Here is a 229,942-nt window from a genome sequence, read left to right as displayed (position 1 = left end):
GAATTCCCATAATTTGTGAAAGATATACTACGCGAAAGCAGCCGGATATCGCAATTCTAATGGCGGATGGATTTCTTGATGGCTATTCCAAGACTAAAAAAATATCGGGGCCCCGCTCTTCTGAGCTATGGCCATCGCCCATTTTTCATGTTTGGCGCTCTTTATGGTGGCGCCTCAATTTTGCTCTGGCTGCCCCTTTTCTATGGAGAGCTTACGCTTTCTACGGAATTTGCTGTCGTGGACTGGCATATTCATGAGATGTTTTTTGGCTTCCTGAGTGCAGTGATTACAGGATTTCTGTTCACCGCAATTCCCAACTGGACCGGTCGTATGCCGATTCAGGGAATTCCTTTGCTCTTTCTTCTATTGATCTGGGTAGCAGGAAGGATCGCTGTTACCTATTCAAGCCATATTGGATGGATCGCGGCTATGATAATTGATGTGGCGTTTCTTGCGATCATACTTGCGGTTCTAGCCAACGAGATTATCGCCGGTAAGAACTGGCGCAATCTCAAGGTTCTTTTTCCGCTCGGCTTGCTGATTGCGGCGAATACAGGGTTCCATCTGGAAGCGCATTTCTACGGTTTGAGTGATATTAGCCGGCGGCTCGCAATGGCGGCCGCTATTATACTTATAATGTTGATTGGTGGGCGTATAGTTCCGAGCTTCACCCGAAACTGGCTCGTGCAGAATAATCCCGGCCGCTTGCCTGTTCCCTTCAATCGATTTGATGTTGTGACTATTGGCGTCGCGATTGTTGGCATGACAGCCTGGATCATCAATGATGTGGATGTTTACACGGGCATAGTTTTGTTACTGGCAGCGGCAATGAATTTTTGCCGGTTGGCCCGATGGGGTGGGGATCGTACGCTACGGGAGCCTTTGGTGCTTGTATTGCATCTCAGCTATCTTTTTATTCCAGTCGGGTTCACCCTTCTGGGGCTGGCAGGGTTGTTTCCGGATAGCTTTTCTGCCCTTGCGGGTATTCATGCGCTGGCCACCGGTGCGGTTGGCGCGATGACGCTTTCTGTAATGCTTCGGGCTACGCTTGGACATTCAGGCCAGACCATTCGTGCCGGAACTGCTGCGAACCTGATATTTGCGTGTATTTATCTATCTGCTACGTCCAGGATTGCGGCTGAGTTCTGGGGTGACAATTACAACGTTCTTTTACATATCTCAGCGTTTGCCTGGTTTTTTGCCTTTGTCGGGTTTGGCATTGCTTTTGCCCCGTTATTTCTAAAAAGAAAAAGATAACCCAGGACAGTAGGAAAAACTAATGTGAGCTTGTTTAAGAACAAATAAGCGGAAAAATTAGCAGCTAAATTATGCCAAGTATCTGAATTAATCCGGCCGTTGGCGAAGTGTCGTCGCTGGATAAATTAAAAGGATCTGGCGACGAGATGCAAAATCGAGCTCCGACAGGATTGACTAAAAAAGCTTTGGCTAGGCTTATAGTTTTTAGTCTGTGTGGATATCTTTTGACCATCGCATTCGGCCATGCGGCGCAACCCGGAAAACTTTCCAGCTACCTCGAAAATATTTCTCCATCTGAAATGCTTGCGGGTGCGGATAAGTATGGGCAGTTAATCGAGAATACGCCTGTGGTTACGGTGATGAGCGGGAACAATGTTGTTGGCTATGTTTTTCTGAATACGGATTTTGTTGGTGCAATAGGCTATTCCGGGAAACCGATTGAAGTTCTTGTCGCCATGACCCCGGAGGGACGTATCGCCGCGGGTCGTCTCATGCATCATGCAGAACCAATTGTGCTTTCAGGTATTCCAGAGCAGAAGATCATCGATTTCATTGAGGGCTATAAAGATACCGATATTCTTAAATTGGCGCGGGAAAAAGGTGGAGAGCCACCGCCAGTTGATATTGTATCCGGTGCGACGGTTACTGTTATGGTTATCGATGATAGTATCAAAAGGGCCGCAGTTCGTGCTGCTGCTGCTTTGGGCCTCGGCGGCTTGCAGGGAGTATCACGCGCCACCTCTCCAAAAAATCTCTCGTCATCGAAGATGGTGATGTTGAAGACTGGCAAACCCTTCTTGGAAACGGGTCCGTGCGTCGCTTGCGCCTTAATCTGAAGGATGTTAACGACGCCTTTATTGCGCAAGGCAATGCGAAGGCGATAGAGCGACCGGAAACTGGCGGTGATGATGAGGTTTTTATCGATCTTTATGTTGCGTCACTCGCTATCCCGACAATTGCCCGTAGTCTTTTAGGTGTGCGTGAGTACCAAAATCTTCAAAAAAAACTGAAGCCCGGACACAATGCGTTTCTGGTTATGGGATCCGGGCGCTATTCCTTTCGGGGGTCGGGGTATGTCCGCGGCGGCATCTTTGATCGGATACAGGTCGTTCAGGGCGAGGAGGCATTTCGCTTTAGGGATCGGGGATACAAGAACCTCGGTCGCGTCGAAGCTGAAGGCGCGCCTGATTTCAAAGAAGTTGCCCTCTTCAGAACTTCTAAAGGAGCTATCTTCAACCCTGCCGAGCCATGGGAACTTCAGCTCCTCGTACAAAGAGCTATTGGAGCACTCGAAAAAGTATTTGTGGCATTCGAGCTTAACTATCAGTTTCCCGACAAATATGTGAAAACAGAGCCTCTTCCGAACACTGCGGCGCCCGTCGAGCAGAGCACCTCAACTTTTGAATCTGAGGACACAGCCGCCGCGAATGCGCTATGGCAGCGCATCTGGAAGCAGAAGTTACCTGAAATCATTGTCCTCATATGCGCCCTCGTAATTCTGACTATCCTTTTCTTCGTTCAGGATCAGGTTGTTCGCAGCAAGAAATTCACAGACTGGTTCCGCATTGGCTTCTTGACTTTCACGCTGTTCGGAATTGGCTTCTATGCGCAGGCCCAGTTATCGGTCGTCAATGTGTTTGTCTTTGTCAACGCCCTGCTGACGGATTTCCAGTGGCAGTTCTTCCTGATGGAGCCCTTAATATTCATCCTGTGGTGCTCTGTCGCCGTCTCTCTGATTTTCTGGGGGCGGGGTGCCTTTTGCGGATGGCTTTGTCCCTTCGGTGCCTTGCAGGAACTTACTAACAAAATCGCGCGGATTGTCGGCATCAAGCAGTTTACGGTTCCCTGGTGGCTGCATGAACGCCTGTGGCCCATCAAATACATCATTTTCTTAGGGTTGCTCGGCCTCTCCATATACTCGCTGCACCTTGCGGAAACATTTGCAGAGATTGAGCCATTCCGCACCTCCATTGTGCTGCGGTTCATGCGGGGCTGGCCATATCTCCTGTTTGTGTTTTCGCTTCTGTTTGCCGGCTTATTTATCGAGCGGTTTTTCTGCCGGTATTTATGTCCGCTTGGCGCGGCACTCGCAATACCGGGCAAACTCGCGATGTTCAACTGGCTGAAAAGATATCGAAACTGTGGCGATCCCTGCCAGACATGCGCAAAGGAGTGCATGGTCCAGGCCATTGATCCGCTTGGCAACATTAACCCGAATGAGTGCCTCTACTGCCTGCATTGTCAGGTGAATTATTACGATGAGGATGTGTGTCCGGTTGTTATCCATGCACTCGCCAAGGCGCGCAAGATGGATCCTGCCGCGAAGAACACGGTTGCCGATCAAGACCCAGCCTATCGCCGGGGACGACGGCTAAACCAGCCCAGAGCCTATGAGTAGACTTGTGGGCGGCCACAGAAACACTGGAAATTAACTGAAGAAGGAAGAGGAAGATGACGGATAACTCAGAAAAAATTGCAGATGTGTCACGCCGTTCATTGTTGAGGGGGTCTGCTGTCGCTGCCGGGATGGGTGTTGTGGGCGGGGCAAGTTTGATGCCCATCTCAACCGCACGCGCTGCAAGTGGAAAGAATGAAGTCGCTCCCGGTGATCTTGATGAATATTACGGCTTCTGGAGCGGGGGACAATCCGGCGAGCTTCGCATTTTAGGAGTTCCCTCGATGCGGGAACTGATGCGTATTCCGGTCTTTAACCGATGCAGTGCAACCGGTTGGGGTCAAACTGACGAAAGTGTCAAAATCCTTACGGAGAATATGCTGCCCAAGGAGAAGGAATTTTGGGCGGACAAAGGCGGTTTTCCGAGTAATGGCGACACCCACCATCCACATATGTCCTTTACGGACGGTACCTATGATGGCCGGTATATTTGGGTAAATGACAAGGCAAACACGCGCGTGGCTCGCGTCCGCTGCGATATCATGAAGGTCGACAAGATCATTTCCGTTCCCAATGCCGCAAGTATCCATGGCTTGCGTCCGCAGAAATTTCCAAAAACAAAGTATGTTTTTGCGAATGACGAACATCGCGTACCACTGCCCAATGATGGAACCGTTCTCGATGATCCGACAAAATATCACGCCGTCTTCACAGCCATAGACGGCGAAAAGATGGAAGTTGCCTGGCAGGTCATCGTCAACGGCAATCTTGATAATGTCGATGCGGATTATCAGGGGAAATATGCGATTTCCAGCTGCTATAACTCAGAAGAGGGCGTGACACTTGCCGAAATGACCGCAAACGAGCAGGACTGGGCTGTTGTATTTGATATTGCCGCGATTGAGGCCGGAGTCGCCGCGGGCGATTTCAAGAAATATGAAGGGGACGTGCCGGTCCTGGATGGTCGCAAGGGGTCAAAATATACCCGGTATATTCCGATTTCGAACAGCCCGCATGGTGTAAATGCATCGCCGGACGGCAAATACATGATGATCAATGGCAAGCTGTCGCCAACCGTGTCTGTTATCGAAATGGCAAAATTGCCGGATCTTTTTGCGGACAAAATAAAGCCCCGCGACGCGGTGGTCGCTGAACCGGAATTGGGTTTAGGACCACTCCACACGGCTTTTGACGGGCGAGGAAATGCCTATACAACCCTGTTTCTTGATAGTCAGATTTGCAAATGGAGTATCGAAAAAGCTATCCGCAAATTCGCTGGAGAAGACGTCGATCCAATTGTCGAAAAGCTCGACGTTCACTATCAGCCAGGTCATAACCACACATCTATGGGTGAAACCAATCAGGCTGATGGCAAATGGCTGATTTCACTAAATAAATTCTCAAAAGATCGATATATTAATGTGGGGCCTCTGAAGCCGGAAAATGACCAGCTTATTGATATTTCGGGCAATAAAATGAAGTTGGTGCATGACGGGCCGACATTTGCCGAACCACATGATTGCATTATCGTTCATCGCTCAATTGTTAATCCGAGCCAGACCTATGATCGTGAAGACCCCATGTTCGACGCCATCAAGGCGCAGGCAAAAGCCGATGGGGTCGAGGATCTGGATTATGCGGAAGACGTGATCCGGGACGGGAATAAGGTTCGGGTCTATATGCATTCGACCGCGCCGATATTCTCTTTGGAGAAATTTACTGTGAAACAAGGGGATGAAGTCACCGTTGTCGTCACCAATATCGATGACGTGGATGATCTCACCCATGGTTTTACGATTTCCAACTATGGTGTGGCGATGGAAATCGGTCCTCAGCAAACCGCGTCGGTTACGTTCAAGGCCGATATGCCGGGTGTTCACTGGTTCTATTGCCAATGGTTCTGTCATGCGCTGCATATGGAAATGCGCGGTCGCATGTTTGTTGAGCCGGCATAAAAGATGCCCATCCAAAGAACAATTCTTTGGCTTTGCAAGGTTGCGGTGGCAGGCATAGTCACCGCATCCTTCACTTATTCATTTGCAACAGCGCGTGAGATTGACGTCTCGGGGGATCTTCAAAAAGCGATTGATGCGGCGGTATCGGGAGACATCCTGATCTTACTGGACGGAGCCTATGACGGACCAATTTTTATCTCGAAACCGCTTACAATTCTAGGATCTAGAAAATCTGAGATAATCGGGCCGTCGACAGGTTCTGTCATTCAAGTGTTGGCACCAAATACAACGCTGAAAGGTCTGACGATTACTGGTTCCGGTCTCTCTTTGGAAACGCAGGATAGCGGTGTCTTTCTGCATCCAGAGGCTTCCAACGCCATTGTCGAGGACAATGATGTAACGGATAACCTGATTGGTATTTATGTATCTGGAGCGGAAAACGCGCGGGTGTCGGGCAACCGCATTTTCGGTCGTCGTGATCTGAGGATGAACGAGCGGGGCAATGGTGTCCAGATATGGAATGCGCCCGGAACCGTTATAGAAAACAATGACATCCGTTACGGCCGCGACGGCATCTTCGTCACGACGAGCAAACGGAATATTTTCAGAGCTAACCGGATGCAGGACCTTCGGTTTGCCATTCACTATATGTACACCAACGACAGCCAGGTCATCGGCAATCAATCTATTGGAAATCATATTGGTTACGCGATTATGTCGTCGCGTAACCTGAAAATTGAAGACAATATTTCCGATCAGGATAGCGACCGTGGATTACTGTTCAACTATGCGAACCGGGTATCCGCCAAACGCAACATTGTGCGTGGCGGAACGGAAAAATGTATTTTTATCTACAATTCGAACAGAAATATCTTCGAGGAGAACCGGCTGTCCGATTGCGCTATCGGCATCCATTTTACGGCAGGTTCCGAGAGAAATGTTCTGACGCGAAACGCTTTTGTAAACAACCAGAACCAAGTCAAGTATGTCGGCACAAGGTGGCTCGAATGGTCTCGTGATGGTGTTGGAAATTACTGGTCGGATCAGGTCGCTCTGGATCTGGATCGCAACGGTATAGCAGACAGCGTATATCGCCCTAACGATCTAACGGACCGGATAATCTGGCAATATCCATCTGCACGTCTTCTTATGAACAGTCCGGCGGTCCAGGTTTTGAAGTATGCGCAAGGAAACTTTCCGGCATTACATCCTGGTGGCGTTATCGACAGCGCTCCGTTGATGGCCATTCCAGAAAGCCTGACCGATGGGGGGAAGTCATGAGAATGGAAAGACTTTCTATGATCGAGTTACTTGGCATCAGCAAATCCTATGGCAGAAAAAAGGCGCTTGAGGGTATTTCCCTCACGCTTTCAAACGGTCAGTGTCTTGCTTTGGTGGGGCATAATGGTGCGGGTAAGACAACGCTCATCAAGATTATCTTAGGCCTCTTAAAGCCCAGTAACGGATCGGTGGCGGTATTGCACGGTGATCCAGGAAATCGGAGCTTCAATCGCAATCGTCGCCACATCGGGTTTTTGCCGGAGCAGGTACTCTTCCAGAAAACACTGACAGGGCGTGAAACTCTTGCCTTTTATGCGCGTCTTAAAGGGCTTTCTGTGAAAACACTCGATACGTATTTTGAACGTGTGGACTTGCTAGGCGCCGCGGACCGCCGTGTCGGGACTTACTCTAAAGGGATGCGGCAGCGTCTCGGTATTGCACAGGCACTCCTCGGGCAGCCAAAATTGCTGATATTGGATGAACCGACAAGTGGGCTGGATCCTGTTGCGCGCCAGAATATCTATAAAATTCTGGATGAAGAAAAGCGGAAGGGCGCCGCGGTACTTATTTCGTCACATGTTCTTACGGAACTCGATGACCGGATTGACAGGGTTGCTATTCTCAATGATGGAAAGCTGGTCGCGCAAGGATCTATTCCTACTCTTCGACATCAGATTGGTATGCATTCGCAGATGAAAATCAGTGCGGACAGGGAAATCTGTCGCGAGCTAATGACAATGTTCCAGAATGAGATTCCTGCGCGGAGCCAGTTTGCAGGGGAGGTAATTCTGACTTGCCCGCCTGCACGAAAAGTGGAAATTCTTGGTAAGGTGATGGCCTTTAGGGGCAGAATTCAAGACATTGAACTAACTGATCCAACGCTTGAACAGGTCTTTAATGCCTATTCAACGTCTGATCATTCTGCGGGGGAACTATCAGATGCCTAATATGCTGATACTTGCGCAAAAAGAAATCAGGGACGGTTATCGAAACAAATGGATTTCTGTCATGACACTGGTCATGGCAGGTTTTGCGTTGGTACTTGCGTTTCTCGGAAGCGCGCCTGTTGGAACTACCGTTATCAGTCCGCTTGCTGTAACGGTAGTTAGTCTCTCCTCTTTGGGTATTTTCTTTATCCCCTTGATTGCTTTGCTGTTATCTTATGACAGTATTGTTGGAGAAGATGATCGTGGCACCCTAACCCTGTTGCTTGCCTATCCGATAACTCGTTCTGATATCGCGCTTGGTAAGTTTCTTGGACAATTATTTATACTCGCCTTCGCTATTATTGTCGGATATGGCTCTGCCACTCTCGCGATTGCATCGTTCGGGGAAATGCCTGTGGCTGACTTGCCGTGGAGCATATTTCTGAAGCTGGTTTTCTCTTCCATTCTGCTCGGGTGTATTTTTCTCGCGCTGGGTCTGCTCCTAAGCATTTTAACAAGGGAACGCGGAACGGCCGCTGCAGGTGCCATCGGCATCTGGCTGGTATTTGTCGTATTGTTTGATATGGCTCTGCTTGGAATTCTTTCCTCCGGAGCCTCAAGCCTTATCCCGGACGACGCCGTTAAATGGATTATGATGGCGAGCCCATCAGATGCGTTTCGAATGTATAATTTGGCAACTAACAACGAGACTGCGTTGTTATCGGGGATGTCGGGATTGCGCGCCGATCAAGTTGTCCCCGCCTCAATATTGCTTGTTTTTCTATGCAGCTGGATAGTCATCCCGCTTTTTGCCTCCTGCGTTTTTTTCCAACGGAGGGCGTTATGACCTCAATTTTCAGAGTGGGATCGGCCCTGATATTTTTGTTGCTCGTATCCGCCTGTGAAGATGGCATTGGCGATATTCCTTTGCCGCAGGCGTTGCCGGAAGGGGCTGTTGGTACATATTGCGGGATGATCCTGACTGAACATGCCGGGCCAAAAGCGCAAATATTTGAAAAGGGTCGCTCGGAACCACTCTGGTTTACGGCGGTCCGGGATGCAATAATCTATACCCGGCTACCCGGTGAAGGACAGAGCGTCGTCGGTTTCTATGTCCATGATATGGCGCGCGCTAGCAGCTGGGAAAAACCACAATCTGAAGGTATCTGGATTACTGCCGATGCCGCTTTTTTTGTTGTTGGCAGCAATAGGCTTGGTGGTATGGGGATGCCGGAAACGGTGCCCTTCGGGACAGTAGAAGCCGCCGAAACTTTTGCGGAAAAATACGGAGGACATGTGTTTAGGTTAACCGAAATTCCAGTCTCCGCTCTGTTAGTTATGGATACAGACAATGGTGACAAAATTGCCGATCAACATTTTGGGGCAGAGTCGCAAAAATGACAAAAATACCACCCATACCAAAAATTACCCGCCGCCGCTTTATCATCACGGCAAGCGCAGCTGGCGCTTTTGCTTCCCAGCCCGTAAGCGCGGCCACATTGGCGGGCGGATTACAGCAGGTTAACTGGAAAGGCGCGGCACTGGGAGCCGAGGCCTCCATTCAGCTATTCCATCGCGATCCGCAATGGGCGAGAGAGCAGCTTCAACGATGTCAGAAGGAAATCTATCGGCTCGAAGAACTCTTCAGCCTGTATCGCCCTGATTCCACGATCTGCCGGTTGAATGCGGATGGATATCTCGATAATCCGGATATTGAGTTCTTGAATCTCCTGTCATTGTCAAAGTCATTCTCTGAGCAAACGAAGGGTTTTTTTGACGTAACGATACAGCCGCTCTGGAAACTATATGCCGATCATTTTTCCGAAAATAATGCAGACCCGTTTGGTCCATCGCCTTCAGCGATCAGTGCGGCACTTGAGAAAGTTGGATCCTCGAAGATTGAACTGTCTGCCAGCCGGATAACGTTCAAACGACCCGAAATGGCAATTACCTTAAACGGTATTGCCCAAGGCTATATAACTGATCGTGTCTCAGACCTTCTCAAATCGGCGGGCTTCGAAGATGTCCTTGTTTCTTTGGGCGAAAACTTTGCATTGGGCAGGAAATCAGATGGAAGTCCATGGCGAGTAGGGATTCTGTCGCCGGCCGATGGGAAAACAATTTCATCGACCGTAAATCTGACGAACAAAGCGCTCGCGACGTCAGGGGGATATGGAAGTCCTTTTTCTGAAATATCCAAGGCTAATCATCTTCTCAATCCACAAACTGGAGAATGGTCAGAGCTTAATCGCTCTGTTTCAGTCATATCCAGTTCCGCCACTCATGCAGATGCTGCGTCGACAGCGCTTGCCTTGATGACCAGTGAGGAACGTGCTGATTTTATTGAAAGGCAGCCTTTAATAGAAGAGGTGATTTACGGATAAATTTTGCACGGTCAGAAGAAAACTGCCTCCAGAAATTCTTTGCCCTTTACATTTTAGTCTTTTCGAACGCCATCAGGAAGTATTCTTCGTTGATAAAGCTGCCGGTTCGGCAAACATCTGATTGTATATTGCGAAAATGATCAGGAGAGATGGTACTGCAATGAAGCCGCCCAAAGGCCCCCATAGCCAGATCCAGAAGACGATGGCAAGGAATACGATAAAGGGGTTCAAGGTTACTCGACGGCCGATCACCAATGGCGTTATGATCTGAGCTTCCAAGAGATTAATTGCCAGAAATACAAAGGCCGGTGTAACCATGCCCCAAAGAGACGCCGAACTGATCAGACCGACACCAAGCAAGACAACGAAAGTAACGGCCGGTCCAATAAAAATCACATAATTGAGAACGGCGGCGAGCATTCCCCAAAGCAAAGGTGAAGGGACGCCCAATGCCCATAACGCAAGGGTTACGCTTAATCCCATTCCAATATTTATGATGGTTATCGCGAGGAGATAGTCCGATACATTGTTTTCAATTTCACGGAAAACACGCGCCATGTGCCATCGGGTTCTTCGGCTCATCGGCAAGCTCAATATGGTTCTTCTCAAGGTGTGGCGCGCCGCAACGAAGAAATAGAAACTCGCTAGAAATAGCACTATTTGACCGGCAATGGTGGGGGCAAGAATAGCAGCGTCCTGAACGGCGGAGCTATCGTCTACGACAACGGTATCCTCGCTTTTCTGACCCGTTACGCTTCGAAGCTGAGCCTGCAATTCCGAGATTGTGTCCAGGTTATCCTGCCAGCTCGCGAGCTCAAACCGCAGCCTCGCCCAAATTCTGGGTAATTGGTCAATCCAGGTCGACAACGGGGCCGCAAATACGGCGATTGCTATGCTTATTAGGATAATAAACAGCAACACAACAATCGCCGCCGAGCGGGATGCCGGAATATGAAATCTTTCAATGCGGTCCGCTATTGGGCCGAACATGATACCGATCACAACCGCAAGCATTATGGGCGCCAGGATTGTCTTGGAAAAATGCAGCGTTGCGACAAGTGCAACTAAGGCAAGGAATATAATCGATACTCTCGCCGCCGCTTCAATTCTGCTTCTATGTTTTGAAGCAGCAGAGGAGGTGCCGATTGTTACTTGTTCCAAGTTTTGCATTTCGGTGTGTCCGATGCCGGTTTCTAAACGTGTTCTTCTTCTTGTTGCTTGCGTTTATCAAACATCCGAGACATTTCAGTCGCATCCGCACCGCTTACCAGGTCTTTAGCAAGTTTAAATACGTCTTGTTCTTCTTCCTCGATATGATGTTCAAGCTCATCTTTTAGCTTTTCGAATTTCTGTATCCAGCCTGCGCTGCTCATATCCATGTCAGAAAGCTCATTGATCAGTTCATCCGCACCTTGATGCTCAGAAACGCTATGGCGTGCTTGTTCCTGGCTATTCGGATCCTCGATCAGAACGGCGTAGAGGGTTTGCTCTTCGGCGTTGGCATGGCTCACTGCTTCTGCCTTGAACTGTTCGAACAGGCGACGCCGTTCGTCGGAATTTCCCGACGTCTCCATAATTTGATTAGCGAGGTTCTTTTGTTTATCGTGATCCTTGATGAGGCGCTCATAGATATCCATAGATCTGCTCCTTGTGTTGTTTGACGCATTACAAACATCCGCAAACGCAAAGAGTTCCCAATGAATGAGATTTTTTGGGGGACAACGCTTATCGATCCGTCGGAGTTACAGCTCTAATTAAGCGATTTTTTCCACCACATCTTGAGCAATTGTTTATGTCGCAATTGAGTGAAGTAGTATTTTCTGGCGTTTGGATTAGCTGAAATAATTCTTTCTACGCGTCGGATATCTGCCGGTTTCAGCATGCCGTCCACATAGCGCTGGACTTCCTCCTTGCTAAACTCGCTTGAACTCATACCACTAGAATATTTGTCATGAGGCAATGAACAACTCTCTTTAGTCTAAATTTCCAATCCTACTCATATACCCAATGAATTTAGATCGGTTTTGGTTCCATGGAACTTTTTGCAGGCTGCGCTGTTTGTAAGTCTGTATGAAGCAAATTTGAGGAGAATCCAGATGATTGGTTGGGCAATAACATTTTTATTAATTGCATTGGTTGCGGCAGTATTTGGTTTTGGCGGGGTCGCCGCTGCCTCCGCTGGGATTGCAAAGATTATTTTCGCGGTATTCATCATCCTGTTCGTTGTGAGCGCGATCGTACATGTCATCAGAGGCCGTAAACCTCCTATGTAAGTAGCGAACTTTCCATATTTCAGGATAGCACGGTTAAATTGATCAAAACGGCACTTCTGTTGAAGTGCCGTTTTTGTTTCTCGTAAAGAACCAGCTCTTGTAAGATGGGAAAATGAAATATTTATCCCTGAAGTTTTTCTCAGCTTATCTCGCAGTTTTGCTCTTCGGCTTGGTGTTTTGCACATTCCTGCTTGTTGTCGGTGAAAGCCGGATAAGGGCCGAAAGCAAAAATATTCAGCAATTGGTGCAGTCCCTTTTTGAAATGGAATCCGCGAACCTTCTGGTCGAAAAAATGCTTCTGAGCCAGCAGGGTTATATGATTTTCGGTGAACAACAATTTATTGAGGATTATGAAGAAACGACGCAGAGGCTCTCTAAAACGCTGACTGATTTGTCGGTCTTTAGCCTAGAGGATCAGTTACAACGAGGTATCCTCGGGTCAGTGGATCAAAAAATTTCCCTCCTTGAAACAGAACTTGAAAGCCGGGCAGCCAACAGGCTGACTGTGAATACAGCTGACATCGTTACTGCCAACCAAAAAATTGATGCGTTGAAAAGTGAAATTTCCGAGACTTTTGAAGCCCTTATTATCGAGGGAAAAAGTCTTCTCGATGCTCAAAGCCTGTCTGCGGAAAATAAAACAAGGCAAAATGAACAGCTCATGCTTGTAACGGCGGGCATTGCAATATTGCTGATTATATCGATCGCGGTGAATTTCATTCTCAGGCGAAGTTTTCGCCGTCTTTTTTCCGGACAGGTTTCTGAAGAAGAGCAGGTTTTGGAGCTGGCGGTTGAGGGTAGCAAGGACGGCATTTTCGACTGGGATATTCAGTCCGGAGAAGTTAATTACTCGGATCAGTTTATCGCCATGTTGGGATGTGATCGCGAAGAGTTCAGCGGGAAAGTTGAAGATTTTGCTGACAGGCTGCACCCGGAAGAAAAAGAAACAGTCCAAAACTATATCGAGCTTTATCTAAAGGGGCGTTTATCCGAATATTCAAGTACTTTCCGGATGCGGCATAAGTCCGGGCGATGGATTTGGATCAGGGCGCGGGGGGCTGTCATACAGGATGACAACGATAAGCCGTCTCGATTTGTCGGCACGGTTACGGATATTAGTGCAGAAAAAGACTACGAATTGAAACTTGAAGGGGCGATACAAAAGGCTGAAGAGGCGAATGCCGCGAAAAGCGAGTTCCTTGCCCATATGAGCCATGAAATAAGGACCCCACTGACAGCGATTACCGGTGTCGCGGACATACTAAACCAAGGCTCAGGTGAATTGGATCAGAAAAAGCAGAAACTAGTCAAAGTGCTGCATTCCAGCTCTATCAGCCTGAAGGATCTCATCTCGGACATTTTGGATTTCTCCAAGATTGAGAGTGGAGAACTTGAACTGGAGGAAACGTCTTTCAGCCTGCCAAACATCTTTGAGCATATAACAAGTATTATGTCCGTCAGGACAAAAGAGAAAAATCTGGAATTTGTTTTCGACTATGCGGGCGTAAAGGAGCTTGAATTCTTCGGTGATCCTGTTCGCATTCGCCAGATATTGATCAATCTAATTGGCAATGCTGTCAAATTCACCGAAGAGGGCCATGTCCATGTGGAAGCCAAGACCGAAGATCAAGGTGATTTTTCAGTTCTCAGAATAGATGTCGAGGATACAGGTATCGGGATTTCCAAGGATCAGGCGAATCTGATTTTTGAACGTTTTAAACAGGCGGATTCGACAGTATCGAGAAAGTTTGGTGGCACGGGGCTTGGGCTTCCCATTTCGAAGAAGCTTGCCAGCTTGATGGGCGGGAGTATCGAAGTTGATAGCGAGATCGGCAAAGGATCTGTTTTCTCTCTTATCTTGCCAATCACCGGCGGCATCAAACAGTTCAAGGATGGATTTGAGCAAAGTGAAGCCGATAGAAAGAAGCGCATCGATGAAATGAAAGCCCAAATTGAAGAAACTCAAAAAGCCTTGCTTGTCGAAGACTACGAAGGAAATATTACCGTTCTAGGGCATATCCTGGGTGATCTGGATGTAGAGTTTGATATCGCAAAGACGGGTCTGGAAGCGGTCAATCTTTGGAAAGAAAATCACTACGGCCTCATTTTGATGGATATTCAAATGCCGGAGATGGACGGATTTACGAGTACCAGACTAATCCGGAGCATCGAAAGCGAGAAGGGGTTTGATCGAACGCCAATTGTCGGTATGACCGCCCACGCCCTTGTTAGCGATAAGGCGAAATGTATTGAAGCCGGTATGGATGGGTATTTGCCGAAGCCGATTGTTGAAATTGACCTGAAGGCGACTGTATTGAAATATCTGGGCAATATGTCGGCAGAAGAACTAGAAAGCCCGGATGTTTGATCCGGGCTTTCAGCAAAAACATTAATGAACTGTTGGTGCCTCTAGAAGCTGCTGTAAACTCTCACGGGCGCGTGAGAGACGGGAGCGTACCGTGCCGATCGCGATCTTCAGGAAATCGGATACTTCCTGGTAGCTCAGGCCCTGGACGCAAATCAGGATCAGAATTTCCTGATGTTCATGGGAAAGTCTGTTCATGGCCTCATTCACCGTCTTCAGTTCCATTTGCTTATCTTGTGGCGCTTCAATGGATTCTGCTTCCAGGTAGCTTTCCGGATCGTATTTTGTTTCATACTTTGCTTTCCGACGATAGTCAGATGCAAACTGGTTATACATGATCTTCGATGTCCATTTAAAAAGATCCGTGTTTTCCTGGAACAAATGCTTCTTCTCAATAGCTCTTAATAGCGTATATTGAAGTAGATCTTCTGCATCATGATTGTTCTGGGTCAGGCGACGGGCAAAATTCCTGAGACCGGACACTTCTGTAGTCAATTCTTGATTGTTGAACATTTGCGTCTTCCTTTTTGCTAGTCGTTTTCGATATTGCAAAATGGAAGTTAGCTGACCGATGTAACTTGTGATTTTCGCCTTTGTATGAATTGCGAAAGAGTTTGTTACATTTTTGTATGCGGCTGATAAAATGCCCTGAGGCTCTATAAAAAGGATAGCTTAAATGAATAAGGGCGCGGTCCTGTTAATTGATGATGATGAGGGGCTTCGGACAGTGCTATCGCACTATTTCGAGGCAGAGGGGTACTCAGTCATCACGGCAAAGGATGGCGCAGAAGTTTCAAATAAACTTGCCGCCGAGCAATTAGACGTCATTTTGCTTGATCTGGTGCTCCCCGATACGGAGGGTACCAGCCTTATTCCTGTTATAAGACAGTCGACATCAGCGCCGATTATCGTTGTCAGCGGGAAAAATGACACTACAGAGAAGATTATTTGTCTGGAAATGGGGGCAGATGACTATCTCACAAAACCCTTTGAGTTGAGAGAGTTAAAGGCTCGTATAAAGGCTGCGATGCGGCGCGCGAATGAACATAAAGCCGATCCTGCGGCGGTGTCTGAAACAGTAACGGAGACTGAGGTCATTGCTTTTGGCCGTTTCACACTGGATCGCGATCAGTATCAGGTTTTTGATAAGGACGGTAATTCCGTCGATTTCACCATTGGTGAGTTCCAGTTGTTGGAGGCCTTGGTAACCTCTCCTAAAAGAACCTTAAGTCGCGAACAATTGTTTGAAAAAACCCGCGATGGCAAGTTTGATGTTTATGATCGTGCAATTGATATTCAGATAGGCCGCATTCGTAAAAAGCTCGGTGAGGATGGGCCAATTCTTATCAAGACGATGCGCGGCGTCGGTTATATGTACGCGCCAAAAAGCTAGAGCCCGTCCAAAATATTGGAACTTTTTTTGATTTGTTTGTTTGTTGGATGCGAACGAAATCAAATGGAGTTTTACAATGGTCAAATCTACCGAAACTTACCCAGAAATTGACGAGCTGAAAGACGATCTTGCGGCTCTGAAAAAACATATGTCGGAACTGACGGCAAGCCTGAAACAGGATGGCGTTGATGAAGCAGAAAAAATTGGCGCAAGAGCCAAGGAAAAACTTGGTGAGTTGAAAGACCGAGGAAGTCAGGGTATCGAGCAGATCGAAGGCAGGGTCAGAGAGAAGCCAGGCCAGAGTATTGCGATCGCCTTTGCCGCTGGTTTCTTGGCCAGCATGCTTATGCGGAACCGGAGCTAACCCGTGAATCCGCTGCTGCAAATCCTACAACAAACGCTCGCCGATAATTTTGCGCCTAAAAAATCAGGCATTTTGCAACGTGGAGCAATAGGGGCGTTTGTTGTGGCCTTAGTCGTGGCCCTATCATTTATTGCGTTATTCTTCCTGGCGCTGTCCTTTTACAGCTGGATGCTCATGTATGTTGTGCCTCCTATGGCAGCACTGGCCACCGCCGGAAGCATCCTGCTGATATGTCTTATTGTTGTAACGGCGCTGTACTTCATTTTGAGGTCGAAGCCGAATACACCGTCGCAGGCGGATGAGACGGCCCGGATGATTTCGACCGTCGCCGCAATTGCAGGAGACGAACTTGGTAAAACAGCGGAAACCAACCCGAAGACGACGCTGCTTCTTGCGGGTGTCGCCGGCCTTATTGCCGGAAAGTATCTAAATTAGTTGGGAACTTTTTGAGCGATCAGGCGTTGGTTTTGTTGATAATCAAGAGAAAACGAAAGGACAGGCTGATGAATACAATTAGCAAGGAAGCACGCGTAATTTTTATGTTGGGACTTTTCGCCCTTGCGTCACTCTCTCTTGCTGCCTGCGAGACGATGGAAGGCGCAGGCCAGGACATAGAGAAGGCTGGGGAAGCTATTCAGAAAAAAGCAAATGAATAAATTTGCTTGAGCTGGTATCAGATGAGTAACCGAAACTCTTTCTCTTACAACATGTAACCAATAAAGCCGCCTTGGTCAGGCGGCTTTATCTTTGCACAAATTGCACTGTTGCCTTCTTTACTGACAATGGTCTACAAAGCGGCCTTGATAAGGCTCGACTGGAGTATACCCTTTCCGTCTATAATCAATTCTGCCATAATAATCATCGCCTTAGGATGCTATGCTGGCGGAGTTCGGCTGTTTACGTAGGAAAATGACATGAAGTGGGTGGCCCAGAAGCTTTGCACCGAAGCTGGTGACTACGAATTATTTGTGGAAAAACAGAAGCAGGACTGGGAATGTGATGAACCCATGGATCTGTGGAAGTGGGCAGTCGTGTTCCACGGTACAATTGTGGCGAGCGGGGCGACGAGAGATATGGAAGACGCGAAACGCATTGCCGAAGCCAGTATTCCGAAAGAAAACAACTAGATTAATTCGGTTGCCGGGTGATCGCATAAGCCTTTGGTTAGCCTTCCCAATCTTCTCCTACGGGTTTTCTTGACCGGTTCTTTTCAGTGTCTATCAGCCTTTCCGCCTCTTCACGATCGTCGGCGGTCGCGTCGTCTGGCAGGGAATTGTCATTTTTGAAAACCAAGGCAAATTCATAGAACATCGGAAAATGATCTGATCCGATATGCGGCTGCCGTTCAATGGACACGAGCTCAAACTCTTCCGAATGGAAAACATGATCCAGGGGCCATCTTAAAAATGGAAAGCGGGCGTCGAAAGAATTGAACATTCCGCGCCCCTGACGCGGATCCAGCAACTGGGAAATTCTGAGAAACCGCCGGGTTGTTTCTGACCAGGCGACGTCATTGAGATCTCCTGTTACGATCAGCGGCCGTTGTCTTTTCGCGGCTAACTTTCCGGCAACAAGTATCTCCGCATCTCTTCCTTGCGTATCCCGATGTGGAACAGGAGGGTCGGGATGGATGGAAATGAGGTCAAACAGGTGCCCGTCTGTGACTTTAAACGAACAATGAAAACTCGGAATTCCCTCATTTAATAAGTACTTGATTTCACCGCTTGGCATCTCCAGGCGAGAGGTCAAATACATCCCATAGCTGTTGTCCTGCGGACAGGAAATTTTTTGAGCATACTCAGTCAGCGATGCGTCAAGGGCGTCAACCCATTGCTGATCAGTTTCCATCAGGATGAGGATGTCAGGATCACGGGTGTTAATCAGCTTGATTAGGTCTTGATACCTTCGATTGCCTTGTTTCACATTACAGACGAATAGGCTTATAACGTCTTCGCCCTTACTATCTGTGGAATGTTTGGCTGACTGCTGTGCCCAAAGAGGCGTAAAGCGAATGATATAGATCGTTTGAATTGCAAGTGCCGCGACAAGCATTGCGAGAAAGATCAGGCTAATCCAATTGATGGGCAGAATTGCCAGCACGAAAATGGTTGTCGTGATTGAAAGGAGGGCGAGTTGAAGACGGCCGAAATCAAATACTCTAACTGCACCATGTGCAATGGGTATAAATGGAATCAGGCTAGCCAAAAAACTGAATGACGCAACTGTGCCCAACACATAATACGACATGAGATTCTTTCAAAAACTATCGGTTATCAGTATATAGAGCTCAGCATGAAATTACTGCTACAATTTCATCTTATATTGTTGAGATAAATTAGTTTAGGCGGCACTCCCCAGGTGCCGTTTGAGGAACTTGATGTGGGAATAAGTTTCATCGAGCATTTGCATCTGACGCTCAATTAAATCTGTTGTTGCTTCTGGCGATTCGCTGTTTAGGGCGTCACGGAATTGTTCGAGTGCAACACTCTCCGCTTTTTCCAGCTTTCTTAACAAGGCGATTTCCATATCATCTATCTCGGTCCTTAATGGCCTAAATAAATCTGAAGTCCGACCATCGCCGATCTCCTCTTCTGCTGCTTCACCGGCAATCGAAAGCGCGTGTAATCTAAGGTTAATTATGACGCTTTCTCGTGTTGAGGCAATCCTTCGGAAGGTTTCCCCCAAACTCCGACTTTTCGTGCGATACGCCGCAGTTGCGTAGAATTCACGCGCGTCTTCGCAAATGTTAATGAGATCACTCAGCATTTCTATCGTCGTATTTGGCATAATAAAACTTTCTTTGGCCTCCGCGTTCATTCGCATCAGCACCCCAACCAACAAACTGCTGAAAAAAAGTTCCTGAATGTGGGAACCTTTTGGCGAGTTCGGTGTTTGTCATTTGTGTAACGACTTCTGAACACAAAAGAGGATTAGATAATGCAAAAGAAATTTTTAGCGACAGCATCCATCATCGCCCTTATGGCTGTATCTCCCGCGCTTGCCGGAACCGCAAATACGGAAGACAGTACGGCGAAACAAGCCACTGAGCAGGTTAAAGAAGGCTGGGATAAAACCAAAAAGGCAGTCAAGGAAACTGCCGAGGATGCCTCTGATGCAACGAAAGACGCTTACAGGGAATTCAAGGCCTTTATCTTCAGTGATGATGACGGAAAGCTCGGCGTTGAACAGGTTCAGGTTAATCCTCGTACGACGGCAACGGGCATTATTGGCGAACCCGTTTATAACTTTAATAATGAGCGGGTCGGCGTCGTAGAGGACGTTATCCTTGATCAGGACGGCAAGGCCGTCATGGTTATCATTGGTGATGGTGACTTCTTTGGTTTGGGCAAGCTCGCGGCGTTTGACTATAACGCAATGGTCGAAATGAATGCGGATGGCGATATCGTCATGCCGCTCACAGAAGAAACCATCGAGCGTGCCGCAGAATTCTCATTTGACCGGAATGACACAGGCGAAAATGTTCGCATGATGCCAGCCAACGCTTACAGCGTGGAAAAACTTCTTGATGCCCAGCTCGTGAACGCGAAAGGCGAGACGTTAGGTGAAGTCGACGATATCACCTTTAAGGATGGGCAAGCCAGTCAGTTGATCGTGGGGTTTGATAAAATTCTCGGCTTTGGCGGCGAAGAAATAAGCCTGGCTTATGACGATGCGAAGCTCGTCAGGGACGGCGATGATGACTACAAATATACGCTTTCTGAAAAGAAGTCCTCGCTTATCAGTAATCATAAATCATTGATGAACTAAGCGCATTGGGCTAACTGAAAAGGAGAACGAAATGCTAAACCAAGATATTCTAAAGGGTAAGTGGAAGCAGATCAAAGGCGAGGCCCAGAAGAAGTGGGGCAAGCTGACCGACGATGATCTGGAACAGATAAATGGCGACCGCGAGATTTTTCTGGGGAAAATACAGGAGAATTATGGAGTTGCCAGAGAAGAAGCCGAAGACATGTTGGATGATTTTGAACGAGATCAAGTATCCTAGGCTAACCTGAACTAAGAGAGCGCTGCATTCTAAATGCGGCGCTCTTTTTGAATGTACCTTATTGCGCAGACAGTAAAGGCAGGGCGATCGGGAAACGGGCCTTAGAAAGCAGCAAGGAGCTTTTTGTCAGTAGATGAAAAAAACCCGGTAAAGGCTAATTTACCGGGGAAGGCTTTAGGCTGGCAGGGAGGACAAGCCTAAAGAAACTGAATAGTCGGGCCGAGAATAATCACTGTAATTTTCCATAACATATTCAACAGAGCGATCTGGCAGGCAGCTGATTTGATGACGAGTAATATCAATCTGACAATTGCAAACGCTTCAAAAATTTATGGGAACACGCCTCCTCCGCTTCTAACGCGACCTAGATAGTCAGGACTTCCCATCTGACCTCCCTTGAGAGCTAGTTCAAGGCCGTCAAACGGTCCTTCCGCATGTGCCTCAAAAATTGCTGCACCGGGAATTGTGGGAGCCAGAGCAGTCAGAGCATAGATCCCGAGTTGCCGAACTGCATAGCCGGACGTATCGCCACCAGAAATGACGGCGCGCCGTAATTTCCCTTTGGTAATCACGGCGCCAAGGATGCGGCCAAGGGATTCCCCAATTCTTCGATTTATATCACCGATATCAATATTGCTTTGTAAAACCGCACTTTTGAATTTACCAATGGCAGGGTCGTCCGGTCCAATTGCCGTGTAAATGAGGGGGCTTTGCTGTTTTGAAATCGCTTCAAGGGCGCGTTCAACGACGGTATTTTCAAATTGCATTAAATCACTATCAGAACGACAGGCCGTTGACGCGTCGAATTGGATGCCAGCAAAACCATTGCTAAGTGACCACTTAATCTGGTTGGCAGTTATCGGAGAAACAGAACCTGAAACGACAGCAATAATATCGACTTCGTCAATAGCGCCAGCTTCTTTCGGTTCAGGGATGAGCTTCTCATTTATCAGATGGCTTACTAGGGCATATTCTACCCCTTGTGAACCAACAACGAACTGAATAGCATCGCGATTTTCCCAGACGAGCTGGCCAGTTGCCGCTTCACTCGCCGCATCGATGCTATCAATAGTTAGAACCGACGTGATGTTGACGGCGGTGTGATCAAGTTTCTCCAGAGCTGTTGACGGGTTGTTTAACGCTTCCAAGTCGATTGTTTCAATCTTTCGATCTGTCTGGCGTTCCAAATGCCGGGCAACATTTGCTTCGCTCATAGGTGTTACCGGGTGCCGAGACATCACAGGGTGATGGTCAAGGCGAAAGACACCATCAGTTGACCCCGCAAATAGATTTCCAAAACACTGGTAGCGCCGCATCAGTGGCGCCGCGATTATTACAGGTATCCAGCGATTTTGAAAAATCTCCACACCTATATCAATTGCCTTACCTATGGAGCCAATTTCCGGAGATGAATCAAGTGTGGAACATGTTTTGTAATGAACGAACTGTGGTTTGAGGTTCGCAAGATGCTGAAATGCAGTCGGTAAATTTTTGGACATCCATGAGGGGGAAAGCGCACGACAAGTGGAGGCGACACCAATTCCCTTAAGGTTTGAAAATTTTGCGAGTTGTTTCTTAGTCGGTAAATCAAAGAAAAGGACGGAGGGCAAGCCGGAGAAAGTCAGGACCTCCATTACAGCGGCAGCACCCGTAAAGTCGTCTCCGTACCACGCTACAAGTGGTCCATCGGGCAAGCTATCCCGCATTTTTTCCCTACTCTTCAAAAATATAAGTTACATTCTTGACATAGTGATATGTTTATTACATCATTATACCAGTAGTCAATCATTACCGCATCACTTGAACGGATCTATAAAAGGGGAGGAAGCGTGACTAAACTCGCATTGTTCGGGGCAGGGGGAAGATGGGCGTTCGGCTGTCGATAAACCTCGCGAATTCCGATTTCGAGGTTCGCCATGTCGAAGTTTCAGAAGTTGGCCGATCAAGGCTAAAAGAAGAAGTCGGTATTGATTGCGTGGATGTTGAAGCCGCCCTTGAGGGGGCGGATGTCATTGTTCTGGCTGTGCCCGATACCGTTATCGGTAAGGTCGCTCATTCGATCATAGATAAGGTGCGGCCCGGTGCAATGGTCGTTTGTTTGGATGCGGCCGCGCCATTTGCCGGACATTTGCCACCGCGTGAGGACATAACTTATTTTGTTACCCATCCTTGTCACCCTCCCATTTTTAATGACGAGACTGACATGGTTGCGAAGCGGGACTTTTTTGGCGGATCTGCCGCGAAGCAGGGAGTTGTCAATGCTCTGATGCAAGGTCCCGATGAGGATTATGCGCTGGGTGAAAAAGTCGGCAAGACGATTTTTGCACCGGTAGCTAATACGTACCGGGTAACCGTCGAACAAATGGCCCTTCTTGAGCCAGGACTCTCGGAAACAATTTGCGCGACACTCATGTCTGTCATGAAAGAGGCGATGGATGAAGTGATTGAGCGCGGTGTACCTGCGGATGCCGCTCGTGATTTTCTTCTTGGTCACATGAATATTTTGGGTGCCGTAATTTTCCAGGAAATTGATGGTACGTTTTCGGATGCGTGTAATAAGGCAATCGAATTTGGTAAGCCAACCTTGATGCGTGATGATTGGAAGCGTGTTTTTGACAAGGAAGAAATTACTGCCAGCATTCACCGGATTACCTGAAAGCCAACAAGTATCTTCAATATAAGAGATAGAGGTTCGTCTGTCTGTGTAGTGCCGAATATAACACCAGTTTGAATACTATAATTTCGGCCGCAAAAGAGTAAATCGATATGCCTGCTTCTGATATGGGTGGGCGCAATTTAGTTGAGAATTTGGGCAAACGCCCCAAAAAATAAAAAAATTATTATCTAACTTGGAGGAAAAAATGAAACTCTCACGACTATTACTTTCTGTTGCGACCGCAGCGACATTGTTCGCTGCTCCGATGACTGCATCTGCTGCTGATTTAATTGCAGTTCTTACGCCATCACATGACAATCCGTTTTTTAAATCCGAAGCGGAAGGTGCCGTTCTCCGCGCGCAGGAATTGGGCTATGAAGCTCTCTCGCTTGTGCATGATGATGACCCGAATAAGCAGTCAGAACTATTCGACACAGCAATTGCCCGGGGCGCAAAGGCTATCATTCTTGATAACGCCGGTGCGGATGCGACGGTCGCTGCTGTAAAGCGGGCGAAGGACGCGGGTATTCCGTCTTTCTTGATTGATCGGGAAATTAAGGAATCTGGCATTGCTATAAGCCAGATTGTTTCGAACAACTATCAGGGTGCTCAGCTTGGCGCGGAAGAATTTGTCCGGTTGATGGGCGAGAAAGGTAATTATGTAGAACTGGTGGGCCGTGAAGCTGACACCAATGCAGGCATTCGTTCCTCAGGCTATCACGACATTATTGATCAATACCCGGATATGAAAATGGTTGCGCAACAGTCTGCAAACTGGAGTCAAACCGAAGCATTTGAAAAAATGGAATCTATTCTTCAGGCCAATCCGGATATCAAAGGTGTTATTTCCGGAAATGACACTATGGCTATGGGTGCCTGGGCTGCATTGAAGGCCGCGGGTCGCGAAGATATCATTGTCGTCGGGTTTGACGGATCAAATGATGTTCGCGATTCAATCCTGGAAGGGGGCATCAAAGCAACTGTCTTGCAGCCTGCTTACCGTCAGGCTCAATGGGCTGTTGAACAGGCCCATGATTATTTGACCAAGGGATCAACGGGCAAGCCAGAAAAGCAGCTTATGGATTGCGTTCTTATTACTAGCGAGAACGCCCCCAAGCTTGAAACATTCGCACTCAAGCAATGACAGTCCGTTCGGTCAGCACTATTGTTGTGCTGGCCGAATTTCTAACTTGCCGTAGAAACTGGAGTTCCGCGAATGTACCGGCGCACCTTAGCTGTGATGTGTCTGACGTTATTAGTGGTTACGATTTCCGCTTGTAAAATAGTCAAGAATCCGTCCCCCGATGAGATCGCTTCGTCCAAAATGACGGACGCTGAACGAATGGAAGCCTTCGTTTCGAAAAACTGGGACGAAAATTTTGTTCCATTTTATAAAGACAATGCGCATCCCTTTAATGACGTGATCGCCGCAGTTGGTAATGATGTTGAGGCGGCGGGACAGAAATTAGGCCTTCGTCAGGAAGGTGGGGTCAACCCATGGCACTTTATTGTTCGGGGAAAAGGCAAAATCCTCTCGGCTAATACTGAAAGTAGGGCGGCATCAGCAACAATTGATGCCAATGGCGATAATGAGGCAGATTTTGTTATGCAAATAGGCCCGGTTATCAGAGGGACCGCGTTAAGAGACGCGGCCACTTTCCTCACATTCTCAGATTTTCGAGATCAGATCGAATATGCAAAATTAGGTCGTGCCCTGAATGCTGAAACACATGGCCGGACGACGAAGGCGCTGCCAATGGATACTCTGGTTGGGACGGATATTTCATTTTTGGCCGTCTTCAGTGCGGCAGGCTCTTCCTCAAAGCTCGTGCTCACGCCGATTGAGGTAGAGGTGCAGTAATGACCCACCCTATCGGCCTCTCCATCCGTGACGGCACTAAAGTTTACCCTGGCACTGTTGCCCTGAACAAAGTTGATTTTGAAGTTCGTCTTGGTGCCGTCAATGTTCTTGTGGGCGAGAATGGGGCCGGGAAATCAACGATGATGAAAGTCATTTCCGGTGTTGAGCAACTGACCGATGGAAAAATTTTCATTGACGACAAGGAAGTGCATTTGCGGGGTACTGCCGATGCGGCGTCACATGGCATCGGTATTGTCTTTCAGGAACTGAACCTGTTCCCTGATCTTTCTGTCTCGGAAAATATATTCATGGGTCGGGAAAGTTTGCAATATGGCGTTCAAATAGATCAAAAGCGTCAGCACGAAATTACCAAGCAATTGATGGCGCGTTTGGAGCATAAAATCAGTCCCGATACATTGGTCGGGAACCTTCGGATTGGCGAACAACAAATCGTCGAAATAGCTAAATCCCTCGCGGTGGATGCGCGCATTCTCATTCTCGACGAGCCGACATCAGCACTATCGTCATCCGAGGTTGAGATTTTATTCCGCGTAATTGCCGATCTAAAGGCGCGGGGCGTTGGTATTATCTACATCTCTCATCGATTGGAAGAACTCATACGCATTGGTGATTATATTACCGTTTTAAGGGATGGAAATATCACCGGCATGCGGGACATGGAGGGGGTAGATGTTTCTTGGATTGTTCAGAATATGATTGGAAGCGCGTCGAAAGATTTTGCCAAATCAGTCGAGCATGATTTCGGCAAAGAAATTTTTCGCGCCGAGAGTATTTGTCTACCTCGAGAAGGCGGAGGCTTCACCGTCGACAATGTTAATCTGTCTCTGAAAGCAGGTGAAATTGTCGGTATTTATGGCCTTATGGGAGCGGGCCGATCCGAGATTTTCGAATGCATAATGGTTCAGCATCCGCATTCTACCGGTAAATTCTTTGTCGATAGAGAGCCGCTTGATGAAAAAACCGTCGAGGGGCGAATACGGCGCGGTATTGCTCTCATCCCGGAAGACCGCAAAGCGGTTGGCTTAATCCAAATGCATTCCATTCGTGAAAATATGTCTCTTTCGAGCCTACGAGATTTTACCAAGTGGTTCCATTTGGATCTCGAAAAAGAAAAGAAGACGGTATTGGACTATGTCCGTGACCTTACCATCAAAATAGCTTCAGCAGAAAACCCGGTCAGCTCCCTTTCCGGCGGCAATCAACAAAAAGTCGTCATTGGCAAGGCGTTGATGACAAAACCGAAAATTCTATTGATGGACGAGCCTAGTCGCGGAATTGATGTCGGCGCGAAAGCTGAGGTTTTTCGGGAGATGCGCCGACTCGCCGCAGAAGGGCTTGGAATTCTATTCATCACGTCAGATCTGGACGAGGTTATGTCCCTGTCAGACCGTATCATTGTGATGTCGCATGGACGCATTACCGGTCATTGGGACCGTAAGGAAACTAATGAAAGTATGGTCGTTGCGGCATCTGCCGTAGGCCATGCCCCAACTAAACTTGCTCCCGAGAAGGAGATTGCTGAATGACGACGCAAATTACCGACGGCGCTTCTAATTCTTCAGGGAACAGCCAGTCAGCGTTGCTGCTCATAATGCGCTTACGTACCTTCATCGCCCTAATCGCGGTATTTGCGTTTTTCGCTTTCGCCGCCCCTAATTTCCTGAGTGGTGCGAACATGCTGATTATGTCAAAGCATGTGGCGCTGAATGCGTTTCTTGCCATCGGCATGACATTCGTCATCATTACCGGTGGTATTGATCTATCAGTCGGATCAATCGTTGGCCTATGCGGTATGGTTGCCGGTTGGCTTGTTCTGTTCGGCATAGATTTTGGGCTGGGCTGGAGTATCCAGTTTAACACCCTGGAAATTATCGTAATCGTGATGTTTGTTGGCGTTTTTGTCGGCATGATAAATGGGTTGCTCATTACCAAACTTAGTGTGGCACCCTTTATCGCTACCCTTGGGACGCTTTATGTAGCACGTGGAACCGCGCTTCTTTTCTCCGATGGCAGGACGTTTCCAAATTTGAATGGAAATCCTGAATATGGCTCGGACACCTTCACGCTACTCGGGGCAGGATCTGTTCTAGGCATTCCGATATCAATCTGGATTCTTATTGTTGTTGGCGCTGGCGCCGCCTATTTGGCAAGCAGGACGCCACTAGGGCGGCATATTTATGCAGTTGGGGGCAATGAAAAAGGGGCGGCTCTGTCTGGCGTAAAAGTTAATCAGGTCAAAATGTTTGTGTACATGTTCTCTGGGCTCTGCGCGGCAATTGTGGGCCTGATTATCAGCTCGCAGCTGGTTGCATCTCATCCTGCGACGGGGGAAACGTTTGAGCTCAATGCGATTGCGGCCGCTGTTCTTGGCGGAACATCCATGTCGGGCGGACGGGGACGGATCGCCGGAACAATTGTCGGCGCCTTTGTCATCGGTATTCTTTCGGATGGTTTGGTCATGATGGGTGTTTCATCTTTTTGGCAGATTGTCATTAAGGGCCTCGTGATTATTGCCGCAGTTGTTGTCGATCAGGCGCAGCAGAAAATACAAAATCGTGTAGCCTTGCAAAGTCAGGCCGCTTTTGGGAAGTAATGTCATGACGAAATTAAAAGGGGCGCTCATAGGGTGTGGTTTTTTTGCGCAAAACCATATGCATGCTTGGGCGGGAATCGACGGCGTAGAAATCGTTGCGCTATGCGATCGTGACCCGATTAGCCTGAATAGTACAGCGGCTGCATTCAACGTCGAAGCAACCTATAGTGATGTCGCGGAAATGATTGCATCAGAAGAATTGGATTTCGTCGATATTGCAACGACTGTCTCTTCGCACAGACCTTTGGTCGAACTCTGTGCAGCCGCTCATCTCAATATTATTTGCCAGAAACCGTTCGCGGAGAATCTGGTTGACGCCCGGGCCATGGTGAAATCAGTGCAGCAGGTTAACCGGACCCTGATGGTCCATGAAAATTTCAGGTGGCAATCTTCAGTGCGCGCGGTGATTTCGGCTATACAGCAAGGAGAAATTGGAACGCCCTTCTTCGGTAGGGTTTCCTTTCGATCTGCTTATGATGTGTATGCAAACCAGCCATATCTCGCTACTGATGACCGCTTTATTATTCAGGATCTCGGCATTCATATTCTGGATATAGCGCGGGCGATTTTTGGGAATACCACGTCCATCTCTGCGTCAACGAACAGGATCAACCCGAAAATTAAGGGTGAAGATGTGGCGACAATGCTCTTGAACCATAGGAATGGCGCGACGTCCGTCGTTGATTGTTCCTATTCAACGAAGAGGTTGCCTGAAACTTTTCCGGAAACTCTGCTGGAAATCGACGGGGATCAAGGTAGTCTCCGGTTGGAGGCGGGCTATAAACTCATTATGCACAAAAACGGGGTCGATCAGGTAGTTGATGTTTCTCCTCCACTCTTGTCTTGGGCAGAACAGCCTTGGCACAACATTCAGGAAAGCGTTCTTCTCATTCAGCAACATTTTGTCTATTGTTTGAGAGCAGGAAAAACCCCTGAAACATCGGGTGAAGACAATCTCAATACCTTGGCGCTGGTGGAGGCCGCCTATGTCTCTGCGCAGAACAATCGAACAGTGAAGCTTGACGAGCTGTAAGATGAAACCGACAGACGCAATGATCCTGTATGGAACGGACACACCGATCCCGGATAAGAGAATTTTACGCGCAGGATCCATTTCGGTCACCTTGGAAGATGGCAATCTACGCGATATTCGTTTTGATCAAGTGGAAATGATCCGGTCCATCAGCTATCTTGTCCGAGACCGAGACTGGGGTACTCTTATTCCCCAAATTTCACATTTGAATATAGAAGAAACTGATAGCCATTTCAGGGTCACCTATAAAGCCACTTTTGAAAGTGGGGGTGCTCGGCTTGATGTAGATGTGACTATGGAAGCCAGTGATGATCAGTTGGTTTTTTCTGCATCATCAATACCAATAGGTCAGTTCGAGACAAATCGCACCGGATTTACTGTGCTGCACCCGGTTGGCGTATCAGGCATACCTGTAAAGGTTGAGCATTCGGATGGAACTACGGTCAAAGCCAGCTTTCCAGATATAATTGAACCCTGGCAACCTTTTAAAGAGATACAATGCCTCACCCATGAAACGTCGGGAGTTTCCGTTTCTTGTAGAATGACGGGCGATATCTTCGAAATGGAAGATCAGAGAAACTGGTCCGATGCTTCGTTTAAAACATATTCAAGACCGCTGAGATTGCCGTGGCCCTATATGCTTGAGGACGGTGTTCTCATGTCGCAGTCCGTATCTCTCGATTTCTCCGGTCGATCAAGCAAGCCCTCAAAAACGGGTGAGAAAATCTTAATCACAACGGGAGCCCCGCTGGGCTATAGTTTCCCGGAAACAGCGCTGGTATTTACGCCTGATGAGGCACATGACGCATTTGCCCATCTTTCACTATTGAATGAACTATCTCCCTCAAGAATAACCTGCCATTACGATCCTTCTGCGAGCCATACCTCTGAAGACCTAAAGTATTTCAGGGAACTACAAGAAGCCTACCCTGCCGTCTATGATTTGGAATATGCAGCTAAGTGTGTGGGTGATCTACAGAGAGAATTCATGTTGCTGGCGAAGAATGTGGATCAGTCTGGACTCAAATTGGAGTCCATGCTGGTTTGTCCATCTGTCGACAGGCAGTCGACGCCTCCCGGCAGTGACTGGCCTGATTGCCCTCCGCTTGATAGCATATACGCTGCCGCACGGGAGTTCTTTGGAAAAATAAAAATCGGCGGTGGGATGCTGAGTTACTTTACCGAACTTAATCGCAAACGACCGCCAGTGGAGAATATCGATTTTATATCGCACGGTACAAATCCTATTGTTCATGCGGCTGATGAGCAGAGTGTGATTCAAACGCTCGATACGATCCCCTATATTCTGAAATCTACGAAGAATTTCGCAGAGCAACTACCTTATAGGCTTGGCCTATCCTCTATTCCCATGCGTCAAAATCCGTACGGGTCGAAAACGATGGATAATTCTTCCCATCAGCGAATTTGTATGGCTAATTCTGACCCTCGCCATTGGGCTCGCTTTGGAGCGGCATTTGCCATTGGATATGCTGCCGCGATTGCGCCTTACGGAATAGAGGTCTGGACGCCAGCGGCTTTCACCGGCCTTCGCGGTGTTGTTACTAAAGAAGGAAGGTTAAGTCCTCTGGGTATGGCTATTTCGTTGTTGACGCGACGAAGAAACATTTCCCTGAATAGCTGTAAGATTTCCCATCCAGGAAAGCTTGCGGTGATTTCCTTTGATGGCGATAATATTGTGTCGAATTTGACGAGCGATACCATTACTTTTCAGATTAATGATCGGGAGCCTATTTCGATTGAACCATTTGCGATAGAAGTGGTATAATCACAGACTTGTCGTACCATGGGAAAAGGTAATGCTTACCTAGCTGTAAAGTGGGATAAAATGACAAATAGAGGCAAGATAGATAGCCACGAACCGGAAGAGCGTATTCATCGCCGTAAATTATCCGACCAGATTTTTGACCGATTGAAAAATATGATTGCGGACGGGGAACTTTCACCGGGCGATTACATGCCGTCGGAGCGAACCTTAATGGAAAGGTTTGGGGTTGGTCGACCTGCTGTAAGGGAGTCGCTGCAATCCTTGCATACTATGGGGCTCATCACGATTTCTCACGGCGAGCGCAGTCGTGTAAATGAGCTTTCCGCCGGCACCGCATTCAAGCAAGTGGACGCTATTGCCCAACTTCTGTTGTCGTCAGAGCCTGCTAATCTTGAGCATTTGAAAGAAACCCGCAGATTGTTGGAGGCGGGCATCGTGAAGTCAGCGGCGGAACGTTGTACGGATGAAGATGTTAGTGAACTGCGAAACTTGATTGCGGAACAGCGTGAGAAAATCGGTGATTCTGCTGCATTTATGCAAGCTGATATCGCGTTTCACCGACGGATTGCCGAAACTGCCCGAAATCCGATTTTACTCGCTGTTAGCGAGGCAATGCTGAAGTGGCTTTTCCAATATCACACTGTTCTTTTGCATTGGTCCGGACGTGAAGAACGGACATTGGAAGAGCACAGCAAGATTGTAGATTTGATCGAAAAGCGGGATGTCGAGGCGGTCGTTAAAGCCATGGAAATACATCTCAATCGATCTGAGGAACGCTATAAATAGTACGAATAGAGTCGCTATCCCCCTGAACGGCAACAACGTTTTCTAATCATCGAATATCGGCTAATTCAGGTTTCTTGAACTTTTTCAACGCGTCTGAAAGCTCCCTATGGGATTTTGCAAATTCCTGGACGTCAATATTCTGTTGCGCGGCGTGTGCCGCCTGCCGCAGCGCGACAACGCCGGCGGCGGGTCCGGAAGGGTGGCTCATTATCCCACCGCCCGCACAATAGATGAAATCGTCCGACCCCAGAACATCCCGCGCCGGCCCTACTTGCCAAACAGTCTGACCTGATGAGTATACGGGCATTGCGGAGTAGGCGGGTCCGTCTTCGCAAACGGGGGACTGCACGGCGCGCGCAGATTCGGTTACTACTTGGTCACTTTCCGAGAATTTATTCCCCAGACCATTTACATGTAAATGGTCAGCTCCAGCTAACCGCCAAAGTTTCTGCCAAGCAACATAGCTAATGCCAATATCCGGGGATCGAGAATATAAACCCCAGCCGTTCCGATGACCATGGAGCGGTAAGTCGCAATGTTCACGTAAGGCTCTCATGCCGGCTAAACCAATCGAATGAAGCGAAACCATCAAGCAGCTGCCACCTAATTTTCGAACCATTTCCGCATGGCGCCACATTTTTTCTACTTCGTCAGTAATGTTGAATGCGTACATCACTTTTTTACCGGTTTTGTCCTGATGTTCATTCAATACCTGCATGACTTCCCTGGCTCTTGCTTCGAGAGGGCAATGAGGCCCATTCGCCTGGAGTTCGTCATCTTTAATAAAGTCTATTCCAGCTTCCGCCAGCAGCTTGACGAGAGCTGCAGTTTCTTTTGGCCTTAAACCGACGCTGGGTTTGATGATGGTGCCAATCATCGCGCCTTCTTCGATTCCGGACAGACGGCGTGTGCCGTCTACGCCGAATTTGGGGCCGGGGCAGGCTTCTACGAAATCTCTTGGCAAGTTGAAATCAAGTAACCGGATGGCTGAAATTTCGGCAAGTTCGAACAGATTTCCGGCTATCGTCGCAAGTAAGTTTGGCAGTGAAAAACCGATCGTAGCGACTGGCCAACTCACCGTAATTATTCCCCGTTCATATTGATTGCCGCGTTGCCGTGTGGGCAGAGAGGGATGATCGGAGACTTTTAGCACATCGATATTTTCAACGCGCGCACCTGACCGTTCACGCAATTCATCTGTTTCTGCCGCCAATTTGACAAATGTACCCGACGATTGCTCCCCAGCGAGAACCTCTGCCGCTCGCGCGATTCCAACGGGTGACTCAATTTCGTATTTTGCGGTAAATCGAGACATTCGAGTTATTCCCTTTTTTCTCAACAATTCATTCTAACATTGCGGTAATTTTAGAGATCAGTCGTTTGAGTCTGGTTTCGCCATATTCTTGCTCTTCACGACATCTGGCATTGAAGGTGAGGCCCGGCGGCGTAATATGGGCGCGCCATTGGCAAGAAACAGGACCGCAAGAACAAGGAAGCCTTTCAGAACATTTTGCCCTGCGAAGCTCCATCCGATTAGGTTTAACAAACCGTCGAGCAGGATGAAGAAGAGGGCGCCACCCCAGACACCTGCTGGCACGGCGCGACCACCAGTCATCAAAGTGCCGCCGATCACTACCACAGCGATTGAATCGAGCAAATAGTCATTACCCAGTTCTACGTTTGGTGCAGAAAACGAGGCGCGCAAGGCCCCGGCGAGTGCCGCCAAAGCCCCACATGACAAATAGACGACGACCATAACTCTTTTGGCACTTATGCCCGCGTATTCTGCTGCGCGCCGTGCCTGACCGAAGGCCAGCATTTGGGAACCCCATGTGGTCCATTTGAGGATCATGGATATGAGTATTGTAATGAGCAGCACTACAATGGCGAACGCGGGGATACCAAACGGGGTCCAACTTAAAAACCCTTTCAAGAGCGGGTCGGCAGATCCCTGAAATCCTTTGGCTAAAGTGAGGGATATGGCGGATGCAACGAGACTCGTTGCGAGTGTCGCGACAATCGGCGGAATGCGGATATAGAGTATGGCAATTATGCTGATGGAAGACATAACGAAGCCAGCCCCGACAGCAGCGCCAAGGCCCAAAATCCAGGACCCTGTAGCCTCACTTACGGCGATGGACAGCAGTCCACCTAAGGAGAATACTTTGGCGACTGATACGTCAATATTTCCCGGCCCCGCACTCATTACCAACATTTGCCCCAATCCCACGAGGACGAGATAGGGCGCGACCGTGAATGCAAGTGTTAGAGTTTGGGTGCCACCACGACCTGAGACGAGGAAGGTTAGGATGAGCACAACGAAAGCGGCCAGGAATGACCAAATCCACGGAGGGATGGAAATATGTCGTCGCGTAGTCATCTGCTCGTGCGCTCCACAATAAGTCGTCCCGCCATAACGGCTATGACGATAAAACCTTGAACCGCGGGTTGTAAGTTCGACGACAGATTAAGCAGAGTGAGTAGCACGGTAAGAAGCCCGAGGGTGACGGCTCCAGCTAAGGTTCCCCACGCGACTGAACGTCCGCCGGTAAACATCCCGCCCCCCAGAATGACTGCGGCCACTGTCGTGAGCGTGTATCCGGGAACAGCATTGACATCGCCTCCGCCAATTTCTGCAGTAAGTGTGATCCCGGCCAGCACGCCCAAAATTCCGACGATTCCGTATGCGAGCATTCGTGTGACAACGAGTAATTCTCCCGATCGCGTAAGAGCCACAGGGTTGCTGCCAAGGCTGCGGAAACTGACGCCGAGTTTTGTTCGGCGCGTCACGAACCATGTAAGTGCTGTGGCGATGATCATGGTGATTATCGGGGCCGGGACCGATAAGGGTGGCTTCCATAACGCGTAACTAAATAGCCAGTCGGGCGCTAAACCTCCGGGTACTGGCAAGACAAAAAGCCCCAGACCCAGCCAAATGAACGATGCGCCTAACGTTGCAATCAAGGAAGGTACAGAGCGAAGCTGAACAAGGGCACCCAACAGGGCATAGGCTAGGACACAACCCGCTAGCGCCAACACGCCGATCATGGGGGTTTCTTTTAGCAAAGTGGCGACGATCGTTGTAACCATTCCAACGAAAAACCCGATACCAAGGTCAATGTCACCGATGCTCATCATCACCATTTGCGCCATTGAAGCGATGGCCAGGGCTACAATCGGTGACATGATAAGGGTCAAGCCATTCTGAGACCAGATCCGCGGCTGAATTATCCCGCAGATCAGCAAAATCAAGATCATTGCAATTAGGGTGAGAAAACCGGGCAGAATACGACGCGCAAGACCCTTAGGCATATTAAATCGGGTTTGATCTGTGTTGACAGTACTCAAGTATGCGACTCCTCGGCTTCTGCAAACGACAGTGAGATAATCCGCTCGTCGGTGATGTCCTTGCCGTGCAATTCGCCCGCGATACGTCCGGCGCGCAGCACATATGCCCGATTGCAATGTTGCATCTCGGAATTCTCGCTCGAATACCAAACAATCATTCGCCCTTTCTGAGCTTCCGATTTGATCAATTGGTAGAGTTCAGCTTTAGTATGAACATCAACGCCGCGAAACGGGTCGTCAAGCAGGATGGTTTCCGCATCAGAAGCGAATGCGCGTGCGACAATAACTTTTTGCTGATTTCCGCCCGATAGGTTGGTGACCGCTGCACTTGCACCTCCGCGAACCTTTAAGCGATCAACCCACTCGGCAACAAGTGAGTTTTCTTCGTCCGTTTGTCGAATACCATTCTTGCTCAGTTTGGGTATGGCCGTAATTGTAAGATTCCGCGCGACGTCCCAGAGGGGAAGTATCCCGGAGCGTTGCCTGTCACCGGGCACATAGGCCAACGCCGTGCTGACCTGCACCTCTCCGCTGCGACGCCACAAACGGTCAAGAACCTGCTCCTGACCTTGGCCCGCAATTCCTGCCAGCCCGATAACTTCGCCCTTGCGCGCAACAATCTGAGTTGCGGCTCCATTCATAGTAACCATCGGTACGCTTAATTTCGCTGGGTCCGAGCTATCCGTGGCGGCTTTCTTTCTTCTATTGGGGGCTTCTTCGATGATTGCCTCACCCCCCATAGCCAGAAATAAGTCCTGTTCGGTGACGCTGTCCGCTTTATGAGTGGAAATAATGGCGCCGTCCTTCATCACCGCAACGCGGTCGCACACAGAAAGGATCTCTTTCAGTCGGTGAGACACGAGAATAATGGCATGGCCGTTTGTCCGCAGTTTGCGAACATAATTATACAAATGATCAACGGCACTCCCGCTAAGGGATTCTGTCGGCTCATCAAGTATAAGAACGCTTAAGTTATCTGCAATTGTCGCGCGTGAGATTTCGACCTTCTGACGATCCGCGAGCACAAGATCATCCACATAGTCGTCCGGTCTGATCATGTGGCCGGGGAAAATTTCGTCTAGTCGTGCCAAGGCGCGGCGGGAAGCGGGCCCATGCCATCTCCGTTCCGGAATCCAGCTTTTGCTGGAAAGAAAAATATTCTCATAGACGGTGAGTTCCAGAGCCAGAGATCCCTCTTGATAGGCCATCCGAACACCGGGAAATCCTAGTTCAGATGGCGCAACTGTGTCGCCAATTTGCACTGAGCCGGAATCGATTGCCTCAAGACCGCTTAGGACTCGCATGAGCGTGCTTTTGCCCGCACCATTGTGGCCAACAACACCAAATACTTCGCCGGCATGTACATCAAGCGTGACGCCAGAAAGGGCTTTGGTCGGTCCGTATGTTTTGATGACGTGTCTGACCTGAACGAGAGGATCACGATCGTCAGTATTTAACTCAGTTGACACGGGAGCTCATAAATCAATTTAGTGAATGGGGGTCTGCGCTATTTATTGGCACAGACCCAAACTGTGCTATCGAACTGGAACTGGCGGAAGTGCTGCATCAGCGACATTTCCGTCAATGTTTGCCTTTAATTGAGCGTCGACTAATTCTTGGGTCCATTGCCAAGAAGCGATTTCGTCGTCACCAACGGCGGCAATCCACTTGTCACGTTCTTCGTCGCTCACTACTACTGGCGGAAAGATTGTAACGCGCGGTATCTTCTGTCCGTTATAGATATTGATGGCGGTGAAAAGTGCCGCGACGCCTTGACCCGGGTCGGACATTACAGCAACTGACCCTGGCGCACCATTGCCTTCGCCCCAGAACTTGAGGGCACGGCCGCTCGGCGCAAATGCGACGACGGGAACTTTCCGTCCTGCCGTTTGAAATGCCTGAACAGCGCCAAGACCTTCACCGCAGCCGATCACCCCATCAACGTTTGGCAAGCTTGCGATAGTGCCGAGCAAGGCCTCCTGCGCTTTGGCGCTATCGCAGAATGTGAAGAGCTCGCCGACGACTTTAATGTTCGGGTTAGCTTCCAACATCTTTGTCTGGACATCATACATCTCAATCTCAGGCGGAGATCCCTGGACGCCGCGGGCGATGATAACGTTGCCGGACCCACCGATGCCATCGATGATGGCCTGAGTAGATAACCGTGCCCAATCGCTGAAGCTGTTGGTCACGATATAAACGCAGTCAAGATCAGTTGAACTGTCAAAAACAGCGACAACAGTTCCTTGATCACACGCCTGCTGGAGTGTTGGATTGAGTGCCGTAGGGGACGCCGGATTGACGAGCAGGATGTCAGGCTCATCGAGCAGAAGTGCTTTAAGCTGTGCAATCTGCTCGGTTGCTGAATTTTCACCCGGAGCGTTAGAAACCTGGAATGAGGCGATCAATCCAACAGCCTCAGCTTTAGTTGCCGCTTCCTCAAAGGCAGTTATCATGGAACGACGCCAGGCATTGCCCAAAAAAGCATTACTTAATGCAACCGTAGGCTTGTCTGCCGCAATGGCGGGGGCGGCGACAAATGCTGAAATAACAGCAGCGGCGCCAAAAAGCGTTGTGATAATTAGGTTTTTCAAGAGGTTTCCTCCCAGATTCTTGAGTAGCTGGCGCATCCTTTTATGGACATCATACCAGTAACATGTTATACCAGTTAATAGGAATTGCAAGCGGTAAACTGCGATAGAGAAAACGCGATATGATTGTTGGGCGAGGAGGATGTTGTTGACTGGCGAACTGGAAGGAACAGGCTTTGAAATTCTGGATCCACAATTTTCCAGCCTCTTTGCGCCCCATATTCATGTAGAACGCCTTTGGACTGGTGCCCGATGGTGCGAAGGCCCTGCCTGGTTCGCCGCCGGGCGTTACCTTATATGGTCGGACATACCGAATAACCGGATTATGCGCTGGGATGAGACGGATGGTTCGGTTTCTGTTTTTCGGGAGCCATCGAACAATTCAAATGGGAACACAGTTGATCCACAAGGGCGGCTTGTCACATGCGAACATCTGAGCCGTCGAGTCACCCGCACCGAGCATAATGGATCACTAACAGTTCTGGCAGACAGCTTTGACAGCAAGCGGCTCAATTCACCAAATGATGTAGTCGTTCATTCAAACGGGTCAATCTGGTTCTCGGATCCGACTTACGGAATCCTCACCGATTATGAAGGGGACCGCGCGAACCCTGAGCTGAGCGGTTGCCATGTCTATCGCCTCGATCCGGAGAGCGGAAATCTGTTTCAGGTGACGGACGACTTTTTAAAACCCAACGGTCTTGCCTTCTCTCCTGATCAGCGTCAGCTTTATATTTCTGATACGGGCTTATCGCATCAGCACTGGTGGCCCTGCCCATATCCGCCGGTTCGATGTCAATTCCGACCTGTCTCTGAGCGGCGGAGAGGTATTTGCCGAATGCACAGCCGGCTTCTTCGACGGATTTCGCGTCGACCAGGAGGGGCGCATCTGGACAAGTGCCTTTGACGGTGTTCATTGTTACAATCCAGATGGGAGATTGATAGGCAAGATTCGAATACCGGAGATTGTTGGAAATCTTACCTTTGGGGGCGCCAAGAACAACCGGCTATTCATTTGTGGCACAACCTCACTCTATGCCGTATATGTGTTCGCTAACGGTTGTGCGCGCGGCTAAGTAATTGATCAAGCGTAAATATTTATGTGAAATTCCCCGCCGCATCTATCCGGTGACAAGCGACACTATGTTCAGCGCTGATTTCACGAAGCGCCGGCGGGGTATTCTCACAGCTCTCGACGGCGAAGGGGCAGCGGCTTGCGAAGCGACAGCCTGTCGGCAGGGAAATTGGGCTGGGCGGATCACCATTGAGCATGATGCGGTCCCCCCGGGGCTTGCCGATTGAGTCAGTCGACGGCACTGCGGAGATGAGAGCTTTCGTATAGGGATGCCGGGGATTGCGAAAAATATCTTTCTTGCTGCCCTGCTCAACAATCTGACCGAGGTACATCACCGCAATTTCATCACAGATATGCTGGACAACCGCAAGGTCGTGACTAATGAAAAGATAGGTTAGCTCAAACTCTTTCTTGAGCTTGGCGAGCAGGTTGAGAATCTGTGCCTGAATGGCAACATCAAGAGCTGAGACAGGTTCATCGCAGACAATCAGGTCCGGCTGAGTTGCAAGGGCGCGGGCAATGCCAACCCGCTGTCGCTGGCCACCTGAAAACTGATGCGGGAAAAGTTCGCTTTGTTCAGGCCGGAGGCCCACAATATCGAAAAGTTCCTTTACCCTTGCGTCACGTTCCTTCGCGGTCCCGATATTCATAAGCTTCAAAGGGCGTTTCACAATTGAGCCGACGCGTTCCCTCGGGTTAAGGGAAGCATAGGGATCTTGAAAGACGATTTGCATCTTTTTACGCGCATCACGCAGGGCGGTGCCTTTGATATTTGTGATGTTCTCTCCGCCGAGGGTAATCTGCCCCGCCGTCGGATCGACCAGACGAACGCAGGCGAGTGCAGTCGTTGTCTTGCCGGAGCCGCTTTCCCCGACGAGACCAAAGGCAACGCCACGATTGATGGAGAAAGTGACGCCATCCACGGCATGCACGACGGCACCGTCGCGGGTTGGAAAATGAACTTTAAGGTTGGAAACCTCAAGTAATGCTTTTTCTGAATTCATACGGTTTCCCCCTGCGCAAGCCAGCAGCTAACCGATCGATTGTTCTCTATCTGGGTGCTCGGCGGAAATTCTACTCTGCACCGTTCCATCACATTAGGGCAGCGCGGTGCGAAGGCGCAGCCGGGTTTCGCAAGTTCAACAGCGCTTGGAACCACACCCGGAATTTCGAAAAGAGCGTCTGGTTCATCCGGCGGGTCGGCCTGTAGAGTGGGAATGCATGAAATCAGGCCCCGCGTATAGGGATGCTGCGGTGCGCGGATAAAGTCGATTGCCGGGCCTTTCTCGATATTGCGGCCCGCATACATGACCATTACCCGGTCCGCCATTTCTGCAACAACCCCGATATCGTGGGTAATCAGAATAATGGCCGTTTTTGTCTTCTCTTGCAGTTCGCGGAAAAGATCAAAGATTTGCGCCTGAACCGTTACGTCAAGCGCAGTCGTCGGTTCGTCGGCGATCAGCAGTTTTGGTTCACAGACGAGGGAAATCGCGATCATTACACGTTGCCGCATACCGCCGGAAAGCTGATGAGGAAAATCATCAACGCGCTTTTCAGGCGAGGGAATGCCGACCAACCGTAATATTTCAACCGCCTTGTTCCGCGCTTCTGCCCGGGAAAGGCCGAAGTGAGCCCGCGCGGTTTCGGCGATCTGCTCGCCAACTGTAAATACCGGATTGAGGGAGGTCATGGGTTCCTGAAAGACCATGGACATGTCGTTCCCGCGCAAAGCTTGCAGTTCTTTCTCGCTGGCGATAGTTATATCGATCCCTTCCAGCAAGATGCTCCCTTTGGAAATACGTCCGGGAGGGTTTGGGACAAGTCCCATAATGGCGAGGGCTGTCATGCTCTTGCCACAGCCGGACTCACCAACGATACCGAGTGTTTCTCCATGTTCTACATCAAAGCTGAGATCGCGAACGACTGGTACTTCAGAGCCGCCGATTTGAAAAGAAACCTCAAGGTCGCGCACAGAAAGAAGAGGTGCCTGCATTATCGTTTCCTCAACTTCGGGTTCAGGGCATCATTGAGCCCATCGCCGACAAGGCTGATTGCCAAAACCGTCAGGAAGATTGCAATTCCCGGGAAAGTGACCCCCCACCAGCTATCAAGAATATAGGGGCGGTTGTCACCAATCATGCGGCCCCAACTCATATTGTTAGGATCACTCAAGCCGAGGAACGCGAGGCCCGCCTCAAACAGGATCGCGGTGCCGATGCTGAGGGCGGCTGAGACGATAAGTGGCGGTGCGGCATTGGGCAGGATCACAGCCCATATGATTCGGCGGTTCTTGGCGCCGATGGATCGTTCCGCCCGGACATAGTCCATGCTGCGCAGTCGCAAAAACTCTGCTCGTGTCAGGCGTGCCGTGCTCGTCCAGGAAACAATGCCGATGGCAATGGCAATGTTTGTCAAAGTCGCGGAAAAGAGCATCACGACGACCATGGCCAGCAGAAGGTTTGGCAAAACCTGGAAAAACTCCGTTATCCGCATCAGCAGATTATCGACCCAGCCACCGTAGTATCCGGCGAGGGCGCCGATCGTTACGCCTATCACAATGGTTAGCAATGCGGCCGACGCGCCGATGGCGATTGTTATCCGCCCGCCATTGATAAGACCGGCCAGAATATCACGCCCAAGATAGTCCGTGCCCAGCAGATAGTCCGATTCAAGCGGCGGGGTGAGCGGCATCCATACCATTTCTGTTGGTGCAATTGGATAGACAAGAGGCCCTACCAAAGCAAAGATCAGCACAATGGCAAGCAGGATCAGGCCGGCGACGGCCGATTGGTTGCTGCTGAACATCTTCCAAGTCTGGCGTGCAGGAGATGCCGGCTTTTCCATCGGTTCCGTACTAAAATTATCAAGGGAGCTATCAGTCATTTTGCGCTAATCCTTGGGTCGATGATCCGGTAGGCAATATCAACGAAGATATTGACGACCAGAACGAGCACTGCAGAGAAAAACAGAATCCCGAGCAGGGTTGGGGAATCCCGCCTTAAAATGGATTCGAACGCCAAAGTTCCAAGACCGGGCCAGGCAAATACAGTTTCCACCAACACCGCACCGGAGATAACTTGTGCGAACTGAAGGCCAGCAAAAGTGACGACCGGCAAGACGGCGTTACGGAGGGCATGCTTATAGACAACAAGAAAGCGGCTCAGCCCTTTTGCCCGCGCCGTCCGTATATAATCGGATTCCAAGACTTCCAGCATGCTGGCACGGGACAGACGACTGTAAAAAGCGAGATAGATGGAAGCAAGCGTTAGAGTAGGGAGAACAAGATGCCAGACAACATCAAGGATATAGGCAAACGTACCTTCCGGTTCATCCGCTGTGGCCATGCCAGCAATGGGGAAAATTGGGAGAGCGACGGAAAGCAGCAGAATCAGCATGATCCCGATCCAGAACACCGGCGCAGAAAACCCTGCGAGCGATAATAAGGTAACAACATTGCTCAGCAAAGAGTTACGCTTTTGGGCGGATGCGATGCCGAGCGCTGTTCCGACGAATAATGCAAATAGAAGGGCGGTGATGACGAGCAGAAGCGTGGCGCCTATGCGATCAAATATGAGTTCTGTTACGGGCTTGTCATAGTAAAAGCTATAACCAAGGTTGCCCTGCAGGACATTCCCAAGGTAGGTGAAAAGCTGTACATGAAAGGGTTGATCAAGGCCGAAATCGGCGCGAAGCTCTGCGAGAAGTTCTGGTGTGGCGCCACCCATTTCTCCGGCAAGAACTTCAACCGGATCGCCGGGGGCAATATGGATCAATGTAAAATTAAGGACCAGTACCGCGAGTAGCAGTATGACTGCATTGCCTATTCTTTTGGACAATGATTTTACCATTTAATGCCTCATGCATACCGCGAATGGAGACCGGGGCGAGGGTCTCTGTATAGGCCGCCGCCCCGGATATTCGTTTTAGTCTTTCAGATACACGTCATGCCATGGCGCCAGCGGGCCGAAGACACTTGACGGAGGATTGCCGACCTTATCGGAATAGACGGTCGCGGTGAAATCCTGCGGCATATAGATAAAGACAAGATCCTCTACTGCTTTACGCTGAATTTCAGCATAGGTAGCTTTACGTTTGTCGAGGTCTGTTTCAACGGCGGCAGCATCAAGAAGCGCATCCATAGCCGGATCACAATACCCTTGTGTATTTGACCAGATCACATTGCGGATATTGTCGCAATCGAAATGCCGGTGAACGCCGATGACGGGATCCGGATAGTTGAAGGAACCATTCATTGTCGCCTGATAGTCAAAGCTGGAGATGCGCTTGACCCAGGTACCAAAGTCAGGTGCCTGACGGAGTTCAACTTTTATGCCAATCTTGCCGAGCTGAGACTGAATATATTCCCCCATCGGACCATGAGCTTGTTTCGCCCAGCTCGGAATATCGAGGGTGAACGAAAAACGCTCGTCATTTGCGCCGATCGGGTATCCTGCTTCATCAAGCAGAGCCGCTGCTTTGTCGAGATCGGCTTCAAAACTCGGCACATCACCAGAATAGAACACGCTCCCCGTATGAAGTGGACCGGTGCCGGCATCGACACGGCCACCAAACAGAATTTTCGCGATAAAGGAGGTATCAATCGCATGTGCCAAAGCCTCGCGTACCTTGAGATCACTGAAAGGTTTGTCGCGAAGGTTCAGTTCCAGATAATGAATATAGCCAACCGCGCCATATCCTTCCGTTGTCACCGTAAGGCGACCCGTTTTTTCCAGGCGTCCGGCGTCAGTTGCGCGAATGCCGGAAAATCCGACATAATCAATTTCACCCTTTTCCATCATAAGTACGCGCGTCAGGCTGTCTTTTACGATTGAAAAAACCAGCTTGTCGAGGTAGGGACGGCCTTCAATAAAGAAATCTTCATTCTTCACAAGAACCAGCTTTTCCGCAGGAGTGTTCTCTGCGACCTTGAAGGGGCCGGAACCAATAACATTCTCCATGTTGCGCGGATGCTTCTTAAGTTCTTGCCCGTCGCCATAAACATGTTTTGGAATGATAGGCAGTAACAATGGCTCCATGGAAAGGAGCAAGCCCGGAATGGGAGCTGAGAGACGGAAGACTGCGGTGCTCGCGTCCGGTGTTTCAACGGCTTCAACATTGCTGAACATCGCCTTGCCGAAGGGGTGGTTGGCTTTCACGGTTTCCAGTGAAAAAGCAACATCTTCCGAGGTAATCGGCTGCCCATCGTGAAACTTCGCACCTTCGACCAGCTTGAAACTATAGGTCAGGTTATCGTCGGACACAGTCCAGCTTTCGGCAAGATAGGGTGTTGCCTTGTAATCTTCATCAATCAGGACAAGTCCGGCGAAAATCTGCGAACCGGGAACACCTGTCGCAGCGCCTGATTGCACTGCCGGGTTTAATGTACGGTAGCCGGTGGATGTTGTGTTCAGCGTGCCGCCTGCCTTCGGCTCAGCTGCGGAAATTGTTGTCGCGCTAAGCAAGGCAGTTATCGCCAAAGGCGCAATAATTGAAAACTTACGCATTATTCTTGTATGAAACATATCCAGATATTCTCCCCACTAAAAATCGAGATTGCTAATTTCTTCGAGATGAAAAGGGTTGCATCATAACTGAAAAATTGCAACATTATTTTCAGTGATACGAAATTTGTTGTGAAAGTTTCCATATTATGTCGGGTAAAGGTAATAAAATTTCAGCGCAGGGTGTAAGCCCTGAAGCGCAGGTTCCCGTTGGGCTGCAAATCCGTGAATTGCGCCGTGCGCGCGGGCTGACGTTAACGGATATGAAGGAAATTACAGGCCGCTCTGTTGGCAACCTCAGTGAAATGGAGCGTGGTGTCAGCCCCATTACCATTGAGGCACTGGATATCATCGCCCGGGCGCTCGATGTGTCCATCAACTGGTTTTTTAGTGGAACCGCCGTTGCAGCGGCAGCGGAACGCGACGTTATTGTGCGCCGTTCTGCTCGTCGGGAGATTAACCTGAGTCAAGCCGGGACACGCGAAGAGTTATTGTCTCCCAACCTGAAGGGCCAACTGGAATTGATCCTGACAACTTTCTCCCCCGGCGCCGGAACGGGAGAGGCGGGTCGCGCCCGCAAGGGTGAAGAAGGCGGCCTGGTGCTATCCGGAAAATTAGAGTTGAGCGTAAATGGAAACACGCATGTTCTGGAAGAAGGAGACAGTTTTCAGATGCGCGGCGTCGGCAAGCATTGGTGCCATAATCCGGGCGAGGTGGATACGGTCGTTGTTTGGGCGATCAGTCCGGCATCCTACTAACCAGAACTGGGAATGACAGGGAAAGATATGAGCGAAATAACCGTCTTTACCGCGCGGAAAATCCGCACAATGAATCCGTCCATGCCAGAAGCGAGTGCGGTTGCCGTTCGTGATGGACAGATCATTGAGGTCGGAACATTGCAGACTATGAAGCCTTGGCTTGATGCGCATCCCCACCGCATTGACGAAAGTTTTGCAGATCATGTCCTGATGCCGGGGTTTATTGACCCGCATCTTCATCCGTCGCTTGGCGCGGTCCTTTTGTCCTGCCATTTCATTACGGCCATGGAATGGAAGCTACCGGACCGGACTTGCGCGCCGGTTCGCAGTCACGAGGCCTATCTTGCAAGGCTTAAGGAAATTGACGAAGGTATTGAGGATCCGGCAGAACCGTTGATTACTTGGGGATATCATAAAATTTGGCATGGTGCGGTAGATCGTGCGGCGATTAATGCGGTCTCCTCAACACGCCCCATCTTTGTCTGGCAGCGGTCATTTCATGAAATTATTGCCAATGATGCGGCAATCGATTGGATGGGGCTAGACCGCGCAGAACTTGAGCGTCATCCTCAGATTGAACTCGACTCCGGGCGCTTTTTTGAAACGGGACTCTCCATCGCGGTGAAGGCCATGAACCTGTATTTGTTTGAGCCGGATCGGTTTAAAAACGGGTTGGAGCTGGTCAAGAAAGCCGTTCATTATGGTGGCCACACGACAATCGGGGAGATGGCCTATCCGCTTCTTGATGATTCGGCTGAGTGGAATTTCTTAGGTGAGGCGATTGAAAGGGACGATGTGCCCTTCCGCATGCAGATCATTCCACGTGGCGCTCTACGCGGTGTTTGGGATGGCGAGATCGAGGATGAGGTTGCACGTGTAGAAAGCTATGCGTCTCGTGGAAGTCATCGTCTGATCTTTGGTAATGGTGTAAAGCTCTTCACTGATGGTGGCTTCTTTGCAGAGCTGATGCAGATGCAGGAACCGGGTTTTATCGATGGTCATCATGGTGAATGGCTTATGGCGCCAGAGATGTTTGAGGCGCTTGCGCGTGCTTTCTGGAATGCCGGAAAACGTATTCATGTACATTGTACTGGCGATCTGGGTGTAGAACTTGCGCTCGATACGCTGGAAAAGCTGCAGTTTGAGCGGCCGCGGGTAAATCACCGCTTTACGATTGAGCATTTTGGCGTCTCCACACCGGAGCAGGTTCGGCGGATTGCGGACCTCGGCGCGTTGGTATCGGCGAATGTCTATTATGTTCATGAACTGGGGGAGGCGTACTGGCAGCATTCGATCGGCTATGAACGGGCCTCCCAGATGGCGCGGCTTGGTACCCTTGCCCGTCATAATGTGACCACCGCGCTTCATTCCGATTTCACCATGGCACCGGCCTTGCCGCTTAATTCCGCCTGGGTTGCCGTGAACCGTATTGCCGAATCCGGAGCCGTGATCGGCCCGGAAGAACGGATAGACCTTGATGCGGCTATGCGGGCAATCACCATTGATGCCGCCTATGTGATCGGTATGGAACATGAGGTTGGTTCCATTCGCGCAGGCAAGAAAGCTGATTTCACGGTCCTTGAGGCCGATCCATGGGAAACGCCGGTCGCAAATCTGAAGGATATTCCGATTTGGGGCACCGTTTTTGAGGGCCAGCCCTTTCCGATCACCAAATGAACGGGCGTATTCCGATCATCCTGATATCGGGGTATCTTGGCGCGGGCAAGACCACGCTTATAAATCATCTGCTCGCGGCGGATCATGGACGCCGGATTGCCGTTCTGGTCAATGATTTTGGGGCGATTAATATTGATGCTGCCCTGATCAGCGATCAGACAGAAAACACCATCAGCCTGACTAATGGCTGCGTTTGCTGTTCAATTACGGATGATTTGGGCACCGCATTGGATGCCCTAACCCTTCGGGAGGAACTCCCGGATCTTGTTGTTTTGGAAGCAAGCGGCGTGGCAGAGCCTTCCCGCCTTGCCCGACATGCCGGCAATTGGCCAGGCTTCGAACTCGATGCCATCATCACTTTGCTGGATGCCGAGACAGTACAGCTAAGGGCCGTAAATAAATTCGTTGGGCAGCTTGTGAAAAGCCAGATAGAGGCCGCCGATTTATTGGTCCTGACCAAGGCCGACCTTGTTTCACATGAAACATGTGAGAAATTGGCCGGGTGGATAGAAACTCTGGCGCCGGGTGTTTCTGTCATCATGGCCGAGGCAGGCAAAGTTGCACCGGAATTGATTGTTGGTCTGCCTACCCGATCAAATTTATCCCAGACTATGAAAGAAGAGCCGCATGAGGACAATTTTTCCACATCTCACTGGACACCTCCGGGCCCAATACGCAAGGATAACTTGATCCGCAAGCTTGCGGAACTGCCGTCATCGATCCATCGTGTAAAAGGTTTTTTTGTCGATGCGGACACAGGTGAGGCGGTTCTGCTGCAAAGAGTTGGATCCCGTTTTTCATTTGAAGATGCGCCAACAAAAGCTGAGGTAGGTTTTGTGATGATTTCCGCCGGATCGCCGGATGAGTTGGAGAGAGGTATGAAAATCCTTTCAAGTATTGTGGATGTTTCTCCTCTCCACGGGCCGTCTGTCGTTCATTTCAATTAGTAACCCTTCGTTATATCAAGGAATAGATCATGAGTGAGTTGCCCAGCAAGGCCCGCGTTGTCATCATTGGTGGAGGCGTGATCGGATGCTCGGTTGCCTATCATCTAACGAAACTTGGCTGGAAGGATGTAGTCCTTCTGGAGCGAAAGCAGCTCACGTCGGGAACCACCTGGCATGCGGCAGGGCTTATTGCGCAGCTCCGGGCTTCAAAGAATATGACGCGGCTGGCGAAGTACAGTCAGGAACTTTACGGCAAACTGGAGGCGGAGACCGGCATGTCTACCGGTGTCCGCGAAACAGGGTCAATTACAGTTGCCCTCACGGACGAACGGAAGGAGGAGATTCTCCGACAGGCATCAATGGCACGTGCTTTTGATGTTGAGATCGAAGAAATCAGCGCGGCAGAGGTTAAGGCGCGGTACGACTACCTCAATCTCGATGGCATAAAAGGGGCCGTCTGGCTTCCCCGCGATGGTCAGGGGGATCCGGGAAATATCGCGTTGGCCATGGCGAAGGGCGCACGCCAGCGGGGTGCGCAAATCTTTGAACGTGTGGCGGTGACGGATATCCGCCGTGCCGGGCGCAGGGTGACGGGTGTTGATTGGCAGCGGGAAGAGGGTGAAGCTGGGCATATCGAGGCCGATATGGTGGTGAACTGTGCTGGAATGTGGGCTCATCAGGTTGGCCGACTGGCCGGCGCCAATGTGCCCCTTCATGCATGCGAACATTTTTATATCGTCACTGAGAGCATAAAAGACCTCCCGCAGCTCCCCGTTCTTCGTGTGCCTGACGAATGTGCCTATTACAAGGAAGACGCAGGGAAAATCCTGCTTGGCGCGTTTGAGCCGGTTGCGAAGCCTTGGGGCATGAAAGGCATTCCGGAAAATTTCGAATTTGATCAGCTGCCGGATGACTTCGATCATTTTGAACCGATCCTGAGCGATGCCGTCAATAGAATGCCGATCCTGGCGGAGGCGGGCATTCATACCTTCTTCAATGGACCAGAGAGCTTTACGCCCGACGATGCCTATCACCTTGGCCTCGCGCCGGAGCTGGATAATTTCTGGGTTGCGGCCGGGTTTAACTCCATCGGCATTCAGTCCGCAGGCGGCGCAGGCATGGCGCTCGCCCAATGGATGGAGGATGGCATGAAGCCGTTTGATCTGGGGGATGTGGATATTGCCCGGATGCAGCCATTTCAGGGGAATCGCCATTATCTGTTTGAGCGGTCAAAGGAAACGCTCGGCCTTCTATATGCGGATCATTTTCCGTTCCGTCAAAAAGCAACGGCACGCGGTATTCGCCGCTCCCCCTTCCATCACGACATGCTTGAGCGCGGCGCGGTGATGGGGGAAATTGCCGGGTGGGAGAGACCGAACTGGTTCGCCAATCCAGAGCAGGAGCGCAGCTATCAGTATAGCTGGAAACGCCAAAACTGGTTTGAAAATGCGGCGGCGGAACATAAGGCCATCCGAGAGAATGTCGGGATGTACGACATGACTTCTTTTGGCAAGATACGTGTTGAGGGGCCGGATGCGGAAAAATTCATGAACTATGTGGGCGGTGGGGATTACGCTGTTCCTAATGGCAAGATCGTCTACACACAATTTTTGAATGAAAGAGGGGGGATTGAAGCAGACGTCACAGTAACCCGACTCAAGGAAACCGCCTATTTAGTTGTGACGCCAGCTGCAACCCGGCTTGCGGATCAACGCTGGCTGGAGCGTCATCGTGGTGACTTCAGGGTCGAGATCACTGATGTAACGGCGGGAGAAGCAATTCTGGCGGTGATGGGTCCGAATTCCCGCAGGTTACTTGAGCTGGTCAGCCCGAATGATTTTTCCAATGATCATAATCCTTTTGGAACAGCCCAGAATATAGAGATCGGAATGGGCCTCGCGCGTGTGCATCGTGTCACCTATGTCGGGGAACTTGGCTGGGAAGTCTACATTTCAACGGATATGGCGAGCCATGTATTCGAGACATTGATTGACGCCGGAGAAGAAATCGACCTGAAGCTCTGCGGAATGCATATGATGGATAGCTGCCGCATGGAAAAGGCGTTCCGTCACTTCGGACATGACATCACATCGGAAGATCATGTTATCGACGCCGGGCTTGGCTTTGCTGTGAAGGCGACCAAACCTGATTTTATTGGCCGCGATGCAGTGCTTGCGCGCAAAGAAAGCGGCCCGCATAGCCGCCTAGTCCAGTTTCTTCTGAACGATCCTGAACCGCTCCTGTTCCATCACGAACCAATTATTCGCGACGGAGAAGTGGTTGGGTACCTTAGCTCAGGGAACTATGGACATACGCTTGGCGGTGCTGTCGGACTTGGGTATGTTCCGAGCAAAGGCGAAAAACCTGCCGATGTTCTCGCCTCGGACTATGAGATTGAGGTAGCTGGTCACCGTATAAAAGCGACGGCATCTTTGAAGCCAATGTATGATCCGACCTCAAAACGGGTGAAGGATATGTAGGCTGTGTTATTCTCTATGATGTCTGGACCGATAAAAGTATATCCGAGGGCTTTTGATATTATGGGGAAATGACTTGTCTTTCGATCTGAAAACTCTGGAGCTGTTCGTTCGTGTCGCTATGCTTGGCGCGATTGGCCGCGCGGGTGCAGAGTTTAAGTTATCTCCGACGAACGCGACGCAAAGAATACAGGCTCTAGAGACGGGCCTTGGTGTAAAATTGCTCAACCGAACGACGCGTGCTATTTCGCTGACTCCGGACGGGGAAATATTCCTGGAGCACGCCAAGCGCATACTCGACGATGTAGAAGAAGCAAAAACAGCATTGTCGGATACGTCGACATCAATATCGGGATTGCTTCGGGTGACCGCTTCCGCGTCTTTTGGGCGGTCACATATCGTACCGTTCGTCCCGGAATTTATGCAGCTTTATCCTGACGTGACGCTGGAGTTGAACCTATCGGATACCATCGTGGATATTGTTGAAATGGCTTATGATCTCGCGTTTCGCATAGGGGATCTTGCGCCTTCTACCCTGCTTGCCCAAAAGATCGATGATAATCCGAGAATGCTGGTGGCGTCCCCGGACTATCTGGCCCGTGCGGGAGCACCGCAAACGCCGGAAGATTTAGCGGACCACGCCTGTTTGCTGCTCGGGGCAACACGGACATGGGAACTTATCGGCCCCGATGGTGCGGTACATAAAATCCCCGTGAAGGCGCCCGTGACAGTCAACCTAGGCGACGCTGTCGGTGCCTGGACCTTGGCCGGTATGGGCATTGCGCAGACTTCTTTATGGCATGCGGGGCCAGATTTGCGTGCAGGCCGTCTCGTGCATGTACTCGCCGGGTTTCGGGTTTGGCCCGAAATGAAAATCTGGGCTGTTCGCCCTCCCGGACGCCTGATGCCTGCGCGCGTTAAGGCATTCCTTGAGTTTATGCAGGAAAGAATTCTCGCCACGAATGAGCATATGTATGGCGGACTGATCGATTAAATTCCGCGAAATTATCTCGTCAGCATTTTGCATTAATTAAAGTTATGTCTTCCAACTGTTTTGGCCTTGCATTACTTTGCTCGCTCCTCACATCGAGAAAGAATAAAGGGATATGTGGATGAGCGGTGCGTTGCCTCTAACTGGAATTCGGGTCATTGAAATGAGCCATATGGTGATGGGCCCGACCTGCGGCATGATCCTCGCCCAGCTTGGTGCGGAAGTAATCAAGGTGGAACCTCCCAAAGGCGATAAGACCCGAAGCCTGAAAGGTATGGGGACAGCATTTTTCCCGCTTTTCAACCGGGGAAAGCGTAGCATGGTATTGGACCTGTCTCTGGAGAAGGATCAGCAAACCTTGCATGCACTTCTCGATACGGCCGATGTTTTTCTTGAAAACTTCAAGGATGGCCATCTTGAACACCAAGGGCTGGGGCATGAAGAAATGCTCAAAAGACATCCATCCTTGATTGTCGCCGGCCATAAAGGTTTTCTATCCGGTCCCTATCAACATCGCCCTGCGCTAGACGAAGTGGTGCAGATGATGTCTGGCCTTGCCATGATGACAGGCACTAAAGAGAAACCACTTCGCGTTGGCTCTTCCGTTAATGACATCATGGGCGGGATGTTTGGCGTTATTGGTATTCTGGCCGCCTTGCGTGAACGGGACAAAACCGCACGCGGCAAGAATATTCGTATCGGGCTTTTTGAGAACAGCCTATTTTCCGTCGCGCAACATATGGTGCAGTATGAAATGACGGGCGTTCCCTCTGTGCCGATGCCTGAGCGAACGCATGCTTGGCCGGTTTATGATATTTTTGAGACGAATGATGGGCAGAAAATCTTTATTGCCGTTGTCACCGATGGTCATTGGAACGCTTTTTGCGAGACCTATGACTTGGATGAATTTCTGAAGGATGAGCATCTCAAGACGGCGACGGACAGGATTGAAGCGCGGTCCTGGACGATCCCGAAGGTAGCAGAAAAGGTCAAACATTATTCCATGGAGGCGTTGAGTATGAAACTTGATAGTCTCAGTATTCCGTTTGCACCAATTAACAGCCCGGAAGATTTGTTCGACGATCCGCATGTTCTGCGCGAAGGAGGTCTCGTGCATTTTGAAGATAGCGATGGGCAGATTTATCGCGCCCCGACAATGCCGCTGGAGTTGGATGGTGAATCGCTCGGGGAGGGGCTGCATGTACCGGCGTTGGGAGCGGATACTGATGACATCCTGAAAGAACTTGGTGTGACCCGAAAGTAAAATCAGGTTGTATTTTTGGTTACTAATTGCGTAATAATAATCTTAGAAATAAAACAATAACCCTGAGGGAGGGAGTGATGAGAAAACTATTCACAATGGCCGTTGGCCTTTCAGCCGTGCTTGGCACATTTGGTGCGACGGGCGTGGCTTCAGCCGCAACCGAAATGCGGTGCAGCCATCAGTTGCCGCCGGCGCATCATATTGCAAAAGTTATTGATCAGTGGGCGGCGGAAATCGAAACCCTGTCGGACGGTGAAATTGATGTACAGGTTTTCGGGGCAAACAGCCTGACCGGCGCAAAGGAGAATGCGACGGCAGTCGCCAAAGGCGATATTGACTGCGCCTTTTCGATTAATCCACAGTGGGGCAAGACATTACCACTGATGAATGTGACGCTTGGACCGTTCGCGGTCAGCAGCCTGGAAGCACTTCAAAAATGGGACGGCTCTGAAGCAGCGGGTTTTCTGGAAGAAAAATTGATGACCAAGGGCGTGAAGAATGTCGTCTGGCTATTCACCACACGCAGCACCGCCATCACCTCCAGCGGGAAGCCGTTAATCAAGCCAGCGGATTTTGAAGGTGTCAAGATCCGTGGGCTGGGACCTGTTCCCGATGCCGGGTTTGTCGCGATGGGTGCGGCTCCCTCTGCAATGTCGGGAAGCAAGGTCTATCAGGCGCTGTCGACCGGCGTGATTGATGCGGGCCTGACAGATGTTTCTGCGGCCGTCTCTCGTAAATATTATGAGGTGCAGGATCACGTGACTGTTCTGCCGCTTTTCAGCATTTACTTCCACGGTTATGTGAATCCGGCCTGGTACGATGGCCTTTCCGACAAGGGAAAGATGGCTGTTGATGAAGCTGGCAAAAAGGCCGCTGTTTGGGCGATTGAAGCCTCGGAAGCATCCGCAGCTGATGCACCGGAGCAGTTGGCGGCAAAGGGAATGAAGGTTCATATTGCGACGGATGAGGATATCAAGGCTTTGAACGCAGTAATGGCTCCGGCATTTTATAAGGCATTTAGCGATGCTTCAGGCGAGGATGGCAAGAAGCTTCTTGATTTGTTGAACTAGTCTGAGTTTGCCAATTCCATTATGGATATAAATGATAAATCGGCGGAAGAAGGAGCCTTCTCCTCTTCCGTTTTTATCCGTGTAATTGAGTATTTTTCTTTTGCTGCCGCAGTCATCAGTGCGGCCTTGGTCGTGTTTACACTTTTCATGACCGGTTACAGCGTTTTTCAACGATATATTCTTGGAACGCCGCTTACATGGACGGATGAAATGTCCGGTTTTCTCGTGGTCGCTATCGTTATGCTCGGTGCGGCAGAAACTCTTCGGCGCGGGGAGCATATAAGCGTTGATCTTCTTTCTTCAAAAGTGACGGGTAGATCAGAAAAGCTGCTCGGTATCTGGAGCTATCTGGCGACCGCATTTCTCGCGGCTGTAATCTTCATTAGTGCATGGGAGGCAGTGCAGTTCTCCTACGCTATTGGTGTGTATTCCAGCGGCTATCTTGAGGCGCCGCTCTGGATACCCCAATCCTTTTTACTTGTTGGCGCGGGCCTCCTGTTTCTGATTTCCATCGCACGTGCCTTGGAAGAAATGTTGAAGCGGAGGGGGAATTAGTGGCCACGTTCCTTGTCCTGTTATTGCTGGTTCTTTTGCTCCTGACCGGCATCCCGATTTTTGTCGGCTTGGGTGTTGCATCCGTCATTATTATGCTGCTGACGGAAGGAAGTATTTCCAGTGTCGCGGATACTGTTTTTGCGAAGCTTGATAATGGCCTTCTGACGGCAATTCCCATGTTCGCCTTTATGGCGCATGTGATGATCAAGTCGAGGGTGGTGGACGATCTCTATGATGCGGCGAATGCCATGGTCGGGCATTTTAAAGGAGGGCTGGGGGTTGCCACAGTTCTCTCCTGCACGATTTTTGCGGCGATCTCGGGGTCTTCTGTGGCGACGGCGCTGACAATTGGATCCAGCGCCATTCCCCAGATGCAGCGTTTTGGATACCGCGCCCGGGATGCCTATGGTGTTATTGTCGCGGGGGGCACGCTTGGCATCCTGATCCCACCGTCCGGGCCTTTGATCCTTTACGCCATTGTCTCTGAGACGTCGATTGGCGCTCTTTTTATGGCCGGATTTATTCCGGGAATTTTGATGGCGCTGATTTTCGCCTGTTTTTGTATTTCGCAGGCCTATATCCGGGGAGATGCCAGAGGCAGCGATTGGGTTGGTTGGCGCGCGGGTCTTAAGGCGATCCGCAAATCGTTCTGGTCGCTTTCGATGCCACCGTTGGTTCTTGGCGGAATATATCTTGGCATTTTCACAGCCTCGGAAGCGGCGTCCATTGGGTGCATTTATGCTCTTCTTGTTGGTGCGCTGGTGTATCGAAATTTCGGACTAAAAGAACTTGCGGAAACGGCGTTTGAAACGGTCCGGACGACAACAATGCTGTTCATGATCCTGGGGGCTGCGGCATTATTCAGCCGGGCAGTCACGATTATTCGCCTCCCCATTGAGTTGATGGAAGGTGTGGTTACGCTCGGCCTCTCGCCGCTAGGCTTTATTCTCGTCGTCATGTTCGTCATTCTCATTTTGGGTATGTTTTTGGAGACGATCTCCATTATCCTGATCACAACGCCGATAGTCTTGCCGATCCTGATGCAGCTTGATGTTAACCTGATCTGGTACGGCATTCTTCTCATGATCAATTTGGAACTCGCGCTGATTACGCCACCAGTTGGTATGAACCTGTTTGTAATCAAGGGAATAGCCAATGCGCCGCTGGTTGAGGTGATTCTCGGCGCCATCCCTTATGTGCTCCTGCTCCTTGGGGGGCTTGCATTGGTAATTATATTCCCCGATCTTGCTCTCTGGCTTCCTGACCTTGCAGGCTTCGGCCGATAAAACCATATCTATTCGAGGAGGGACTGGCCCTGATATGCCGTTTGAGGCAAATCAATACGCCGCGCTTGCAATGTGATACTATGGCGACTTGCCGGTTCTATTACGTCAAGTGTAAAGGTGAAATTATAAGGTGAATGACAATCCATATGATTTGCTCGGCGTGAAGCCGACTGCTTCGGATAAGGAGATCAAGTCAGCTTATCGCAAGCTGGCGAAAAAATTGCATCCGGATTTGAACCCGGGAGATGTGTCCGCCGAAGAAAAGTTCAAGGCGATATCCAGTGCATATGCAATTCTGGGCGACAAGGACCAACGCGCTCGCTTTGATAAAGGCGAGATTGATGAGACTGGCAAGGAAAAACCGGACCCGCAATATTACCGCTCTTATGCCGATGCCGGGCCTGAGAATCATTACTATACCTCAGAGGGTTTCGGCGACTTCGGCGATGAGAGTGATTTATTCTCGGAGCTTTTCCGTCGATCGCGCGCTGGTGGTGGATCGGACGGCCGTCGAGCCCATGGGCCGATCCGCGGACAGGATGTTCAATATCAACTGAAGATCAGCTTTATGGATGCTGTGCTTGGCGCGAAAAAGCGGATAACGATGCCAGAAGGTTCTACATTGGATGTGTCAGTGCCTGCAGGAATACGCGACGGTCAGAGTATTCGTCTCAAGGGTAAAGGAACGCCGGGATTTAACGGAGGGCCCAACGGCGATGCTTATGTGAAGATTGAGGTTTCTTCCCATCGCCACTTCCGTCGGGAGGGGAAAGATATCCTGCTTGACCTTCCGATATCTCTAGATGAGGCTGTCCTTGGCGCAAAAATCGCTGTTCCGACAATTCATGGAAAGGTGAATATGACTGTTCCCTCCGGTGCGAGCAGTGGCCAGACATTGCGTCTTAAGGGAAAAGGAATTGCCGCCGGAAAAAATGCGGCCGCGGGAGACCAGCGGGTTCGTTTGAAGGTTATTTTGCCAAAGAAGATCGACCCAGAGCTAAAGGAGTTTATGGAGCAATGGCAGAAAGATAACGCTTACTCCGTGCGGGATGAACTGGAAGGAGCAGCGAAATGATCAGTGAACAGGACGTTGTTGAGCAACTGCAAGGTGTCAGCCCGACAAGACTGCGGGTTTGGATAAAGCGCGGCTGGGTTAGCCCGACTAAAACCGGCACGGTATATTATTTCCGTGAAATTGATGTTGCCCGCCTGGACCTTATTCGCCAGCTTCAGATGGATATGGCAATCAATAACGAGGCGGTCCCTGTTGTTCTGTCGCTTATCGATCAAATCCACGGGTTGCGATATGAGCTGAAAACTCTGGCCCGCGCAGTAGAGGCCCAGCATGAGGATGTTCAAAGTGCGATCCTTGATGTCTGCACTTCCATGCGGCCCGAGAAGGATGATAGTTGATGCGGGCGCTCCAAATTTGTAGAGACGGGAATTGGCGATGAAGCAGGTACCAGGCTGGACGTGGATAGCTATTGCGGGAATTTTTATTTTCTCGGTCCTGATGATGAGCCAGGTTGCGCGTGCGCCGGTCGATCCCGCGATATCCTTCAGCGAATTTAAGAAGATGGTATCCGACGGAGACGTTGCCGAGGTTACCTTGACAGGAGAGAATGCAGCGGTTGTCTTAAAGTCTCCTATAACATTGGGTGGTCAAAAAGTCGCCACAAAGGATTTGCAAACGGTCCTCCCGAGTAATGGCGATCCGGATCTGTTGCGCCTGTTCGAAGAGCAGGGAGTCATCGTCTGGAATCATCCTGTTGAGACCGGAAGTAATTGGTTTCTCTCTTTGTTGCCCTGGATTATATTCATTGGAATATATTTATACATCATGCGCCGTATGCAGGGTAATATGATGGATCGGTTTGGAGGACGGAGCAGTAGTGACTTTTTGACGGGGTCGGCCGCTAAAGAAGAAAAATCTGGCCGGCGTGTGACATTTGATGATGTGGCAGGGCAGGAACAAGCCAAAAAAGAAGTCGCCGAACTGGTCGAATTTCTAAAACACCCTGAAGGCTTCAAAAAGCTGGGAGCAGAACCACCGCGTGGAGTGTTGTTGGTTGGTCCTCCCGGAACAGGTAAAACATTGCTGGCGAAAGCACTTGCAGGAGAGGCAGGTGTCAATTTCTTTAACATTTCGGCGTCGGAATTTATCGAAATGTTCGTCGGGGTCGGCGCATCGCGCGTTCGGAAAATGTTTGACGAAGCCAAAAAACGAGCGCCCAGCATAATCTTTATCGACGAGCTGGATGCTGTCGGGCGGGTGCGTGGCACAGGACTTGGTGGTGGAAATGATGAACGGGAACAGACGCTCAACCAGATCCTTTCGGAAATGGATGGGTTTTCGGGTCGGGAAACCGTGATCGTTCTTGCGGCCACGAACCGCCCCGATGTCATGGATCCGGCTTTGCTCCGTCCGGGTCGGTTTGACCGGCATGTGACGCTGGAGCTCCCCGACAAGAAAGCGCGAAAAGCCATCCTGCAGGTTCATACGCGCAAAGTACCGCTCGCAAAGGATGTGGACCTTGATCTTGTATCGGCGGGATGCCCGGGATTCTCCGGAGCTGATCTCAAAAATCTTGTGAACGAAGCGGCGATCGCGGCGGCGCGTGAAGGGGTTGAAGAAGTCAACATGCATCACTTTGATGAAATGCGTGACAGAATCATGATGGGTACCGTTCGTACGCTCGCAATTCAGCCGGAGGAGCATCACCGTCTGGCGGTTCATGAGGCAGGTCACACCGCTGTCGCATATTTTTTGCCCCATGCTGACCCGCTCTATAAGGTGACAATTATTCCTCGTGGACGTGCATTGGGTGGTACGCATCTCCTGCCAACGGAAGAGCGCCATACTCTGGATGAAGACTATTTACGGGATCGCCTTGCAGTGTCTCTCGCGGGACGTGGGGCGGAGGATTTTTTCATCGGGAATGTCAGCTCCGGTGCGGATGATGATATCAAGAACGCCACCAAACTTGCCCGTGCGATGGTGTCGCAATGGGGTATGTCCGATGACGTGGGTCCCATTGATTTACGTCAGAGTGAGGAGCATCCGTTTTTGGGACGGGAAATTGCACAACCGCGCCGATTCAGTGAGGAGATGTCGAGCCGTGTAGATGATGCTGTCCTCAAATTAATCCGCGAAGCGGAGGCACGAGGTCTCGATATTCTCAAAACGCATAGACCTCAAATCGAACTGTTGATTGAAAAACTTGAAAAAGAAGAAACAGTCAACTGGCCGGAAATCGACGCGACCCTCGGCCCAAAAGCTGCAAAGCAGGAAACAGCGTAGCCTGTCACTCAATGACCGGTTGATCAGGATCAATGACGGGCATGGGGTTTCTTATAATAATTCCAAACTAACGGTACCAAAATCAGTTAGGGGAATGCGAGAAAACCATGAGCAACTATCCCGTAAATATGAGCATCAAACCTGAGATTAAGGCTTTCTTTGATCAGGATACATTTACCTTCAGCTATGTTGTAAAAGACCCGGGGAGCAAGATATGCGCGATAATTGATCCGGTTATGGATATTGATTATGCCGCTGGGAGAATTTCATACGGCGGCGCAGATCGTATATTGGACTATGTCACGGAAAACGGTTTGACGGTTGATTGGATTATAGAAACTCATGTTCATGCCGATCATATGACGGCCGCGCACTATATCAAGGACAAGATTGGTGGGAAAATTGGAATTGGCGAGAAAGTCCGGATCGTTCAGGAGACATTCGGTAAAATTTATAATGAAGACAACCGTTTCAAACGGGATGGCTCGCAATTTGATCGGCTGTTCAAGGACGGTGATACGTATGAGATCGGTTCAATGCCGGCATTTGTTATTCACACCCCGGGGCACACTCCGGCTTGTATGGTCCATGTGATCGGGAATGCCACCTTTGTCGGAGATACCCTGTTCATGCCTGATGGCGGTTCTGCAAGAGTTGACTTTCCGGGTGGTGATGCGGCTACACTCTATGACTCCATACAGAAAGTTCTTTCTTTACCCGATGAGATGCGCCTTTTCATGTGCCATGACTATGGGCCGGATGGCCGGGACTACGAGTGGGAAACGACCGTCGGAGATGAAAAGCGGGACAATATTCATTTCGGTGAAGGAAAGACAAAAGAAGATTTTGTCAAACTCCGAAGTGAGCGGGACCCAACACTTGGGATGCCTCGTCTGATCCTGCCATCACTACAGGTCAATATGCGTGCAGGTGAAGTGCCAACGGATCGTGATGGGAACCAGATGTTGAAAATTCCGGTCAACGTGCTTTGACATAGGCTGACGTATGCGGTGACACCCAAGAGAAGGATATGAAGATGGACGTTAAGAGAATTAGCGAAACACTGTCCGTAAGCCCACAGATTCTACCTGATAATATTTCGGAACTCGCAAAACTGGGCTTTAAGGCGATTATATGTAACCGTCCGGATGGGGAAGGGGCGGATCAGCCGACCTTCGCCGAAATTCAGGAAGCTGCGCATAAAGCCGGTATGGAGGCGGCCTATATCCCGATCATCGCAGGTAAGGTACAGGACAGTGATACGAAGACTTTTGGTGATACCTTGGCTTCACTTCCACATCCCGTGCTGGCTTATTGCCGGACGGGTACCCGTTCTGCGACTCTCTGGTCATTGAATGAAGGGGCGAAGGGCCGCCCGCTTCCGGAAATTCTGCAGACGACAAAAACTGCGGGCTATGACATGTCCGGTGTGGTTCGACGTATTGCAAACGGCGGCCGAACGCCCACGGATGTTGCCGATGCGACCCATGACATTGTGATTATCGGCGGTGGGGCAGCCGGAATTTCCGTAGCAGCAAGTCTGCTGCACCGTAAAAAAGGTCTTGATATTGCGATTATTGATCCCGCCGATGTGCATTATTACCAACCCGGATGGACAATGGTTGGTGGCGGCATATTCGATGCTGAGGATACGGTCCGGACGATGGGGTCTCTCATTCCCGAGGGAGTTCATTGGATCAAGGCGGCAGTATCGGCGTTTGAGCCGGAAAAGAACGCCGTTATTCTGGATGGCTGCCGCGTCGTTAAATATAACCGGCTTGTCGTTGCCCCGGGTTTAAAGCTCAATTGGAACGGTATTGAGGGGTTGGTTGAAACGCTTGGCCGGAATGGTGTTACTTCTAACTACCGTTACGACCTCGCGCCCTATACTTGGGAGCTGGTGAGCAGTCTGAAGGAAGGCCGGGCGCTTTTCACTCAGCCTCCTATGCCGATCAAATGCGCAGGCGCGCCTCAGAAATCACTCTATCTGTCCGCCGATCATTGGTATCGTAATGGCGTAATTAACGACATTGAGATTGAATTCTATAATGCAGGCGGCGTTCTGTTCGGCGTGAAGGAATATGTTCCGGCACTCATGGAATATGTCAAAAAATACAATGCGGAACTGAAGTTCACACATAATCTTGTTCGTATTGATGGGCCAAAGAAGATGGCATGGTTCAACAAGACAGACGCAAACGGCAATAGCGAAATTATTGAAACGCGCTTTGATATGATCCATGTGGTACCCCCTCAATGTGCGCCTGATTTCATTCAGGTCAGTCCGCTTGCCGATGCGGCGGGATGGGTGGATGTTGATCAAACTACGCTCCGGCATAAGACCTATGAGAATATTTGGTCGCTCGGGGATGTCATGAACGCGCCAAATGCAAAAACGGCGGCTGCGGCTCGTAAGCAGGCGCCGGTCGTCGCTAATAATTTGCTAAGTGATATGGGCGTTACTTCTGGCGTTGCGCATTATGATGGGTATGGTTCCTGCCCTCTTACCGTAGAGCGGGGGAAAATTGTACTGGCGGAGTTTGGTTATGGAGGGAAGTTGCTTCCCAGCTTTCCGAGCTGGTTGATAAACGGGCAAAAGCCGAGCCGGCTTGCTTGGCTAATGAAGGAAAAAATTCTGCCGCCTATTTATTGGCAAGCCATGCTTCGGGGACGTGAATGGCTCGCTCAGCCGGAGATTACGGATTAACTTCCTAGAAATTGGCGAAAAGGGCGAGGGCAACGACGGCAAGCATTGCCAGCGCCATGAGAAGATTGATCCGAAATTGAATATGTGGAGCAAGCTCAAGCCGTTTGACCATGATACCTGCGGCGAGCCACAAGAAGTGGACTGGTACCCAAATTGCGTTCAGAAGTGCGAATTTGAGTAATGTCTCCCAGACAAGCGTATCGGCGAAGAAGGGAAACCCGGTAAAAAGTGTTGTGTTGACGGCGTAGGCTTTGGGGTTGATCATTTGCAGGGTGATGCCTGCAAAAATGCCGGGCTGTCTGGCGGATTCGATAAAAGCGATTTTCGCGCCTGCCGTGGCAATTCTGAACGCGAGATAAAGAAGATATGCTAGGGATAACACCAGCAGCATATTGCGTACTATCGGCACCGCGAAGACAATTGCTGCTAACCCCGAAACAACAGCAAGTGCCACAAGATTATTACCGATAAAAAGCCCGATCACATAGCGAGTTCCGGCTGCGCGGCCAAAAGCAGAGCCAACCCCGGCCGTTGAAAGAACGCCGGGCCCGGGAGTAATCACCAAGAAAAAAACCGCCAGGAAAAATGCAATCATCCTTATTACCCCGCAACGTCGGCGGGATCAGCCTGACGTGTTATCTGTTCTTTTTTCTTACCAGCGGACAACATATACAGCGAGCGCTGTCGTCGCACCATAAATTACCATGGCGGCCCCAATCAGCGCGAAAATCGTCCATTCCGGAGTATTGTTTGTGGCCAGAATCCAGCCTCCCAGTGCAACGATAACAAGGCGAAGGGTGCCAGCGATAACAGGCCCGAGTACTTTGCCTGCGCCTTGCGAGGAAAAATAGAGGCATAAAGCGAGCCCGAAGAGGCCATAGAAAGGGCCAACCCATGCAAAGTAGAGCCCTGCGGACCTCATCACAGGGAGGTCATCCGTAAACATCCCCGTCCAGACATTAGGAAAGAGGGCAACGAACAGCCCGATGGCTCCGATGAGTATTCCTGCACTGATGGCACCGGTCCAGGCCACCTGACGAGCGCGGGCGATATTTCCTGCGCCAATGGCCATGCCGACCATCGGGACACAGGCGACGCCAATGGCAAACGCGATGGGTACCAGCAGGAATTCCAGTCGTGCACCGATCCCGTATCCTGCGAGAACCTCGACCCCGAACTCCGAGGTTAGCCGCGTCAGAATAAGGACCGTGAAGACGGTTTGTAATGGCGATATACAAGAAACCGCGCCAACTTTGAGAATATCTCGAAACATCTCCGCTTTTAGCTGGACGCCTCTCAAGGTCAGCTTAACGCGGCCCTTTCCAGAGACCAGATACCAAAGAAGAAATATTGCCGAAGTACTAAAGGCAACGACTAAGCCAAGACCAATGCCCGCCATCCCGAGCGCTGGAAACGGCCCCCAGCCAAGGCTGAATGCCCCAGCTAGCAAAAACTGTGATAAGGCAACCGCAAGCAGGGTAATCGATGGGACTTTCATGTCGCCACCGCCCCGAATGACAGATGCAAAAGTATTGGTCAGCCAAAGACCGACTGTGCCGAGAAAGACGATATTGGAATAGGCCAAAGCCTCTGTGATTACTGTACCAAAACCACCGAGTAGCCGATAAATATACTCACCAAATATCAGAAAAAAGATGCCGAATACAATTCCTGCCATAGCGCCAATAACAACTGCATGGAAAGCAAGTTGTTCTGCGCGGTGAGTGTCATTTGCCCCGAGGGCCCTACTGATAGCGGATGATACGCCGCCGCCCATCGCTCCGCCCGACAACATTTGTTGCAGCATGACCATTGGAAACACAAGGGCAAGCCCGGCCAGCGCTGAAATACCAAGTTGCCCCGCATAGGCAGTTTCAGCAATGGCGACGATGGCCGCGGCGGACATCGCAAGCACATTTGGGATGCTGAGGCGCGCCAGTGTGCCAAGGATTGGAGCTGTCAGAAGGGGATTGACGTTCGCTGCAACTGCAGGAGAGTGGCTTTCAGCCGTCATTGGAGTTTCTTTCTATAATGACTGTATATACAGATATGTAACCAAAAAATTCACTCCCTAAGGTCTTCTATCATCTGGTCAATTTTTGAAGATAGCAAACGGCCGTCTTCGGGTCCCAGAACATTTGCAATCCTCTCCTGCGCGGCTTGCCATCCTGGACGAGCGGCCTTGTATTTCTCAAGTCCAGTTTTTGTCAGGCTAAGCTTGCGGCTGCGACGGTCCTTGTCATCCTGGGTCAGGGACACAAAGCCTTGTCTTTCAAGGGGACGCAGGTTCCGGGTCAAGGTGGTTGGGTCCATTACCAGTTTTTCGGCAAGGCTGCCGACACTGATGCCATCGAAATATTTTAAGTGACCAAGCAATCCATATTGTGTGATTGTCAATCCGTAAGGCTCTAGCAATTGATCATAGATCTGCGTAATTCGGCGCGCGGCCTTACGAAAGCGCGACGCGCTACAGGTGGACTTGAACTCTCGATTTGCGTTTGCGGTCATACAGACTATATATCTGCATATGCAGGTAATTTCAATCGAAATTACTTTATCGCTTTGAAGCGCTGTTCTTAGCGGCCGATTATGTTGCGGGGGACAGCTTTCGGGCGGATTTGAAAGAGACGAGTCGTTGAGAGTTTTCATCCCACAGTGCGAGCCGTAAACAGGCAAAGCTTTCCCACAGACTGATTCGGTTCAGGGATTTGAGCGCCGGCAGTTCTGCAAGGCATGCCCCGAGGCGATAATTTGGGATACGGCAGGAAAGATGATGAATATGGTGAATACCAATATTTCCGGATAACCAACGGAGCGGCTGAGGAAGGTCATAATAGCTGCTTGCCATCACCGACGCTTCATGAATGTTCCAGTCTTTTTTGTTACGCCAATATGTATCTTCAAATTGATGCTGTACGTAAAAAAGCCAGACACCTGCCGTGGAAGATAACAGAATGACTGGAATCTGCACCATCAAGATGTCCATGAAGCCAAAACTAAACCCTAAGGCCAGGGTGATCGCAACAATCCCAAGATTGGTGCCCATAACCCCGATCAGCAGTGCTGGCCGTTGACGAATAAGATCAAGAGGCAATCTGTATTTGACTACAAATAGATACAAAGGGCCAATGCCAAACATCACGGCTGGCGTCCTGTAAATGCGATAAAGAAAACGTTGCCAACGGCTCAAAGCCTGATACTCGGCAACAGTGATCACATTGATATCGCCAATGCCGCGCTTTTCAAGATGTCCGCAGGTCGCATGATGGGTGTTATGAGAACGACGCCAATATTCATGCGGTGTAAGAGTGACAACGCCAATTAGCCGCCCCACCAGATCATTGAGGCGCGGGGACCGGAAAAAGGAATGATGTCCGCAATCATGTTGGATGATGAATAGACGAACCGTAAATGCTGCAGCCGGGATGGAGAGCAATAGCGCCAACCAGTACACATCGTCTACAACGATGATCATGCTTGCCCATAGGATCACCAGTGGAACAATCGTGGTCAACAGCTGCAGAACACTGCGCTTCGCATCCGGAGCGGCAAATCTCCGGGCAACTTCCGCCCATTTTTTGTCAAATGTTCTCGGAGAAGCGCTCGGCGCTTGTAATTCGCCGGATAACGGTGCGGCCTTTAGCGGCCCTGATAAACTGGAAATAGTCGTTCTACCCTGATAAAAAAGTCGACCAGACAATACCCGTCAATGCCTCAAAATACAAGTTGAAACGTGTTTCGCCACAACACTTCTGCGTTATATGGGCTCAGCGGCTTGTAGCGGCATGCCGAAAAGTTCTCGTAGATCTCGGAAAATTCGGACGATCCGTTCGACAAATGGTCGTTGGGACCTTATCGTTGAATTCGGCGCAGAACCCGTGACCTGTAAAAAAATGGTGGAACTCTATGACTCAACTGTCCGTGCTGGATCTGGCCCCGATCATCGAGGGGAGCAATGCTGCGCAATCATTCAAGAATTCTGTGGAAATAGCCCAACTTGCAGAGAAATTGGGATACAAGCGCTATTGGCTAGCAGAGCATCATAACATCCCCGGCATTGCGAGTGCGGCAACTGCTGTTCTGCTGTCCCATGTCGGCGCCCACACCAAAACAATCCGCATCGGTTCGGGTGGCGTCATGCTGCCAAATCATGCGCCGCTGATCATAGCGGAACAGTTTGGAACGCTCGCCTCCCTTTATCCGGACAGGATCGACCTTGGTCTGGGCCGGGCGCCGGGAACGGACGGTTTGACAGCGCAGGCGCTTCGCCGCGCAATGAACGCAAATGTGGACAGCTTCCCCCGGGATGTGCTTGAGCTGCAGCAGTATTTCGCGGATCTGGAGCCGGGCCAGAAAATTCAGGCGGTACCGGGTGCGGGACTTCACGTGCCGCTCTGGATACTCGGCTCCAGCCTTTATGGCGCAGAGCTGGCGGCACATTTCGGATTGCCCTACGCGTTTGCCTCACATTTCGCGCCGACAGATTTGCGTCAGGCACTCCATATTTACCGGCAGAATTTCAAACCCTCCGTGCAGCTTGATAAACCCTATGTCATGGCGGCGATGAACCTGCAGGCTGCCGATACACGAGACCAGGCGGAGCTTATCGCGACTTCCCTGATGCAAGGCGTTCTGGGTCTTGCACGGGGAATGCCGATCCGGTTACCTCCGCCGGTAGAAGGATTCGCCGAAAGGCTCGGGCCACAGGAAATGGCAGCCATATCCCGATTCATGACCTATACAGCGCTTGGAGATGCAAATGACGTGTCAGAACGGCTGCAGGAATTCAAGGCGGAGACAAATGCGGATGAAATTATCCTGACGGCGCAGATTTTTGACCACCAGGCGCGCTTGCGGGCCTTTGAGATTGCGGCGAAGGCAATGGCAGCAATCGCCTGATTCAGGCGAAATTCAATTTATTCAGCTTTTGGCGGACTAAGTTCGGGTGTGTGAAATGCCGTTATATTGTGCAATATTGCTTAAATTTAAAGCATTGAAATTATTATTATAAATCTAATTTTTTGCACCGCAAAATAAAATCCATTTTGTTCGACAAATATACTTTTAAATACTGTATTTTCGGCTATCATGACATCCGGAAAAGCTGATTGCACGACACCCGCTGCAGTCCATTTGTAATAAAAGCGTCGCTAAACCCGTTCATTTACTAAAGATCTCGAAGCTATAAAATTCAAGGGAGTATAGAATGACCGTTAAATCTCAAAAACCCACACAGGCAGATGGAAAATCAACATCAGTCGTCAGTCGCCGGAATGTTTTGAAAACGGCGACAGCTGTTGGTGCTTTTACTGTAGCTGGACCCGCGATTGTTAAAAATGCGTTCTCCTCTTCAGGGGAACTTAACATCTTGATGTGGTCGGATTACCTGCCGGAACCTTTCATTGCAGATTTTGCAAAAGAAACAGGCATCAAAATCAACTACACAGGTATTGGCTCGAACGAAGAGATCATCAACAAGATGAAGGCAAACAAGGGTCAGGGCTTTGACATTGTTTCGCCGACAAATAACCAGGGCTTGGAATGGGGGCCGCTCGAACTCTTACAGCCGTGGGATATGAGCCGTGTTCCTGTTGATAAAGTGAGCCCGACAATGGCGGCCATTGGAACAAAAGATTGGGATTTTGAAGGTAAGGGATCTCATTGGCTTCCACATATCTGGGGAACGGAAGGTATCGCCATGGCGGACCGATAAATGGGCGCCGGCTGGTGCTGCACCAAGCTACGGGGATGTCTGGGCTGAAGAGAACGCCGGCAAGACTATGGGACGCCCGCATTCCATGATGCTCTGTGCTGGCCTGTATATGGAAACAATCGGCGCACTTAACCCCGGCGATATGTGGAAAGCATATGAGTCTGAAGAGACGATGCGTCCGATCTGGGAAAAAGTGACAGACTGGTGCATCGCCCGCAAAAAGAATATCAAGCTTCTTTGGAATGATGCGGATACGCAGAAAAATGGACTGTTGAACGAGGGTGTCGTCGTTGGCCAGACTTGGGACGGTCCGCCAATGTCACTAAAAACTGCTGGTGATCCAATCATGTATCAGGCGCCGGTTGAAGGGGCGATGGCCTGGGTTGACGGCATGTCGTTGCCTATCGGGGCGAAGAATATGGATCAGGTTTATGAATTCATCAAATTCTCCTATGACGCCAAAAATGCCGGTAAGGCCATTGATTCTCATGGTTATAATTCGCCGGTTCTAGGGGCTGATCAATATGCGGGCGATGCCTATAAGAAGAACTTTGCGGATGCGTATCCAGGCGATTCACTCGATAACTTGAATCCTTGGCCACCTCAGGCACCTTGGTATGCTGCCGTACGTACTGAGTATGTGAACAAGTTCAAGAGCTCTTAAATCTTGATAAGATATGCCGGATCCGCTCTCGCGGGTCCGGCGCAATTCCCGTTTGTTTTCTTTGGGCCGAGGGGGTTTCGATGGAAAAGGGTGTCAATTGGGGAATGATCCATGACCAAAGGGGTTGATGTCGATCTGGAAAATGTCTGGATCAGGTTTGGTGATTTCGTTGCTGTACGTGAAGCGAATGTGAATATTAAGGGAGGAGAGTTCTTCTCGTTTCTTGGGCCGTCTGGGTGCGGTAAGACAACGATCCTGCGCTCCGTGTCGGGCTTTCTGGAGCCTAGCGAAGGCACAGTTCGAATTGGCGGCAAGGGATATGACCGGGATCGGGCCGAACAAACGTCCGACGGCTCTTATTTTCCAAAATCTCGCCCTCTTTCCTTTAATGAAAATATGGGAAAATATTACCTTTTCTATGGAAGTGAAGGGTGCCAGTAAGGCGGAACGACGCAAGCGGGCCGACGAGCTCCTTGAAATGATTGCGTTGCCGGATCAGGGTGAAAAACTTCCATCCGAATTGTCCGGCGGGCAGAAGCAGCGCGTTGCAATTGCCCGTGCGCTCTGTGCGGAACCAGACGTTCTATTGCTTGATGAGCCGCTTTCTGCGCTGGACTTGAAACTTCGGCAGCATATGCGCACAGAACTTCGTGAAATTCAGCAGCGCGTTGGTATCACCTTCATTTATATCACGCATGATCAGGGCGAGGCATTGACGATGTCCGACAATGTTGCCGTCATGCGGGCCGGGGTCGTCGATCAGATCGGTTCGGGGCATACGGTTTACAATGATCCGGCAACACCTTTTGTGGCGTCATTCGTCGGGGAAAATAATGTTTTCCGGGGTAAGGTGAAATCCATCGATGGTGATATGGCCCTAATCAGCACCAATCGGACGGGAGAGTTGCTTGCCCGCATCGCAACGACTGCGCAGGGTACCTTGAAAGTTGGCGATCCCGCGATGTTGTTTGTTCGCCCCGAGGCGCTCAATATCGCGCCGGATATCACACCCGCGCCGAACCGTTTTGCGGCTATGGTCAAGCATGAGGAATTTGAGGGACAGATATATAATGTTTTCCTTGAAGGTTCCGAGGGCAAGGAAATCAAGATGTCTCTCGTGAATATCGGAACAGAACGGCAATCGGCGGAAGGTATGAACCTGACACTTGAGTATGTGCCTGAGCAGGCGGTCGTCTTGCCCGCCGGTGAGCTTGCCAGCGAATAGGATGGAACGATGAAAGTTGCACAGCTGTTCCGGGACTATTTTGCTAAAAACGGTATCGGGCTCGGTAGTTTCCTATTGGTCGCGGTGTTGTTCTGGGTTGTTATCCTGATTGTCCTGCCGCAGCTTTCCATGCTCGACTTTTCGTTCCGGCATCATCTTCCCCCTCCGGAGATGGGAGGGCCGAAAGACACCTATACGATTGAGCATTATAAATATCTGGTTCTCGGGGCACCGGGCGCGGATACGACTTATAATGTTGTGGATCTCGGCGTATTTGGCCGGACGCTTCTGGCCGCGTTATTTGTGACCATCCTCGACCTCGTGCTATGCTATCCGCTTGCGTATTACCTTGGTCAGTCGAGGGGCGGCGGGGCAATTCGCATTCTGGTACTGCTGCTGATTATTCCATACTGGATTAATGAAATTCTGCGCGCCTTCGCTTTTCGCATTATTTTCGGCGAAAGCGGCCTGATCAATGAAATGATGTTGGCTATGGGGTTGATCAGCGACCCCGTTGACTTTATCCGGGCAAATGTGGCGCTCTATGCAGGGCTTGGGTATGCCTATATCTTGTTGATGATCTTCCCGATATACAATGTGATCGAAAGCCTTGACCGTAACCAGATCGAGGCGGCGCGCGATATGGGCGCGCCTTGGTGGCGTATTCATTGGCGGGTGGTTATCCCTTACGCCAAGCCGGGTATTTCGTCGGGCTGTACAATGGTGTTCATGCTTTCGGCGGGCGCGCTGGCGGCCCCGCAAATTCTGGGTGGCCCCTCCAGTCTCTGGTTTACGCAGATTATCTATCAGTGGTTTAACACAGGCGGTAACTGGCCCCGCGGTGCGGCCTTTGCCATCGTCCTGCTTGTCACCTGTATTATCATCGTTCTTAGTATGATGCGGCTGTTCAAAGTGAAGATAGGAGATATTGGTAAATGAAGACCAACAATATTCTCCTCAAATTTATTCTAGGTGCCTATCTCGTCGTCTTTTTTGGATATTTGCTGGGCCCGCTTGTCGTTATGAGCATTACGGCTTTCAACTCTCCATCTTTTCCGAAACTGACGCCTTGGGAATGCCTAACGTTCGAATGGTTCGATGTCCTTGCCCATGATGAGCGGATATTGAACGGCATCGAGAACAGCTTCATTATCGGTATTGGCACTGTCATTCTCTCCGTGATTATGGGACTTGCGGGCGCCCTGCTGCTAACCCAGATATGGCCGAAGCTTCGGGCAACCTATTACACCATCGTGATCGCGCCGATCCTTATTCCCGGGGTGGTGCTCGGTATTTCCACGCTCGTATTCTGGGATCGGATGAGCATTATGCTCGGTATGAGTAGCGGGGGCATTCTGCATAACGGCATATTTCTCACTATTCTGGGCCAATCGACCTTTATTGCTTCATACTGTATGCTGGTTTTTATTGCCCGGTTGCAGCGCTTCGATACCGGCCTGACGGAAGCTGCGCTTGATCTCGGGGCGACGCAGGTACAGGCTTTCCGTAAGATTTTACTGCCCTTTATGAAGCCCGCCATTGGCTCGGCCGCAGTTCTTGCATTTCTGGCATCCTTCGAGAATTACAATACGACTACCTTCACCTTCGGCAAGTACCCTACGCTGACCATTGAGCTCGCGCAAAAGGTTAGATATGGGATCAACCCATCCATTTCCGCACTTGCCTTCATTATTATTGCACTGACTATTCTTGGGGCGCTTGCACATGAAATCTATCGCCGGAGACAGCAACTAGCGCTCGCCAATGGCGCCCCCGTAGCGGCGGTCTCGGGTGGGTTTCAGCTACCGAAATTCTTTCGGGGCAATCCGGCCGCCATTATCCTTGTCCTGTTGGCATTGGGGGGTGCCTCCACGATATGGTTCGCCCAGAGTTACAGCCCGAATGCCTGCAAAATGGATGTTCGAGCGCAAAAGCAACTTCTGCAGCAGGAACGGATTAAGGCCATTCGTGAAAAACGGCAGTTGGAGCAACTGCAGAAGCAGCATAAGGGACCGGATGTGTTTGGTGGCAACAACAAGTCTAGCGCGCCGGCAACGCAAAGCCCGGGCAAGGGTGCTTTTGGCAATGTATTTACCCCAGGCAACCTCGATAAGACTGCACCGCCCGCAAAACCCGATGAACCCGCCAAGAGTCCCGGGAAAGGAGCATTTGGAGATGTGTTCTCCCCCAAAAATCTGGATAAAGCGGCACCGAAGGAAGACTAGGGCAGATCAGTCAATATTGGATAATGCGGGTATGTCGAGAACCTGGCGCAGGCTGTCAAACTGGCTACCGCCCGCGTCAATGCGATGCCATGTCAGGCCGGAAGTGCCACGCTTCACTTGCTGATGCACGACTGCCGGGGTCGCATCGGATGCGTCGCCTTTGCGCGCTTCAACGCGTGCGGAGATAACCTCTTCATCCGCCTCTAGCCAGATGCCGATGAACGGAACGTCCAGTTCCTCTGCGAGAGCCTCAAATTCCGCCCGCTCACTCCCCTTAGAGAAGACGGCATCGACAATAACTCTCTGCCCAGCCTTCAGGCCAATGCGGGCTTTATGCCGCAATTTAGCATAAACCTTATCGCTTATTTCCTGGGTATAACTGGATGGGTCCAGCCGTTCAGTCTCAGACACGTTGAAAAGGGCTTTTCGTTCCAGATCCGTGCGGAAATGCAAGAAGCCCGGGGCATGTTCCAGCGTGCCAGCGAGCAATGACGCAAGGGTGGTTTTCCCAGTACCCGAGTATCCACCAATTGCCACCAGCGCTGACTTTTTTGGCGATAAATATTGCATGGCAGTGAAAAAATATTTCCGTGCCGCTATTCTTTCTTCTTGTGCGGCCTTGCCGGAAAGCTGCTGCGCGTGATCATTGGCGACCATGGCTCTAATCCCTGCGCGGATCGCAAGGAAGAGCGGCATGGCTTTCATCCCGTAAATATCCTCAAGTGCGCCGGAGAGATAAAGATATCGGTTAAGAAGCTGGTTTGCGCTCGGGCTCATTTGCTGCTGATCAAGATCCATGAGAAGGAACGCGAGATCATAGAGAGTATCAATAGTCGCCAGTTCCTCATCAAACTCCAACGCATCGAAAAGAACGGGTTTATCGTCGATAAGGACAATATTGCGAAGATGAAGGTCACCATGGCATCGGCGGATAAATCCATGGCGCCCCCGAAATCTCAAGCAAGAGTAGGCGAAGGATAGATGCTCTTCTGCCAGCTGTTGGAAACGTAATACATCTTCTTTTTGAAAAAGCTTTGGCGCGCCCTGAAAGCTATCTCTTAGTTCGTCAATTAATAGCTGAATACGCTTAGGGCCATCTGAGGCTCTCTCGATTGGAGCCTTTTGATGATAGTCGAAAACTGACTTGGCCAGCTTCTCGATCAGTGCCTTTTCAGTAACTCTGCTGTGCGGAAGCTGGTCAAGCATCATCTCCTGCTCAAAGCGTTTCATCTTTACCGCCCATTCAACAGTTTGGCCGGCTCCGTCAAATGTCAGGCTTCCATCAGATTCCTTTGTGATGGCCGTTAGGCCCAGATAAATCTCCGGCGCACCGGGCTGATTGATCGATATTTCCCGCTTACAAAAATGTCGCCGCTTTGCAAGTGTTGAAAAATCCATATAGGGAAATTTGACCGCCTTCTTTATTTTGTAGGCGAAATCACCCGCAAGAAAAATCATCGCGCCGTGGGTTTCATGCACGTCAACCATTTCAATCTCAGTTGGATAATTTGCGGGGTTCTTTAGAAAGGAGATTATCTCCTGTTGTGGTATGTCCGGATATTCTTGAGCCATCAGGCGCAATCAAGGTCTTTGAAGGCATCGTGGGTGCTGAGGTAAACTTTACCGGGCTTGAGATGCTCAAGGAAATGAGTTCGTTCCAATCGATCCATCACCGGCCCCTTCACTTCGGCCAGATGAAAAGTGACACCCGCATTTTTCAAGTCTGAAATGAGAGTCTCCAAAGACTCGAGCGCGCTGCCGTCGATCGCGTTGATGGCACTGCATATAAAGACAACATGTTTTACTTCTGGCTGGTCGACAATCGCTGAAAGGACATAATTTTCAAAATATCGGGTGTTGGCGAAGAACAGGCTTTCATCCACCCTCATCGCCAGAACATGCGCGCAGGTCCGGACCGTGTGACGCTTGATGTTGCGAAAATGTTCGCTGCTTCCAACGCGGCCAACGATGGCGATATGCGGTTTACTGCTGCGCCAGAGGAAGAGGATAAGCGAAACCACAATTCCCGCGATAATACCCAATTCGATACCTTCCGCAATGACAACGGCGAAGGTAACAAGCCAGGCGGCGGCGTCACTCTTGCTATAGGTCCAGTTTACTTTAAGGGCCTTTAGATCGACTAGCCCCAAGACAGCAATGATTATAATGGCCGCTAGTACGGCCTGCGGTAGGTAATAAAAAAGTGGTGTGAAGAAAAGCACGGAAAGTGCAATTAATGCGGCGGTTATAATGGCCGCTAACTGTGTATTCGCACCCGCATCAAAATTTACCACAGAACGACTAAAGCCGCCGCAAACCGGACTGCCACCAGTAAAAGCGGCACCGATATTGGCGACGCCAAGACCAACAAGCTCCTGATTGACATCTATCTTCTGGCGGCGCTTGCTGGCCAGAACCCGCGCGATGGCAACGCTCTCAACAAAACTGACAAGGGCGATCAGGGCCGCCGAAACCGCCAATTCACGCCAAAGGGTAAAATCGAAACTCGGCACGGTGAGCGGCGGTAGGCCTGCGGGGATACTTCCCACAACGACAAGCCCGTTAGTTTCATTCCACAGCATTTTCGCCGACAAAAGGGTCATTAACAGAACTACAAACATAGGCCCTGCTTTTACAAGCGTCTTGGCAATTTTTTCCGATAATCCAAAGCGAATGAGTAGGGGGCTAAGATACTGCCGCAAACTATACAAAAGTATGAGGCTTATCCCACTGATAATCACGGTTAAACCGTTAATGTCGGAAACATGATTGAAGATATAACTAAGCGATTGGTCTATGCGGCTACCGCGTGGAATTTCGATGCCCAATAGATGTTTTAGCTGGCTAAAGGCAATGACAATTGCCGCCGCGCTGGTAAAGCCAGACATTACAGGGTGGCTCAGGAAATTGGCGAGAAAACCAAGTTTTGCAATTCCCATGATCAGGAGAAACAAACCGATTAGGGCGGAAAGAACTAGCGCAGCATAGATATAATCAGCCGACCCCGGAATGGCAATGGTACCAAGTGCTGCCGCGACCATAAGTGAAGCAACGGCGACGGGACCAACAGCGAGAGTGCGGCTACTTCCGAAAAATGCGTAAAGAATGGGCGGCAGGATGCTTGCGTACAAACCTACTTCCGGCGGAAGTCCGGCAAGGATAGAATAAGCCATCGCCTGCGGAACCAGCAGGATAGCGGTGATAATTCCCGCAGTGAGGTCTCCCGGCAGGTCGTTGGATGAATAAGATTTAAGCCATCCAACAGCAGGTATAACTTTCTCAATTCCCTGAGTGGCCATTTGAACCCTCACTCATTGCCGTGTTGGAGGATATTAAAAGTCGCATCGGCAATCACACTTTCTTCATCGGTGGGAATAACTGAGACAACAATTTCAGAGTTTGCACCACTGATTATATGAGCGTTTGACTGATTTGCTTCACTGTCGAGGTTAACCCCGAGCCATTCCAGATTTGCACAAATTTGTGCACGAATGGGTGCGGAGTTCTCGCCTATGCCGGCCGTAAAAACGATGCCTTCCAGCCCTTTAAGCGGGACCATCAGGGACGCAATCTCGCAGGCCGCTCGATAACAGAAAAGATCAATGGCTTCCTTGGCGTGGGCATGATCGCTTTCAAGTAGTACCTGCATATTATTGCTTATCCCGGAAACGCCAAGCAGACCGGAATCATTGTATAAGAGACGCTGGATTTCCTCCTCATTCATGCCACGCTCCTGCATGAAATAAAGAACGACGCCCGGATCAAGGGTGCCACATCTAGTTCCCATCACCAACCCGTCAAGTGCCGTAAAGCCCATACTTGTGGCAACACTTTTCCGGTTTTGCATGGCGCAAAGGCTTGCGCCGTTTCCAAGATGTGCAACAACAATACGCCCCTCCGCTTTTTCTCCGAGGATTTTGGGCAAAATACTTGAAATATACTGATAGGAAAGGCCGTGGAAGCCGTATCGGATGACGCCCTCATCAGTAAGGTGACGGGGAAGTGCAAAAAGCTCTGCCAGATGTAACTGAGTTCGGTGAAATGCCGTATCGAAACAGGCGACCTGCAAGAGATCTCTGTTGCGTTTGATAAGTGCGTCTATCGGAGCCAGATTGTGTGGCTGATGGAGCGGCGCAAGCGACACAAATTGTCTTAGTTCTTGCAGGATTTCGATACTGATTTTAACTGGCGTGGCATACTCGCGTCCGCCATGCACAACACGGTGTCCAATGGCAACGACGTTATTATCCTGGTCATGAACATCCAACCAATCGAGTAATAGACTGGTTAGGTGTTGATGGTCGCTTGTGACTTCTATCGCAGCAAGCGGCCCTTTATCTATATTGCGGCCGGAAATATCTACCGCATTAAATTCCGGGGCGCGGCCTATTCCTTTTATTTTGCCACGGATCAACGGGCTGCTCGGTGTCTGTGCAGCTGGGTACAAGGCGAATTTGATACTCGACGATCCGGCGTTCAGAACTAATATTGTTTCTGTCATGGCGTTTGTTGCTGGACATAATATGCGAAAAGGAGAGCAAGGGCGGAAGAGGCGAGGCGGGACAATGTGCCATCCGCTCGGCTTGTCAGAATAATGGGGACACGAGCGCCCAGGACAATTCCGGCAGATTCCGCGCCGGCAAGATAAATAAGCTGCTTGGCGATCATATTGCCGGCCTCAAGATCGGGTGCAATCAGGATATCCGCCTCTCCTGCAACGGCAGAGGTAATGCCCTTTGCTTCCGCCGCTGTTTTGGAAATGGCATTGTCAAAGGCGAGTGGCCCATCAAGCAGGCCACCGGTTATCTGTCCCCTGTCGGCCATTTTACAGAGGGCCGCGGCATCAATGGTTGAGGCAATCTTTGGATAAACTGTTTCCACGGCTGATAAAACAGCGACTTTCGGCACATCAATGCCAAGCGCGTGGGCAAGGTCGATAGAGTTTTGAATAATATCCCGTTTATCGTCCAGATCAGGATAGATATTGATTGCCGCATCGGTAATGAAAAGGGGCTTTGGATAATGCGGTACATCAAGCACGAAAACATGGCTGATGCGCCGTTCAGTTGTCAGGCCGTTTGCGCGATCAACAACCGCCTCCATAATTTCGTCCGTATGCAGTTTGCCCTTCATCAAAGCGGAGACAGTGCCTTGTCGGACCATTTCGACTGCTTTTTGGGCAGCAGCGTGACTGTGGGGCACATCAATAATGTCAATAGCGTTGATGTCGTAATTCGCTTCCTCTGCGGCGGCCTGTATTTTTTTCTTCGGCCCGATCAATACAGGGACAATTAGGTCATTTTTTGCGGCCTCCAGTGCACCGATCAGGGATATCGTATCGCAAGGGTGAACAACAGCCGTACGGATAGGGTCCAAGTCTCGAGTTGCGGCAATCAATCGCTGATACTGGGCGCCCGTCTCGTGTAAATGTACTTCGGGCAGGAGAATCCGGGGGCGACGGACCTTTTTGGTCGGGGCTATAACGGTCGCGTCGCCATCGATAACGATCTCGCCATTTTGATTGATACATTCACAGGCGAGTGTAACGCGGTAGCCTTTATCGTGTTTTTCTTTCACTGTAACCCGAACGGTGATCATGTCACCCAGTCCGACAGGTTTATGAAAATTAAGAGACTGATTTAGATAGATTGTGCCCGGACCAGGCAATTCAGTCCCCAGAACGGCAGAGATCAGGGATCCACCCCACATGCCGTGGGCAATCACCTTGTGAAACATATCTGACTTTGCATACTCTACATCTAAATGGGCAGGGTTGACGTCTCCGGACATAACCGCAAAAAGCTCAATATCCTTCGTGCTAAGCTTCCGTGCCAAGTCTGCGCTGTCGCCAACCTCTATTTCGTCAAATGTCTTGTTTTCGATATATTGCATGTTCCGCCCTGTTTACGACATTACGTGATAGCCCGCGTCGACATATGAAATGTTGCCAGTAACATTCTTTGCAGCATCGCTGACTAGGCCAACAGCCATGTTACCGACATCTTCAATAGTTACCAGACGATGTTGCGGCGCTCGTGCGCACGCCTCGTCGATCAATTCATCAAAATGCGCTATGCCGGAGGCCGCACGCGTCTTCAACGGGCCGGGTGACAGAGCATTTACGCGAATGCCTTTGGGGCCGAGTTCCGCCGCCAGATAATGCATGGAGGCTTCAAGCGCTGCCTTGACCGGACCCATAATATTGTAGTGGTCAACAACCTTCTCTGCGCCATAATAGCTTACGGTTAGCAAGCTCCCGCCATCTTTCATTAGCGGTTCAGCGTGTCGTGCCAGCCGGATAAAGGAATGACAGGAGATGTCCATCGCTTGGGCAAATCCAGCGCGAGAGCAGTCTATGACGCGTCCTTGTAGATCCTCTGCGGGGCAGTAGGCGATGGAATGCAATAAAAAATCAAGGCCACCCCATTCCTTTGTAATTCTTTCAAATACGGCCTCCATCTGCGAATCGTCCTCGACATCTAGTGGCAGCAGCATCTCGGCATTAACGCTAGTTGCGACCTTCTCAACATAAGGTCGCGCCTTTTCATTCAGATAGGTGAGCGCGAGTCGTCCTCCGGAGCCATGAAAGGCGCGCGCACAGCCAGCGGCAATTGAATGATCATTGGCAATGCCGACGACCAACCCCCGTTTGCCACTGATTAAATTCGGAATCATATGCAAATCATCCTATTCCTGAAAAACGTATGTACCGGGAGCATTTCCCAAAATTTCATAGCCTTGGTCGGTCAATCCCATAGCTGGCGGGGAGGTCTGCTGACCTGAACGGGCTTTTAGCCAAGCACTAAACTCCGGCCACCAAGATCCTTCCTGCTCCGTCGTGTCTTCATACCATTGCTCTGGATCCTTATAGCGATCATCCAATTTATGGAGGGCAAGACGATAGTGGCGCCGTGGATGTCCCGGCTCAGAGACAATCCCTGCGTTATGGCCGCCATTGGTTAGCAGGAATGTAATTTCGGTGTCGGACAGGATATGGAACTTATATACGGATTGCCACGGTGCAACGTGATCCCATTCGGTTCCGACCGCAAATATGGGCACAGTTATGTCTGAAACAGCGACTGGTCGCCCTTCGACGAGAAAGCGGCCTTCGGCAAGATCGTTGTTCAGGAATAAATGCCGTAGATATTCGGAATGCATACGGTATGGCATGCGCGTGGCATCCGCATTCCAGGTCATTAGATCATTGAGGTCTGGCTCTTCGCCCATCAGGTAATTTCGGACTGAGCGGGACCATATAAGATCGTTGGAACGTAGTAATTGGAATGCACCCGCCATCTGTTTTGTATCCAGAAACCCTTGTTCCCACATCATGTCTTCCAGGAAGGTGACCTGACTTTCATTGATGAACAGCATCAACTCCCCAGCCTCGGTAAAGTCGGCTTGGGCTGCGAAAAGCGAGAGTGATTTAAGTCGATCATCATTATCTCGACACATGGCTGCTGCGGCAATCGTTAGCAAGGTGCCGCCAAGGCAATAACCAACGCCATGCACTTTCTCATTCGGTATGATATTTTCTATAACATCAAGTGCTGCCATCACCCCGAGGCGTCGATAATCATCCATCGATAGGTCGCGATCATCAGGGTCCGGGTTTTCCAAGAAACCATGAAAACTGTATACCCCTGCTCTGTTAGGAATTTAACGAGAGAGTTTTCGGGAGAAAGATCAAGGATATAGTATTTCATGATCCAAGCCGGCACGATGAGGATCGGCTCCGGATGAACCTTTTCCGTAGCAGGCTCATACTGGATTAGCTCTATCAGCCGATTTCGGTAGATTACTTTTCCGGGCGTAACCGCAATATTTCTGCCAACTTGATATTTCTGATTGTCCGTCCGTTTTCGGCCGCTGACGGCTGCCTCAAAATCTTTGACGAAATTCTGATAGCCGCGAACAAGGTTTTGTCCGCTTTCATCGACGGTTTTTTGAAGAACTTCCGGATTTGTCAAAAAATAATTGGACGGCGAGAAAACATCAAGAACTTGCCGAGTTGCAAACTCCACGACATTTTCATGTTGTTGGGTAACTCCGCGCACCCCGGTCGTTGCGTTATGACACCATTGCTGTGTCATCAAAAAGGATTGATGAAGTAGGTTATATGGGAATGTTTGCCAAGCCGGATCGCTAAAGCGTTTATCTTGCGGCAAGGGCTCAATGCATCGCGGCGAAGCATCATCGTCATTTTTATTCTGCGCACACTGGGTCGCGTAGTTGGCAAGACGCAGGCTCTTCTTCACAGCCTTCTCAACAAGCTGAAGCCGCTTGCCCGGTGAGGTAGCCAGATGAACGACCCAATCGGCATAGGCTCCAGCAAGGGCGCTGGGAGAAAGTCCGCCTGTAAAACGAGCGGCCATTGCATGTGTGGAACGGTCCAGTATTTCCTGCATTGATGTTGAGAAATAGGAGTCGCGTTCAAATGGCGAATGCCCCATATCAGGGTTTTCCATGATTTTCTGATAGGGATATGCAATAGCAGAAGGTGGCGTCTTACCCTTGGTTGTTGTCACAGCGGGTAAATTTGTTTTGGTAGCGACCATTTTTGCGGGTCTCTTTCTCGTTTTGTGGGAAGCTTGTTTTTGTGCCATGATATTTCCATTCACGCCCATCATTGGGGAAGCCGGGGAAACTTAGCTATACTATCAGTGATTTGTGCGCCGCAGCATTGATCAGGATCAATCTCGAAAGCCTTTGCAGGCAATGTTTTTCTAAGTTCAGACCTCTGTACACAAGCAAGCTTTCAAATATATGCCGGATTTTAGACGTTTCGCCAGATAGCGGTTTAATCAAAGCAGTGAATTCCACGCTTCGAATTGATTTGGCTCATATTGGGCGACAAATAATATGCTAGAATCGCGAGATACTAAAAAAAGGATTTCCTGATGGTGGATACTAAGGCACTGCCCGCTTCACAATTATGCCGCAGATATGATCTTGAAGCACTTGGGTTTAAGGATACAACCGAATTGGAGGATTTGCGCGAGCCGTTAGGTCAGGATCGTGCGGTAGAGGCCATTCGCTTTGGTATTGGTGTGCGTCATCATGGCTTTAATTTGTTTGCATTTGGCCCTTCAGGATCTGGTAAAACAGAAATTATCCGTCGTTATCTTGAACCCGAAGCTGCGGCAAAGCCAGTCCCGGATGACTGGTGTTATATAAATAATTTTAAGGTACCGGATCACCCAAAATTGTTACGCTTGCCCGCAGGGCGCGCGAATGATCTCGCGCAGCAGATGGAGGCACTTACCGAAGAAGTTCGCGCCGTTATTTCCGCCGCCTATGAAAGTGAGGATTACCGCACACGGCTTGATGTTATTGTGGAGCAGTTCAAGCTAAAGCAGGAAGAAGCATTCGAGGATCTGCAGAAGAAGGCAGACGAGAAAAACGTCTCCATTGTCCGGACGCCGATGGGTCTCGCTTTGGCACCATCGCAAGATGGAAAGGTGCTAAATCCGGAGGCTTTTTCCAAGCTGTCCTCAGAGAGCCAAGAGAAATTCAAGAAAGACATCGGTGAACTGGAAGGTGATTTGCAGGCTGTTGTTCGTATGCTTCCGGAAGTGGAGCGCGAGCAGCGCCGGGAAATCACTAAGCTTAACCGGGAGGTCACAAGCTTTGCGGTCGATCACCTCATAGATGAAATTCGGGAAAAGTGGCGGGATTGTACGGCAGTGCTCGTCTTTTTTGATGAAGTTCAGGACTATATCATCAACCATAGTGATGTGTTCCGTTTAACCAAGGACGAGGCGGTGGAGACAGTTCCGGCCCGTATCGCCGCGGATTTTGTGATGCAGCAGGAACGTGTCATCGGGAACTGCCAGATTAATGTTCTGATCAGCCATGACGCCAATGGCGGTGCGCCGGTTGTCTATGAAGATAATCCTACGGTTGAGAACCTGATCGGTCGGATAGAGCATCGCTCGGAATTTGGCTCCTTGGTGACAGATTTTCGGTTGATTAAACCTGGTGCGCTTCATCGGGCGAATGGCGGTTATCTAATCCTTGATGCCCGCCGATTGGTATTTCAACCCTATGCCTGGGAAACTCTCAAGCGCGAACTCCGCAGCCAGGAAGTAAGAATAGAATCGCTCACCCAAATGATGTCACTTGGCAGTATGGTAAGCCTGCAACCAGAAACGATGCCATTAGATATTAAGGTGATCCTGATAGGTGACCCGCTTCTTTACTATCTACTCAGCCAGAATGATCCGGATTTTCAAAACCTTTTCAAGGTGCCGGTTGATTTTGACGATCGTCTACCGGTGACGGATGACGCCGTTGCGTTATATGCGAAATTTATTGCGACAGAAGCGAGAAAAAAACGGCTAATGCCGCTGGAGCGGGGTGCTGTTGAAAAAGTAATGGAAAGGATGACCCGCCTTACTTCAGATACGGAAAGGTTGTCTAGTCATACCCGCTCTTTGTCCGACTTAATGTCAGAGGCGGATTACTGGGCTGCGTCCCGGAAGGCATCACATATCGCCGCAGAGGATGTGACGCACGCGATAAAAGCCCATATTCATCGATCGGACCGGATGCGTGAACGCACTCAGGAACAGTTCCAGCGCGGTACAATGATGCTCGACACCTCGGGTGCCAAGGTCGGCCAGATCAATGGCTTATCTGTAATGCAGTTAGGTGATTTTGCCTTTGGTCGGCCGAGCAGGATTACAGCAAGGGTGCATCTCGGGCGTGGTCGCGTCATCGATATTGAACGTGAAGTGGAACTTGGTGGCCCGCTTCATTCAAAAGGCGTGCTGATCCTCTCTAATTTTCTGGCGGCACGTTATACCGAAAATAAGCCGTTGTCCTTGAATGCGAGCCTGGTGTTTGAGCAATCTTACGGCGGCGTAGATGGAGATAGTGCGTCTTCGACAGAGCTTTATGCACTTTTATCCGCGCTGGCAGATGTTCCAATAAAGCAGTCCCTGGCTGTTACGGGGTCGGTAAATCAATTCGGTGAAGTGCAAGCTATCGGGGGCGTAAATGAAAAGATTGAGGGATTCTTCGATCTTTGTAACTTCCGCGGACTTAGTGGTACTCAGGGTGTGCTTATTCCGGAGTCAAACGTCAAACATCTTATGTTGAAGGATGAGGTTGTGGAAGCGGCAGAAAAAGGCAAGTTCCATATTTTTTCAGTTGCCAGCATTGACGAGGGGATCGAGATTTTGACAGGCATGCCTGCCGGAGAGCTGGATGCGGCTGGAAATTATCCTAAAGATACGATCAATGGCCGGGTTAAATTACGGCTTGAGGCTTTTGCTGAATCAGCACGGCGATATGTAAAGTCTGGCGGCGAAGAGAAAATGTCGGAGGTAATTGATGACTGAGCCCTCGCCCCCGAAATATCACAGGGTATTGCTCCAGATTGATGCGGCGACGCATTGTCAGGAAACGGTTGGAGCAGCCATTGATATCACGGCGCGGCTTGGAGGGGAGTTGCATGGCATTTTTATAGAGGACGCGGACCTTATCACCGTCGGAGAGTTTGATTTTATCCGTGAGTTCCGCCTGTCCTCACCAACCGCACATCAACTGGATCGACTTACTTTGAAAGGTCAGTTGCGCGCAATGGCAAGAAGCGTTCAGCGACAGCTTGAGCGCGCGGGGAGCCGCCGTAAGGTTACTGTAGGCTTCCGGTCGGTTCGCGAGGATGTTTGGCGGAACGAGGGAGAAACACTTGTCGACGCTGATCTGATCATCATCGAAAGCACAAATAGACTGAAAAGCCGGGGTTACCGCGGTCAGCGTTCAAACCGACGTGCTCTTGCAACGATGCGTCCGACATTACTGCTGAAAGGCGGCGGGCGGCTGGTGCCTTATGTTACGGTCATCTGTGAGTCCGTTGACGCGGCGGATCATGGCATGCGCGTGGCGAGGGCTCTTTTGGGGGCGTCTCTCAAAAACATAACGCTTCTTCCTTATCGTGTGACCGAGCGGGTGTATGGCGAGATACTTAATTTTGAACAGGAATTTTCTAAAAGCGCGGATCAGGCGACCGAAGGAAGCGGCCGAGTGCATGTTGCGCCTCTGGCTGCCGAAAGTGACAACTCAATCATGAGTATGCTTGCGCCTGAAAACGGTGTCGTTGTTTTGAAAACAGGAGGAGCACTCATGAACAATCCAACAGAACTGGAATCACTCATCATAAGTCAGCATCCCTTGCTGTTTGTTCAGTGACATTCGAAACTGAGTGTTTGAAATTCAAGTTTGCAATCATGAAGGTTTAATATGCAAGACGAGAACGTGAAAGATGCGGAGACAAGGCCAGCGGAACTTAAGCGACGGCTTACACTCCCTCTTCTCACCCTTTATGGCCTTGGTGTGACGATTGGCGCAGGAATATACGTACTCGTCGGAACAACGGCGGCGCGGGCCGGTATCTATGCACCGATTTCATTTCTGGTGGCGGCATCTGTTGTTGCTTTTACCGGCTTCACTTATGCTGAATTGTCGACCCGCCATCCTGTCAGCGCAGGGGAGGCCGCCTATGTAAGGGCAGGGTTTAATTCCAATCTTCTGACGTTGATTGTCGGATTATTGGTCGCGTCATCGGGCATTGTTTCTTCTGCGGCCGTATCCATTGGGGCGGCAACCTATGTTGGCGAGATCATCCCACTTTCTCCGACGTTACTGACGATTGCAATAATATTGATAGTTGGTGTCATTGCTGCATGGGGGATACTGGAATCAGTTTTTGTCGCGGCTATCTTCACAGTGATTGAGATTGCGGGGTTGGGCCTTGTTATTTACTTCGGTGTGAGCGCCGAACCAGAGGTTCTGTTAAACATAGATACCTTGCTCCCGCCACTCGATGGCGTTATCTGGGGCGGCATAATTTCAGCGAGCTTGCTTGCGTTTTTCGCCTTTGTGGGCTTTGAAGATATTGCGAATGTCGCAGAGGAAGTAATTGAACCTCACAGAAACATGCCGCGAGGCATTATACTTACGCTCCTGATCGCGACGGTCCTTTACTTTCTCGTGGTTTCTGTTGTTGTTCTTGTGGTGCCTATTGCGGATCTTGCCGGATCTGCCGCTCCTCTTGCTCTTGTCTTTGAGTCGGCGGGAAGCACCGCATCGGGGATATTTCGCCTAATCGCTATTGTTGCAACGACCAACGGAGTACTGATCCAGATCATCATGGCCTCCCGGGTGATATATGGATTGTCAGTGCAGAAAAGCCTGCCGTCTTTTCTGTCGGCTGTTAACCCAGTCACCGGAACGCCGCTTACTGCGACCGCTGTGATTGTAGTGCTGGTCTTAATATTCGCGACCCTCCTGCCGATCGCACAGCTGGCGGAGGCGACATCGACGATTGTCCTGATCGTTTTCTCGCTGGTTAATCTTGCTCTGATCCGTCTTAAATTAACGGGTGAACAACCAACGGAGGGCGTCTTTATCGTACCGCTCTGGGTGCCGATAATGGGGTTTCTGACCAGCATTTCACTGCTGCTGTCAGGGCTGTTGCCGATTTAGGGCGTCAGTATGACTTTGAAAAATAGCTAATGAGGCGGCAAAAAAGCCGCCTCATCCTGTGGGGTGAATTGAACTAAACGCTATTTACTGTTCAAGACTTCCGTCAGAAGTTCCGCTTGGCTCGTAAGTTCACTTGCGACGCTCGCCAACTGTTCAGAGCTGGCGCTGACTTCTTTGACATTCTCATTTACGACGCCAACATTGGTCGTGACATCCTGAACACCTGAAGCTGCTTCCTGTACATTTCGGGAAATCTCTTGTGTTGCGGCACCTTGTTCTTCAACGGCGGACGCAATTGCAGAAGACACTTCATTAATATTGGAAATGGATTTGCTGATTTCAGAGATAGAGCTGACAGCGGTTGTCGCCGCTTTCTGAATGGCTTCGACCTGTAGTCTGATCCCTTCAGTCGCTTTTTCCGTCTCTGCTGACAAGCTCTTGACCTCGCTAGCGACAACCGCGAAACCTTTACCGGCCTCTCCGGCGCGGGCGGCCTCGATTGTGGCATTCAGCGCAAGCAGTTTGGTTTGTCCGGCGATATTATTGATCAGTTTGACCACATTCCCGATTTCTTCAGATGCAGCGGAGAGGCTGGCAACCATATCGTTGACTTCTTTGGATTGAGTCACAGCTTCACTGGACATGTTCGCTGAACTATTGACCTGGCGGTTGATCTCTTGAATGGAGGAATTGAGCTCCTCTGCGGCTGAAGCAACCGTTTGGGTGTTCCGGCCAGCCTCTTCCGCCGCGGCGGCAACGGCAGCTGTTTTCTCGCTGGTGCTTTTGACCGTGTCGCCCATGAACTGGGCGCTGGTGTTCAATTGGCCTGCTGCAGTTGTAATCGCGGTAACGGCATCGTGGAATTTCGATATTTTTGCTTCAACACCATCTGCGGCGCTGTTTATCTTTTCGACAGCCACGCCATAGGAGCCCATAAGCCCTTCCGGTGCGATACGACGGAAATATTGATTTTCCGCAATAAAGCCAAGACACGCCGTGGATTCACGCAAGTAAGCATCGGCCCGGTCGATCATTTCATTTACCTTGGTGCAGAGCGCGCGTTCTATTCCCTCTTCAGCGGGAATATTTTTTATCCGACTTTCAAAATTGCCGCGACAGATGTTGTCGGCCACTTCCATAATTTCCTGAAGGCGCTCAGGACCAATACTCAATGTATCTTTTGCATCTATTTTCAGTTCCATGTTCATCTTATTGCTCCCTCATCAAGGAGGCTGCGAACTCGCCGTAGCTCAATCCTTTTTCCGTCAAAATTTCCTCAAGACGTGCAGCAGATTTCTGAGTGCCTTCCTTGCGGTTGGTAGAAGCAGCTTCGATATTGTTTAGCTCCGTGTAAAGCGGTTCAATCACTTCTTTGATTGTTCGAGGATTGGGCACCCGGCGCGTGGAATGGTAACCGGATACACTACCATTTTCGTAGCTTGGAGTTACATGGGCGATAACCCAGTAGTGGTCTCCGTTCTTTGTCGAGTTTACCACATAAGCGAAAATCTCTTCTCCTTTTGCGATGGTGCTCCAGAAAAGGTCAAAAACGCCGCGCGGCATATTGTCATGCCGGATAACATTATGCGGTTTTCCAATAACTTCACTATCATCATAACCAGCTATTTCAAGGAAGGTATGATTTGCGTAAGTAATATGCCCTTTTAGGTCAGTTTTACTTACAATCAGGTCATTTTTATCGAAATAGACCTCTTGTCCTGGATAGTTCACTTTATTCCTCCAAATTAGTGACAACTTACTAGAAATAAAACTCTTTTTTACAGTACAAAGAGATGTATTTCTAAATTATACATATTGTTATACTTTATTATAGTTACTTATTAGTTAAGTAAATTTTTTGAATTATTTAAAAATAAAGTTTTTAATTGAATTAATATTCAATAATAGTAAAATTCTAAATTAGAAAATAGTTATATTAATTAACTATAATTAAACATGCCAAGGCAGAACTTATTCTACGCAATACTTTTGTATATATTTAAGGGGAGGCTTATTAGTTGCGGGAGTTTTTTATGAGTCCCATCGATCGCAAGAAAAATAATTTCTATACTTGTAATTTACATATGCGAATATTTTATACTACGGGGAGCATTGATCAGTTCGATAGATGGTTCCGATCCCGAAACCAGGCCATAAGATAGAGGATTCGCTTTCCTGCGCCATTACTGAGTTTGTACCAGAACCGATAGAATGGATGTAGTAGCTTCGTGAGCCCCCGGATTTGCTTTGCCTTGTCGAAACGTTCTTCACCAATGGTAGAGGGGCCTTCCAGGTCGGGTTTGACCGGCGACGGGTGAATCAGCAGGGTTTCCAGACGAGTCTGCCAGGCGCGACTGTGGATAATATCGACGGGCACCCAGTTCCGCTGCATAAAATGAAGAAGCCGTGTCGCGGCCTTCAGTGTCAGCAAATAGGCGTAGGCACCGCTGGGAGACGTTGGTACACGCGTAATGCTGTAGCCGTGGCTTAGCGGGGCGAGGGTGCGATAGCCGATATCAAAAACCTTGCCATGCCCTATAAACCGGATCAAATCCCAATGTATTGTGGTCTTTTGAATATCCTGCAGGACGTTTTTAAAATCATCGGCGAGGAAAGTATCGTCCTCCAGCACGAGAGCCTGTGGTATATTTTCGGCGACCATTTTCTCATAAATGGCACGGTGGGAGAGAAGGCAGCCAATTTCCCCGGCCTTTAGGTCTTTGCCGAAATAGCGGCGACGCTTCTCGCCGTCATAATCCGCGAGATTTGAAATATCAAGCTTGTAACCGTCAATGGCGTCGAAATAAATCGGCGTCAACCCTACTTTGGCTAGTCGCCCCGTCATATCCGCCCGGCGGTGGGTGTCTTTCGGCCGGTTGATGACAAAAATCGGCGGCAGATCGCTGGAAGGATTGGTGGTCAAAGCTTATCACTCACGCAATATAAAACAGGCGGCGAATTGTTAAGTGATGTCGGCGCGATGATCAAGCTCCTTCATTTTTTGTTGAATCGCATGAAGATATCGATCCTTCACATCCATTTCATCAAGATGCGCGACTGTGTTGTTGAGGTAATCACGACAGGAGCCAAGACGCCCCTCCCCGGTAGCAAGCAGGCGCGCTGTTTCTTCCATGCTGATTTCAGCAATATAACGCGGATGGGACCGGTTAATAACAAAGGTCAGTCCTTTCACGGTTCGGTCCCGCAGCCGAATATGGACGTGACGGGCATCGTAAGAGCCAGAAATCATTTCCCGCATCCAGAGGATATCTGTTTCGGTCTCAATCTTTTCCGGGGCGATATGAAAGGCACGTCCGTTACAGGAACCGCCATGATCAAGGGCGAGCATTAGTCCCGGCTTTTCCGGGCTTCCACGTCCGATTGACGCCTGAAGGCAGAAACGACGGCGAAAACCATGGAGGCGGGCGGGCTGCCATTCGGTGAAATGAAATGCCGGGTTCCAGAGGAGAGAGCCGTACCCGAATACCCAAAGGCCTTCTTCTTTTGGGATCCTGGATAAAAACTCATGGCGGGTTGCGTCCCGTTCTTCATGGGTCAGGGCGTGAAAAGGCCCGTGACGTTTTGCTTCCCGAATAAGCTCTTCTACCCGTTCGCGGCTGAATTCTTCTCGCACCAACATATTATTTGTTTGAACTTTCTGATCATATTTCGTTAATCTGGTCTTTTCCTGGATGACTACAGGTTTATTACAAAGCGAGCCTCATCAATGTTGAAGAATCTTTTGAAAAAAGTCCAGAGACCAGAGCTGGATTTTTCGTCGCTTAAAAAAACCCGTAAGCCAAATACCTATCTCATGTCTCCGCCGGACTATTGTCAGTATCCGCCAAAAACGATCAGCCCTATATACGAAATCAGTATGTTGAATCTTGCCGGGTTGTTTGAGAGGGTTGCTCTTGCGGAACCGAGAACTGAAAAGCTTGGCAGCCGGGAAATAGGTAAAGATCTACAGGTCGACTATGTTCAATATTCGAAACTGATTGGATATCCGGATACGGTTACCGTTAGATTTATAGACCTTGGGGAAGGGCGATCAACTCTTGCAGTCTTCAGCAGAGCACATTATGGCTACCGTGATTTCGGCGTGAATGAGGCACGGGTCAAGGACTGGATGCGAAAGCTTGATCTAGCTGTCAAAAAAGGAGCGGGAGCCGGTTAAATCTTGCGGGCGCGCAATTCGTCATAAAAGGGCATTTGCTCCGCTAGCAAGTCCATCAAACCTGGCTTAAGCTTAACTTCCCGCTCTTCATAGGGGGCAAAGCCTGTCGTTTCTTCAACAGACGCATACCAGTGGGCAGCCCAGACGCCATCTTCAGGGTGGCGACCTTTTTGCCAACTGAGCATTTCTTTTTCCCATAGGATTCCCAATGCCGCGCAAAGATTTTTCAGCATCGATTCCGGATGTTTTAAGATATCTTCCGCTTCGATAACGACAGGCGTTTGACCCGTCAGTTTTTCAAGAGTTCTGAATATCTCAAGCTGCCGCTTGATGCCGATATCCTCCGTTGTGATCCGGTCCCATTTGGCGGCATAAGAGGCAATCACTCTTTTCGGGTCCCGTATCAGGAAGCAGTTGCGATGGTCTTGGAATGAGCTGAGATCGACTTCCGGTGTCATGTGATGGGTCATGTGCTTGATGTATAACATACTGCCCGGCACAAGGGGCGCGTTCAGATTTGTCGCAACGGTCCGCCAGTCGGTCGGCTGGCTGGCGATGACTTCCTGATACATCGGATGGTGGAGGCCTGTCTTGGCGAGGTAGTGGGCGTAAAAAGGCTCATCCACCGCATGACACCCCGTTCGGCTTCCGAAGGACCGCATCATTGCGGTCGAAATATTGCGCGGGCCGGACCACATCGAAATTCGGATGGCGTCATCCGTATTCGTCATGATCTGGTCCACATAGGGTAGCGGCCTTTAGACAAGAGAGATGCGCTCGCCACTTAGAGGCCGAGGATGAGCTTTGCCATGATATTGCGCTGGATCTCGTTTGATCCGCCATATATGGAGACCTTACGAGCATTAAAGTAACGAGGAGCAACACCACTTGCGTAGTCCGCGCCGATTGGTTCCTCGTTCTGGCCGGGGTACAGAGGTGTAAAGGGCATTGAATAGGTGCCCACCGCCTCAAGCGCCAGTTGGACAACTTCCTGATAAAGGTCGGTGCCCCGACATTTCATGAGGGACGATTCCGGTCCCATATTCTGCCCGGAACTCAATTTGCTCAAGATTCGAAGTTCCGTCATCTCAAGTGCCTGCACCGCAACCTCCAGCCGCGCAAGTTTTGCGTTGAAGGCGGCGTTTTTGATCACAGGCTCCTGCCCGTCCACTTCCGACGCGGCAATGGTGCGTATTTTTTCAACACCGCGTTTGAGGCGTCCTGCATAGGCATTGCCGCGCTCAAATTCGAGGAGATACTTTGCGTAGGTCCAACCTTTGTTGACCTCACCAATCAGATTTTCCATTGGCACTTTCACGTCATTAAAAAAGACCTGATTGACTTCCTGTGCGCCCTTAATTGGCAAGTCGATAGTTTGAATGGGATCGACCGTCACGCCCTCTGATTTCATATCGATCAGCAGGAATGATATGCCTTCCTGACGTTTACCTTCAGTAGAGGTTCTAACAAGGCAGAATATCCAATCGGCATATTGTGCGAGCGTTGTCCAGATTTTTGAGCCATTGCAAAGGAAATGATCGCCCTTATCTTCCGCTTTCATCTGCAGGCTGGCGAGGTCGGAACCCGATCCCGGTTCCGAATAACCCTGACACCACCATACTTTGTTGTCGCGAATGTCCGGAAGGAAGCGCTGTTTTTGTTCCTCACTCCCAAACTTCATGATTACCGGCGCGCACATGCTGATGCCGAACGGAACAATGCCTGGTGCATTGGCGTTCGCCATTTCAGTCTGGAAAATATACTTCTGTGTTGTGTTCCAACCTGGACCGCCATGTTCTACTGGCCAATCCGGCGTCAACCAGCCTTTCTTTGCCAAAGCATCCTGCCAGCGGACATGATCATCTTTCGGAAGATAGCTGTTCCTGTTCTCTGCCATTTTCTGTTTGAGATCTTCATCAAATTCGTCTGCCAGAAACTGGCGCACTTCGTCGCGAAAGGCATTGTCCTGCTTGGTAAATGAAAGGTCCATTCTCATTCTCTCTTTATTTTTTATCTCGACGTACGCTACCGGCGTCATGTAAGGGTAAATAGTAACATCATATATAGGGCAGAAGACAAGATTGTTTTCGCAATTTGAGGCGAGAAGGAGCGATAATAATGAAAAAAGGTGTTAAACAGCTCGTTGAAGAGGCGAACAACGAAATCGAAACAGTATCGATTGAAGAGGCATTCACACTCCTTGGTCAGGACAATGTAACCTTTGTTGACATCCGCGATATTCGGGAACTGGAGCGGGACGGTCAAATATCCGGCGCCGTTCATGCGCCGCGCGGCATGTTGGAATTCTGGGTTGACCCCGATAGCCCCTATCACCGGGACCTGTTCGCTAATGGTAATCGTTTTGTTTTCTATTGCGCGTCAGCCTGGCGGTCGGCGCTTGCAACGAAGGCTGTCCAGGACATGGGCTTGCCGAATGTGTGCCATCTTGAGGGCGGCTTTAGTGCATGGAAAAAAGCCGGCGGCTCGATAGAAGAACGCAAGCCGCGGGGAAGCTAATTTCACCCACGGCTTACTTTCTGGTTACTAGCCGTATGTGCTAATCCTTTTTGCCACCAAGAAGGCCTCCCGCAGAATCGAGCAGGTTCTTTATGGCTGCGGGATCCTTTTCCTTGACGCCTTTAAGAGCATCCTTGACACCATCGCCCGACCCCTTGGCTCCTTCAAGGAGTTTTTTCACGCCTTCAGGGTTAGCCGCGTTCTTGAGGACCCCGGCGAGGTCGGGGGCAAAACTCAGATTGTCCCAGGGACCGGTCACTATAATAGGGACGGCAACCCCGGTGGCTTCTCCGCCACCCTGTCCTTCTGTCGTAGCCACCAGTTTCGGTTCAATCCGATAATTCATGGTTTGCGGCGGAAGTTCAACTGTTCCCGAACCAGAAAGGCGGAGGAACGGGTTCAGCATTTTAAGGTCATTATTCGTGAGAATACCGTTTGTAATCTGATAGGTTCCTGAAATTTCGGCAAAATCTGTCTTTTGCTCTTCTCCCTTATCCGTGAAAGCAGTTGTAACGTTCCGGGCCATTGAGGCCAGATTGACGCCAGAGATTGAACCGTCTTCGAAGAGGATCTGGCCAGTTCCGTTCAGGGCGCTGACCATATCAGCCTGCGATTTGCCACTGGTGGACAAGTCCGTCTGGAACATCCCTTTGCCTTGCAGCTTCTCGAAATCCGCTGCGTCAGTCAGTAATGGCTTCAACTGGATATTCTCAATCGTCATCGCTTTGGTAATCTTCAACGTCGGCTGCTGGGCATTCACCCGAACAGTGGCTGTGCCGGTGCCGTCATAGAGATTCATTTCGCTTAGCACTAGGTCGAGAATTCCGTCTTTGATCGTGGTCGCGAGAGCGCTGGCGCCAATCTTGATTTTCTGGAACAGAATTTGTTGAACCGACAGATCAAACTTGGCGTTGACCGATTTCAGTGCGGAAAGATCAATTGGGGTCGTATCCCATTTCTCTGTCGATGTTTTTTGTGCCGGAGCAGCAGGTGCCGAGCTTTCTGCGCCCTGCTCAGCCGGGAGGTAGGGGTTAAGGTCGAGTGTCTCAAGTGCCAGCTTGCCGACGATATCCGGAACCTTGCCGCCCAGTTCAATACTGAAATCACCAGCCCCGACAATTTCATCAAAACTGATAGTAGCCTCTGAGAAACTGTATTTAGTATCGTTTGCGCCAAGTTTACCGCTGATCTTGAGCGGGCCGAAGCCGGTTTCCGACACGCCCTCCAGAGGGGAGCCTGCCCAGGCCGCGAGATCCTTTACCGATGGAACATCAAGAGTTGTCGTGCCGCCAAGGTTTAGAGGTTGAGTGCTTTTTACCAGACCATCAAAATTGAGATTAATATTCTTGGAGGCAACATTGAGGGTCGTCGTTGTCTCGATATTTTCAAGAATGCTGCGAAGAGCACCGACATTGACATCAAGTTCGACCTTTTCGCTGTTCCAGACGGCGCTGCCTTTTGCTTCGAACGGTTGATCAAGACCAAGAAGCACAAGCTTAAGATTGATATCGCTTAGGTTTATATCTGTGCCGCCTTTCTGATCGACAAAATTGACCACACCTTCGACGATACGTACATCCCCGAGGTTAAGGTCAGATATACCGAGATCAGGCGTCCCTCCGTCAGAGCTAGTGGCTTCCGTTTCTTTTGGAGCTTCTGCTTTAGCGGCATCAAACTCCCAGTTTGCCTTCCCGCTTTTATCGACTTCAAGGTTGATGACCGGTTTCGTCAGGACAAATTCATCGACTTGTACATTTCCGGTTATCAGGGGCAATAAGCTAAGCTTGACCGTAAGGCTGTCGATAGCCGCCATATCGGCATTTTGGGCACCTTCAGCATTGGAGAAGGTGACCGACTCTGCGGTTACGCCCAATGTTGGAAAGACAGTAAAGTTAAAATCGCCCTCAATCGCCAGTTCCCGGCCTGTGGCGTCATTGGCCGCCTGGATCAGTTCCTGTTTGATCCTGTCGGTCGGCACAATGAAAGGAAGTGCTACCGCCAATCCGACGATTACAACCAAAATCACAACAATTGCGATGACGATTTTTTTCATGATCTACTCTCTGTTAAATTCTCAAACTCTCTGGATGATGACATAAAAGACGGCCCGGGTCATGACCCTTTGGTTAAATGGTCATACTTTTGCCGTGAAATACGATAAACTTGGCTTGATCTTCCTTAACTGGGGCACGAGAACGTAATTGCAATGAAATGGCCATATTTGATCGCGGCACTGGTACTTGTGCTTGCCCCAAGATTAGATGTCGTTGCAGACGAGGTGGATATGCAGCTTGTCCTCGCAATCGATGTCTCCTCCAGCGTGAATTACGATGAGTATAATCTGCAAATGCGCGGTTTCGCCGAGGCATTTCGCAGCGATCTGGTGATAGAAGCAATCGCGGCGGGGCCACGGGGGCAGATCAGTCTTGCCGCCACTCATTGGGCCGGGCTTGGTGAGCAGCAGGTAATTCTTAATTGGCGCACCATTGCGACTCAGGAAGACGCTCATGAATTTGCCCGCCAGCTTGATAACGTACCGCGGACCTTCCCTTATGGGGGCACCGCGATTGCGGGGGCATTGGATCACGCCTTCTCTCTTTTTTCGCGCGATCGCAACACGTCACTGCGCAAAGTGATTGACATTTCGGGCGACGGCGTAGTTTCCATAGGGCGCCCGCCCGAGGCGGCGCGGGACCGGATTATTGCTGCAGGTGTTATCATCAACGGCCTACCGATCCTCAATGATGAGCCTGCGCTGGAGAGCTATTACCAGGAAAGAGTAATTGGCGGCATTGGGGCCTTTACTGAACCGGCAAAAGGGTATGAAGACTTCGCCCGCGCCATCGCTGAAAAGCTGGCACGGGAAATTCGGGGAACCTGGCAGGGTGTTTAGCTCCCCGCTGATCAGTTAGACAATTGGTCGGTCCATAGAGAAGATATCGTCAACATGGCAGTAGTCCATATATCCAAGGCGCGCGAGCGGCTGATATTTTTTCATATCGATCATGCCATCGACGATAATTTCATCGCTGATATGGATGCCGACGACTTCTCCCAGAACCATGCTATTTACCACCTTCGGGTTATCAGAAGGTAAGATAATTGTCTTGTAATGCACACATTCCAAATGAGCGAGGCTTTCCTTGACGCGCGGAGGCTTGACAAGCGTTGAGGTTTCCTTTGTCACTCCCGCATAGTCGAATTCATCAACGGAGCGGGGTAACATGGCTGAACTTAAATTCATTTTCTCCCGTTGATTATAGGAAACCATGTTGCAGACAAATTCCTTCGTCGCCTCAATATTATCAAGTGAATCTTTCGCACCGCCTTCGCTGTGGCTACCATTGATACCCATCGCGACGATCGGCGGATTTTCGGACATTGCATTGAAAAAGCTGAACGGTGCCAGATTGACGGTACCATCAGTAGCAAGGCTACTTATCCAGCCTATAGGGCGAGGCGCAACAATGGCCTTGAAGGGGCCATGTTTCAGGCCATGTGGTTCGGATGGTTTGTAAAACATTCGGAAAGTCTCCGGCTAAATGCGAGGGTTGCGCGCCCGTTCTGTTATAAAGTTGGAGGCTAACCTTTGAATCTAGCGCAGGCAAGGCATGATTTATTTCTTTCCTTAATACCGTCCCTATGATATTTGCGCTTTATGAACAAACAGATGACCAAACTTCGACGACGACAGGCTGCTGCCCTTATTTGTGCTGCCGCTTAAATAGCCTGTGCGTTGGTTATCCAAGATTTCATGACGGTTCGGGGCTCCTTTTGAGAGGCATATTGTCTACCCCGTAATTTATTGGAATTCCGTCATGCCCCAGATTATTCACGAGCAGCCAGAACATGTAGAGCAGATCGAGCCTCTGCTTGATCGTTGTTTCGGTCCGGACAGATTCAAGAAGACAGCTTATAAAGTTCGTGAAAACACAACACCCTTGCCAGAATTGAGTTTTGTCACGGTAGAGGGCGACAAGCTCCTCGCTACAATTCGTTACTGGCCGATCATGATTGGCAATAGTACGTCAGCCCTGCTCCTTGGGCCAATCGCTGTTGAGCCGGATTTGCAAGGCAAGGGCATTGGTGTCGGTCTCATGCGGGAGACAATAAAGGTTGCCATTGAACTCGGTCATCATCTGATTGTTCTTGTCGGAGATCCGGAATATTATAGTCAGTTCGGGTTTCAAAACGCCGCCGTCCTTGGGTTCGAAATGCCTGGCCCTGTGGAGGAGCGCAGGCTACTTGTGAAAGAATGCGCGGCGGGTGCGTTGGGAAATGTCTCCGGTATGATATCAGGCGTATCAGATACTCTATCTCTACCGGGCCGGATTGCCTCTAAGGTGGAAACTGATGAGATGATTGCAGGGCTAGCGGCCTTCGCGCCACCATCCGATGCATAAAAACGCAAGCGCGAGAATGAGGGCGACTAGCGGTGGTAACAAGGCTTGGCGATTGTAGCCTGTAATCTGATAATTTTGGTTAGCACGCAGGCCGAACCAGTAGTCCGCTGACTGGCGATTGTCCGGCTTCGTACGCCTGAAATCCGGAAGGCCGTCAGTCTCCAGCCAACGGATGCCGCCTCCGGTTACCTTGGCTATGTCCGCAATTTTGTCTTTACTTGCGCGGATATCGTGAAGTTCCTTCGGATTGAGCGCCCCGACGGCAACTAATGATTTCTGCAGGCCATCTTCCAGAATATGCAGGCCGCTGGTCTGAAGTGGAATGCTCCCAATCTGTTCCCCTTTTTCCCCTTCGGATAATGAAAGCTGCGTCACTTTCCCGTCTGGATCCGTTACAGTGACAGTCACTGGCGCAGAATCAAGTGAGCGGCGCTGAATTTGGAGATTATCCCCCGCGACAACGGCTTTCAGCTGTTCTTCCTCGAGCTCGGGTTCCTTCATCAACCAGTGAGAAATACGCCGAAGAAGTTCAGACTGTGGACCGCCACCTTCAAACCCTCGTCCCCACAGCCAGGCATGATCCGAGAGAAGCTGTGCTACTCGCCCATCACCGCTACGTTCCAATATAAGGAGCGGTTGGTCCGACGGGCCGGTCATCAAGGTTTCCCCGCCAAGCGGCTCTGCCTCGATCATCCGGAACCAGCGACCCCAGCTTTCGCTCCCTTGCGTATTTGTTTTTAGTAGGCCCGTAACCGGATGTCGCTTGCCTGTCTCACTAACAGTCGGGACATAGCCTTCAGTAAAAATATACCCAGTGGGCTTTCCGGGCAGTACTTCTGCCAAAGGAGTCTGGTAGAGGCTCAGCGGTGTCGCAAAGGCGGGGCCGGCCGCCTCAAGCAGCGCGCCTCCAGCTTTCACATAACGAGAGATATTATGAAGGTAACTGGATGGAAGGACGCCGCGCCGCCGGTAACGATCAAAAATAATCAGGTCGAAATCGTTGAGCTTTTTCTCAAAAAGATCGCGGATCGGAAAGGGAATCAGCGAAAGCTCCGTGATTGGCGTGCCATCTTGCTTCTCTGGTGGACGCAGGATCGTAAAATGTACGAGATCGACGGACGGGTCGGATTTAAGAATGTTGCGCCAGCCCCGTTCGCCCATATGGGGCTCCCCCGAAACAAGGAGGACCTGTAACCTGTCTCGGATGCCATTGACTGTAACATAGGCGCTGTTGTTTTTCTCGGTCAATTCCCCGTCTAGCGGATCGACAGAGATTTCAAAAAAGTTGGCACCGCCATGCGTCAATGTCAGATCAAGGATGAGTTCCGATCCGATTTGTGCAAGATCTGCGGCTACTTCTTCCCCATCCTGCGAAATCGTCACGCGCGCCGCCTGAACAGGTTCAGTGAGGCCAAAATCCTCAATTTTGATGATGAATTGCAATGGCTGATTGACAATGCCGAATGTCGGGGCTTTTACCACCCGGAGCACTCGGTCTTTTTCATTATCTGCACCCGTCAGGAGAAAATGAACAGGTCCTGCTTCTTTAGCTTCGGTTTCATTCTCCGGCACATCATGTATTTGGCCGTCCGTAATAAAAATTGTGGCGGCAATCCGGTCAGGGGGGATGTTTTTTAGCGCCTCTTCTCGGCTCTCAAAGGCATGTGTTCCGTTCTCGTCTCCCAGAAGCGATGTCGTCTTGTTCTTAACCGTGACAGTTTCGACATTCAGGTTTTCGATTGTCGCAAGTCGGGACTTAAGGTCTCCAAAGGCGGCACTGGCAGTTTCACCGCGGCGGCCGATTTTCTGGCTGTTGGTCTCATCCAGAACTATTACGGCGATGTCATCGAGAAATTTTCGCTTCTCCGTCAATAGAACCGGATTGGCGAGTACCAGTAACAGAAGCGCCATAAGCGCACTCCGCAACAAGGTGCCGCGCCCGCGCTGCCACAGAGCGAAGATAGAAATACCCGAACAGATCAACGCAAGGACGATCAGCCAGTCAAGCGACACATAGGGGCTGAAATCGAGGGATGAGACAAAGCTTTCCTCTCTCATTGCCCAAGTCTCTCGAGTATGGCGGGGATGTGGACCTGATCGGCTTTATAGTTTCCGGTTAGCGTATACATTACCAAATTAATACCGAAACGATATGCCAGTTCCCGTTGCCGTTCGTTCCCAGGGAGCGTTGCCGCCTGATAGCGACCATCGGCATCAATCGCCCAGGCTGCGGCCCAGTCATTACTGCCGATAACGACCGATGCGACGCCGTCGTTCCCTTGGATGCCTGTGGTATCTTCAATCCAAACCTCGCCGCCATCATACCGGCCGGGGAAAGTCTGCATCAGGTAAAAAGACCGGGTAACCACATGATCAGTCGGCACCTGATGCACTCTTGGAATATCCAGCCTTGCGGTCAGTTGGCGTAAACGGGCGTTCTCTGGGCTGTTGTACAGATCGGGACCAAACTGTCCGACGTTATTCTGGTTGCGGGTGTCAAACAGGATGGTGCCACCGCCACTGAAATAGTTATTCAGCTTGAGAATCGCTTGATCGGAAAGGGCGGGAAAATCCGGGGTGATGGGCCAGTAAATCAAGGGGTAGAAAACAAGTTCGTCTTGCTCGATATCCACTGGGAGCGGGTCTTTGGCTTCAACGGCAGTCCTGTTTCTCAATTGCCGGCTGAGACCGGCAAGCCCATTGTGGCTCATCCTGTCAACCGCTGTATCGCGGGTGCGTATGTAGCCGAGCCGGGTGTCGAGCGTCGCAGCAAGCGCCTTGGCGTCACCGTCGAATTCCGTTTCCTGTGCCAATGTTCCGGTTGGCATGATGAACACGCTAAGCCCGATAGCAATGAGTATCACGGAGGCGCGAGAAATCGTTTTGAACGCAGGAAGCTTCCCCTGCAAATGAAGTGAAGTAATCTGATCGATCAGGACAAGAAGAAGCGCCGCAAGAATTATCGGCATAACGAGATCAATAACGGTCGATTTGTCAAAATATCGGATAGTCGCTGGAAATTGGCCCATATCAATCAGGGAATAGCTTGTGTCAAACTGGCCGATATTGATCGCTATGTTGAAGTTTTCGTCCCCGTAATAGCCAGGCGGATGACTTGCATCCAGAAGCAGTGTTTCCATCTCGGCTGTATTTACCGGTTCGGCTATACCAATTTCACTCTGAATGCCACCAAAGCCATCCATAAGACGAAATGGCGGCAGACTCCGCTGATCAGAAAAGTTCTGGTTTGAAATTTGACTAAGGTTGCCGATTTCACGCAGCATTTCAACGAAGAGGCCGGAAATAGCAAGATTTGACCATTCTGGCGTGGCTGTCGTGTGGAACAAAACCAGCCATCCAGCGTTTTGACGGTCAGCCGTGACCAATGGCGTGCCATCTTCCAGCTGCGCCCAGGTTTTGTCGAGAAGTTCGGGCGATGGATTGGCGAGAACCTGCTTTTTTACGGTCACATCCGTGGGAATGTTGAGGCCAAAAAACGGACTGGATTGCGGAATGGGGCCGAGGTGCGTCGGCTGGTTCCAGGACATTGCGCCTTGAAGGCTGCGGTTGCCCGAACGAAGATTGACCGGCACAAGTGTACCACTGGAATTCGCGATCTTCGGCCCGGAAAATCGCACCAGCACGCCACCCTTTGCAATCCAGTCGAGGAGCTTTCTTTCAATACCTTCGGATAAATTGGCGGCATCCCCAAGAACGATGAGTGAGCGATCCTCTGTTAAAAGTTCTTCAATCTGCCCGCGCGTGATGTCAAAGAAGGGGGTCAGTGCCTGGCTCAAATAGTGGATTTCATCCAGAAGCGGCTGATCAACCTGCTCGGAAACAGTCGTCACCAGACCAACCTGCCGCCGTTGCCAGCGATGGTCGAGCAGAAAGACAGAACCAGTGTTCCGGCTGCTCGCGATTTCCAGACGTCGGATATCATTTCTGACCTTGTTGGGGATTTTCAGACTAACATTCGTCGAGATGCCGTTCTCTGAAAAGGTAAAAGGAACCGATGTGATGATTTTCCCGCCATCTGCTTTTGCGGTTAAGACGCCATTGTCTATGGCGGCGCCCTCCGGAAGAAAGAGCGGTACGCTCAGCTCTTCACTATTCAGATTGGGCAAGCCGATGATAGGCGCAGCGGTGATGCTTTCTTCACGATAAATGGTAAGCGGGCCTATGTTCGAAAGCTGATGTATTAAATCGTTCAGATCAGGGAGGTGGGCGCTTTGCAAAATACCGCTTGAAAGCCAGATGAATTCGGGATTGTCGAGAAATTCAAGACGAGGCAGAAGATGGACTAGGCTTCCATAATGCGCTGGCCATGATTTAGGTTCCAACGAAGCGGCAACCCCATATGCTTCTTGATCTGCAAGTGGTTTTAAGATTACCTGTCGTCCTTCGCCCTGCCGGGCTGCCGTGATAATATATAGCTGTCTTTCCTGTCGGGTTGTCTCTTCAACCAGCTTATTCAAAGTGGCTTTCAGGCTGTCCCAAGATTCAGCAGCGGTCCAGCCATCATCAACGATTATGACAACTTCGCCTTTGCTGTCACGTTGCTCCGGGAGATTAAGGATCGGTCTGGCAATGGCCAGGATGATGAGGGCCGCGATCACCAGCCTTAACAGCAAAAGCCACCAAGGTGTTGTGGCTGCCGACTGTTCATCTTTCTTCAGGCGATAAAGAAATCGGATCGCCGGGAAAATGACTGATTTGGGGCGCGGCGGAACAATACGCAGGAGCCACCAAATCAATGGTAGCGTCAACAGAGCAGCGAGTACCCATGGGAAAAGGAAAGAAATCGAACTGATTGCCACCATTATGCCTTCGCCCCGCGAATATTGAGAGCGGTATAGAGGGCGGCAAAGGCCTCACTTGCCGGGGCGTCTGTCCGGTGAAAGCAGTAATCCCAGGAAACATTTTTCGCTATCTTGAGCAATTCCTGTTGATGTGCATTAAAGAGAGACTGATAATCCTCGCGAACAATCTCAACCCGGCCCAAGGTTATGTCGTCTTCTTCAGTCAACGAGACAAACCGGGTGCGCCCGTTGAAAGGAAGATCTACTTCCACCGGATCGGCGATATGCATTAGGAAACCGCGACAGCCGAGACTGACGACATGACGTATGACTTCAATGATTTCTGACGGTTCGACGAGAAAATCACTGATCAGGACAACAGTTGACTTGCTGGACAGCTGATCGGCAAACGTCAGATCAGTTATGGATGGACTCTGAACTTCCGCAGTGCGGTCAACAAATCGATTAAAGGAGGCAGGGCCAGTCGATGCTTTCTCGGTCTGGCCGACCAAGCCGAATTTTTCGCCGCTTTTTGAAAGAGAGAGTGCCAGTGCCAAGCTAAGCAATGTGGCACGATCCAGTTTGGACTGTTCCGTCTGACCAGAGCCATAGTCCATGGTTTGCGAGGTATCCCGCCAGATCCATACAGTTTCCGCCGTTTCCTGCTCTTTTTGCCTGATATATATATGCTCACGTTTCGCGCTTTGCCGCCAGTCGATACTGGACACTGGATCGCCGGGGCCGTATTGCTTGAACTGCCAGAAATCCTCTCCGGTTCCGGCGCGGCGCCTACCGTGGACACCCATATCATGCGCGTTCACCAGATTTTCCGCGGCAAGTATCAGGGGCGGTAACGTCTGCGCAAGTCTCTCGGCTTTAAACCGTTCATCCAGTTTTGGAGCGTTCACGCGACGCGGCTTGAACATATTTTACTCCAGCGGAACAGTAAGCGAGTTGATGATATCCTCCATCGTTATATTCTCTGCCCGGGCCGCATAGGAAAGGGCCATCCGGTGACGCATCACTGGTTTGGCAAGCGCGACTACATCATCGATCGACGGGCTCATTCTTCTTTCAAGCAAGGCCCGCGCGCGTACCGCTAATATAAGCGCCTGGCTCGCCCGTGGACCGGGGCCCCAAGAGACATATTTATTGACAAGCTCGTTTTCGCTCTCGCCGGGGCGGCCTTCTCGCACCAACTTCAATATAGCATCGATGACGGCATCGCTCACAGGCATTTCGCGAACCAGATGCTGCGCTTCCATCAGTTCTTCGGGAGAAATAATCTGCGCCGGCACGGCCTCCTCATTGACGGTGGTTTCAAGCAGGATACGCCGTTCAGTGTCACGGTCCGGATAGCCGACGTCGATCTGCATCAGAAAGCGGTCAAGCTGTGCTTCGGGCAGAGGGTAGGTTCCCTCCTGCTCAATGGGGTTTTGCGTGGCGAGAACATGAAACGGTTTTGGCAGGGGATAGGTTTGTCCCGCGACAGTGACCATTTCCTCCTGCATTGCCTGAAGCAGAGCAGACTGGGTACGTGGGCTGGCGCGGTTGATTTCGTCCGCCATCAATATTTGCCCGAAAATAGGCCCTTTGAGAAACTTGAAGTGGCGGCTGCCGTCGTCGGCTGTTTCAAGAATTTCTGATCCCAGTATGTCGGCGGGCATCAAGTCGGGAGTGAACTGGACGCGCTTATCGTCGAGGCCAAGCACGCCGCCCAGGGTTTCGACGAGCCGGGTTTTCGCTAGGCCCGGCACGCCGATCAACAGGGCATGCCCGCGTGCAAGTAAAGTAATTAAGGTGAGTTCAACAACCTGATCCTGGCCGAAAATAAACTCTCCAATACCGGATTTCAGATCGGAAAACTTTTCAGACAGGCTGTCGACTCTTTCAACTATTTCCTGTTCAGTATTGCCAGTTGTGTTCATGTGAGCCTGTCATCATCTGTGAAAAATGAGTAATCTGAACTGGCGACTTGGTAGCCAGCAACGACTAACCTAAATATAGTATCAAAAAATGAGCATTTAAGGCCAAAATTATGACAACTCCGGACACGAATGACGGCCTCGGGGCCATCATCAAGCAGATCGAAGGGCAGAAGCATCCGCCAGTTCATCTGTGGAACCCTGAATTTTGTGGCGACCTAGATATGCGCATTGCCCGTGATGGTACCTGGTTCTATCTTGGTTCGCCCATCGGTCGAAAGCCGCTAGTAAAGCTGTTTTCCGGGGTTATCCGGTTCGATGATGACGGTAGATATTATCTTGTGACACCGGTCGAAAAGATCGGAATTAAAGTCGATGACGCGCCGTTTGTCGCCGTAGAAATGTTTGTCGAGGGGGAGGGGACGGAGAGAATTATCAGCTTCCGTACGAATGTTGACGATTTCGTGATCATGGATAAGGATCATCCGTTTCGTCTGGAAATCGATCCGGAGACCAAGGAGCCGTCTCCTTATGTGCGTGTTCGTGCAAATTTGGAGGCGCTGATCAACCGCCCGGTATTCTATGATCTTGTAAATCTTGCCGGAGAGGAAAATATAAATGGTGAGGACCGCTTCGGGTTCTGGAGTAGCGGACAGTTTTTTGAACTCGGATTAGTGAATGACATTTTTGATACATAAGAAACAAGAACTGACGAAAAAGTTACAGCAGTCATTGGGACCAGTGCCGACGACATTATCGCCCGCATTGAACCTGTCCGGGAGTATGCGGGGAGATCATGATTTGAACCCCGCGAGCGCTCCTGATCGAAATTTACCCTTCACCCCTGCGGCGGTTCTCGTCCCCATCGTTCTCCGGCGGGAAGGCCCGACCGTCATTCTCACCCGCCGTGCGACGCATCTTTCAAAGCATGCAGGGCAGATAAGCTTCCCGGGCGGACGAGCAGATGAAGGCGATGAAAATGCCGTTGCGACGGCCCTTCGTGAGTCGCAGGAGGAAATTTCGCTTGATCCGAAACTGGTGGAAGTCGTCGGGACCCTGACAACTTATGTCACCGTAACCCAATATTCAGTAACGCCGGTTGTCGGGCTTGTCGAACCCACATTCGATTTGCGGCCGGAAGCCGGTGAGGTGTCAGAGATTTTTGAGGTGCCACTCGACTTCCTCCTTGATCAGGCGAACCGCAAAAAACATAGCGGTTTTCGCGATGGCGTGGAAAGGTTCTGGTATGCGATCCCGTTCGGTGACTATTATATATGGGGTGCCACAGCCGGCATGATCAAAGATTTATCGGAACGGATAATGCTGAAATGATCAGATCAATACTTTTCCATATTATCCCGCTCATTCTTCCATTCGTCGTTTATGGCGTTTATCTGTATTTCAATGGACGTGCAGGCGGAGATAAAACATGGGGTAAAGCATCCCTTGCCATTGCAACGATAAGCGGACTGCTGTTGATGGCGGCCAGCCTGATTGCGCTGGGACTGATAAGCGGAGAACCAAGCGAGGGAACTGTCTATGTGCCACCCAGATTTGAAGATGGCCGGATAATAGACTCGCAAGTATTGCCCTCTGAACAGAAAGAGTGATGGCGCAATGCCAATCGGAGAGAAGCTCGCTGATATTTTCACGCATCCTCCTCTCTGGCGAAGTTGGCCGGAAACGCAAGCGATAATCGACGCCCTGAAAAATGAAGGCGGTGTGGCTCGTTTCGTCGGTGGCTGCGTTCGTGATGCGCTTTTGGGACTCGAGACTGAGGATATTGACATTGCAACGGATTTGCTTCCCGGCGCGGTAATACAAGGGCTTGAGCGAGCGGGCATCACGGCGCTTCCCACGGGGCTTGATCATGGCACCATCACGGCGGTCCTGAACAAACGGCATTTTGAAATTACAACCCTGCGGGTCGATGTTGTCGCCCATGGTCGCCATGCGGATATTGCCTTCACTCAAGACTGGGAACGTGATGCGGAACGGCGGGATTTCACCTTTAATGCGCTGTATCTTGATCCTGAAGGTGAACTCGTTGACCCGGTAGGAGGGCTTGCAGACCTTGCATCAGCACATGTCCGCTTTATAGGAAATGCAGCGGACCGCATCCGCGAAGACTATTTGCGTGTTTTGCGCTATTTCCGTTTCTACGCCCGATTTGGCGACGAAAATCCCGATGAACACGCGTTGCGTGCCTGCGCGAACGCGGCGAGTCAACTTGATCAGTTGTCGGCAGAACGAGTGCAGAAAGAACTGTTGCTGCTGCTCGGCACCAATAACCCGGTTCCTGCTATAACCCTTATGGAGGAAACAGGCGTATTGACCGCGGTCCTCAATGGCCCCGCAGATGTGTCACGACTGAATGGAATGCTGTCTCTGAGTAGACCAAGCGACGCGATTTTGCGGTTTTCGGCGCTTCTGCAGGGTAAAAAGGAGAGGGTCTTAAAGGTTGCAGAAAAGCTCCGCTTCTCCAATAAGCAAAAAGAGCGACTTTCAATGATGTGCGGAAACGAAGTAGAGATTGATATGCCCCCGTCCGCCTGTCGAGAGCTTCTTTATAAAATCGGTAAGACAGGCTTTGTGGATCAGACATTGCTGCTTTGGTCAACGCTTGGGACGGACGCTAAGCTCGAAGCTTACCTGAAAGAAGCAGACCAATGGAGCGCCCCCAGTTTCCCGTCACGGGCCGTGATCTGCTGAACCTTGGTGTCGAAGAGGGGGCGATGCTGGGAAAGTTATTGAAAAAGATGGAAGAGAGCTGGATCGCCTCCGGGTTTACGCGTACCAAAGCTGATCTCATTCAAGAGTTTTTACCGGACGCCTAAAATCCAGCCTTCCTCAATCCGGCATTTTCTTTCTTGTGGCGGGGTAAGCCATTGAGGCGCGGCAAAGGCTTCACGCGCGTCGTCTGAGGCTATTTTTTCCAACAGCCAGTCCCGACAGGCCAACACCTGCCGCGCATCCTTGATCGGGTGATCATAGGACGCATGGCTATTCAGGCTTGGCCAGATTTCTGTTAGGATAATGCCGTTTAGGTCGACTTCCCAGCTTGTCTCAAACGGCCAGAATTTGATGCGATGCGCGATGTCAGGCTGGCGAGCGAGCTCATTGAGCTCTTTTAGGCCGGTAAGGGACTGACTACCGACGGATCCTGTTGTGTATAGTTTCCAGACGGTGGAAATAGAGTGTTCTTTCTTTTCTTCCCGGAGGAATTTTTCGACTGTTCGCCACTCCGTGAATTCGGTATGAGTGAACTCTGGTTTCTTGACAGTCAGATAGTCTGATGCAGCAGCTGCCGGACAACCCCAGAAGGGGCCCGCGTCGCTTGATATGTCCTTATTGAGTTTTGCCGCAACCTCAAAACGATTGTTCTTGTCCAACTCATCCGAAGTGAGGTCTCGGGCGATATGGGCGGCGGCGGCGCGTCCGCCACCAAGGCCGCTTCCGGCGGGATATCCAAAAGGGAAATCGAACCCGACACAAGCGGCGCCGTCAAAATTCGCAAGCAATTCATGAATGCGCGTCATGCAGGCAGCGCGGGTACGAAAATATTCCGGGTCAGAGAGATCACCATCGGCGGCCCAAGCGAGCCAGCATCTATCTGGGGAAGGCTTCGCGGGTCCCGGAGAGGCAGCGGCGGACCAATCAACCATGATGACGAGATCAAACATTGCCGACTCTCCTTATCGTATTTCTAATGCTCTATGTTAGGGCTATATTATGATAATGCAGTGCATTTGCCACGAAATTCCCTACATATAAGGGGTGGTGTATATTATTTCGCCGGAGGATTTTGCGATGAAACGGGTCATTTTGGCTTCTGCGTTCACAGTTTTTATAACTTTCGCTCCACCAGCCTTGGCGGACGAAAAGAAGGACGATCCTGAGAATCTTGCGCTTCAGGGTATTACCAAGCTTATGGACGCGTTAGGGGCCTTTATTGGGTCCATTCCGCAATATGAAGCGCCGGAGATGAATGAAAATGGCGATATCATTATTCGCCGGAAAAATCCCGACAAGGATGAGACGGAGCAAGATCCCAAGCTTGAGGAAACGGCAACCTGAGCCTCATGGCCGCGTTGGCAATATCATCGCGGAAATCGGATAGTTTATGTGCGACGGGGTGCCTAAATTACCTCTCAATGTAATTGAGGTGGGCTTAAGAAAATGACGAATGATACAAGATTGAACGCGGTCATGACCCGCAATAAGAACGAAGACGGCAAGTTTGTTTATGGGGTGAAGACAACGGGTGTCTATTGCCGCCCTTCCTGCTCCGCCCGTAATCCAAAGCCGGAGAATGTTCGATATTTTGATTTGCCGGAATTGGCAGAGGCGGAAGGGTTTCGCGCCTGTCGCCGGTGTCGGCCGGATTTGGTGAAAATTGCCGATCCGGGATTGTCGCTTACTCGCCAGATTTGTCAGTTAGTTGAACGGCATATCGGGGAATCTACAAATGAAAAGCTCAGCCTTGGGTGGCTGGCGAGTGAGACGGGCTACAGCGAGGATCATCTTTCCCGAAGTTTCAAGAAAATCCTCGGCATTTCTCCGATGGATTATTACGACAATCGCCGGACGGTGGCGTTCAAGGAAAACGTGAAAGCCGGCGAAACAGTGACCGAGGCTGCCTATGGCGCGGGATTCGGGTCTGCTTCCCGGCTTTATGAAAAGGCACATGCGCGTTTTGGTATGACACCGGCATCTTACGCAAAAGGTGGGGTGGGCGCGGAGATCGCCTATGCCTTCGCGGAGTGCTTTCTTGGGCAAATGTTGGTCGCCGGGACGCGTCATGGCGTCTGTGCCATCTATTTTGGCGACGATAAAACTGAGTTGATTGAAGAGTTGGAAGGCGAGTTTCCACAGGCAGAAATTGCGGCTGATATTGGGCAACTTGCGAATTGGACAAGAGCAATCGTCGATTTTCTGGAAGAAACTTCAGCAGCTTTACCTGAGATCCCGCTCGATATGTATGGCACCGCCTTTCAGCGGCGGGTGTGGCAGGCTTTACTTCAAATAGGGCCGGGTGATACGAAAACCTATCGTGAGTTGGCGGAGGATATGGGTGCACCAAAATCGGCACGCGCAGTGGGGCGTGCCTGCGCGACTAATCCGGTTTCCCTTATTGTCCCGTGCCACCGGGTAATCGGCACCGATGGCAAGTTGCATGGTTATCGATGGGGATTGGAACGGAAAGAGGCTTTGCGCAGCTGGGAAGGTGCGCAATGATCTATAATCAGGACGACGGACTCATCGCTAGTTTTCGTTGATTTTCCTTAGTGAAACGGCGCTGGCTCGCTTCCTTGATTCGTTCGGCGAGCTGCTCCCGCTTGAGTCGGTAGGCCTCGCGGGTTGCCGCCATTCTGGCCTCTGTGTCTTTGCGCCGTTCCTTCTGCCATATCTTCAGAACTTTCTGCCGGTACGGGATGTTATATTTGTGTGTACGAGAATGGTAATGTGCAATTGCTGTGTTCCAGGACCGGCTTTCCTCTCTGAGGCTTTTAAGGAGTTTTGCCGCATACTCGGTATTTTGTTTAGGGTCTAGCGCTGCGTCCAGATCCTCAAATGCATCTGGATGATAATAGAGATTGACCTGCATGCAGCCGACATCAATATTTTTGATGCCCTTAGCCTTAAGCGCCTTCACTTCTTTGATAGCAATCTCCTTACTGGGCAGATATCTCCCCCGTCCCTCGGCATAAACGGTCCAGGGCCAGGCAATCATTTCCTGCTTTTCCTTGTGCCAATGACCGCTCTCAGTCAAGGAAACAGCCGTTAAAAGCCGTTTCGGCAGACGGTGTGCTTTTTCAGCCGCCGTCACCGCTTTACCGCAGGTTTCGGCGTGTTGCGGCGCGTTTGCGATAACGCTCGCGGCATTAGACACCGTTGGTTGCAGAGCAATCAGAATAAAAGCAAGTGACCATATTAATATACGCATTTACATCCTCCTGCCCTAAGAGAAGCAAATACCGCGCCAGTTTTATTCGGCCGTCAGATTTTTTTGCATAATGACCGTATCAAGCCACCGTTCATGTTTGTAACCAACGGATTCAAGGATACCGACGAGCCGAAACCCGAGACTTTGATGCAGCTTGATTGATCCGCGATTGGCTGAGTCACCAATGACCGCAACCATCTGCTTTTTCCCAGCCTTCTTACATTCCTCGATCAGAGTGGAGAGGAGAGCTTTTCCGACACCTTTTTTCCGCCCGCCTTCGCGGACATAGACCGAATTTTCCACGGTGTTTTGATAAGCGGGACGCGGTCGGTAGACACCCGCATAGGCGAAACCAACAACCTCTCCGTCATGTTCAGCAACCAGATAAGGGAGTTGTTGTTCCAAAATTGTATTTCTGCGGGCTGTCATTTCCATCATGTCGGGCGGTTTGATTTCAAAGGTGCCGAACCCGGTCAGGACGCTCACTGCGTAGATATCTGTGATAGATGCGATATCTTCAGAAATTGAAGTGCGGACAACTATTTTTGCGTGTTCATTCATTTGCTTCAGGCCGTTAGTAAAGAGCTATAGTTTGCGCTCATACCCTGCACAAATCCGGTAATAGCTTTCTTGAGCATGCAGAACCCGTCCGTTGTTTGCAGGTTTTCCTGATCCATATAGAGCGCCCTGTTAATCTCTATCTGCAGGGCATGGATGTTCTTTTCCGGGTTCCCATAATGGGCTGTGATATAGCCACCTGCGTAGGGTGAGTTCTGACCGATATGATAACCATGGTCTTCAAGCCGGGTGAAAGCTTCCTCAAAGAGTCTTGGTGAGCAGGATGTACCGTACCTGTTGCCAAGAATAATGTCCGGTCTTTGATCGGATGCCCGGAAAAGTGACCCGCCTTTGGATACATTTGCCGGGGGCATGGAATGGCAATCCAGCAAATAGATATACCCAAATTTTTTCCGCCCTTCTTCAAGAAGTTGGCGAAGCGCGTGATGATATGGAAAATAGCATTCATTGATACGCTGTCTAGCGTCTTCAAAGTCAAGTTTTCCGGCATAGATCTCCTGTCCGGCACCAACGACCTTCGGGATGGTGCCGATACCGCTGGCCAGACGCGGACTTACCGTCATTACATAGTCAGGCAGCGGTGTCTTGTACATATGCGGATCGAGTTCGAATGCTTCGCGATTGGCGTCGCAATAAGCACGTGGGAAATTCGCTGATAGCAGCGGCGCCCCATAATCGGGCGCGCAGGCAAACAGCTCATCGACCAGAAAATCCTCCGACTGGCGCAACTTTGTGAATTCCAGTTTTGTGCTTTCGATAAAATCTTCTGGATAGTCTCTCCCACTATGGGGCGAGGAAAATATAAAAGGAATGCGCCATTCCGAGGGCCACTCAATCTTTACAGGGGATGCAAAAGCCGCCATGATGGGGATGCTCACCTTAGTCGCTGTTAAAAACTATTTGGGCTCATTTCGCCAGCCGTACTTGTATAGTATAGTCTGATTCCAGTTTGTATTTGAATGACAATTATATAGATTTTGCCATGGCGCGTATTTTGCTTGCAGAAGATGATGAAAACTTGCGCCCTTTTCTGGCGCGCAGCCTCGAAAATGCCGGGCATGAAGTCCTTGCTTTCAGCGATGGGGAAGATGCATTGCCGGCGCTTGGGACCGGGCATGTGGATATTTTAATTTCGGATCTTGTGATGCCGGGAATGAACGGAATTGAGCTTGCTCGTCATGCCAGAGAGAAAGATCCGGATTTGCCAGTTATCTTCATTACCGGGTTTTCCGCTGTGGCGATGGAGGCATTGGACACCGTTGATGGTGTTAGCAAGGTTCTCTCAAAACCGTTTCACCTAAATTCCCTTGTCGAGGCTGTGAGCAACGCTCTCGATGACCGTGCCATATCCTGATTGCGGTTGGAGTTTCTTTATCCACTGCCCAATCTAGATAGGGCTTGCAATGGTTTTCACTGGGCATTATAAGTCGCCATTCCCGCCGCAAATGATGCGAGCATAAGGGCGTATAGCTCAGTTGGTTAGAGCGCTGTGTTGACATCGCAGAGGTCACAAGTTCGAATCTTGTTACGCCCACCATTCCCAAGCCATTGATATAGATGAAAAAGCGACCGAAGTGTTTACTCCGGCCGCTGTAGCGCCTTCAATTGGAGCAGCACTCCTTCAGGATTACTGTGCCGCCGCGTTTTTGAGCAAGGTAGGGCTTCCCATCGGGAAACGGATAAGTGTCTGTTCCCCACCGGCTTGCTGCAGAACAATTTTCCATTCCATAACAAAGACAAAAGGGGCTTTTGGTGGGGTCGCTAGCAACTCGCCCGTATTGACATTAAGATAAGTCAGCTTGTGCGGCATCGGGCCAGATTTTACCGTAAGATAGGTAGCGTCCGAACTTTCAATCACGATGCCCGGTTTGGGCCAATACTCAACATCCATTAACAACGCGCTCTCTGCGATGAGGGATCGGAAGATCGGGCCAGAGACGCGATAGGCCGTTTTGGCCGTTAAGCTTCGCTCTTCCAGCAATCGCGGAAGCTGAGATCTGTCTCTTTCCGACGGCATGAAGGAAACGACATAATCAATGATTTCCGTATCATTTTTGACCATGAAGGTTTTGATGCAGGGGTAAATTCGCTCACCGACCTGCGTGTAAAATAGATCGCCATACTTAATGTCTGTCAGGAAAGCGGGCTTGCCAATTAGATCAACATTCATCTTGAATTCGCCTTTACTGTGCCCCTAATTTTTAAATTTGCAAATCGGTTAAAATAGATTTCCGACTATGTTTTTCTCGTCTGTTAAGGCAGTCGACGTGATTATTTGCAGTTTTCCTTGTGCCTTGACCTTATGACTGGACAAATAACTCAAAGAAACTGCTGATGAAATTATATCTAAAATTTGCATAAAAGTAAAAATAATTGCTGGATATGGTTAATACCAATTTCGGAAAAACAGATAAAAAGCGAATGATCTTGCCTGCGTCATGTTGATTGAGAACATTGACGGCACAATATTAGAAGACTATGCCGATCAGGAAGCTGTTGGAGTGAGTTTATGAGAGTCGTAATTCTAATCATGACGGGCCTGTTGTTGGCAGCCTGCGCAAAACCGACGGTAGAAGCGAACGTAACAGCCTTCTTCACGCCGGAACTTGCTAGTATCAAAGGCAAGACAATTGTGATCCGCGCGCAACCGGAAGCAAAAGAATCGAGTCTCGAATTCCTGAACTATCGGCCGAAAATTGCCGATAAGCTTAGGTTTGTGGGTTTCGAAGTGGAGGAGAACCTGCCGGACCCGGATTATATCGCCTATGTTTCCTATGGTGTTGACGGGACGGAACCGCGAGTTTCGACCAGTTCGACCCCTGTGTTTGGAGGCCTTGGACTCGGTGTATATGGTGGCAGCGGACCATTTTATGGTGGCTCCATCGGGCGTACCTACAATACCGAGAGCTGGGTGGAATATAACCGGTTCATCTCGATTGATATCGTCGAAGGGAAGACTGCAGGCACCGCTAACCCGGTCCGGATTTATGAAGGGCGCGCGCAGTCCGCCGGGCGATGCCCAACGCTTACCGGAGTCTTTGATGAGGTGTTGGACGCATTATTTCAGGATTTCCCCGGTGTCGATGGAAAGACCGTATTTATCAGTATCCCTTGGGACGGGTCCTGTGAATAGGGAGGGTTAAGCTACTCTACTTTATAAACACTGTACTTCGGGCCTTGGGCGTTGCGTTCTCCGGTGCCAACAAAAAGATGCTTGTTCAGCCATTGATGCGATGAGGCGGAGGTTTCGAAACGCGGCGAAATACGGAAGTAGAACTGGTTGGGATCGACTTCCTCTCCCCGTGCCATTTTTTCCATAACTTCTTTTGGCCCATGGCGGAGCCCTTCGTAGCGAGTGTAGATCAGCCCACCATCTTCCGCCTCGATTGTCAGGCGTACGTCAAGCTGCATAACGCCATCATCGCGTATCAGAAGCCAGTCCGCGCCGCCGCCGTGTATATGGCCATTGAGCATGGGGCCGATGACATCGCCGCCTGTAACTTCGGCTATCAGTCGTCCGCCCATCGGTGTTTTTCCAAGGTCAGCAATCGGTGTTTTAACGGAAAGTTGCATATCAAAAGCATGTGTCAGCTTCATTCCAGACATGGTACTAATCCTTTGTTATTATTATCGGCGCGGTCCGTTACCTTGCTGACAGCAATCAGAATAGTCATAGGTATAGGTGCTGTAAGGGTTGGGGTTATCAACCGAAAATTTTGCACACCCAATTAGGAATAAAGCTGTGCCTGCAATGATTACGTATTTCATGTGATTTGATCCCTGTTCCCGTTGCGGTCCATTCTATCGGGGAACGAACGCGAATGTTATCAGAAATTTGGCTTTCATGTGAAAATCTGTCTTCAAGCAGTACTTATAAAATCGGGGGCGGTGTGGCGGGTCCTGTCCCTTCGTTCAGTCGGGGCAAAGAAAGGCTCGCGCTTTCAAATTTCATCAGTTCGATGCCGTTTTCCTGAAGGGCATTATAGATCGCGGCATTAATAACATATCGATCCTCAAAATACTGAAGACCCGGAACCCAGACACGCGTGCCGATGACAAGGCCGCCATAAGTAAAATCCTGAATACCAACTTGTGGCTGCGGGGCGTCTTTATCGTCGATGAATTTCACAAGGGCATCCTGTACGAGCTTGATAACCCGGTTCGGCTCAACGTCAGTGGCAATACAAAAATTGCTTTCGACGATCCGCACTTCCATGGAATTGACGATTACCTGCCCGACAATTTCCTTGTTGGGCACAGCGATTTGCTCTCCGTCTTCACCCGTGAGGAAGGTGATGCCAAGGGTGATACGATCGACCACCCCGCTGACACCTTGCACAGTGATAACATTGCCGATTACGAACGGCCGGGTCAGGATAATGGCAATGCCCGCCCCAAAGTTGGATATAGGCCCTTGCAAGGCAAGGGTTGCGCCGAAAGTAACGGCACCGGCAAGGGCGATAAGCGGGGCAATGCTCACCCCGAAATTGCCAAGCGTGATGATGATCAGGAGAACAATCAATACTGCCTTGGCAACGCTTCCCAGAAACTGGGACAGAGTGACATCGATATTCTTGGCCGTTGCCAGGCCAACTAGCCGGTTGCCAATCCAGTTGGCGACGAGCAAGCCGACAAGGAAAAAGACAATTGCACCTAAAATCTGAAACCCGTACTCGACGGCGAAATCGGTGGCGAAATCTATCCAGACCGAAACGGTCTCAATATTCTCAGTTACTTTTTCCATTGCAAATTACTTACTCTACCGCGACCTCAGTCACCCAATAACTTTTTGATAGATTTGCCGGCACCGTCAACGGCTTCGGTCGCGCCTTTTGTCGCATCCTTTGCGGCCTCGCCAGCCTTTCCGACCCCCGTTTTGTTGACAAGGTCGCCAGCATTTTCAAGCAATGACCCGAGGTTCTTGCCGATCCCAAGGTCGGTGATAACGTTCATGGCTTTTCCGGTCAGTTCGTCAATGATTTTTGCTGCAACCTCTCCGGGGCTTGCACCTCCTTCATCTTTGCCGATGTCGCTCATTTGAATATTCGGAAGCTTGCCATCGATTTTTTGACCGGCCAGCATGTCTGCTTTGACCGAGACCTGCCCGCCATTGATGAAAATGTTATCGATGATAACTTTCGGGCCGCTCTCTTCGCTGCTTTCTTCTGACTTTTCGCCCCCGGATAATCCGTTTTCTTTCATAAAGGCGTCGACATTGTTTCGAATGGTGTCCAGATTGTTAGTCGTCTGATTCACCTCATAGATTATCGACGGATTTTCGACCCTGATCTCGAGGATATGGATTACCTCGTCATTTGACCCGGATATATCGACCTCTACGGCGACGCTATCGAATTTAATGGAGTAGTCTTCGTCGAAACCTTCAGGGTTGCCGACGCTGAACCCTTTCAGGGCCCCTTTGCCGCTTGTCACATCCAGATCGACTTCATTCAGGACCACATCCGTTTTCGTAACTTCCGAGCCGTATTTCTCGACCGAGGCAATAATCACTTTATCCAGATTGAAATAAAAGACGCCCACAACAATGGCTATGATAATGACAAGACCGACAACAATGCCGCCGATGATTTTACCCATTTTTCTCAATGCCCCTTTGCCTGATTCCATGCAAATTTCTATGGGCCGATTAAGCCAGAGAATACCCTGATAGGCAAATAAATATCCCTGAAAAAGATGGCTGCTTTACACGATCTGTCACCTCACCTAGGAATAGACGGTTCCCGACAGCAGAAAGATACGTGACGTGGCGCCATTTTTTTCCAATGATTTGTTTATGTCGATGCGGCTCGCGCCTTTCTATATTGCACTTTTCCTTATTGTAGGGTTTCAGCTCCCCTTTTGGCCGGTTTGGCTTTCGTTTAAGGGGCTAACAGCGGAGGAAATAGGCATTGTTCTTTCCGCGCCTGTCTGGTCTAAAATTCTGTTTACGCCGATGATTGCCTCCCTCGCAGATTACTTTGGCCGGCGTCGGGCTCCGCTCGTGATCATGTCAGGGTTTTCTCTTGTCTTGTTTCAATTCTACTTCGTTGTTGATGGCTTTTTTCAGATTTTCGCTGTGGCACTTTCGATTGGGATGTTTATTTCATCCTTTAGTGCTATCGGCGATAATCTGGTTCTCACTCTCGGTCGTTCACGCAACATAGACTATCCGCGCATTCGTTTGTGGGGATCGGTTGCCTTTATTGCCGGTTCATTCTTCGGTGGTCAGCTATTGGTTGGCCGGTCGCCGGACTTCATCCCGGTCATGCTCTCGGCGGCATTTTTGTTTTTGTTTTTATGTTGCCTTTTGCTTCCTGAAATACGTGTTAGCCGGAGTGATCAGGGCAAAAAGGGCTTGCGCCGCCTGTTGAAATGCCCGCCATTTCTAATTTTTCTGATCGCCGCCGGGCTTATCCAGGGTAGCTACGCTGTCCTTTATTCGGCGGGGACACTTCATTGGCAAACACAAGGGATCAGTGACGCGACCATCGGCTTCCTGTGGGCGGAGGGGGTAGTTGTTGAAATTATTCTGTTCGCCTTTGCCCGAAAGTTATTCAAATCTTTCAGCCCCATACAGCTTATCTTCCTAGGCGGTGCTTCGGGCATGATAAGGTGGATCGTCATGGGATTCTCGCCGGACGTTCCTGTGCTGTTGGTCATCCAAATGCTTCATGGGGTCACATTTGCGACCGCCCATTTAGGGGCGATGCGATTTATCGTGGAGAAAATTCCGATTGAGATGTCAGCGCGGGCTCAGGGTCTTTATTCTGCTGTATCCCTTGGCCTTATTATGGGCGGTAGCCTTCTTTTTTCAGGCTATCTTTATGAGGGGTTTGCGGCTGAAGCCTATTTCTTTATGGCGGGAGGATGCGCGGTAGCTTTGCTGATATGCCAGTATTTACGGCGTGTTCCTGAAACACTGCAACTTTAAGGGATGACAGTTTAAACGGGAACGGTTTAAATTGGCTGGAATCACGTAGGTCTAAAATAAATAAAAAGGGAAATATAATGGGGCCATTAGCTGGATATAAAATTGTTGAAATGGGCGGGATCGGTCCCGGTCCAATGTGCGCAATGCTATTGGCGGATCTGGGCGCTGATATTGTCCGTATCGATCGCCTGTCTGATCCGGGTCTTGGAAGTATGCCTAGTTCCCGGAACAGCTTGTTGATGAGGAGCCGACGCTCTATCGCTGTGGACACGAAAAGTGAAGCAGGGCGTGAAGTTGTCCTTAAATTGATCGAACAGGCAGACGGCCTTATCGAAGGATTTCGCCCCGGTGTGATGGAACGTATGGGGTTAGGCCCGGATGACGCGCTCAAGCGTAACCCGAAGCTTGTTTACGGCCGTATGACGGGCTGGGGTCAGGATGGGCCAATGGCCCAGGCGGCGGGTCATGACATTAACTATATCGCCCTTTCTGGTGTGCTGCATGCAATTGGCCGAAAAAATGAAGCGCCGGTTCCCCCGCTCAACCTCGTCGGTGATTTTGGCGGCGGGGCACTTTATCTCGCACTTGGCCTTGTCTGCGGTATCCTTGAAGCGCAAAAATCGGGCAAGGGACAAGTTGTCGATACAGCGATGGTCGATGGTGCCGCTTCGCTGATGACGATGTTTTATGGCCTCATGGCCGCCGGTAACTGGAAAGACGAACGCGGCGTGAATATTCTCGATACCGGCACGCATTATTATGACGTTTACGAGACTTCGGACGGAAAACATATCTCGCTTGGTTCCATAGAGAAAAAATTCTATGAGGAACTGCTTGAACGCACTGGACTGGACAAGGAAGATCTGCCACCGCAGATGGATCCGAAAAGCTGGCCGGTGATCAAGGCCCGGTTGACGGAAGTCTTTAAGACGAAAACCCGAGACGAATGGGATGAGATTATGTTGGGGACAGATGTATGCTATGCACCTGTTCTGTCTATTGTGGAAGCAACGCAGCATCCCCATAACATCCACCGAAAAACCTTTGTTGAATATGACGGGATTGTACAGCCTGCCCCGGCGCCACGATTCAGTCGGACGGAGCCGGCCATTCAGAGTCCGCCGTGCCTGCCAGGAGAGCATACGACAGAAGCGTTGCGAGACTGGGGAATTACGGATGGCACCATTGAAGAATTACAACGGGCAGGTGTTATCAAGTAATCGTTTTTGAAGGGTTTTCCCGTTTTGGGGAGGGGTCAAATTAATCAGAAAACTTGACGTCGCGAAGCTTTTGCGGAACCCTTCCCAGATAGTTTAGTAGGAGAGGGGTGATGTTGCAAAAACATCAGAAAGTAAAAGTTCGCAGCGGCGAGAATATGCCCGCCGCGGAAAAAGTCGCTGTGCCACAAAAAGCACCGGAAAATAAAGGGTTATCCGGAGCTGCCTGGTTGTTCGGCATTGGGGTTCTGTTAACCATAGGCTGGCTCGTCGCCGTTGGAGCCTTTGTCTATACAAGAATCGGCTGGCCGGATGTTCTCCAGATCGCCCCTTTCGATCTGGGTATCCTCTTGCTTGGATCTTTTGCGCCGCTTGCCTTTTTGTGGTTGCTACTCGGTTACTTTTATCGTGGTCTGGAAGCCCGCTTGAAGGGCAACGCCCTCGACCAACTGATGTCTAACCTTGGATACCCAAGCACCGAGGCGGAGAACCGCGTAGCGCGGCTAACGGCGGCCCTCGAACGTCAGTCAAAAGCCGTTCAGGACGGCACAGAAAGGGCGGCCCTCCGTATTGAGGATGCTTCCGGTCATCTTGAAAAGCAGGGGAACGCGGCCAATTCTGCGACGGATGGACTGCTTAAGACATCTGATCGAATAAAGGGTGAGCTTGAAAACAGGGAGCAGCAGCTTAACGCATTGATCGATAAGATCAATGAACAGGGCCTGCGTCTTAATGATGCCATAACGCTGCAAACGAGCAACCTGCAAAGCGCAGCCACTGAAACCGAAGAACGCAGTAAATCCGTTCAGGGCGCACTAACCGCGCAGATATCGGCGCTTGAAAATGCTATTCGTGTCGCAGATGAAAAATCTCAGGACATTACGCAAATTCTGGGCGATACGAGTGAAAAGATATTTGCTACTGCGACACAAACCCTCGACAAGACAGTCGAAGCGAAGGATGCGCTCGGCAATCAAATCAAAAGCCTGGAAGATGCCGCCAATCAGTTACGCCAGCAAATTGATGAGGGCACGTCCCATCTTGGCGAACGCGGCCAGGAAATAGCTGAGATTTCACGTAATTCGTCGACAGAGCTTTCCAAGACCGCTGATATCCTGCTGCAAAGCACCACGGATTTGAGCATTGCAAGTGATGAAGGCGTTACACGCCTCAATGCGCTTCGAAATACGCTTGCGAACAGCGTTGCCGAAGTGGATAAGGCGCTTGAACAGTTGGAGAGCAGGGAAGGTGGCCTGTTGCAGGTTGCGAAGGAAGCGGAGGCGGGTGCAAAAGATTCCGCTGAACTGCTGCGTGAAAATACGCAGGATCTTGCTGTTAGAACCAGCGAGATGACGGAGAAAATGCTGCTGAGTAGCATGAAGCTGAAGGATGAAACTGCGGCACTAGATGACGTCCTGAGATCGACAGGACAGAGCCTTGGCGCGATTGATCAAAGCCTTCGTCAAGGGCAAGAGCTTCTGGATGCAGCGAGTGAGAAATCCTTGCGGAATGCGGATCAGCTTGGTGAAAAGCTTGCTAGTCATGCGGCCAGCCTGAACGAAGCTTCTGAGACCACCGGTGCGCGCACGACACTCATTCAGGAGCAGCTTCGCAATCAAATCGCGGTATTTGAGTCTGCTTCTCAACAGATTTTGGAAATGTCGCGTGAGATCAGCGACCGGCTTGGGAAAGATGTTGTGCTTTTGGCAGAAGCCAGCACCGACACAAACAGCCGGATTGCCGAGGTTGGAACCAACCTGCAGCGTCAGGCGGAAGACTTGAAGCTGACATCCGATGCGGTTACAGGAAAGATGCGCGAGGCCGGAGAAGAATTGCGCCGAGAAGGCTCCGAAATTGAAGTGAGCGCTGACAAGGCCTCTCGTACCCTAGCGTCGGCGAGCGAGGCTTTAAGCAAGCAACAAAAAGAACTTGGCGCGTCTGCAGATCACTCGAAAAGCAAGCTTGCCGCCGCAATTGAGGAAACCATTCGGCATCATCAGGACTTTATGGCGACGGCGGAACGTGCAACCTTGCAAGCACGCCAGTCCGGTGAGGCAGCACATTCCCAAACAGCGGAACTCGCCAAGACGGCAGAGCGCGCTTCTGCCGAATTGCGGGCGATGGGCGATCAGGCCTCCGATCATATCGAGCAGTTGAACATGGCCGCTGGTAAAGCGGAAAGTCAGGGAAGTCGGCTTGCCGAAGTTACGCGTTCATCTCTCGCAAATATCAGTGAAGCAAGTGGCTCCGCCAAGGTGCATATGGAAGACCTCGCGGATATTTCTGTTCGTGCGAAAGATCATGCGGAGGCGATGGAAGAAATTCTCCAGCAGGAAACATTGGCCCTTGCAGATATTGCTCGTCAGCTAACTGAACAGGTGGAGACAGTCGAGAAAACACTATCGGAACGATCCTATATGCTGGATCAGTCTGTGGATCAGGCGTCCGAGGCGAGTGAGCGGTTCCATCAGCGTTCGATCGAGCTAGCAAAGGCCAGCGAGTTGATGATTAAGGGCATTCAATATGCCGATCAGGCACTGGCCAAGCATAAGATGGAAATTGATGATACGCGAAAGCATATCCATGATGATCTTGATCGCGTGACGGCAAAAATTTCTGAAGCAGGTTCGCAGGTGAAGAAAGCTGGAACCGGCGCGGCGCAATTATTCCATGGCCATGCCGAGGACATCATCCGTTTTACTAACAAAGCCAACGAAAGTGCGCGGGCACTGGGCGAACAGTTTGAAAGCCAGCATAAGAGACTCACTCTGTCCGTGAAACAGGTGGAAGATACGCTTAGTCACTCCACTGGGTTTCTTAAAGAAGAAAGCGCAGCCTTTAAGTCGGCGGCGGAAAAGGCCGCGGAAGATGCGTTGCTATCCGGTCAGAAAATTGAACAGCAGACTATGAGCCTGACCACTGCCGCAGCCAGAGCAAAAAAGGAAGCTGATCGTCTGGCGGAGAAGAAGCACAAGATCCGCAACGAACAGTTCATGAAATCCACAACGTTTATCATGGAAAACCTGAACTCCTTGACCATCGATTTAAATCGGATCATGGACAGCAGCTTGTCTGAGGAGCTTTGGAAGCGCTATCGGAAGGGTGAAAAGGGTATTTTTACCCGGAAGCTTTTGAAATCACGTGACGCAGACAAAATCCGCGCACGGTATCGCGACAACGGTGACTTTCGCCGTTTCACCGATCAATATGTTTCTGAGTTCCGTGAGATCATGACAGAAGCCGGAACCGTTGATCATTCCGAGTTGCTGTCAGACGCTTTCATTACGGCGGACGTCGGGAAAGTTTATCTCCTGCTGCAGGAAGCGCTGGAAGGTCTGGAATAGGTTGGAGAAGGCATCTGGATGAATGATATCACAGGCCAGACTGAGAATGAGGCCCGGATGCAGGGCGCAGTGAAGATGGCTCAGATCATCTACTTTATCTATCTGGCGGGCCTTATCTTTCCGATCGCGCATGTGGTCGGTGTTGTTATGGCCTATATTAACCGGGGCGATGGCGCACCTTGGGTTGAAACGCATTTTCGCTTTCAGATACGCAGTTTCTGGATACTTTTCCTTTACTGTGTTATCGGGTCTTTGCTGATGTTCGTTGGCATCGGTTTCTTGATAATTCTGGCGGCTTATATCTGGTTTATTATACGTTGCGTTAAGGGCCTCAAACTGCATGCGCGCAACGAGCCAGTCCCCAATCCGGAGACTTGGCTCTGGTAGCTGGAATTTGGGATTACCGTGAAGGTCAGCTTAGGCTTCAATTCTGGCAATAACCTGATCTTCTGCAACGGCGTCACCTTCGCCGACCAGAATTTCCTTGAGAGTGCCATCGGCAGGCGCGCCAACAGGGATTTCCATTTTCATGCTTTCAAGAATGACAATGTCATCCTCTTCATCGAGCTTCTGCCCGACTTCGGCTTCGACTTTCCAGACTTTCCCAGCAACTTCGGCAACTACATCGATCAACGCCATCATACCCTCGTTTAGTTTTTTGTTCTTATTAAGATGGGTATATGTTTTCACAAGACGTGAATTATCGCCACCCTTATTTTAGGGCGTTGCAGGGATGCCGGAAATTAACGGCGGAAAGTTAGCTGGCGACCTTCTCGCGGGAAGCTTTTTTGCGCTCATGCGGATCGAGATGACGTTTGCGCAGGCGGATGTGGTTAGGTGTCACCTCCACCAGCTCATCATCGTCAATATAAGCAATCGCTTGTTCCATGCTCAACTTGCGCGGGGTCGTCAGGCGAACTGCTTCATCTGTTCCCGACGCCCGGATGTTGGTTAGCTGCTTGGCTTTAAGCGCATTGACTTCCAGATCGTTGGGGCGGTTATGTTCGCCAAGGATCATGCCCTCATAAACGTCGATGCCGCTTCCGACAAAGAAGAAACCGCGTGCCTCAAGGTTCCAAAGCGCAAAGGCAACGGACTTGCCGGTCGAGTTGGAGATCAGTACACCATTGCGTCGACCGGGAATTTCACCCTTATGCGGTACATAGGAATGGAAAAGCCGGTTCATGATACCGGTTCCCCGCGTATCGGTCAGGAACTCGCCATGATAGCCGATCAAGCCACGGGTGGGGCACAGGAATGTGATTCGTGTCTTGCCGCCACCTGAGGGGCGCATATCGGTCATGGTGCCCTTGCGAAGGGCAACTTTTTCAACGACGACGCCCGAGAACTCGTCATCGACGTCGACCACAACTTCTTCGAGCGGTTCCAGCGTTTCGCCATTTTCGCCTTCGCGGAAGAGAACTCTGGGTCGACTGATCGACAGTTCGAACCCTTCGCGGCGCATGGTCTCGATTAAAACACCGAGTTGCAATTCGCCTCGCCCTGAGACGATATAGGAATCCGCTTCCGCGCTGTCTTCAACACGAATAGAGACATTGCCCTCGATCTCTTTCATAAGGCGTGCCCGGATTACCCGGCTTTGCACCTTGTCGCCATCACGACCGGCAAGGGGCGATGAGTTAATCGCGAATGTCATAGAGATAGTAGGCGGATCGATTGGCTGCGCATCGATGGGAGTAGATTCTTCTGGCGTGCCAAGCGTGTCGGCAACTGTGGTTTTCACCAGACCGGCAACCGATACAATGTCACCAGCGCGCGCCTCCGCGATGGTTTCACGCTCAAGGCCGCGAAACGCCATGATCTTTGTTGCACGCGCATCCTCAATCTTACCGCCTTTGCGGCTCAAGCCCTTGATCGGATCATTTGTCTTGAGGACACCGCTTTCCACCCGGCCTGTCAACAGGCGTCCGAGATAGGGATTAGCTTCAATCGTCGTAACAAGCATCCGGAAGGGCGCGTTCTCGTCAACTTTCGGTGCATTCACATGCTTGACAATCAAGTCGAACAGCGGATGAAGATTCTCCTTGGGTTCGGATAAATCCGTTACCGCCCAGCCTTCCTTCGCGGAGGCATACAGTACAGGAAAGTCGAGTTGATCTTCGTTCGCGTCGAGGGCGACAAGCAGGTCAAAACATTCGTCCAACACCTCATTTGAACGAGCGTCGGGACGATCGGCTTTGTTGATCACGATAATTGGCTTCAGACCTAGGCCGAGCGCTTTCTGGGTCACAAATTTTGTTTGTGGCATCGGGCCTTCGGCAGCATCTACAAGGACGACAACACCGTCGACCATGCTGAGAATGCGTTCAACCTCACCACCGAAATCGGCATGACCCGGCGTATCCACAATATTCAGGCGATAGCCTTCCCATTCGACCGAGGTACATTTGGCAAGAATTGTAATGCCGCGTTCCCGTTCAAGGTCGTTACTGTCCATGGCACGTTCGGCCACATTCTGGTTGTCCCGAAACGTCCCGCTTTGTTTCAAGAGGCCATCCACAAGGGTCGTCTTCCCATGATCAACATGGGCGATAATCGCTACGTTCCGAATTTCCATGATAAATACTTCAGTCTTTTAGTAAAAAGCGCGCGCAGTATAGCGCCGATCCGGGGATTAGCAAGCTATCCTTTCGCACATGCACACAAGCTCTCTCATATAGTCTACAAATGAAGAAATAAAAGAAGATTGTGACGTGCTAATGTTCTATTTCAATTTAATGTGCCTTTTGTGCAGGATATTGCCATTCCACTGAAAGGATGGCACCATGGATAGCAATCAAAACACGAACAAAATTGGGGAGCAAGATGCCTGTCAATAACCGGATTGCGGAGACTCATAGCGAGATGCAGGCGTGGCGGCGGGATCTTCACCAGCATCCCGAGCTTTGCTTCGAAGAACGCCGGACAGCGGCGATTGTCGCAGAAAAGCTGCGGAGTTGGGGCATCGAAGTTCATGAAGGCATCGGAGTGACCGGTGTTGTTGGTGTCCTGAAAGGGCAAGGGACAAGTCCCCGCACTATCGGCATTCGGGCCGACATGGATGCGCTCCCGATGCAGGAAGAGAATGATTTCGACCACAAATCCACCATAGACGGGAAGATGCACGCCTGCGGCCATGATGGCCATACGGCAATTTTGCTGGGAACTGCTAAGTATCTGTCCGAGACACGAAACTTCGACGGCACCGTGCATTTTATCTTCCAGCCTGCGGAAGAGGGGGTGGGGGTGGTGACGCCATGGTCAAAGACGGTCTTTTTGAGCGATTCCCTTGTGATGGTGTGTATGGCCTTCATAATCAGCCCGGTATGCCGCGTGGCACATTCAATGTGCGGACGGGTCCGATAATGGCGTCGGCCGATACTGCGGAGATGAAGATTACAGGCAAAGGCGGGCATGCGGCCTATCCGCATCTGACCAATGACCCGATCGCGGCCGGAGTGCAGCTTTACACAGCCCTTCAGACGATTGTGGCACGCAATGTCGGTCCGGTCGAAAACGCCGTGGTCAGCGTCACCCAATTTCAGGCGGGCACCGGCATCAATATAATTCCGCAGGAAGCGAAACTTGCTGTGTCTATCCGGGCGATGACGGCTCAGATACGTGATCAAATAGAAGCCCGTGTGCAGGAAATTTGCGCGGGAGTGGCGGCGACGCATGGTGTGGAGATAGACCTCGATTATCAGCGGCGCTATCCAAGTGTTGTGAATCACGAGAAAGAAACGCAGATTGTTGCGCGCGCCGCGACCGAGGTTGTAGGGCATGAAAATGTGAATATGGAAACGCCAATCCGCATGGGTAGTGAGGATTTTGCTTTCATGCTGGAGGCGTGCCCCGGTTGTTACTTCTTTCTCGGCACCAATGATGAAACGCATTTTCAGGCGGTGCATCATCCGGAGTTTGATTTTAATGACGAGGTGCTATCGATTGGTGCCAGCATATGGGCGCGGCTTGTCGAGCAGCAGCTGCCACGCCAGTAAGAACTTTTTTCAGATGAACTTAAAATAAGGAAAACAAAAAATGTCTGATGTACTTCTTGAAAAAATTGAAGATGGGATTGCGACCCTGACTATGAATCGGCCGGAGGCGCGCAATGCTTTCACGCGAGAAATGATGGATGGATTGAGCGAGAGTCTTGCTCGTCTTGCGAAGGATAATTCAGTTCGTGCTGTTGTGCTGACGGGGGCTGGCGGTGCATTCTGCGCAGGTGGTGATGTGAAGGGATTTGCCGCGAATGCAGGTGCGAAGGTCAATCTCGATGAGCGGATCCAGGATTTGCGCGAACGGATGGAGGTAAGTCGCCTCCTTCACGAGATGCCGAAACCGACGCTTGCTGTGATTCCCGGTCCGGCTGCGGGAGCAGGGTTCTCACTCGCTATGGCATGTGACATGCGGATCGCGTCGGATGATGCCAAGATCACCACGGCTTTTTCAAAAGTCGGTCTTTCCGGTGATTTTGGCGGTTCTTATTTCCTGACCAAGCTTCTTGGAGAGGCCAAGGCAAAAGAGCTATATTTCACTGCGGATGTGGTCCTCGGCAAGGAGGCCGAAGCCATCGGTATGGTCAATAAATCAGTTCCGGCGGATGAGCTTCCCGCCGCCGCCGCCGCCATGGCAAAAAAGCTTGCCAGCCTTCCGACCGTTGCTGTTGGCTATATGAAGAAGAATATCAACACAGCGTCCGAAGGGACTTTAAGTGAAGTGCTGGACTGGGAAGCAAACCAGATGATCCGGTCTTTCGAGACAGAGGATCATCGAGGGGCTGCTGTTGCTTTCGTCGAAAAACGCAAGCCAGAATTCAAAGGCCGCTGAACCGTCGAGGGAGTGGGGGTACTACCCCCACAATTCCCGTGATGGTGGATGCATGACATTCCCGTCGAACTGAATGCCGTGCTCGCGATCTTTTTCAAGCAGCAGCGGACCATCCAGATCAACGAAACGTGCGTAGGACGAAAGATACATCGCAGGGGCCATAGCCAAGCTAGTCCCCAACATACATCCGACCATGACACCAAGACCGAATTCCCTTGCGGCTTCTGCCAGTAGCAGCGCCTCTGTCAGTCCGCCGGTTTTATCGATCTTGATATTGATATAGTCATAGAGTTCGACGACATCATCGAGAGTGGCCGTGTCATGAGCGCTTTCATCGGCGCAGATCGGAACGGGTCTCTCCATGTCACCAAGTACCGAATCTTCGCCGGCGGGCAAGGGTTGTTCGATCAACTCGACCCCAAGGTCGGCCATTTTGGGGCAGAATTCCCGCATCATATCTACGGTCCAGGCCTCGTTCGCATCAACAATCAGTCGTGTGCGCGGCGCTGCATTACGCACCGCAGCCACTCTTTCCAGATCACCTTCACCGGCCAGTTTGAGCTTGAAGAGCGGACGACTGCTATGCTTCTTCGCCGCCGCCGCCATATTCTCCGGGCTATCGAGTGACAGGGTATAGGCTGTAACGGTCGGTCCCGGCGCGGGAATGCCGGCAATTTCGGCAATGCTTCTGCCGCTTTGTTTCGCTTCCAGGTCCCAGAGAGCGCAATCAATCGCATTACGGGCGGCCCCGGACGGCATGACAGTCAACAGACCGTCCCTGGTCAATCCATCGGCGATATAATCGCGAACAGATGAAATTTGGCCAAGGACAGATCGGATACTCTCGTCATAGCGGGCGTAGGGAACGCATTCTCCGCGCCCTGTAACGCCATTATCGGTAATTTCCGCGACAATAACGTCGGCCGAGGTTTTTGCCCCCCGGCTGATCCTGAAACTACCCGCAATCGGCCAGCTTTCCGATCGCGCTACAAGCTGCCGCTTTGTCATGACAGATTATCGACTATTGACGCTGTCCCGTCCTTGAAAGGATCCACTGTCGGCAGCCCCAGTTCTTTTTCGATCTTTGCCAGATAGTCCATCCGCTCCGATTCTTTAAGACCTGACGTGTTGACTGCAACGCCGACAAATTCTGCATTTTTGTTTGTCAGCCGTGCGGTGGTAAGGTTCAACTCCATGCAAGTTTTAAGGTCCGGCAAAGGCTGATGCGGCAGTCCGCGCATATGAGTGCGTGTCGGTTCATGGCAGAGAATAAGGGCATCGGCCTGAGCTCCATGTAGAAGCCCGAGGCTGACACCAGCAAAGGATGGATGAAAGAGAGAGCCTTGCCCTTCGATAATATCCCAGTGATCGGCGTCATTTTCTGGTGATAGTTCTTCGACTGCACCAGAAATGAAATCAGCAACTACAGCATCAATGGAGATGCCAGAGCCGGCAATGAAAATACCCGTCTGCCCCGTCGCACGGAAATCTGCATTCATGCCTCTAGACCGCATTTCTTTTTCGATCGCGAGGGCGGTGTACATCTTTCCAACAGAACAATCTGTTCCGACGGCGAGAAGTCGTTTCCCTCGGCGCGGCGTTCCTTTTCCAGTTGGCAGGCTACGCGACGGATGACGGACATCAAACAAGGCACGGCCGTTTCGCTCTGCGGCGGCCCGAATTTCAGGAACGTCTCCCAAGCGAATATGCAGGCCACTTGCGATATCCATGCCGGAATCAAGTGCTTCGACGATCACAGAAATCCAGTGATCCGGCAGAAAACCGCCGGAGTTCACGATGCCAACCACCATGGTTTTTGCGCCGTTTTCTATTCCCTCGGCGATGGTCATGTCCGCGATGCCAAGATCGGCGACGCATCCGTCCAGCTTCAACTGGCCAACGCACCATTCGGGACGCCAGTCGACAATACCTTTTGCTGTCTTTGCAGCCAGTTGATCGCCCACATCCCCAAGGAACATGAGATAGGGATTTTGCATTTCCGTCATATCGCCTCTCAATAAATTAATAGCCCAATTTAAATTCAGTTTTGCTGTTCAAGGGCAGCTTGTTCATTCTGAAGTTTTTCCATTTCATTCTGCATTTCCTTCCGGCATTCGTCTGACGCCCACTCGCGATGTTCATCGCGTGTGAAGGCAAGTGCGTTGCGATAATACATGAAGGCGTTTAACCGGCAACGGGCATAATTATTTTGTGTCCGAACGACCTTGCCCGGCGTTCCCATGACGATGGAATTATCCGGTATGACTGTTCCTTCTTTCAGAAAACTATGCCCCGCAATGATACAGTTATTCCCGACAACACAGCCATCCATGATGGTCGTGTTGATGCCGATCAGACAGTTGTCGCCGATTGTGCAGCCATGCAATGTACAATGATGTGTGATGGAACAGTGTGAGCCGACAATAGTGCCCGTTGACTCACCAACATGAATCATAACGAAATCCTGAATATTGGTATATTCTCCGATCACGACTTCCTTGGATTCGGCGCGAATGACTGTGTAGGGCCAGAGCGATGCGCCTTTTTCAATGCGGACCTTGCCATAAATCAAGGTGCTGGGGTGAAGGTAGGCGGCGCTATTAATGGTGACGTCAGGACCGAATTCCGACATGCGTAACTCCCTTGTTTTTGGTTATTCTCAGGGATATCTGCAGCGGCGTCAAACGGAGTTTAACCGGGAAGGCTAATTCAGTTCGTCTTTCCAGGGCTGTGTCGTGAACCAGGCATTAAATGTATCCAGATCGATCGGTCGGCTCATGAAATAGCCTTGCGCAACATCGCAATCGAGGGCCTCTAGGATTTTCCATATCTGCGCATCTTCCACACCTTCCGCAACCACTGAAAGCCCGAGACTTTTTGCGAGGTCCAGCAAAGTGCGGACAATCACTTCGTCATCGGCGACATGCATCATGTTCATGACGAAGCTCTTGTCGATCTTGATTTCGTCAACCGGGAGGCGACGTAAGTAAGCAAGTGAGGTATATCCCGTTCCAAAATCGTCAATTGAAAGGCAAACACCCATTTCATGCAGGCGGGTTACGATTTCTGTTGCCCGATAGACATCCGAAATGATGGCGCTTTCCGTGATTTCCAGTTTTAGAAGTTCTGCAGGGAAGCCAGTCTTCTCCAACTGCTTTGCTACCATATCCGGGAAGGTGGGATTATGCAGAATCAGAGCTGAGATATTGACTGAAACCGAGAGCTTTTTCCCTTCAGCGATCCATCGGCCACCCTGATGGATCGCTTCATCAAGAACCCATTCTGTCAAGGCCTCTATTGAACCTGAACCTTCGGCCAGCGGAATGAAGCTGTCCGGAAAGATAAGGCCTTGTTTGGGGTGCATCCACCTGACCAACGCTTCGACACCGATTACTTCTTGATCGCTGATCCTGACAATCGGTTGGTAATTCAGCAGGAGCTGGTTGTCTGCGACAGCTTCCGGCAAATCCTGCGCTAGTCGCAATTGCTGACGGCGCTCAAGGTCGTCCTCATGGGTGTAGACTGTATACGGCGTCTTATCGCGCTTCGCGGCATAAAGTGCTGATATGGATTTATGTAGCAGTCCATCCGCTGTGTCATGATCATCGAGTTGGGCCAGACCGATGGTTGCACTCACGTCCGTTTTCTGACCATCAATAATGTACGGTTTACGGATTTCACTCATCAGTCGCGCAGCAATATTGTCTGTCTTCGTACTGAAATCCTGATCAACAGCGAGAAGGGCAAATTCGTCATCGCCAAGTCGTCCAACGATTGAATTATTGGGGGCGAATTTAAAAAGTCGTTTGGCAACCGTTTTTAGAACCTCGTCACCAAAATCATGGCCACGGCTTTCGTTCAATTCTTTGAAGCTGTTTAAATCGAGAATGATCAGGGAGACTGATTTTTTCGCGTTATGCGCTTTCTCTATTGCTTTTGCCATGCGCACGCGGAACTTGCTGCGCCCAGGCAGAGCCGTCAATGGATCTTCCTCAATAAAGGCGGAAAGCTCCAATTCAAGGATTGCCGTTCGGTTATTCAATTTACACAGACGATCTGAATTGAAGAGGGCCGTTTCCAATCTCTCCGCTGAGAGATCTTTACTGGCGATATTCTCTGAAGCGCCCGCGCGCAGGAAATTGAGCGTTCCATCGATAACGATCACTGGCAGGAACGGCGGCTTGCTGGAGACCTCTGTTAGAATTTCCGTGTATTTACAATCGCCCTCTGCGCCGTCAATGATAATGCAGTTGTAAACGCCAGCAGCAATGTCTTTCGCAATGGACTGGCTGTAATTTCTTTCCTGGGCAGCGACAGGAATGCTGACGTCGTAGCAGAAGTTAAGGATATGGTCGTGTGGTTCAAGGATCAGCAGCCGCAATTTGCTATAGTTCAGTTTAAGCGCAGGTCCATATGGCTCCGCAGATCGATTGACCTCGGCGGGATCACGGCCCGAAGGTTGTTGCGATACCAAACCTCTTGTATTCAATGGACTAATTCTCTATCGAAATAATTATTTACAGATTTCTACGCGGCAATAGCTGTTGCATTGTAGATAACGTATAAACTTACTGTGTAAAGAAGGTCTTAACTTTTTAAAATGGTTGGCGATATCACGCCATGCTCGCCACCCTGACGCCAGCAAGGCGCCAACAAACGATTTATGTATCGCTTTATTGTCGTGAATAGGGGCGAGATTATGTTGTATTTAAAAAAAACTGCTACCTTAGAGTCGAATACTCCACGATAGCAGGCTGTCAGCTCAGCAACTAAATATTGTTGCGCTGAACATCTCGGATATATTCAGAATTGAAGATTGATCTGGAATGTAGCTCTACTGAAAAGTTTTTAAGTAAGCGATAAGATTATCCCGATCACTTTCTTTTTTGAGGCCTGCGAAGCTCATCTTCGTGCCTTTGACGAGAGCTTTTGGCTTCTTCAGATATTCATTCAAAGTTGCTTCATCCCAAGTCAGATCTGCATTTTCCATGGCCTTTGAATATTTGTATCCTTCAGCGGAACCGGATTTTTTTCCGACAATGCCAAACAGGTTCGGGCCAATCTTGTTTTTGCCACCTTGTTCAATTGTGTGACATGCCTTGCATTTTTTAAAGACTTTCTCGCCTTTCCCTGCGTCGCCGTCTGCGAATGCCGAGGTCGCGGCAAGAGAGATAGCCAGAGAAACTCCTAAGGTTGCCAATTTAGTCATTTTCATGGTTTTTCCTTTCACCATTTACTTGTAGGCATCGATATTTCGATGATGGAATAACATAGTTGGATTGGGTGGGATAGAGGCATAGTGTCGCGCTTGAAGTAATGGCTCAACACAATCCATCACCTTCTCGTGAAAGAGTGTTTCGCCGTGTTGTCCATCGTCTATATTGGCGGCGTAACAAGCGCTCCGGCGGTATTGAAATGGACTTATCGGATTCCGCTTGGTAATGGAGGAAGAGGGCATAGAATGAACAAGATGAGTAATCTTGAAAATAATATAGCAAGTGGAATGATAAATACGTCAAAAGAATTACGCACCGCATTGAGGGCATTGCCGCCGGAACGGCTTGCCCGGATGAATGCGGCAGCGGACGAAATTCTGGAATGCTACCGCGTCCTTAAAAAGGGCGATACGAATATCGTTGGCGAAATTCTGAAAGGGCAAGGGACATTCTATGAGTGGGACCACTACCCGGAAGGGGATGTCTATGACAGCGAGACCCATGCACAGTATTACTATCATGCACATCGTGAGGAAGAACATGGACATTTTCATACATTCCTACGCAAAAAAGGAATGAGTGAAGGTGTGTCGCCGGTGTCCTACGATGGGGATGCCGAATGGCCAACTGAAGAAGATGAAATTATCTGCCATTTGATTGCCATATCAATGGATAGTGCAGGTTTTCCTGTTGCGTTATTTACTACAAACCGCTGGGTGACCGGGGAGAACTGGTACGATAAGGCAGATGTCATCGACATGCTCGATGGATTTATTATTGATCATTGCTCGCCGTCCTGGCCGGCAAACCGTTGGCTAACCGCTATGTTGGGGCTGTTTCGTCCGCAGATTGAGCAGCTGATAATCGCCCGTGATTTGAAAATCAACGAATGGCAATCAAAAAACCCTGATCTGGATGTGTTTGAGGATCGGGATCTAGAAATTACCAGTTACCTGAATATAGCTGTTGAAGATCAGATCCGTGCCGTTAAAGAAGTCATTGAAGGGCGAATGGATTAAGGAAATATTAATATAATTTGGCCAGAGTGATGCTTCCTAATAACTTAAAACACTGGAGCCAATGTGTCTAATAACGGTTCTTTAAGCCCTGCGGATGTCGAACGACTGCTTAACGATCGATCTGCCGCCGCGCGCGCGGAAACAGTTGAAAAGATCGCGGGTAGTATGACAGACACGGGCTTCAGCGAGACAGAACGTCGCGAAGCCGAGGAAATATTCCGCATTCTTGTGAGTGATGCAGAAGTTCTAGTGCGCAAGACACTGGCGGAAACCTTAAAGTCGGTTCCTGATCTGCCGCACGATATTGCGAAGACATTGGCGAGCGATATCGCCGATGTAGCAACGCCTATGCTCAGCTTCTCTAGTGCACTCACCGATGAAGATCTATTTGACATCATAAGTTCAAAATCCGATTTGCATCAGATGGCGGTAGCGAGCCGTGAAGTCGTATCCGAAGCGGTTTCCGAAAAGCTGGCGGATAGTGGATCTGAAGATGTTGTGGCAACGCTTATGCAGAATGGTGGTGCAGAAATCTCCGATGCCACCTATGAAAAGGTGCTCGACCAGTTTGGCGAGAGCGAGAAGATACAGGCGCCAATGGCGCATCGGAGCAAATTACCGATTACGGTTACTGAGCGCTTAGTGACGATGGTGTCGGATAAGCTCCGTGAGCATTTGGTGACACATCACGAAATGTCCCCCGGCATGGCAACCGACCTCATTTTAGAAAGCCGTGAAAAGACTATGATCGGCTTTATCAAGGATGGCGCTAGCCATTCTGACCTTGTTGATCTGATTGATCAGCTTCATGAGAACAATCGCCTGACCCCGACAATTATCTTGCGGGCTCTTTGTGTTGGGGACGTTGATTTCTTTGAAACAGCCATGGCGAAATATTCGAATATCGCGGTTTCAAATGTGCATATTCTTGTGACTGATGCAGGCGGCAACGGGCTAAAACAGCTTTGCGAGAAATCCAATATCCCCGGCGGTTTGCAGCAAATCATGAGAGTTGGGCTGGATGTTGCCAATGAACTGGATTTCGACGGTACACCAGGAGATCGGGAGCGCTACCGCAATCAGGTTATCGAACGCGTTTTAACTCATTTCCAAGATGAGTTCGATGGCGAGAATGTCGACTACTTGATCGCTAAGCTGGGTAATAGTTCAGCTGCCGATAGTCAAGCTGCCTGACCTACCGCACAGACAATCAGAGTTCTTTATGAAACACCGCCACATTGGGCGGTGTTTTTTTATGATTTTCGCCGAATACCAATCACAGCGCCGGCTTGCTTCGGCAAAGGATCGCCCGCAAACTGGTCTTTATGTTTTTGCAGGTTTGTCTGCAAATTCTCCGGCATGGGCGCTGCTTTTGGCCCATCCTTTGTACTTAGATGCATGATCATCTGCTCGGAAGTTGCGGCGAGGAAGCCTTTGTCGCGGTGGCGCATTTCCAGAAAAAGATGCATTCGCTTTTCGTCACAATCCAAGACCCGTACATACATGTTCAAAGCATCACCCTCATGTACCTCCTGGATATAAGTGACGTGCGTTTCCAGCACATAGACGGTGCAGTTAGCTGATTGACGATACTCCCGGGTAAGCTCAATCTCATCGAGAAAGTCATCCAGAGCATGGTCGAATATCAACACGTAATATGCCACGTTCATGTGTTTATTGTGATCGATCCATTCTGGGCGGACAGTTTGCTCGTGGATCAGAGGCATGGAGGTTTCGTTCATTATCAGTCCTTAATTCTTCTTCCTTTAAATGGACGGCAGGTTATATGATACTGTCAAAGAAAGTGGCTGACCACCCCAGTCGGCAGAGCAAAGAGGGAGCTATCATGACGAGCAGACATCCGGAGATGGATCAGGTGATTTCCAAACTAATGGAAATTCTCGGGCCGCGCTGCTCAACTGCCGCTGCTGTTCGTGAACAGCATGGCAAGGACGAAAGCTGGCATTTTCCAAAGGCACCGGACGTTGTCTGTTTTGCCAGAAGCACAGAAGAAGTCTCCCAGATTGTGTCTATCTGTGCTGCACATAAGGTCCCTGTAATACCTTTCGCGGCAGGCACCTCGTTGGAAGGGCATGTAAATGCTGTTTCAGGGGGTGTTTCGATTGACCTAAACGAAATGAACGAGATTTTACGGGTGAGTCCTGAAGATCTGGATTGCACGGTACAGCCGGGAGTTCGGCGCAAGCAACTCAACGAATATCTGCGCGATACCGGCTTGTTTTTTCCGATTGATCCGGGTGCGGATGCTTCTATTGGCGGCATGGCGTCGACCCGGGCGTCGGGAACAAATGCGGTTCGTTATGGCACGATGCGGGAAAATATTCTTAGTCTTAAGGTGGTGCTCCCCGATGGGCGCGTCATCTCGACTGGTCACCGGGCCAAGAAGAGTGCCGCGGGCTACGATCTCACTAAACTCTATATCGGGTCGGAGGGGACGCTTGGCGTCATTACTGAAATTACGCTCAAGCTTTATGGAATTCCTGAAGCAATATCAGCGGCGACAGTCTCGTTCCCGGATATCGAAGGGGCCATTCAGAGCGTGATCCTGACAATCCAGAGCGGTATTCCAGTCGCGCGGATTGAATTGCTGGACGAAGTGCAGGTGGATGCGGTGAACCGCTATTCAAATCTTGATCTCACGGTGCAGCCAACGTTATTCCTTGAGTTCCATGGGAGTGATGCCTCCGTTAAGGAGCAGGCAGAGCAGGTGAGCACAATCTGCTCTGAGTTCGGTGCGCAAGGATTCAAATGGACGACACAGGCGGAAGAACGAAGCAAGCTCTGGCAAGCCCGTCATGATGCTGCCTATGCGGCGATGGCGCTTCGCAATGGCGCGCAGATTTGGGCAACGGATGTTTGCGTTCCCATTTCACGCCTTGCCGATTGTATTCTGGAGACCAAGAAGGATCTCGCCGACAGTTTCCTTGTGGCGCCTTTGGTTGGACATGTGGGGGATGGCAATTTCCATCTTTCCTTCGTCATCAAGAAGGAAAACCCTGAAGAACTGGAGGAAGCGGAACGGCTCAACAGCCGTCTGATCGAGCGGGCATTATCCATGGATGGCACCTGCACGGGGGAGCATGGCGTCGGCCTCGGCAAGAAGAAATATATGTATATGGAGCATGGGGAGGCCGTCGATGTTATGGCTGCGCTAAAACATGCGCTTGACCCGGATAACATTATGAACCCTGGTAAGATAATTCCAGACCGGGCAGCGGAATAATTACGGATATCCAGCACGCAGTTTAAAGATTGATCCGCGAAATGGTTTCTAACTCCCTGACAGTTATTGGTTTCGATGCCGATGACACCCTTTGGCAAAACGAATATTTTTTCCGCATGACGGAGGAAAAGTTTGCCGCGATGCTTAGCGACTTCGCCGAAAGCGACCATATAACAGAACGCCTGCTGGAGGCGGAGCGCCGAAACCTCGAATTCTATGGATATGGTATCAAGGGATTTACTCTATCGATGATAGAGACGGCGATAGAAGTAACAGAGGACAAGGTGCCGGCCTCAGTGCTGCATGATATCTTGCGCACTGGACGGGAAATGCTGCGCCATCCGGTTGAAACGCTGCCAAATGTTCGGGAAACCCTCTTGGAGTTGCAGGGGCGGTATCAGTTGGTACTGATTACCAAAGGTGACCTGTTCGATCAGGAGCGTAAGCTGGCCCAGTCAGGACTTGGAGATCTCTTCGACGATGTTCAAATCGTTAGTGAGAAAAATCAGGATACTTATCAACGAATTTTCAGTACAGCCGGGCGATCACCGCATGAAAGCATGATGGTGGGGAATTCACTTAAAAGCGATGTAATTCCGGTGATTGAGGCTGGTGGCGTTGGGGTTCACATTCCCCATGATTTAACCTGGGTGCATGAGCATGCGGAGCCGCCGGAGGGAAACTCCCGTTTCCATAGCATAGAACATCTTGGTGAACTGCCGGAGTTACTGATAAAGCTGACTTAGCGTTAGCGCAGAACTACGGTGTGCATTCCTTGATCTTGAGCTTGTTGGGCAGGATGGTTTTGTTATCACCACATGCGTTGTCCAGCTGTTCCTGTTCCAATCCTGTCACATCTTCCAGATTCGCGCCGGAAAGATCGGCGCCCCAGAAGGACGTATTTGAGAGCCGAGCGCCTGATAAAACAGTATTTGTTAAATGCGCGCGGTAAAAATTTGCGTGTCTCAGGTCTGTCTCTTCAAGGCGGGCATCCGTTAAATCTGCGCGAGTGAAATTTGCGTCGTTCAGTTCCGCCCTGGTCATAATAGCACCGGACAAGTTTGCCCGCTTGAAATTTACCTCTGTTACCTTGGCATTGCTAAAATTGGCATTCGTTAGATTGGCGCGTTTAAAGTAGGCCTTTCGGATATCAGCTTCCTGAAACTTTCCACCTTCCACGTCCGCGCTGTCAAAGTCTGCACTTCGTAAGTCTGTGCGCCGGAGGTTTGCATTGGTCATTTTGGCCTTTTCCATATCCGCATCCTGCAGGATAGCATACTCAAGATCGGCAGAGACAAGTGTTGCCTTCTCAAGATCGGACCGGCGCATGTCCGTTTCCGTTAGATTAGCCCGGCTGAGATTTATCTGTTTCAATACGGAATCGCGTAAATTCGCGCCCTTAAGATAAGATTCGCTGAAATCCTTATATTGTAGCTTTGCCCCTCGCAGGTCGCATCCACCGCAGCTCCCTGTTTCTGTCAGTTTTTTGATATCTTGATTTTCAAACGCACTCGCGCTGGCAATTCCAACGAAAAGAATGATGGCGCTTAACATTGAGGCTCTCATAAAGGACGCTCCCGCAATAATTTAGTCTCGACTTCACTTATGTCATGAATTAGTGGGTAATATGATGAATTCAATCTACCTCGATGTTTGACAGGATAAAATACGCCTGTCACTATTTAACAAAAGTAAGAATAAAATTCGGCGGTTGAATTATCTGTAATCGTCTTGCCAATAGGGAAAATTTCTAATGATAAAAGCCATCCTGTGGGATTTCGGCGGTGTTTTGACAACGAGCCCGTTTGAGGCCTTTGCGCGTTTTGAAAAGGAACGGGGGCTGCCCAAGGATTTTATTCGGCGCATAAACTCGACGAATCCCGACAGTAACGCCTGGGCAAAATTTGAGCGCAGTGACGTGACGATGGAAGAATTCGATAAACTGTTTGAATCGGAAAGTGGTGCTTTGGGGCATGCCATTCCGGGCACGGAAATTATTAAACTTCTCGCGGGTGATGTCCGGCCGAATATGGTCAATGCCCTCAAAATATGTGGCGAAAAATATAATTGTACTTGTCTGACGAATAACGTCGCCGCGGGCAAGGGTCATGGTATGACCCGGGACGCCGCTGCGCAAGCGGAGGTCGCGAATGTTATGACAATGTTCCGGCAGGTGATAGAATCAAGTAAGATCGGTCTGCGCAAACCAGACCCACGTATCTATGAGTATGCTTGCGAACAGATGGAAGTTATTCCGGAGGAAGTTGTCTATCTTGATGACCTTGGTATTAATCTAAAGCCAGCTGCGGCGATGGGGATGAAGACGATAAAGGTTGTCAGCGAAGCGCAGGCCCTAGAGGACCTTTCCGCAGCAGCGAACGTCTCATTTGCCTGACGGGCAACAATGGGCTGGATTGTATGATCTCAGCTCGTTTCTCTGTCATTTGTAAGGCAAGACGGTTCGGGAAGATGCTCCTCTGTCATTAAAGTGTGGTGATAGCCGACCACCAGATTGAAGCCGTCAGCATGGACAAAGGCACGCCGAGGCCGATCATCAGAACTACGAGGTCCGGCTCGAGATCGTACTCCATTGCGATAATGCTGGCGCCTAGCATCGGAGGCATGCCCATTTCCAGAATGGCGATTTTGGAGACTGGATCACCTAGTCGCCCAATCAGCAAATACATTAATAAGATTGCCGCAGGAGCGACGAGCAAACGAAACCCAAGTCCGAAGCTTAAGGCAATTAGTCTTCCGGAAAATCGATCAAACCTCAAGGAAAAGCCAACTGCTGCCAACGCCAATGGTGTGAGTGTTGCGGCTAGAGAATCAACGACATCGTTAATCCAGATTGGACGATCCAGATGGTTGGTGGCGATGGCTAATACAACTGCAATAAAAGGTGGAAAGGTTACAATGCGGCGCATCACCAATTTAATGTCGAAGGTACCTGAGCTGCATATCGTCGCAATTGAAATACCTACTATGGACAGGGCGAGGTAGGATCCGAACAGATCAATCACCAGCCCTAAGCCAAGCCATTGCACTCCAGCCAGGGCGGATATCATCGGCAGTCCGACAAACGATGTGTTTCCCCAACCGGCGACCAATAAAAGAGCCCCAATCCGTTGCCGTGACCAGCCAAAAAACCAGGCAACCGGGAGAAAGATAACAATTGAGATTGCGACGCCGATCCAAGGCGACGCCGCAGCAAGCCACCAGTCTGAGCTAATCGAAACATCATGCAAACTTTTGAGTGCCGCAGCTGGCAGTGCGACATTGATTACCCAGCCACCAAGTGCTTTCGAAGCATTATCCGGAAGACGCCCAGACCATCCAAGTACCAAGCCAATACTCAGGCAAATTAAAATAAGTTCGATCTGTTGCATGATGAGTTTTTCTCAAAAATTCTCTATGTCGAAACTCTTGTGTCATTACGAGGCGGAATAGGAAAACCGTTTTTTGGTGTACTCAGAAAAATTGGTTTATTCACCCTTCTGGCGCTGAGAGTTATTATTCGGTCCAAAATCCGACCAGTCATTTTGAAAGAGCTCGATAGACGCCATCCCAATCCAATGGCGGGGGCGTTTCTTTAAAACTGGAAATGCGATCCCGATAGAGGGTAACAAATTTTTCAAGGCGAGGATTCAGGTTTTCGATGATCGATAGCTTGTCCAAGGCTGCGCCCCAGTCTTTAGAAAAGTACAGCCCGAGAAATGTCTCAATGGCCTCTTTTGCCTCAATAAATTGGGGGCTTTTTGCATGATCCTCATCGCCGAGTAGTCCGAATATCTTGACGGCCTCCTGTTTGCCTTTCACAGCAATAAGGTCTAATTCAATCATAGCATAATTCGGGATAGAGGACGCGGTACTCTCACCGAGGATAATGCTGAAACCATACTCCTTTGTTTGGCCTTCAAGACGGGAGGCCAGATTGACTGGGTCGCCAAGAACGGAATAATCAAACCGCTGCTCAGATCCCAGATTGCCAACGATACACACTCCGGTGTTTAGGCCAATCCCGACCCGAAGCGCTTTGAACTCGCGGCTATCCAACTCGGCTTCTTTTTCCAGTTCCGCATTCAAGGCGGCAAGACGGACAATCATTCTCAACGCTGCATCCGCGGAATCCTTTGGATGGTGTGGATTCTCAAGGGGCGCATTCCAGAAAGCCATAATGGAATCGCCCATATATTTATCGATTGTCCCATTGTGATCAAGAATTTCGCCCGTCATCGGCGTTAGAAAGCGGTTGATCAGATGGGTCAGTCCTTGTGGGTTATGTTTATATCCTTCGGAAATGACGGTGAATTCACGAACGTCACAGAACATGAACGTCATTTCCCGCTCTTCGCCGCCGAGAACCAGGCTATCGGGTGACGCCGAAAGTCGCTTGACGAGTTCAGGCGAGAGATAATGGGCAAAGGCCGTTCGAATGCGCGTTCTCTCTTGTTCTGTGCCACGATAATTTGCATAAACCATTGTGATGTAGACAAGGATGGATATGAACAGGGTATAGCTTACATCTACCAGAATAGAGTTGGAGATGAAGAAATAGATCGATGAACTGGTTGCAGTGACCGAGATAAATACCAATAGCCCAAGAGTCGTTCGGGCTCCGGCAAGAGGCACCAGAATGATTAGCGCAAGACCGGTCAACAATGTGCCTGCCCATTCAAAAATGGCGATGAACTCCGGTCGAAACATATAGGTTTGTGTCCAAATGTTCTCTAGAAGCTGCAAATGCATCTCCACACCGGGTAGGTTCGATGTGAGGGGGACGCCCGTAGATCTTTCAGGCCGGTCGCCGAAGTGCCCACCAGAACAAGCTTTCCGCCCAGGACCTCTTCACCAATATCACCGTTAATGACGTCGAGGGCAGAAACATAAAGAGAAGGGTCATATGGTGCGTATTTTAACCAGATCCGTCCCTTTGTATCTGTTGGTACCAAAGTTCCCGCCACCTTGAAGCCGACGACTCCGTTTTCATTTGTCTGGATAATGACATTTCTCCCAGTCGCGACACGGAGCATGTCCAAGGCAAGGGAAGGTATAATCTGTCCTCCGATCCGATTGGCGAGCGGAATCCTGCGGACGATTCCATCAAAATCCTGATCAAGGCTGATCATGCCTCGTCCGGATGCGGCGATATCGAGTGTATCAATGTTCCCGATGAGAGCAGGGTAATTTCTCAAAAATGGTTTCGGATCATGGCCGAGAAGCGCGAAAGAGGGGATACGTCCAAGCCCCAAATTATTGGCACCAACACTTGCAGGGCTCACCGAAATGCCAAGGACAACACGGCTATCCTTGATCGCTCGTGCAAAAATGTTATCGAAAGAGGTCAGGGTGCTGAGTTGGCGCTGTAGTATAGGGGAAAGGTCAGGAATATTTTGTGACATTTCAGTCGGGGACAGGCGATCCGATTCGGCAAATAACATATCGAAACCGATGACGGCGGCACCGGCTTTTGTAGCATTTTCAACAAGTTTTGCGAGATATGATCGGGGCCAGGGCCATTGCCCTAGGTTCAGAAGGCTTTTCTCATCAATATCAATTACCACAACCGGGCGTGGATATTGCGCTTCGCGCGGTTGGGATTGCTGATAAACATCGAAGATACGATCCCTGAAACTGGAGAGAAACTGCGGGTCAGAAATTTGCAGAAACAAGGCTGCCATGAGGAGCACAAAGGCAGGGATGCGTCCGCCTCTGGCGAAGGAAAACCACCTAAGGCTGTTTGATTTTCTTGAGGGCTCTCGCCCTTTCCTTTTCTCCGCCATACGGGGGTCCACACTCTTTTGCGGGCTTCGTTGTCTGTACGATAGTTTATAGAAATTTCCAGTATTAACTATAGTTACCGAAAATTTTATGAAATTTGTTCAAAATGTGGCATAGTGGTTTCTTTCAAATAACAATACTTTATTAATTGCCCTAGAAGAGATTTTTTATTTCGCAAAAGTTTGGGCAAATATTTTTGACAACTTGTTTTAGCCGTTCGACGGTCTTATTTGATTTTTACTGACGGACGAAGAACAGGATGTGCTGCCGAAGGGTAATTAAAGAATGAAACAGAATAATATTTCGGACCTTGGTGGCAACCCCCTTGCAACTCATGAAATTTCTGACGGCAACCCAGTCCAGTTGGGGGACGAGATCAAGCCACTTATCGCGGAATATTCTCGCGAAGGTGTCAATCTAAATCTGAGTTCCGATACGGGCGATTACATTACGATATATGACTATTTTTTTACCGGAAATGCCGTCGACCTTATAACCGATGGTGGCGCGCGTATTCCGGCGGATCTGGTTGTCAAGCTTGCCGGGCCGGGACCAATGGCACAGTCCGCCGGTACGCAAGCCGATGCGGATGGCCCGATAGGCGAAGTCTCGGAGTTATCCGGAACAGTGACTGCGCGCCATGCGGATGGAACCAGTGAAGAGCTGGTTCCGGGCGGCGCGGTTTTTCAGGGTGACGTCATTGAGACGGCGAGTGGCTCATCTTTCACCATAGTGTTTGGCGATGATACGCAATTCTCCATGGGGGAGAATGGTCGTGCCGTTCTTGATGAAATGATCTACAATCCCTCCTCGGGTGATGGGAAGTTTGGCGTTTCCCTTTTGCAGGGCGTCTTCTCGCTGGTTAGCGGACAAATCGCCAAAGATGACCCGGAAAATGTAGACGTAAGGACACCTGTCGGCACCATCGGTATTCGCGGCACGAGTTGGTCCGGGCATGTGAAGAACATCGGTGAAGAAACGATTTTCACGCTTTTTACCGGTGCGATTGTTATCACTAATGAGGCTGGTTCGCAGCTGTTGGATGTTCCGAACCAATCCGTCTTTGTCACTAGCTTTTCGGCATTGCCGAGTGTTCCCTTCATTCTGACAGGGGAGCAGCTTTTCAATATCTACGGAGAGGCATTGCGGCTGGTGAATCCGGAATGGTTCGATGATGAGGATAACTTCGATCCGGATGAGATTTCACCGGAAGCGGGCAGGCGTGCACAAACGGGCGGGGGTGCAAATTTTCAGCCGTTCAGCGAGGGTGGCATTGATGGTGGCCAATCGATAGGTGATCTCCTCCGCGCGGCGGGATTGCTCACGGGGACAGATCTTGAGTTTCGTAATACTCAGAATAGTGAGGAAATTATTGGCCTAGGCCCACAGACAGGCTTAAACGTCGTCTCGGTTGTAGATCAGGAATCAGGTGATCTGGAAAGCTTTCAAATATTTATTACCCTAACCGAACCAACGAATGTCCCAGTGACGGTAACGTATGAGATCTCGCGCGGGTTCCGCGTCGGGAACAGGGTCCGGACTTCCTGGCGATCTTGATTTTATTAGTAATGGCGACGGGACAATTACTATTCCGCCCGGCGCAACCGAAGCGGCTTTCACAGTAACAGTTATCGATGATGATGTTATTGAGGATCTTGAATTCTTTATTGTTGCCATTACTGGCGCAGAAAATGCGGATATTGACATCACTTCCGGTCAGGCTTTGGTTGTTATCACTGATGACGACATCGGGTTGGTTACGATGTCTGAGGTTACGGTTGGTGGGGTTGGGATCGGCGAAGGCGATCTCTCTGTCGGAGAGGGTGCCGGTGCGCTATCCTTTACTCTCACACTCGACAAGGCCGTCGCACCCGGTGTTACGGTAAGTGTAAACTATCAGATTACGGGCACGGTAACGGCGGGCAGTGACTATACGACTGACACTGTTCAGACCATTACATTTGACGGCGGTGAAACAGGTCTGGCTCCCGGGGCGACTACGACCATTGTCATACCAATTCTTGATGACAGTCTTTTTGAAGGACCGGAATCGCTGACACTCTCACTGGTCGGTGCATCTAGTAATGCAACAATCGACACAGATTCTGCGTCTGTCACCTTAACAATCGAGGATAATGACGATCCAGTCGTTGTGGAGGAGGGAACGCCCGCAGAACTAGTAGAAACGGAAGAGGGGGATGTAATTGAAGGTGCCTCCTTAGGCATTGGTGGCGGCAGCGGCGAAATTTCTGCGGTGACCTTCGATACAAGCCAGGCGAATTTTGATGCGGCTGGTCTTACCTCCAACAGTGTGCCGATTGTTCTTTCCGGGCTGGGAACGAATATTGTGACTGGGGCCGCCGGAGGCGTAACGGTTTTCACGGTCACACTGAATACCGATGGTACCTATGACATGTCGTTGGTAGGGCCGATTGATCATCTCGGAAGCGACGGAGAAAATGTTGCGGATCTTTCGTTTGATCTCGCCCTTTCTGTCACTGATACGAACAATTCATCTGCTACCGGCACATTGACTGTCGAAATTGAAGATAGCGGGCCTGCTTTAGGTGCCGCAGCGGACATTTTTGTTGATGAGGATGATCTCCCCGCTGGTGGAGATGTGGCTCCGGAGTCAACCTCTGTAAACGGGATTGCGGAAATTGATTTTGGCCTTGATGGAGCGGGAGCCGTGATACTTGATATCAGCGAATTACCGGCCATTACGTCTGGCGGGGATCCCGTTGTTTATGAACTTGTGACGCTCGCGGATGGCATAACGCAACAGGTCATTGCGACAGCGATCCCCGATGGCGGCGCGCCGGCGCGCCCTGTATTCCTGTTGGATTTCGGCCCGAATGGCGATGGTGATAACTATGGATATACATTGACGCTTAACGATGTTGTCGATCATTCGGGTGTGGGGGAGGATGGACTGGCGCTCCCCTTTTCATATGATGTGGTAGATCAGGATGGATCCGTGATTAGTGGGTCTTTCACCGCTACGATTGTTGATGACGTGCCAATTGCAAGTTCAGATGCTGTTGAATTACCGGCACCAATGTTACCGGCGTATAATCTTGTTTTTGTCCTCGATGTTTCGGGGTCGATGGCTAGTTTTGTTCCAGGGACGGGACAAACCCGCATACAAATTCTAAGGGCTGCCGTGGACAATGTTCTATCGGAATATGAGGCTGTTTCGAGTGAGACCAAAATCACGATTATTGGCTTTGCGGCTGCCTCGTCCGTGGTTTTTGAAGGTACTTCCGTTCAGGCGGCTCAAGATTTCGTTATGGACACGGGCAATCTGGCGCCAGGGGGCGCAACGAATTACGCGGCCGCGATTGCAAATAACGAAAACGGCGCACAGGGAATCCTTGAGGCGGACCTCGCTGATCCTACATTAGCTTTCGATCAGACCACTGTTTACTTTATTTCCGACGGGGAACCGAGTGGCGGGCAAGAGGTGCCGACGGACGGTGGAAATGAATGGCAGCAATTTGTTGACAGCAATGACATTGAAGTCGTTGCCGTGGGGCTGGGGTCCGGCATAAGCACGGCTGAACTGGCGAAAGTTGAAAATGCGGCGGATGAACCAACCGTCGTGATTGATCCGGGCGACCTCGGGTCAGTTCTGGTCGACACTATTCCCGTCGTGGAGACGGATAACGTCGTCAGTTCTGGCGCAATAGACCAGCTCGGCGCAGATGATGGGACCTTGACGTTGCTTGTCCACAATGGCACGGAATATGCTATCCCGCAAAATGGTGATCCTCTTATCGTTGAGTCTGACCTTGGCGGTAGTCTCTCGATTGATGCTGCCGGGGACTATACTTATACTGCTCCGGACCAGGCTGGTCCCGGTGAGGTGGAGAGTTTCGAATATGTGTTGACCGATGGCGATGGTGATACCAGTAGTGCATTTTTGACCTTCACTTTCGTCGACGGAAGCGCAGGCGGATTAGCCGTCTTGTCGGCCTTCACCGTTTCGCCGAGTGTTGTCGAGAAAAGTGACGAAAGTGAGCAGCTGTTTGGAAGTCCGGGAGCGGATGTCTTTGCCTTTACAGCGGCCGACACTGGAGATGTGACAATCACCGATTTTGACGTCACTGAAGACAGCATAAACCTTGATCAGATATTTGATGATCTTGGTATTCTCGTAGATGAACGCGGCAATGGAGAGGCTTGGGAACTTGGGGAAATGGATGGTAAGGCTACGCTTTCTATGCTTGTCGCAAATGGTCCGACTATAATTTTCGATAATTATGTCAATCCGGATGTGCAGGCTCTTGAAGACATTGCCTCAAGGATCATTGTTGATGAATCTTAACGATCGCGCTTTCGATTGTGAGATTTGATTTCAGCTACTTTACGCTTTTCCCAGTCTTCCGCCCTGTGCCCAATGCCGAATATCCGAACAGCATCCGTTATCAAAATAAAGAGAAATGGACCTGCAGGCCATAGAAACCACCAATAGTTGGGCGATGTGGTCATGTTAATTACGAAAAGAAACAGAATGATTGTCCCGAAGGTAAGCGCGCGACGATAAAAACCTGCCTGCCTTTTTACATATGCCCGAATTCGTTTGTCTTCCTCGGTATCTTCTTCCGTGTCTTGGGGCGTGCCGTCAGATAGGGGAATATGATAGGTCGACGAGTGAGGCTGTTTATCGGGCATTTCGCTCAAAGATAGGGAATAAACTGCGACGGGTTCGGCAATGTTTTTGACGCCCTTGTTTCCAAGAAACTTAAATTCCCGGGGGAGCTTGTTTTTGACCTGATCAAAGACAGAGCCGGAAATACAAATGCCGCCCACAGGTGCCATTGCCTCCAATCTCGCAGCTACATTGACACCATCGCCGAAAATGTCGTCTTCTTCGATGATGACATCGCCAAGATTGATTCCGATGCGATAGAGCATCTGGTCGTTCGCCGGGAGGGATGCGTTTTCCTTATTGATCGTGTTCTGGACTTCGACAGCGCATTGCACGGCTTTTACGACACTCGAAAATTCGCAGACGAGCCCGTCGCCTGTCATATTGACGATGCGGCCCCCATGACGATCAATAACTTCCCGGAAAATTTCCCGCGTTATTTTCAGCCGGTTGAGGGTTTTTCCCTCATCATCACTCATCAGACGACTATATCCGGCGACATCCGCACAAAGGATTGTGGTCAGTTTTCTGTCCAAATCAACATTCATTGGCGGTACATTCTCCGGCTACGCGCTATTTACTTTGTCCTAGTGATCAGATGCCGTTAAAAATTTGTCCTCAAGCCCGGTAGAAAAGTTGAGCCCTTCCGCCGTCAGCAAGATTTCCTCTTCCCAGTTTTCGCGAACAAGGCCCTTGCGGCTGAGCGCAGTCCAAACAGACTTATTGTTCAGGCCACTGGCGTCCCGGCTCAACACCGTATAATCCCCGACATGCATGTGATTGCCATGGGCATGGGGCAGGCGAGTAATGCGGACATCACCATTATCGCCAGCTGGGCTGGAACTATCGGCGTCGCGTGCCAGTATTTGCAGCAGAGCCAGAGTCTTGCTTTGAAGGGCGTTCAGTTTAATTCGCTTTTTTTCCACAATAGTTTCCGCTGAAAAGATGTGATCTATGATTTTGTTACAAATTCTGAAATAGCCTGACCAATCTCGTCCGGGCTGTCTTCCTGAACGAAATGTAGCCCCTTGACGGTTACCTCCGTCTGGTTTGGCCATGATCGGCAGTATTCGCGTTGAGGTCCGACAAGTATGGAGCCGGGGTCTGCATTGATGAACAGCTTGGGCATGTCAGATTTGCTAAGCCAAGCGGAATAATCATCAACAATCTTCACCACGTCTTCAGGCTCTCCGGCAATGGGTATTTGCCGAGGCCAAGTCAGTGTTGGGCGTCGGTCTTCCCCGGCATTTCGGAACGGCCGGGTATATTCGCGCTGCTCATCATCCTCAAGTTTGCGGATGATGGAGGAGGGTAAAACCCGTTCGACAAAGATATTTTTCTCAAGGATGAGGTCTTCACCAGCGGGGCTACGGAACGCTTGAAAAATATTCCGGGCACTCTCGGGCCAATCATCCCAACTGGCAATAGTTTGAACGATTGCTTCCATATAGACGAGGCCTTTCATCGCAGACTGATTCTGGTAGGCCCAATCGAATCCTAGTGCAGAGCCCCAGTCATGAACGACGAGGGTGACGTTATCCTCAACCATTAAATAAGCAAGCAGATCGTTCAGAAAAGCTCGATGTTCCTTGAATGTGTATCGGTCCGGACCACTGTCATGTAGTTTCTCGGAATCGCCCATACCGATAAGATCCGGCGCAATCAGGCGCCCGCGTCCTTCCAGATGTGGCATAACATTGCGCCATAAATAGGATGATGTCGGGTTCCCGTGTAAAAATATTATCGGATCACCTTCGCCCTCCTCAATATAGGACATTTTAAGCCCCCGGATGGTCGCCGATTTCTTCTTATATCTTAATGCAGCCGTCACGCTAGGTTTGTCTCCCTGATTGCTGATTTCGTAAAAGTTACGCAAGTGAGCATCTGCCCGGATAATAACGCGAGCGCATGAATTTACACAACAAAAGAAGTCAGATGCCAAATTGGCTATGGAGAACAGCGGAGTGAAGTCTTCAGGATGGGCGCAAGCGCGTTTTTTCCTGATAGGTTTTTACAACTTCTATAACATCATTAACGGTTAGCCCGTCTCGCTTCAAAACAGCCAAAATAACAGGATCTGCCAGCAAATCTTGCAATGCGGGTTCTTGGTATTTCCGTACACCGGTTTCCATTTATACCTCCTATTGCGCTCGCCTTTGCGACACGCCGCTACTCAATAGAAGAAGGTTGAGTCATTTCTATGACGTTAATCTGCTATTTTTAAATGAAATGTGTAAAGAATTAGCTAATTTTCGGAAGGTGTATCCTCCTCGCTTTGGCCGGGCAGTTTTTTCTGGTCAAGCAAGGCGTCCCGCTTTTTCTTTTTGTCCAAATCCTTCTTTTTCTGCGCGGAGGTCCGGCCAAAACTCGCCCGGTTGTTCCGGGCCAAATCTTCTGCTGCCTTACGATTTCGTTCCTTACGAAACTGATTCAGATTGACGATATCACCCATGTTGATAACGACCTCTATTCATTGTTACTGCTAACTTTATATAGGGATGGCGTAGGGCAATCCCAAAATAAAATTTGCAGAAAGCCCCTAATCCTGCTTCTTTTCGAGAAGCTCCTCCAGTACAAAAAGACGAATTGCGCTAGAGAGATTTCCTTGACGTGTCGCGTCTATTTTTGTGATCAGTTCGTTAATGCTAAGGTTCTGGCGCTTGGCGTTTTTTTTGAACAGTTCCCAGAATTTCCGCTCCAGCGACACACTGGTCCGATGGCCGGAAATACTCACCGAATGCTTGACAATATCCGTGGGAGCAGGCCCGGCCGCAAAGGGTTCCTTAGTCATCTTTCTTTCGGGCGAAAAAGTCATTCCCCTTGTCATCCATGACGATAAAGGCCGGGAAGTCCTCGACTTCAATGCGCCATATTGCCTCCATTCCAAATTCCTCGAAGGCCTGTACTTCAACTTTTTTGATATTATTCTGCGCGAGGATTGCGGCCGGACCGCCAATGGAGCCAAGGTAAAATCCACCGTGCTTATTGCAGGCGTCAACAACAGCCTTGCTGCGGTTGCCCTTAGCAAGCATCACCATACTGCCACCTTCGGCCATGAACTGATCAACATAGCCATCCATTCGGCCGGCAGTCGTTGGCCCGAAAGAACCTGATGCATAGCCTTCCGGTGTTTTAGCGGGACCAGCGTAATAGATGATATGATCCTTGAAATACTGTGGTAATCCTTCGCCACTTTCCAGAAGTTCGCGCAATTTGCGATGGGCGAGATCGCGGGCGACAATAATTGTACCGCTCAGACTCAGGCGGGTTTTGATAGGATATTGCGAAAGCGTCGCCAGAATATCTTTCATGGGCCTGTTAAGGTCAATTTTTACCACTTCATCATTGAGATCCGTGTCCGTGACCTCCGGTAGATACTTGGCGGGGTTGGTCTCCAATTGCTCGATAAAGACCCCTTCTTTGGTGATCTTGCCCTTAACCTGACGATCCGCAGAGCAGGAGACGCCGATCCCGATTGGTACACTTGCGCCATGGCGGGGCATTCGGATAACACGGACATCATGACAGAAATACTTGCCACCGAACTGTGCACCAATCCCGATCCCTTGCGAAATTTTCAGGACTTCCTGCTCCATTTCCAGATCACGAAAGGCGCGGCCATGTTCATTTCCCGTGGTGGGCAACGCATCGTAATACTTGGTAGAGGCAAGTTTGACAGTCTTCATAGTGTCTTCTGCAGAAGTGCCGCCAATGACTAATGCAAGGTGGTACGGCGGGCAAGCGGCCGTTCCGAGAGACATTAACATTTCCTCGATAAATGGTACCAGACGTTCAGGCGTCAATACACTCGGCACGGCCTGATGGAGGAAGGTTTTGTTGGCTGAGCCGCCACCCTTGGCTACGAAGAGAAATTCATAAGAATCGCCATTTATGGCATACAGGTCGATCTGAGCAGGCAGGTTCGTACCTGTGTTCTTTTCTTCAAACATGCTGATCGGCGCCAGCTGCGAATAACGGAGATTTGTTTCGGTATAAGTCTTGTAGACGCCTCGGGAAAGCTGCTCTTTATCAGTTCCGTCAGTCCAGACATATTGGCCCTTTTTGCCCATAATTATCGCCGTGCCGGTATCCTGACATCCTGGCAGAACCATACCGGCCGCAATATTGGCATTCTTAAGAAGCTCCGTTGCAACGAATTTGTCATTTTTAGAGGCTTCGTCATCTTCAAGAATTTTCGCAAGCTGCTGAAGATGCTTGGGCCGCAACAGATGGGCAACATCATGCATTGCTTCCGCCGCGAGCAGGCTTAGTGCCTCTGGTTCCACTTTCAGGATTTGCTTGCCGTCCACGTCGATTGTTGAAACATAATCAGAGGTCAGTTTGCGATATGGGGTGTCGTCTTTCCCGAGGGAAAACATGTCCTGATAGTGAAATTCGGGCATGGGCTGGCTTTCAGTTGATGTCGAAACAGAAGAACGGGTTGTTTGGAAGATTAGCTATTTTTTACGGAATGCATCAAGGGTTATTACTTCCCCTTGTTTCTCTGGTACGCCGTTTGCTTCCTCATCTGCAGTTTTCGCAGGTTCCGTTAGGGTAGCTTCAGGAGCGGACACGGTCTCGCTTTCGGGAGTAGTTACAGAGAACTGTAAGCCGAACTGTACAGACGGATCGGCAAAAGCCGTTAAGGCATCAAAGGGAACCTTTAACGTCTCACGTTTGTGATTAAAACTCAGGTCGACGGTGAAGTAGTCCTGCTCCACAACGATATCCCAAAATTGGTGCTGCAGCACTATTGTCATTTCATCTTTATAGCGCTCAGACAGATGTGTCGGCACGGAAACCCCGGGGTAGGAGGTTTTAAAGGTAATATAGAAATGCTGGTCCCCTGGCAGGCCGTTGACCGCAGCATGACGAAGCGCATTGCGAACTACTTCCAGCAGCGCATTTTCAACCATTTTCGTGTAATTGATTTCGTCATCCATGTCGTGAATAATCCCCGCCTTCGACGCTTTTTACTTAATTACATTAATTCAATTTATGCGACGAGATGCCGGCTAAGGCATCGCGTGATGTAGAACAAGTGAAGGGGCTTCTGTTGCCAGGTGCCCCTCCGAACCCCGTGTAGTGCGATTAAGCAGCTACGGCAAATGCTTCGTTATTATCGTTAGCATTTATAAAAATGACCCGATATCGGTGGTATCATACCGAGCAAAAATTACATCTTTACTGCGCGCGTCGAGCCTATTTCGCCCCCATCAAAAAGACAGTTGTATTCTTGTATATTACTGTCTTTATGGTGGAGGCGCCGGGTACCGCCCCCGGGTCCGCAACGTTTATTCCATGCAACGTTTATCGCCATAGTTGGTTACCCAACATCATGAATATAATTCTTTTGCGTTGATATTAAAAGGGGCGATCGCGGCAATTTTTTTTAAGGCTGTTTCCGCTTGAGTGTTATGAAACTGTGATCGTAAGTATCTTTTTCCGATTTTTTATGAAACTCGCGTGATAGTTCGGTCCAACTCGCCGGGTCAAGTTCCGGAAAAAAGTGTCTCCGGTTACTGTCGCATGCACCCGGGTGAGATATATTTGGTCCAGCATTTCCATGGCTTGTCGATATATTTCCGCTCCGCCAATTATAACCATTTCGCGGGCGTCAATTCGTTGCGCAGCATCTTTGCCTAAACGTATGGCCTCATCAAGGCTATGTGCAACGATAGCACCTTCAGCAATGAAATCAGGGTCGCGGGTAATCACGATGTGGGGGCGCCCGGGAAGCATGCCGGGCAGGGATTCAAATGTCTTTCGTCCCATTATGATTGGTTTGCCGGTGGTTGTTGCCTTGAACCATCTCAGATCATTTGAAAGGCGCCATGGCAAGCCATTATCCACGCCGATTACCTGATTTTCAGAGACGGCAACCATGGCCGAGAGGAGAATGGAGGGCATTGCGGACCTAAACGGCAACCTGCGCCGGGATATGTGGGGCGGCCTGATATCCTTCGAGATTGAAATCATCAAAAGTGAAGGCAAAAATGTCTTTGATGTCGGGGTTGATCTGCATGGTGGGCAGTTTGCCTGGGATGCGTTCCAGTTGCAAATCCGCCTGCTCAATATGATTGGAATAAAGATGCGTATCACCAAAACTGTGGATAAATTCGCCCGGCTTCAGTTCACACACTTGCGCCATCATCATGGTAAGCAAGGCGTAAGACGCTATATTAAACGGGACACCAAGGAACACATCAGCGCTGCGTTGGTATAGCTGGCAAGAAAGTCTGCCGTCTGCCACATAAAACTGAAAAAGACAATGACAGGGCGGTAGAGCCATATTGTCAACTTCCGCCGGGTTCCAGGCGCTGACAATCAGGCGGCGAGAATTTGGATTAGTTTTGACCTGGTTGATGAGATTAGTAATTTGATCAATTGAGCCACCGTCGGGGCGTGGCCAGGACCGCCACTGCGCGCCGTAAACCGGGCCGAGATCACCATTCTCATCGGCCCAATCATCCCATATCCGCACACCATTTTCTTTGAGATATCGGATATTTGTCTCGCCGGAAAGAAACCAGAGTAATTCATGTATGATGGACTTCAGATGCAGCTTCTTGGTCGTGAGCACCGGGAACCCCTGGGAGAGATCAAAGCGCATCTGATGGCCGAAAATGCTATAGGTTCCGACGCCTGTGCGATCCGACTTGAAAACGCCCTGGTGGCGAACGGTGCGCAAAAGATCTAGATATTGTTGCATCAAGCGGGTTCCTGTTGAATCTAAGGCATATGTAGTATGAGAATAAGTTAAGCCTGTGACGAATGCCAGCCCAAATTAAGCGGGATTACATCACCGTTCTGGTAATTTCATTCAATTTTTTCGTCCAGAAATGCGCGACCTTCTCTATCCTCAATTTCCAGCACCCACAAATCAGGATCGTTTTTAACTCGCCTGTCAATATAGGCGTCGGCGTCTGCTTCCTCAACCCAGTCAGGGCCCGTTCCTTTCAGCCACATGCGTGCGCCGTCATCGAAATTCGTCGTGGGGGAGAGAACCATACAGCCCGGCCCCAAGCGGTTTATTTTCAACAAGACAGATCCCGCCGTCTCATCGCCGCGCCGGGTTACCATAACCGGCACATTAAGCGTGGCGCATTTACGGATATGGGCTTTGATCCAAATCTCGGCTTTCAGGCGAGGTTCCAAAGTACGTTCCTATTTCGTCAAACTATCTAGGCCACAAAAGAGAAGTTCGTCGCGCAGGCGGAGCAGCCGATTTCGCCGGTGTAAATCCCCCTTCTCTTCACAAAAACGCGCTGCTTCTTCCAGAATTTCTTCCGCCCGGTCTCCATATTTTTCCCGATAATGAGTGGCAACATTCCCAGTCAGGTCATGGATTTCGCGAATCTCTTGCCTCATACGAGCCTCTTGACTTCTTCGTGTCGCGGGCAGCTCACCACATGGTCATTGATCATGCCGACCGCCTGCATAAAAGCATAGACAATGGTCGGGCCGACAAATTTAAACCCGCGCTTTTTCAGATCCTTTGAAATGGTTTGGCTGAGATCGGTTTCCGCCGGCACTTCGCTCATTGACTGCCAGCTGTTTTGCAGGGGCCTACCATCGAGATAGTTCCATAGCAACTTTGAAAAGCCGCCATCTTCCGTTTCTTCAATCTCGAGAAAGAGTTGTGCGCCCTTGATTGTCCCGAGGATTTTTGCACGATTGCGGACTATGCCGCTATCCTGCATAAGAGCCTTCACTTTGGCGTCATCATAGCGCGCAATAATTTCCGGGCTGAAGTTATCAAAGGCAGCTTTGAAATTCTCCCGCTTCCGTAAAATAGTGATCCAAGAGAGTCCCGCCTGAAACCCGTCGAGAATGAGTTTTTCATACAGGGCGCGGCTGTCATATTCCGGCACGCCCCATTCCTCATCATGATAGGCCTTGTAAAAAGGGTCATCCCCATACCAGGTGCAGCCTTCAGCCATTTATCTTTTTTCCCTTTTTTGTAAGCTAATAGCGAATCACCGCCAAAGGTGAGTTAGTCCGATTTAACTTAAGTCTAATGCAAGGCGTAGCGATAAAGCTACTCATCTACTCCAATTCCTGCTCCGGTTTGAAGCAGACAGCTTCAATCTTATTGCCGTCGGGATCAAGGACAAACGCTGCATAATAATTCTCTTCATAATCCCTTTTGCCAGGTCCACCATTATCCGTGCCGCCACTTGTGAGCGCGGCAGCATGAAACGCGTGAATGGAGGCTTGGTCCGGCGCACGGAAGGCGCAGTGAAAGCCTTGGGCCTTTCCAATATCCTGATGCTCTACCAGCCAGAAAAAGGGATTTTTCCGAGATGGGCCATAAGCAACGCTCTCGCCGTAATCGGCGACTTTCTTGAGACCAATCGTGGATAAGACGGCATCATAAAAGGCCTTTGATCTCTCCCGATTGGTGATGCCGATAGACACATGATCCAGCATTTCAAAATCTCCCCTAAATTAATGTTCATGATATGTTCTATATTTATAAAAGGAAATATGACGTCTCGGCAAGCCATAAATGCCTTTATTGTTTTTGGAGTTCTGGGAGGTCTATGTAGTCAGGCTGAACAATTTTGACGCCTTTGGGCTCCAGATCCTCCGGGTTTGCGGGCAAGCTCTCCAGACGGACAAGCGCGAGACCCTGTCCGTTAGAAAAAGAGCGCACGTCAGCGATTTCGCGGCCTTGTTGCAGGATTTTATCGCCGCTATGAAGGGTGCCATTATATTCAATTCGAAACAGGCGTTTTTTGATTTTCGCGCGATGTTTGGTGCGGGCGGTCAGTTCCTGCCCCACGTAGCAGCCTTTGGTGAAGCTGACGCCATTCAGTTCGTCGAAATTTGCCTCTAAAAGAAAATTCTTCTCCGGTAGGATATCGCGGGCACCGTCCGGAACGCCGAGGCGCAATCGAAGGGCATCATATGCCTCTTCTTTAGCGAGGGTTGCGGTCGGAAACATGGTGGCCGGATGGAACTCCTCCGAAGCGTACATGCGTACCCCAAGTGCTAGATTGCGCGGATCGGCAAGATAGAGAACCCCGTCACTATCAATAATCGAACCAACTTTTCCCGGGGTATTCACCGCTGAACTGGAGAAATCTCCAAATAGGGAAAAAACGCTCTGATCGCTCTCGGTGATGGTGACATCGGCCCGAAGCTTATAGAGCGTCAGGCGGCGGACGAGATCATCCTTCCGATCTGCCGCACAATCGAGGAGGTAGCTATCTCCTGATTTCAGAATAAAAAAATCATGGAGAAATTTACCTTGCGCCGTAAGAAGCGCGGCATAAATGCCTGACGTATTGCTGACCCGCGCCATGTCATTTGTGATGAGGTTCTGCAAAAAGTCCCATACATCCTTGCCTGTCAGGACAAGGACTGTACGGCTTTCTAATTGTGCGACTGTCAAATTCGTCATGTGATTCTTTCCAGATCCGGGCTAAATCCCGAATGCCTCATACAGGTATGATAGGAACGCGCCCTTGGCAAGAGAGGGTATGCGTATTATGAAGAAACCGCAATTTCGACATAACGTGTGGGATCTCGATATGAGCCAGGCTGACAGCGGACCAAAGACTTCCTTCCAGGCGAGCAAACGAGCTGCGATTACAATTCGGAGGCCGGATGACTGGCATGTTCACTTGCGGGACGGGGCGATGCTCAGTGCGGTTGCAATATTTACCGCACGGCAGTTTGCGCGGGCCATTATAATGCCAAATCTTGTGCCACCGGTGACGACGATGGCGGCTGCGGAAAGTTACCGGAAAAGAATTCTCGCCACACTACCGGAGGGTTCAGATTTCACGCCGCTCATGACATGCTATCTCACCGACAGCATCGATCCGGAAGAAGTGCGGCGCGGGCATGAGGCTGGCGTATTTACGGCGGCAAAGCTTTATCCCGCAAACGCGACGACAAATTCCAGTCATGGTGTGACGGATATCCGCAATATCTACCCGGTGCTGGAGGTGATGCAGCGGATGAAAATGCCACTTCTGGTGCATGGCGAGGTGACCGATAGTGATGTAGATATTTTTGATCGTGAGGCAGTCTTTATTGAGCAAGTTATGATCAATATCCTTAAAGACTTCCCGGAGTTGAAAGTGGTGTTTGAGCATATTACGACGGCCGATGCCGCCGCATTTGTGTCAGAAAGCGGTGCGAATATTGGCGCAACCATTACACCGCATCACCTTACTTTTAACCGGAACGAGATTTTTAAGGGAGGAATACGGCCACATTTTTATTGCTTGCCCATTGCGAAGCGAGAAAAACACCGCCTCGCGCTTCGACGGGCGGCGACGTCGGGGTCCCCGAATTTCTTCCTCGGAACAGACAGCGCCCCCCATGCCATCCATGACAAGGAATCGGCCTGCGGTTGCGCGGGGTTATTCAATGCACCCTATGCGCTGGAAAGCTATGCGATCGTTTTTGAGGAGGAAGGCGCGCTGGACAAGTTGGAGGCTTTTGCCTCAGAAAATGGGCCGAAATTCTACGGCCTGCCTCTGAACGATGGCCAAGTGACTTTGGAGCCTGCAGAGGCCGCGGCGGTCGAGCAGATTGAAACGTCAAATGGCGCGCTGGTCCCTTTTCTTGCCGGTGATACACTGAGTTGGCGTTTTCAAGGCTGAGTTCACGCACATATAATTTTCAGTGTTCCTTGCTTTATTCTCCCCTTTCGTCTTGAGGAAACATTTGCATCCGAATATGGTTGAAAAGATAAACAACGAGATGGAGGCAGTGAGTATGGTGGGGATAGAAAGAAAAGGAAACTGCCTGTGCGGAGAGGTGAAAATCAATGCGACGGCACCTGATAATACTGTAGGCGCCTGTCATTGCAGTAAATGTAGGAAATGGGGCGGCGGCCCGTTCCTGTCAATTGATTGCGGATCAGACGTCAAATTTGACGGCGATGAAAATATCTCGGTTTTTAATTCGTCGGAATGGGCAGAGCGTGGTTTTTGCAAGAATTGCGGAACCCATCTTTTTTACCGGCTCAAGAGTAATGGGCAGCATATTATGCCGTTGGGTTTGTTTGAGGACGATGGCAATTTTGTTTTTGATCATCAGATTTTTATCGATGAAAAGCCCGTGTGCTATTCATTCGCAAATGAGACGCTGATGATGACCGGCGCAGAAGTTTTCGAGAAATACTTATCCCCGGAATAGCCGGTATTTTGATCCGTCGAGACGCTAATTTATAAGATACTCAGTGCCGCTATATTTTAGTTCACTTGGACTGATAAGTTTTTTTGACGCGACACGAACGGAATGTAGCGGGCCGTCGAGTTCCGCTTCCCAAAAATCCAGAAACTTTTTCAATGTCGGGTATTTCGGGGCCAGGTCATATTCCTGCCAGATATAAGTTTGCAGAAATTCCGGATAGTCGGGAAGGTGATACAGGATCTCTGCGGTGGTTAATACGTAGCCTTGTAACATTTTCTCCATTTCAGACATGTTGTTACTCCATTCTACTGATAATCAGGGGGAGCCTCTCTGCCCACAACATTAATATTAGAATATATACATTAACAATCAATTGCTTATGTAATTTTGGCTTTTATTCCCGGCCTCGTACGAGCTATAAGGGGTAAAATATAATGAGAGGAATATTGAAATGAGCGACACATTCAGAGCCTTGGTCATAGAAGATCAGGATGGAAAACAGCAGGCCGTATTCAAGGACCTAACAGTCGGAGATCTTCCTGATGAGGACGTTCTTGTCGAAATTTCCTACTCAACGCTGAACTATAAAGATGGTCTCGCCGTTTCCGGCAAAGGAATTGCGCGCCGTTTGCCAATGGTTGGCGGCGTTGATCTTGCTGGTACAGTCCTGGAAAGCAAATCTCCGGACTTTAAGCCGGGCGATAAGGTCATCGTCAATGGTTATGGCCTCTCTGAGCTTTATTGGGGTGGATACAGTCAAAAGCAAAAACTTAAATCCGAATGGCTGATCAAGCTGCCAGATGCCTTTTCGATGCAAGAATCAATGGCGATCGGTACGGCGGGATATACCTCCATGCTTTGTGTATTGGCGCTGGAAAAAGCCGGTGTGACGCCAGACAAAGGCGAAATTCTGGTGACGGGTGCCGCAGGCGGCGTTGGCTCCGTTGCGATCGCGATACTTGCCAAGCTTGGCTATCAAGTAGTTGCATCGAGCGGGCGGGAAGAAACCCATGATTATTTGAAAAAGCTGGGGGCCAAGGAAGTTATCAGTCGTGAGGAAACAATGGGTAAGGGGCGTCCCTTTGATAAGGAGCGTTGGGCCGGTGCCGTCGATTGCGTCGGCAGCAAGATTTTGGCCGCTGTGATTGCTCAGACTAATTATGGAGGTGCCGTTGCCGCTTGTGGCTTGGCTGGCGGGAATGACCTCCCGACGTCGGTTCTCCCCTTCATCCTTAGGAGTGTTTCCCTGCTTGGTGTTGATAGCGTTATGGCTCCACGCGAAAAGCGTATTGAGGCCTGGTCGCGTTTGGCAACGGATCTTGATAAATCTCTCTTTGCTGACATGACGCGTGTTGAACCGATGAGCAATCTGCCGACACTTGCAAATGATATTCTGAAAGGTCAGATTCAGGGGCGTGTCGTAATCGACGTCAACGCCTGAGATTAAGAGTTTTCGGGGCGGCCTTTGGCAACAAAAAACGGGTTGTCATGGCCGTCCTTTCCATAGGTAAGCGGCGCGCCATCAAGCGTTTCAACTGTGCCGCCCGCTGCCTCAAGAATAGCCTGTCCAGCGCCGATATCCCATTCCATAGTGCGCCCAAAGCGGGGATAGAGGTCGGCTTTACCCTCTGCCAGAAGACAGAGCTTCAGAGATGAGCCCGCGGAAATGAGCTCAGCTACTTCAAACTTTGCGATATAGTCATCGGTCTCTGGCGTTCTGTGTGACCGACTTGCGACAACAGTGAGCCCGCCCGCTGGGGGCGTGCGCGCGGCAATGGCTTTAGGCTCGTTCTCACCATCCTGCCGCCAGACCTTGCCGGATCCTTCGGCATAATAGGTTGTGTCCTTAACGGGCACATGAATCACGCCCATGGTCGGTCGGCCTTGCTCGACGAGCGCGATATTAACTGTGAACTCACCGCGTTTCTGAACAAATTCTTTTGTTCCGTCAAGAGGGTCAACAAGCCAGAAGATGCCGCCCGATAAATCGGGGACTTTTCCGGCTGCTTCGCTTTCTTCGGCCAAAACTGGAATGTCAGGAGTGAGCTCTTCGAGCCCTTTTAGGATAATTTTTTCTGCTTCAACGTCCGCTTCCGTAACCGGAGATGAGTCAGTCTTTGTCTTCACGTCGAAGTCCTGCTGGTAAATTGTCAGGATCTTGTCGCCGGCCTCCCGTGCGAGTTTAGTGATGGCCAAGGTGAGGGCCGGACGGTCGAGTGTCATGAATTATTCCTGATGACATGATGGGGCCGAAATCAATCAACAACATATCGATTAAAACGGCTATGTCACTCCCGAAAAGGTTGGAAGGTTTATTTTGTGGGGATGGCACTGCGGCTGCGCAATTTGAATTGTTTAGCTATCCCGAGGGAGGGTTTCTCAATGATCGTCCATGATAGAACCGCGCAGAGGAGAGTGAGCGGAAGGGCATATATAATATTGAGAAACGGGTTGGTGATATCTGAATAGGCAACGAGTTGCTGAATGGGAAAGGCGTATATGTAGATGCCGTATGAATAATCCCCGAGCCGGTTATAGTTCTTGATTTTTCCACCAGGTAAAAAGGCGAGTAGAAAAATGATATAGGTGAGGGACAGCATGAAAATTTCCCGAAAAAAGAAGCTGTCGTAAAGAAGCGCGGTCAAGATCACAAGACCACCTCCAATTCCCCAGTGCAGGATAATTTTCTGCCGCCATACAAACAGAACAACGCCAACCAAGAAAGGAAAGGCCAGCTTAGCAAGTGCCACCAGTCGGGATTGCGGTTCGAAATAGATGATGGCCGCGTAACAAACGATAAATGCAAGCCATGCAATGAGCATGAGGCGGGGCGTTTTTAACAGCCCTGCAATCCCCAAAGCAGTCACGAAAAAATAGCAAACCAGTTCATGACTCAATGTCCAGAGGGGAATATTGATTGAACCGCCGACGGGATTGCCTTTGAATACGCCAGGCAGATATTGTTCAAGCGAAAACAGTGTGAAATTGCGCAAAATATAATCTGGCGCCGCGAGCCATACCGACTTAACGTCAGCGACCGTTATCAACGGGGCCAATATCAACGCGGTAACAAGTAATACAACAAGGAGTGCTGGAAATATCCGCATAACGCGCGAAAACCAGAAACGCTTGAAATTTGGATCACGGATATAACTTTGTGCAATAAGATATCCGGAGATCGCGAAAAAAATGGAAACGCATATTATTCCGAGGTCAATTCCATGCAGAATGTCATGGAGAGGCTGTTCGGCGATACTGCCCGTTGAAATTGGCCAGGCGTGAGAAACCAGTACGCCGGCCGCGGCAAACATCCTGATCAGATTCAGGTTGTTGTCACGCCCCTTGTCGACATCTGACAAAAATACTGATTTCATGGGACACTTTCTTGGGTTGCTGTCTGAAAAGGTCCGTTACTCTGAAATAACGGGTCGATCACCGACTGCTAAACTGCTAATTTAACACGAATTTATTTACAAATAAATGTACTGGGGTGGCGAACAAGGATGAAGGAGTTTACGATCACACCCGATCCAAAAGCGACCGCGCTGAGCGAGAGTTTGGGCGGCGTTGATCAAAATGGTACCGCGGTCGTTTTGCCTGTCGTTGTTGAGAGGCCGCTCACCTTGTTTCTTAATCGCCAGGAGATTGTTACAATGATGACCATTGGCGATTATCCTGACTATCTCGCGCTTGGATATTTGCTTAACCAGAACATGCTGCAAATGGAAGATGAAGTAACAGGCATTGATTATGACGATGACCTGGGTGTTGTCGTGGTTCGTACAGAGCGGGAAACGGACTTTGAAGAAAAGTTGAAGAAGAAAACACAAACCTCCGGCTGCGCGCAGGGTACTGTCTTCGGCGATGTTATGGAGAAGTTTGGGGATATTATCCTTGATCCGGAGGCGGTGCTTAAGACCTCCTGGATTTATGCTCTTTCGCGCAAAATTAATCAGCAACCGTCGCTTTATTTGGAAGCCGGGGCCATTCATGGCTGTGTCCTATGTGAAGAAGATCGTCCCCTTGTTTATATGGAGGATGTGGGTCGGCATAATGCCATTGATAAAATTGCTGGATATATGTGGCGCCATGGCATCTCTTCAAAGGCAAAAATTTTTTATACGACCGGGCGGCTAACGTCGGAGATGGTGATCAAGACAGTCCAGATGCAAATCCCGATTGTCATCTCTCGATCTGGCTTTACGGCCTGGGAGTTGATCTTGCCCGTCAAGCTAATCTGACGCTCGTTGGTCGAGCAAAAGGTAAGCGTTTTGTTTGCCTATCTGGCGTTGAGCGGCTGGTTTTCGATATCGACCCAGCGACAGTTCCGGAAGAATCCAGTAAACATCAGCGAAAGGCTGCCCGATGACAGGCGATCCACAAAAATTTCCATGCCTTTTACTGGCAGGTGGACAATCGCGGCGAATGGGCGGCGGCGCAAAGTTTTTGAAGAAGCTGGGGGGGAAGACCCTGCTGATGCATATTGTTGATGCGCTCCGCCCGCAAGTTGGTGAATTTGCACTGAATATGAATATGGAAGCGGGCGCTGATACACCGCCTAATATTCCCGTCATAAAGGATAGTATTTCTGGGTTTGCGGGTCCTCTCGCGGGAGTATTAACCGGTATGATGTATTTTAATGAGAGGGGCATGAAGGCAACCCATATGCTAAGTGTGCCAACGGATGCCCCCTTTATTCCTGCTGATCTTGTCGGGCGCCTCGCATCTGGAATAGAAGGTAATACCAACAAAATTGTCATGGCGAATTCGGTCGGAAGGGTGCACCCGGTTGTCGCGCTCTGGCCTCTCTCGCTTGCCGAAGACCTGCGGGCCGCGCTGGTTGAGGAAGATCTCCGAAAAATTCTTGTCTTCGCAGACAGATATCCCCGAAGCGAGGTTGTCTGGAACGAAAGCGAGGGTGACCCGTTCTTCAATATCAATCGGCCGGAAGACTTTGAAGAAGCGGAGCGACGGTTGTCCCGTGCCCTGAGCTAGCGCGATTTGGAGGGAATGTTTATTAGTGCGACGCCCAGGATGGCGGTCAAAATGCCTAGGCCGACGATAAACGAAAACTGCTCTCCCAGAACGACGATGCCCAGCATCACACCAACGCCCATCCTTAAATAGCTCTGGCTCGCTGTACCAAGGGATCCTAGCGTGTTGATCAGACGGAAATAGAGGAGTAGGGCCAGTGCCGTTCCAAAGGTGCCAAGGATGACAACCGCAGTGAGCGATTCAATAGACGGAGAAAGCGTCCAGGGTTGATCAATGATAAGGCTCGCCGGAATGAGGACCGCGCAGGCTGAAATCATAACGCCTGCAGCGGTAACGGTCGAGGGAAGAGAGGCGAACTTCCGCCCGTTGATCGCCGCATAACCATACAGCATGGCACTTGCAAGGATCGCGAGTTGAGCGACGACTTGTTGTCCCAGGCTTTGCAGGGCATCGACGCCGATGATCAGAATCACTCCGGCAAGTCCGATAAAGGCACCTGCAATCTTTCGGATTGTTACTGTCTCATGCCGGGTAATTAGCCAGGTTAGTAGAAAAACGAATATGGGTGACGTTGAATTCAGGACGGTGGCGAGACCGCTCTCGACATATTGCTGGCCCCAGGCAAGAAGTGTCCAAGCGCCGAAACTGTTAAAAAATGACTGGATCGCAAAATTTCGCCATGTCGGGAGATCTGTTGGCAGCCGGTACCCCTGTCGCCAGACAACAATCAACAAGACAAACGCCGCGACGGATACGCGGAGCGCAACGAGTGATGCTGGCGGAATTGTCTCTACACCGATGCGAATGAGAAGATAAGAAGATCCCCAAAGGCACGCCAGCAGGATAAGCAGAAAATATTCTCTCGTTCGATTTATGGGTGACGCGGAAATGAGACTGGCCTTTGTTGGTTAAGTTGGATGCGCTTTGGAGAATAGCTTTCTTGATTTTGAAATTGCTTCGTTCCGGATCGAACTATCCGCAGAATGATACAACCGAGCCATGTTGGGAAGATTAATGTTTGATCAGGCCTCTCCCATTAGCTTTTTCCGCCGTCGCTCGACAATATCGCTCAGGAAATCACTAACGGCCTTGATGCGCGCAAGGTCGTGTATGTCTTCAGGGGTATTCAGCCAATAGCTCCGTTCGATGCTTACGTCTTCGGGGAGGATTGGGACAAGCTCTGGATACTCATCAACCGAAAAGCAATGTAGGATACTGATGCCCGACCCGGCGAGGGTTGCTTGAAACTGGAAAACAATGCTGGAACTTTTCAGGCTGATATTTGGATTTCCGATGACATCATTCAGATAGAGAAGCTGCGGGTCTGGCACCAATTCTTCGATATAGGAAATAAAGTTGTGGTGACGCAAATCCTCTCGTGTTTTTATTGGTTCGTGATTTTTGAGATAGTCCTGCGTCGCATAGAGCCGAAGCCGATAGTCGGTCAGTTTTCTGGAGATCAAGCGGCCTGAATTAGGACGGCCAAGGGTGATGGACAAATCAGCCTCTCGCTTGGAAAGGCTGACAAATCGGTCATTAGCCACGAACTCTAATTCGATCTTGGGGTGCAATTTTTGAAACGCAGGCAGCTCTTTTGACAAAAACTGACTGCCAAATCCTTCCGGGACACCAAGACGCACCGTCCCGGTAAGTGTTTGGTTTTCACCACCAACCGTATCCTGCACAGTCGCAGAGGCGCTTTCCATCTGTTCTGCCAGTGGAAGCAGCCTTTCACCGGCCTCGGTGAGGACAAACCCACGCGATGTGGCTTCGAATAATTTGGCGTCCAGTTTTTCTTCCAGTGCGAGGACACGGCGGCCAACAGTAGTATGATCCACTTTGAGTGCTTTAGCTACTTCCGTCAGGCGGCCTTTACGGCTAAGCTCTAAAAAGAAACGAATGTCGTTCCAGTCAAATATAATAAATACCTCGTGTGCAAATTTACACAGGGAATGTGCGTTCTTATCTAATTACTTTGCAATTTTACCTATGTAAAGTGGCGTGAAATAAGCGCTCATTGGGAGAAAATAGAATGACAGAACAGTTGAAGCATTATATCGGCGGTCAGTATGTGGCCGGGACGTCCGGACGGTTCAGCCCGGTTTATAATCCAAGTACCGGCGAACATATGGCAGATGTTCCCCTCGCGACGGAAGCTGAAATTGGCGATACGATTGCCAACAGCCTTGCGGCTTTTCCTGATTGGGCAAATACCTCCCCGATTACACGTGCGCGGGTTATGTTCAAATTTAAGCAGCTGGTCGAAGAAAATATTGATGAGCTAGCCGCGCTGCTTGCGAGCGAGCACGGCAAGGTACATTCCGACGCCAAGGGCTCGATCATTCGCGGTCTTGAGGTTGTTGAATTTGCCTGTGGTATTCCGCATCTTCTTAAAGGTGAGTTTTCCGACAATGTCTCTTCCGGCATCGATATGTACTCAATGCGCAAACCCTTGGGTGTTGTCGCGGGTATCACGCCATTTAACTTCCCGGCGATGGTGCCAATGTGGATGTTCGCGGTCGCCATTGCTTGCGGCAATACGTTCGTTCTGAAGCCATCGGAAAAAGATCCTTCCCTGCCAATGCGCCTTGGGGAATTGATGCTGGAAGCGGGTGCGCCGAAGGGTGTGCTTAATGTTGTCAATGGTGACAAGCTTGCGGTGGATACTCTTCTTGACGATCCGCGGGTAAAGGCGATTAGTTTCGTGGGCTCCACACCGATCGCGAAGTATGTCTATTCCCGTGCAGCTGCGGCCGGTAAGCGCGTGCAGGCCATGGGCGGTGCTAAAAACCATATGCTGGTCATGCCGGATGCAGATATGGACAAAGCCGTTGATGCGCTGATCGGCGCAGGTTACGGCTCCGCCGGGGAACGCTGCATGGCAATTTCGGTTGCTGTTGCGGTTGGTGACGCCGGCGATGAACTGATCGAGAAACTGGCACCAAAGGTGCGCGGCCTGAAAGTCGGGCCGAGTGCGGCTGATGGCGACATGGGTCCTTTGGTCACGAAAGAGCATCTTGAAAAAGTCAAAGGCTATGTCGATCTCGGGATTGAGGAAGGTGCTGATCTGGTCGTTGATGGCCGTGATCTCTCGCTTCAGGGATATGAAAATGGCTTCTATATGGGCGGGTGTCTTTTCGACAATGTCGGAACGGATATGCGCATTTATAAAGAAGAAATCTTTGGGCCGGTCTTATCCGTTGTGCGGGCGCCCACTTTCAATGACGCCATTGAGATGGTCGATAACCATGAGTTTGGGAATGGCACGTCGATCTTCACACGAAATGGCGATGTTGCGCGGGCCTTTTCCAACAATGTTGAAATTGGCATGGTTGGTGTGAATGTGCCGATCCCGGTTCCGTTGGCTTTCCACAGTTTTGGTGGCTGGAAGAATTCCGCTTTCGGTGATCATAATCAGCATGGACCCGAAGGTGTACGCTTTTACACCAAAGTGAAGACGGTCACGTCACGTTGGCCGGACAGCATCAAGGCCGGTGCCGAATTTATCATGCCGACACATAAATAAAAGTCAGAAAAAGATGCGGGGCTCATGGGGCTCCGCGCATATCTAGCGGGGAAATTTCATGGCCAGAATTGGATTTGTGGGTGTTGGAAATATGGGCGGGCCGATGGCCCTTAACCTTCTGAAAGCTGGACACTCGGTAAAAGTTTTTGACCTTTCGGCGGATGCCGTTGCCGCTTGCGTCAAGGAAGGCGCGGAAGCGGCGGAAAGTGCGTCCGCGGCCGCGAGCGGCGTTGGCATTGTTGTCAGCATGCTGCCGAAGGGAGATCACGTTCGTGCGGTTTATTTCGGGACCGATGGACTTCTTGCTGCGGCTGACCCGGGCACACTCTTTATTGATTGTTCCACAATCGACGTGGCAACCGCCCGGGACGTTGAGAAGGAAGCATCTGCCGCTGGTATGATGATGGTTGACGCGCCGGTAAGCGGTGGTGTCGGTGGTGCAGCTGCGGGCACATTGACCTTTATGGTCGGCGGCAGCAAAGGCGCATTCGAGGCAGCAAAGCCTATCCTTGACGCCATGGGAGCAAATATCGTGCATACCGGCGGGCCAGGAAATGGGCAAGCTGCGAAGATCTGTAACAATATGATCCTCGGGATATCCATGGTCGGTGTCTGCGAGGCATTCGTACTCGCCGAAAAGCTCGGGCTGGAACATCAGACCATGTTTGATATTGTCTCTACTGCATCGGGTCAGTGCTGGTCACTTACCAGCTATTGCCCTGTTCCAGGGCCAGTCCCGGCGAGTCCGGCGAATAATGATTACAAACCCGGCTTTTCAGCAGAGAACATGTTGAAAGACCTGCATCTTAGTCAGGAAGCGGCTGAGGGATTCGGGGCGTCGACTGAGCTGGGCAAGGCGGCGATGAATCTCTATGAGAGCTACGTTTCAGGCGAAGGAAAATCGGCGGATTTTTCTGGCATTGTCAATATGATTCGAAAGTCGTGACGGCGGGTGCGGATTTAAATCTTGCAACCATTGCCGGCAAGCGCATTGAGTATCGAACGATCGGCAGGTTAACTACGCAACTGCCGGTCCTTGTGTTTTTGCATGAGGGCCTCGGTTGTGCGGCGCTATGGCGTGATTTTCCAGATCGCTTGTGCGAACTCACAAATTGTGCCGGACTAATATACAGTCGGGTGGGATATGGCGGATCGGATGCTTGCGAATTGCCGAGACCGCTTGACTATATGGAGCGGGAAGCAAGTGAATTTCTTCCCGCACTCCTTGAGCATTTCAATATAGAAAAATTTATTCTTGTTGGTCATTCCGACGGGGGATCTATTTCCCTGATATATGGAGGCTTGCCCAATGTAGTTAGCCCGGACGCTGTCATTGTGATAGCGCCCCATGTTTTCTGCGAAGAATTATCCATTAAGGGTATAGAAGCTGCAAAACAGGCGTATGAGCATCAGGAGTTGAAAAGTAGGCTAGAAAAATTCCATGGAATAAATATGGAATGCGCCTTTTGGGGATGGAATGACGCCTGGCTTGACCCGGCTTTTAAAAGATGGAACATCAAAAAATTTCTCCCCACAATCAAAATGCCTCTTCTGGCTATTCAAGGACGGGAAGATGCCTATGGAACGCTTGCCCAAATTGACGCTATTGAAGGCTCGGTCTCAGGACCATTCGAAAAGCTAATCCTTGATGATTGCGGCCACAATCCCTGGCTCGAGCAGCAGACAAAAGTGTTATTGCATTCTTCAGAATTTATTTCTGAAAATCGACCTTGAATTTCCGGGGTATTACAATTACCGCTTGCGGTTTGTCACCATTTGGTTGAGTAATTGCCAATGACTATTCTTGTCTCTGATAATATGCGCGGCGCGGCTTTCATGTCTATTACAATGGCGGGCTATGTCGCCAATGACACGGTCATGAAACTGTTATCAGAGCATCTGAACCTCTTTCAGGCCATGTTTCTCCGGGGGATATTTACCAGTCTGCTTATTGCAGGGTTCTGCCTGTTCAAGGGCGTGCTGATTTACCGAATTCCGAAAGGGGATCGTCTGACGGTCATTCTTCGTCTGGTGGGTGAAATAGGTGGAACGGTCTTTTATCTGATGGCGCTATTCAATATGCCAATTGCAAATGCAACGGCCATCTTGCAGGCACTCCCTCTTGCTGTCACGCTTGCGGGGGCGATTTTTATGTCGGAGGCGGTAGGGTGGCGTCGCTACCTCGCGATTTTCTCAGGATTTATTGGCGTTCTGATGGTGGTTCGTCCTGGTTCTGACGGATTCAACGAATTTTCTACATTCGCCATCATCGCCGTCGTGTTTATTGTGATACGTGATCTCTCTACGCGTCGGCTGTCTACGGCAGTTCCTTCGCTATTTGTCTCGCTCCTGACGTCCATTTCGGTTATGTCCGTCGGAGCGATATTGTCCCTTACAGAGGAGTGGCGACCGGTTTCAACAAGTGAGATTGGGCTCCTTATTCTTGCGTCGCTGTTTATCATCTTCGGATATCTTTTCAGTATTATGGCAATGCGCGTCGGTGATATTAGCTTTTCATCGCCGTTCCGCTATACGATTCTGATCTGGGCCATCCTTCTTGGTTTTGTTGTCTTTGGCGATATTCCGGACGGTTGGACGATTTTCGGGAGTCTGATTATCGTAGGAAGTGGCGTATATACCTTTTATCGTGAACGGCGAGTGCATGCGTCAGGGCATGCGAATGAACAAGCCAAAACGGCGGAAAGGACCTGAAGAATGTCGGCGTTGGTCATACGAAAAGATATCGATGGCATAGCTATATTGAGCCTGAACCGGCCGGATGCGTTAAATGCCCTTAGTCCATCACTGTTTGTGGAACTTCATGAGCATGTGAAGACGCTTTCACAGGAAACGGAAAGCATCGGCTGTGTTATCCTGCGCGGGGAAGGACGGTCTTTCTCGGCGGGAAACGACTTAAAGGCCATGCAGGCAGGGGAGGCGGCACCGCATCCGCGGTTTCAGGCAGAAACTGTCGAAATGATTGAGGATCTGCCGCAGCCGGTTATCGCCGAGGTCCGGGGGCACTGCTATACCGGAGCTTTGGAACTCGCGCTCGCCAGTGATCTGACGATTTGTAGTGAAAGTGCGAAATTTGCTGACACCCATGGCAAATGGGCATTGACCCCACTTTGGGGGATGAGTCAGCGGTTGCCGAGGCGGATTGGTGTTCTGAATGCGAAAGAAATGATGTTTACGGGGCGTGTGGTCAGTGGGACTGAGGCTGCTGAAATCGGGCTGGTCAATAAATGCGTGCCTGATTCTGAGCTGTCAGACGCCACATTGGAGATGGCACACGCAATTGTCGAGAACTCGTGGCACACCCTCCGTGCGGATAAAATGCTGGTCAATAAGGGCCAAAACTATGGCCTGAAAGACGGGCTAAATTTCGAACGGGAAAATAGCCCGGGCCGGGCCACTGGGGATGATGAACGGCTATCAGGTTTCAAGAAAGTCTGAGAAAACTACGTTGTGTGTTTATATCCGTCGTTCCCCTTTAAGAATCTCAGCCAACCATTGCCCGTATTGTTGCTGATCATTAGGTTCAGCAAGAGACGCGAGACCATTGTCAGCGAGGTCGACATCCAGCTGGGCACCCCGGCGCAGATTGATTAGATCGACTATGAAAGGCAGTGTATGTTCAGGGTGTGGCTGTAATGATAAGCAAGTTGGTGAATATTTAAGCCCGGCATATTTGCAAAAATCAGATGATAGAATGGTCTCAGCGCTTTCTGGTTGGCGCGTGACCTGATCCTGATGAAAGGAAAGAAGGCGGGCTCGCCTGTTGTTCAGGAGATCTGAATAGACTGTGCGTCCAACACTCCATCCGCCTGGAAATTTTTCCACAGTTCCACCCATAGCCTGCGCCATGAGCTGATGTCCGAAACATATGCCGACGGTTGGTTGCCCACTGGCAATCAGTTTGCGTACGAACACTTCTAGCGGACTGATCCAGTCGAAGTCTTCATATACGCCATGTTTGGAGCCAGTGAGAATCCATGCATCGCATTCCAACGGATGCTTGGGAAGCTGCATATCGATAGCGGCGTAGGTCACATAGTCGAACGGTTCGTCCTTGAACAATTCTTTGAACATATCCGGATACTCGCCGTATTTGACTCCGAGCGAACCACCAATTCGACCCGTCTGGATTATTCCAACGGTTGTTTTTCTCTTCAGATCGGCGGACATTTCAGGCGGACTTCCTTTTGACACTCACAGCGCAGAACTTAACTTCTGCGATTTTGCCGAAGGGGTCAAGTGCATCATTTGTAAGCAAATTTACCGCCGCCTCTGCATAACAGAAGGGGATAAAGATCATGCCGTTCTGTACAGCGCCATCGGCACGTACCCGAATATCAATCTCACCACGGCGTGAACGGACGGTGACAATGTCGCCGGGCCCTGCGGCCAGCTGCTCCATCATAGCTGGTGGCATATGAACGATCGGTTCGGGCTCAATCGCATCCAGCACACTCGCCCGCCGGGTCATGGAACCAGTATGCCAATGCTCCAGCAGGCGGCCAGTTGTCAGGACGACAGGAAAGTCTTTATCCGGCATTTCATCGGGTGAGATCAGACTTGCCGGCACGAACTTACCAAGCCCGTTTGCTGTCGGGAAATTCTCAGTAAATATCAACGATTGGCCCGGATCATCGGGGCTTTCGCAAGGATAGATGACGGCATCTTCCGCCTCTAATCGATCCCATGTAATGCCCTTGATGCTATTCATCGCCTGCGTCATTTCCGCGAATACATCTTTCGGGTGATCGTAATGCCAATCCAGGCCGAGCCGTCTGGCGATTTCCTGAATAATCCAGAGATCTTGCCGCGCATCGCCAGGAAGCGGGACCGCCGCACGGCCAATTTGAACCTGGCGGTTGGTGTTGGTGACGGTGCCGTCCTTCTCCGGCCAGGCCGATGCCGGGAGAATCACATCGGCATAGGCCGCCGTCTCCGTCACGAACAGATCCTGCACCACCAGATGATCCAGTTTCGACAGGGCTTCGCGAGCATGATTGACATTCGGGTCCGACATTGCCGGATTTTCGCCCATTATATACATGGCGTTGATATCACTCTTGTGCACGGCCTCGGTTATTTCAACGACAGTGAGACCCTGTTTCGGATCAATCTTCGCGCCCCAGAATTTCTCGAATTTTTCTCGAATGATGGGATCTTCGACTGATTGATAATCGGGCAGGAACATCGGGATGAGCGCCACATCGGATGCCCCCTGCACATTGTTCTGGCCTCGCAACGGATGCAGCCCAGTTCCTGGTCGCCCGACCTGGCCCGTCATTAACGCGAGACTGATCAGGCAGCGGGAATTGTCAGTGCCATGAATATGCTGACTTATTCCCATCCCCCAGAAAATAATCGCCGCCTTGGCCGTCGCAAACTCCCTCGCAACTTCCCGGACAATGTTCGGGGCAATACCAGTCACCTTTTCCATGGCCTCAGGGCTGAAATCTTCCAGATGGGCTTTCTGCTCTTCGAAATTTTCAGTGTGGTTTTTGATATACGCCTTGTCCGTCAGACCCTCTTTGACGATGACATGCATCATCGAATTGAGAAGCGCGACATCTGTGCCCGGTTTTTCCTGCAACATGAATTGCGCATGGCGGGAGAGGGATTGACCGCGTGGGTCGATCACGATGAGCTTGGCGCCCCTTTTGGCGGCATTTTTGAAAAATGTGGCGGCGACTGGATGGTTGATAGTTGGGTTGGAGCCGATGATCATGATGACGTCGGCGTTTTCTGCCTCATTAAAGGGGGCCGACACGGCACCCGATCCAACAGTTTCAAGGAGAGCGGCAACGGATGACGCATGACAAAGGCGCGTACAGTGGTCTACATTATTTGTGCCGAAACCAATGCGGACGAGCTTCTGAAAGAGATAGGCTTCCTCATTTGATCCTTTGGCAGATCCGAACCCGGCGAGCGCATTGCCACCTTTTTCATCACGGACCCGGCGAAGGCCGCTGGCGGCAAAATCAAGCGCCTCCTCCCAGCTGGCTTCCCGGAAATGGGTGTAGGGATCTCGCGGGGTCGAGGGAGGCGACATCCCCTTTCGCAACCCCTTCCTTTCGGATCAGGGGGACAGTCAGCCGTTCTGGGTTATGGATATAGTCAAAACCAAAGCGCCCTTTAATACAGAGCCGCTCCTCGTTCGCGGGTCCATTGCGGCCATCGGCGTAGAGAATCTTGTTATCTCGCACTTTGAACGTGAGTTGGCAGCCAACACCGCAGAAAGGGCAAACGCTATTCACTTCACGATCGATATGATCGTCATGCAGGACAGATTTTTCGAGTAACGCGCCGGTTGGGCAGGCCTGTACGCATTCACCGCAGCCCACGCATGTGCTCTCTCCCATAGGATCGTCAAAGTCGAAGACGATTTTGGAATGCACGCCGCGTCCCGCCATGCCGATAACGTCATTTACCTGCACATCGCGGCAGGCCCGGACACAGAGGTTGCAGTTGATACAGGCATCCAGATTGACAGCCATTGCAGGATGGGACATATCCTCAAGTGGCATCTCGCGCGAGGAGAACCGGCTGGACGAGATATTCTGCTGGTCCGCCATTTGCCAGAAATGGCTGTCATTGTCATAGCTGGTCTCGCGATCTGGTTGATCGGCGATGAGAAGTTCCATGACCATCTTGCGGGCCTTTTCTGCACGTTCCGTTGATGTGCTGACTTTCATTCCATCCGTGGGTTGACGGATACAGCTTGCCGCGAGAACCCGCTCTCCTTCAATTTCCACCATGCAGGCACGACAGTTTCCATCTGCCTCAAAGCCAATCCGGTCCGCATGGCAAAGATGTGGAATTCTTGTTCCTTCGCGCTTGGCGATATCCCAGATGGATTGTCCCGTACTTGCAGTTACCTGCTTGCCATCAAGTTCAAATGTGACCGTCTCATTCATTTCACCGCCTCCGGGAAATGCTTGAAGATTGACATCAGGCCATTGGGCGCCGCTTGACCGAGGCCGCAGATAGACGCGTCGCGCATAACTGCGCTGAGCTCGGTCAGGAGATCACTGTCCCAATGTTCTGCCTCCATCAGCCGGAGCGCCTTTTCTGTTCCAGCGCGACAGGGCGTGCACTGGCCGCAGCTTTCGTCTTCGAAAAAGCGCATCAGATTGCGCGCGACCATCTTCAGGTCATCCTTATCCGAAATCACGATGACCGCGGCGGAACCAATAAAACAGCCATGCTTTTCAAGTGTGCCGAAATCGAGCGGTATATCCGCCATAGACGCAGGCAGGAGCCCGCCAGATGCTCCGCCTGGCAAGTAGGCACGGAAATCATGGCCATCCTGCATGCCACCGCCAAATTCCTCAATCAACTCCTCAGCGGTAATCCCTGCGGGGGTGATATAAACGCCTGGCTTTTTAACATGGCCGGAGAGGGAAAAACTTCGAAAGCCTTTGCCACCGTGACGGCCGCCTGCCTTGAACCATTCCGGCCCTTTGTGGATAATGTCCGGCAGCCAATAGAGTGTTTCGACATTGTTGATCAGGGTTGGCCGCCCAAACAGACCGACATGAGCAGGGAAAGGGGCTTGTGTCGCGGCAAGGCGCGTTTACCCTCGATGCTTTCCAGCATGGCGCTCTCTTCCCCGCATATATAAGCACCAGCCCCCCGGCGAAGATAGATTTTCCGGCCACTGTCTAGTTTTTCGGCTTTCAGCTTTTCAATGCAACCTGACAGTATTTGATATGTTTCCGGATATTCATCGCGGAGGAAAATATAGATTCTCTCTGCTTCGACAATTTCAGCCGCGATAAGCATTCCTTCCAGAAACTGGTAAGGGTTATTATTCAGGTAATATCGATCCTTGAAGGTGCCGGGCTCACTTTCATCGGCGTTGACAGCCATATAGCGCGGGCCTGGAACCGATAGCACAGAGTTGAGCTTTAGTGCATGGGGAAACCCTGCCCCACCAAGTCCGCGATGGCCACTCTCGTTTAACGCCTCAATGATGGTGTCGACAACCAGATCACCAGCACGCAATTTTGCATGGGTAGAGAACCCCCCGGCATCCTTATAATCGTCGAAAGACGTAAAGTCAGGCAGAGAGAGCGGATTGTTCTTTTTTGCGGCTTCAATCAGGGCATCGACATCACCAATTGTCGCATTACCGACATAGCGGTCTTTAAGGCGGACCACGGGAGCAATCTCACATCGGCCCATACAAGCGCCATGCGTGACACGAATGGTGCCGCCGTATTTTTTTATGAGCTTTTGTTTGATCGTCATTGCACCGGCCATCTCGCAGGATAGACTGTCGCAGACTTTGAGAGTAAGAGCGGCGGGTTTTGACTCACCCTCCTTAACAACGGTGAAATTATGATAGAACGTAGCGACTTCGTATACTTCTGCAAGCGCAAGCCGCATTTCCTCCGCCAGCGCTGCTAAATGATCTACAGAAAGGGAGCCGTAGGTGTCCTGGATCAAGTGCAAATGCTCAAGGAGCAAATCCGATTGCCGGGATCGGGACCCTAACAGCGCAGCAATCTCACGGGCAGCTATAGGCTCGACTTGCCTGCCCTTGTTCTGATAACGGGCTTTGCGGCCACCTTTGCCGGGCGCTTTTGGAACCGCAAATAGTGTTTTCCCTTCTGCCAACTTAAGATCCTCCCATCTTATCCCCGCGTCTTTGTTCTACATGTGCTTCTTCATCACTTAATAATACAAGCTCGATCAGCCCAACAATAATCAGCTGCTTGCCTGCGTGCTCAAAATTCACTGTTACCCGGTCCGCAACGGAAGACTGTACTTGTCCCACTCCCCAGTCTGGTTCCTGCGGATGGCGGACATATTGGCCGGGTGAAAACTGAGCAAGCATGATTTTTCTCTTAACATGATGGATAAGATTGTTGCATATTCACTCTATCAAATTGTCGTGCAGACGACAAAGGTTGTTCGATTTTACAGTGTTCCGCAAACTGCGGATTATGGAGATGTCATGATTGATTTGAAACTCGCGTCCTTAATGAGCTCCAAACTCTGTCATGACGTCATCGGGCCCATCGGTGCCGTCTGCAATGGAATTGAACTTGTTCGCGATGACGGCAACGAAGATATGCGGAGCGAAGCCCTTAAACTTGTGAGTGAGAGTGCGGGAGAGGCATCGGCGCGGCTTCAGTTTTATCGTCTTGCCTTTGGTCTTGCAGGTGGTTTAGGGCAGGAAGTATCGATCCGTGATGCTCGTAATCTCTGCCGCGATCTTATGTCATACGGCAAAGTACGGCTGGATTGGCCGGATAGCGAAGGCGGGGCAGAACTCCTGCCGAAGGATGCCATTAAAATTCTTTGTAATCTGCTGATCATTGCATCGGGCACCTTGCCTCGAGGTGGCGACGTAAAAATCACAGGCAACGTTGAGGATGACAATTGGTCATTCGCCTATCGGGCGGAAGGGCCGCGCGCGGTCCTTCGTGAGGACGTGACTCATATCCTGCAGAACGGTTATAATGAAGCCGAACTAACTGCGCAAAATGTGGGTGTTCAGTATCTTATGGCCCTGTGTGGAAATAATAGTGTGGTTCTGGATATTACCGACGTGGAAGACGGCTTGGTCGCACTCGCCGTCCGCTCATCCTGACCAGGTTTCTGGCGCTTCTCTAAAATAAGCCACAAATTTTTATCGGAAAGACGTCCGAGTTTTGAGAACGCTGGTTTGCGTCAAAAAATAGCTATTTTCAAGATAATCCGTAACTGCTTGTTAACCTATATCCGGCATTCTGTACCCGAATATTTCTAGGAACTTCAGTTTCCAGAAACGAAAGTAAAGAAGCAGAAAGAGCGCAGCCGAATGGATGATCTTTTAAGTGAATTTCTTACGGAAACCAATGAAAACATTGGTATCGTTGACGCCTCCATTGTTGTTTTGGAGCAGGATCCGAGCGACGAAAGTCAGATCGACAATATATTTCGTCTTGTTCATACCATTAAGGGAACATGCGGGTTTCTAGGTTTGCCAAGACTGGAGGCTGTTGCACATGCCGGAGAAAATGTTCTCGGGAAAATTCGCGACAAGGAACTGACCGTTACCGCAGATGTTGTGACGCTTATTCTCGAAGCAATGGATGCCATCAAGGACATTCTGGCCACGATCGAGGAGACTGAAGAAGAGCCCGCTGGAAATGATGCGGATTTGATTGCCCGTCTAAACGATGTCGCGTTCGGAGAGGCGCCTAAGGAGGCAGCACCGGAGCCAGAGCAGGAAGAACTGCCGGCTGGAAAGGTTTCCGAGGCAGAGCTTGAAGCGGCATTTCAGGCTGCGGAAGGTCCAGACGAGGATTTAGCGGAAGAAGAACTGCGACCCGGTGAGGTTTCTGAGGCTGAACTTGAAGCGGCGTTCCAGGCAGCGGAAGGTCCGGACGAGATTGTTGAATCCTTAGAGCTACAGCAAGAAGAGGCGCCGCTTGAAGAAAAGAAGCCGGCCGCCGAGAAAACAACAAAAGAATCTAACATCGCCAATCAGAGCATTCGCGTAAATGTGCAGATGCTAGAAAATCTTATGACGATGGTGAGTGAACTTGTGCTGACTCGAAATCAGCTCCTGCAGATGGTTCGCGGGATGGATGACAATGAATTTACGGTTCCGCTGCAACGCCTAAGCCATGTAACAACCGAGTTGCAGGAAGGGCTGATGAAAACACGCATGCAGCCGATCGGAAATGCTTGGTCGAAACTGCCACGTATTGTGCGGGATCTCAGCCATGAATTGGGCAAGAAAATCGATCTGGTCATGCATGGCGCGGAAACAGAACTCGATCGTCAGGTGCTTGAGTTGATCAAGGATCCGCTTACCCATATGGTGCGAAATTCAGCGGATCATGGGCTTGAAGTACCCGAAGATCGCAAGGCGGCGGGTAAACAACAAACGGGCAAGATTGTTCTCGAAGCCTTTCATGAAGGTGGTCATATCATCATCAAGATTACGGATGATGGGCGCGGTCTGAACAGTGAAAAAATAAAGCAGAAGGTTATCGAAAACGGTTTGGCGAGCGAAGCTGAATTGGAAGGGATGAGCAAGCAGCAAATCCAAAATTTCATCATGCGTGCCGGCTTCTCCACTGCGGAAAAAGTAACCAATGTATCTGGCCGTGGGGTCGGCATGGATGTCGTTCGCTCCAATATCGAGAAGATTGGCGGGACGATTGCCCTGACGTCTGAAGAAGGCAAAGGGTCAACTTTCACCATTAAAATTCCGCTGACACTCGCGATTGTGTCTGCGTTGATTGTTGAATGTTGCGGTGAAAGATTTGCCGTCCCGCAGACGAGTGTGGTTGAACTCGTTCGTGCTTCAACCAATAATACCAGCGATCATACAATTGAAATGATTAATGGCTCGCCGGTTCTTAGATTGCGTGATCATCTGTTGCCGCTTGTGCATCTGAATGAAATCATGCGCCTTGAAACAGCTGCGGATGAAGTTGCGGACAAAAGCGAAGTTAAAGGCTCTGAAGAGTTTATCATCGTTATTCAGGTCGCCAGTTATGTGTTCGGCATAGTTGTGGACCGGGTGTTTGATACGGAAGAAATTGTCGTCAAGCCAATTGCGCCGATTTTGAAAAACCTGTCCATTTTCTCAGGAAATACGATCCTCGGGGATGGCAGTGTTATCATGATCCTTGACCCGAATGGAATTGCCGCTATGTCCGGTGACGCCGTGGTCAATACAGATGGTGCGTCGAAAGAAGAAACAAAACAGGCGCAGGTGCAAGATGAGAAAATTGCGCTCCTTGTCTTCCGTGCTGGCGGAAAGGATCCGAAAGCCGTTCCACTTTCTCTGGTGGCGCGCCTTGAAGAAATTGACGTCGGTACAATCGAAGAAGCGAATGGCAGGAAAGTTGTCCAGTATCGTGGTCAATTGATGCCGCTGACGACGATCGAAGACAATATAGAAATCAGGGAAGAGGGACGACAACCTGTCCTGGTCTTTAGTGATCAAGATCGTACAATGGGGCTTTTGGTTGAAGAAATTGTCGATATTGTCGAAGACCATCTCGATGTGGAAATGTTATCGGAACGCGATGGCTATGTCGGCAGTGCCGTTATTCGCGAAAAGGCGACCGATATAATTGATGTCGGTTACTGCTTGAGCAAATGCTTTGGTAGCTGGTTTGGGGATACGGAGACACGACCTTTCGGCCATAACGGCGAGAAACAGAAAGTCCTGCTGGTCGATGACAGTCCATTCTTCCGGAACATGCTCGTACCACTTCTAAAAACGGCGGGTTATGACGTTTCGACAGCAGAGAATGGCGCAGAGGCTTTGAAAAAGAGAGATATCGGCGAAACATTTGACATCATCGTCAGCGACATTGAGATGCCGGAAATGGATGGTTTCACGTTCGCCGAAGAAATTAAAGGGGATGACAGATGGAATGAGACGCCGATTGTCGCCTTGTCCTCCCACACGACGCCTGGTGATTTCGATCGTGGGCGCGCCGTAGGTTTCTCAGATTATATAGCAAAGTTTGACAGAGATTCATTGATGTCCGCGCTTTCGCAGACTCTTAAGGAAAGTGGGAGTGCAAAATGACCGAAACCAATATGCATGATTATGTTACTGTTTTCATTTCGGACCAACTCTTTGGTATTCCGGTTCTAGAAGTCCATGATGTACTTCGGGGTCTAAATCTTACGAAAATTCCGCTGGCACCGCCCGAAGTTGCCGGCGCCCTCAACCTTCGCGGCCGTATTGTGACGGCCATCGATGTGCGCAAGCGCCTTGGCCTGCCGGAGCGAGAGGAAGATGAAAACAGCATGAGTATTGTCGTCGAGCATCAGGGTGAACCCTATAGTCTTCTGATAGATAGTGTTGGCGAAGTGCTCAGCCTGGATCTAAATGAGTTGCAGCCAACTCCTGTCACACTGAATTCTTGCTGGAAAGAAATATCTGGCGGTGTGTACCGGCTTGAAAACAAGTTGCTCGTCCTAATGCAAATCGAGCAACTTTTGAATTTCGCAGACAGTTCGACCATCGCGGCGTGAGAAAGAACGGAGAAACAAGATGCCATCCTGTTTGATTGTTGATGATTCCAAAGTTGTTCGCATGGTCGCGAGACGTATTCTGGAAGATTTGAGTTTCGGTATCCTTGAGGCAGAAGACGGCAAGGGTGCATTGAACGCGTGCCTTGAAAAAATGCCGGATGTCATCCTCCTCGATTGGAATATGCCGGTGATGAACGGAATTGATTTTCTGCGGACGCTACGGAATTCCGAGAATGGGGAACAGCCCGTCGTGATCTTTTGCACGACAGAGAATGATATGGCGCATATTCGTGAGGCCATTTCTGCGGGCGCCAATGAATATATTATGAAACCTTTCGATCGCGCGATTATTGAAGCGAAATTCTCTCAAGTGGGGGTTCTCTAGGTGGTGCAAGCCGACACGATAACAAGTCTGCCGATTGAGACGAACAAAGATCCTTACCGGATCATGATCGTCGATGATTCCGCAGTTATACGCGGCTTTCTAACGCGCTGGCTTGAAGCGGAATCGGATATTCAGGTTGTTGCTATTGCTAACAATGGTGTTGCTGCCCTTCGTGAATTTGAGCGCACCCTCCCGGAATTGGTAATCCTTGATATCGAGATGCCGGAAATGGATGGCCTTACGGCGCTGCCGCGTCTTGTTCAGCTGGACAAGTCCGTTCAAGTTATTATGGCGTCCACACTGACACGGCGAAATGCGGATGTCAGTTTGAAAGCGCTGGCCATGGGGGCCGCGGATTATATTGCGAAGCCGGAATCGACTCGCGACGTCAATGAGAAAGAAGAATTCCACAGAGGCTTGCTGGAAAAAATCAGGGCTCTTGGACAAACACGACGCTTGCGAGATCGTAAGGCGGGTAAAGTTGCACCGCGGCCGACCTTAAAGCCGACGCTACTTGGTGAGACAGCACCAGCGCCACTTCATAAAAAATCGACTTTTAACTTGCGACCCTATGGAAAGAACCTTGCGCCTAAAGTGATCGCTATCGGTTCATCCACGGGTGGTCCGCAAGCGCTATTTAAAACCTTTGAAGCCCTCAAAGGAAAAACAAGCTTGCCGATTTTGATCACCCAGCATATGCCGGCTACCTTCACAGCAATTCTTGCAGAGCATTTGAGCAAGATCTACGGCAAGGACTGCAGGGAAGCATCAGACGGTGAAAAGGTTCTTGAAAATCGCGTTTACGTGGCACCTGGGGATTGGCATATGACGGTGGTTAGAAAAGGCACTGATGTTGTCATCAAGTTAAATCAGGAACCCCCAGAAAACTATTGCCGTCCATCCGTAGATCCGATGCTTAGGAGTCTGATGACCGCTTACGGTAGTGATGTGTTGGCGGTTATTTTGACAGGTATGGGACATGATGGACTGGAAGGTTGCAAGAAACTTGCGGAGTCAGGAGCAGTGGTGATTGGTCAGGATGAAGAAACAAGTGTTGTTTGGGGAATGCCGGGAGCTGTTGCCTCTGCCGATTTGTGCAATGGGGTGTTCCCATTGGAAAAAATCCCTGGTGCGATTGAAAATATTCTCAAGGGGAGGCCCGTATGAATAGTCAGGACTTCCAACTCTTCGGTGAAATTGTCAATTCACGCTCCGGATTGGTGCTGACAGAAGAGAAAATATATTTGCTGGAAAGCAGGTTGGTTCCTCTTGCGCGTCGGCGCGGATTGGAAAATCTCGAAGCATTGGCGGAAGAAGTTCGTCGGTACAAAGATGATCGCCTTTTGGAAGAAATCACCGAGGCGATGACGACCAACGAGACATTCTTCTTCCGGGACACCAAGCCATTTGATACTTTCCGAGATGTCGTGCTGCCGCAGCTTTTGAAGGCGCGGGCCACGAAAAAACTCTACGGATATGGACGGCGGCATGCTCGACCGGGCAGGAGCCCTACTCAATTGCCATGCTGTTGAAGGAAGAGGCCGCTAAAATGGCTGGCTGGCGTGTGGAAATTATGGCGACTGATATCTCGCAGGAGGTTCTGGAGAAAGCCAAAGCCGGGTTATATTCTCAGTTTGAGGTGCAGCGCGGACTCCCCATTCAACTGCTTATGAAGCATTTTCAGCAGGTCGGTGAGATGTGGCAGATCGATAGTTCTATCCGGGCGATGGTTAAGTTCCAACCGAAGAACCTCTTGGAGGATCTCGGAAGCTTGGGTCAGTTCGATGTCGTTTTTTGCCGGAATGTTCTGATTTATTTTGATCAGCCGACGAAAAGCAAAGTATTGACACAAGTCCATAAAATTCTCGCTGATGATGGCGCGCTTTTCTTGGGCGGCGCGGAAACTGTCCTGGGTATTTGTGACAGTTTTAAACCGGTTGACGGTCAGCGCGGGGTTTATACTTCAGTCAATGGCGGATTGATGGCGGCCGCCAGTTAATCCTGACGATCGGCAGCGCAACTGAGCAAGCTCTCTCTGATAATATTCAAATAAAAGCCCCGCAGTATAGACTACTGCGGGGCTTTTTAATGAATGACGTTTCGGTATTTAGGAGAAGGCTAGCTCGCGCGGGCCTGAAGATTCTCTTCTGGATCGCGAAGAACATATCCCCGACCCCAAACCGTTTCGATATAATTGTCGCCGGCGGTTGCTGCGGCAAGCTTCTTGCGCAGTTTGCAAACGAAAACGTCGATGATTTTGAGTTCTGGCTCGTCCATGCCCCCATAGAGGTGGTTGAGGAACATTTCCTTCGTCAATGTTGTGCCCTTGCGCAAGCTGAGCAGTTCGAGCATGCCGTATTCTTTGCCGGTGAGGTGCAGGCGCTGGCCGCTGACTTCGACAGATTTGGAGTCCAGGTTGACCGTAAGCTTGCCAGTCTCAATAGTGGATTGTGCGTGGCCTTTCGAACGGCGAACAATCGCATGAATACGTGCGACAAGTTCATCTTTATTAAAAGGCTTGGTTAAGTAGTCATCCGCACCGAAGCCCAAACCCTTAACTTTGTCATCAGGTTCAGACATGCCGGATAAAATCAGAATGGGCGTTGATACCTTTGCCGTACGAAGCTTTTTCAAGACGTCGTAACCGGACATATCAGGCAGGCCCAAATCCAATATAATAATGTCATAGTCATAAAGTTTGCCAAGATCTACGCCCTCTTCACCGAGGTCGGTCGTGTAAACATTAAGACCCTCTGCGCTCAGCATCAATTCGATGCCACGAGCCATTGAGCTATCATCTTCTATCAATAGTACACGCATATATTGTACCTCCTGTACTCCAACTATTATTAACAACTTAACTTAACAATTAGTTAAAACAAAAGATAAAAATTAACTATCTTTGTTAACTTCGTATGACGGCATTTACTAAACATTAAAATGTATCTGTCAAAATGACTTAACTTACCGAGATCAGGGTCCTACAAACAAGTTAAGCGAGGCGTCTTTCGTGCAAAGCATTATTTCGGAAATCGATCGGGTTCCTACAGCGCAATATTACGGCCGCGTGGTTGCAATAATGGGGCTGTTGGTGGAAATCGGCGGCATACAAAGACAACTGAGTATTGGCAGCCGCGTTAATTTACGCGCCCGCGGCGGCGGTAAGGTAAACTGCGAGGTGGTCGGTTTCCGTGATGATCGTGCGTTACTCATGCCGTTTGGCGTTCTGGAAGGGATTGGCATTGGTTGTAAGGCAGAAATTGCTGAGCGCGATCCGGTCATCTTTCCGAATGAAAGCTGGCTTGGCCGGGTGGTCAATGCCATGGGAGAACCGATTGATGGCGGTCCGCCACTCAAATCCGGAAACCGAGCTGTTCCTTTTCGGAATGCACCGCCACCGGCGCACGCCCGTCAACGGGTCGGTGAGAAAATAGATCTTGGTGTTCGCGCCCTGAATACTTTCGTGACTTGTTGTCGCGGACAGAGAATGGGCATATTTGCAGGTTCCGGCGTTGGTAAATCGGTGTTGTTTTCCATGCTTGCCCGAAATACTGCGGCAGACATCAATGTGATTGGCTTGATCGGTGAACGTGGCCGGGAAGTACAGGAATTTATCAAGGATGACCTCGGCGAGGAAGGCCTGAAGCGAAGTATTGTCGTTGTTGCGACATCAGATGAATCTGCGCTTATGCGACGTCAGGCCGCTTACCTGACGCTTTCTCTTGCGGAATATTTCCGCGATGAGGATCGCGATGTGCTTTGTCTGATGGATAGTGTTACCAGATTTGCCATGGCGCAACGTGATATTGGTCTTTCGGGCGGTGAACCTCCGACAAGTAAGGGCTATACGCCAACCGTTTTCAGTGAACTGCCAAAATTGCTTGAACGTGCCGGGCCAGGTTCCGGAAAAGGCAGTATCACGGGGCTATTTACCGTTCTTGTTGAGGGTGATGATCACAACGAACCTGTCGCGGACGCCGTCCGGGGAATTCTAGATGGTCATATAGTGATGGAGCGACAGATCGCGGAGCGAGGCCGCTATCCGGCCATTAATGTTCTCAAATCTATCTCTCGGACGATGCCCGGGTGCAATAGTGACGCTGAAAATGTTCTCATATCGAAGGCGAAGCAATATCTCTCAACCTATGACGACATGGCAGAAATGATCCGCTTGGGAGCATATCGACGGGGTGCAGATCCTTTAGTTGATGAGGCCATACATTTTTTCCCGATGCTGGAAGAGTTCATGAGTCAGGGCAAGACCGATCGGGCCAGCCTGCCCGAATGCTTTGCTGCCCTGTCCGAAATACTGGCGCAGCAACCAGATCTTGAAACGGTTTAAGGCGGAGGATGATGCTTTGAGGTTAAAATCATCATGAAGGGCCTGGATAGTTTAATCAGGGTCCATAAATGGAAACTTGACGAAAAGCGGCGGGAACTTGTCGATTTTGAAGAATTGCACGCAAGTTTTGTGAAACAATTACGAAGCCTTGAAGAAGAACAACTGCGGGAGCAGGATGTTGCCGGGGCCAATCTGGAGGTTGGCTTCTCTTTTGCGAACTATGCTGCTGCTGCGAAGCAGCAAAGAGAAAATATTAAGGCAAGCATTGAAGAAATAGACACCAAGATTGCCGCACTGAATGAAGAGGTAACCATCTGTTATCAGGAACTCAAAAAATATCAGGTCGCGCTCGAAGCACGTGGAATTAAGGAAAAATATGAGCGGAACAGGGTTGAGCAAATGAGTCTGGATGAGCTTGCCATTGATCTCCATCGGCGTAAGGGTGGGTTGAGATAACTCGATCAACCTTCCCTCAAAATGCATGTGATTTTTCTTGCATACTATTCTCAAATGCTCCAATGTGAACAAAACATGAACATATGAGATTGGAGGACATATGCCGGTTGATATTCGTGAAAGAGCGGAAATTTTTAGGGCCTTGCATTTGCGGGAGAAAGCATTTGTTCTTCCTAACCCTTGGGACGCGGGATCAGCGAAGATGCTGACGGCGCTTGGATTTAGCGCCTTGGCAACGACGAGCGCCGGGTTTGCCTTTTCTTCAGGCAAAGGTACTTCAATCGGTGAAATCAGTCGGGAAGAAGCGCTGGAGCATGCCGCCGGGATTATCGCGGCAACGACGTTACCGGTTAGCGCTGATCTCGAAAACGGATATGGTCATACGCCTGAAGAGGTGGCGGAGACAGTCCGGCTGGCTGCCGAAATTGGACTCGCGGGCTGCACGATTGAGGATACGACGGGTGATCCGGATAACCCCATTTACGAACGGGCGCAAGCGATTGACAGAATCGCTGCGGCTGCTGAAGTTGTAAGAGGACTGGATAGACCTTTCATGCTGACGGCGAGGGCTGAAAACTACCTTTTTAACCGACCAGATTTTGGAGATACTTTGATGCGCCTCCAATGCTTTGAAATGGTCGGGGCGGATGTGCTGTATGCGCCGGCACTTCCCGATTTACAGGCTATAAAGACGGTCTGTAAGGAAGTGTCAAAGCCGCTCAATGTTGTCGCTGGTATCGGCCTTCCGGGCGTGACGATCACCGAGCTTGAAGCCGCAGGAGTGAAACGGATCAGCGTTGGTTCAGCCTTTGCCCGGGTTGCCTATGGCGCAATGATAGATGCGGCAGAGGGAATTATTAAAACTGGTTCCTTCGCACCATTTATGGCCGCAGCGTCTTTCTCATCAATAGAAACGCTGATTAAGTTCGTAAATTTGAAACAGTGACGAAAAGACAGCTACTTGCCGCCGATATGGGTTTCGTTTCTTGCCTTCGCGAGGTCAATCTGTTTTTGGCGATCCGCGAAGCGTTTTTTCTGCTCTTCGCTCAGGCTGTCATGACAGCGCGGGCAGGAAATCCCCTCTATATAGAGCGGCGATTCCTTATCTTCTTCCGTGATTGGATATCGGCATGCGTAACATTGATCGTAAGAACCCTTTTCAAGGTTGTGGTTGACTGTGACGCGTTGGTCAAAAACGAAACATTCACCTTCCCAACTGCTTTCTTCTTTCGGAATTTCCTCAAGATATTTCAAGATGCCGCCTTCAAGATGGTAGACATTCTCAAATCCCTTGGAGAGAAGATAGGACGTCGATTTTTCGCAGCGAATTCCGCCGGTGCAGAACATCGCAACCTTTTTATCGCGTACAGGATCGAGTTTTTCCTCGACGAATTTTTTAAACTCCCGGAATGTTGCTGTCTCTGGATTTACCGCACCTTTGAAGGTCCCGACCTCAACCTCATAGTCGTTACGGGTGTCGATGAGCAAGGTATCTGGATCGTTTATCAAGGCATCCCAATTTTCCGGTTTAACATAGGTGCCGACTGCCTTCCGGGGGTCAAGGCCCGGTGCTCCCAGGGTCACGATCTCCTTCTTAAGGCGGACCTTCATCCGGTAGAAGGGTTGCTTCTCATTCAAGGATTCCTTGTGTTGCAAATCATCAAACCTTGGATCGGTCTTGAGGAAAGCGAGCAAGGCGTCTATCGCTGCGCGTGTGCCCGCGACGGTTCCGTTGATTCCTTCTTCGGCAAGCAGGAGCGTGCCCTGAATATTATTCTCCTGACAAAGCGCGAGCAATCGCCCCTGCAACTGCTCATAATCGGGCAGGGCTACAAATTTATAAAGCGCTGCAACAACGAACATCTATCCTATTCCTAATCGTGTGAATTTGACCGGGAATATGGCGCAGCGATCGCGATCTATCAAGGTCGAATGTTGGGAGTATGTTATGCAAACTTAAGGACAGGACCATTATTGTGGGAGGAAAGGTAAATAATGACGAGAGACGAGTTTGACCGGTTCTGTAACACCCTGCCCGCCGTCACCAATGTCGTGCAGTGGGGAAATGCGTCTGTCTGGAAGGTTGGAGGGAAGATTTTCGCCATCTGTTCAAACTGGGGACCGGGGAAGGCAGAGAAAATTGGTTTTAAGTGCAGCGATCTTACCTATGCAATCCTTATTGAACAGGATGGCATCATTCCGGCTCCCTATCTCGCGAGGGCGAAATGGGTACAACTGGTTGAGAGGGATGCGATGACGGATCAGGATATAGAAACCTATATTCACGAAGCCTATTCCATCATAAAGGCTAAGCTTACCAAGGCCGTGCGCACGGAGCTTGGCATTTAAATGCTGCTGGCGATATCATGACCGCTTTCCCATTCTGACAGCGGCTCAATGGGAAACGAGGGAACCGCCTTGAAAATTAGCTGTCCTTTTAGGCCTGAAATTTCCATATGTTCATTGAAAAGCTTGCCGATGTGAAGGCGCATTTCCTCCGGGATTGCCTGATGGCTGCGAACCGCAAGATCAAAGATGCTTTGCTTGAAGAGACCATCAAGCTGTAGCTGTCCTGATTTAGTTAAATTAAGCTCGATTACAAAGCGGGTCGTATCTTTATCCGGATCGGCATTGTCCGGATCTTTTCTCTGTCGATGGAACATACGCACCTGTCTCAGGTTGTGCCCGTCGAAAAAAGGGAAGTTAAGGGACTTCCAATCCTGTCCGCCGGTATCCGACTGCAACCGTGAAAAAGTTGCGAAATCATCTTCGAGCGCTTGCAGAAGAGGGGCGCGGCCCGCTGCTTTCAGGGCATGGGCGAAATCCTGGCCCAGCCATTTCTCGATAGAACCCAGATTTAACGCCGCCATGAAGAACAGCAGACTGTTAGAAAGTTGGGTGTTGGGTTGTGGTAAAATTTGATTGATCACGGTTTGCGCAATGATGGGATCCTGCTGGGCCACGAGGTTAAGGGATTCGCGAAGATTCTGCCAATCTCCCATAACTCTGATCGTAGGAAGACGCCCGCCAGGTTGCTGGATTTCCGCATTGGGAAGAGGGAAAACATTAATACGGTCCGCGATGGAAAACTGCACAGTTGTCCCCGTCGCGGGAGGGGTTGTTGTTGTATAGGAGAGCGTTCCAATAGGCGTTTGCAGGGTTACGCGACTATTCCCATTGGTTGCCGATGCACTGCTGAGCGCAATTACCGTCCCCTGAAATAGGCCGTCACGGGGAGAGAGGGAACCAGCCATCTGTTGCGGGCGAACAACCAGATTGATTTTTGTCCCTTCCGAAATCGGAATTGATCCTTTGGGTGTTTCAACAGTTGTCGGAGTTGGTAGCCGGAGGACGTCAGCAACAATTATGTGCCGTTGTATTGCATCCGGTAACTTGGGTGATTCGATAGGGGTAGACGTTGTTTGACCCGCCGCACCTTGCGCCACCGGAATTGAGGGATTGTGGTACTTCTGATAGGCTGCGAGTCCTACCTGATTTGATTTTGAGACACCTTCGCTTTGAATCGCTGCCATGTTTCCTGTGGGGGGAGGAACTTGTTTTTCGGTCGGTGGCTGTGATACCAGGGCCGAGAGTTGGGCCGGGGTTTTCGGGTTGATTGTTGCGGCCTTGTCAGACGGCGATAATGAAGCGGCAAGGTTTTGCGTTTCCGATTTTGGCGCAAGCGGATGCAACTGCCCGGCCTTCAAATATCCTTCCGCGCCAAAGGCTGGCTTCTCAACAGTAGGTAATAATCTGACGTCGATAGGCGGAGAAAAACTCCGGCCATTCATGGCAAGTAATCGCGCCAGAATGACTTCCTGCATTTCGACTACTTCAAAGACGATATAACTACCGACGGTCAGGGGAGTTGGTGTGGTAATCCGAAAATTGCCAAAAACGGAGTGAAGAACGATATTGTCGTTCGTGGATTTTGCCATTACGACAGCATTTATTGGCGTATTTTCGCTGATTGTGGCGGATGGTTTGGGTTGCTGCGGTGTGCGGGCGGGTAGGCCAGTCTGTTCTCCCGTTGGCGCAGCAGGGGTCGCCGGTTGGACCGGTCCCTGCCCTGAGGAGGGGGATTTGGCGCTGCCGGCCAGTCCGGATGACACGCCTGATGGTGAGCGAATTCCACTCATTCATTGTTACCGCATTATTATGCAGCTCCCTTGATGATGTTCTGCGCAAGGGTGTCAACATTCCCGGCCGCTTTGCTGGTCGGGTATCGTGTCATAAGTCCGGCCTGTGCGCGGATCGCATTGGAAACCTTCTCATCCAGTTCGATAATCCCGGCGAGCGGGGGTTCGAATTTCAGGAAATTCCGGCAGGCGCTCAGCAGTTTTTCGTATATTTTCTGCCCATCAGCCTCTGATTTCGCCATGTTTATCAAGACACGCAGATCTGCCCCCGGCATCATTTGTGATGTCACCTTGATATAGGCATAGGCGTCAGTGAGCGATGTTGGGTCGCCAGTGGTGACCACCAGTTTCGGTCCTTGCCCATTTGAAAGTGTCTTCACCGCGTCATCGACGCCCGCGCCAAGATCCAAAATGATGAAATCATATTTATTGTCGAGTGCGGCCAGGTCCTCTCGGACTTTCTTAAGCTGACCCACGGACATACTGCCTAATGAACCTGATCCTGACCGGCCCGCGATAAGATCGAACCCTCCTGCAGGGCACTTAAAAATCACGTCTTTTAATGCCAATTCGCCTGTGATAACGGTCGCTAGGTCCTTTTCAGGCATGATCCCGAGTTGGATGTCTACATTGGCAAGCCCGACATCCCCGTCAAAAAGCAAAACCTTTTTTCCGGCTTTGGCTAAGGCCTCAGCAAGACTAATGGCGAGAACCGTTTTGCCGACACCACCCTTACCTGACGCAATTGTAATGAGGTTCTTACCTGCAGGCTCGGTTGCAGGATGGTGTGATGGACGGTTGCGCAGAGGGCTTTCGGTCTGAATCATGGCTTTACCTTGTCAAATTCTTTGTCGACTTTGGGTTGGGTCGGATCTCTCAATAGCAGTCGGGCGAGGTTTACCGGATTGATGGTATGGAGACCGGTGGCAACTGATGAGGATACGCTAGCGTAGGAAAAGTTAAGCTTGGCGGTATGGGCGGCAGTAAAAACACCGCCATAGCGCCGTGTGGTATCGAGGCGCGTCACGATCAATCGCCGCGCTCCCAACGTCGCAAAGCCCTCGGCTGTATCACTCATTTCCGCGGTATCGGTGCCGGCGGCGAGGACAGCGACAGGTTCTGCCTTGGCGGCAATGATAAGCCGGGTAAGTTTGGTAACATCCTCCTCATCATAGACATTAACACCGGCGGTATCGATAAGGAGATCGATGTTCTCTATCTCTTTCTTTTTATGAACAAGAGATGCGAGCTGTTCTGGCGTTTCGGCTATTTCAAAATCAAATTCAAGAATATCCGTATATGCCTTTAGCTGCTCAATCGCGCCGGCTCGGCTGGTGTCCGTGGTGATAACATGCACCTTTCGTCCCTCCAGCTTTCCTGCGGCGGCAAATTTTGCAAGCGTTGTTGTTTTGCCAACGCCGGGCGGACCGACAAGCATTATGGGCAGTTTGTGGCCTGAACTACGCGCAGCGTAATTAAAATGGCTATCCAGTGCTGCCGCGAGGGCCAATTCTGTGTCTTCCGATTTGACGGCAAGCGCCGTCCGGCAGAGCTTTTCAGCAAGAATTGGCGGAATTCCGTGATAGGCCATCGACTGGACGAGCGCTTCCATCTTCGGTGTGATTTGTTTCTCGTCGGAGGTTTCCGATGGGGAGGTGACCGCTTTGGCATTCTTTGGTGGACAGTTATTCCCGTTTGATTTTGCGCGGGGCGGTTCTGCTACTTCCGCTTTCCAGTCGCTATCCCATTCTGTCGCCCATGCGCCGTTATTTAGCGGCGTCACAGTATCGGTTTGTTCAACTGCAGCCGTCAGTTGTACATCACCGCTGTCTATGTTTTGGCTGGACAGGATGATCGCTTCTGGCCCCATTTCAAGGCGCAGCAAATTTATCGCCTTTTCCATGGTCGGAGCTGTATAGGTTTTGATCCGCATCTATCGCTGCCTCAGACCTGCGCCAGGGTTTTTAATCTGGCTTTTGGATGAATTTCGTTCTGTGACATAACTACCGTTGATGGACGGAAGCGTTCCACGATGGACCGGACATAAGGGCGGATCGCCGGACTTGTCAGCATAACAGGGTTATGCCCTTGACTTGCCAATGTTTCAAATACCTCTCTTACCCTTGCGATAAATTCCTGCAACTGACTTGGTGCCATGGATAGTTGCCGATCATCTCCCTGTCCGACAATAGCATTGGCGAAATTTTGCTCCCATTGCGGGGTAAGCGTAATCAACGGAATATAACCATCTTCTGCTGTGTTTACTGCAGAGATTTGGCGTGCCAGCCGGGCACGAACGTGCTCCGTGATGATATTGATATTCTGCGAGTATCCTGTCGCCTCCGAAATTCCTTCTAGAATGGTTGGCAAGTCACGAATGGAGACTCGCTCGGAAAGAAGATTTTGTAAAATGCGCTGGGTGCCGCTTACCGAAATATGGGTTGGGATCAGATCGGCAATAAGCTTCTGGTTGACGCTTGGCAGATCGTCGAGAAGCTTCTGCGTTTCTGCATATGACAGCAGATCCGGCATATGGTCTTTCAGGATTTCAGTCAGGTGCGTCGTGATCACGGTTGCCGGATCGACAATTGTATATCCCCGGAATGATGCTTCCTCGCGTTGGCCTGTATCAACCCAAACGGCGGGTAGGCCAAATGTTGGCTCGACCGTCTCTTCGCCCGGTAGGTCAATATTCTGCCCTTGTGGATCCATGATCAGGAGATTGTTCGGCCGGACATCGCCTGCTCCGGCCTCAACCTCCTTGACCCTTACCAGGTAGTTGTTAGCAGGAAGCTGCATGTTGTCGAGGATGCGTACGCTTGGCATCACGAAACCCATTTCACTGGCGATCTGGCGGCGCAGGGCTTTGATCTGATCGGTCAGGCGATAACCTTCATTATCATTGATCAGGGACAGCAGGCCATAACCAAGCTCAAGACGCAGGTCATCAATTGCGAGAGCCGTGGAGATCGGCTCTTCCGCGGGAACAGCGGCTTTATTGTTTTCAAGCAGAAGCTGCTCTTCCTCGACGGCCTTCACCTCCTGCCGACGGTTCAGGACAAATGCGGAGTAACCGATGCCGCCTGCCAAAACCAGGAAGGGGATTATCGGAACACCGGGGAGAAGAGAGAGGCCAACCAAAAGGAAAGAGCTTACGCCGAGCGCACGGGGATAACCACCAAGTTGACCCAGCAGGGCTTTATCCGTAGAGCCGACGACACCGCCACGCGACACCAGAAGGCCCGCAGCAACGGAGACAATGAGAGCCGGAACCTGACTGACCAGGCCATCACCAACAGTAAGGAGTGTATAGCTGTCGGCGGCGGCGGCGAAGGACATACCCTCCTGTGCGACACCAATAATGATACCGCCAATGATGTTGATAAAGGTAATCAGAAGACCGGCAATTGCGTCGCCGCGAACAAATTTCGAGGCACCGTCCATGGAGCCGAAAAACCCGCTTTCATCCTCCAGTTCCTTGCGCCGTGTCCGGGCCGTGTCCTCGTTGATCATGCCCGCAGAAAGATCGGCGTCGATCGCCATCTGCTTGCCGGGCATGGCATCTAGAGAAAACCGGGCGGCGACTTCCGCAATACGGCCTGAACCCTTCGTGATGACAACGAAATTCACCAGCACCAGAATGGAGAAAACAATAATCCCGATCACAAAGTTGCCGCCCATGACAAAACTACCAAAAGCGGCGATGACATGACCGGCTGCATCCGGGCCTGTATGTCCTTCGGACAGGATCAGGCGTGTGGAGGCAAGGTTCAGGGCGAGCCGCAACATCGTTGCGATCAGGAGAACCGTTGGGAACGAGCTGAAATCCAGAGGTTTGGATATAAACAGGCAAGTCATCAGAATCACGACGGAAAAGGTGATCGATATGGCCAGACTGAAATCCAGCAGCCAGCTTGGCATCGGCAAGATCAGAACAACCAGGATACAGACAACGCCAAGGGCGAGACCGATATCGCTGCGCCCGACCATCTGTACTATCCGCTGCAGGAGCTCATTGCCTCCCTGCGGTGCCGCTGCGGTTGATTGAGGTTCACTCATTTACTGTTTACGCTCCGGAACTCGAATAAATTCATAAGGCAATCAGGCGCGGGCCTGATACCGGTTGTCTCCGGTTGCCGCCGGGATCTCGACGCCATCGCCGGAATAAAGCTTGAGCTTGTTCCGTAGCGTCCGGATGGAAATGCCGAGTATGTTTGCGGCATGAGTACGATTGCCGAAACAATGATCCAGCGTATTTAAGATAAGATCCTTCTCGACATCCGCGACTTTCCGTCCGACGAGTGAACTTGCCGCTGCGACGCCGTTCTCTGCGTCGCTTGATACCGTTGCGGCGTGATCTGCTGGGGTGGCGCTGCCGTCGGGCATAAGAATGGCATCCCCGGTTATCATATCGCTTTGACAGAGAAGAACCGCTCGATGGATCGTGTTTTCAAGCTCGCGAACGTTCCCTTTCCATGGGTTTGCTTTTAGCTTTACCATGGCGCTATCGTGAATCTGCCGATGGCTAAGCCCGTTTGACTCCGAATATTTCTTTGCAAAGTGTTTGGAGAGAACTTCGATATCGATCGCGCGTTGACGTAGGGGCGGGATTTTTAGCGTGACGACATTCAAGCGGAACAGTAAATCTTCCCGGAAGGATTTTTCGGCAACGGCCTCTGCAAGATCACGGTTCGACGTTGCGATGATGCGTATATCAACCGGAACCGGTTTAGTGCCGCCGACGCGATCAATCATCCTTTCCTGAATGGCGCGAAGTAATTTTGCCTGTAACTGGATGTCCATCTCGCTAATTTCATCAAGAAGGAGCGTCCCGCCGTTCGCTTCTTCGAACTTGCCGATGCGCCGGGCAATTGCCCCCGTAAAGGCTCCTTTTTCATGGCCGAAGAGTTCAGATTCCAACAGGTTTTCTGGAATGGCGGCGCAGTTGACACAAACAAAGGGTTTGTCAGCGCGGTTGCTGTGTGAATGCAGATAGCTTGCCATGACTTCCTTACCCGTCCCTGTTTCGCCATTGATCAGAACAGACGCAGATGAGGGGGCGATTTGTTCCGCTAAGGCGACGACGTCTTTCATGACAGGATCAGCAAAAACAAGCTTGTTGCTTTCCTGGGATACAGCTTCCAAGACTGCAGCGATCAGTTCGGGATCCGGTGGCAGGGGCAGGAATTCCTTCGCGCCTGCGCGAATGGCGTTGGCTGCGGAGGTTGCGTCGGTGTTCACACCGCACGCAATGACGGGAAGGTTGATCCGTTCGCTGGAAAGCATGGTTACTAGGGTTTTAATCGGCAGATTGACATCGATCATTGCCATGTCTGCCCCCTTGCCAGCTCGCAGTGATGCCATGGCCATCTCGATATCGTCCACCTGACTGACCTTGGCGCCGCGTGACATGGCGATCTGGCTGGCAGCGCCAATCTGACCGTTCAGGGAACCAATTATAAGCAACCTCATCGACTTACTCTCCTAGTGACTTAACTGTAGTACTGCACGCGATTTGCGGGCGGCAGTAGGGTGTTTAACAACATTTCAAGGCGGCGAGGGTTTTCCTGCCGTCCGATGGACGTAGCACCGAGCATGAACACCCGATTTAGAATTACTTCCTCCGCTGAATTGCGCTCCAGTTTGGAAGCTAGCGGGTTAAAGAACATATTGGCGAGAATAGCCCCGTAGAACGTGGTGAGCAGGGCAACGGCCATGGCCGGACCGATACTCGACGGATCATTCAGATTGCCGAGCATTTGTACCAGACCGACAAGTGTACCGATCAGACCCATGGCCGGGGCGACTTCCGCCGCCTTTCGCAGCACGCTGGAGCAGGCATTGTGTCGGGCAATCATGCCATTAAGATCATTTTGCAAAATACGATTGACCTCTTCCACGGGCAGGCCATCGACGACAAGCTGCAATGATTTGCGCTGAAAACTCTCCTCGTCGAGAGACTGCATGTAATTTTGCAGGTGCAGGACACCCTTGCCGCGGCATTTATCGGCGAGATCGAGCATAGAGTAGGCGGCGAGATCGGGCGTCACATTGCGCGTGAATAGCGTATTCAGCACCAATCTCTGAGCGCGGACAATATCGGTCAGGGAAAAGCTGATTGTCGTGACGAGGAAAGTTCCCCCAAGCACCAGCAGTACGGATGGCAAATTGAAGAAAGAGCCAATCGACCCACCGAGCAGGACAGCGCCTGTCACCAGCGTAAAGCTGCCAAACAGACCCAGAACCGTTGCTAAATCAATTTTGTTCACTGCACTATCCAATGTTTACTAGCGGCGATCAGCCTTGATGATTTCCGTCATCGTAACACCGAGGCGGTCTTCAACAACAACGACCTCCCCGCGTGCTACCAGTCGGTTATTCACATAAATGTCAATCGCTTCACCGACTTTCCGGTCCAGTTCAATAACGGCGCCACGACCGAGTTTGAGAAGTTGGCTCACCCGCATGCGGGATTTCCCCAAAACTGCGGTGACATGCACAGGAATGTCGAAGACGGCTTCCAGATCTGAAGCTGTGCGGGCAATCTCTGTATCATCGTCAGCATCGATGCCTTCCAGAGCCATTCCTTCGGCGGCGTCATCCTGGACGGCGACGTCACTATCCGTTGCCGGTGCTTTGTTCAGGTCCTCAAGGTTGAGTTCTTCATCTTCTGCCACGGTCTCACTCCTTAAAATTGCTCAGCGGTCGGCTGATCCATAACTTGTAGGGTTTCCTGCTCTGTCTCGCCGGATGAGCGAATAAAGCGATTAATAACTTCTTCGAGGCGCGCCTCAATATCTTCAAGGCGGCGCTCTGTTCCGCCGTCAGCCCATTCAACCCGGCAGTCGCCAACATGTTTGGTTTCGTCAGGAAGAAGGATAAGATTTCCCTGAAAAGCAGCCCGGCTTGTGATTTCGTCAATCTTTCCGGAAATTTTCTCGCAGACATGTTCATTCGCGCGAATGACAATCCGAGGTTCATCATGAAGATCGGCAAGGCAATCTTCGATCAGTTTATTTACTTCTGTCTCGGGTGCGAGTTCGATTAGTGCCGGGGCAAGTTTCGATGCAATCGAAAGGGCTAGGCTTGCTGAATCTTGTTTTAGGGCAACAATTTTTGCCTCGTGACTGGACATGAGCGTTTCCAACTGAGAACTGATTGCGGTCATTGTTCCGGCGACAGCAGTTTCCTGTTCCTGTTGGGATTGGTTTTGACCTTCACGCAGACCCTGCTCAAAGGCTTCAGCTTTCAGCGCCGTGACATCGCTCTCCGTAAAAATCGGTTCTTCGCGCTGAACTGGCTGTTGCGCCGTTTTCGGGGCGGACGGATCCGTACCGAAATCGGTGTCGAACAGAAATCTGTTGGTTGCAGTCATATCTAATCGCATCCTAGTAAATCAACTCGTCGTCGCCGCCGCTATCGGCCAGCATAATTTCGCCGCTATCAGCCAGTTCTTTCGCGATATTTACAATTTCCATTTGCGCTTCATCGACGTCTTTGAGACGAACAGGACCCATCGCCTCCATATCCTCGCGGAGAATTTTGGCAGCTCGCTCTGACATATTGGTAAAGAAAAGGTCGCGCAGGCTTTCCGACGCGCCTTTCAGGCAGATGCCAAGACGCTCCTTGTCAACATTCCGGAGCAGGGTCTGAACGCCAGCCGGGTCAAGCTTGAGCAAATCTTCAAAAGTAAACATCAGCGCCTTGATTTTTTCTGCAGAGTCCCGGTTCCGCTCTTCCAGTGCCGAAATAAAGCGGCCTTCTGTATTGCGATCGAAATTATTGAAAATTTCCGCCATCATTTCATGGCTGTCCCGCTTATTGGTTTTTGCGAGATTGCTCATGAATTCGCTGCGCAAAGTATCCTCAATTTTATCGAGAACCTCTTTCTGTACGGATTCCATCTGCAGCATCCGGTTGACTACTTCGAGGGAGAAATCTTCGGGCAGGGTGGAGAGGACTTTCGCGGCATGACCGGGGTTGATCTTGCTCATAACAACAGCCACAGTCTGTGGGTATTCATTTTTCAGATAGTTGGCGAGAACCTGTTCGTTCACATTGGCCAGCTTATCCCACATGGTGCGGCCTGCTGGGCCACGAATTTCCTCCATGATACCCTCGACCTTGTCGCCCGAGAGTGCTTTCATAAGCAACCGTTCTGTTGCTTCGTAGCTGCCAACGATATTTCCGGTCGAAGAAATTTTGCCCGCAAATTCGACGAATAGTGCTTCCATTGCTTCTGCAGAGACAGATCCGAGGTTGGACATCGCCTGTGAGATTTCCTTGATCTCCTCTTCGTCGAGTCGAGTCCAAAGGTCCTTTGTATGCTCATCTCCGAGGGCGAGCATCATGATGGCCGCTTTGTCGGGCCCGGTCAGATATTTTGTATCAGTTGCAACCATAAAAAGACGTTCCCTTATGCGTCGTGATAGAGCCAGCTACGAAGAATGGAAATTGCTTCGTCTGGATGCTTGTCAACGATTTCGCTTACCTTGTTGAGCGCTGAGGTCTTGACCTGACCATCAACTTTATCTAGGTCGATCATGCTATCGACTTCATTGAGCGTTTCAGATTGCTGTGCATTTCCTGCCTGCCCCTGACTACTGGCAATTGCGGGTACGGCACCGCCAGCGGGCAGTGCTCCTGCCATTGCCGCACCACCATGGTCCTGCAAGGGCCGGTGTTGCGGTGCCGGTGGTTAGCGCCCGATTGAGAAGGGGGCGAACAACGAGCAGTAGCGCAAGGATTGCGACAACGACAAGAACGCCCATTTCCCCCATTTTGAACAAATCAGCCTTAGTCAGGCCCATGAAGATCTCATCGGTGACGATTTCTTCATCTGAAAATTTTTCTATAACCTCTGCGAAGGGCATATTGACCACTTCGACGACATCACCGCGTTCTTCGTTAAAGCCGATTGTTGATTTAACAAGTCGGCTCACCTGAGCAAGCGCTTCTTCGCTCATTGCCTCATAAGTGCGGGTGCCATCCGGAGCAATTTCAGAACGTCCGTTGACAAGGACGGCGACTGTCAGACGGCGAACCGGCCCGGATTCGCGTACTTCCGTGGTAACAGTCTTTGAGATTTCGTAGTTGACTGTTTCTTCCGTTCGGGAGGCCGCATCCTTGGAGTTGGATCCACCACCGTTATCCGCGCCGGCTTCCGGTAGATTATTGGCAACTGATACGGCAGGATCGTTGGTGGCACCTTCATTAGAGGAACTGTTCTCCTCGACCAATTGCGAGGAGCGAACAACCTGACTATCTGGATCGTAAGTTTCCGATTGAATGGTGCGCTGATCAAAATCCATAACGGCGCTGACTTCGGCTCTGATGTTGCCGGGGCCTAATGATTTTTCAAGTAGCTGCTCAATCTGTTCTTTGAGGTGGCTTTCGTACGCGATGCGTTTGAAGTCGCTTTGCGAACTGATGCCGAAACCCTGCGTTTCCTTGCCATCGCCTCGCGCAAGCAGATTGCCGTTTTCATCGACGATGGAAATATGGGATGGAGAAAGCGAAGGAACAGCAGAAGCCGTCATATGCTGGACAGCGGCAATCTGGTCGTCGGTCAACCGTCCCCGGCCGTTAAGTTTCAAGACAATTGAGGCGCTGGCCTCTCGTTTGTCGCGGCTGAAGACTTCTCGTTTTGGCAGTACTAGATGGACACGTGCGGCGGAGACGTTGTTCAGGGCGCGGATTGTGCGGGCGAGTTCACCTTCAAGTGCTCGGACAAAATTAACATTCTGAACAAAGCTTGTCGTGCCGAAGGTATCGGAGTTATCAAAGATTTCATAGCCAACGGAGCCGCCATTGGGCAGGCCTGCCTCGGCCATTTTGAGGCGTAACAAAGCGACTTGATCGTTTGGAACAAGGACATCGCGGCCATTGCCAGAAATCTGAAACGGAATGTTCTCAGCTTCAAGCTTGGAGACGATGGCTGCGGAGTCGGACGGTTCCAGCCCGCCATATAACAGAGCAAAATCCGGGCTGCTGATCCGCGTCGCCATTAACATGATCAAAGCGATCAACCCAACTGCAACGCCGCCAAGGATAATCACTCTTACTGTTCCCAGGCTCTGCAGAAGCTGGCTTATTCCGTTCACGTTTGTGCTCCCACTCAATTAAAATACCGGTAAAATTTGTTCCACTTCACAAAAGATACGATGAGGAGATAAACAACTGGTTAACAGCAGGCAAAATTTGCCGGGTATATGGAATTTTTTGCCTAGCTGGTTTTCGTGAGGTTAAATTTCCAGCTAGCTGGCGGTTATGGTCGTTGCCCGAGTTGGACAAAAAATAAAAGCCCGGCATGTTGGCCGGGCTTTTTGAAAAGTGAATAACAAGTAAATTAACTAGTCACCATTATAAGATGGATCATTTGGACGGTATTCCTGGATCCGGGTTGTCCGAAGTCCTGGCAAGCCGTGTTTATCAATTGCTTTTTGCCAAGATAAAAATTCCTCGACTGAAAGCGTATAGCGTCGACATGCATCATCTAGACTGATGAGTCCACCGCGAACTGCGGCAACTACTTCAGCTTTCCGCCGAATGACCCATCTCTTGGTATCTTTCGGCGGCAGATCATGGATCGTCATGGGCTGACCGTCCAGTCCAATAATCCGATTTACTTTGCGGTCCATTTGCGACTGCATCTGTACTCTACCTCATACTTAACATTTCGCCTTGAATTCAGATCATAGGCCTATCGATTTAACAAACAGCTAATGAGGGTGGTTAATTTTATCTTCATGGCGGAAGGGCCTATTTCCCGCCATGAAAATGTTAGTTTCAGAGTCCTAAAACCTATCGTTTCAGGCGGATTAATTCCTCAAGCATTTCATCAGCAGTCGTGATAATTTTACCCGCCGCGGAGTAGGAGCGCTGAGTAATGATCATTCGTGTGAATTCTTCCGCAATATCGACGGTGGACGCTTCCGTTGCCGAGGAGATGATAGTGCCAGCTCCGCCCAGGGTTGCTTCGCGCAGAGTGAAGGTTCCTGACTCGGGTGTTTCGTCATAGGCATTGCCATCACGGTTTTGCAATCCGTTCGGGTTTGCGAATGTCGCAATTGGAACCTTGTAAATTTCCTTTGATGTACCATTATCAAACTTGGCGATAACTGTTCCTTCCTCATCGATAAAGACCGCGTTGAAGGCACCGAACAAAGCACCGTTTACTTCAGAAGAGACAAGCTCGGAGTTCGAAGCAAACTGCGTAAAGCCGTCAGACAGGCCGTCGGAACCAAAGTTCAGCGTAACTGCTTGTGGCGTATCAATACCCAAGGCCGCAGCCCAGGGAATGGTGATTGTATTCGTGAGTGTTGTTGAGCCAAGATCCAATGTACCGTCGGAATTAAAGGCGGCGACACTGGAAGAGAGCATATCTTCTGATCCATCTCCGTCAATATCCGCAGTGATTTCGACGGTCCATTCATTCGGAGTAGCGCCGGAACCCGTCCGCAGGAAATTGAAGGTAATGCCGTGAGCGGAACCCATGCTGTCATAAACTTGGAAAGACCGAACAAAATGAGGATCAACCGCTCCACTTGTCATGTCGCCTGCGACATAACCTGCCCCAAAAGAGGTCTGATCGGACGAAAGGTTGGCCTTGAGGTTAATGGTTGAGGTTGCCTCGGCGTTACCTGTGAGACCCGTAATATTGACAGGAGACAATGCCGCCAGATCAGACTGGTTTGCCGGGATGTTGCCATCCGGATCGATTTCCCAGCCCTGCAGGTAATAACCCTGCGCATTGCGCAAGAGGCCAGTCGCATCCGGTTCAAAAGTTCCGGCGCGTGTGTAAACATAGTTACCGCCTGCGGTTGTCGGATCTGCTGCTGTTGACACAACGAAGAAACCGTCACCTGCGATTGCCATATGTGTTGTGGAATCCGATGCTGTGATCAGGCCTTGCTGGTCAATCTGCGCGCGCGGGTGAACTAGTACACCGCCCGCAGAATAAGTTGTGTCAGTGGCGCTTTCGGTCACCAGTGTAGAGAAAATCGCGTTGGTGCCCTTGTAGCCAATTGTGTTTGTATTGGAAATATTGTCCGAGATAGTCGCCATCGCCGTTGATTGCGCGGCCAGTCCCGAAACACCGGAAAACATTGCTGCTGTTAAACTCATTTTTTCTCTCCTAATATTACCGCCCACCTAATGAATGGCGAAGGCGTCTTTGTTAGCCGCGATTAAGCGGACGGATCAGTCGTTGTTGGTTGCGTTACGGAAGTGATGTAGCCGAGGCCTATTGGAACATCGCCGACCATCATGACGGGCTCGCCGTTGACAGTTTCGACGCTTGATGCGATGCCCTCAAAGCTGTAATCGACAGCGACGGAGCTGCCGCCGGCTGTCTCGCCTGTAACAACAAGATAATAGGCGCCATCTTCAGCGGCGGTTCCATTCTTGGTCGTGCCGTCCCAGCTATATTGCTGTTTGCCGCCCGGGACACCTTCCGCGGTTTCGGAAAACACAATGTCGCCATTCTGGTTGTAAACGTCGTACTTGACGGTTTCGGCACTGCTGCCGAGGTCAATATTCCAGGCTGCATTGCCGCCGCTCAATGCGGAAACATTGAGATTTGTGCCAATGGACTTACCGAGATAGTTGATCATTGTCGCGCCCAACATGTTCTGTTGCGACATCTGCTCCAGTTGCACAAGCGCTTCCAGGTTCTGGTTCGTTGCGATCGACTGTTCGACATTCGTGAAGTTCACTAGCTGATTTGTAAACTCCGTTGAATCAGTCGGATTCAACGGATCCTGATTGGTCAGCTGCGTTGTCAGCAATGTCAGAAAATCATCAAAATTGCTGGCCAGGTTTGTTTGCGCCGTTTGTGCGGCGCTGCTCTGGGTCTGGGAGGTGGACGTTACTTCCGGCATGATTCAATACTCACTTTGTTGAAATCAATTAAGTTATTCGATTATCTAAACTTGGATATCTAGGCCGCCGTCATTCATTGACGCCCCAGCCGTTGTCTGAAGAGGGATATTAGACAAATCTGTATCGCTTCCCGCTTCACCCATCGGCAGATTCATGTTTGCGAAATTCATATCCTCACCCTGGTCACCCTGACCATTCTGATTGAGGCTGAAGTTCAGGCTGTTGGATCCTGTATCGAAACCGGCGTCCTGCAGGGCGCGCTCCAGGCTGCGGGCATCCCGCTGCAGGAGGTCGAGTGTTTCCTGCTTGTCCACGGAAACAGCCGCAAGGACGCGGCCGTCATGACCAATATCGAGTTTTACCTCGACCCGGCCGAGTTCAGACGGATGCAGGCTAATCTTGATCCGATCATGCCCCTCCTTGATGGCGGCGCTGATTTGTGTCGATACTTGCTCAGCTACCGGCAATTGAGCGGCAGCACGGGCAGCATTCGATGCCTGACTGGCGGTATTTGCTGCCGTTGCTTCTATACTCTGGACACTCCCCGTCGGGGCGGCCGGCAAAGTTTGGTTCATGGAATCTGAGGGCAGACCTTGCGCATTGCCTGTCACGGGCAGGGGCGCCTGGGAACCGGCCCCATCCATTTCACCGCTGGCTCCGGCCAACAAGGCTGGATTCGCGGTGGCATTATTGGCCAAATTGGCTGTGACCAGATTTGTGCTGCTGGCAAGCGCTGTCTGGAAACTTTGCTGCTGCTTTGAAGCAGTCAGGCTGATTTTTCCATTCCCGTCTTGAATCATCTCGGCAATTTTTGAAGAAAGGACGTCTTTCTCGCTCATCTTGGCGTTGGCCTCAGCCCGCATAGTGGCAAGCACTTCCGAGGAGGCGGGAGTCGCCTTGGCATCGGATAGAGCTGTGGCTAAAGCTTTCTCATTTCCCGGTTGGGCAGATGTAGTCGCCACATTTTTCTCTGCCGGCTTCTTCGCGTCAGTTTGCGCCGTTCCACTAACTGAAGCAGCGGCCTGAGCTGAGGTGGCGTCAGAATTTTTTATATTGGTAGGGTTGGCATTTATCTCCGGTTTCTTACCCGCATCTGCCACTACATCATTCTCGGCTGTTGGAGTTTCTGGAGAGGCGCCAACAGTAGGCGCTTGCGCGTTTGCTGCGGTGATGGCCGGTGCGGATACCGAAGTTGGAGACTTCTCTGCCGTTACGTCAGTTCCCGTTGGAACTGGAGCAGAGACCGGGGTTGCCGGTAACGCTGCTGTTGACGCGGCCGTGCTATCGACCACCTGCGTACCTGCAGCTTTTTCAGATGCGGGGGCTTTATCTACGGCGGCAGGGGTGGAGTTGGACGCGGGCACATCTTCATTAGGCGCACTGTCGTCCTTGACTGAACTCTCTGGTGCCGTGTTCTGCGTCATTGCGGGTTCTTCCGCGTCGCCGCTATTCTGACCTGCGGATTTCTCTTTAATAGGCGACTCATCTTTTGGGGCCGCCTCATTCACATAACTTGCGAAATCTTCGTCCTCGTTCCGATACGGATCCTTGTCCCGATTTTTCGGTTCTGTCGTCGCTGATATTATTTGCCCAACATCCATGATGTCTCTCTCGTTCAATATAAATGCGTCGCGCGCCATAATTACTCGTCGATATAAGAAGCAAGCATCGGGCCAGTTTCGTAAAATTTAAAATTGCCAATAAAAATAAGGGTTTGATGATCTCATAAACTGCCAAATCGGGAAAAATATTCCAGATGGCACCAGCTTTGTTGGGTGAAAGGGATAATATTGCCGAGTAAAAAAGGACCGGGATCGAGGGGGCGTTGCCAAACTGGAATGTTGGTACCCTGCGGAATCATGCCACGCGCATTCAGTCTGTTTTGACTGAGATAGAACTATTCTCTTATTAGGCATCACGACTTGGCATTGAAATTGCTTTCTTTATGGGTGAAGGCGGGGTTTCGTGCCGGAAGAATATATGCGAGCAGTTCGATATGACGTTAAAAAACTATATAAAACATACAGTTAAAAGTATATCTCGGGATTTTTCCGCGACTGATGCGCAAATGCAACCCGGTAGCTTTTGCCAGGCAGAGGCTATTTTTTCCAGTGAAACACTCGTTATGCCAAACGCTTTGGAGCAAGTATTATGAGCCTGAATGCAATATTTAACTCCGGTGTAAGCGGTATGCTGGCGCATCAAACCGCTCTGAATGTGACATCAACGAACATCGCCAATGTCCAGACTGAAGGATATGCGCGTAAAACAGTTGAATACAGCGCCATCAATATAAATGGCATTGGCTCTGGTGTGGAGATATCCGAAGTTCGGCGTATTACGGATGAGTTTATTGCGAAAGAACTGCGTCTCGCGACGGCCGGATCCGAACAATACAAAGCCATGTCGGAAATTTATGGTCAGCTGCAGTCTCTGCTTGGTGATCCAGCGGCGAATAATTCCTTGACGGGCAAGCTCGACAGTATGAATTCCGCATTTGCCGCGCTGACGATCGATCCGACAATGTCGGTGTCGCGAACGGCAGCGCTTGATGAAATTGCAAATTTTGGGATTGAGACGGATCGATTGCTCACAAGGGTCCAGGATCTCCGAAAAGAAGCAGATAATCATATTGCGGAAGAAGTGAATGTCGTGAACGACGCCATTCTCAGAATCTATGAATTGAATTTGGAAATTAAGTCAGCGTCGCAGAGCAATCAGCCGGTCGGAGAATTGGAAGACCAACGGTCCCAGGCTCTTTCTGAAATTTCTGAGATCATGGACATTAAGACATATTCCATGACGGATGGTGCCATTGCGGTGGTAACAGATGCCGGGCAGCAGCTTCTCGATTTTGAGCCGCGCCAGCTCGTCTATTCGCCGGCGGCTGATGTTACCAGCCAGACCATTTTCGATCAGATCACGCTCAATGTTTATGATCCGACGACACAGACAATAGCGGATACCGGCCTTGCGCTGGATCCGGAATTACAGAGTGGATCGCTCCGTGGCTGGATCGATATGCGAAATACCGAGCTGCCGAATCTTGCCGCTCAGATCGGTGCGCTTGCCTCCGGGGTCGCGGATCAGTTTAACGCCGTGCATAACGATAATATTGCCATTCCGCCGCCTGCAACGTTGACAGGGAGCGGAACAGGCGTTCTGGCGGCGGACCCGCATGGCTTTACGGGTCAGGCAACGTTCTACAGTTTTGATGCCGGTAATAATATTGTGGCTTCTTATACGGTTGATTTTGATAATCCCGGGACAACGACGATGGCCGATGTTTTGGCCGAAGTGAACGGCGCCCTCGGTGCCGGAACACTGAGCCTCACGGGCGGAGTTCTGACAATGTCCGCACAAGGTGGTGCAACGGGTGTTGGCATCGGACAAGAGGCCGCTAATCCTTCCGAACGTGGTGAGCGTGGATTCTCCCATTTCTTTGGAATGAATGATTTAATAACGACGAGGACAAATACGTCATATAAGACCGGATTAACGTCGGCCGATGCTCATGGTTTTACTGGGACGACAACCTTGGAGCTGATTGGTCCGAATGGGGAAGAACCCATTTCGATGGTTCTGGATTTCGGTGCGATTGGCGGAACGATGGCGGATGTTGTTACGGAAATCAACAGTAACATGGGGGGCTTCGTGACTGCATCAGTGGATGCAAATGGCGCCTTGGCCTTCACCTCTGCCGCCGGGCTTGAGAATTACAGCATCAATGTTCCGTCGGATACTTCGGATCGCGGCGGGACCGGGACAAGTTTCTCAGAAATGTTCGGTGTCGGTCTTCAATATCCGGCAGATGCCGGGTTGGAATTTTCTGTCGATCCCTCAATCTCGGCCAACCTCCAGCTTCTGGCAACCGCAAAAATTGATCCATCAGGAACGCCTGCGCTCACCGCAGCGGATAACCGAGGTGCACTTGCCTTTCAGGACCTAGCAACTCAATCCTTTTCGTTTGCGACTGTGGGCGGGTTGACAGGATCTTCTGTTTCTCTTGGTGATTATGCTGCCCAGATACTGGCAAAATCAGGGCTGGATGCGGCGCGGGCCGAAAGCCTGCAAAGTGATCGCGCTGCGTTGAGCGGCGAATTCGAAGCCAGAATGCAGTCAGTTTCTGGCGTTAACATGGACGAGGAGCTTGCCAATCTTATCATTTACCAGAACGCATATAATGCCTCTGCGCAGATCATTACGACAGCGCGGGAAATGTATGACGTCCTGATTAATCTCGTTTAGGAGAAAAACGATGACACGCGTTTCAACATTTCAGCAAAGCCAGACGCTAATCAAAGAAATGATGGGGAGCCAGTATAAGCTTTCAGATGCTCAACGGCAGGTGTCCACGGGACATGTCGCGGAATACTACAAGGACATCCATATGGATGTAACAAATCTTGCTGGATCAAAGTCATTGCTATCCCGCCTCGAACAATATGAGGCGAACAACGGCAAAGTTATGAGTCGTCTCGCGCAGTATGATCAGGCATTGGCCGGTATGGAAAGCGCGGGCGGAGATGTACTGTCTGCTGTTATGTCGACGATTAACACGGCATCACCGCAAGGTCTCTCCGGGACTGTCGAAGGGGCATTTGAAACGGTCCTGAATTTCCTGAATAGTCAGAACACTGAAGGATATCTCTTTGGCGGAACCAATAATGATGTGCCGCCGGTGAATATTTCAACGATTAATGACTTGATGGCAGCGGCGGAACCTCCGACAGATATTTTCCAGAATAATGACCTCAAGGCGACAGTGCGGATAGATGAAAACCGGACCCTTGAAGTCGGTGTACTGGCAGATGATATCGGGTTGGAGATTATGACCTCCTTGCAACGACTGGCACTTTGGGCGAATGGCGTTGTGCCGACTACTGCACCGGTGCCAACCGGCCCTTCCAATAGCTTTGGTTCTCCCTTTTCGCAGGAGGATCAGGATTTTCTGGTCGGTGAAATTGCTAGCCTTGAGACAATGCTGGATGATCTCGCGGGGTTTCGCGGTGATAATGGCCTTAATCAAAAAACGATGGACGAGACAATGGAGGCCCTCAATTTACAGATTGACCAGACGAAAGTGTTCGTCAGTAATATTGAAGATGTCGACGCCGCCGAGGCGATTGCTAATCTTACACAGCGGGAACTTGCGCTAGAGATGTCCTACAATGTGTTGAGCACAATCAACCGTATGAGTTTGCTGAACTTCCTGTAAATGGCAGTTTTACAGCGCGACAGGCTTGCATATTAGTTGGCGCGCTCTATATTGCCCGCCATGAATTCACTAGGGTTTGATACAGCACCGGAAGATACCCGCATCGTTGTCGCCATGTCAGGCGGAGTCGATAGTTCGGTTACGGCTGCGCTTCTTAAAGATCAGGGCTATGACGTGGTCGGAATCACGTTGCAGCTTTATGATCATGGCGCGGCAGTTCAGAAAAAAGGCGCCTGCTGCGCGGGTCAGGACATCCATGATGCGCGGCGTGTGGCGGAGGCCGTTGGCATTCCCCACTATGTCCTTGATTATGAAAGCCGGTTTCAGGATAGCGTAATGGATGAATTCGCCGACAGCTATTTACGCGGCGAAACCCCGGTACCTTGCGTGAGATGTAATCAGACCGTGAAATTCCGGGATCTTTTGGAAACATCGAAAGATTTGGGGGCTGTTGCATTGGCGACCGGTCATTACCTTCGCCGCGACGACAGTGGCGGCAAGGCTCATCTCTTTCGTGGGCGCAATGCCATCAAGGACCAGAGCTACTTCCTGTTTGCAACGACGCAGGAGCAGGCAGACTATCTTCGTTTTCCTCTCGGTAATTTGACGAAAGAAGAAACGCGCGCGCTTGCCGATAAATACAATCTGGCAGTCGCGGCAAAGCCTGAAAGTCAGGATATTTGCTTCGTTCCGAACGGCAACTACGCAAAAGTTATTGAACGCATGCGGCCGGGTTCAGCTGTGCCGGGGGATATTGTCGATCTGGACGGCAATATTCTGGGCCAGCACACGGGAATCATCAATTACACAATTGGTCAGCGTCGTGGTCTCGGCATTGCGACCGGAAACCCGCTTTATGTCGTTCGGATTGATCCAAACCGAAACCGGGTCATCGTGGGACCAACAGAGGCGCTTCTTGTCTCTAAACTCACCTTGCGGGAAATGAACTGGATCGGTGATGTTCCACTCAGCGAACACGGTACGGAGGTGATGGTCAAGGTCCGGTCGACACAGGAACCGATGACGGCGACCGTTTTTGGCGCTCCGGGCGGCTGGGCAGAGGTTCATCTCGCAAAAGCGGAACCGGGTGTTTCCGCTGGACAGGCTTGCGTCATGTATGACAGCGACCGGCTTCTTGGCGGGGGCTGGATTGCCGGAACGGAGGCGCCTGTTAAAATCGCTGACAATCAGCGTCGGTTGGCCTGATTATTGTTATTTCCTTGCTTGACAGAACATTGTAAAAACCCTAAAAACCGGGCTTCAAAGCGCCAGCCGCTCGTATGTTTACGCGGATTGGCTGCCTTCTCTGTGGCTCCTTAGCTCAGTTGGTTAGAGCGGTGGAATCATAATCCATGTGTCCCCAGTTCGAGTCTGGGAGGAGCCACCAATATAAAGCCGGAGTTGAGACTGTGTCTCCTCCGGCTTTTTTATACATCGTCGTACCCCTTGGCCGTCCCGCAGCATTATATCGTTGAATGTCCGATGGCGCTTTGCTACGTTTATCGTCCGAAACATGCCGTAAATGCATGGATAATAATAACAATAAGGTATCTTTCTCATGACCATAAAAGGGAAAGCCTATATCGTTGGAGCATATGAGCATCCGACGCGAAAGGCTGTCGGTAAATCACTCGCACAACTCCACGCGGAAGTTGCCAAAGGGGCGCTTGAAGATGCAGGCCTGACCAAGGACGATGTCGATGGCTATTTCTGTGCTGGTGATGCGCCGGGATTAGGCGGTCTTTCCATGATCGATTATATGGGGCTGAAATTGCGCCATATCGACACCACGGAAACCGGCGGATCGTCCTATGTGATCCATGTAGCTCATGCGGCGCAAGCGATTGCAGAAGGCAAATGCAAGGTGGCCTTGATCACGCTCGCAGGTAAGCCTCGCTCTTCCGGTGAGGCAACAGGCACCAAGCCACGCAATTACGGCATAGACTCCCCTGATGTTGCCTTCGAACTCCCGTTTGCGCCGACAATTGTCAATAACTATGCAATGTGCGCCCGGCGTCATATGCATGAGTTTGGGACGACGAGCGAGCAATTGGCCTGGATCAAGGTTGCCGCCTCTCATCATGCGCAGCACAACCCCAATGCCATGTTACAAAAGGTAGTCACGGTCGATGAGGTTGTGAATTCGCCGATGATTGCCGACCCGCTCCATCGTCTCGATTGCTGCGTGATCAGTGATGGGGGCGGAGCATTGGTTGTGGTGGCGCCCGAAGTTGCGGCGGAACTCAATCGTCCGAAGGTACGGATCATGGGCGCGGGCGAAGCTCCCAAGCATCAGATGGGCGGACATGTTGATCTAACCTATTCGGCAGGCGCGTTTTCAGGGCCTGCGGCATTTGCTGAAGCGGGTGTAAAACCGTCTGATATCAAATATGCGTCAATCTATGACAGCTTTACTATTACCGTTCTTATCCAGCTTGAAGATCTCGGGTTTTGCGCCAAAGGGGACGGTGGCAAATTTGTCGCTGATGGCAATCTCATCTCCGGCGTCGGAAAATTACCCTTCAATACAGATGGCGGCGGGCTCTGCAATAACCATCCGGGCAACCGCGGCGGCATGACGAAAGTAATTGAGGCCGTGCGTCAGCTAAGAGGGGAAGCACATCCGGCTGTTCAGGTTGCGAACTGCGATCTTGTCGTTGCCCATGGAACGGGTGGGTCGCTTGGAACGAGACACGCTGCAGGTACATTAATCTTGGAAAGGGTATAACAATGACAGAACAAAGAACCATACCCGCCCCGCATATCGAAGAAGAAACCCGCCCCTTTTGGGATGGCATTCGTGATGGCAAACTGTTGGTGAAATATTGCCGCTCCTGTGAGGCCCCACATTATTATCCCCGGTCTATTTGCCCGCATTGCGGCAGTGATGATACTTACTTCAAGGAAAGCGATGGTCGGGCGCATATCTATTCTTTTAGCGTGTTTCGCGCGGCACCGATTCCTTATGCAATTGCCTATGTCACACTCGCGGGCACTGATATTCGTATGATGACGAATATCGTCAATTGCGATTTTGATGCGTTGGAAATTGATCAGGAAGTAAAGGTATGTTTTGCCGAAACTGAAGGTGACGGGCCTCCCGTACCCATGTTTGAGCCTGCCGGAAATTAAAACCAAAAAAATAATAAAAGAGGTAAACTATGTATAATCCGATGTCGCTAGAGGGCCGTAATATTATTGTCACCGGCGCGGGGCAAGGAGTGGGCGCCGCTGCGGCGGAGATGATCGTCAATCTTGGCGGCCGCGCTATTCTCGTCGACCTACAGGAAGACAAGCTTCAGGCCGTTGCGGACAAGCTTGGGTCCGATAATACTGAAATGTATGTGGGTAGTGTTGCCGATCCAGGCTTCGTCCAGGACATGGTCACAAAGTCAGTTGCCTCCTGCGGCGGAGTTCACGGACTGATTAATAATGCCGGTATCGTCCGCGCGGCAATGATTAATAAAATGCCGGTGGAGACATGGCAGCAGGTGATTGATGTCAATCTCAGCGGCGTGTTCTATTGCCTTCAGGCCGTCGGCCGACATATGATTGAACGAGTGAAGGATGGGGATAAAAACCCGGGTGCGATCGTTAATATTTCATCTGTTGCGGGTCGCCGGGGAACGGTTGGCCAGATCAACTATGGAGCCGCGAAATCCGGTGTCCTTGGTATCACCATGAGTGCAGCGAAGGAATGGGGACGCTATGGCATTCGTGTGAATAGTGCCTGCTTTGGTGTTGTCGAGACAGAAATGACGGAAACAATCCGGTCAGACAAGTTCCGCGATACTTATATGGCGCAAGTTGTGCTGGAGAGGTTTGCCTCGCCGGAGGAAGTCGCCAAAGGCGTTTGTTTCCTGCTTACCGATGCGTCGAGCTATGTCACGGGTCAGCATTTGTCCATCGATGGCGGATTGCATATCGGCTTTTAATTTATAGAGGAGGAACGCGTCGATCTAAATGTCACGTTCCTCCCTTCGTCTTAAAGGGCGTAAGATATCTGATTTTTAGGCAGATTTTAGGATATGAATGGTCCGGCTTTCCAACATATCCTTAGTTTTTGCACCATAAGCTTTCATATGATCCGAGGCGGCATGGGCCATTAACGCATCCATGCTTTCCCATTTTTCGATAACCGCGAAGCTGTTCTCCCCAAGTTCCGCCTGAAAACCGCCGACACCGTCCATATCAATAACGGCATTGTACTCAATGCAGCCTTTTTCCGCATGAACAGCAGGGACATTGGCTTTGAAGGCTGTAAGAACCTCGTCTCGTTTGCCGGGTTTGGTTGTGATCATGGCGACAACATTTACTGGTTGCATGTTTTTTCCTTTTTATGGTTGTTGCTTTCCGTCAAATTGTAGCCCAATGCTTTAGTTAAAGGCCATGATAAATCACATGGTAGATATATTAAGTTCTCTTGAGGGAAACAGGCCGAAATGAAAAAAGGTAATATGATTGTTGTAGGCTTAGCAATCGCCGTTACGTTGCTGCCGATTACGGTATGGGCAGAAGACTGGCGTGAAACCGGCTGTGCCGGAGTTGTGGAGGCTGAGCTTGAAAAGCTGGACATAGATGCACTAGGCGCGGCGCGTGTTACCTATGTTGTTTCCAGTCGGGGATCGGTTGCTTCAGAAGGTTATGAAGAGCTGAATGGATGGGTTAGCTTTGAAAAATGTAAAGGAAACCTGACCGTGCAGCTGTCTGAAAATTGTACGGTAACGATGATGTATACCAGCGGCCAGTGCCGCATCCCCGGAGTGGAACATTACTAATCAATAGGCAGGGTATGGCACGCGTCTTCGGTCAATTGCCGCATTTCAACCTGATGGGTGAATTCGTCGCCATCGCTTACGGTCACGGATTCAAATCCTAGCAAGGTTAGCAGGTCCAGAAAGGTCAGGTTTTCCGGCGCGCCGCTTTCTTCAAAGATCGGCGTTGTCCGGGCGCTATTGGTAAGATCAGCAAGCAATGCTCGGACCCGGTATATAGTTTCCAGATGGCCGTCCGTCTTGGCGACAATGATCAATTTTCTGGATTCGCCGCCCTTCACAAAGACTGAGTACGCCGAATCATAGGGCTTGTTGGACATTCCTTCCTTAATTCCGATAACGAATCCGACGCGTCGGCGTTTATCCATATCGGAAAGCGGTGGAACGCGGGCACAATAAGTTTCGATCTCCGCCGGGGCGGGATAGTAATACCCAATGTAGCGATCTTCTCCCGCCGAGGTTGCCGCCGAAGACAGGCCCGTAATGCACGCCAAACCAATAAGAACGATCCATCTAATTTCGCGACGCTGCATCAAAACCCCCTTAGGTACAACATGTCCAAGGCGCACAGATTATTTTTAAACTGCCCCTGCAAACAACCTTAAAAGGATCTTCCCGGTAGGATTTTATGCTGCACTATGGGCTTCGTTCCATTCATGCAACATTTTATTCGCATGTGCAGCGGCTGTTTCAGGATCAGGGGTTTTTTCCGGAACCTTGGCCGTTAGCTCGATCACATAGCCATTGGGGTCGCGAAAATAGATTGAATGGATTGATTTATGATCTGAAATGCCACGGGTTTCAATACCCATTTCCTTGCCTTTGGCGAACATTTTGTGAAGGCTGTCCATATCAACTTCAAGCGCGATATGCAGGTCATAGTCATGTTGGTCCTTGAACTCGAACGCCTGATCGGGGGCTTCAAAGAAGGCAAGGAAGGAACCATCATCCATCCGGTAGAACGTATGAAGGACCTCGGTTTTTCGACCCGTCATGGATTCGCTGATGGAAAGGGCATCGGCCAGTGGAAGCCCAAGGAAGTCCTCATAAAACTTACGCGTTTCTTCAGAATTTCGGCATCTGTAAGCGTTGTGGTGAAGACCTTTGATCATCATATTCCCCTATTCTCTCTCGCGCCAATTCATATCCAAGTATTTGGCTTAAAGTGCGATAAATCAACCCCGTATATAGCAGTTACATTAACGATGCCCATTCGCCAGTAAGGTCGCCTCTGACTGAAGGCGAAGCTTTGCCATGGCAATTACGCCGAGAAATGGTCCGATAGCCAGTGTGGCGAAAGCATATTGCCAGCCAATAAGGTCAATGAAGACGGGAATCAAATGGATTGTCGCCAAGCTTATTAAAAAACCGATAGAAGTCTGGATCGTCAGCATCGTGCCGATCATATTCTTGGGACTGAGTTCAATAACACAGGTTGAAAATTGGGCTGAGTCGGCAACGATGGAAATGCCCCAAATCAAGCAGACGACCATCAATAAAGTGGGGGAGCCACCAAATAGAAAGCCGACGAGAATGGCACATGTTCCGCTTATGGCCATTGCGAAAATGGTGACCGTCGTCCGGCCGATGCGATCTGCGGCTATTCCGGCGAATAGGCTACCCAGCCCTCCAATGGCGATTGTCGCAAAAGTACCAAGGTTGGCATAAAATTGACCATTCTCTACCCCCGCAATTTGGAAGCTATCAAACAGAAAAAGACCGATCCAGGCCCACATTGCATAGAGTTCCCACATATGGCCGAAATATCCGAAGTTCGCTAGCCGCAGGGATTTATTCCTCCAGGCATAAAAGGCGGAAGAGGGATCAAATGGCGGTGCTTTGGGCATCTTGCTGCCAAGGGATACTAGAGTTATTAGGCCGCTCGCGCATATCGCGAGAAGGCTGCTCGCAACTAGGGTCAATTGCCAGTCGATCCCACTTGTGTCCAAAAGATTAAGGATATGCGGAGACGCACTCCCGATGGTCAGCGCTCCGACCAGCAATCCAACAAGAAGTCCGGTATCCCGTCTTGCCCATGTCGACACCATCTTCATGCCGACCGGATAAATACCCGCCATGCAGACGCCGGTTAAAAAACGAAGGAAAATAACAAAGTGAGAAGTTGGGTCAAAAAGGACGATTGCTCCGTTTGCCATAGCAGCAGTCAAGGTGGCTGCGGCGAAAAAAGTCTTGGGAGGGATACGATCTGCTAAACTAAGGGTTGCACTGATTAGCGTGCCGCAAACGAAACCGATGGCAACGGCGCTGGAGAAGAAGGACGCTTGCAAACCATTAAGCCCATACTCTTCCTTTAAAACCGGAATCACTGCCGTTGCAGAAAACCAAAGAGAGAGCGCCATCACCTGGCACATGGCGAGCAATATGACAGAGCGCCATTTTTGCGCCGCAGTCCACTCAGTCATGGGTGATCAGGAAAGTTAGCGCAACTTGAACCGCTGAATTTTCCCTGTTGCCGTTTTGGGAAGTTCATCGACAAACTCGATCCACCTTGGATATTTGAAGGCTGCCAACCGTTCTTTGACAAATTGTTTTAACTCCTCTGCCAAGGCTTCCGAATCATAGTCCGTTTGATTGACGACAATCACTGCTCTTGGCTTAATCAACTGATCCGAATCTGCTTTCCCCACAACGGCGACCTCCAAGACAGATTCATGCTCGATAAGGGCCGCTTCGACTTCGAATGGCGAGACATAAATCCCGCCCACTTTGAGCATATCGTCCGTTCGCCCGCAATAAATAAAGTACCCTTCTTCATCCTGATAATATTTATCACCCGCTCGCGTCCATGGCCCTTGAAATGTCTCTAAGCTTTTGTCGCGACGGTTCCAGTACATAAGGGCGCTTGACGGTCCGGAAATTTCCAGCGCACCCATTTCCCCTTGCGGAACGGGCAGGCCATCGTCCCCTGTCAGACGAATATCATATCCTGTGACTGGCTTGCCTGTTGACCCCGGGCGGACATCTCCGGGCCGGTTGGAGAGAAAGATATGCAGCATTTCGGTACTGCCAATCCCGTCCAGAATATCGATGCCCATTTGTTTCTGCCAACGGGCGAGCAAATCAGCGGGCAAGGCTTCGCCGGCTGATGTACAATACCTGAGGTTATGCTTGCCCTTTGCGGGCAGAAGGCCGCTCGCCAGAAGCATGGCAAACAGCGTTGGCACGCCGTAAAAAATCGTCGGTTTTTGATTTTCTATAATATCGCACACAGTGTCTGGTGTGGGCGGGCCTTCCAACAGGATGACGGTTGCGCCAACAGAAAAGGGAAAGGTCAGTCCATTTCCCAGCCCGTAAGCGAAAAACAGCTTGGCTGCGGAGAACATGATATCATCTTCACGGATACCAATGGTTTCCTTTGCGTATAAATCCGCCGTTGCGCGGAGGTTGCCATGCAGGTGAACCGTGCCTTTCGGCATGCCAGTCGTGCCAGAGGTGTAGAGCCAAAAACACATATCATCGCGTGATGTTTCTGCCGCCGCGAATTCCGTGCTTTGGGCGTTAATTAGTTCAGTGAGGCTATCGTATCCATTTGGGCCCTCGCCGGACACGATAATTGATTTCAACGCCGGATGACTATCGAGATGGCGTTCAAAGGAGCCCAGCAAATCGCTCGAGACAATCAAAGCGGTGGCCCGGCTGTCATTGAGAATAAATTGATAATCTTTTTCGGTGAAGCGAGTGTTGATTGGGACGGGGATCACTCCGGCCTTGATCGCGCCAAGAAAACAGACCGGGAAATCAATAGTATCATTTAGGCAAAGAATAATCCGTTGTTCCTGCTGGATGCCGATTTCTTTTAGTGCGTTGGCGAAGCGATTGATGCCATCACTTAGCGCCTGATAGCTATGCGCGCCGGATTTATCAATGACAGCAGTTTTCTGTGCTCGCCCGGCAGCTAGATTATGATCGATCAGATCTACAGCCGCATTGAAAACGTCTGCCGTTTCGGCATTGCTTGACATTGCATCCCTCCCAGAATGAAAAGCGCTTCCTGTTTTGTTTCTATGCGCTTTTGTCGTCTATTGTTGCCCCGATTTTATTCTTACCCTTATCTTGACGGCAAGCATCTCCGATAAAATTATTTATGCGGCCTTAAGAAGCTCAAGCCAGTTCTCTGCCCACTCTCCCGCCTGATCCTCTGGCAGTTCTCCAGAGGAGGCGTCATGTCGCATGATTTCTCCGACAAGCACTGCGCCATATTTCTTGAAGGCTGCGTCAAATAGATTTCCGGCGTTACAGAAAGTCTGATTATAGGTTAGGTCGCCAAGGGCGAAGACGCCGTACTTGATACCAGATAGATCCGGTGCCGCAACGGAGAGATTATCGACGAAGGCTTGCCCATTGTCCGGGATATCCCCTTGTCCGTATGTCGATGTGCAGATGATATAGGCGGTGGTGCTGTTCAGAATATCAGCGTTCAGATCATCCATCATCAGGATTTCCGCATCTTCTCCCTTGGCTGAAAGGGCGTCTGCTATTTCTTCGGCGACAAGCTCAGCTGTTCCGGTCATGGTGCTGACAAGAATTTTTATCTGCTCGGCCAATGTTACGTCTCTCCAAAAAAACTACTCAAAAGACGGAATAGGAAATATAATGCATTTTGTCCAGCGGATAATGTTCCTTCAGCAGCGAGTTGTGACATGAGTAAGGCCAATTTCGGCGCCGAACAAAGAGAAGATAATCAGGCGGATGATTTTCTTTCTGCGCTTGGCGCTAATGTTCGTGCCTTGAGGGCGCAGCGGGGCATGACTCGCAAAATTCTAGCGCGCGATTCCGGTGTGTCGGAGCGCTACCTTGCCAAGTTGGAGACAGGCGAGGGGAATGCGTCCATGCTTGTACTGAGGCAGATTGCCGAGGCCATGGATACGTCTCTTGTTGATCTGGTCTCAGTTGGTGAGGAGTCCAGCTCGGAAATGCGCGAGCTTCACAGGCTTGCAAGACGATTGCCGTCGGAGCAGATTGCAGCTGTCATTGCGGTAGCCCAACAGCATCTGGTCAAATCGGAAGAAGCTGCAAAGGGCCAGCGCATATCTCTGATCGGTCTTCGTGGCGCCGGAAAATCAACCCTTGGCCCGCTTCTAGCAGAAAGACTTGGTTTTCGGTATATCGAGTTAAACAAGGTTGTTGAAAAGGAATTTGGGGCAAGCCTTGACGAAATTTTCGCGCTGGCAGGTCAACCTTCCTTTCGCAGGTGGGAGCGGCGTTGCCTGACGGATATTGTTACCCGGCAGGATAATGTTGTGATCGCGACGGGTGGCAGCATTGTCGTCGATGAGCAGACCCTCTCTCTTCTGTTAAGCAGAACCCACGTCATCTGGCTTCAGGCGCGTCCGGAAGAACATATGGCGAGGGTCGTTGCCCAAGGGGATATGCGCCCCATGGCGAACAGCCGCGAGGCAATGGCCGATCTTAAGCAGATTCTTGCGGCAAGGGAGCCGCTCTACCGACGTGCGGACGCAAGTTGCGATACTGCCGACAAAGAGGTTTCAGAAAGTATTCTCGATCTGGAGCGTGTGACGACGGGCCTTCTGGCGGGTTAATGTACGGCAAATTGCTTGACATGCACTTTAGTGCATGTAGTGTATTATTTTTCCATAGGCAACCTTGGATGGCAACCCCATGATCACCTTTGACAGACATCCCAATGATTACCGCCATTGGCAGCTTTCTGTTGATGATGACATTGCCACCCTGACATTGGCAGTTGATGAGGATGGCGGGCTGGTTCCGGGATATCAGCTTAAGCTCAATTCTTATGACCTTGGAGTGGATATTGAGCTGAACGACGCGTTGCAGAGGATCCGTTTTGAATATCCAACAGTCCGCACCGTTGTCGTTACAAGTGGGCTGGAGAAGATGTTTTGTGCCGGCGCCAATATCTACATGTTGGGCACTTCATCCCATGGCTGGAAAGTGAACTTCTGCAAATTCACGAATGAGACCCGCAATAGCATTGAAGATTCGAGCCGTTTTTCAGGCATAAAGTTTCTGGCTGCCTGTAATGGCACGACTGCTGGCGGGGGATATGAACTGGCGCTAGCCTGTGATGAAATATTCCTGATTGACGACCGCTCCAGCGCAGTGAGCCTGCCGGAAGTGCCACTTCTTGGGGTGCTCCCGGGGACAGGCGGCCTTACTCGCCTCACGGATAAGCGCAAAGTTCGCCATGATCTTGCCGATGTGTTTTGCACCAACCCTGACGGGGTGCGCGGACGGCGAGCGAAAGAATGGCGGCTGGTCGATGAGGTCGTGCCGCGAAATAACTTTGATGAGAAGGTAATGGCGCGCGCGAAGGAATTGGCCACAAATAGTTCTCGTCCGGAGCATGCAGAAGGAATTGAACTGACGGCGCTTGATCGCCGGATAGATGAGGGCGGTTATCATTATCGTTATGTCGATGCCACGCTGGATGCAGAGGCCGGGGCCGCGACAATTACAATCACGTCTCCTGATTCCAAACTGCCGGAAACAGTTACAGATATTCATGCGGCGGGTGCCAGCTGGTGGCCACTTGCTATGGCGCGTGAGCTGGACGACGCTATATTGATGCTGCGCGCGAATAATGAGGAGGTCGGTACCTTCCTTCTTAAAACGCGCGGGCAAATCGACGCCGTATTAAAGACCGATGCCATTCTCTCAGAGAATCAGGACGACTGGTTTGTTCGGGAAGTGATTGGCATGCTACGCCGGACCTTGGCGCGCCTCGATGTGTCCTCCCGCAGTCTCTTCGCTCTCATTGAAGAAGATTCTTGCTTCGCGGGCACTCTTTACGAACTCGCGCTCGCGGCAGATCGTACTTATATGCTGGATATTGCTGAAGAAGACGGCAATCCGCCATATATTGCCTTAAGCGAGATGAATTTCGGCGCTTACGAAGCCGTGAATGGAATTACACGACTCGCCCGACGGTTTTATGAAGATGAAGCGGCCCTCAATATCCTGAAGCAGCAAACCGGTATAGAGATCAATGCGATAGAGGCGGAGGAAAGGGGCCTTGTCACTTTCATTCCCGATGACATTGATTGGGAGGATGAAATCCGGCTGCTGATAGAAGAACGTTCCAGCTTGTCACCTGATGCTCTCACCGGTCTTGAGGCGAACTTGCGCTTCGGCGGAACCGAGACAGCGGCCACGAAGATTTTCGGGCGCCTATCTGCTTGGCAAAACTGGATATTCAATCGACCCAATGCCGTTGGTGAAAAAGGTGCGCTTAAATTATTTGGCAGCGGTACCAAAGCAGAATTTGACAAAAGGAGAGTGTAGGATGGCGATCAATTATCAGGAACTCATCCCGAATAATGTCGATCTTGGCAATGACCGCCGTTTGCAACGGGCACTTGAGCATTGGCAACCGCGTTTCCTCGATTGGTGGCAGACCTTGGGGCCGGAAGGGTTCCAGACGAGTGATGTCTATCTTCGCACGGCAACGTCTGTTGACGCGAAAGGTTGGGCGACGTTCGGTGCAGTGAAGATGCCGGATTATCGTTGGGGTATTTTCCTTGCGGATCGAGAAAAGGATCGGACTATCGGCTTTGGCGACGACTTCGGCAAACCGGTATGGCAACAGGTGCCAGGGGAGTATCGCTCAATCCTTCGCCGTCTGATCGTGACTCAGGGCGATACCGAACCGGCGTCGGTTGAGCAGCAACGCCTTCTCGGTCAGACATGCCCGTCACTCTTTGATTTGCGCAATTTGTTTCAAGTTAATGTGGAGGAGGGGCGGCATCTCTGGGCGATGGTGTATCTACTGCATGCTTATTTTGGTCGCGATGGCCGGGAGGAAGCGGAAGATCTGCTGATGCGCCATTCTGGCAGCGAAGATAATCCACGCATTCTCGGCACCTTTAACGAGCCGATCAGTGAATGGCTTTCCTTCTTTATGTTTACTTACTTCACGGATCGTGACGGGAAATATCAGCTGAAATGCCTGGCCGAATCCTCCTTCGATCCGCTCGCGCGCACCTGTCAGTTCATGCTGACGGAGGAAGCGCATCATATGTATGTTGGTGAAACTGGCATCACTCGGATAATCAAGCGCACCTTAGAGGTCATGACGGAACTCAAGACGGACGACCCGGCAACCTTGCGCAAAGCAGGGGTCATCGATCTGCCGACCCTGCAGCGTTTTGTAAATTTCTGGTTCTCGTCCTGCATGGATTTGTTCGGTGCGGAAGTTTCATCTAATGCGGCGATTAGCTTTGCGAATGGTATCAAGGGGCGCCCTGATGAAAGGGTTTTCAAGGATCATGTGGAGCGGGAAACCTCCTTACAGATAGAAAAGCCTGATGACGCCGGTGGTGTGCAAACGGAAGAGATTACGGTTCGTAGTGCCATTAACGATCAGGTGCGCACGGCTTATATCAAGGACTGCATGGTCGGGATAACGCGTTGGAATCGCCTGATTAAGAAAGCGGGATTTGATTTCGCTATTGAATTGCCGTCAAGCCGGTTTCGCCGAAAAATAGGATTCTGGGCGGATGTGGTTACCGACCCGAAAGGGGACTTTATTTCAGCGGACGAGTTTGACCGTCGTCATGATGAGTTTCTCCCTTCCGAAAATGATCGCGTCTACATTCACAGCCTGATGCAGCAGGTGACCGAGCCCGGCAAGATGGCTGGCTGGATCGCGGCCCCTGATCGTGGCATCAATAACATGCCGGTTGACTATGAATATGTGCATTTGCAGTAAGTGAAATTTTGGTTCTGGGGTTAAATACTACCTTCAGTCTCAACTACCAAAATGCGCGCAGGCGTTCGCGGAACAGCCTTATGCTCATCGCCGGCTTCAGCATGGAAAATATCACCGGGGGATAGCGTCAGAACCTTTTCTTGCCCAGCCTCACGTATATGCATATCGACTTTACCATCCAACAGAACGAATACCTCCGGTCCGTCATTCACATGCCAAATATAGGGTTGATCCGTCCAATGAAGACGAACGGTGGCGTTCGATATCTTCTCAATACCAAGGGCATCCCATGCATTTTTACCTTCAAAATCGGTCGGCTTGATTAGGCGCATTTTGGCTTCCTATCCATAAATTTTTCTTTTGATTAATCCTAACCTACCTTTAACTCATGCATAAACTGGCTGCGTGGATTGCTCCTAAGGTTTTTCCGATGTCAAAAAAGGTCGTGTTGCAATAGTGCTCGGTCGCTCTTTCACGCAATTCCACCATCTTACAAGCTTTGGATAGCTCTGGAACATATTCGTACCCTCAGGTGCCATCAGAAAATAATCGATCATCGGTACCAGATGTGCATCGGCGAGAGAGTAAGAGGTGGCTGCGATATATCCACTATCGCTCGCTAGGTTTTCAAGGATAGCAAGTACAGGGGCACTTTCTTCCAATCCTTCGCTTACAACAGCCTCGTTTGTCGTCTCTCTGAAAGCGCGATTAAAGACCCTCTCGGAAAAGACTTTACGGACGAGCGGCCAGTATCCATAGCTATCGACGATGGAGATGACCTGACGCATTCTGGCGCGTTTCACTACTGTCTCGGGCTGTAAGGATGGCCCTTCAAATGCTTCATCCAGGTACTGAGTTATTGCGCCTGTTTCATAAAGAGTAAAATCACCATGTCGGATGGCCGGCACGCGATTGAAGGGATGGATGTCGATATAATTGGCCGATGCATCTTCGGCGAAGGGGTTAATCTCATGCGTTTCAAGCGCGATTCCCTTTTCCAGCATAACAATCCTGACTATTCGGGAATAAACGCTATACTTAAAACTGAATAGTTCGACATTTTTTTTAGCATTTTGGCGACCTGTTGATAGCGTGCGTTCCATCCGCTCCATCTTGCGTCGACTTGTGTCTGAAACACAAGCGAAGTAACTACTTTTCTCTTGCACTTGCAGGCCGACTCGGCGATAACGCGGCACCTTTTATGGTAAGGCACTCAAGGAGCATTCACGGGAAGAATGCTCAAGGATGAGAAAATGGCAATTTCACCTGCGGCGGCGGAAGAAGATCGTCTCGATTATTTCGTTCATAAGGATGGGTTGACCTTCGCAGGGACTCATCTGATCGTCGATCTTTGGGAAGGGGAGGGCTTCAACGATCCCTTGTTGATCGAAGAAACGCTCCGCCATGCGATTGATGCAGCGGGGGCGACCTTGCTGCATTTTCATATTCATGCGTTTGAGCCCGATGGTCTTTCCGGAGTTGCGGTGCTTGCCGAAAGCCATATCAGCTTTCATAGTTGGCCGGAGCGCGGGTTTATGGCACTCGATATCTTCATGTGTGGCAAGACCGATCCTTACAAGGCTATCCCGATCCTGCGGGAAGCGTTTAAACCCGAAACTGTCCAGCTTAATGAAATCAAGCGGGGGATTGTCAGTTGATGGAACTCTTTGATGAGGGGCTGCATTCGGGTGTCAATCTAGCGCTTAATGTGGAAAAGGTTGTCTATCGCGAGAAGACTGAGCTGCAGGACCTCATGATTTTTGAGAATAGCCAGTTTGGACGCGTTATGTCTCTCGACGGCGCCGTGCAGACAACCGAAAAAGATGAGTTTATCTACCATGAGATGTTCGTTCATGTGCCGGTTCTGGCCCATGGCAAGGTTAGTCGCGCCCTGATTATCGGCGGCGGCGACGGCGGCGCGGCGCGGCAACTCATGAAGCATAGAAATATCGCCGTGACCATGGTGGATATCGACCGGACCGTTGTCGAGCTTAGCAAGAAATACATGCCGTCGATCTCGGGTGGCGCCTTTGACGACCCCCGGCTTGATCTGATCATCGCCGATGGATGCAAGTTTGTGCGAGAGACCGATGAGAAATGGGATGTAATTATTATCGACAGCACTGATCCGCATGGACCCGGGGAAGTCCTCTATACACAGGAATTCTATGCGGACTGCAAGGCCCGTCTTGCGAACGGTGGTATTATAATTACGCAAAACGGCGTGCCTTTCGTTCAGGAAGAAGAACTAAAAACGAGCTATGACCGTCTCGGTAGTTTGTTCAAGGATGTCAGTTTTTATCTCGCCGCGATCCCGAGTTATGTCGGTGGAGTGATGGCCTACGGCTGGGCGACGGATGAGCCGGATCATCGAAAAGTGAGTCTCTCCCGCCTTGTCGCACGCTTTGTCGAGGCCGGGATCACGACGGACTATTATACACCGGAAGTCCATCTTGCGGCTTTTGCTCTCCCGCTTCATATCCAGAAGATACTGACGCGCGAAGATTGAGCAGCTAGCACTCCACGACGTTAACGGCAAGGCCACCTTGCGAGGTTTCCTTATATTTGCTGAGCATATCGACGCCGGTCTGGCGCATCGTCTCGATCACCTCATCAAGAGATACCACATGCGTGCCGTCACCGGACAGCGCGAGGCGGCAGGCATTAATCGCCTTCATCGCGCCCATGGTATTGCGTTCGATGCAGGGGATCTGCACTAATCCGCCGATCGGATCGCAGGTCAAACCAAGATTATGCTCCATGCCGATCTCAGCGGCATTTTCCACCTGTTCGTTCGTGCCTCCCAGAACGGCGGTAAGGGCACCTGCAGCCATGGAACAGGCGACCCCCACTTCCCCCTGACACCCCATTTCTGCGGCGGAGATTGATGCGCGTTTTTTATAGATTGCGCCAATTGCTGCTGCGGTGAGCAGGAAATTGCGCGTCCCCTCCTTTGTGACGCCGGGGCAGAAGCGTTGGTAATATTTAAGTACCGCGGGAATTACCCCGGCCGCACCATTTGTGGGAGCCGTCACCACTCGCCCACCGGCGGCGTTCTCCTCATTGACGGCGAGGGCGTAGAGATTAACCCAGTCAAGAACGGTCAGTGGATCGCGGGAGGCGCGCTCCGGATTTTCCATTAAGTCTTGATACAACGCGTTTGCCCGGCGCTTTACCTTAAGGCCGCCCGGCAGGATACCCTCTCCCTCGCAGCCCCTCTTGATGCAGTTGATCATGGCTTCATTGACATCATCAAGGAAGGCGAAGGTTTCTTCCTCACTTCGCCAACTGCTTTCATTGGCAAGCATCATCTCAGCAATGGTGAGGCCGCTTTCCTTGCCCATATCGAGAAGTTCGTCTGCGGAGGTGAAAGGATAGGGTAGCACAATGTTATGACCCTTCGTTTCTGCCCTGTCCCCTTCGTTGTGAGAGACAACATATCCGCCTCCCACGGAGAAATAGTCCCGGCAGAAAAGCTGCGCACCCTTTGCATCATAGGCATAGAACCGCATGCCGTTAGAATGTTCAGGAAGGAGTTGATCTTTCAGGAAAAGGAGACTTTGGTCCTCAAAAAAGGGAATTATACGATGTCCGTTTAGTGAAATTTCCCCGCTTGTCCGTATTTTGTCGATAAGCGGTTGTACTTTCTCCGGATCAACGGAGGAAGGGCGTTCCCCACTTAGTCCAAGAAGAATAGCAATGTCCGTCGCATGACCGGCGCCAGTGAGAGCAAGCGAGCCATAAAGCTCGACCAGCAGACGATCGGTCGAATCAAGTAAATCCTCTGACGCTAGACGATCGACGAAACGCTTTGCCGCCCGCATGGGCCCCACGGTATGGGAGCTTGATGGGCCAATACCGATTGTATAAAGATCGGTTACGCTGATGTTGATATCCAACTGAGACGTTGGGTTAGGCGGTGCAGTTGGCTTTGATGGTACAACTGGCGTAACGTTGCCAAGGCCGGGTTTGGATGGTTTTGTCATTTACAGGCACCTTTTCTCACTCTGGTGAAAAATTCACCAATGCGTTCAATAGATGCCCCCTCTGTCCGGTTACCTGAAAGATTACGTCGACATATCGCCGACTTACCTCTTCGGTGATGCGTTAGCCATGGCCTCAGCATACTCTCCAGAGCCCTCTTTCCTGACGGTACATGTGCCTGAGAGTTTCCGGGGCGGTTGCTCCTTCGGCGCCGGTAAGTCCGGTCTCTCCCATCAGGATAATCAAGGAATGCCAGCATAGTCCGGCAATTCACATAGACCTTAGAGACCGCGCTTTGGCATTGTCAAGTCCGGGCCTTCCGAAATGGATCAACGGGTGCCGTATTTCAAAACCCAAAGGGGTAGCAATGCCGCGACATCAGCGCTTTTTTCATCGAGTTCCACCGCCGTTGTCATCTCATCTTCATCAATTCGCACGATGCGTCCGCCAAATCGGCACATTTCTGGGGAGCCAACGGGCCCGATAATTCCTTCGACAGTTTGATCAAGTATAACATGGTCTGCGATACCGTTTAGCAGCATTCCGTCAAGAGACCAGTTCTCTGTCGAAAACCGAATGCCCTCAATTTCTACGCTGAGGACCGGGTTTGATACGCGAAAGGCCCCACGTTTTTCGAATCTGTTTGCAACAGATTGTGTGTTCATTTCAGCTTGCAGCACGAATAGTCTCCATAAAAATTTATCTACTCATCGAGTATGCAGCCTTTGTGCCAGTATCAAGGGAAAGGTAAAAAGTCTGTATTTCTTCGCTTTTTCGTTCCTTTGAGAGACGGACAGGAGTGATGCGATATAGGTAAGCGGTCAAATTTTCCCGCTCTGTAGGAAATAATAGCCGGGCATATTGGGTCTGGTTTGATGGAAATTATAAGCAATAAAGAGAATCATGTTTTGTGAATCGGGGTGAGATCACATTGTTTTGAGCCCAAATCTGATCTAATGCCGATATCTCTGAATTTTTTTAATGAGCACCCAAAGGTAATAATATTATGTTTTTCAATGATTTTTCGCAATAATGCTGCAGGTGCGAAATAAAAAAATGAAATTTTGTCAATAATGACAATTTGTCATCTTTGAAAAAGCCTGCTAAGAAAATGCCCAAGCCGGGTAACTGAGCGAAAAGATTCAGGCTTGGCTAAATAATTAAAAGGTCGGGTAACTGGGCGCAAGATCCAGACTTAGCTCAACCATCCATAGCCAAGTAACTGGGCGTAAGATCCAGGCTTGGCTATATTTATCCCAGTATCAGGAGTCATCTCGTAAATGACAATGCCGACCGTTCTGGAAGGGCGTCTTTCTCTCCCAGTTATTGCATCACCAATGTTTATTGTATCCGGGCCTGAACTGGTAATTGCTCAGTGCAAGCAGGGCATCGTCGGATCTTTTCCTGCTCTTAATGCAAGGCCGATTTCTCAGCTTGACGAATGGCTCTTTCAGATCAAGTCAGAACTTGCTGACTATGCGGCGGCGAATCCTGACAAGAAGGTCGCCCCCTTTGCTGTCAATCAGATTGTACATGCGTCAAATACTCGTTTGGAGGAAGATGTTGCACTCTGCGTTAAGCATGAAGTGCCGATTATCATCACGAGCCTTCGGGCCCCGAATGAAATTGTTGAGGCGATACATTCTTACGGCGGAATTATCCTGCATGACGTGACTACCATCCGCCATGCCCAAAAGGCATTGGAAGCAGGCGTCGATGGTTTAATTCTGGTTTGCGCGGGCGCTGGCGGGCATGCGGGGCGGTTAAGTCCGTTCGCGCTTGTCTCCGAAGTGCGGCAGTTCTTTGATGGGCCGATTGCTCTTTCCGGGGCCATTGCGAATGGCCGATCAATCCTTGCAGCCCAGGCAATGGGCGCGGATCTCGCCTATATGGGGAGTGCATTTATCGCTACCAAAGAAGCCAACGCGGTAGACGACTACAAAAATATGATCGTTGAAAGCACAGGCGAGGATATTCTCTATACGAACACCTTTACCGGCGTTCACGGTAACTATTTGCGCCCCAGTGTGGAAAAAGCGGGGCTTGATCCGGAGAATTTGCCGGGTGCCGATAAAAGCCGGATGAATTTCGGCAGCGGTAGTACGGGTAAATCGAAAGCCTGGAAAGACATATGGGGTTCCGGGCAGGGAATTGGCAGCGTAAGCGATGTGCCAAGTGTTGAAGAATATGTTGATCGCTTAAAAGAACAGTATGCCCAGGCCAAGGCTGAAATCAATAATAAGGCCATTTAGACTGAATTTTCCCTCACCCTAACGGGTGGGGGTAATTTCTTCAAATTTCCAGCATATTTAAGATTACAGGGTGATGTCGCCGGATCAGCGCCGAACGGTGATTGGCGCGCTGCTACCGGTTGTTTCCCGGATGATATCCCGGATATTAGATGTGCATTTTGCACATTGTGGTGCTGCTCCCAGTGTTTCATAGACATTTGCGATGCGTTGCGCACCTGAGGCGACGGCGCTTTTAATGTCTCTATCAGTCAATCCATTACAAAGGCAAATATACATTCTTCAACTTGTTTAATATTAAAAATGACAATCATTCCTAATAAATTAAGCGCTGTGCGACTAATTGTCAATGGCAAGGGAAGTTTATAGGGCGGGAATTTGCTACTAAGGGGCTAATTTAGGAAACTTGTGACTGAACGTAGTTTTGAAGTCCCATCTTCTCAATTAGGCCAAGCTGGGTTTCCAGCCAATCAATATGCTCCTCTTCAGATTCAAGGATATCGACCAGCAAATCGCGGGATACGTAGTCCTGCTTGCTTTCGCAATCTTTGATGGCCGCTTTTAAATCGACGTGAGCGACATGCTCCATTTTAAGGTCGCATTCGATGATTTCCCCGACGTCTTCGCCAATCATCAACTTGCCGAGATCCTGCAGGTTTGGAAGACCTTCTAAGAAGAGCACCCGTTTGATGAGCTTGTCTGCATGCTTCATCTCATCGACGGATTCTTCATATTCTTTCTCGCCTAATTCTTTAAGGCCCCAGTCTTCAAGCATGCGAGCATGCAGGAAATATTGATTAATGGCCGTCAATTCATTCTTTAGAATGACGTTAAGATGCTTGATAATTGACGTGTCGCCTTTCATGAATAGCTCCTTGCGTTGCCATGATATGTCCCTTAACTATAGCGCAGCGGCAGTGTTAAACAAATGCCATAACGAACAAGACTTGATAAACAAGTGAGGCGAGGAATGTCCGAAGATCAATTTAACCCAGAAAACCACAAATTTGCCGAAGCAAGCTATTTCGAAGACTTGACCGTCGGCCAAAGGTTCTACATTCCATCGCGGACATTGCGTGATGCAAATTTCTCTGCCTTTCAGGCGGCCTCCGGTGATAATCACCCGATTCATTATGATGTTGAATATTGCAAAACTCAGGGGCATCCGGAGTTGCTGGCACATGGGTTTCAGGTGTTGATACAAACTGCCTCCGGTGCCGGAATATTCCCGCATGTAATTGGTGAATCGCTCGTTGCCTTTATTGACCAGTCATCAAAATTCTTAGGGCCGGTATATTATGGCGATACCGTCTATCCGGAGCTTGTTATCACGGAGCTTAAGGAGCAAAGGTCAACCGGCGTGGTTACAGTGCGCTCAACTATTCACAATCAGCGCAAAGAGCTGGTACTGGAAGGGGAGCAGCGCTATCTGGTACGCCGCCGTCCAAAGGCCTGATCTCAGCTAAACCTTGAAGTTCCGCGTTGACGCGAGAACTGAGCCACAGAGCTTCTCTTCGCCTTTAGAGACAGAATAGATATCCGCCGCACCAACAGAGAGGGTCCGCCCGTTCTGCAGGACGCGACCACGGGCAATTAATTTTTCTCCTCGTGCCGGACCGGTCATCTTTACTGTAAAATCGAGTGTGGCACATGCCCATCCAGCAGGCAGCAGGGACGTGCAGGCGCTGACGGCGGCGATGTCACCGATCGTACCGACGAATGACGCCGGAAAGAGGTCGGGCGGTGTGGATAAAGCTTCCTGAAACGGTGCCTCAATCGCAATCTGCCCCGGTGTTTCCTTCAGTATTTTCACACCGTAGGTTTGCACGAACGGTAGAAGAGGCAAAAAGGCGGAGGGCTTGGCGTAGCCCTCCGTCCGTTCAGGTGTTTCTTGTCCTTTAAGAGGCATAACGCGCCACTATCTGCTTGCCGAGAGAGGACATATGCACCTGATCCGGTCCGTCTGCGAGCCTGACGGTCCGGGCGTAGGCAAAAGCTTCGGCTAGGAAGGTGTCCTGACTGAGACCCATGGCGCCGTGCACCTGAATAGCCCGGTCGATAACCGTTTGCGCCATGGTCGGTGCGATGATTTTGATCATCGCGATCAGGTCGCGTGCTTCCTTATAGGACACCTCGTCCATACGGGCGGCAACCTTCAGGGTAAGCAAGCGCGCCTGCTCAATATCGCAAATTGATTTCGCGATATCTTCACGCACGGAGCCCTGATCACTCAGTTTTTTGCCAAACGCAACACGGCTTTCCGCCCGAACGCACATCAATTCCAAGGCGCGCTGGGCGCAGCCAATTAAACGCATGCAGTGATGGATGCGGCCCGGACCTAGGCGACCCTGTGCAATTGCAAAACCTTCGCCTTCGCCACCAATAATATTTGAGGCGGGCACTCGAACATTTTCGAACAATACCTCGGCATGGCCATGGGGTGCGTCGTCCGATCCAAATACTTTAAGGGGGCGAACAATCGTGACGCCTTTGGTATTTACGGGGACAAGAATCTGTGACTGCTGCTGATGTCGTGGTGCATTTACGTCAGTTTTTCCCATAACAATCATGATTTTACAGCGTGGGTCGGGCGCGCCGGATGTCCACCATTTACGCCCATTGATGACATATTCGTCGCCTTGCCTGTCTATCGTGCACTGGACATTTGTCGCATCTGAAGATGCCACGGCAGGCTCTGTCATAGCGAAGGCTGAGCGAATTTCCCCGTTTAGGAGTGGGACCAGCCACTCATCGCGTTGGGCCTGTGTGCCATAACGAGCAAGCACTTCCATGTTACCAGTATCGGGGGCGCTGCAATTAAAAGCCTCTGACCCGATCATCGACCGGCCCATGATTTCGGATAGTGGTGCGTACTCAAGGTTTTTCAGACCCGCGCCATAATCTTCAAATTCTGCAAGGAAGAGGTTCCACAGCCCTTCTGCTTTCGCCTTCTTCTTCAGTTCCTCCATCACCGGAGGAATAGTCCAGCGATTGGCGGATGACTCAATATAGTCGTGGTATTCTTTCTCCGCGTCATAGACATGCGCATTCATAAAGCCTTCGACACGGCTCGCAAGATCCTCGACTTTGTCGGTAAAGCTAAAATCCATTTCTCTGATCCTTCTTGAGTACGGTAGGTTTCTTGGGCAAGATAGTATTGATAGAGAAATCATTGAAATTTATTTCTATGATAAATTTATATTCACATATGTTATAGTAGAAGGATGAAACTTAGTCATATCGACCTTAATCTCTTCCTGACGTTCGAGGCGATCTATACGCATGGCAACTTGACGCTTGCGGCGCGTCACTTGAATGTAACGCAACCCGCAGTCAGTAACGCGTTGGCGCGCCTGCGCGACCGATTGGAGGATTCGCTTTTTATTCATGCGGGCAAGCGGATGAACCCGACACCGATGGCCCAGAAAATGATTGGACCAGTTCGTCAGGCGCTTCGTCTCTTGCAGTCTGGTATTAGCGCTGAGGAGGAATTTGATCCGCAAACGAGTGATAAGGTGACCCGTCTGGCAATTGGTGACATCGGGGAAACGATTTTGCTGCCCCGGCTCGTTGAAAAGCTGCGCCAACTTGCTCCCCTTATGACAATTCAGGTGGTTAACGTTCCCCGGCGCTCGATTCCACGGCGGCTATCTCTGGGGGAGATTGATTTTGCAGTTGATATTCCGTTGATTGCAAACACCCAACTCATCAATGACAAATTAATGAGCGATCGGCAGGTGTGTGTCGTCGGCCGACATCACCCGCTCGCAGACAAGCCGGAATTGACCCTCGAAGACTATCTGGATTTGACACATATCCTTGTTTCCTCACGTCCACGCGGCGGGGGGCTTGTCGATATCGAGCTGGGGAAAGTCGGGGTTTCCCGACGTATCGCTGTGCGTCTTCAACATTATCAGTCCGCATTTCATATGATTGAACAGACTGATCTTGCGCTAACTGCTCCGCTGCAGCTAACCCGGATGTATAATTGTCAGGTTTTTCCATTACCTTTTGAGGCGCCAAACCTGGAACTGCAGCTCTATTGGCATATTTCCACGGATCAAACAGCGTTAAGCAAATGGCTGCGCGATCAGATTTTCTCTGTCATATAAAAAACAATTCGAGCGCGGGTCATTGCGCCGATCAACAGAATATGGTTAGTCCATCGTTATGACAGAAACTGCAGAGAACGCGCCGACCCTTTACCTCATCCCTACTCCGATAGGAAATCTTGAGGATATCTCGCTGCGTGCCTTGCGTATCCTTCAATCGGTTGATGCGCTGGCGTGCGAGGATACTCGCCATACCCGGAAAATATACGAGCGACATGCGCTCACCAGCCCCCGATTATCTTCGCCTGTCATGCCCATAATGAAGATCGGGCGGTTGGCCGTATTCTCTCGCTTCTTCGGGATGGCAAGTCCGTCGGTCTGACATCTGATGCCGGGGCGCCTGGTGTTAGCGACCCTGGGCAGCGTGCAGCCGCCGCCGTTATTGAGGCGGGATATGAGGTTATCGCCTTGCCGGGCCCAAGCGCTGTCATTACTGCGCTTAACGTTTCCGGACTTCCGGCTCCGGCTTTTTCTTTTCTCGGTTTCCTGCCGCGCCGCCCGGGGCGTCAGCGGAAGTTATTCGGCGCCTTTGCCGAGGCCCCGACTGCCATCGTATTTTTCGAATCTCCCTTTCGGGTTGGTAAGATATTGAAGATTGCCCATGAAGTGTTGGGGGACCGTTCGGCGGCCGTCTGTATAGAGCTCACCAAGAAATTTGAAAATATACACCGTGGCCAATTGGCTGATCTGGCAGAACAGTTCTTCGATCAGAAAATCAAGGGTGAGGTGACAATCGTCATTGCTCCACCGTCGCGGGATGAGAGAGGGAATGATGAAGATGATAGCCCCTTTGCGATGCTGTAAGTGTTTATTTTCTACTGTAATATTTGTGTTTATGAGGTCCTTCTGGTAAATTAGAATTCCCGGAAGTATATTTGTGGCGGTGGCCTTTTCGGCTTCCCAGAAGGAGGATTCCTATGAATGTGGCAGGTATTCTGAAAGTGAAGGGGGGCAATGTTATTACGACTTCGCCCTCTGACAGTATCGCGGCGGTATCAAATATTCTGGGGGAAAAACGCATTGGCGCCGTTCTGGTGGTGGATGGTTCCGGTAAACTGTGCGGTGTGCTGTCCGAGCGGGATATTGTTCGGGGACTCTCAGAAAGCGGTGATGGCTGCCTCAAACTACTGGCAAGCGATCTGATGACATCCGACCTTGTGACGACCAGCCCTTCCGAAACAATTGATAATGTTATGGCGTTGATGACG

216 protein-coding genes, 2 tRNA genes, 1 other RNA gene, 11 pseudogenes and 2 riboswitches (1 of these 232 only partly in view) are annotated in these 229,942 nt (G+C 50.4%); of the genes and pseudogenes, 116 read left to right on the top strand and 114 right to left on the bottom strand.

Going from position 1 to position 229,942, the window contains the following annotated elements; translation table 11 throughout:
* Positions 1-78: 78 nt before the first annotated feature.
* The 9 genes from AC0L73_RS08310 (at position 79) to AC0L73_RS08270 (ending at position 10,198) form a co-directional block, all read left to right on the top strand.
* Positions 79-1,257: an NnrS family protein gene (locus AC0L73_RS08310; protein WP_473655308.1), complete on the top strand. Its 1,179-nt coding sequence runs from the start codon at positions 79-81 to the stop codon at positions 1,255-1,257.
* 224 nt (positions 1,258-1,481) lie between these two features.
* Positions 1,482-2,093, top strand: coding sequence for an FMN-binding protein (locus tag AC0L73_RS08305; RefSeq protein ID WP_473655307.1), 612 nt, complete (start codon positions 1,482-1,484; stop codon positions 2,091-2,093).
* Positions 2,069-3,655, top strand: a complete 1,587-nt coding sequence (locus tag AC0L73_RS08300; protein ID WP_473655306.1) for a 4Fe-4S binding protein — start codon at positions 2,069-2,071, stop codon at positions 3,653-3,655. The genes AC0L73_RS08305 and AC0L73_RS08300 overlap by 25 nt, the downstream gene beginning before the upstream one ends.
* Before the next feature lie 53 nt (positions 3,656-3,708).
* Positions 3,709-5,607: a TAT-dependent nitrous-oxide reductase gene (gene nosZ, locus AC0L73_RS08295; RefSeq protein WP_473655305.1), complete on the top strand. Its 1,899-nt coding sequence runs from the start codon at positions 3,709-3,711 to the stop codon at positions 5,605-5,607.
* Between the two features lie 3 nt (positions 5,608-5,610).
* Positions 5,611-6,888, top strand: coding sequence for a nitrous oxide reductase family maturation protein NosD (locus AC0L73_RS08290; protein WP_473655304.1), 1,278 nt, complete (start codon positions 5,611-5,613; stop codon positions 6,886-6,888).
* A gap of 2 nt (positions 6,889-6,890) precedes the next feature.
* Positions 6,891-7,835 (top strand): ABC transporter ATP-binding protein, encoded by a 945-nt coding sequence (locus AC0L73_RS08285; RefSeq protein ID WP_227952497.1) that lies wholly within the window; start codon positions 6,891-6,893, stop codon positions 7,833-7,835.
* Entirely contained in the window at positions 7,828-8,661 is an 834-nt protein-coding gene (locus AC0L73_RS08280; protein ID WP_227952499.1) for an ABC transporter permease subunit, read from the top strand. The genes AC0L73_RS08285 and AC0L73_RS08280 overlap by 8 nt, the downstream gene beginning before the upstream one ends.
* The gene (locus AC0L73_RS08275; RefSeq protein WP_473655303.1) at positions 8,658-9,215 is read left to right on the top strand and encodes a nitrous oxide reductase accessory protein NosL; all 558 of its coding nucleotides are present in this window, start codon (positions 8,658-8,660) and stop codon (positions 9,213-9,215) included. Before AC0L73_RS08280 ends, AC0L73_RS08275 begins: the two co-directional genes overlap by 4 nt.
* Positions 9,212-10,198 (top strand): FAD:protein FMN transferase, encoded by a 987-nt coding sequence (locus AC0L73_RS08270; protein ID WP_227952503.1) that lies wholly within the window; start codon positions 9,212-9,214, stop codon positions 10,196-10,198. The genes AC0L73_RS08275 and AC0L73_RS08270 overlap by 4 nt, the downstream gene beginning before the upstream one ends.
* A gap of 72 nt (positions 10,199-10,270) precedes the next feature.
* Here the strand turns inward: AC0L73_RS08270 and AC0L73_RS08265 are convergent, their stop codons facing one another.
* On the bottom strand, positions 10,271-11,368 hold the full coding sequence (locus AC0L73_RS08265) for an AI-2E family transporter (protein ID WP_227952505.1): 1,098 nt from the start codon (positions 11,366-11,368) through the stop codon (positions 10,271-10,273).
* A 23-nt stretch (positions 11,369-11,391) separates the two neighbouring features.
* Entirely contained in the window at positions 11,392-11,835 is a 444-nt protein-coding gene (locus AC0L73_RS08260; protein ID WP_227952507.1) for a hemerythrin domain-containing protein, read from the bottom strand.
* Positions 11,836-12,294: 459 nt separating this feature from the next.
* Here AC0L73_RS08260 and AC0L73_RS08255 point away from each other — a divergent pair, with 459 nt between their 5' ends.
* The gene (locus tag AC0L73_RS08255; RefSeq protein ID WP_227952509.1) at positions 12,295-12,471 is read left to right on the top strand and encodes a DUF1328 domain-containing protein; all 177 of its coding nucleotides are present in this window, start codon (positions 12,295-12,297) and stop codon (positions 12,469-12,471) included.
* Positions 12,472-12,583: 112 nt separating this feature from the next.
* Complete coding sequence (locus AC0L73_RS08250; protein ID WP_227952511.1) at positions 12,584-14,839, top strand: hybrid sensor histidine kinase/response regulator; 2,256 nt, start codon at positions 12,584-12,586, stop codon at positions 14,837-14,839.
* Between the two features lie 21 nt (positions 14,840-14,860).
* Here the strand turns inward: AC0L73_RS08250 and AC0L73_RS08245 are convergent, their stop codons facing one another.
* Positions 14,861-15,349, bottom strand: coding sequence for a sigma-70 family RNA polymerase sigma factor (locus AC0L73_RS08245; protein ID WP_227952513.1), 489 nt, complete (start codon positions 15,347-15,349; stop codon positions 14,861-14,863).
* A gap of 163 nt (positions 15,350-15,512) precedes the next feature.
* Between AC0L73_RS08245 and AC0L73_RS08240 the strand changes: the two genes are divergently transcribed.
* From AC0L73_RS08240 to AC0L73_RS08220, 5 genes are all read left to right on the top strand, one after another.
* Positions 15,513-16,229, top strand: coding sequence for a response regulator (locus tag AC0L73_RS08240; RefSeq protein WP_227952515.1), 717 nt, complete (start codon positions 15,513-15,515; stop codon positions 16,227-16,229).
* A gap of 76 nt (positions 16,230-16,305) precedes the next feature.
* Positions 16,306-16,593 (top strand): ElaB/YgaM/YqjD family protein, encoded by a 288-nt coding sequence (locus AC0L73_RS08235; protein WP_227952517.1) that lies wholly within the window; start codon positions 16,306-16,308, stop codon positions 16,591-16,593.
* 3 nt (positions 16,594-16,596) lie between these two features.
* Entirely contained in the window at positions 16,597-17,028 is a 432-nt protein-coding gene (locus AC0L73_RS08230) for a hypothetical protein (RefSeq protein WP_227952519.1), read from the top strand.
* A 104-nt stretch (positions 17,029-17,132) separates the two neighbouring features.
* On the top strand, positions 17,133-17,249 hold the full coding sequence (locus AC0L73_RS08225; RefSeq protein WP_415776552.1) for an entericidin A/B family lipoprotein: 117 nt from the start codon (positions 17,133-17,135) through the stop codon (positions 17,247-17,249).
* A 258-nt stretch (positions 17,250-17,507) separates the two neighbouring features.
* Positions 17,508-17,720, top strand: coding sequence for a hypothetical protein (locus AC0L73_RS08220; protein WP_227952523.1), 213 nt, complete (start codon positions 17,508-17,510; stop codon positions 17,718-17,720).
* Positions 17,721-17,757: 37 nt separating this feature from the next.
* On the opposite strand, the gene AC0L73_RS08215 is transcribed toward AC0L73_RS08220, so the two are convergent.
* Positions 17,758-18,840, bottom strand: coding sequence for an endonuclease/exonuclease/phosphatase family protein (locus tag AC0L73_RS08215; protein ID WP_227952525.1), 1,083 nt, complete (start codon positions 18,838-18,840; stop codon positions 17,758-17,760).
* Positions 18,841-18,933: 93 nt separating this feature from the next.
* Entirely contained in the window at positions 18,934-19,410 is a 477-nt protein-coding gene (locus AC0L73_RS08210; protein WP_227952527.1) for a PA2169 family four-helix-bundle protein, read from the bottom strand.
* Positions 19,411-19,530: 120 nt separating this feature from the next.
* On the opposite strand from AC0L73_RS08210, the gene AC0L73_RS08205 reads away from it, so the two are divergent.
* Together AC0L73_RS08205 and AC0L73_RS08200 are read left to right on the top strand one after the other, a co-directional pair.
* Positions 19,531-20,361 (top strand): PRC-barrel domain-containing protein, encoded by an 831-nt coding sequence (locus tag AC0L73_RS08205; protein WP_473655302.1) that lies wholly within the window; start codon positions 19,531-19,533, stop codon positions 20,359-20,361.
* A 31-nt stretch (positions 20,362-20,392) separates the two neighbouring features.
* Entirely contained in the window at positions 20,393-20,599 is a 207-nt protein-coding gene (locus AC0L73_RS08200) for a CsbD family protein (protein WP_473655301.1), read from the top strand.
* A gap of 329 nt (positions 20,600-20,928) precedes the next feature.
* On the opposite strand, the gene AC0L73_RS08195 is transcribed toward AC0L73_RS08200, so the two are convergent.
* Positions 20,929-22,305 carry a four-carbon acid sugar kinase family protein gene (locus AC0L73_RS08195; protein WP_473655300.1) on the bottom strand — a complete coding sequence of 459 codons (1,377 nt, stop codon included), beginning with the start codon at positions 22,303-22,305 and terminating at the stop codon, positions 20,929-20,931.
* 123 nt (positions 22,306-22,428) lie between these two features.
* Here AC0L73_RS08195 and AC0L73_RS08190 point away from each other — a divergent pair.
* The 8 genes and pseudogenes from AC0L73_RS08190 (at position 22,429) to nanR (ending at position 31,335) form a co-directional block, all read left to right on the top strand.
* A pseudogene (locus tag AC0L73_RS08190) lies at positions 22,429-23,255 on the top strand (phosphogluconate dehydrogenase C-terminal domain-containing protein).
* A 205-nt stretch (positions 23,256-23,460) separates the two neighbouring features.
* Entirely contained in the window at positions 23,461-24,399 is a 939-nt protein-coding gene (locus AC0L73_RS08185; protein WP_473655299.1) for a substrate-binding domain-containing protein, read from the top strand.
* A gap of 72 nt (positions 24,400-24,471) precedes the next feature.
* Positions 24,472-25,116, top strand: a complete 645-nt coding sequence (locus AC0L73_RS08180; RefSeq protein WP_473655298.1) for a DUF2291 family protein — start codon at positions 24,472-24,474, stop codon at positions 25,114-25,116.
* A complete protein-coding gene (locus AC0L73_RS08175; RefSeq protein WP_473655297.1) occupies positions 25,116-26,663 on the top strand; it encodes a sugar ABC transporter ATP-binding protein in 1,548 nt (515 codons plus the stop codon). The genes AC0L73_RS08180 and AC0L73_RS08175 overlap by 1 nt, the downstream gene beginning before the upstream one ends.
* Complete coding sequence (locus AC0L73_RS08170) at positions 26,660-27,730, top strand: ABC transporter permease (RefSeq protein WP_473655296.1); 1,071 nt, start codon at positions 26,660-26,662, stop codon at positions 27,728-27,730. The genes AC0L73_RS08175 and AC0L73_RS08170 overlap by 4 nt, the downstream gene beginning before the upstream one ends.
* Before the next feature lie 4 nt (positions 27,731-27,734).
* Positions 27,735-28,763: a Gfo/Idh/MocA family protein gene (locus tag AC0L73_RS08165; RefSeq protein ID WP_473655295.1), complete on the top strand. Its 1,029-nt coding sequence runs from the start codon at positions 27,735-27,737 to the stop codon at positions 28,761-28,763.
* A gap of 1 nt (position 28,764) precedes the next feature.
* Complete coding sequence (apnL, locus tag AC0L73_RS08160; RefSeq protein WP_473655294.1) at positions 28,765-30,549, top strand: D-apionate lactonase; 1,785 nt, start codon at positions 28,765-28,767, stop codon at positions 30,547-30,549.
* Between the two features lie 60 nt (positions 30,550-30,609).
* Positions 30,610-31,335: a transcriptional regulator NanR gene (gene nanR, locus AC0L73_RS08155; protein ID WP_473655293.1), complete on the top strand. Its 726-nt coding sequence runs from the start codon at positions 30,610-30,612 to the stop codon at positions 31,333-31,335.
* Between the two features lie 46 nt (positions 31,336-31,381).
* Here the strand turns inward: nanR and AC0L73_RS08150 are convergent, their stop codons facing one another.
* The 5 genes from AC0L73_RS08150 to AC0L73_RS08130 all read right to left on the bottom strand — a co-directional run bounded on the left by AC0L73_RS08150 (position 31,382) and on the right by AC0L73_RS08130 (position 37,277).
* Complete coding sequence (locus AC0L73_RS08150; protein ID WP_473655292.1) at positions 31,382-32,650, bottom strand: ribulose-bisphosphate carboxylase large subunit family protein; 1,269 nt, start codon at positions 32,648-32,650, stop codon at positions 31,382-31,384.
* A gap of 57 nt (positions 32,651-32,707) precedes the next feature.
* Positions 32,708-33,715, bottom strand: coding sequence for an ABC transporter permease (locus AC0L73_RS08145; protein ID WP_473655291.1), 1,008 nt, complete (start codon positions 33,713-33,715; stop codon positions 32,708-32,710).
* On the bottom strand, positions 33,712-34,521 hold the full coding sequence (locus AC0L73_RS08140; protein WP_473655290.1) for an ABC transporter permease: 810 nt from the start codon (positions 34,519-34,521) through the stop codon (positions 33,712-33,714). Before AC0L73_RS08140 ends, AC0L73_RS08145 begins: the two co-directional genes overlap by 4 nt.
* Positions 34,522-34,679: 158 nt before the next feature.
* Entirely contained in the window at positions 34,680-36,152 is a 1,473-nt protein-coding gene (locus tag AC0L73_RS08135) for a sugar ABC transporter ATP-binding protein (RefSeq protein WP_473655289.1), read from the bottom strand.
* 66 nt (positions 36,153-36,218) lie between these two features.
* Positions 36,219-37,277 (bottom strand): substrate-binding domain-containing protein, encoded by a 1,059-nt coding sequence (locus AC0L73_RS08130; RefSeq protein ID WP_473655288.1) that lies wholly within the window; start codon positions 37,275-37,277, stop codon positions 36,219-36,221.
* A 145-nt stretch (positions 37,278-37,422) separates the two neighbouring features.
* Here AC0L73_RS08130 and AC0L73_RS08125 point away from each other — a divergent pair.
* Positions 37,423-38,350 (top strand): annotated as a pseudogene (locus AC0L73_RS08125) (SMP-30/gluconolactonase/LRE family protein).
* Positions 38,351-38,372: 22 nt separating this feature from the next.
* Here the strand turns inward: AC0L73_RS08125 and AC0L73_RS08120 are convergent.
* From AC0L73_RS08120 to AC0L73_RS08100, 5 genes are all read right to left on the bottom strand, one after another.
* On the bottom strand, positions 38,373-39,353 hold the full coding sequence (locus tag AC0L73_RS08120; RefSeq protein ID WP_473655287.1) for an ABC transporter ATP-binding protein: 981 nt from the start codon (positions 39,351-39,353) through the stop codon (positions 38,373-38,375).
* Positions 39,350-40,345, bottom strand: coding sequence for an ABC transporter ATP-binding protein (locus tag AC0L73_RS08115; RefSeq protein ID WP_473655286.1), 996 nt, complete (start codon positions 40,343-40,345; stop codon positions 39,350-39,352). Before AC0L73_RS08115 ends, AC0L73_RS08120 begins: the two co-directional genes overlap by 4 nt.
* Entirely contained in the window at positions 40,345-41,235 is an 891-nt protein-coding gene (locus AC0L73_RS08110) for an ABC transporter permease (protein ID WP_473655285.1), read from the bottom strand. The genes AC0L73_RS08115 and AC0L73_RS08110 overlap by 1 nt, the downstream gene beginning before the upstream one ends.
* The gene (locus tag AC0L73_RS08105; RefSeq protein WP_473655284.1) at positions 41,232-42,200 is read right to left on the bottom strand and encodes an ABC transporter permease; all 969 of its coding nucleotides are present in this window, start codon (positions 42,198-42,200) and stop codon (positions 41,232-41,234) included. Before AC0L73_RS08105 ends, AC0L73_RS08110 begins: the two co-directional genes overlap by 4 nt.
* A 75-nt stretch (positions 42,201-42,275) precedes the next feature.
* Positions 42,276-43,856 (bottom strand): ABC transporter substrate-binding protein, encoded by a 1,581-nt coding sequence (locus tag AC0L73_RS08100; protein WP_473655283.1) that lies wholly within the window; start codon positions 43,854-43,856, stop codon positions 42,276-42,278.
* 146 nt (positions 43,857-44,002) lie between these two features.
* On the opposite strand from AC0L73_RS08100, the gene AC0L73_RS08095 reads away from it, so the two are divergent.
* The 14 genes from AC0L73_RS08095 (at position 44,003) to AC0L73_RS08030 (ending at position 60,886) form a co-directional block, all read left to right on the top strand.
* A complete protein-coding gene (locus AC0L73_RS08095; protein WP_227952542.1) occupies positions 44,003-44,611 on the top strand; it encodes a helix-turn-helix domain-containing protein in 609 nt (202 codons plus the stop codon).
* A 27-nt stretch (positions 44,612-44,638) separates the two neighbouring features.
* On the top strand, positions 44,639-46,288 hold the full coding sequence (locus AC0L73_RS08090; RefSeq protein ID WP_473655282.1) for an amidohydrolase: 1,650 nt from the start codon (positions 44,639-44,641) through the stop codon (positions 46,286-46,288).
* Positions 46,285-47,235 carry a CobW family GTP-binding protein gene (locus AC0L73_RS08085; RefSeq protein WP_473655281.1) on the top strand — a complete coding sequence of 317 codons (951 nt, stop codon included), beginning with the start codon at positions 46,285-46,287 and terminating at the stop codon, positions 47,233-47,235. The genes AC0L73_RS08090 and AC0L73_RS08085 overlap by 4 nt, the downstream gene beginning before the upstream one ends.
* Positions 47,236-47,264: 29 nt before the next feature.
* Complete coding sequence (locus tag AC0L73_RS08080) at positions 47,265-49,715, top strand: GcvT family protein (protein WP_473655280.1); 2,451 nt, start codon at positions 47,265-47,267, stop codon at positions 49,713-49,715.
* Between the two features lie 73 nt (positions 49,716-49,788).
* Entirely contained in the window at positions 49,789-50,706 is a 918-nt protein-coding gene (locus AC0L73_RS08075; protein ID WP_473655279.1) for a LysR family transcriptional regulator, read from the top strand.
* A 118-nt stretch (positions 50,707-50,824) separates the two neighbouring features.
* Entirely contained in the window at positions 50,825-51,967 is a 1,143-nt protein-coding gene (locus tag AC0L73_RS08070; protein WP_227952554.1) for a CaiB/BaiF CoA transferase family protein, read from the top strand.
* 77 nt (positions 51,968-52,044) lie between these two features.
* On the top strand, positions 52,045-53,037 hold the full coding sequence (gene dctP, locus AC0L73_RS08065) for a TRAP transporter substrate-binding protein DctP (protein WP_227952556.1): 993 nt from the start codon (positions 52,045-52,047) through the stop codon (positions 53,035-53,037).
* A gap of 21 nt (positions 53,038-53,058) precedes the next feature.
* Positions 53,059-53,592 (top strand): TRAP transporter small permease subunit, encoded by a 534-nt coding sequence (locus tag AC0L73_RS08060; RefSeq protein ID WP_227952558.1) that lies wholly within the window; start codon positions 53,059-53,061, stop codon positions 53,590-53,592.
* On the top strand, positions 53,592-54,878 hold the full coding sequence (locus AC0L73_RS08055) for a TRAP transporter large permease (protein WP_227952560.1): 1,287 nt from the start codon (positions 53,592-53,594) through the stop codon (positions 54,876-54,878). The genes AC0L73_RS08060 and AC0L73_RS08055 overlap by 1 nt, the downstream gene beginning before the upstream one ends.
* Before the next feature lie 130 nt (positions 54,879-55,008).
* Positions 55,009-55,953: a DnaJ C-terminal domain-containing protein gene (locus tag AC0L73_RS08050; protein ID WP_227952562.1), complete on the top strand. Its 945-nt coding sequence runs from the start codon at positions 55,009-55,011 to the stop codon at positions 55,951-55,953.
* Complete coding sequence (locus AC0L73_RS08045; protein ID WP_227952564.1) at positions 55,950-56,291, top strand: chaperone modulator CbpM; 342 nt, start codon at positions 55,950-55,952, stop codon at positions 56,289-56,291. Before AC0L73_RS08050 ends, AC0L73_RS08045 begins: the two co-directional genes overlap by 4 nt.
* Positions 56,292-56,328: 37 nt before the next feature.
* Positions 56,329-58,179: an ATP-dependent zinc metalloprotease FtsH gene (gene ftsH / locus AC0L73_RS08040; RefSeq protein ID WP_473655278.1), complete on the top strand. Its 1,851-nt coding sequence runs from the start codon at positions 56,329-56,331 to the stop codon at positions 58,177-58,179.
* Positions 58,180-58,286: 107 nt separating this feature from the next.
* Positions 58,287-59,171 (top strand): MBL fold metallo-hydrolase, encoded by an 885-nt coding sequence (locus tag AC0L73_RS08035; protein ID WP_227952568.1) that lies wholly within the window; start codon positions 58,287-58,289, stop codon positions 59,169-59,171.
* A 44-nt stretch (positions 59,172-59,215) separates the two neighbouring features.
* On the top strand, positions 59,216-60,886 hold the full coding sequence (locus AC0L73_RS08030) for a bifunctional protein tyrosine phosphatase family protein/NAD(P)/FAD-dependent oxidoreductase (protein ID WP_473655428.1): 1,671 nt from the start codon (positions 59,216-59,218) through the stop codon (positions 60,884-60,886).
* 4 nt (positions 60,887-60,890) lie between these two features.
* Here AC0L73_RS08030 and AC0L73_RS08025 read toward each other — a convergent pair whose 3' ends face one another.
* The 4 genes from AC0L73_RS08025 to AC0L73_RS08010 all read right to left on the bottom strand — a co-directional run bounded on the left by AC0L73_RS08025 (position 60,891) and on the right by AC0L73_RS08010 (position 64,361).
* Positions 60,891-61,481, bottom strand: a complete 591-nt coding sequence (locus AC0L73_RS08025) for a LysE family translocator (protein ID WP_227952575.1) — start codon at positions 61,479-61,481, stop codon at positions 60,891-60,893.
* 57 nt (positions 61,482-61,538) lie between these two features.
* The gene (locus tag AC0L73_RS08020; protein ID WP_227952576.1) at positions 61,539-62,900 is read right to left on the bottom strand and encodes an MATE family efflux transporter; all 1,362 of its coding nucleotides are present in this window, start codon (positions 62,898-62,900) and stop codon (positions 61,539-61,541) included.
* 50 nt (positions 62,901-62,950) lie between these two features.
* Positions 62,951-63,394, bottom strand: coding sequence for a MarR family winged helix-turn-helix transcriptional regulator (locus AC0L73_RS08015; protein ID WP_227952577.1), 444 nt, complete (start codon positions 63,392-63,394; stop codon positions 62,951-62,953).
* A 79-nt stretch (positions 63,395-63,473) separates the two neighbouring features.
* Positions 63,474-64,361, bottom strand: a complete 888-nt coding sequence (locus tag AC0L73_RS08010) for a fatty acid desaturase (RefSeq protein ID WP_473655277.1) — start codon at positions 64,359-64,361, stop codon at positions 63,474-63,476.
* Positions 64,362-64,792: 431 nt separating this feature from the next.
* Between AC0L73_RS08010 and AC0L73_RS08005 the strand changes: the two genes are divergently transcribed.
* From AC0L73_RS08005 to AC0L73_RS07980, 6 genes and pseudogenes are all read left to right on the top strand, one after another.
* Positions 64,793-65,785, top strand: coding sequence for an LLM class flavin-dependent oxidoreductase (locus tag AC0L73_RS08005; RefSeq protein ID WP_473655276.1), 993 nt, complete (start codon positions 64,793-64,795; stop codon positions 65,783-65,785).
* A gap of 307 nt (positions 65,786-66,092) precedes the next feature.
* Positions 66,093-67,263: pseudogene (locus tag AC0L73_RS08000) on the top strand (extracellular solute-binding protein).
* Between the two features lie 111 nt (positions 67,264-67,374).
* Positions 67,375-67,807 (top strand): annotated as a pseudogene (locus tag AC0L73_RS07995) (ATP-binding cassette domain-containing protein); the annotation flags it as partial.
* A gap of 90 nt (positions 67,808-67,897) precedes the next feature.
* On the top strand, positions 67,898-68,488 hold the full coding sequence (locus AC0L73_RS07990) for a TOBE domain-containing protein (protein ID WP_473655427.1): 591 nt from the start codon (positions 67,898-67,900) through the stop codon (positions 68,486-68,488).
* A gap of 9 nt (positions 68,489-68,497) precedes the next feature.
* Entirely contained in the window at positions 68,498-69,427 is a 930-nt protein-coding gene (locus AC0L73_RS07985; protein ID WP_227952590.1) for an ABC transporter permease, read from the top strand.
* Positions 69,424-70,713, top strand: coding sequence for an ABC transporter permease (locus AC0L73_RS07980; RefSeq protein ID WP_473655275.1), 1,290 nt, complete (start codon positions 69,424-69,426; stop codon positions 70,711-70,713). Before AC0L73_RS07985 ends, AC0L73_RS07980 begins: the two co-directional genes overlap by 4 nt.
* Positions 70,714-70,719: 6 nt before the next feature.
* Here AC0L73_RS07980 and AC0L73_RS07975 read toward each other — a convergent pair whose 3' ends face one another.
* From AC0L73_RS07975 to AC0L73_RS07950, 6 genes and pseudogenes are all read right to left on the bottom strand, one after another.
* Positions 70,720-72,285 (bottom strand): bifunctional aminoglycoside phosphotransferase/ATP-binding protein, encoded by a 1,566-nt coding sequence (locus AC0L73_RS07975; RefSeq protein WP_473655274.1) that lies wholly within the window; start codon positions 72,283-72,285, stop codon positions 70,720-70,722.
* Positions 72,285-74,012 carry a SulP family inorganic anion transporter gene (locus AC0L73_RS07970; RefSeq protein ID WP_473655273.1) on the bottom strand — a complete coding sequence of 576 codons (1,728 nt, stop codon included), beginning with the start codon at positions 74,010-74,012 and terminating at the stop codon, positions 72,285-72,287. Before AC0L73_RS07970 ends, AC0L73_RS07975 begins: the two co-directional genes overlap by 1 nt.
* Positions 74,013-74,020: 8 nt before the next feature.
* Entirely contained in the window at positions 74,021-75,214 is a 1,194-nt protein-coding gene (locus AC0L73_RS07965) for an acetate/propionate family kinase (RefSeq protein ID WP_473655272.1), read from the bottom strand.
* On the bottom strand, positions 75,211-76,605 hold the full coding sequence (locus AC0L73_RS07960) for a bifunctional enoyl-CoA hydratase/phosphate acetyltransferase (RefSeq protein ID WP_473655271.1): 1,395 nt from the start codon (positions 76,603-76,605) through the stop codon (positions 75,211-75,213). Before AC0L73_RS07960 ends, AC0L73_RS07965 begins: the two co-directional genes overlap by 4 nt.
* A 12-nt stretch (positions 76,606-76,617) precedes the next feature.
* Positions 76,618-77,388: an enoyl-ACP reductase FabI gene (gene fabI / locus AC0L73_RS07955; protein ID WP_227952608.1), complete on the bottom strand. Its 771-nt coding sequence runs from the start codon at positions 77,386-77,388 to the stop codon at positions 76,618-76,620.
* A gap of 12 nt (positions 77,389-77,400) precedes the next feature.
* Positions 77,401-79,169: pseudogene (locus AC0L73_RS07950) on the bottom strand (PHA/PHB synthase family protein).
* Between the two features lie 447 nt (positions 79,170-79,616).
* Here AC0L73_RS07950 and AC0L73_RS07945 point away from each other — a divergent pair.
* Genes AC0L73_RS07945 through AC0L73_RS07935 form a run of 3 tightly spaced genes read left to right on the top strand, consistent with a single transcriptional unit; the run spans position 79,617 to position 84,207 of the window.
* Entirely contained in the window at positions 79,617-82,061 is a 2,445-nt protein-coding gene (locus AC0L73_RS07945; RefSeq protein WP_473655270.1) for a Lon protease family protein, read from the top strand.
* Positions 82,054-82,911, top strand: a complete 858-nt coding sequence (locus AC0L73_RS07940; protein WP_473655269.1) for a hypothetical protein — start codon at positions 82,054-82,056, stop codon at positions 82,909-82,911. The genes AC0L73_RS07945 and AC0L73_RS07940 overlap by 8 nt, the downstream gene beginning before the upstream one ends.
* Before the next feature lie 51 nt (positions 82,912-82,962).
* On the top strand, positions 82,963-84,207 hold the full coding sequence (locus AC0L73_RS07935) for an APC family permease (protein WP_473655268.1): 1,245 nt from the start codon (positions 82,963-82,965) through the stop codon (positions 84,205-84,207).
* An 80-nt stretch (positions 84,208-84,287) separates the two neighbouring features.
* Here the strand turns inward: AC0L73_RS07935 and AC0L73_RS07930 are convergent, their stop codons facing one another.
* The 4 genes from AC0L73_RS07930 to AC0L73_RS07915 form a co-directional block, all read right to left on the bottom strand.
* The gene (locus AC0L73_RS07930) at positions 84,288-85,415 is read right to left on the bottom strand and encodes a methyl-accepting chemotaxis protein (RefSeq protein WP_227952616.1); all 1,128 of its coding nucleotides are present in this window, start codon (positions 85,413-85,415) and stop codon (positions 84,288-84,290) included.
* A 1-nt stretch (position 85,416) separates the two neighbouring features.
* Positions 85,417-85,938: a PAS domain-containing protein gene (locus AC0L73_RS07925; RefSeq protein WP_227952618.1), complete on the bottom strand. Its 522-nt coding sequence runs from the start codon at positions 85,936-85,938 to the stop codon at positions 85,417-85,419.
* A gap of 385 nt (positions 85,939-86,323) precedes the next feature.
* A complete protein-coding gene (locus AC0L73_RS07920; RefSeq protein WP_473655267.1) occupies positions 86,324-87,130 on the bottom strand; it encodes a glycosyltransferase family 25 protein in 807 nt (268 codons plus the stop codon).
* A 39-nt stretch (positions 87,131-87,169) separates the two neighbouring features.
* The gene (locus tag AC0L73_RS07915) at positions 87,170-87,841 is read right to left on the bottom strand and encodes a gamma-glutamylcyclotransferase (protein ID WP_227952622.1); all 672 of its coding nucleotides are present in this window, start codon (positions 87,839-87,841) and stop codon (positions 87,170-87,172) included.
* Between the two features lie 93 nt (positions 87,842-87,934).
* Between AC0L73_RS07915 and AC0L73_RS07910 the strand changes: the two genes are divergently transcribed.
* Positions 87,935-88,384 (top strand): DUF1499 domain-containing protein, encoded by a 450-nt coding sequence (locus AC0L73_RS07910; protein ID WP_473655266.1) that lies wholly within the window; start codon positions 87,935-87,937, stop codon positions 88,382-88,384.
* Here AC0L73_RS07910 and AC0L73_RS07905 read toward each other — a convergent pair.
* Together AC0L73_RS07905 and AC0L73_RS07900 are read right to left on the bottom strand one after the other, a co-directional pair.
* Complete coding sequence (locus tag AC0L73_RS07905) at positions 88,381-89,115, bottom strand: sulfotransferase-like domain-containing protein (RefSeq protein ID WP_473655265.1); 735 nt, start codon at positions 89,113-89,115, stop codon at positions 88,381-88,383. The two genes, AC0L73_RS07910 and AC0L73_RS07905, sit on opposite strands and share 4 nt — an antisense overlap.
* A gap of 53 nt (positions 89,116-89,168) precedes the next feature.
* Positions 89,169-90,374: an acyl-CoA dehydrogenase family protein gene (locus AC0L73_RS07900; RefSeq protein ID WP_473655264.1), complete on the bottom strand. Its 1,206-nt coding sequence runs from the start codon at positions 90,372-90,374 to the stop codon at positions 89,169-89,171.
* A 122-nt stretch (positions 90,375-90,496) separates the two neighbouring features.
* Between AC0L73_RS07900 and AC0L73_RS07895 the strand changes: the two genes are divergently transcribed.
* Positions 90,497-90,901 carry a rhodanese-like domain-containing protein gene (locus tag AC0L73_RS07895; RefSeq protein ID WP_473655426.1) on the top strand — a complete coding sequence of 135 codons (405 nt, stop codon included), beginning with the start codon at positions 90,497-90,499 and terminating at the stop codon, positions 90,899-90,901.
* A 40-nt stretch (positions 90,902-90,941) separates the two neighbouring features.
* Here AC0L73_RS07895 and AC0L73_RS07890 read toward each other — a convergent pair whose 3' ends face one another.
* Positions 90,942-92,954, bottom strand: a complete 2,013-nt coding sequence (locus AC0L73_RS07890) for an AsmA family protein (protein ID WP_473655263.1) — start codon at positions 92,952-92,954, stop codon at positions 90,942-90,944.
* Positions 92,955-93,107: 153 nt separating this feature from the next.
* Between AC0L73_RS07890 and AC0L73_RS07885 the strand changes: the two genes are divergently transcribed.
* The gene (locus AC0L73_RS07885; protein WP_227952633.1) at positions 93,108-93,794 is read left to right on the top strand and encodes a DUF1194 domain-containing protein; all 687 of its coding nucleotides are present in this window, start codon (positions 93,108-93,110) and stop codon (positions 93,792-93,794) included.
* Between the two features lie 15 nt (positions 93,795-93,809).
* Here the strand turns inward: AC0L73_RS07885 and AC0L73_RS07880 are convergent, their stop codons facing one another.
* Positions 93,810-94,424, bottom strand: coding sequence for a flavin reductase family protein (locus tag AC0L73_RS07880; RefSeq protein WP_227952635.1), 615 nt, complete (start codon positions 94,422-94,424; stop codon positions 93,810-93,812).
* Between the two features lie 295 nt (positions 94,425-94,719).
* Here AC0L73_RS07880 and AC0L73_RS07875 point away from each other — a divergent pair, with 295 nt between their 5' ends.
* Positions 94,720-95,304 carry a GNAT family N-acetyltransferase gene (locus AC0L73_RS07875; protein WP_227952637.1) on the top strand — a complete coding sequence of 195 codons (585 nt, stop codon included), beginning with the start codon at positions 94,720-94,722 and terminating at the stop codon, positions 95,302-95,304.
* Here the strand turns inward: AC0L73_RS07875 and AC0L73_RS07870 are convergent.
* From AC0L73_RS07870 to AC0L73_RS07855, 4 genes are read right to left on the bottom strand one after another with little or no spacing between them, the layout of a single operon-like run.
* Complete coding sequence (locus AC0L73_RS07870; protein ID WP_473655262.1) at positions 95,272-97,362, bottom strand: hypothetical protein; 2,091 nt, start codon at positions 97,360-97,362, stop codon at positions 95,272-95,274. The two genes, AC0L73_RS07875 and AC0L73_RS07870, sit on opposite strands and share 33 nt — an antisense overlap.
* Positions 97,359-100,127 (bottom strand): DUF4159 domain-containing protein, encoded by a 2,769-nt coding sequence (locus tag AC0L73_RS07865; protein WP_227952641.1) that lies wholly within the window; start codon positions 100,125-100,127, stop codon positions 97,359-97,361. The genes AC0L73_RS07870 and AC0L73_RS07865 overlap by 4 nt, the downstream gene beginning before the upstream one ends.
* Positions 100,127-101,032 (bottom strand): DUF58 domain-containing protein, encoded by a 906-nt coding sequence (locus tag AC0L73_RS07860; protein WP_227952643.1) that lies wholly within the window; start codon positions 101,030-101,032, stop codon positions 100,127-100,129. Before AC0L73_RS07860 ends, AC0L73_RS07865 begins: the two co-directional genes overlap by 1 nt.
* A 3-nt stretch (positions 101,033-101,035) precedes the next feature.
* Positions 101,036-102,034 (bottom strand): AAA family ATPase, encoded by a 999-nt coding sequence (locus AC0L73_RS07855; RefSeq protein ID WP_227952645.1) that lies wholly within the window; start codon positions 102,032-102,034, stop codon positions 101,036-101,038.
* A 110-nt stretch (positions 102,035-102,144) separates the two neighbouring features.
* Between AC0L73_RS07855 and AC0L73_RS07850 the strand changes: the two genes are divergently transcribed.
* The 5 genes from AC0L73_RS07850 to AC0L73_RS07830 are packed head-to-tail and all read left to right on the top strand — an operon-like array spanning position 102,145 to position 104,868.
* On the top strand, positions 102,145-102,729 hold the full coding sequence (locus AC0L73_RS07850) for a DUF1285 domain-containing protein (protein ID WP_227952647.1): 585 nt from the start codon (positions 102,145-102,147) through the stop codon (positions 102,727-102,729).
* Complete coding sequence (locus AC0L73_RS07845) at positions 102,710-103,363, top strand: CoA pyrophosphatase (protein WP_227952649.1); 654 nt, start codon at positions 102,710-102,712, stop codon at positions 103,361-103,363. Before AC0L73_RS07850 ends, AC0L73_RS07845 begins: the two co-directional genes overlap by 20 nt.
* Positions 103,360-103,641, top strand: coding sequence for a DUF6111 family protein (locus AC0L73_RS07840; protein ID WP_227952656.1), 282 nt, complete (start codon positions 103,360-103,362; stop codon positions 103,639-103,641). Before AC0L73_RS07845 ends, AC0L73_RS07840 begins: the two co-directional genes overlap by 4 nt.
* A gap of 7 nt (positions 103,642-103,648) precedes the next feature.
* Positions 103,649-104,743: a CCA tRNA nucleotidyltransferase gene (locus AC0L73_RS07835; RefSeq protein ID WP_473655261.1), complete on the top strand. Its 1,095-nt coding sequence runs from the start codon at positions 103,649-103,651 to the stop codon at positions 104,741-104,743.
* Positions 104,701-104,868 carry a hypothetical protein gene (locus AC0L73_RS07830; RefSeq protein WP_473655260.1) on the top strand — a complete coding sequence of 56 codons (168 nt, stop codon included), beginning with the start codon at positions 104,701-104,703 and terminating at the stop codon, positions 104,866-104,868. Before AC0L73_RS07835 ends, AC0L73_RS07830 begins: the two co-directional genes overlap by 43 nt.
* On the opposite strand, the gene AC0L73_RS07825 is transcribed toward AC0L73_RS07830, so the two are convergent.
* Positions 104,854-105,714, bottom strand: coding sequence for a hypothetical protein (locus AC0L73_RS07825; RefSeq protein WP_227952660.1), 861 nt, complete (start codon positions 105,712-105,714; stop codon positions 104,854-104,856). The genes AC0L73_RS07830 and AC0L73_RS07825 overlap by 15 nt on opposite strands.
* A gap of 127 nt (positions 105,715-105,841) precedes the next feature.
* On the opposite strand from AC0L73_RS07825, the gene AC0L73_RS07820 reads away from it, so the two are divergent.
* Complete coding sequence (locus AC0L73_RS07820) at positions 105,842-106,108, top strand: hypothetical protein (RefSeq protein ID WP_227952662.1); 267 nt, start codon at positions 105,842-105,844, stop codon at positions 106,106-106,108.
* Between the two features lie 102 nt (positions 106,109-106,210).
* A complete protein-coding gene (locus tag AC0L73_RS07815; RefSeq protein WP_227952663.1) occupies positions 106,211-107,269 on the top strand; it encodes a bifunctional transcriptional activator/DNA repair enzyme AdaA in 1,059 nt (352 codons plus the stop codon).
* 7 nt (positions 107,270-107,276) lie between these two features.
* Here AC0L73_RS07815 and AC0L73_RS07810 read toward each other — a convergent pair whose 3' ends face one another.
* From AC0L73_RS07810 to AC0L73_RS07800, 3 genes are read right to left on the bottom strand one after another with little or no spacing between them, the layout of a single operon-like run.
* The gene (locus AC0L73_RS07810; RefSeq protein ID WP_473655259.1) at positions 107,277-107,978 is read right to left on the bottom strand and encodes a transglycosylase SLT domain-containing protein; all 702 of its coding nucleotides are present in this window, start codon (positions 107,976-107,978) and stop codon (positions 107,277-107,279) included.
* Positions 107,979-108,020: 42 nt separating this feature from the next.
* On the bottom strand, positions 108,021-108,539 hold the full coding sequence (locus AC0L73_RS07805) for a GNAT family N-acetyltransferase (protein WP_473655258.1): 519 nt from the start codon (positions 108,537-108,539) through the stop codon (positions 108,021-108,023).
* 5 nt (positions 108,540-108,544) lie between these two features.
* Positions 108,545-109,420 (bottom strand): N-formylglutamate amidohydrolase, encoded by an 876-nt coding sequence (locus tag AC0L73_RS07800; RefSeq protein ID WP_473655257.1) that lies wholly within the window; start codon positions 109,418-109,420, stop codon positions 108,545-108,547.
* A gap of 119 nt (positions 109,421-109,539) precedes the next feature.
* On the opposite strand from AC0L73_RS07800, the gene AC0L73_RS07795 reads away from it, so the two are divergent.
* Together AC0L73_RS07795 and AC0L73_RS07790 are read left to right on the top strand one after the other, a co-directional pair.
* Positions 109,540-109,911 (top strand): response regulator, encoded by a 372-nt coding sequence (locus AC0L73_RS07795; protein WP_227952671.1) that lies wholly within the window; start codon positions 109,540-109,542, stop codon positions 109,909-109,911.
* A 106-nt stretch (positions 109,912-110,017) separates the two neighbouring features.
* Positions 110,018-110,094, top strand: a tRNA-Val gene (locus tag AC0L73_RS07790).
* Positions 110,095-110,184: 90 nt separating this feature from the next.
* Here the strand turns inward: AC0L73_RS07790 and AC0L73_RS07785 are convergent.
* Positions 110,185-110,727, bottom strand: coding sequence for a hypothetical protein (locus AC0L73_RS07785; RefSeq protein WP_227952673.1), 543 nt, complete (start codon positions 110,725-110,727; stop codon positions 110,185-110,187).
* Between the two features lie 339 nt (positions 110,728-111,066).
* Between AC0L73_RS07785 and AC0L73_RS07780 the strand changes: the two genes are divergently transcribed.
* Positions 111,067-111,690, top strand: coding sequence for a hypothetical protein (locus AC0L73_RS07780; protein ID WP_227952675.1), 624 nt, complete (start codon positions 111,067-111,069; stop codon positions 111,688-111,690).
* A gap of 11 nt (positions 111,691-111,701) precedes the next feature.
* Here AC0L73_RS07780 and AC0L73_RS07775 read toward each other — a convergent pair whose 3' ends face one another.
* The 3 genes from AC0L73_RS07775 to AC0L73_RS07765 all read right to left on the bottom strand — a co-directional run bounded on the left by AC0L73_RS07775 (position 111,702) and on the right by AC0L73_RS07765 (position 114,155).
* On the bottom strand, positions 111,702-112,163 hold the full coding sequence (locus AC0L73_RS07775) for a DUF3237 domain-containing protein (RefSeq protein ID WP_227952677.1): 462 nt from the start codon (positions 112,161-112,163) through the stop codon (positions 111,702-111,704).
* A gap of 265 nt (positions 112,164-112,428) precedes the next feature.
* Complete coding sequence (locus tag AC0L73_RS07770; RefSeq protein WP_227952679.1) at positions 112,429-113,301, bottom strand: mechanosensitive ion channel family protein; 873 nt, start codon at positions 113,299-113,301, stop codon at positions 112,429-112,431.
* 26 nt (positions 113,302-113,327) lie between these two features.
* Positions 113,328-114,155, bottom strand: a complete 828-nt coding sequence (locus tag AC0L73_RS07765) for a hypothetical protein (protein ID WP_227952681.1) — start codon at positions 114,153-114,155, stop codon at positions 113,328-113,330.
* A 166-nt stretch (positions 114,156-114,321) separates the two neighbouring features.
* Here AC0L73_RS07765 and AC0L73_RS07760 point away from each other — a divergent pair, with 166 nt between their 5' ends.
* From AC0L73_RS07760 to AC0L73_RS07745, 4 genes are all read left to right on the top strand, one after another.
* On the top strand, positions 114,322-115,488 hold the full coding sequence (locus tag AC0L73_RS07760; protein WP_473655256.1) for an MFS transporter: 1,167 nt from the start codon (positions 114,322-114,324) through the stop codon (positions 115,486-115,488).
* Between the two features lie 77 nt (positions 115,489-115,565).
* Positions 115,566-116,708: a CaiB/BaiF CoA transferase family protein gene (locus tag AC0L73_RS07755; protein WP_227952684.1), complete on the top strand. Its 1,143-nt coding sequence runs from the start codon at positions 115,566-115,568 to the stop codon at positions 116,706-116,708.
* 110 nt (positions 116,709-116,818) lie between these two features.
* Positions 116,819-120,049 (top strand): coiled-coil domain-containing protein, encoded by a 3,231-nt coding sequence (locus tag AC0L73_RS07750; RefSeq protein WP_473655255.1) that lies wholly within the window; start codon positions 116,819-116,821, stop codon positions 120,047-120,049.
* Positions 120,050-120,067: 18 nt separating this feature from the next.
* Complete coding sequence (locus AC0L73_RS07745) at positions 120,068-120,436, top strand: DUF4870 family protein (protein ID WP_227952694.1); 369 nt, start codon at positions 120,068-120,070, stop codon at positions 120,434-120,436.
* Positions 120,437-120,466: 30 nt separating this feature from the next.
* Here the strand turns inward: AC0L73_RS07745 and AC0L73_RS07740 are convergent, their stop codons facing one another.
* Together AC0L73_RS07740 and typA are read right to left on the bottom strand one after the other, a co-directional pair.
* A complete protein-coding gene (locus tag AC0L73_RS07740; protein ID WP_227952696.1) occupies positions 120,467-120,691 on the bottom strand; it encodes an acyl-CoA carboxylase biotin carboxyl carrier protein subunit in 225 nt (74 codons plus the stop codon).
* Positions 120,692-120,806: 115 nt separating this feature from the next.
* Positions 120,807-122,627, bottom strand: a complete 1,821-nt coding sequence (typA, locus tag AC0L73_RS07735) for a translational GTPase TypA (RefSeq protein ID WP_473655254.1) — start codon at positions 122,625-122,627, stop codon at positions 120,807-120,809.
* Positions 122,628-122,875: 248 nt separating this feature from the next.
* Between typA and AC0L73_RS07730 the strand changes: the two are divergent.
* Positions 122,876-124,047 (top strand): annotated as a pseudogene (locus AC0L73_RS07730) (M20 aminoacylase family protein).
* A gap of 40 nt (positions 124,048-124,087) precedes the next feature.
* Positions 124,088-124,879: an enoyl-CoA hydratase gene (locus AC0L73_RS07725; RefSeq protein WP_473655253.1), complete on the top strand. Its 792-nt coding sequence runs from the start codon at positions 124,088-124,090 to the stop codon at positions 124,877-124,879.
* Positions 124,880-124,900: 21 nt separating this feature from the next.
* On the opposite strand, the gene dgcA is transcribed toward AC0L73_RS07725, so the two are convergent.
* The 5 genes from dgcA to AC0L73_RS07700 form a co-directional block, all read right to left on the bottom strand.
* Complete coding sequence (gene dgcA / locus AC0L73_RS07720) at positions 124,901-125,887, bottom strand: N-acetyl-D-Glu racemase DgcA (protein ID WP_473655252.1); 987 nt, start codon at positions 125,885-125,887, stop codon at positions 124,901-124,903.
* A complete protein-coding gene (gene dgcN / locus AC0L73_RS07715) occupies positions 125,884-126,885 on the bottom strand; it encodes an N-acetyltransferase DgcN (protein WP_473655251.1) in 1,002 nt (333 codons plus the stop codon). Before dgcN ends, dgcA begins: the two co-directional genes overlap by 4 nt.
* A gap of 35 nt (positions 126,886-126,920) precedes the next feature.
* Positions 126,921-127,511 carry a gamma carbonic anhydrase family protein gene (locus AC0L73_RS07710; protein ID WP_227952713.1) on the bottom strand — a complete coding sequence of 197 codons (591 nt, stop codon included), beginning with the start codon at positions 127,509-127,511 and terminating at the stop codon, positions 126,921-126,923.
* A 72-nt stretch (positions 127,512-127,583) separates the two neighbouring features.
* Positions 127,584-129,368 carry a putative bifunctional diguanylate cyclase/phosphodiesterase gene (locus tag AC0L73_RS07705; protein WP_227952715.1) on the bottom strand — a complete coding sequence of 595 codons (1,785 nt, stop codon included), beginning with the start codon at positions 129,366-129,368 and terminating at the stop codon, positions 127,584-127,586.
* A 345-nt stretch (positions 129,369-129,713) separates the two neighbouring features.
* Positions 129,714-130,088, bottom strand: coding sequence for a c-type cytochrome (locus AC0L73_RS07700; protein ID WP_473655250.1), 375 nt, complete (start codon positions 130,086-130,088; stop codon positions 129,714-129,716).
* Positions 130,089-130,340: 252 nt separating this feature from the next.
* Between AC0L73_RS07700 and AC0L73_RS07695 the strand changes: the two genes are divergently transcribed.
* On the top strand, positions 130,341-131,114 hold the full coding sequence (locus AC0L73_RS07695; protein ID WP_473655249.1) for a DUF6969 family protein: 774 nt from the start codon (positions 130,341-130,343) through the stop codon (positions 131,112-131,114).
* A 63-nt stretch (positions 131,115-131,177) separates the two neighbouring features.
* Entirely contained in the window at positions 131,178-132,308 is a 1,131-nt protein-coding gene (gene spbR, locus AC0L73_RS07690) for a SpbR family protein (protein ID WP_227952720.1), read from the top strand.
* 59 nt (positions 132,309-132,367) lie between these two features.
* Here the strand turns inward: spbR and AC0L73_RS07685 are convergent, their stop codons facing one another.
* On the bottom strand, positions 132,368-132,856 hold the full coding sequence (locus AC0L73_RS07685) for a thioesterase family protein (protein ID WP_227952722.1): 489 nt from the start codon (positions 132,854-132,856) through the stop codon (positions 132,368-132,370).
* Between the two features lie 104 nt (positions 132,857-132,960).
* Here AC0L73_RS07685 and AC0L73_RS07680 point away from each other — a divergent pair, with 104 nt between their 5' ends.
* Positions 132,961-134,358: an FAD-binding oxidoreductase gene (locus AC0L73_RS07680; protein WP_227952725.1), complete on the top strand. Its 1,398-nt coding sequence runs from the start codon at positions 132,961-132,963 to the stop codon at positions 134,356-134,358.
* A gap of 41 nt (positions 134,359-134,399) precedes the next feature.
* A complete protein-coding gene (locus AC0L73_RS07675; protein WP_227952727.1) occupies positions 134,400-135,104 on the top strand; it encodes an HAD family hydrolase in 705 nt (234 codons plus the stop codon).
* Positions 135,105-135,117: 13 nt separating this feature from the next.
* Here the strand turns inward: AC0L73_RS07675 and AC0L73_RS07670 are convergent, their stop codons facing one another.
* Positions 135,118-135,924 carry a pentapeptide repeat-containing protein gene (locus AC0L73_RS07670; protein WP_473655248.1) on the bottom strand — a complete coding sequence of 269 codons (807 nt, stop codon included), beginning with the start codon at positions 135,922-135,924 and terminating at the stop codon, positions 135,118-135,120.
* Positions 135,925-136,111: 187 nt separating this feature from the next.
* Between AC0L73_RS07670 and AC0L73_RS07665 the strand changes: the two genes are divergently transcribed.
* Positions 136,112-136,753 carry an HAD-IA family hydrolase gene (locus AC0L73_RS07665; protein WP_473655247.1) on the top strand — a complete coding sequence of 214 codons (642 nt, stop codon included), beginning with the start codon at positions 136,112-136,114 and terminating at the stop codon, positions 136,751-136,753.
* A gap of 88 nt (positions 136,754-136,841) precedes the next feature.
* On the opposite strand, the gene AC0L73_RS07660 is transcribed toward AC0L73_RS07665, so the two are convergent.
* The 3 genes from AC0L73_RS07660 to AC0L73_RS07650 form a co-directional block, all read right to left on the bottom strand.
* Positions 136,842-137,747, bottom strand: coding sequence for an AEC family transporter (locus tag AC0L73_RS07660; RefSeq protein ID WP_473655246.1), 906 nt, complete (start codon positions 137,745-137,747; stop codon positions 136,842-136,844).
* Between the two features lie 148 nt (positions 137,748-137,895).
* Entirely contained in the window at positions 137,896-139,101 is a 1,206-nt protein-coding gene (locus AC0L73_RS07655; RefSeq protein WP_473655245.1) for an adenylate/guanylate cyclase domain-containing protein, read from the bottom strand.
* Positions 139,089-140,141, bottom strand: a complete 1,053-nt coding sequence (locus tag AC0L73_RS07650) for a CHASE2 domain-containing protein (RefSeq protein WP_473655244.1) — start codon at positions 140,139-140,141, stop codon at positions 139,089-139,091. Before AC0L73_RS07650 ends, AC0L73_RS07655 begins: the two co-directional genes overlap by 13 nt.
* Before the next feature lie 283 nt (positions 140,142-140,424).
* Between AC0L73_RS07650 and AC0L73_RS07645 the strand changes: the two genes are divergently transcribed.
* Both AC0L73_RS07645 and AC0L73_RS07640 read left to right on the top strand, forming a co-directional pair.
* Complete coding sequence (locus AC0L73_RS07645; protein WP_473655243.1) at positions 140,425-141,696, top strand: FecR family protein; 1,272 nt, start codon at positions 140,425-140,427, stop codon at positions 141,694-141,696.
* Positions 141,638-144,466, top strand: a complete 2,829-nt coding sequence (locus tag AC0L73_RS07640) for a T1SS-143 repeat domain-containing protein (RefSeq protein ID WP_473655242.1) — start codon at positions 141,638-141,640, stop codon at positions 144,464-144,466. Before AC0L73_RS07645 ends, AC0L73_RS07640 begins: the two co-directional genes overlap by 59 nt.
* On the opposite strand, the gene AC0L73_RS07635 is transcribed toward AC0L73_RS07640, so the two are convergent.
* The 16 genes from AC0L73_RS07635 to ygfZ all read right to left on the bottom strand — a co-directional run bounded on the left by AC0L73_RS07635 (position 144,463) and on the right by ygfZ (position 154,199).
* Positions 144,463-145,338: an adenylate/guanylate cyclase domain-containing protein gene (locus AC0L73_RS07635; protein WP_227952738.1), complete on the bottom strand. Its 876-nt coding sequence runs from the start codon at positions 145,336-145,338 to the stop codon at positions 144,463-144,465. The two genes, AC0L73_RS07640 and AC0L73_RS07635, sit on opposite strands and share 4 nt — an antisense overlap.
* Positions 145,339-145,377: 39 nt before the next feature.
* Entirely contained in the window at positions 145,378-145,716 is a 339-nt protein-coding gene (locus AC0L73_RS07630; protein ID WP_227952740.1) for a hypothetical protein, read from the bottom strand.
* Between the two features lie 26 nt (positions 145,717-145,742).
* On the bottom strand, positions 145,743-146,621 hold the full coding sequence (locus tag AC0L73_RS07625) for a haloalkane dehalogenase (protein WP_227952743.1): 879 nt from the start codon (positions 146,619-146,621) through the stop codon (positions 145,743-145,745).
* A 142-nt stretch (positions 146,622-146,763) separates the two neighbouring features.
* Entirely contained in the window at positions 146,764-146,922 is a 159-nt protein-coding gene (locus AC0L73_RS07620; RefSeq protein ID WP_227952745.1) for a hypothetical protein, read from the bottom strand.
* 113 nt (positions 146,923-147,035) lie between these two features.
* Positions 147,036-147,242, bottom strand: coding sequence for a DUF4169 family protein (locus AC0L73_RS07615; protein ID WP_227952747.1), 207 nt, complete (start codon positions 147,240-147,242; stop codon positions 147,036-147,038).
* Between the two features lie 87 nt (positions 147,243-147,329).
* Positions 147,330-147,581: a ribbon-helix-helix domain-containing protein gene (locus tag AC0L73_RS07610; RefSeq protein ID WP_227952749.1), complete on the bottom strand. Its 252-nt coding sequence runs from the start codon at positions 147,579-147,581 to the stop codon at positions 147,330-147,332.
* The gene (locus AC0L73_RS07605; RefSeq protein WP_227952751.1) at positions 147,574-149,193 is read right to left on the bottom strand and encodes a fumarate hydratase; all 1,620 of its coding nucleotides are present in this window, start codon (positions 149,191-149,193) and stop codon (positions 147,574-147,576) included. Before AC0L73_RS07605 ends, AC0L73_RS07610 begins: the two co-directional genes overlap by 8 nt.
* A 54-nt stretch (positions 149,194-149,247) precedes the next feature.
* Positions 149,248-149,733, bottom strand: coding sequence for an SspB family protein (locus AC0L73_RS07600; protein ID WP_227952753.1), 486 nt, complete (start codon positions 149,731-149,733; stop codon positions 149,248-149,250).
* Positions 149,734-149,830: 97 nt separating this feature from the next.
* Positions 149,831-150,164: a transfer-messenger RNA gene (gene ssrA / locus AC0L73_RS07595) on the bottom strand.
* Between the two features lie 41 nt (positions 150,165-150,205).
* Positions 150,206-150,700 (bottom strand): dihydrofolate reductase, encoded by a 495-nt coding sequence (locus tag AC0L73_RS07590; RefSeq protein ID WP_473655241.1) that lies wholly within the window; start codon positions 150,698-150,700, stop codon positions 150,206-150,208.
* 7 nt (positions 150,701-150,707) lie between these two features.
* A complete protein-coding gene (locus tag AC0L73_RS07585; RefSeq protein WP_227952757.1) occupies positions 150,708-151,502 on the bottom strand; it encodes a thymidylate synthase in 795 nt (264 codons plus the stop codon).
* 107 nt (positions 151,503-151,609) lie between these two features.
* Complete coding sequence (locus tag AC0L73_RS07580) at positions 151,610-151,948, bottom strand: DUF1491 family protein (RefSeq protein ID WP_227952758.1); 339 nt, start codon at positions 151,946-151,948, stop codon at positions 151,610-151,612.
* Positions 151,949-151,957: 9 nt separating this feature from the next.
* A complete protein-coding gene (locus AC0L73_RS07575) occupies positions 151,958-152,161 on the bottom strand; it encodes a hypothetical protein (protein ID WP_227952760.1) in 204 nt (67 codons plus the stop codon).
* On the bottom strand, positions 152,158-152,733 hold the full coding sequence (locus tag AC0L73_RS07570) for a DNA-3-methyladenine glycosylase I (RefSeq protein ID WP_227952762.1): 576 nt from the start codon (positions 152,731-152,733) through the stop codon (positions 152,158-152,160). Before AC0L73_RS07570 ends, AC0L73_RS07575 begins: the two co-directional genes overlap by 4 nt.
* A 106-nt stretch (positions 152,734-152,839) precedes the next feature.
* The gene (locus AC0L73_RS07565; RefSeq protein ID WP_227952764.1) at positions 152,840-153,223 is read right to left on the bottom strand and encodes a VOC family protein; all 384 of its coding nucleotides are present in this window, start codon (positions 153,221-153,223) and stop codon (positions 152,840-152,842) included.
* Positions 153,224-153,308: 85 nt separating this feature from the next.
* Positions 153,309-154,199, bottom strand: a complete 891-nt coding sequence (gene ygfZ / locus AC0L73_RS07560; RefSeq protein WP_473655240.1) for a CAF17-like 4Fe-4S cluster assembly/insertion protein YgfZ — start codon at positions 154,197-154,199, stop codon at positions 153,309-153,311.
* 130 nt (positions 154,200-154,329) lie between these two features.
* Here ygfZ and pyrC point away from each other — a divergent pair, with 130 nt between their 5' ends.
* Positions 154,330-155,412, top strand: coding sequence for a dihydroorotase (gene pyrC, locus AC0L73_RS07555; RefSeq protein WP_415776555.1), 1,083 nt, complete (start codon positions 154,330-154,332; stop codon positions 155,410-155,412).
* Between the two features lie 76 nt (positions 155,413-155,488).
* Positions 155,489-155,950 (top strand): GFA family protein, encoded by a 462-nt coding sequence (locus AC0L73_RS07550; protein ID WP_227952769.1) that lies wholly within the window; start codon positions 155,489-155,491, stop codon positions 155,948-155,950.
* Positions 155,951-155,974: 24 nt separating this feature from the next.
* Here the strand turns inward: AC0L73_RS07550 and AC0L73_RS07545 are convergent, their stop codons facing one another.
* The gene (locus tag AC0L73_RS07545; RefSeq protein ID WP_227952771.1) at positions 155,975-156,238 is read right to left on the bottom strand and encodes an usg protein; all 264 of its coding nucleotides are present in this window, start codon (positions 156,236-156,238) and stop codon (positions 155,975-155,977) included.
* A gap of 160 nt (positions 156,239-156,398) precedes the next feature.
* Here AC0L73_RS07545 and acuI point away from each other — a divergent pair, with 160 nt between their 5' ends.
* Positions 156,399-157,388 (top strand): acrylyl-CoA reductase (NADPH), encoded by a 990-nt coding sequence (acuI, locus tag AC0L73_RS07540; RefSeq protein WP_227952774.1) that lies wholly within the window; start codon positions 156,399-156,401, stop codon positions 157,386-157,388.
* Positions 157,389-157,390: 2 nt separating this feature from the next.
* Here acuI and cysQ read toward each other — a convergent pair whose 3' ends face one another.
* Positions 157,391-158,170: a 3'(2'),5'-bisphosphate nucleotidase CysQ gene (gene cysQ, locus AC0L73_RS07535; RefSeq protein ID WP_473655239.1), complete on the bottom strand. Its 780-nt coding sequence runs from the start codon at positions 158,168-158,170 to the stop codon at positions 157,391-157,393.
* Between the two features lie 89 nt (positions 158,171-158,259).
* Positions 158,260-159,321, bottom strand: coding sequence for an acyltransferase family protein (locus AC0L73_RS07530; protein ID WP_227952778.1), 1,062 nt, complete (start codon positions 159,319-159,321; stop codon positions 158,260-158,262).
* Between the two features lie 129 nt (positions 159,322-159,450).
* Here AC0L73_RS07530 and AC0L73_RS07525 point away from each other — a divergent pair.
* A pseudogene (locus AC0L73_RS07525) lies at positions 159,451-160,316 on the top strand (formate dehydrogenase accessory sulfurtransferase FdhD).
* Entirely contained in the window at positions 160,313-160,942 is a 630-nt protein-coding gene (gene mobA, locus AC0L73_RS07520) for a molybdenum cofactor guanylyltransferase MobA (RefSeq protein WP_473655238.1), read from the top strand. The pseudogene AC0L73_RS07525 and the gene mobA overlap by 4 nt, the downstream one beginning before the upstream one ends.
* Here mobA and AC0L73_RS07515 read toward each other — a convergent pair.
* Entirely contained in the window at positions 160,939-161,787 is an 849-nt protein-coding gene (locus tag AC0L73_RS07515; protein ID WP_473655425.1) for a DMT family transporter, read from the bottom strand. The two genes, mobA and AC0L73_RS07515, sit on opposite strands and share 4 nt — an antisense overlap.
* A gap of 177 nt (positions 161,788-161,964) precedes the next feature.
* Positions 161,965-162,843, bottom strand: coding sequence for a LysR family transcriptional regulator (locus tag AC0L73_RS07510; protein ID WP_473655424.1), 879 nt, complete (start codon positions 162,841-162,843; stop codon positions 161,965-161,967).
* Between the two features lie 131 nt (positions 162,844-162,974).
* Between AC0L73_RS07510 and AC0L73_RS07505 the strand changes: the two genes are divergently transcribed.
* The 5 genes from AC0L73_RS07505 to AC0L73_RS07485 are packed head-to-tail and all read left to right on the top strand — an operon-like array spanning position 162,975 to position 167,924.
* A complete protein-coding gene (locus AC0L73_RS07505) occupies positions 162,975-164,468 on the top strand; it encodes a CoA-acylating methylmalonate-semialdehyde dehydrogenase (protein WP_227952784.1) in 1,494 nt (497 codons plus the stop codon).
* Positions 164,469-164,526: 58 nt separating this feature from the next.
* Positions 164,527-165,414: a 3-hydroxyisobutyrate dehydrogenase gene (gene mmsB / locus AC0L73_RS07500; protein WP_473655237.1), complete on the top strand. Its 888-nt coding sequence runs from the start codon at positions 164,527-164,529 to the stop codon at positions 165,412-165,414.
* Positions 165,411-166,202 (top strand): alpha/beta fold hydrolase, encoded by a 792-nt coding sequence (locus AC0L73_RS07495; protein ID WP_473655236.1) that lies wholly within the window; start codon positions 165,411-165,413, stop codon positions 166,200-166,202. Before mmsB ends, AC0L73_RS07495 begins: the two co-directional genes overlap by 4 nt.
* 60 nt (positions 166,203-166,262) lie before the next feature.
* Positions 166,263-167,180, top strand: coding sequence for a DMT family transporter (locus AC0L73_RS07490; RefSeq protein ID WP_227952788.1), 918 nt, complete (start codon positions 166,263-166,265; stop codon positions 167,178-167,180).
* Between the two features lie 3 nt (positions 167,181-167,183).
* Complete coding sequence (locus AC0L73_RS07485) at positions 167,184-167,924, top strand: enoyl-CoA hydratase/isomerase family protein (RefSeq protein WP_473655235.1); 741 nt, start codon at positions 167,184-167,186, stop codon at positions 167,922-167,924.
* 18 nt (positions 167,925-167,942) lie between these two features.
* Here AC0L73_RS07485 and AC0L73_RS07480 read toward each other — a convergent pair whose 3' ends face one another.
* From AC0L73_RS07480 to AC0L73_RS07465, 4 genes and pseudogenes are all read right to left on the bottom strand, one after another.
* Positions 167,943-168,656 (bottom strand): type 1 glutamine amidotransferase, encoded by a 714-nt coding sequence (locus AC0L73_RS07480; protein ID WP_227952792.1) that lies wholly within the window; start codon positions 168,654-168,656, stop codon positions 167,943-167,945.
* A 1-nt stretch (position 168,657) separates the two neighbouring features.
* A pseudogene (gene fdhF, locus AC0L73_RS07475) lies at positions 168,658-171,397 on the bottom strand (formate dehydrogenase subunit alpha).
* Positions 171,394-173,102 (bottom strand): annotated as a pseudogene (locus AC0L73_RS07470) (NAD(P)H-dependent oxidoreductase subunit E). Before AC0L73_RS07470 ends, fdhF begins: the two co-directional pseudogenes overlap by 4 nt.
* A 1-nt stretch (position 173,103) precedes the next feature.
* Positions 173,104-173,322, bottom strand: a complete 219-nt coding sequence (locus AC0L73_RS07465; RefSeq protein WP_227952797.1) for a DUF3553 domain-containing protein — start codon at positions 173,320-173,322, stop codon at positions 173,104-173,106.
* 15 nt (positions 173,323-173,337) lie between these two features.
* Here AC0L73_RS07465 and AC0L73_RS07460 point away from each other — a divergent pair, with 15 nt between their 5' ends.
* From AC0L73_RS07460 to AC0L73_RS07435, 6 genes and pseudogenes are all read left to right on the top strand, one after another.
* The gene (locus AC0L73_RS07460) at positions 173,338-174,081 is read left to right on the top strand and encodes a histidine phosphotransferase family protein (RefSeq protein WP_227952798.1); all 744 of its coding nucleotides are present in this window, start codon (positions 173,338-173,340) and stop codon (positions 174,079-174,081) included.
* Positions 174,082-174,291: 210 nt separating this feature from the next.
* Positions 174,292-177,030, top strand: a complete 2,739-nt coding sequence (locus tag AC0L73_RS07455) for a hybrid sensor histidine kinase/response regulator (protein WP_227952799.1) — start codon at positions 174,292-174,294, stop codon at positions 177,028-177,030.
* Positions 177,027-177,482: a chemotaxis protein CheW gene (locus AC0L73_RS07450; protein ID WP_227952800.1), complete on the top strand. Its 456-nt coding sequence runs from the start codon at positions 177,027-177,029 to the stop codon at positions 177,480-177,482. The genes AC0L73_RS07455 and AC0L73_RS07450 overlap by 4 nt, the downstream gene beginning before the upstream one ends.
* A 19-nt stretch (positions 177,483-177,501) precedes the next feature.
* Positions 177,502-177,867: a response regulator gene (locus AC0L73_RS07445; RefSeq protein WP_227952801.1), complete on the top strand. Its 366-nt coding sequence runs from the start codon at positions 177,502-177,504 to the stop codon at positions 177,865-177,867.
* A 63-nt stretch (positions 177,868-177,930) separates the two neighbouring features.
* Entirely contained in the window at positions 177,931-179,034 is a 1,104-nt protein-coding gene (locus AC0L73_RS07440) for a protein-glutamate methylesterase/protein-glutamine glutaminase (protein ID WP_265334959.1), read from the top strand.
* Positions 179,031-179,866: pseudogene (locus AC0L73_RS07435) on the top strand (CheR family methyltransferase). Before AC0L73_RS07440 ends, AC0L73_RS07435 begins: the two are co-directional and overlap by 4 nt.
* A gap of 119 nt (positions 179,867-179,985) precedes the next feature.
* Here the strand turns inward: AC0L73_RS07435 and ctrA are convergent.
* A complete protein-coding gene (ctrA, locus tag AC0L73_RS07430) occupies positions 179,986-180,687 on the bottom strand; it encodes a response regulator transcription factor CtrA (protein WP_227952807.1) in 702 nt (233 codons plus the stop codon).
* Between the two features lie 190 nt (positions 180,688-180,877).
* Between ctrA and fliI the strand changes: the two genes are divergently transcribed.
* The 3 genes from fliI (at position 180,878) to AC0L73_RS07415 (ending at position 183,611) form a co-directional block, all read left to right on the top strand.
* Positions 180,878-182,209: a flagellar protein export ATPase FliI gene (fliI, locus tag AC0L73_RS07425; RefSeq protein WP_227952809.1), complete on the top strand. Its 1,332-nt coding sequence runs from the start codon at positions 180,878-180,880 to the stop codon at positions 182,207-182,209.
* Positions 182,210-182,242: 33 nt separating this feature from the next.
* Entirely contained in the window at positions 182,243-182,665 is a 423-nt protein-coding gene (locus tag AC0L73_RS07420; protein ID WP_227952811.1) for a hypothetical protein, read from the top strand.
* Between the two features lie 100 nt (positions 182,666-182,765).
* Positions 182,766-183,611 (top strand): isocitrate lyase/PEP mutase family protein, encoded by an 846-nt coding sequence (locus AC0L73_RS07415; RefSeq protein ID WP_227952813.1) that lies wholly within the window; start codon positions 182,766-182,768, stop codon positions 183,609-183,611.
* Positions 183,612-183,622: 11 nt separating this feature from the next.
* On the opposite strand, the gene trhO is transcribed toward AC0L73_RS07415, so the two are convergent.
* Complete coding sequence (trhO, locus tag AC0L73_RS07410; protein ID WP_227952816.1) at positions 183,623-184,528, bottom strand: oxygen-dependent tRNA uridine(34) hydroxylase TrhO; 906 nt, start codon at positions 184,526-184,528, stop codon at positions 183,623-183,625.
* Positions 184,529-184,660: 132 nt separating this feature from the next.
* Between trhO and AC0L73_RS07405 the strand changes: the two genes are divergently transcribed.
* Positions 184,661-185,014: an MmcQ/YjbR family DNA-binding protein gene (locus AC0L73_RS07405; protein WP_473655234.1), complete on the top strand. Its 354-nt coding sequence runs from the start codon at positions 184,661-184,663 to the stop codon at positions 185,012-185,014.
* Here the strand turns inward: AC0L73_RS07405 and AC0L73_RS07400 are convergent.
* The 15 genes from AC0L73_RS07400 to AC0L73_RS07330 all read right to left on the bottom strand — a co-directional run bounded on the left by AC0L73_RS07400 (position 185,011) and on the right by AC0L73_RS07330 (position 201,326).
* Complete coding sequence (locus AC0L73_RS07400; RefSeq protein WP_473655233.1) at positions 185,011-186,804, bottom strand: hypothetical protein; 1,794 nt, start codon at positions 186,802-186,804, stop codon at positions 185,011-185,013. The genes AC0L73_RS07405 and AC0L73_RS07400 overlap by 4 nt on opposite strands.
* Before the next feature lie 17 nt (positions 186,805-186,821).
* A complete protein-coding gene (locus AC0L73_RS07395) occupies positions 186,822-187,631 on the bottom strand; it encodes a nucleotide-binding protein (RefSeq protein ID WP_473655232.1) in 810 nt (269 codons plus the stop codon).
* Positions 187,628-188,737: a flagellar biosynthesis protein FlhF gene (locus tag AC0L73_RS07390; protein WP_473655231.1), complete on the bottom strand. Its 1,110-nt coding sequence runs from the start codon at positions 188,735-188,737 to the stop codon at positions 187,628-187,630. The genes AC0L73_RS07395 and AC0L73_RS07390 overlap by 4 nt, the downstream gene beginning before the upstream one ends.
* An 11-nt stretch (positions 188,738-188,748) precedes the next feature.
* Positions 188,749-190,863 (bottom strand): flagellar biosynthesis protein FlhA, encoded by a 2,115-nt coding sequence (flhA, locus tag AC0L73_RS07385; RefSeq protein WP_473655230.1) that lies wholly within the window; start codon positions 190,861-190,863, stop codon positions 188,749-188,751.
* Between the two features lie 42 nt (positions 190,864-190,905).
* Positions 190,906-192,276, bottom strand: a complete 1,371-nt coding sequence (gene flbD / locus AC0L73_RS07380; RefSeq protein WP_473655229.1) for a sigma-54-dependent transcriptional regulator FlbD — start codon at positions 192,274-192,276, stop codon at positions 190,906-190,908.
* Between the two features lie 20 nt (positions 192,277-192,296).
* Entirely contained in the window at positions 192,297-193,073 is a 777-nt protein-coding gene (locus tag AC0L73_RS07375; protein WP_227952828.1) for a motility protein A, read from the bottom strand.
* 18 nt (positions 193,074-193,091) lie between these two features.
* Entirely contained in the window at positions 193,092-193,388 is a 297-nt protein-coding gene (gene fliN, locus AC0L73_RS07370; RefSeq protein ID WP_473655423.1) for a flagellar motor switch protein FliN, read from the bottom strand.
* A gap of 104 nt (positions 193,389-193,492) precedes the next feature.
* A complete protein-coding gene (locus tag AC0L73_RS07365; protein ID WP_473655228.1) occupies positions 193,493-194,179 on the bottom strand; it encodes a FliH/SctL family protein in 687 nt (228 codons plus the stop codon).
* Between the two features lie 13 nt (positions 194,180-194,192).
* Positions 194,193-195,206 carry a flagellar motor switch protein FliG gene (fliG, locus tag AC0L73_RS07360; RefSeq protein ID WP_227952834.1) on the bottom strand — a complete coding sequence of 338 codons (1,014 nt, stop codon included), beginning with the start codon at positions 195,204-195,206 and terminating at the stop codon, positions 194,193-194,195.
* Positions 195,207-195,220: 14 nt separating this feature from the next.
* Complete coding sequence (locus AC0L73_RS07355; protein WP_473655227.1) at positions 195,221-195,454, bottom strand: hypothetical protein; 234 nt, start codon at positions 195,452-195,454, stop codon at positions 195,221-195,223.
* Positions 195,405-196,907 carry a flagellar basal-body MS-ring/collar protein FliF gene (gene fliF / locus AC0L73_RS07350; protein ID WP_473655226.1) on the bottom strand — a complete coding sequence of 501 codons (1,503 nt, stop codon included), beginning with the start codon at positions 196,905-196,907 and terminating at the stop codon, positions 195,405-195,407. Before fliF ends, AC0L73_RS07355 begins: the two co-directional genes overlap by 50 nt.
* 249 nt (positions 196,908-197,156) lie before the next feature.
* Positions 197,157-197,456: a CtrA inhibitor SciP gene (gene sciP, locus AC0L73_RS07345; RefSeq protein ID WP_227952837.1), complete on the bottom strand. Its 300-nt coding sequence runs from the start codon at positions 197,454-197,456 to the stop codon at positions 197,157-197,159.
* Positions 197,457-197,607: 151 nt separating this feature from the next.
* On the bottom strand, positions 197,608-198,930 hold the full coding sequence (flgE, locus tag AC0L73_RS07340; RefSeq protein WP_227952839.1) for a flagellar hook protein FlgE: 1,323 nt from the start codon (positions 198,928-198,930) through the stop codon (positions 197,608-197,610).
* A 62-nt stretch (positions 198,931-198,992) separates the two neighbouring features.
* The gene (locus AC0L73_RS07335) at positions 198,993-199,685 is read right to left on the bottom strand and encodes a flagellar hook assembly protein FlgD (protein ID WP_227952841.1); all 693 of its coding nucleotides are present in this window, start codon (positions 199,683-199,685) and stop codon (positions 198,993-198,995) included.
* A gap of 45 nt (positions 199,686-199,730) precedes the next feature.
* Entirely contained in the window at positions 199,731-201,326 is a 1,596-nt protein-coding gene (locus AC0L73_RS07330; RefSeq protein ID WP_473655225.1) for a flagellar hook-length control protein FliK, read from the bottom strand.
* A 511-nt stretch (positions 201,327-201,837) separates the two neighbouring features.
* On the opposite strand from AC0L73_RS07330, the gene flgK reads away from it, so the two are divergent.
* From flgK to AC0L73_RS07295, 7 genes are all read left to right on the top strand, one after another.
* A complete protein-coding gene (gene flgK, locus AC0L73_RS07325; RefSeq protein ID WP_227952851.1) occupies positions 201,838-203,934 on the top strand; it encodes a flagellar hook-associated protein FlgK in 2,097 nt (698 codons plus the stop codon).
* 10 nt (positions 203,935-203,944) lie between these two features.
* The gene (locus AC0L73_RS07320) at positions 203,945-204,904 is read left to right on the top strand and encodes a flagellin (RefSeq protein WP_227952853.1); all 960 of its coding nucleotides are present in this window, start codon (positions 203,945-203,947) and stop codon (positions 204,902-204,904) included.
* A 60-nt stretch (positions 204,905-204,964) separates the two neighbouring features.
* Positions 204,965-206,110 carry a tRNA 2-thiouridine(34) synthase MnmA gene (gene mnmA, locus AC0L73_RS07315; protein WP_415776556.1) on the top strand — a complete coding sequence of 382 codons (1,146 nt, stop codon included), beginning with the start codon at positions 204,965-204,967 and terminating at the stop codon, positions 206,108-206,110.
* A gap of 104 nt (positions 206,111-206,214) precedes the next feature.
* Positions 206,215-206,291 (top strand) — tRNA-Met (locus AC0L73_RS07310).
* A 171-nt stretch (positions 206,292-206,462) separates the two neighbouring features.
* Positions 206,463-207,632, top strand: a complete 1,170-nt coding sequence (locus AC0L73_RS07305; RefSeq protein ID WP_473655224.1) for a thiolase domain-containing protein — start codon at positions 206,463-206,465, stop codon at positions 207,630-207,632.
* A 2-nt stretch (positions 207,633-207,634) separates the two neighbouring features.
* Positions 207,635-208,036 (top strand): Zn-ribbon domain-containing OB-fold protein, encoded by a 402-nt coding sequence (locus tag AC0L73_RS07300; protein ID WP_227952859.1) that lies wholly within the window; start codon positions 207,635-207,637, stop codon positions 208,034-208,036.
* Positions 208,037-208,065: 29 nt separating this feature from the next.
* Entirely contained in the window at positions 208,066-208,839 is a 774-nt protein-coding gene (locus AC0L73_RS07295; RefSeq protein WP_473655223.1) for an SDR family NAD(P)-dependent oxidoreductase, read from the top strand.
* Between the two features lie 75 nt (positions 208,840-208,914).
* Here the strand turns inward: AC0L73_RS07295 and AC0L73_RS07290 are convergent, their stop codons facing one another.
* On the bottom strand, positions 208,915-209,229 hold the full coding sequence (locus AC0L73_RS07290; RefSeq protein WP_227952868.1) for a putative quinol monooxygenase: 315 nt from the start codon (positions 209,227-209,229) through the stop codon (positions 208,915-208,917).
* A 117-nt stretch (positions 209,230-209,346) separates the two neighbouring features.
* On the opposite strand from AC0L73_RS07290, the gene AC0L73_RS07285 reads away from it, so the two are divergent.
* Entirely contained in the window at positions 209,347-209,682 is a 336-nt protein-coding gene (locus tag AC0L73_RS07285) for a hypothetical protein (RefSeq protein ID WP_227952869.1), read from the top strand.
* On the opposite strand, the gene AC0L73_RS07280 is transcribed toward AC0L73_RS07285, so the two are convergent.
* The 5 genes from AC0L73_RS07280 to AC0L73_RS07260 form a co-directional block, all read right to left on the bottom strand.
* Positions 209,679-210,212, bottom strand: coding sequence for a molybdopterin-guanine dinucleotide biosynthesis protein A (locus tag AC0L73_RS07280; protein WP_473655222.1), 534 nt, complete (start codon positions 210,210-210,212; stop codon positions 209,679-209,681). The genes AC0L73_RS07285 and AC0L73_RS07280 overlap by 4 nt on opposite strands.
* A gap of 93 nt (positions 210,213-210,305) precedes the next feature.
* Positions 210,306-210,794: a VOC family protein gene (locus tag AC0L73_RS07275; protein WP_227952871.1), complete on the bottom strand. Its 489-nt coding sequence runs from the start codon at positions 210,792-210,794 to the stop codon at positions 210,306-210,308.
* 84 nt (positions 210,795-210,878) lie between these two features.
* Positions 210,879-212,102, bottom strand: a complete 1,224-nt coding sequence (locus AC0L73_RS07270) for an MFS transporter (RefSeq protein WP_227952872.1) — start codon at positions 212,100-212,102, stop codon at positions 210,879-210,881.
* Positions 212,103-212,117: 15 nt separating this feature from the next.
* A complete protein-coding gene (locus tag AC0L73_RS07265) occupies positions 212,118-213,662 on the bottom strand; it encodes a benzoate-CoA ligase family protein (protein WP_473655221.1) in 1,545 nt (514 codons plus the stop codon).
* A 120-nt stretch (positions 213,663-213,782) separates the two neighbouring features.
* Positions 213,783-214,244, bottom strand: coding sequence for a flavodoxin domain-containing protein (locus AC0L73_RS07260; protein ID WP_227952874.1), 462 nt, complete (start codon positions 214,242-214,244; stop codon positions 213,783-213,785).
* 96 nt (positions 214,245-214,340) lie between these two features.
* Between AC0L73_RS07260 and AC0L73_RS07255 the strand changes: the two genes are divergently transcribed.
* The 3 genes from AC0L73_RS07255 to boxB all read left to right on the top strand — a co-directional run bounded on the left by AC0L73_RS07255 (position 214,341) and on the right by boxB (position 218,389).
* Positions 214,341-215,240, top strand: a complete 900-nt coding sequence (locus AC0L73_RS07255; RefSeq protein ID WP_227952875.1) for a helix-turn-helix transcriptional regulator — start codon at positions 214,341-214,343, stop codon at positions 215,238-215,240.
* Between the two features lie 79 nt (positions 215,241-215,319).
* Complete coding sequence (gene boxC / locus AC0L73_RS07250; protein WP_227952877.1) at positions 215,320-216,963, top strand: 2,3-epoxybenzoyl-CoA dihydrolase; 1,644 nt, start codon at positions 215,320-215,322, stop codon at positions 216,961-216,963.
* Position 216,964: 1 nt separating this feature from the next.
* Positions 216,965-218,389: a benzoyl-CoA 2,3-epoxidase subunit BoxB gene (boxB, locus tag AC0L73_RS07245; RefSeq protein WP_227952879.1), complete on the top strand. Its 1,425-nt coding sequence runs from the start codon at positions 216,965-216,967 to the stop codon at positions 218,387-218,389.
* Between the two features lie 20 nt (positions 218,390-218,409).
* Here boxB and AC0L73_RS07240 read toward each other — a convergent pair whose 3' ends face one another.
* Positions 218,410-218,721, bottom strand: coding sequence for a cupin domain-containing protein (locus tag AC0L73_RS07240; protein WP_227952881.1), 312 nt, complete (start codon positions 218,719-218,721; stop codon positions 218,410-218,412).
* Between the two features lie 84 nt (positions 218,722-218,805).
* Positions 218,806-219,492 carry a glutathione S-transferase family protein gene (locus AC0L73_RS07235; protein ID WP_473655220.1) on the bottom strand — a complete coding sequence of 229 codons (687 nt, stop codon included), beginning with the start codon at positions 219,490-219,492 and terminating at the stop codon, positions 218,806-218,808.
* 150 nt (positions 219,493-219,642) lie between these two features.
* Between AC0L73_RS07235 and speD the strand changes: the two genes are divergently transcribed.
* Both speD and speE read left to right on the top strand, forming a co-directional pair.
* The gene (speD, locus tag AC0L73_RS07230; protein ID WP_227952885.1) at positions 219,643-220,047 is read left to right on the top strand and encodes an adenosylmethionine decarboxylase; all 405 of its coding nucleotides are present in this window, start codon (positions 219,643-219,645) and stop codon (positions 220,045-220,047) included.
* A complete protein-coding gene (gene speE, locus AC0L73_RS07225) occupies positions 220,047-220,898 on the top strand; it encodes a polyamine aminopropyltransferase (protein ID WP_473655219.1) in 852 nt (283 codons plus the stop codon). Before speD ends, speE begins: the two co-directional genes overlap by 1 nt.
* Positions 220,899-220,902: 4 nt before the next feature.
* Here speE and AC0L73_RS07220 read toward each other — a convergent pair whose 3' ends face one another.
* Both AC0L73_RS07220 and AC0L73_RS07215 read right to left on the bottom strand, forming a co-directional pair.
* Complete coding sequence (locus tag AC0L73_RS07220; protein WP_415776557.1) at positions 220,903-222,282, bottom strand: L-serine ammonia-lyase; 1,380 nt, start codon at positions 222,280-222,282, stop codon at positions 220,903-220,905.
* 152 nt (positions 222,283-222,434) lie between these two features.
* Positions 222,435-222,526: riboswitch (glycine riboswitch) on the bottom strand.
* 3 nt (positions 222,527-222,529) lie between these two features.
* Positions 222,530-222,616: riboswitch (glycine riboswitch) on the bottom strand.
* Between the two features lie 86 nt (positions 222,617-222,702).
* A complete protein-coding gene (locus AC0L73_RS07215; RefSeq protein ID WP_227952891.1) occupies positions 222,703-223,053 on the bottom strand; it encodes a hypothetical protein in 351 nt (116 codons plus the stop codon).
* 600 nt (positions 223,054-223,653) lie between these two features.
* Here AC0L73_RS07215 and AC0L73_RS07210 point away from each other — a divergent pair.
* Complete coding sequence (locus AC0L73_RS07210) at positions 223,654-224,625, top strand: NAD(P)H-dependent flavin oxidoreductase (RefSeq protein ID WP_227952893.1); 972 nt, start codon at positions 223,654-223,656, stop codon at positions 224,623-224,625.
* 84 nt (positions 224,626-224,709) lie between these two features.
* Here the strand turns inward: AC0L73_RS07210 and AC0L73_RS07205 are convergent, their stop codons facing one another.
* Complete coding sequence (locus AC0L73_RS07205) at positions 224,710-224,901, bottom strand: (2Fe-2S)-binding protein (RefSeq protein ID WP_227952895.1); 192 nt, start codon at positions 224,899-224,901, stop codon at positions 224,710-224,712.
* Between the two features lie 118 nt (positions 224,902-225,019).
* A complete protein-coding gene (gene bfr / locus AC0L73_RS07200) occupies positions 225,020-225,487 on the bottom strand; it encodes a bacterioferritin (RefSeq protein ID WP_227952897.1) in 468 nt (155 codons plus the stop codon).
* A 105-nt stretch (positions 225,488-225,592) separates the two neighbouring features.
* Between bfr and AC0L73_RS07195 the strand changes: the two genes are divergently transcribed.
* Positions 225,593-226,078, top strand: a complete 486-nt coding sequence (locus AC0L73_RS07195; RefSeq protein ID WP_227952899.1) for a MaoC family dehydratase — start codon at positions 225,593-225,595, stop codon at positions 226,076-226,078.
* A 6-nt stretch (positions 226,079-226,084) separates the two neighbouring features.
* Here AC0L73_RS07195 and AC0L73_RS07190 read toward each other — a convergent pair whose 3' ends face one another.
* Together AC0L73_RS07190 and AC0L73_RS07185 are read right to left on the bottom strand one after the other, a co-directional pair.
* Complete coding sequence (locus AC0L73_RS07190; protein WP_473655218.1) at positions 226,085-226,531, bottom strand: PaaI family thioesterase; 447 nt, start codon at positions 226,529-226,531, stop codon at positions 226,085-226,087.
* Positions 226,521-227,732 (bottom strand): acyl-CoA dehydrogenase family protein, encoded by a 1,212-nt coding sequence (locus AC0L73_RS07185; protein ID WP_473655217.1) that lies wholly within the window; start codon positions 227,730-227,732, stop codon positions 226,521-226,523. The genes AC0L73_RS07190 and AC0L73_RS07185 overlap by 11 nt, the downstream gene beginning before the upstream one ends.
* A 114-nt stretch (positions 227,733-227,846) precedes the next feature.
* On the opposite strand from AC0L73_RS07185, the gene AC0L73_RS07180 reads away from it, so the two are divergent.
* The 4 genes and pseudogenes from AC0L73_RS07180 to AC0L73_RS07165 all read left to right on the top strand — a co-directional run.
* Entirely contained in the window at positions 227,847-228,734 is an 888-nt protein-coding gene (locus AC0L73_RS07180; RefSeq protein WP_227952905.1) for a LysR family transcriptional regulator, read from the top strand.
* A gap of 58 nt (positions 228,735-228,792) precedes the next feature.
* Positions 228,793-228,894 (top strand): annotated as a pseudogene (locus AC0L73_RS07175) (16S rRNA (cytidine(1402)-2'-O)-methyltransferase); the annotation flags it as partial.
* A gap of 14 nt (positions 228,895-228,908) precedes the next feature.
* Positions 228,909-229,538, top strand: coding sequence for a 16S rRNA (cytidine(1402)-2'-O)-methyltransferase (gene rsmI / locus AC0L73_RS07170; RefSeq protein ID WP_473655216.1), 630 nt, complete (start codon positions 228,909-228,911; stop codon positions 229,536-229,538).
* A gap of 113 nt (positions 229,539-229,651) precedes the next feature.
* Positions 229,652-229,942: the 5' portion of a CBS domain-containing protein gene (locus tag AC0L73_RS07165; RefSeq protein WP_227952909.1), read on the top strand. It continues 141 nt past the right edge of the window; only the first 291 of its 432 coding nucleotides appear in the window; it begins with the start codon at positions 229,652-229,654; the stop codon falls past the right edge of the window.

This window comes from Sneathiella sp. D3-11 (genome assembly GCF_055809395.1).
Note: the sequence above shows the minus strand (reverse complement) of the source record. Positions and strands in the feature narration are given on the sequence as shown.

Excerpts from the sequence above, each read along its gene's own strand:
- mobA (WP_473655238.1), top strand. The coding sequence starts at position 160,313 with ATGACAGGCGATCCACAAAAATTTCCATGCCTTTTACTGGCAGGTGGA.
- AC0L73_RS07290 (WP_227952868.1), bottom strand. The coding sequence starts at position 209,229 with ATGCAACCAGTAAATGTTGTCGCCATGATCACAACCAAACCCGGCAAA.
- AC0L73_RS08310 (WP_473655308.1), top strand. The coding sequence starts at position 79 with ATGGCTATTCCAAGACTAAAAAAATATCGGGGCCCCGCTCTTCTGAGC.
- AC0L73_RS07840 (WP_227952656.1), top strand. The coding sequence starts at position 103,360 with ATGATCAGATCAATACTTTTCCATATTATCCCGCTCATTCTTCCATTC.
- dctP (WP_227952556.1), top strand. The coding sequence starts at position 52,045 with ATGAGAAAACTATTCACAATGGCCGTTGGCCTTTCAGCCGTGCTTGGC.
- AC0L73_RS08280 (WP_227952499.1), top strand. The coding sequence starts at position 7,828 with ATGCCTAATATGCTGATACTTGCGCAAAAAGAAATCAGGGACGGTTAT.
- AC0L73_RS07585 (WP_227952757.1), bottom strand. The coding sequence starts at position 151,502 with ATGCAACAATATCTAGATCTTTTGCGCACCGTTCGCCACCAGGGCGTT.
- boxC (WP_227952877.1), top strand. The coding sequence starts at position 215,320 with ATGATCACCTTTGACAGACATCCCAATGATTACCGCCATTGGCAGCTT.
- AC0L73_RS07685 (WP_227952722.1), bottom strand. The coding sequence starts at position 132,856 with ATGAACGAAACCTCCATGCCTCTGATCCACGAGCAAACTGTCCGCCCA.
- AC0L73_RS07870 (WP_473655262.1), bottom strand. The coding sequence starts at position 97,362 with ATGAGAGAGGAAAGCTTTGTCTCATCCCTCGATTTCAGCCCCTATGTG.
- AC0L73_RS08060 (WP_227952558.1), top strand. The coding sequence starts at position 53,059 with ATGGATATAAATGATAAATCGGCGGAAGAAGGAGCCTTCTCCTCTTCC.
- AC0L73_RS07960 (WP_473655271.1), bottom strand. The coding sequence starts at position 76,605 with ATGCAATATATCGAAAACAAGACATTTGACGAAATAGAGGTTGGCGAC.
- AC0L73_RS08220 (WP_227952523.1), top strand. The coding sequence starts at position 17,508 with ATGAAGTGGGTGGCCCAGAAGCTTTGCACCGAAGCTGGTGACTACGAA.
- AC0L73_RS07755 (WP_227952684.1), top strand. The coding sequence starts at position 115,566 with ATGGGGCCATTAGCTGGATATAAAATTGTTGAAATGGGCGGGATCGGT.
- flbD (WP_473655229.1), bottom strand. The coding sequence starts at position 192,276 with ATGAGGTTGCTTATAATTGGTTCCCTGAACGGTCAGATTGGCGCTGCC.
- AC0L73_RS07875 (WP_227952637.1), top strand. The coding sequence starts at position 94,720 with ATGCCCCAGATTATTCACGAGCAGCCAGAACATGTAGAGCAGATCGAG.
- AC0L73_RS08260 (WP_227952507.1), bottom strand. The coding sequence starts at position 11,835 with ATGGATATCTATGAGCGCCTCATCAAGGATCACGATAAACAAAAGAAC.
- AC0L73_RS07285 (WP_227952869.1), top strand. The coding sequence starts at position 209,347 with ATGAAAAAAGGTAATATGATTGTTGTAGGCTTAGCAATCGCCGTTACG.
- AC0L73_RS08080 (WP_473655280.1), top strand. The coding sequence starts at position 47,265 with ATGAGTGAGTTGCCCAGCAAGGCCCGCGTTGTCATCATTGGTGGAGGC.
- dgcA (WP_473655252.1), bottom strand. The coding sequence starts at position 125,887 with ATGACAAAGCGGCAGCTTGTAGCGCGATCGGAAAGCTGGCCGATTGCG.
- acuI (WP_227952774.1), top strand. The coding sequence starts at position 156,399 with ATGAGCGACACATTCAGAGCCTTGGTCATAGAAGATCAGGATGGAAAA.
- AC0L73_RS07335 (WP_227952841.1), bottom strand. The coding sequence starts at position 199,685 with ATGCCGGAAGTAACGTCCACCTCCCAGACCCAGAGCAGCGCCGCACAA.
- AC0L73_RS07890 (WP_473655263.1), bottom strand. The coding sequence starts at position 92,954 with ATGAAAAAAATCGTCATCGCAATTGTTGTGATTTTGGTTGTAATCGTC.
- AC0L73_RS07865 (WP_227952641.1), bottom strand. The coding sequence starts at position 100,127 with ATGGTGGCAATCAGTTCGATTTCTTTCCTTTTCCCATGGGTACTCGCT.
- AC0L73_RS08115 (WP_473655286.1), bottom strand. The coding sequence starts at position 40,345 with ATGCAGGCACCTCTTCTTTCTGTGCGCGACCTTGAGGTTTCTTTTCAA.
- AC0L73_RS08255 (WP_227952509.1), top strand. The coding sequence starts at position 12,295 with ATGATTGGTTGGGCAATAACATTTTTATTAATTGCATTGGTTGCGGCA.
- AC0L73_RS07455 (WP_227952799.1), top strand. The coding sequence starts at position 174,292 with ATGGATGATCTTTTAAGTGAATTTCTTACGGAAACCAATGAAAACATT.
- speD (WP_227952885.1), top strand. The coding sequence starts at position 219,643 with ATGGCAATTTCACCTGCGGCGGCGGAAGAAGATCGTCTCGATTATTTC.
- AC0L73_RS07905 (WP_473655265.1), bottom strand. The coding sequence starts at position 89,115 with ATGACGAATACGGATGACGCCATCCGAATTTCGATGTGGTCCGGCCCG.
- AC0L73_RS07465 (WP_227952797.1), bottom strand. The coding sequence starts at position 173,322 with ATGCTTGCTCAGTTTTCACCCGGCCAATATGTCCGCCATCCGCAGGAA.
- mnmA (WP_415776556.1), top strand. The coding sequence starts at position 204,965 with ATGAATTCACTAGGGTTTGATACAGCACCGGAAGATACCCGCATCGTT.
- AC0L73_RS07270 (WP_227952872.1), bottom strand. The coding sequence starts at position 212,102 with ATGACTGAGTGGACTGCGGCGCAAAAATGGCGCTCTGTCATATTGCTC.
- fliN (WP_473655423.1), bottom strand. The coding sequence starts at position 193,388 with ATGGCTCTGGAAGGCATCGATGCTGACGATGATACAGAGATTGCCCGC.
- AC0L73_RS08285 (WP_227952497.1), top strand. The coding sequence starts at position 6,891 with ATGGAAAGACTTTCTATGATCGAGTTACTTGGCATCAGCAAATCCTAT.
- AC0L73_RS07930 (WP_227952616.1), bottom strand. The coding sequence starts at position 85,415 with ATGAACATGGAACTGAAAATAGATGCAAAAGATACATTGAGTATTGGT.
- AC0L73_RS07590 (WP_473655241.1), bottom strand. The coding sequence starts at position 150,700 with ATGCCCTCCATTCTCCTCTCGGCCATGGTTGCCGTCTCTGAAAATCAG.
- AC0L73_RS08240 (WP_227952515.1), top strand. The coding sequence starts at position 15,513 with ATGAATAAGGGCGCGGTCCTGTTAATTGATGATGATGAGGGGCTTCGG.
- AC0L73_RS07405 (WP_473655234.1), top strand. The coding sequence starts at position 184,661 with ATGACGAGAGACGAGTTTGACCGGTTCTGTAACACCCTGCCCGCCGTC.
- sciP (WP_227952837.1), bottom strand. The coding sequence starts at position 197,456 with ATGCAGTCGCAAATGGACCGCAAAGTAAATCGGATTATTGGACTGGAC.
- AC0L73_RS07970 (WP_473655273.1), bottom strand. The coding sequence starts at position 74,012 with ATGGCCACTCAGGGAATTGAGAAAGTTATACCTGCTGTTGGATGGCTT.
- AC0L73_RS07825 (WP_227952660.1), bottom strand. The coding sequence starts at position 105,714 with ATGTTTGATCTCGTCATCATGGTTGATTGGTCCGCCGCTGCCTCTCCG.
- AC0L73_RS07265 (WP_473655221.1), bottom strand. The coding sequence starts at position 213,662 with ATGTCAAGCAATGCCGAAACGGCAGACGTTTTCAATGCGGCTGTAGAT.
- AC0L73_RS07680 (WP_227952725.1), top strand. The coding sequence starts at position 132,961 with ATGACGAGCAGACATCCGGAGATGGATCAGGTGATTTCCAAACTAATG.
- AC0L73_RS07940 (WP_473655269.1), top strand. The coding sequence starts at position 82,054 with ATGACTGAGCCCTCGCCCCCGAAATATCACAGGGTATTGCTCCAGATT.
- AC0L73_RS07420 (WP_227952811.1), top strand. The coding sequence starts at position 182,243 with ATGAAGGGCCTGGATAGTTTAATCAGGGTCCATAAATGGAAACTTGAC.
- AC0L73_RS07210 (WP_227952893.1), top strand. The coding sequence starts at position 223,654 with ATGACAATGCCGACCGTTCTGGAAGGGCGTCTTTCTCTCCCAGTTATT.
- AC0L73_RS07365 (WP_473655228.1), bottom strand. The coding sequence starts at position 194,179 with ATGACTGCAACCAACAGATTTCTGTTCGACACCGATTTCGGTACGGAT.
- apnL (WP_473655294.1), top strand. The coding sequence starts at position 28,765 with ATGAAACCGACAGACGCAATGATCCTGTATGGAACGGACACACCGATC.
- AC0L73_RS07880 (WP_227952635.1), bottom strand. The coding sequence starts at position 94,424 with ATGTTTTACAAACCATCCGAACCACATGGCCTGAAACATGGCCCCTTC.
- AC0L73_RS07255 (WP_227952875.1), top strand. The coding sequence starts at position 214,341 with ATGAGTAAGGCCAATTTCGGCGCCGAACAAAGAGAAGATAATCAGGCG.
- AC0L73_RS08015 (WP_227952577.1), bottom strand. The coding sequence starts at position 63,394 with ATGACCGCAAACGCAAATCGAGAGTTCAAGTCCACCTGTAGCGCGTCG.
- AC0L73_RS08020 (WP_227952576.1), bottom strand. The coding sequence starts at position 62,900 with ATGACGGCTGAAAGCCACTCTCCTGCAGTTGCAGCGAACGTCAATCCC.
- AC0L73_RS07505 (WP_227952784.1), top strand. The coding sequence starts at position 162,975 with ATGACAGAACAGTTGAAGCATTATATCGGCGGTCAGTATGTGGCCGGG.
- AC0L73_RS07530 (WP_227952778.1), bottom strand. The coding sequence starts at position 159,321 with ATGAAATCAGTATTTTTGTCAGATGTCGACAAGGGGCGTGACAACAAC.
- AC0L73_RS07635 (WP_227952738.1), bottom strand. The coding sequence starts at position 145,338 with ATGAATGTTGATTTGGACAGAAAACTGACCACAATCCTTTGTGCGGAT.
- AC0L73_RS07280 (WP_473655222.1), bottom strand. The coding sequence starts at position 210,212 with ATGCAGCGTCGCGAAATTAGATGGATCGTTCTTATTGGTTTGGCGTGC.
- AC0L73_RS07965 (WP_473655272.1), bottom strand. The coding sequence starts at position 75,214 with ATGACAGAAACAATATTAGTTCTGAACGCCGGATCGTCGAGTATCAAA.
- AC0L73_RS07415 (WP_227952813.1), top strand. The coding sequence starts at position 182,766 with ATGCCGGTTGATATTCGTGAAAGAGCGGAAATTTTTAGGGCCTTGCAT.
- AC0L73_RS07850 (WP_227952647.1), top strand. The coding sequence starts at position 102,145 with ATGACAACTCCGGACACGAATGACGGCCTCGGGGCCATCATCAAGCAG.
- AC0L73_RS07565 (WP_227952764.1), bottom strand. The coding sequence starts at position 153,223 with ATGCTGGATCATGTGTCTATCGGCATCACCAATCGGGAGAGATCAAAG.
- AC0L73_RS07195 (WP_227952899.1), top strand. The coding sequence starts at position 225,593 with ATGTCCGAAGATCAATTTAACCCAGAAAACCACAAATTTGCCGAAGCA.
- AC0L73_RS07485 (WP_473655235.1), top strand. The coding sequence starts at position 167,184 with ATGTCGGCGTTGGTCATACGAAAAGATATCGATGGCATAGCTATATTG.
- AC0L73_RS07765 (WP_227952681.1), bottom strand. The coding sequence starts at position 114,155 with ATGGGTAAAATCATCGGCGGCATTGTTGTCGGTCTTGTCATTATCATA.
- AC0L73_RS07675 (WP_227952727.1), top strand. The coding sequence starts at position 134,400 with ATGGTTTCTAACTCCCTGACAGTTATTGGTTTCGATGCCGATGACACC.
- AC0L73_RS07180 (WP_227952905.1), top strand. The coding sequence starts at position 227,847 with ATGAAACTTAGTCATATCGACCTTAATCTCTTCCTGACGTTCGAGGCG.
- AC0L73_RS07725 (WP_473655253.1), top strand. The coding sequence starts at position 124,088 with ATGTCTGATGTACTTCTTGAAAAAATTGAAGATGGGATTGCGACCCTG.
- mmsB (WP_473655237.1), top strand. The coding sequence starts at position 164,527 with ATGGCCAGAATTGGATTTGTGGGTGTTGGAAATATGGGCGGGCCGATG.
- AC0L73_RS07640 (WP_473655242.1), top strand. The coding sequence starts at position 141,638 with ATGAGATCTCGCGCGGGTTCCGCGTCGGGAACAGGGTCCGGACTTCCT.
- AC0L73_RS07945 (WP_473655270.1), top strand. The coding sequence starts at position 79,617 with ATGGTGGATACTAAGGCACTGCCCGCTTCACAATTATGCCGCAGATAT.
- AC0L73_RS07570 (WP_227952762.1), bottom strand. The coding sequence starts at position 152,733 with ATGGCTGAAGGCTGCACCTGGTATGGGGATGACCCTTTTTACAAGGCC.
- AC0L73_RS07190 (WP_473655218.1), bottom strand. The coding sequence starts at position 226,531 with ATGCCTCTTAAAGGACAAGAAACACCTGAACGGACGGAGGGCTACGCC.
- AC0L73_RS07695 (WP_473655249.1), top strand. The coding sequence starts at position 130,341 with ATGAACAAGATGAGTAATCTTGAAAATAATATAGCAAGTGGAATGATA.
- AC0L73_RS07545 (WP_227952771.1), bottom strand. The coding sequence starts at position 156,238 with ATGTCTGAAATGGAGAAAATGTTACAAGGCTACGTATTAACCACCGCA.
- AC0L73_RS07450 (WP_227952800.1), top strand. The coding sequence starts at position 177,027 with ATGACCGAAACCAATATGCATGATTATGTTACTGTTTTCATTTCGGAC.
- speE (WP_473655219.1), top strand. The coding sequence starts at position 220,047 with ATGGAACTCTTTGATGAGGGGCTGCATTCGGGTGTCAATCTAGCGCTT.
- AC0L73_RS07185 (WP_473655217.1), bottom strand. The coding sequence starts at position 227,732 with ATGGATTTTAGCTTTACCGACAAAGTCGAGGATCTTGCGAGCCGTGTC.
- AC0L73_RS07710 (WP_227952713.1), bottom strand. The coding sequence starts at position 127,511 with ATGTCGGAATTCGGTCCTGACGTCACCATTAATAGCGCCGCCTACCTT.
- AC0L73_RS07330 (WP_473655225.1), bottom strand. The coding sequence starts at position 201,326 with ATGGCGCGCGACGCATTTATATTGAACGAGAGAGACATCATGGATGTT.
- AC0L73_RS07860 (WP_227952643.1), bottom strand. The coding sequence starts at position 101,032 with ATGTTCAAGCCGCGTCGCGTGAACGCTCCAAAACTGGATGAACGGTTT.
- AC0L73_RS07490 (WP_227952788.1), top strand. The coding sequence starts at position 166,263 with ATGACTATTCTTGTCTCTGATAATATGCGCGGCGCGGCTTTCATGTCT.
- AC0L73_RS07460 (WP_227952798.1), top strand. The coding sequence starts at position 173,338 with ATGATGGATAAGATTGTTGCATATTCACTCTATCAAATTGTCGTGCAG.
- AC0L73_RS08195 (WP_473655300.1), bottom strand. The coding sequence starts at position 22,305 with ATGCGGGATAGCTTGCCCGATGGACCACTTGTAGCGTGGTACGGAGAC.
- AC0L73_RS07835 (WP_473655261.1), top strand. The coding sequence starts at position 103,649 with ATGCCAATCGGAGAGAAGCTCGCTGATATTTTCACGCATCCTCCTCTC.
- AC0L73_RS07740 (WP_227952696.1), bottom strand. The coding sequence starts at position 120,691 with ATGATGGCGTTGATCGATGTAGTTGCCGAAGTTGCTGGGAAAGTCTGG.
- bfr (WP_227952897.1), bottom strand. The coding sequence starts at position 225,487 with ATGAAAGGCGACACGTCAATTATCAAGCATCTTAACGTCATTCTAAAG.
- AC0L73_RS07750 (WP_473655255.1), top strand. The coding sequence starts at position 116,819 with ATGTTGCAAAAACATCAGAAAGTAAAAGTTCGCAGCGGCGAGAATATG.
- AC0L73_RS08215 (WP_227952525.1), bottom strand. The coding sequence starts at position 18,840 with ATGTCGTATTATGTGTTGGGCACAGTTGCGTCATTCAGTTTTTTGGCT.
- AC0L73_RS08095 (WP_227952542.1), top strand. The coding sequence starts at position 44,003 with ATGTCGGGTAAAGGTAATAAAATTTCAGCGCAGGGTGTAAGCCCTGAA.
- AC0L73_RS07980 (WP_473655275.1), top strand. The coding sequence starts at position 69,424 with ATGAAGACCAACAATATTCTCCTCAAATTTATTCTAGGTGCCTATCTC.
- AC0L73_RS08145 (WP_473655291.1), bottom strand. The coding sequence starts at position 33,715 with ATGACTACGCGACGACATATTTCCATCCCTCCGTGGATTTGGTCATTC.
- AC0L73_RS07620 (WP_227952745.1), bottom strand. The coding sequence starts at position 146,922 with ATGGAAACCGGTGTACGGAAATACCAAGAACCCGCATTGCAAGATTTG.
- typA (WP_473655254.1), bottom strand. The coding sequence starts at position 122,627 with ATGGAAATTCGGAACGTAGCGATTATCGCCCATGTTGATCATGGGAAG.
- AC0L73_RS08030 (WP_473655428.1), top strand. The coding sequence starts at position 59,216 with ATGGACGTTAAGAGAATTAGCGAAACACTGTCCGTAAGCCCACAGATT.
- AC0L73_RS07800 (WP_473655257.1), bottom strand. The coding sequence starts at position 109,420 with ATGGCGGCTTTTGCATCCCCTGTAAAGATTGAGTGGCCCTCGGAATGG.
- AC0L73_RS07885 (WP_227952633.1), top strand. The coding sequence starts at position 93,108 with ATGAAATGGCCATATTTGATCGCGGCACTGGTACTTGTGCTTGCCCCA.
- AC0L73_RS08100 (WP_473655283.1), bottom strand. The coding sequence starts at position 43,856 with ATGCGTAAGTTTTCAATTATTGCGCCTTTGGCGATAACTGCCTTGCTT.
- AC0L73_RS07935 (WP_473655268.1), top strand. The coding sequence starts at position 82,963 with ATGCAAGACGAGAACGTGAAAGATGCGGAGACAAGGCCAGCGGAACTT.
- AC0L73_RS08175 (WP_473655297.1), top strand. The coding sequence starts at position 25,116 with ATGACCCACCCTATCGGCCTCTCCATCCGTGACGGCACTAAAGTTTAC.
- AC0L73_RS07780 (WP_227952675.1), top strand. The coding sequence starts at position 111,067 with ATGAGAGTCGTAATTCTAATCATGACGGGCCTGTTGTTGGCAGCCTGC.
- flgE (WP_227952839.1), bottom strand. The coding sequence starts at position 198,930 with ATGAGTTTAACAGCAGCAATGTTTTCCGGTGTTTCGGGACTGGCCGCG.
- AC0L73_RS08070 (WP_227952554.1), top strand. The coding sequence starts at position 50,825 with ATGAGCGGTGCGTTGCCTCTAACTGGAATTCGGGTCATTGAAATGAGC.
- ftsH (WP_473655278.1), top strand. The coding sequence starts at position 56,329 with ATGAAGCAGGTACCAGGCTGGACGTGGATAGCTATTGCGGGAATTTTT.
- AC0L73_RS07805 (WP_473655258.1), bottom strand. The coding sequence starts at position 108,539 with ATGAATGAACACGCAAAAATAGTTGTCCGCACTTCAATTTCTGAAGAT.
- AC0L73_RS07575 (WP_227952760.1), bottom strand. The coding sequence starts at position 152,161 with ATGAGGCAAGAGATTCGCGAAATCCATGACCTGACTGGGAATGTTGCC.
- AC0L73_RS08150 (WP_473655292.1), bottom strand. The coding sequence starts at position 32,650 with ATGTCTCGATTTACCGCAAAATACGAAATTGAGTCACCCGTTGGAATC.
- AC0L73_RS08170 (WP_473655296.1), top strand. The coding sequence starts at position 26,660 with ATGACGACGCAAATTACCGACGGCGCTTCTAATTCTTCAGGGAACAGC.
- AC0L73_RS08165 (WP_473655295.1), top strand. The coding sequence starts at position 27,735 with ATGACGAAATTAAAAGGGGCGCTCATAGGGTGTGGTTTTTTTGCGCAA.
- AC0L73_RS07700 (WP_473655250.1), bottom strand. The coding sequence starts at position 130,088 with ATGACTAAATTGGCAACCTTAGGAGTTTCTCTGGCTATCTCTCTTGCC.
- trhO (WP_227952816.1), bottom strand. The coding sequence starts at position 184,528 with ATGTTCGTTGTTGCAGCGCTTTATAAATTTGTAGCCCTGCCCGATTAT.
- ctrA (WP_227952807.1), bottom strand. The coding sequence starts at position 180,687 with ATGCGTGTACTATTGATAGAAGATGATAGCTCAATGGCTCGTGGCATC.
- fabI (WP_227952608.1), bottom strand. The coding sequence starts at position 77,388 with ATGATTCCGAATTTAATCAGTGGCAAACGGGGGTTGGTCGTCGGCATT.
- AC0L73_RS08185 (WP_473655299.1), top strand. The coding sequence starts at position 23,461 with ATGAAACTCTCACGACTATTACTTTCTGTTGCGACCGCAGCGACATTG.
- AC0L73_RS07815 (WP_227952663.1), top strand. The coding sequence starts at position 106,211 with ATGACGAATGATACAAGATTGAACGCGGTCATGACCCGCAATAAGAAC.
- AC0L73_RS07320 (WP_227952853.1), top strand. The coding sequence starts at position 203,945 with ATGACACGCGTTTCAACATTTCAGCAAAGCCAGACGCTAATCAAAGAA.
- AC0L73_RS08110 (WP_473655285.1), bottom strand. The coding sequence starts at position 41,235 with ATGACTGATAGCTCCCTTGATAATTTTAGTACGGAACCGATGGAAAAG.
- AC0L73_RS08250 (WP_227952511.1), top strand. The coding sequence starts at position 12,584 with ATGAAATATTTATCCCTGAAGTTTTTCTCAGCTTATCTCGCAGTTTTG.
- AC0L73_RS07785 (WP_227952673.1), bottom strand. The coding sequence starts at position 110,727 with ATGAATGTTGATCTAATTGGCAAGCCCGCTTTCCTGACAGACATTAAG.
- AC0L73_RS07775 (WP_227952677.1), bottom strand. The coding sequence starts at position 112,163 with ATGTCTGGAATGAAGCTGACACATGCTTTTGATATGCAACTTTCCGTT.
- AC0L73_RS07985 (WP_227952590.1), top strand. The coding sequence starts at position 68,498 with ATGAAAGTTGCACAGCTGTTCCGGGACTATTTTGCTAAAAACGGTATC.
- AC0L73_RS08235 (WP_227952517.1), top strand. The coding sequence starts at position 16,306 with ATGGTCAAATCTACCGAAACTTACCCAGAAATTGACGAGCTGAAAGAC.
- fliG (WP_227952834.1), bottom strand. The coding sequence starts at position 195,206 with ATGGTTGCAACTGATACAAAATATCTGACCGGGCCCGACAAAGCGGCC.
- AC0L73_RS07400 (WP_473655233.1), bottom strand. The coding sequence starts at position 186,804 with ATGAGTGGAATTCGCTCACCATCAGGCGTGTCATCCGGACTGGCCGGC.
- AC0L73_RS07900 (WP_473655264.1), bottom strand. The coding sequence starts at position 90,374 with ATGGACCTTTCATTTACCAAGCAGGACAATGCCTTTCGCGACGAAGTG.
- AC0L73_RS07660 (WP_473655246.1), bottom strand. The coding sequence starts at position 137,747 with ATGCAACAGATCGAACTTATTTTAATTTGCCTGAGTATTGGCTTGGTA.
- flgK (WP_227952851.1), top strand. The coding sequence starts at position 201,838 with ATGAGCCTGAATGCAATATTTAACTCCGGTGTAAGCGGTATGCTGGCG.
- AC0L73_RS07665 (WP_473655247.1), top strand. The coding sequence starts at position 136,112 with ATGATAAAAGCCATCCTGTGGGATTTCGGCGGTGTTTTGACAACGAGC.
- AC0L73_RS07445 (WP_227952801.1), top strand. The coding sequence starts at position 177,502 with ATGCCATCCTGTTTGATTGTTGATGATTCCAAAGTTGTTCGCATGGTC.
- pyrC (WP_415776555.1), top strand. The coding sequence starts at position 154,330 with ATGAGCCAGGCTGACAGCGGACCAAAGACTTCCTTCCAGGCGAGCAAA.
- nanR (WP_473655293.1), top strand. The coding sequence starts at position 30,610 with ATGACAAATAGAGGCAAGATAGATAGCCACGAACCGGAAGAGCGTATT.
- AC0L73_RS07975 (WP_473655274.1), bottom strand. The coding sequence starts at position 72,285 with ATGGCTCAAGAATATCCGGACATACCACAACAGGAGATAATCTCCTTT.
- boxB (WP_227952879.1), top strand. The coding sequence starts at position 216,965 with ATGGCGATCAATTATCAGGAACTCATCCCGAATAATGTCGATCTTGGC.
- AC0L73_RS07550 (WP_227952769.1), top strand. The coding sequence starts at position 155,489 with ATGGTTGAAAAGATAAACAACGAGATGGAGGCAGTGAGTATGGTGGGG.
- AC0L73_RS07390 (WP_473655231.1), bottom strand. The coding sequence starts at position 188,737 with ATGCGGATCAAAACCTATACAGCTCCGACCATGGAAAAGGCGATAAAT.
- AC0L73_RS07605 (WP_227952751.1), bottom strand. The coding sequence starts at position 149,193 with ATGCCCGAATTTCACTATCAGGACATGTTTTCCCTCGGGAAAGACGAC.
- AC0L73_RS08005 (WP_473655276.1), top strand. The coding sequence starts at position 64,793 with ATGACTCAACTGTCCGTGCTGGATCTGGCCCCGATCATCGAGGGGAGC.
- AC0L73_RS08010 (WP_473655277.1), bottom strand. The coding sequence starts at position 64,361 with ATGATCATCGTTGTAGACGATGTGTACTGGTTGGCGCTATTGCTCTCC.
- AC0L73_RS08200 (WP_473655301.1), top strand. The coding sequence starts at position 20,393 with ATGCTAAACCAAGATATTCTAAAGGGTAAGTGGAAGCAGATCAAAGGC.
- AC0L73_RS08205 (WP_473655302.1), top strand. The coding sequence starts at position 19,531 with ATGCAAAAGAAATTTTTAGCGACAGCATCCATCATCGCCCTTATGGCT.
- AC0L73_RS07830 (WP_473655260.1), top strand. The coding sequence starts at position 104,701 with ATGGAGCGCCCCCAGTTTCCCGTCACGGGCCGTGATCTGCTGAACCTT.
- AC0L73_RS07395 (WP_473655232.1), bottom strand. The coding sequence starts at position 187,631 with ATGATTCAGACCGAAAGCCCTCTGCGCAACCGTCCATCACACCATCCT.
- AC0L73_RS07845 (WP_227952649.1), top strand. The coding sequence starts at position 102,710 with ATGACATTTTTGATACATAAGAAACAAGAACTGACGAAAAAGTTACAG.
- nosZ (WP_473655305.1), top strand. The coding sequence starts at position 3,709 with ATGACGGATAACTCAGAAAAAATTGCAGATGTGTCACGCCGTTCATTG.
- AC0L73_RS07480 (WP_227952792.1), bottom strand. The coding sequence starts at position 168,656 with ATGTCCGCCGATCTGAAGAGAAAAACAACCGTTGGAATAATCCAGACG.
- AC0L73_RS07275 (WP_227952871.1), bottom strand. The coding sequence starts at position 210,794 with ATGATGATCAAAGGTCTTCACCACAACGCTTACAGATGCCGAAATTCT.
- AC0L73_RS08035 (WP_227952568.1), top strand. The coding sequence starts at position 58,287 with ATGAGCAACTATCCCGTAAATATGAGCATCAAACCTGAGATTAAGGCT.
- AC0L73_RS08210 (WP_227952527.1), bottom strand. The coding sequence starts at position 19,410 with ATGAACGCGGAGGCCAAAGAAAGTTTTATTATGCCAAATACGACGATA.
- AC0L73_RS08120 (WP_473655287.1), bottom strand. The coding sequence starts at position 39,353 with ATGAATTCAGAAAAAGCATTACTTGAGGTTTCCAACCTTAAAGTTCAT.
- AC0L73_RS07855 (WP_227952645.1), bottom strand. The coding sequence starts at position 102,034 with ATGAACACAACTGGCAATACTGAACAGGAAATAGTTGAAAGAGTCGAC.
- AC0L73_RS07235 (WP_473655220.1), bottom strand. The coding sequence starts at position 219,492 with ATGGAACGCACGCTATCAACAGGTCGCCAAAATGCTAAAAAAAATGTC.
- dgcN (WP_473655251.1), bottom strand. The coding sequence starts at position 126,885 with ATGACGGAAATGCAAAATCCCTATCTCATGTTCCTTGGGGATGTGGGC.
- AC0L73_RS07650 (WP_473655244.1), bottom strand. The coding sequence starts at position 140,141 with ATGGCGGAGAAAAGGAAAGGGCGAGAGCCCTCAAGAAAATCAAACAGC.
- AC0L73_RS07205 (WP_227952895.1), bottom strand. The coding sequence starts at position 224,901 with ATGTATATTTGCCTTTGTAATGGATTGACTGATAGAGACATTAAAAGC.
- AC0L73_RS08025 (WP_227952575.1), bottom strand. The coding sequence starts at position 61,481 with ATGATTGCATTTTTCCTGGCGGTTTTTTTCTTGGTGATTACTCCCGGG.
- AC0L73_RS07745 (WP_227952694.1), top strand. The coding sequence starts at position 120,068 with ATGAATGATATCACAGGCCAGACTGAGAATGAGGCCCGGATGCAGGGC.
- AC0L73_RS07770 (WP_227952679.1), bottom strand. The coding sequence starts at position 113,301 with ATGGAAAAAGTAACTGAGAATATTGAGACCGTTTCGGTCTGGATAGAT.
- AC0L73_RS08140 (WP_473655290.1), bottom strand. The coding sequence starts at position 34,521 with ATGTCACCGATTGTAGCCCTGGCCATCGCTTCAATGGCGCAAATGGTG.
- AC0L73_RS07610 (WP_227952749.1), bottom strand. The coding sequence starts at position 147,581 with ATGACTAAGGAACCCTTTGCGGCCGGGCCTGCTCCCACGGATATTGTC.
- AC0L73_RS07295 (WP_473655223.1), top strand. The coding sequence starts at position 208,066 with ATGTATAATCCGATGTCGCTAGAGGGCCGTAATATTATTGTCACCGGC.
- AC0L73_RS07300 (WP_227952859.1), top strand. The coding sequence starts at position 207,635 with ATGACAGAACAAAGAACCATACCCGCCCCGCATATCGAAGAAGAAACC.
- ygfZ (WP_473655240.1), bottom strand. The coding sequence starts at position 154,199 with ATGACGAATTTGACAGTCGCACAATTAGAAAGCCGTACAGTCCTTGTC.
- AC0L73_RS07910 (WP_473655266.1), top strand. The coding sequence starts at position 87,935 with ATGTTGAAGAATCTTTTGAAAAAAGTCCAGAGACCAGAGCTGGATTTT.
- AC0L73_RS08225 (WP_415776552.1), top strand. The coding sequence starts at position 17,133 with ATGTTGGGACTTTTCGCCCTTGCGTCACTCTCTCTTGCTGCCTGCGAG.
- AC0L73_RS07990 (WP_473655427.1), top strand. The coding sequence starts at position 67,898 with ATGCGCACAGAACTTCGTGAAATTCAGCAGCGCGTTGGTATCACCTTC.
- AC0L73_RS08180 (WP_473655298.1), top strand. The coding sequence starts at position 24,472 with ATGTACCGGCGCACCTTAGCTGTGATGTGTCTGACGTTATTAGTGGTT.
- flhA (WP_473655230.1), bottom strand. The coding sequence starts at position 190,863 with ATGAGTGAACCTCAATCAACCGCAGCGGCACCGCAGGGAGGCAATGAG.
- AC0L73_RS08105 (WP_473655284.1), bottom strand. The coding sequence starts at position 42,200 with ATGGTAAAATCATTGTCCAAAAGAATAGGCAATGCAGTCATACTGCTA.
- AC0L73_RS07820 (WP_227952662.1), top strand. The coding sequence starts at position 105,842 with ATGAAACGGGTCATTTTGGCTTCTGCGTTCACAGTTTTTATAACTTTC.
- AC0L73_RS07670 (WP_473655248.1), bottom strand. The coding sequence starts at position 135,924 with ATGAGAGCCTCAATGTTAAGCGCCATCATTCTTTTCGTTGGAATTGCC.
- AC0L73_RS08045 (WP_227952564.1), top strand. The coding sequence starts at position 55,950 with ATGATCAGTGAACAGGACGTTGTTGAGCAACTGCAAGGTGTCAGCCCG.
- AC0L73_RS07810 (WP_473655259.1), bottom strand. The coding sequence starts at position 107,978 with ATGCGTATATTAATATGGTCACTTGCTTTTATTCTGATTGCTCTGCAA.
- cysQ (WP_473655239.1), bottom strand. The coding sequence starts at position 158,170 with ATGACACTCGACCGTCCGGCCCTCACCTTGGCCATCACTAAACTCGCA.
- AC0L73_RS08290 (WP_473655304.1), top strand. The coding sequence starts at position 5,611 with ATGCCCATCCAAAGAACAATTCTTTGGCTTTGCAAGGTTGCGGTGGCA.
- AC0L73_RS07795 (WP_227952671.1), top strand. The coding sequence starts at position 109,540 with ATGGCGCGTATTTTGCTTGCAGAAGATGATGAAAACTTGCGCCCTTTT.
- AC0L73_RS07355 (WP_473655227.1), bottom strand. The coding sequence starts at position 195,454 with ATGGCAGGAGCACTGCCCGCTGGCGGTGCCGTACCCGCAATTGCCAGT.
- AC0L73_RS07600 (WP_227952753.1), bottom strand. The coding sequence starts at position 149,733 with ATGGATGACGAAATCAATTACACGAAAATGGTTGAAAATGCGCTGCTG.
- AC0L73_RS08085 (WP_473655281.1), top strand. The coding sequence starts at position 46,285 with ATGAACGGGCGTATTCCGATCATCCTGATATCGGGGTATCTTGGCGCG.
- AC0L73_RS08275 (WP_473655303.1), top strand. The coding sequence starts at position 8,658 with ATGACCTCAATTTTCAGAGTGGGATCGGCCCTGATATTTTTGTTGCTC.
- AC0L73_RS08245 (WP_227952513.1), bottom strand. The coding sequence starts at position 15,349 with ATGTTCAACAATCAAGAATTGACTACAGAAGTGTCCGGTCTCAGGAAT.
- AC0L73_RS08090 (WP_473655282.1), top strand. The coding sequence starts at position 44,639 with ATGAGCGAAATAACCGTCTTTACCGCGCGGAAAATCCGCACAATGAAT.
- AC0L73_RS07440 (WP_265334959.1), top strand. The coding sequence starts at position 177,931 with ATGATCGTCGATGATTCCGCAGTTATACGCGGCTTTCTAACGCGCTGG.
- AC0L73_RS07305 (WP_473655224.1), top strand. The coding sequence starts at position 206,463 with ATGACCATAAAAGGGAAAGCCTATATCGTTGGAGCATATGAGCATCCG.
- AC0L73_RS08270 (WP_227952503.1), top strand. The coding sequence starts at position 9,212 with ATGACAAAAATACCACCCATACCAAAAATTACCCGCCGCCGCTTTATC.
- AC0L73_RS07240 (WP_227952881.1), bottom strand. The coding sequence starts at position 218,721 with ATGCGCCTAATCAAGCCGACCGATTTTGAAGGTAAAAATGCATGGGAT.
- AC0L73_RS07645 (WP_473655243.1), top strand. The coding sequence starts at position 140,425 with ATGAAACAGAATAATATTTCGGACCTTGGTGGCAACCCCCTTGCAACT.
- AC0L73_RS07615 (WP_227952747.1), bottom strand. The coding sequence starts at position 147,242 with ATGGGTGATATCGTCAATCTGAATCAGTTTCGTAAGGAACGAAATCGT.
- AC0L73_RS08265 (WP_227952505.1), bottom strand. The coding sequence starts at position 11,368 with ATGCAAAACTTGGAACAAGTAACAATCGGCACCTCCTCTGCTGCTTCA.